The sequence below is a fragment of the Pseudomonas sp. T8 genome (genome assembly GCF_024610635.1).
GTDB lineage: Bacteria > Pseudomonadota > Gammaproteobacteria > Pseudomonadales > Pseudomonadaceae > Aquipseudomonas > Aquipseudomonas chlororaphis_I.
Genome location: NZ_CP102374.1, coordinates 3,641,043 through 3,871,728 on the forward strand (window position 1 = coordinate 3,641,043; position 230,686 = coordinate 3,871,728).

At 63.2% G+C, this 230,686-nt stretch carries 195 protein-coding genes, 2 tRNA genes, 3 pseudogenes and 1 riboswitch (2 of these 201 only partly in view); of the genes and pseudogenes, 88 read left to right on the top strand and 112 right to left on the bottom strand.

Going from position 1 to position 230,686, the window contains the following annotated elements; translation table 11 throughout:
- The 7 genes from dnaB to rnr all read right to left on the bottom strand — a co-directional run.
- Positions 1 to 999 carry the 5' portion of a replicative DNA helicase gene (dnaB, locus tag NRG23_RS16355; RefSeq protein ID WP_007921486.1) on the bottom strand. 399 nt of this gene lie to the left of the window's left edge, so only the first 999 of its 1,398 coding nucleotides appear in the window; it begins with the start codon at positions 997 to 999; its stop codon lies off the left edge, out of view.
- Between the two features lie 134 nt (positions 1,000 to 1,133).
- Positions 1,134 to 1,580 carry a 50S ribosomal protein L9 gene (gene rplI / locus NRG23_RS16360; protein ID WP_007921484.1) on the bottom strand — a complete coding sequence of 149 codons (447 nt, stop codon included), beginning with the start codon at positions 1,578 to 1,580 and terminating at the stop codon, positions 1,134 to 1,136.
- 21 nt (positions 1,581 to 1,601) lie between these two features.
- The gene (locus NRG23_RS16365) at positions 1,602 to 2,501 is read right to left on the bottom strand and encodes a hypothetical protein (RefSeq protein ID WP_009046698.1); all 900 of its coding nucleotides are present in this window, start codon (positions 2,499 to 2,501) and stop codon (positions 1,602 to 1,604) included.
- Positions 2,502 to 2,537: 36 nt separating this feature from the next.
- Positions 2,538 to 2,768, bottom strand: coding sequence for a 30S ribosomal protein S18 (rpsR, locus tag NRG23_RS16370; protein WP_002551829.1), 231 nt, complete (start codon positions 2,766 to 2,768; stop codon positions 2,538 to 2,540).
- 28 nt (positions 2,769 to 2,796) lie between these two features.
- Positions 2,797 to 3,222, bottom strand: a complete 426-nt coding sequence (gene rpsF, locus NRG23_RS16375) for a 30S ribosomal protein S6 (RefSeq protein WP_007921481.1) — start codon at positions 3,220 to 3,222, stop codon at positions 2,797 to 2,799.
- A 280-nt stretch (positions 3,223 to 3,502) separates the two neighbouring features.
- Complete coding sequence (gene rlmB, locus NRG23_RS16380) at positions 3,503 to 4,270, bottom strand: 23S rRNA (guanosine(2251)-2'-O)-methyltransferase RlmB (protein WP_257371420.1); 768 nt, start codon at positions 4,268 to 4,270, stop codon at positions 3,503 to 3,505.
- Positions 4,267 to 6,873, bottom strand: coding sequence for a ribonuclease R (gene rnr, locus NRG23_RS16385; RefSeq protein WP_009046696.1), 2,607 nt, complete (start codon positions 6,871 to 6,873; stop codon positions 4,267 to 4,269). Before rnr ends, rlmB begins: the two co-directional genes overlap by 4 nt.
- A gap of 224 nt (positions 6,874 to 7,097) precedes the next feature.
- Here rnr and NRG23_RS16390 point away from each other — a divergent pair.
- The 4 genes from NRG23_RS16390 to NRG23_RS16405 all read left to right on the top strand — a co-directional run bounded on the left by NRG23_RS16390 (position 7,098) and on the right by NRG23_RS16405 (position 10,239).
- A tRNA-Leu gene (locus NRG23_RS16390) sits at positions 7,098 to 7,184 on the top strand.
- A 170-nt stretch (positions 7,185 to 7,354) separates the two neighbouring features.
- Positions 7,355 to 7,441, top strand: a tRNA-Leu gene (locus tag NRG23_RS16395).
- 207 nt (positions 7,442 to 7,648) lie between these two features.
- Complete coding sequence (locus NRG23_RS16400; protein WP_257371421.1) at positions 7,649 to 8,674, top strand: extracellular solute-binding protein; 1,026 nt, start codon at positions 7,649 to 7,651, stop codon at positions 8,672 to 8,674.
- On the top strand, positions 8,674 to 10,239 hold the full coding sequence (locus NRG23_RS16405) for an iron ABC transporter permease (RefSeq protein ID WP_257371422.1): 1,566 nt from the start codon (positions 8,674 to 8,676) through the stop codon (positions 10,237 to 10,239). Before NRG23_RS16400 ends, NRG23_RS16405 begins: the two co-directional genes overlap by 1 nt.
- Before the next feature lie 63 nt (positions 10,240 to 10,302).
- Here NRG23_RS16405 and NRG23_RS16410 read toward each other — a convergent pair whose 3' ends face one another.
- The 12 genes from NRG23_RS16410 to NRG23_RS16465 form a co-directional block, all read right to left on the bottom strand.
- Positions 10,303 to 12,237, bottom strand: coding sequence for a methyl-accepting chemotaxis protein (locus NRG23_RS16410; RefSeq protein WP_150084996.1), 1,935 nt, complete (start codon positions 12,235 to 12,237; stop codon positions 10,303 to 10,305).
- A 138-nt stretch (positions 12,238 to 12,375) separates the two neighbouring features.
- A complete protein-coding gene (locus NRG23_RS16415; protein WP_009041907.1) occupies positions 12,376 to 13,668 on the bottom strand; it encodes an adenylosuccinate synthase in 1,293 nt (430 codons plus the stop codon).
- A gap of 54 nt (positions 13,669 to 13,722) precedes the next feature.
- The gene (locus NRG23_RS16420) at positions 13,723 to 14,910 is read right to left on the bottom strand and encodes an ATP phosphoribosyltransferase regulatory subunit (RefSeq protein WP_009046692.1); all 1,188 of its coding nucleotides are present in this window, start codon (positions 14,908 to 14,910) and stop codon (positions 13,723 to 13,725) included.
- Between the two features lie 315 nt (positions 14,911 to 15,225).
- Positions 15,226 to 16,095: a protease modulator HflC gene (gene hflC / locus NRG23_RS16425; RefSeq protein ID WP_009046691.1), complete on the bottom strand. Its 870-nt coding sequence runs from the start codon at positions 16,093 to 16,095 to the stop codon at positions 15,226 to 15,228.
- Complete coding sequence (gene hflK, locus NRG23_RS16430) at positions 16,095 to 17,264, bottom strand: FtsH protease activity modulator HflK (protein ID WP_009046690.1); 1,170 nt, start codon at positions 17,262 to 17,264, stop codon at positions 16,095 to 16,097. Before hflK ends, hflC begins: the two co-directional genes overlap by 1 nt.
- 96 nt (positions 17,265 to 17,360) lie before the next feature.
- Positions 17,361 to 18,662: a ribosome rescue GTPase HflX gene (hflX, locus tag NRG23_RS16435; RefSeq protein WP_007921372.1), complete on the bottom strand. Its 1,302-nt coding sequence runs from the start codon at positions 18,660 to 18,662 to the stop codon at positions 17,361 to 17,363.
- A gap of 12 nt (positions 18,663 to 18,674) precedes the next feature.
- A complete protein-coding gene (gene hfq, locus NRG23_RS16440) occupies positions 18,675 to 18,935 on the bottom strand; it encodes an RNA chaperone Hfq (RefSeq protein WP_007921378.1) in 261 nt (86 codons plus the stop codon).
- Positions 18,936 to 19,028: 93 nt separating this feature from the next.
- Positions 19,029 to 20,000: a tRNA (adenosine(37)-N6)-dimethylallyltransferase MiaA gene (miaA, locus tag NRG23_RS16445; RefSeq protein ID WP_009046689.1), complete on the bottom strand. Its 972-nt coding sequence runs from the start codon at positions 19,998 to 20,000 to the stop codon at positions 19,029 to 19,031.
- A complete protein-coding gene (gene mutL, locus NRG23_RS16450; RefSeq protein WP_257371423.1) occupies positions 20,000 to 21,910 on the bottom strand; it encodes a DNA mismatch repair endonuclease MutL in 1,911 nt (636 codons plus the stop codon). Before mutL ends, miaA begins: the two co-directional genes overlap by 1 nt.
- On the bottom strand, positions 21,907 to 23,334 hold the full coding sequence (locus tag NRG23_RS16455; protein WP_196762704.1) for an N-acetylmuramoyl-L-alanine amidase: 1,428 nt from the start codon (positions 23,332 to 23,334) through the stop codon (positions 21,907 to 21,909). The genes mutL and NRG23_RS16455 overlap by 4 nt, the downstream gene beginning before the upstream one ends.
- A gap of 3 nt (positions 23,335 to 23,337) precedes the next feature.
- On the bottom strand, positions 23,338 to 23,808 hold the full coding sequence (gene tsaE, locus NRG23_RS16460; RefSeq protein ID WP_009041903.1) for a tRNA (adenosine(37)-N6)-threonylcarbamoyltransferase complex ATPase subunit type 1 TsaE: 471 nt from the start codon (positions 23,806 to 23,808) through the stop codon (positions 23,338 to 23,340).
- Positions 23,796 to 24,656 (bottom strand): NAD(P)H-hydrate dehydratase, encoded by an 861-nt coding sequence (locus NRG23_RS16465; RefSeq protein WP_257371424.1) that lies wholly within the window; start codon positions 24,654 to 24,656, stop codon positions 23,796 to 23,798. Before NRG23_RS16465 ends, tsaE begins: the two co-directional genes overlap by 13 nt.
- A 63-nt stretch (positions 24,657 to 24,719) precedes the next feature.
- Here NRG23_RS16465 and queG point away from each other — a divergent pair, with 63 nt between their 5' ends.
- Positions 24,720 to 25,799, top strand: a complete 1,080-nt coding sequence (queG, locus tag NRG23_RS16470; protein ID WP_124314690.1) for a tRNA epoxyqueuosine(34) reductase QueG — start codon at positions 24,720 to 24,722, stop codon at positions 25,797 to 25,799.
- Here the strand turns inward: queG and NRG23_RS16475 are convergent.
- Complete coding sequence (locus tag NRG23_RS16475) at positions 25,781 to 26,395, bottom strand: trimeric intracellular cation channel family protein (RefSeq protein WP_169915460.1); 615 nt, start codon at positions 26,393 to 26,395, stop codon at positions 25,781 to 25,783. The two genes, queG and NRG23_RS16475, sit on opposite strands and share 19 nt — an antisense overlap.
- Before the next feature lie 168 nt (positions 26,396 to 26,563).
- Positions 26,564 to 27,106, bottom strand: a complete 543-nt coding sequence (orn, locus tag NRG23_RS16480) for an oligoribonuclease (protein ID WP_257371425.1) — start codon at positions 27,104 to 27,106, stop codon at positions 26,564 to 26,566.
- 107 nt (positions 27,107 to 27,213) lie between these two features.
- Here orn and rsgA point away from each other — a divergent pair, with 107 nt between their 5' ends.
- Complete coding sequence (gene rsgA, locus NRG23_RS16485) at positions 27,214 to 28,245, top strand: small ribosomal subunit biogenesis GTPase RsgA (protein ID WP_257371426.1); 1,032 nt, start codon at positions 27,214 to 27,216, stop codon at positions 28,243 to 28,245.
- 87 nt (positions 28,246 to 28,332) lie between these two features.
- On the opposite strand, the gene motB is transcribed toward rsgA, so the two are convergent.
- Both motB and motA read right to left on the bottom strand, forming a co-directional pair.
- Positions 28,333 to 29,385, bottom strand: coding sequence for a flagellar motor protein MotB (gene motB / locus NRG23_RS16490; protein WP_103330885.1), 1,053 nt, complete (start codon positions 29,383 to 29,385; stop codon positions 28,333 to 28,335).
- Positions 29,386 to 29,388: 3 nt separating this feature from the next.
- Positions 29,389 to 30,240, bottom strand: coding sequence for a flagellar motor stator protein MotA (gene motA / locus NRG23_RS16495; RefSeq protein ID WP_007921402.1), 852 nt, complete (start codon positions 30,238 to 30,240; stop codon positions 29,389 to 29,391).
- Positions 30,241 to 30,406: 166 nt separating this feature from the next.
- On the opposite strand from motA, the gene NRG23_RS16500 reads away from it, so the two are divergent.
- Genes NRG23_RS16500 through asd form a run of 3 tightly spaced genes read left to right on the top strand, consistent with a single transcriptional unit; the run spans position 30,407 to position 33,681 of the window.
- Positions 30,407 to 31,945, top strand: a complete 1,539-nt coding sequence (locus NRG23_RS16500; RefSeq protein WP_009046683.1) for an HDOD domain-containing protein — start codon at positions 30,407 to 30,409, stop codon at positions 31,943 to 31,945.
- A 43-nt stretch (positions 31,946 to 31,988) separates the two neighbouring features.
- On the top strand, positions 31,989 to 32,804 hold the full coding sequence (gene rhdA / locus NRG23_RS16505) for a thiosulfate sulfurtransferase (RefSeq protein ID WP_257371427.1): 816 nt from the start codon (positions 31,989 to 31,991) through the stop codon (positions 32,802 to 32,804).
- Positions 32,805 to 32,820: 16 nt separating this feature from the next.
- Complete coding sequence (gene asd, locus NRG23_RS16510) at positions 32,821 to 33,681, top strand: archaetidylserine decarboxylase (RefSeq protein WP_257371428.1); 861 nt, start codon at positions 32,821 to 32,823, stop codon at positions 33,679 to 33,681.
- Positions 33,682 to 33,752: 71 nt separating this feature from the next.
- Here asd and serB read toward each other — a convergent pair whose 3' ends face one another.
- A complete protein-coding gene (serB, locus tag NRG23_RS16515) occupies positions 33,753 to 34,967 on the bottom strand; it encodes a phosphoserine phosphatase SerB (protein ID WP_009046680.1) in 1,215 nt (404 codons plus the stop codon).
- A gap of 134 nt (positions 34,968 to 35,101) precedes the next feature.
- On the opposite strand from serB, the gene NRG23_RS16520 reads away from it, so the two are divergent.
- The gene (locus tag NRG23_RS16520; RefSeq protein WP_257371429.1) at positions 35,102 to 36,646 is read left to right on the top strand and encodes an AhpA/YtjB family protein; all 1,545 of its coding nucleotides are present in this window, start codon (positions 35,102 to 35,104) and stop codon (positions 36,644 to 36,646) included.
- Positions 36,647 to 36,870: 224 nt separating this feature from the next.
- Here the strand turns inward: NRG23_RS16520 and NRG23_RS16525 are convergent, their stop codons facing one another.
- The 9 genes from NRG23_RS16525 to NRG23_RS16565 all read right to left on the bottom strand — a co-directional run bounded on the left by NRG23_RS16525 (position 36,871) and on the right by NRG23_RS16565 (position 46,184).
- On the bottom strand, positions 36,871 to 37,584 hold the full coding sequence (locus NRG23_RS16525) for a membrane integrity-associated transporter subunit PqiC (protein ID WP_007921414.1): 714 nt from the start codon (positions 37,582 to 37,584) through the stop codon (positions 36,871 to 36,873).
- Positions 37,585 to 37,763: 179 nt separating this feature from the next.
- Complete coding sequence (gene parC / locus NRG23_RS16530) at positions 37,764 to 40,022, bottom strand: DNA topoisomerase IV subunit A (RefSeq protein WP_257371430.1); 2,259 nt, start codon at positions 40,020 to 40,022, stop codon at positions 37,764 to 37,766.
- Positions 40,023 to 40,032: 10 nt separating this feature from the next.
- Positions 40,033 to 40,554, bottom strand: a complete 522-nt coding sequence (locus tag NRG23_RS16535; RefSeq protein ID WP_124310246.1) for a TIGR02281 family clan AA aspartic protease — start codon at positions 40,552 to 40,554, stop codon at positions 40,033 to 40,035.
- Complete coding sequence (locus tag NRG23_RS16540) at positions 40,551 to 41,534, bottom strand: esterase-like activity of phytase family protein (RefSeq protein ID WP_009046677.1); 984 nt, start codon at positions 41,532 to 41,534, stop codon at positions 40,551 to 40,553. The genes NRG23_RS16535 and NRG23_RS16540 overlap by 4 nt, the downstream gene beginning before the upstream one ends.
- Complete coding sequence (parE, locus tag NRG23_RS16545; RefSeq protein WP_009046676.1) at positions 41,534 to 43,441, bottom strand: DNA topoisomerase IV subunit B; 1,908 nt, start codon at positions 43,439 to 43,441, stop codon at positions 41,534 to 41,536. The genes NRG23_RS16540 and parE overlap by 1 nt, the downstream gene beginning before the upstream one ends.
- Before the next feature lie 42 nt (positions 43,442 to 43,483).
- Positions 43,484 to 44,092, bottom strand: coding sequence for a YqiA/YcfP family alpha/beta fold hydrolase (locus NRG23_RS16550; RefSeq protein ID WP_007921424.1), 609 nt, complete (start codon positions 44,090 to 44,092; stop codon positions 43,484 to 43,486).
- Between the two features lie 116 nt (positions 44,093 to 44,208).
- The gene (gene cpdA, locus NRG23_RS16555; RefSeq protein ID WP_257371431.1) at positions 44,209 to 45,024 is read right to left on the bottom strand and encodes a 3',5'-cyclic-AMP phosphodiesterase; all 816 of its coding nucleotides are present in this window, start codon (positions 45,022 to 45,024) and stop codon (positions 44,209 to 44,211) included.
- Between the two features lie 99 nt (positions 45,025 to 45,123).
- Positions 45,124 to 45,576 carry a DUF1249 domain-containing protein gene (locus NRG23_RS16560; protein ID WP_007921426.1) on the bottom strand — a complete coding sequence of 151 codons (453 nt, stop codon included), beginning with the start codon at positions 45,574 to 45,576 and terminating at the stop codon, positions 45,124 to 45,126.
- Positions 45,567 to 46,184: an NUDIX domain-containing protein gene (locus NRG23_RS16565; protein WP_009046673.1), complete on the bottom strand. Its 618-nt coding sequence runs from the start codon at positions 46,182 to 46,184 to the stop codon at positions 45,567 to 45,569. Before NRG23_RS16565 ends, NRG23_RS16560 begins: the two co-directional genes overlap by 10 nt.
- A gap of 223 nt (positions 46,185 to 46,407) precedes the next feature.
- Between NRG23_RS16565 and NRG23_RS16570 the strand changes: the two genes are divergently transcribed.
- Positions 46,408 to 47,154, top strand: a complete 747-nt coding sequence (locus tag NRG23_RS16570; protein ID WP_101281713.1) for an RsiV family protein — start codon at positions 46,408 to 46,410, stop codon at positions 47,152 to 47,154.
- Here NRG23_RS16570 and cytX read toward each other — a convergent pair.
- Both cytX and thiC read right to left on the bottom strand, forming a co-directional pair.
- On the bottom strand, positions 47,123 to 48,412 hold the full coding sequence (gene cytX / locus NRG23_RS16575) for a putative hydroxymethylpyrimidine transporter CytX (RefSeq protein WP_257375077.1): 1,290 nt from the start codon (positions 48,410 to 48,412) through the stop codon (positions 47,123 to 47,125). The two genes, NRG23_RS16570 and cytX, sit on opposite strands and share 32 nt — an antisense overlap.
- 102 nt (positions 48,413 to 48,514) lie before the next feature.
- Positions 48,515 to 50,404 carry a phosphomethylpyrimidine synthase ThiC gene (gene thiC, locus NRG23_RS16580; protein ID WP_009046670.1) on the bottom strand — a complete coding sequence of 630 codons (1,890 nt, stop codon included), beginning with the start codon at positions 50,402 to 50,404 and terminating at the stop codon, positions 48,515 to 48,517.
- A 175-nt stretch (positions 50,405 to 50,579) separates the two neighbouring features.
- Positions 50,580 to 50,684: riboswitch (TPP riboswitch) on the bottom strand.
- Positions 50,685 to 50,880: 196 nt separating this feature from the next.
- On the opposite strand from thiC, the gene NRG23_RS16585 reads away from it, so the two are divergent.
- Positions 50,881 to 52,320: a TolC family outer membrane protein gene (locus tag NRG23_RS16585; protein WP_038630449.1), complete on the top strand. Its 1,440-nt coding sequence runs from the start codon at positions 50,881 to 50,883 to the stop codon at positions 52,318 to 52,320.
- 124 nt (positions 52,321 to 52,444) lie between these two features.
- Here the strand turns inward: NRG23_RS16585 and waaA are convergent, their stop codons facing one another.
- Both waaA and NRG23_RS16595 read right to left on the bottom strand, forming a co-directional pair.
- On the bottom strand, positions 52,445 to 53,716 hold the full coding sequence (gene waaA / locus NRG23_RS16590; RefSeq protein WP_257371432.1) for a lipid IV(A) 3-deoxy-D-manno-octulosonic acid transferase: 1,272 nt from the start codon (positions 53,714 to 53,716) through the stop codon (positions 52,445 to 52,447).
- Between the two features lie 23 nt (positions 53,717 to 53,739).
- Positions 53,740 to 54,624: a LysR family transcriptional regulator gene (locus NRG23_RS16595; RefSeq protein ID WP_162473257.1), complete on the bottom strand. Its 885-nt coding sequence runs from the start codon at positions 54,622 to 54,624 to the stop codon at positions 53,740 to 53,742.
- A 109-nt stretch (positions 54,625 to 54,733) separates the two neighbouring features.
- On the opposite strand from NRG23_RS16595, the gene NRG23_RS16600 reads away from it, so the two are divergent.
- The 4 genes from NRG23_RS16600 (at position 54,734) to NRG23_RS16615 (ending at position 58,173) form a co-directional block, all read left to right on the top strand.
- Positions 54,734 to 55,066, top strand: a complete 333-nt coding sequence (locus NRG23_RS16600; protein ID WP_007921448.1) for a multidrug efflux SMR transporter — start codon at positions 54,734 to 54,736, stop codon at positions 55,064 to 55,066.
- A gap of 109 nt (positions 55,067 to 55,175) precedes the next feature.
- Positions 55,176 to 56,351: an FAD-binding oxidoreductase gene (locus NRG23_RS16605; protein ID WP_038630446.1), complete on the top strand. Its 1,176-nt coding sequence runs from the start codon at positions 55,176 to 55,178 to the stop codon at positions 56,349 to 56,351.
- The gene (locus NRG23_RS16610) at positions 56,348 to 57,160 is read left to right on the top strand and encodes an aldo/keto reductase (RefSeq protein WP_038630445.1); all 813 of its coding nucleotides are present in this window, start codon (positions 56,348 to 56,350) and stop codon (positions 57,158 to 57,160) included. The genes NRG23_RS16605 and NRG23_RS16610 overlap by 4 nt, the downstream gene beginning before the upstream one ends.
- 41 nt (positions 57,161 to 57,201) lie before the next feature.
- Complete coding sequence (locus NRG23_RS16615) at positions 57,202 to 58,173, top strand: hypothetical protein (RefSeq protein WP_009046664.1); 972 nt, start codon at positions 57,202 to 57,204, stop codon at positions 58,171 to 58,173.
- A gap of 54 nt (positions 58,174 to 58,227) precedes the next feature.
- Here NRG23_RS16615 and hldE read toward each other — a convergent pair whose 3' ends face one another.
- The 5 genes from hldE to NRG23_RS16640 form a co-directional block, all read right to left on the bottom strand.
- On the bottom strand, positions 58,228 to 59,652 hold the full coding sequence (gene hldE / locus NRG23_RS16620; protein WP_009046663.1) for a bifunctional D-glycero-beta-D-manno-heptose-7-phosphate kinase/D-glycero-beta-D-manno-heptose 1-phosphate adenylyltransferase HldE: 1,425 nt from the start codon (positions 59,650 to 59,652) through the stop codon (positions 58,228 to 58,230).
- Positions 59,653 to 59,754: 102 nt separating this feature from the next.
- On the bottom strand, positions 59,755 to 60,366 hold the full coding sequence (gene cysC / locus NRG23_RS16625; protein WP_124344809.1) for an adenylyl-sulfate kinase: 612 nt from the start codon (positions 60,364 to 60,366) through the stop codon (positions 59,755 to 59,757).
- Positions 60,359 to 61,063, bottom strand: a complete 705-nt coding sequence (locus NRG23_RS16630; protein ID WP_257371433.1) for a sulfotransferase family protein — start codon at positions 61,061 to 61,063, stop codon at positions 60,359 to 60,361. The genes cysC and NRG23_RS16630 overlap by 8 nt, the downstream gene beginning before the upstream one ends.
- Before the next feature lie 187 nt (positions 61,064 to 61,250).
- On the bottom strand, positions 61,251 to 63,059 hold the full coding sequence (msbA, locus tag NRG23_RS16635; RefSeq protein WP_028683749.1) for a lipid A export permease/ATP-binding protein MsbA: 1,809 nt from the start codon (positions 63,057 to 63,059) through the stop codon (positions 61,251 to 61,253).
- A gap of 15 nt (positions 63,060 to 63,074) precedes the next feature.
- The gene (locus NRG23_RS16640; RefSeq protein ID WP_029527144.1) at positions 63,075 to 64,247 is read right to left on the bottom strand and encodes an O-antigen ligase family protein; all 1,173 of its coding nucleotides are present in this window, start codon (positions 64,245 to 64,247) and stop codon (positions 63,075 to 63,077) included.
- A 107-nt stretch (positions 64,248 to 64,354) separates the two neighbouring features.
- Here NRG23_RS16640 and NRG23_RS16645 point away from each other — a divergent pair, with 107 nt between their 5' ends.
- Positions 64,355 to 64,960, top strand: a complete 606-nt coding sequence (locus NRG23_RS16645; protein ID WP_009046658.1) for a hypothetical protein — start codon at positions 64,355 to 64,357, stop codon at positions 64,958 to 64,960.
- On the opposite strand, the gene NRG23_RS16650 is transcribed toward NRG23_RS16645, so the two are convergent.
- The 15 genes from NRG23_RS16650 to glnE all read right to left on the bottom strand — a co-directional run bounded on the left by NRG23_RS16650 (position 64,946) and on the right by glnE (position 83,444).
- Positions 64,946 to 66,049: a glycosyltransferase gene (locus tag NRG23_RS16650; RefSeq protein ID WP_029527142.1), complete on the bottom strand. Its 1,104-nt coding sequence runs from the start codon at positions 66,047 to 66,049 to the stop codon at positions 64,946 to 64,948. The two genes, NRG23_RS16645 and NRG23_RS16650, sit on opposite strands and share 15 nt — an antisense overlap.
- Before the next feature lie 48 nt (positions 66,050 to 66,097).
- Positions 66,098 to 66,859 (bottom strand): hypothetical protein, encoded by a 762-nt coding sequence (locus NRG23_RS16655; protein ID WP_009046656.1) that lies wholly within the window; start codon positions 66,857 to 66,859, stop codon positions 66,098 to 66,100.
- A 54-nt stretch (positions 66,860 to 66,913) separates the two neighbouring features.
- Positions 66,914 to 67,870, bottom strand: a complete 957-nt coding sequence (locus NRG23_RS16660) for a glycosyltransferase (RefSeq protein ID WP_038630439.1) — start codon at positions 67,868 to 67,870, stop codon at positions 66,914 to 66,916.
- Between the two features lie 84 nt (positions 67,871 to 67,954).
- Entirely contained in the window at positions 67,955 to 69,361 is a 1,407-nt protein-coding gene (locus NRG23_RS16665; RefSeq protein ID WP_257371434.1) for a PIG-L deacetylase family protein, read from the bottom strand.
- Positions 69,358 to 70,254 (bottom strand): antimicrobial resistance protein Mig-14, encoded by an 897-nt coding sequence (locus NRG23_RS16670; RefSeq protein WP_257371435.1) that lies wholly within the window; start codon positions 70,252 to 70,254, stop codon positions 69,358 to 69,360. The genes NRG23_RS16665 and NRG23_RS16670 overlap by 4 nt, the downstream gene beginning before the upstream one ends.
- A complete protein-coding gene (locus NRG23_RS16675; RefSeq protein WP_009046652.1) occupies positions 70,254 to 71,384 on the bottom strand; it encodes a glycosyltransferase in 1,131 nt (376 codons plus the stop codon). Before NRG23_RS16675 ends, NRG23_RS16670 begins: the two co-directional genes overlap by 1 nt.
- Entirely contained in the window at positions 71,368 to 73,125 is a 1,758-nt protein-coding gene (locus NRG23_RS16680; protein WP_009041869.1) for a carbamoyltransferase, read from the bottom strand. The genes NRG23_RS16675 and NRG23_RS16680 overlap by 17 nt, the downstream gene beginning before the upstream one ends.
- 278 nt (positions 73,126 to 73,403) lie before the next feature.
- A complete protein-coding gene (locus NRG23_RS16685; RefSeq protein ID WP_124310230.1) occupies positions 73,404 to 74,858 on the bottom strand; it encodes a lipopolysaccharide kinase InaA family protein in 1,455 nt (484 codons plus the stop codon).
- On the bottom strand, positions 74,858 to 75,610 hold the full coding sequence (locus tag NRG23_RS16690; RefSeq protein WP_257371436.1) for a lipopolysaccharide kinase InaA family protein: 753 nt from the start codon (positions 75,608 to 75,610) through the stop codon (positions 74,858 to 74,860). The genes NRG23_RS16685 and NRG23_RS16690 overlap by 1 nt, the downstream gene beginning before the upstream one ends.
- Positions 75,607 to 76,341, bottom strand: a complete 735-nt coding sequence (locus NRG23_RS16695) for a lipopolysaccharide kinase InaA family protein (RefSeq protein WP_009046649.1) — start codon at positions 76,339 to 76,341, stop codon at positions 75,607 to 75,609. The genes NRG23_RS16690 and NRG23_RS16695 overlap by 4 nt, the downstream gene beginning before the upstream one ends.
- Entirely contained in the window at positions 76,341 to 77,147 is an 807-nt protein-coding gene (gene rfaP, locus NRG23_RS16700; RefSeq protein WP_009046648.1) for a lipopolysaccharide core heptose(I) kinase RfaP, read from the bottom strand. The genes NRG23_RS16695 and rfaP overlap by 1 nt, the downstream gene beginning before the upstream one ends.
- A complete protein-coding gene (locus tag NRG23_RS16705; RefSeq protein ID WP_009041865.1) occupies positions 77,147 to 78,268 on the bottom strand; it encodes a glycosyltransferase family 4 protein in 1,122 nt (373 codons plus the stop codon). The genes rfaP and NRG23_RS16705 overlap by 1 nt, the downstream gene beginning before the upstream one ends.
- Positions 78,268 to 79,329, bottom strand: coding sequence for a lipopolysaccharide heptosyltransferase I (gene waaC / locus NRG23_RS16710; protein WP_009046647.1), 1,062 nt, complete (start codon positions 79,327 to 79,329; stop codon positions 78,268 to 78,270). Before waaC ends, NRG23_RS16705 begins: the two co-directional genes overlap by 1 nt.
- A complete protein-coding gene (waaF, locus tag NRG23_RS16715) occupies positions 79,330 to 80,364 on the bottom strand; it encodes a lipopolysaccharide heptosyltransferase II (RefSeq protein ID WP_009046646.1) in 1,035 nt (344 codons plus the stop codon). It lies immediately after the preceding gene.
- Between the two features lie 140 nt (positions 80,365 to 80,504).
- Positions 80,505 to 83,444, bottom strand: a complete 2,940-nt coding sequence (glnE, locus tag NRG23_RS16720) for a bifunctional [glutamate--ammonia ligase]-adenylyl-L-tyrosine phosphorylase/[glutamate--ammonia-ligase] adenylyltransferase (RefSeq protein ID WP_257371437.1) — start codon at positions 83,442 to 83,444, stop codon at positions 80,505 to 80,507.
- A 381-nt stretch (positions 83,445 to 83,825) separates the two neighbouring features.
- Between glnE and aceE the strand changes: the two genes are divergently transcribed.
- The 4 genes from aceE (at position 83,826) to msrA (ending at position 92,156) form a co-directional block, all read left to right on the top strand.
- The gene (gene aceE, locus NRG23_RS16725) at positions 83,826 to 86,471 is read left to right on the top strand and encodes a pyruvate dehydrogenase (acetyl-transferring), homodimeric type (RefSeq protein ID WP_009046644.1); all 2,646 of its coding nucleotides are present in this window, start codon (positions 83,826 to 83,828) and stop codon (positions 86,469 to 86,471) included.
- 11 nt (positions 86,472 to 86,482) lie between these two features.
- Positions 86,483 to 88,432, top strand: coding sequence for a dihydrolipoyllysine-residue acetyltransferase (gene aceF, locus NRG23_RS16730; RefSeq protein WP_257371438.1), 1,950 nt, complete (start codon positions 86,483 to 86,485; stop codon positions 88,430 to 88,432).
- 309 nt (positions 88,433 to 88,741) lie between these two features.
- The gene (locus NRG23_RS16735) at positions 88,742 to 91,435 is read left to right on the top strand and encodes a bifunctional diguanylate cyclase/phosphodiesterase (RefSeq protein ID WP_257371439.1); all 2,694 of its coding nucleotides are present in this window, start codon (positions 88,742 to 88,744) and stop codon (positions 91,433 to 91,435) included.
- A 73-nt stretch (positions 91,436 to 91,508) separates the two neighbouring features.
- Positions 91,509 to 92,156 (top strand): peptide-methionine (S)-S-oxide reductase MsrA, encoded by a 648-nt coding sequence (msrA, locus tag NRG23_RS16740; RefSeq protein WP_007926804.1) that lies wholly within the window; start codon positions 91,509 to 91,511, stop codon positions 92,154 to 92,156.
- A 79-nt stretch (positions 92,157 to 92,235) separates the two neighbouring features.
- Here the strand turns inward: msrA and NRG23_RS16745 are convergent, their stop codons facing one another.
- Together NRG23_RS16745 and putP are read right to left on the bottom strand one after the other, a co-directional pair.
- Positions 92,236 to 93,072: a 23S rRNA (adenine(2030)-N(6))-methyltransferase RlmJ gene (locus NRG23_RS16745; RefSeq protein ID WP_016704476.1), complete on the bottom strand. Its 837-nt coding sequence runs from the start codon at positions 93,070 to 93,072 to the stop codon at positions 92,236 to 92,238.
- Between the two features lie 161 nt (positions 93,073 to 93,233).
- On the bottom strand, positions 93,234 to 94,718 hold the full coding sequence (gene putP / locus NRG23_RS16750; protein WP_009046639.1) for a sodium/proline symporter PutP: 1,485 nt from the start codon (positions 94,716 to 94,718) through the stop codon (positions 93,234 to 93,236).
- Between the two features lie 461 nt (positions 94,719 to 95,179).
- Here putP and putA point away from each other — a divergent pair, with 461 nt between their 5' ends.
- Positions 95,180 to 99,133, top strand: a complete 3,954-nt coding sequence (gene putA, locus NRG23_RS16755) for a trifunctional transcriptional regulator/proline dehydrogenase/L-glutamate gamma-semialdehyde dehydrogenase (protein WP_257371440.1) — start codon at positions 95,180 to 95,182, stop codon at positions 99,131 to 99,133.
- A gap of 330 nt (positions 99,134 to 99,463) precedes the next feature.
- On the top strand, positions 99,464 to 101,266 hold the full coding sequence (locus tag NRG23_RS16760) for an acyl-CoA dehydrogenase (RefSeq protein WP_257371441.1): 1,803 nt from the start codon (positions 99,464 to 99,466) through the stop codon (positions 101,264 to 101,266).
- Between the two features lie 101 nt (positions 101,267 to 101,367).
- On the opposite strand, the gene NRG23_RS16765 is transcribed toward NRG23_RS16760, so the two are convergent.
- Both NRG23_RS16765 and NRG23_RS16770 read right to left on the bottom strand, forming a co-directional pair.
- Positions 101,368 to 101,670, bottom strand: coding sequence for a cell division protein ZapA (locus NRG23_RS16765; RefSeq protein WP_009041856.1), 303 nt, complete (start codon positions 101,668 to 101,670; stop codon positions 101,368 to 101,370).
- Positions 101,667 to 101,897, bottom strand: coding sequence for a hypothetical protein (locus NRG23_RS16770; RefSeq protein WP_007926810.1), 231 nt, complete (start codon positions 101,895 to 101,897; stop codon positions 101,667 to 101,669). Before NRG23_RS16770 ends, NRG23_RS16765 begins: the two co-directional genes overlap by 4 nt.
- Before the next feature lie 281 nt (positions 101,898 to 102,178).
- Here NRG23_RS16770 and NRG23_RS16775 point away from each other — a divergent pair, with 281 nt between their 5' ends.
- From NRG23_RS16775 to selO, 4 genes are all read left to right on the top strand, one after another.
- Positions 102,179 to 103,804, top strand: coding sequence for a methyl-accepting chemotaxis protein (locus NRG23_RS16775; protein WP_009046635.1), 1,626 nt, complete (start codon positions 102,179 to 102,181; stop codon positions 103,802 to 103,804).
- A gap of 221 nt (positions 103,805 to 104,025) precedes the next feature.
- Positions 104,026 to 105,768, top strand: a complete 1,743-nt coding sequence (locus tag NRG23_RS16780) for a potassium/proton antiporter (protein WP_009046634.1) — start codon at positions 104,026 to 104,028, stop codon at positions 105,766 to 105,768.
- A gap of 35 nt (positions 105,769 to 105,803) precedes the next feature.
- Positions 105,804 to 109,154: a mechanosensitive channel MscK gene (gene mscK, locus NRG23_RS16785; protein WP_009046633.1), complete on the top strand. Its 3,351-nt coding sequence runs from the start codon at positions 105,804 to 105,806 to the stop codon at positions 109,152 to 109,154.
- A 48-nt stretch (positions 109,155 to 109,202) separates the two neighbouring features.
- A complete protein-coding gene (gene selO / locus NRG23_RS16790) occupies positions 109,203 to 110,666 on the top strand; it encodes a protein adenylyltransferase SelO (RefSeq protein WP_103330901.1) in 1,464 nt (487 codons plus the stop codon).
- 3 nt (positions 110,667 to 110,669) lie between these two features.
- On the opposite strand, the gene NRG23_RS16795 is transcribed toward selO, so the two are convergent.
- Entirely contained in the window at positions 110,670 to 111,071 is a 402-nt protein-coding gene (locus tag NRG23_RS16795; protein ID WP_009046631.1) for a type II toxin-antitoxin system HigA family antitoxin, read from the bottom strand.
- On the bottom strand, positions 111,068 to 111,364 hold the full coding sequence (locus NRG23_RS16800) for a type II toxin-antitoxin system HigB family toxin (RefSeq protein ID WP_053268076.1): 297 nt from the start codon (positions 111,362 to 111,364) through the stop codon (positions 111,068 to 111,070). The genes NRG23_RS16795 and NRG23_RS16800 overlap by 4 nt, the downstream gene beginning before the upstream one ends.
- Positions 111,365 to 111,603: 239 nt before the next feature.
- Here NRG23_RS16800 and trxC point away from each other — a divergent pair, with 239 nt between their 5' ends.
- A complete protein-coding gene (gene trxC / locus NRG23_RS16805) occupies positions 111,604 to 112,038 on the top strand; it encodes a thioredoxin TrxC (protein WP_016704469.1) in 435 nt (144 codons plus the stop codon).
- Positions 112,039 to 112,163: 125 nt separating this feature from the next.
- On the opposite strand, the gene NRG23_RS16810 is transcribed toward trxC, so the two are convergent.
- Positions 112,164 to 112,934, bottom strand: coding sequence for a ParA family protein (locus tag NRG23_RS16810; protein WP_257371442.1), 771 nt, complete (start codon positions 112,932 to 112,934; stop codon positions 112,164 to 112,166).
- A 333-nt stretch (positions 112,935 to 113,267) separates the two neighbouring features.
- Between NRG23_RS16810 and NRG23_RS16815 the strand changes: the two genes are divergently transcribed.
- From NRG23_RS16815 to NRG23_RS16920, 22 genes are all read left to right on the top strand, one after another.
- The gene (locus tag NRG23_RS16815) at positions 113,268 to 113,999 is read left to right on the top strand and encodes a beta-ketoacyl synthase chain length factor (protein WP_036985559.1); all 732 of its coding nucleotides are present in this window, start codon (positions 113,268 to 113,270) and stop codon (positions 113,997 to 113,999) included.
- Positions 113,975 to 114,790, top strand: a complete 816-nt coding sequence (locus NRG23_RS16820; RefSeq protein WP_016704468.1) for a 1-acyl-sn-glycerol-3-phosphate acyltransferase — start codon at positions 113,975 to 113,977, stop codon at positions 114,788 to 114,790. Before NRG23_RS16815 ends, NRG23_RS16820 begins: the two co-directional genes overlap by 25 nt.
- Complete coding sequence (locus tag NRG23_RS16825; protein ID WP_007926834.1) at positions 114,765 to 115,025, top strand: phosphopantetheine-binding protein; 261 nt, start codon at positions 114,765 to 114,767, stop codon at positions 115,023 to 115,025. The genes NRG23_RS16820 and NRG23_RS16825 overlap by 26 nt, the downstream gene beginning before the upstream one ends.
- 9 nt (positions 115,026 to 115,034) lie before the next feature.
- On the top strand, positions 115,035 to 115,289 hold the full coding sequence (locus tag NRG23_RS16830) for an acyl carrier protein (RefSeq protein WP_007926835.1): 255 nt from the start codon (positions 115,035 to 115,037) through the stop codon (positions 115,287 to 115,289).
- Positions 115,286 to 115,831 carry a membrane protein gene (locus NRG23_RS16835; protein ID WP_009046626.1) on the top strand — a complete coding sequence of 182 codons (546 nt, stop codon included), beginning with the start codon at positions 115,286 to 115,288 and terminating at the stop codon, positions 115,829 to 115,831. Before NRG23_RS16830 ends, NRG23_RS16835 begins: the two co-directional genes overlap by 4 nt.
- Complete coding sequence (locus NRG23_RS16840) at positions 115,828 to 117,507, top strand: acyl-CoA synthetase family protein (RefSeq protein WP_257371443.1); 1,680 nt, start codon at positions 115,828 to 115,830, stop codon at positions 117,505 to 117,507. The genes NRG23_RS16835 and NRG23_RS16840 overlap by 4 nt, the downstream gene beginning before the upstream one ends.
- A 113-nt stretch (positions 117,508 to 117,620) precedes the next feature.
- On the top strand, positions 117,621 to 118,355 hold the full coding sequence (locus NRG23_RS16845) for a glycosyltransferase family 2 protein (RefSeq protein ID WP_257371444.1): 735 nt from the start codon (positions 117,621 to 117,623) through the stop codon (positions 118,353 to 118,355).
- Positions 118,352 to 119,317: a glycosyl transferase gene (locus NRG23_RS16850; protein ID WP_041985521.1), complete on the top strand. Its 966-nt coding sequence runs from the start codon at positions 118,352 to 118,354 to the stop codon at positions 119,315 to 119,317. Before NRG23_RS16845 ends, NRG23_RS16850 begins: the two co-directional genes overlap by 4 nt.
- Positions 119,298 to 120,842 (top strand): histidine ammonia-lyase, encoded by a 1,545-nt coding sequence (hutH, locus tag NRG23_RS16855; RefSeq protein ID WP_028683763.1) that lies wholly within the window; start codon positions 119,298 to 119,300, stop codon positions 120,840 to 120,842. Before NRG23_RS16850 ends, hutH (NRG23_RS16855) begins: the two co-directional genes overlap by 20 nt.
- Positions 120,835 to 121,260 carry a thioesterase family protein gene (locus NRG23_RS16860; RefSeq protein ID WP_009046621.1) on the top strand — a complete coding sequence of 142 codons (426 nt, stop codon included), beginning with the start codon at positions 120,835 to 120,837 and terminating at the stop codon, positions 121,258 to 121,260. The genes hutH (NRG23_RS16855) and NRG23_RS16860 overlap by 8 nt, the downstream gene beginning before the upstream one ends.
- Entirely contained in the window at positions 121,257 to 121,964 is a 708-nt protein-coding gene (locus NRG23_RS16865) for an outer membrane lipoprotein carrier protein LolA (protein ID WP_257371445.1), read from the top strand. The genes NRG23_RS16860 and NRG23_RS16865 overlap by 4 nt, the downstream gene beginning before the upstream one ends.
- Positions 121,948 to 124,287, top strand: coding sequence for an MMPL family transporter (locus NRG23_RS16870; RefSeq protein WP_257371446.1), 2,340 nt, complete (start codon positions 121,948 to 121,950; stop codon positions 124,285 to 124,287). The genes NRG23_RS16865 and NRG23_RS16870 overlap by 17 nt, the downstream gene beginning before the upstream one ends.
- A complete protein-coding gene (locus NRG23_RS16875; protein WP_009046618.1) occupies positions 124,284 to 125,459 on the top strand; it encodes a hypothetical protein in 1,176 nt (391 codons plus the stop codon). Before NRG23_RS16870 ends, NRG23_RS16875 begins: the two co-directional genes overlap by 4 nt.
- On the top strand, positions 125,446 to 126,693 hold the full coding sequence (locus NRG23_RS16880; RefSeq protein WP_016704458.1) for an NAD(P)/FAD-dependent oxidoreductase: 1,248 nt from the start codon (positions 125,446 to 125,448) through the stop codon (positions 126,691 to 126,693). The genes NRG23_RS16875 and NRG23_RS16880 overlap by 14 nt, the downstream gene beginning before the upstream one ends.
- Positions 126,690 to 127,436, top strand: a complete 747-nt coding sequence (locus tag NRG23_RS16885) for a class I SAM-dependent methyltransferase (protein WP_009046616.1) — start codon at positions 126,690 to 126,692, stop codon at positions 127,434 to 127,436. Before NRG23_RS16880 ends, NRG23_RS16885 begins: the two co-directional genes overlap by 4 nt.
- Positions 127,433 to 127,918, top strand: a complete 486-nt coding sequence (locus NRG23_RS16890; protein WP_009046615.1) for a DUF3261 domain-containing protein — start codon at positions 127,433 to 127,435, stop codon at positions 127,916 to 127,918. Before NRG23_RS16885 ends, NRG23_RS16890 begins: the two co-directional genes overlap by 4 nt.
- Entirely contained in the window at positions 127,915 to 129,111 is a 1,197-nt protein-coding gene (locus NRG23_RS16895) for a beta-ketoacyl-[acyl-carrier-protein] synthase family protein (protein ID WP_016704455.1), read from the top strand. The genes NRG23_RS16890 and NRG23_RS16895 overlap by 4 nt, the downstream gene beginning before the upstream one ends.
- The gene (locus tag NRG23_RS16900) at positions 129,108 to 129,581 is read left to right on the top strand and encodes a hotdog family protein (RefSeq protein ID WP_101281697.1); all 474 of its coding nucleotides are present in this window, start codon (positions 129,108 to 129,110) and stop codon (positions 129,579 to 129,581) included. Before NRG23_RS16895 ends, NRG23_RS16900 begins: the two co-directional genes overlap by 4 nt.
- Positions 129,578 to 130,306 (top strand): 3-oxoacyl-ACP reductase FabG, encoded by a 729-nt coding sequence (fabG, locus tag NRG23_RS16905; RefSeq protein ID WP_016704453.1) that lies wholly within the window; start codon positions 129,578 to 129,580, stop codon positions 130,304 to 130,306. The genes NRG23_RS16900 and fabG overlap by 4 nt, the downstream gene beginning before the upstream one ends.
- The gene (locus tag NRG23_RS16910; RefSeq protein ID WP_016704452.1) at positions 130,306 to 131,535 is read left to right on the top strand and encodes a beta-ketoacyl-ACP synthase; all 1,230 of its coding nucleotides are present in this window, start codon (positions 130,306 to 130,308) and stop codon (positions 131,533 to 131,535) included. The genes fabG and NRG23_RS16910 overlap by 1 nt, the downstream gene beginning before the upstream one ends.
- A 23-nt stretch (positions 131,536 to 131,558) precedes the next feature.
- Positions 131,559 to 132,005, top strand: coding sequence for a hypothetical protein (locus NRG23_RS16915; RefSeq protein WP_009046610.1), 447 nt, complete (start codon positions 131,559 to 131,561; stop codon positions 132,003 to 132,005).
- 40 nt (positions 132,006 to 132,045) lie between these two features.
- Entirely contained in the window at positions 132,046 to 132,492 is a 447-nt protein-coding gene (locus NRG23_RS16920; RefSeq protein WP_009046609.1) for a hypothetical protein, read from the top strand.
- 419 nt (positions 132,493 to 132,911) lie between these two features.
- Here NRG23_RS16920 and NRG23_RS16925 read toward each other — a convergent pair whose 3' ends face one another.
- Positions 132,912 to 133,805, bottom strand: coding sequence for a LysR family transcriptional regulator (locus NRG23_RS16925; RefSeq protein WP_257371447.1), 894 nt, complete (start codon positions 133,803 to 133,805; stop codon positions 132,912 to 132,914).
- Positions 133,806 to 133,924: 119 nt separating this feature from the next.
- On the opposite strand from NRG23_RS16925, the gene NRG23_RS16930 reads away from it, so the two are divergent.
- Complete coding sequence (locus NRG23_RS16930) at positions 133,925 to 135,193, top strand: MFS transporter (protein ID WP_257371448.1); 1,269 nt, start codon at positions 133,925 to 133,927, stop codon at positions 135,191 to 135,193.
- An 85-nt stretch (positions 135,194 to 135,278) separates the two neighbouring features.
- Here the strand turns inward: NRG23_RS16930 and NRG23_RS16935 are convergent, their stop codons facing one another.
- The 12 genes from NRG23_RS16935 to NRG23_RS16990 form a co-directional block, all read right to left on the bottom strand.
- A complete protein-coding gene (locus NRG23_RS16935) occupies positions 135,279 to 135,626 on the bottom strand; it encodes a YgiW/YdeI family stress tolerance OB fold protein (protein ID WP_257371449.1) in 348 nt (115 codons plus the stop codon).
- Positions 135,627 to 135,756: 130 nt separating this feature from the next.
- Entirely contained in the window at positions 135,757 to 136,824 is a 1,068-nt protein-coding gene (gene hemE / locus NRG23_RS16940; RefSeq protein ID WP_009046605.1) for a uroporphyrinogen decarboxylase, read from the bottom strand.
- Between the two features lie 188 nt (positions 136,825 to 137,012).
- Complete coding sequence (locus NRG23_RS16945; RefSeq protein ID WP_007925837.1) at positions 137,013 to 138,431, bottom strand: FAD-dependent oxidoreductase; 1,419 nt, start codon at positions 138,429 to 138,431, stop codon at positions 137,013 to 137,015.
- Positions 138,432 to 138,555: 124 nt separating this feature from the next.
- On the bottom strand, positions 138,556 to 143,001 hold the full coding sequence (gene gltB / locus NRG23_RS16950; RefSeq protein WP_257371450.1) for a glutamate synthase large subunit: 4,446 nt from the start codon (positions 142,999 to 143,001) through the stop codon (positions 138,556 to 138,558).
- 350 nt (positions 143,002 to 143,351) lie between these two features.
- Positions 143,352 to 144,941, bottom strand: a complete 1,590-nt coding sequence (locus NRG23_RS16955) for an SPOR domain-containing protein (RefSeq protein ID WP_016704448.1) — start codon at positions 144,939 to 144,941, stop codon at positions 143,352 to 143,354.
- A 10-nt stretch (positions 144,942 to 144,951) separates the two neighbouring features.
- Positions 144,952 to 146,052: a 3-dehydroquinate synthase gene (aroB, locus tag NRG23_RS16960; protein ID WP_016704447.1), complete on the bottom strand. Its 1,101-nt coding sequence runs from the start codon at positions 146,050 to 146,052 to the stop codon at positions 144,952 to 144,954.
- A gap of 147 nt (positions 146,053 to 146,199) precedes the next feature.
- The gene (aroK, locus tag NRG23_RS16965) at positions 146,200 to 146,718 is read right to left on the bottom strand and encodes a shikimate kinase AroK (protein ID WP_009041824.1); all 519 of its coding nucleotides are present in this window, start codon (positions 146,716 to 146,718) and stop codon (positions 146,200 to 146,202) included.
- A 4-nt stretch (positions 146,719 to 146,722) separates the two neighbouring features.
- The gene (gene pilQ, locus NRG23_RS16970) at positions 146,723 to 148,795 is read right to left on the bottom strand and encodes a type IV pilus secretin PilQ (protein WP_257371451.1); all 2,073 of its coding nucleotides are present in this window, start codon (positions 148,793 to 148,795) and stop codon (positions 146,723 to 146,725) included.
- Between the two features lie 13 nt (positions 148,796 to 148,808).
- Positions 148,809 to 149,336: a pilus assembly protein PilP gene (locus NRG23_RS16975; RefSeq protein ID WP_103330911.1), complete on the bottom strand. Its 528-nt coding sequence runs from the start codon at positions 149,334 to 149,336 to the stop codon at positions 148,809 to 148,811.
- On the bottom strand, positions 149,333 to 149,950 hold the full coding sequence (locus NRG23_RS16980; protein ID WP_009046599.1) for a type 4a pilus biogenesis protein PilO: 618 nt from the start codon (positions 149,948 to 149,950) through the stop codon (positions 149,333 to 149,335). Before NRG23_RS16980 ends, NRG23_RS16975 begins: the two co-directional genes overlap by 4 nt.
- Positions 149,947 to 150,513 (bottom strand): PilN domain-containing protein, encoded by a 567-nt coding sequence (locus NRG23_RS16985; protein WP_009046598.1) that lies wholly within the window; start codon positions 150,511 to 150,513, stop codon positions 149,947 to 149,949. The genes NRG23_RS16980 and NRG23_RS16985 overlap by 4 nt, the downstream gene beginning before the upstream one ends.
- A complete protein-coding gene (locus tag NRG23_RS16990) occupies positions 150,513 to 151,565 on the bottom strand; it encodes a pilus assembly protein PilM (RefSeq protein WP_257371452.1) in 1,053 nt (350 codons plus the stop codon). Before NRG23_RS16990 ends, NRG23_RS16985 begins: the two co-directional genes overlap by 1 nt.
- A 216-nt stretch (positions 151,566 to 151,781) precedes the next feature.
- Here NRG23_RS16990 and NRG23_RS16995 point away from each other — a divergent pair, with 216 nt between their 5' ends.
- Positions 151,782 to 154,217 (top strand): penicillin-binding protein 1A, encoded by a 2,436-nt coding sequence (locus NRG23_RS16995; RefSeq protein WP_164485464.1) that lies wholly within the window; start codon positions 151,782 to 151,784, stop codon positions 154,215 to 154,217.
- Between the two features lie 127 nt (positions 154,218 to 154,344).
- Here the strand turns inward: NRG23_RS16995 and NRG23_RS17000 are convergent, their stop codons facing one another.
- From NRG23_RS17000 to rpmE, 3 genes are all read right to left on the bottom strand, one after another.
- The gene (locus tag NRG23_RS17000) at positions 154,345 to 155,613 is read right to left on the bottom strand and encodes a malic enzyme-like NAD(P)-binding protein (RefSeq protein ID WP_009046595.1); all 1,269 of its coding nucleotides are present in this window, start codon (positions 155,611 to 155,613) and stop codon (positions 154,345 to 154,347) included.
- A 184-nt stretch (positions 155,614 to 155,797) separates the two neighbouring features.
- Positions 155,798 to 156,580, bottom strand: a complete 783-nt coding sequence (locus NRG23_RS17005) for a thermonuclease family protein (protein WP_257371453.1) — start codon at positions 156,578 to 156,580, stop codon at positions 155,798 to 155,800.
- 41 nt (positions 156,581 to 156,621) lie between these two features.
- Positions 156,622 to 156,840: a 50S ribosomal protein L31 gene (rpmE, locus tag NRG23_RS17010; protein WP_009046593.1), complete on the bottom strand. Its 219-nt coding sequence runs from the start codon at positions 156,838 to 156,840 to the stop codon at positions 156,622 to 156,624.
- A gap of 169 nt (positions 156,841 to 157,009) precedes the next feature.
- On the opposite strand from rpmE, the gene NRG23_RS17015 reads away from it, so the two are divergent.
- On the top strand, positions 157,010 to 159,229 hold the full coding sequence (locus NRG23_RS17015; protein ID WP_009046592.1) for a primosomal protein N': 2,220 nt from the start codon (positions 157,010 to 157,012) through the stop codon (positions 159,227 to 159,229).
- Positions 159,230 to 159,245: 16 nt separating this feature from the next.
- On the opposite strand, the gene NRG23_RS17020 is transcribed toward NRG23_RS17015, so the two are convergent.
- Entirely contained in the window at positions 159,246 to 159,443 is a 198-nt protein-coding gene (locus tag NRG23_RS17020; RefSeq protein ID WP_124312678.1) for a hypothetical protein, read from the bottom strand.
- Here NRG23_RS17020 and argS point away from each other — a divergent pair.
- From argS to NRG23_RS17065, 9 genes are all read left to right on the top strand, one after another.
- A complete protein-coding gene (argS, locus tag NRG23_RS17025) occupies positions 159,411 to 161,147 on the top strand; it encodes an arginine--tRNA ligase (protein ID WP_101281691.1) in 1,737 nt (578 codons plus the stop codon). The two genes, NRG23_RS17020 and argS, sit on opposite strands and share 33 nt — an antisense overlap.
- A gap of 1 nt (position 161,148) precedes the next feature.
- A complete protein-coding gene (locus NRG23_RS17030; RefSeq protein ID WP_257371454.1) occupies positions 161,149 to 161,874 on the top strand; it encodes an SPOR domain-containing protein in 726 nt (241 codons plus the stop codon).
- Between the two features lie 211 nt (positions 161,875 to 162,085).
- Positions 162,086 to 162,616: an ATP-dependent protease subunit HslV gene (gene hslV, locus NRG23_RS17035; protein ID WP_007925866.1), complete on the top strand. Its 531-nt coding sequence runs from the start codon at positions 162,086 to 162,088 to the stop codon at positions 162,614 to 162,616.
- A 57-nt stretch (positions 162,617 to 162,673) separates the two neighbouring features.
- Positions 162,674 to 164,014, top strand: a complete 1,341-nt coding sequence (gene hslU / locus NRG23_RS17040) for an ATP-dependent protease ATPase subunit HslU (RefSeq protein ID WP_009046589.1) — start codon at positions 162,674 to 162,676, stop codon at positions 164,012 to 164,014.
- Between the two features lie 79 nt (positions 164,015 to 164,093).
- The gene (locus NRG23_RS17045) at positions 164,094 to 164,471 is read left to right on the top strand and encodes a gamma-butyrobetaine hydroxylase-like domain-containing protein (protein ID WP_007925870.1); all 378 of its coding nucleotides are present in this window, start codon (positions 164,094 to 164,096) and stop codon (positions 164,469 to 164,471) included.
- Between the two features lie 258 nt (positions 164,472 to 164,729).
- Positions 164,730 to 166,409, top strand: a complete 1,680-nt coding sequence (gene phaC, locus NRG23_RS17050; protein WP_009046588.1) for a class II poly(R)-hydroxyalkanoic acid synthase — start codon at positions 164,730 to 164,732, stop codon at positions 166,407 to 166,409.
- A gap of 96 nt (positions 166,410 to 166,505) precedes the next feature.
- Positions 166,506 to 167,363, top strand: coding sequence for a poly(3-hydroxyalkanoate) depolymerase (phaZ, locus tag NRG23_RS17055; protein WP_009046587.1), 858 nt, complete (start codon positions 166,506 to 166,508; stop codon positions 167,361 to 167,363).
- 106 nt (positions 167,364 to 167,469) lie between these two features.
- Positions 167,470 to 169,152, top strand: coding sequence for a class II poly(R)-hydroxyalkanoic acid synthase (gene phaC, locus NRG23_RS17060; protein ID WP_257371455.1), 1,683 nt, complete (start codon positions 167,470 to 167,472; stop codon positions 169,150 to 169,152).
- A 57-nt stretch (positions 169,153 to 169,209) separates the two neighbouring features.
- Positions 169,210 to 169,830 (top strand): TetR/AcrR family transcriptional regulator, encoded by a 621-nt coding sequence (locus NRG23_RS17065; RefSeq protein WP_009046585.1) that lies wholly within the window; start codon positions 169,210 to 169,212, stop codon positions 169,828 to 169,830.
- 75 nt (positions 169,831 to 169,905) lie between these two features.
- Here the strand turns inward: NRG23_RS17065 and NRG23_RS17070 are convergent, their stop codons facing one another.
- The 3 genes from NRG23_RS17070 to NRG23_RS17080 all read right to left on the bottom strand — a co-directional run bounded on the left by NRG23_RS17070 (position 169,906) and on the right by NRG23_RS17080 (position 171,650).
- Positions 169,906 to 170,733, bottom strand: a complete 828-nt coding sequence (locus NRG23_RS17070; RefSeq protein ID WP_257371456.1) for a phasin family protein — start codon at positions 170,731 to 170,733, stop codon at positions 169,906 to 169,908.
- Positions 170,734 to 170,743: 10 nt separating this feature from the next.
- A complete protein-coding gene (locus tag NRG23_RS17075; RefSeq protein WP_009046583.1) occupies positions 170,744 to 171,166 on the bottom strand; it encodes a phasin family protein in 423 nt (140 codons plus the stop codon).
- A 208-nt stretch (positions 171,167 to 171,374) separates the two neighbouring features.
- A complete protein-coding gene (locus tag NRG23_RS17080; RefSeq protein ID WP_007925878.1) occupies positions 171,375 to 171,650 on the bottom strand; it encodes a polyhydroxyalkanoic acid system family protein in 276 nt (91 codons plus the stop codon).
- Between the two features lie 156 nt (positions 171,651 to 171,806).
- Between NRG23_RS17080 and ubiE the strand changes: the two genes are divergently transcribed.
- The 11 genes and pseudogenes from ubiE (at position 171,807) to NRG23_RS32860 (ending at position 179,944) form a co-directional block, all read left to right on the top strand.
- Positions 171,807 to 172,577, top strand: a complete 771-nt coding sequence (ubiE, locus tag NRG23_RS17085) for a bifunctional demethylmenaquinone methyltransferase/2-methoxy-6-polyprenyl-1,4-benzoquinol methylase UbiE (protein ID WP_007925879.1) — start codon at positions 171,807 to 171,809, stop codon at positions 172,575 to 172,577.
- Positions 172,577 to 173,200: an SCP2 domain-containing protein gene (locus NRG23_RS17090; RefSeq protein ID WP_009046582.1), complete on the top strand. Its 624-nt coding sequence runs from the start codon at positions 172,577 to 172,579 to the stop codon at positions 173,198 to 173,200. The genes ubiE and NRG23_RS17090 overlap by 1 nt, the downstream gene beginning before the upstream one ends.
- Positions 173,197 to 174,801 carry a ubiquinone biosynthesis regulatory protein kinase UbiB gene (gene ubiB, locus NRG23_RS17095; RefSeq protein ID WP_038630411.1) on the top strand — a complete coding sequence of 535 codons (1,605 nt, stop codon included), beginning with the start codon at positions 173,197 to 173,199 and terminating at the stop codon, positions 174,799 to 174,801. Before NRG23_RS17090 ends, ubiB begins: the two co-directional genes overlap by 4 nt.
- An 81-nt stretch (positions 174,802 to 174,882) precedes the next feature.
- Positions 174,883 to 175,275 carry a phosphoribosyl-AMP cyclohydrolase gene (gene hisI / locus NRG23_RS17100; protein WP_007925882.1) on the top strand — a complete coding sequence of 131 codons (393 nt, stop codon included), beginning with the start codon at positions 174,883 to 174,885 and terminating at the stop codon, positions 175,273 to 175,275.
- Between the two features lie 2 nt (positions 175,276 to 175,277).
- Positions 175,278 to 175,610, top strand: coding sequence for a phosphoribosyl-ATP diphosphatase (locus tag NRG23_RS17105; protein WP_007925883.1), 333 nt, complete (start codon positions 175,278 to 175,280; stop codon positions 175,608 to 175,610).
- A gap of 25 nt (positions 175,611 to 175,635) precedes the next feature.
- Positions 175,636 to 175,914, top strand: a complete 279-nt coding sequence (locus tag NRG23_RS17110; RefSeq protein WP_257371457.1) for a twin-arginine translocase TatA/TatE family subunit — start codon at positions 175,636 to 175,638, stop codon at positions 175,912 to 175,914.
- Between the two features lie 10 nt (positions 175,915 to 175,924).
- Entirely contained in the window at positions 175,925 to 176,365 is a 441-nt protein-coding gene (tatB, locus tag NRG23_RS17115) for a Sec-independent protein translocase protein TatB (RefSeq protein WP_016704437.1), read from the top strand.
- Positions 176,362 to 177,156, top strand: coding sequence for a twin-arginine translocase subunit TatC (gene tatC / locus NRG23_RS17120; protein WP_009046579.1), 795 nt, complete (start codon positions 176,362 to 176,364; stop codon positions 177,154 to 177,156). Before tatB ends, tatC begins: the two co-directional genes overlap by 4 nt.
- Entirely contained in the window at positions 177,153 to 177,860 is a 708-nt protein-coding gene (locus NRG23_RS17125; protein WP_016704436.1) for a 16S rRNA (uracil(1498)-N(3))-methyltransferase, read from the top strand. Before tatC ends, NRG23_RS17125 begins: the two co-directional genes overlap by 4 nt.
- A gap of 167 nt (positions 177,861 to 178,027) precedes the next feature.
- A pseudogene (locus NRG23_RS32855) lies at positions 178,028 to 179,041 on the top strand (methyl-accepting chemotaxis protein); the annotation flags it as partial.
- Positions 179,042 to 179,239: 198 nt separating this feature from the next.
- Entirely contained in the window at positions 179,240 to 179,944 is a 705-nt protein-coding gene (locus NRG23_RS32860; protein ID WP_373922261.1) for a methyl-accepting chemotaxis protein, read from the top strand.
- A 119-nt stretch (positions 179,945 to 180,063) separates the two neighbouring features.
- Here NRG23_RS32860 and NRG23_RS17135 read toward each other — a convergent pair whose 3' ends face one another.
- The 19 genes from NRG23_RS17135 to hutC all read right to left on the bottom strand — a co-directional run bounded on the left by NRG23_RS17135 (position 180,064) and on the right by hutC (position 204,066).
- Positions 180,064 to 180,798 carry an amino acid ABC transporter ATP-binding protein gene (locus NRG23_RS17135; protein ID WP_009046576.1) on the bottom strand — a complete coding sequence of 245 codons (735 nt, stop codon included), beginning with the start codon at positions 180,796 to 180,798 and terminating at the stop codon, positions 180,064 to 180,066.
- Complete coding sequence (locus NRG23_RS17140) at positions 180,791 to 181,750, bottom strand: amino acid ABC transporter permease (protein ID WP_371923113.1); 960 nt, start codon at positions 181,748 to 181,750, stop codon at positions 180,791 to 180,793. The genes NRG23_RS17135 and NRG23_RS17140 overlap by 8 nt, the downstream gene beginning before the upstream one ends.
- A gap of 152 nt (positions 181,751 to 181,902) precedes the next feature.
- On the bottom strand, positions 181,903 to 182,700 hold the full coding sequence (locus tag NRG23_RS17145) for a transporter substrate-binding domain-containing protein (RefSeq protein WP_016704434.1): 798 nt from the start codon (positions 182,698 to 182,700) through the stop codon (positions 181,903 to 181,905).
- 370 nt (positions 182,701 to 183,070) lie between these two features.
- On the bottom strand, positions 183,071 to 185,641 hold the full coding sequence (gene mdoH / locus NRG23_RS17150; RefSeq protein WP_016704433.1) for a glucans biosynthesis glucosyltransferase MdoH: 2,571 nt from the start codon (positions 185,639 to 185,641) through the stop codon (positions 183,071 to 183,073).
- Positions 185,634 to 187,427, bottom strand: a complete 1,794-nt coding sequence (locus NRG23_RS17155; protein ID WP_009046572.1) for a glucan biosynthesis protein G — start codon at positions 187,425 to 187,427, stop codon at positions 185,634 to 185,636. The genes mdoH and NRG23_RS17155 overlap by 8 nt, the downstream gene beginning before the upstream one ends.
- A gap of 277 nt (positions 187,428 to 187,704) precedes the next feature.
- Positions 187,705 to 188,142 carry a D-aminoacyl-tRNA deacylase gene (dtd, locus tag NRG23_RS17160; protein ID WP_016704431.1) on the bottom strand — a complete coding sequence of 146 codons (438 nt, stop codon included), beginning with the start codon at positions 188,140 to 188,142 and terminating at the stop codon, positions 187,705 to 187,707.
- Positions 188,139 to 189,110, bottom strand: coding sequence for a prolyl aminopeptidase (gene pip / locus NRG23_RS17165; RefSeq protein ID WP_016704430.1), 972 nt, complete (start codon positions 189,108 to 189,110; stop codon positions 188,139 to 188,141). The genes dtd and pip overlap by 4 nt, the downstream gene beginning before the upstream one ends.
- A 255-nt stretch (positions 189,111 to 189,365) precedes the next feature.
- Positions 189,366 to 190,169, bottom strand: coding sequence for an N-formylglutamate deformylase (hutG, locus tag NRG23_RS17170; RefSeq protein WP_038630409.1), 804 nt, complete (start codon positions 190,167 to 190,169; stop codon positions 189,366 to 189,368).
- A 10-nt stretch (positions 190,170 to 190,179) separates the two neighbouring features.
- Complete coding sequence (gene hutI / locus NRG23_RS17175; protein ID WP_009046569.1) at positions 190,180 to 191,385, bottom strand: imidazolonepropionase; 1,206 nt, start codon at positions 191,383 to 191,385, stop codon at positions 190,180 to 190,182.
- A gap of 16 nt (positions 191,386 to 191,401) precedes the next feature.
- Positions 191,402 to 192,811, bottom strand: coding sequence for an amino acid permease (locus NRG23_RS17180; protein ID WP_257371459.1), 1,410 nt, complete (start codon positions 192,809 to 192,811; stop codon positions 191,402 to 191,404).
- A gap of 151 nt (positions 192,812 to 192,962) precedes the next feature.
- A complete protein-coding gene (gene hutH / locus NRG23_RS17185) occupies positions 192,963 to 194,495 on the bottom strand; it encodes a histidine ammonia-lyase (RefSeq protein ID WP_009046567.1) in 1,533 nt (510 codons plus the stop codon).
- A 158-nt stretch (positions 194,496 to 194,653) separates the two neighbouring features.
- Positions 194,654 to 196,177 carry a histidine ammonia-lyase gene (gene hutH / locus NRG23_RS17190; RefSeq protein ID WP_016704427.1) on the bottom strand — a complete coding sequence of 508 codons (1,524 nt, stop codon included), beginning with the start codon at positions 196,175 to 196,177 and terminating at the stop codon, positions 194,654 to 194,656.
- Positions 196,178 to 196,276: 99 nt separating this feature from the next.
- Positions 196,277 to 197,107, bottom strand: coding sequence for a glycine betaine/L-proline ABC transporter ATP-binding protein (locus NRG23_RS17195; RefSeq protein ID WP_009046565.1), 831 nt, complete (start codon positions 197,105 to 197,107; stop codon positions 196,277 to 196,279).
- Positions 197,104 to 197,955: a proline/glycine betaine ABC transporter permease gene (locus tag NRG23_RS17200; protein ID WP_009046564.1), complete on the bottom strand. Its 852-nt coding sequence runs from the start codon at positions 197,953 to 197,955 to the stop codon at positions 197,104 to 197,106. Before NRG23_RS17200 ends, NRG23_RS17195 begins: the two co-directional genes overlap by 4 nt.
- A 71-nt stretch (positions 197,956 to 198,026) precedes the next feature.
- Positions 198,027 to 198,995: an ABC transporter substrate-binding protein gene (locus tag NRG23_RS17205; protein ID WP_038582785.1), complete on the bottom strand. Its 969-nt coding sequence runs from the start codon at positions 198,993 to 198,995 to the stop codon at positions 198,027 to 198,029.
- A gap of 74 nt (positions 198,996 to 199,069) precedes the next feature.
- Positions 199,070 to 200,533, bottom strand: a complete 1,464-nt coding sequence (locus NRG23_RS17210; RefSeq protein ID WP_257371460.1) for a cytosine permease — start codon at positions 200,531 to 200,533, stop codon at positions 199,070 to 199,072.
- Positions 200,534 to 200,650: 117 nt separating this feature from the next.
- Entirely contained in the window at positions 200,651 to 202,333 is a 1,683-nt protein-coding gene (gene hutU, locus NRG23_RS17215; RefSeq protein ID WP_009046561.1) for a urocanate hydratase, read from the bottom strand.
- Positions 202,334 to 202,815: 482 nt separating this feature from the next.
- Entirely contained in the window at positions 202,816 to 203,388 is a 573-nt protein-coding gene (locus NRG23_RS17220; protein WP_041985480.1) for a HutD family protein, read from the bottom strand.
- 9 nt (positions 203,389 to 203,397) lie between these two features.
- Positions 203,398 to 204,066, bottom strand: a complete 669-nt coding sequence (hutC, locus tag NRG23_RS17225; RefSeq protein WP_231999351.1) for a histidine utilization repressor — start codon at positions 204,064 to 204,066, stop codon at positions 203,398 to 203,400.
- A gap of 188 nt (positions 204,067 to 204,254) precedes the next feature.
- Here hutC and NRG23_RS17230 point away from each other — a divergent pair, with 188 nt between their 5' ends.
- Positions 204,255 to 205,619 (top strand): formimidoylglutamate deiminase, encoded by a 1,365-nt coding sequence (locus tag NRG23_RS17230; RefSeq protein ID WP_009046558.1) that lies wholly within the window; start codon positions 204,255 to 204,257, stop codon positions 205,617 to 205,619.
- Positions 205,620 to 205,661: 42 nt separating this feature from the next.
- On the opposite strand, the gene NRG23_RS17235 is transcribed toward NRG23_RS17230, so the two are convergent.
- Both NRG23_RS17235 and NRG23_RS17240 read right to left on the bottom strand, forming a co-directional pair.
- A complete protein-coding gene (locus NRG23_RS17235; RefSeq protein WP_009046557.1) occupies positions 205,662 to 206,231 on the bottom strand; it encodes a lipocalin family protein in 570 nt (189 codons plus the stop codon).
- Between the two features lie 35 nt (positions 206,232 to 206,266).
- Entirely contained in the window at positions 206,267 to 206,521 is a 255-nt protein-coding gene (locus tag NRG23_RS17240; RefSeq protein WP_007925924.1) for a hypothetical protein, read from the bottom strand.
- Between the two features lie 418 nt (positions 206,522 to 206,939).
- Between NRG23_RS17240 and NRG23_RS32865 the strand changes: the two are divergent.
- The 4 genes and pseudogenes from NRG23_RS32865 to NRG23_RS17255 form a co-directional block, all read left to right on the top strand.
- Positions 206,940 to 207,791 (top strand): annotated as a pseudogene (locus tag NRG23_RS32865) (cache domain-containing protein); the annotation flags it as partial.
- 141 nt (positions 207,792 to 207,932) lie between these two features.
- On the top strand, positions 207,933 to 208,697 hold the full coding sequence (locus NRG23_RS32870) for a methyl-accepting chemotaxis protein (RefSeq protein WP_371920941.1): 765 nt from the start codon (positions 207,933 to 207,935) through the stop codon (positions 208,695 to 208,697).
- Between the two features lie 90 nt (positions 208,698 to 208,787).
- The gene (locus NRG23_RS17250; RefSeq protein ID WP_257371462.1) at positions 208,788 to 209,060 is read left to right on the top strand and encodes a type II toxin-antitoxin system Phd/YefM family antitoxin; all 273 of its coding nucleotides are present in this window, start codon (positions 208,788 to 208,790) and stop codon (positions 209,058 to 209,060) included.
- Positions 209,057 to 209,389 carry a type II toxin-antitoxin system RelE/ParE family toxin gene (locus NRG23_RS17255; protein WP_009046554.1) on the top strand — a complete coding sequence of 111 codons (333 nt, stop codon included), beginning with the start codon at positions 209,057 to 209,059 and terminating at the stop codon, positions 209,387 to 209,389. Before NRG23_RS17250 ends, NRG23_RS17255 begins: the two co-directional genes overlap by 4 nt.
- A 139-nt stretch (positions 209,390 to 209,528) precedes the next feature.
- Here NRG23_RS17255 and NRG23_RS17260 read toward each other — a convergent pair whose 3' ends face one another.
- The 3 genes from NRG23_RS17260 to NRG23_RS17270 all read right to left on the bottom strand — a co-directional run bounded on the left by NRG23_RS17260 (position 209,529) and on the right by NRG23_RS17270 (position 213,794).
- The gene (locus NRG23_RS17260; protein WP_103331343.1) at positions 209,529 to 210,131 is read right to left on the bottom strand and encodes a DUF924 family protein; all 603 of its coding nucleotides are present in this window, start codon (positions 210,129 to 210,131) and stop codon (positions 209,529 to 209,531) included.
- A gap of 3 nt (positions 210,132 to 210,134) precedes the next feature.
- Positions 210,135 to 211,145: a class 1 fructose-bisphosphatase gene (locus NRG23_RS17265; protein WP_009046552.1), complete on the bottom strand. Its 1,011-nt coding sequence runs from the start codon at positions 211,143 to 211,145 to the stop codon at positions 210,135 to 210,137.
- A gap of 198 nt (positions 211,146 to 211,343) precedes the next feature.
- The gene (locus NRG23_RS17270) at positions 211,344 to 213,794 is read right to left on the bottom strand and encodes a glycogen/starch/alpha-glucan phosphorylase (RefSeq protein ID WP_009046551.1); all 2,451 of its coding nucleotides are present in this window, start codon (positions 213,792 to 213,794) and stop codon (positions 211,344 to 211,346) included.
- 265 nt (positions 213,795 to 214,059) lie between these two features.
- Here NRG23_RS17270 and NRG23_RS17275 point away from each other — a divergent pair, with 265 nt between their 5' ends.
- Positions 214,060 to 214,503, top strand: a complete 444-nt coding sequence (locus NRG23_RS17275; protein ID WP_028683793.1) for a YkgJ family cysteine cluster protein — start codon at positions 214,060 to 214,062, stop codon at positions 214,501 to 214,503.
- 272 nt (positions 214,504 to 214,775) lie between these two features.
- Here NRG23_RS17275 and typA read toward each other — a convergent pair whose 3' ends face one another.
- Together typA and thiI are read right to left on the bottom strand one after the other, a co-directional pair.
- Positions 214,776 to 216,596: a translational GTPase TypA gene (gene typA / locus NRG23_RS17280; protein ID WP_009046549.1), complete on the bottom strand. Its 1,821-nt coding sequence runs from the start codon at positions 216,594 to 216,596 to the stop codon at positions 214,776 to 214,778.
- A gap of 139 nt (positions 216,597 to 216,735) precedes the next feature.
- Positions 216,736 to 218,190 (bottom strand): tRNA uracil 4-sulfurtransferase ThiI, encoded by a 1,455-nt coding sequence (gene thiI, locus NRG23_RS17285; RefSeq protein WP_016702616.1) that lies wholly within the window; start codon positions 218,188 to 218,190, stop codon positions 216,736 to 216,738.
- Between the two features lie 330 nt (positions 218,191 to 218,520).
- Between thiI and glnA the strand changes: the two genes are divergently transcribed.
- The 5 genes from glnA (at position 218,521) to NRG23_RS17310 (ending at position 224,672) form a co-directional block, all read left to right on the top strand.
- Positions 218,521 to 219,927 carry a glutamate--ammonia ligase gene (glnA, locus tag NRG23_RS17290; protein ID WP_007929953.1) on the top strand — a complete coding sequence of 469 codons (1,407 nt, stop codon included), beginning with the start codon at positions 218,521 to 218,523 and terminating at the stop codon, positions 219,925 to 219,927.
- A 159-nt stretch (positions 219,928 to 220,086) separates the two neighbouring features.
- Positions 220,087 to 221,292 carry an ISL3 family transposase gene (locus tag NRG23_RS17295; RefSeq protein ID WP_257371463.1) on the top strand — a complete coding sequence of 402 codons (1,206 nt, stop codon included), beginning with the start codon at positions 220,087 to 220,089 and terminating at the stop codon, positions 221,290 to 221,292.
- Between the two features lie 113 nt (positions 221,293 to 221,405).
- A complete protein-coding gene (locus NRG23_RS17300; protein WP_257371464.1) occupies positions 221,406 to 223,439 on the top strand; it encodes a toxin-antitoxin system YwqK family antitoxin in 2,034 nt (677 codons plus the stop codon).
- An 86-nt stretch (positions 223,440 to 223,525) separates the two neighbouring features.
- The gene (locus NRG23_RS17305; RefSeq protein WP_257371465.1) at positions 223,526 to 224,068 is read left to right on the top strand and encodes a chorismate mutase; all 543 of its coding nucleotides are present in this window, start codon (positions 223,526 to 223,528) and stop codon (positions 224,066 to 224,068) included.
- A gap of 88 nt (positions 224,069 to 224,156) precedes the next feature.
- Positions 224,157 to 224,672, top strand: coding sequence for a DUF4124 domain-containing protein (locus tag NRG23_RS17310; RefSeq protein WP_038630402.1), 516 nt, complete (start codon positions 224,157 to 224,159; stop codon positions 224,670 to 224,672).
- Here NRG23_RS17310 and NRG23_RS17315 read toward each other — a convergent pair.
- A complete protein-coding gene (locus NRG23_RS17315; protein WP_257371466.1) occupies positions 224,644 to 225,759 on the bottom strand; it encodes a bifunctional transcriptional activator/DNA repair enzyme AdaA in 1,116 nt (371 codons plus the stop codon). The genes NRG23_RS17310 and NRG23_RS17315 overlap by 29 nt on opposite strands.
- Positions 225,760 to 226,039: 280 nt before the next feature.
- On the opposite strand from NRG23_RS17315, the pseudogene NRG23_RS17320 reads away from it, so the two are divergent.
- From NRG23_RS17320 to ntrC, 3 genes and pseudogenes are all read left to right on the top strand, one after another.
- Positions 226,040 to 226,261, top strand: a pseudogene (locus NRG23_RS17320) (MFS transporter); the annotation flags it as partial.
- Between the two features lie 358 nt (positions 226,262 to 226,619).
- On the top strand, positions 226,620 to 227,705 hold the full coding sequence (gene glnL, locus NRG23_RS17325; RefSeq protein ID WP_009046535.1) for a nitrogen regulation protein NR(II): 1,086 nt from the start codon (positions 226,620 to 226,622) through the stop codon (positions 227,703 to 227,705).
- Positions 227,702 to 229,138, top strand: coding sequence for a nitrogen regulation protein NR(I) (ntrC, locus tag NRG23_RS17330; protein ID WP_007929941.1), 1,437 nt, complete (start codon positions 227,702 to 227,704; stop codon positions 229,136 to 229,138). Before glnL ends, ntrC begins: the two co-directional genes overlap by 4 nt.
- A 919-nt stretch (positions 229,139 to 230,057) precedes the next feature.
- Here the strand turns inward: ntrC and NRG23_RS17335 are convergent.
- Positions 230,058 to 230,498 carry a hypothetical protein gene (locus NRG23_RS17335; protein WP_198919644.1) on the bottom strand — a complete coding sequence of 147 codons (441 nt, stop codon included), beginning with the start codon at positions 230,496 to 230,498 and terminating at the stop codon, positions 230,058 to 230,060.
- Here NRG23_RS17335 and trmL point away from each other — a divergent pair.
- Positions 230,497 to 230,686, top strand: the start of a protein-coding gene (gene trmL, locus NRG23_RS17340) for a tRNA (uridine(34)/cytosine(34)/5-carboxymethylaminomethyluridine(34)-2'-O)-methyltransferase TrmL (RefSeq protein WP_007930832.1). Its footprint extends 266 nt past the window's final position; 190 of the gene's 456 nt are visible here — the first part of the coding sequence; its start codon is at positions 230,497 to 230,499; its stop codon lies beyond the right edge, outside the window. The two genes, NRG23_RS17335 and trmL, sit on opposite strands and share 2 nt — an antisense overlap.

Below are 230,686 nucleotides of genomic sequence, written 5' to 3' on the forward strand. Positions count from 1 at the left end.
GTCGATCATGATCAGGGCGATGTCGCCGTGCTCACGCACCAGACGGCGGGTCCGCGCGCGCATTTCCGAGGGGCTGATACCCGCGGTGTCGTCGATGAACAGCTTGCGATCATTGAGCAGGTTGACCGCCGAGGTCAGGCGCGGCCAGTCGTCGTCTTCCAGCTGGCCGGAACGCACTTTGGTCTGGTCGATACGGCCGAGGGACGACAGCATACGCATGATCAGCGATTCGCCTGGCATCTCGAGGGAGTACACCAGCACCGCCTTGTCGCTGCGCAGCACGGCGTTTTCCACCAGGTTCATGGCAAAGGTGGTCTTACCCATGGACGGACGGCCGGCGACGATGATCAGGTCGGCTGGCTGCAGGCCGCTGGTCTTCTCGTCAAGGTCGGTGTAGCCGGTGGAAAGGCCGGTGATGGCGTTGTCGGTGTTGAACAAGGTGTCGATGCGGTCGATGGCCTTGGTCAGCAACTCGTTGACACCCACCGGGCCGCCGGTCTTCGGACGCGCCTCGGCGATCTGGAAGATCTGCCGCTCGGCTTCGTCGAGGATCTCTTCGGCGGTGCGGCCTTCGGGGTTGAAGGCGCTGTCGGCGATCTCGGTGCTGATGCCGATCAACTGGCGCAGGGTGGCGCGCTGGCGAACGATCTGCGCATAGGCCTTGATGTTGGCCACCGACGGCGTGTTCTTCGCCAGTTCGCCCAGGTACCCCAGGCCGCCGACCTGGGACGTCTGGCCTTCCTTGTCCAGCTGTTCGGACAGGGTCACGACGTCGATCGGCATGTTCTGATCGGCCAGTTTGGCGATCGCGCGGAAAATCAAACGGTGGTCATGCCGATAGAAGTCGCCGTCGGAGACTTGATCGAGCACCCGCTCCCAGGCGTTGTTGTCCAGCATCAGACCACCGAGCACGGCCTGTTCGGCCTCGATGGAATGTGGCGGCACCTTCAGGGCAGCGGTTTGCAGATCGTATTGCTCGGGAGCGGAGATATCGTTCATGGCCACTTGGTTTTTTAGGAAAAGCAGGGGTTTGAAAAACTGAGGGTACAGAAAGACAAAGGGCACGACCTGTAAACAGGATCGTGCCCGATGTTACCGGCTAGCTCCCGAGGGTGCCAGCCGACAAGTACTGCTTAAGCTGCTACCACGACAACGCGCACGGTGGCTTCAACTTCGGCGTGCAGGTGCACGGCTACGTCGAATTCACCTACGTTGCGGATGGTGCCGTTCGGCAGACGAACTTCGCTTTTTGCCACTTCAACGCCGGAGGCGGTCAGTGCATCAGCGATGTCGTGGGTGCCGATCGAACCGAACAGCTTGCCTTCGTCACCAGCGGTGGCAGTGATAGTCACTTCCAGCTCAGCCAGTTGGGCAGCGCGAGTTTCGGCAGAAGCCTTTTTCTCTGCAGCCAGTTTTTCCAGCTCGGCACGACGCGCTTCGAACGCAGCCAGGTTGGCAGCGGTAGCAGCGGTGGCTTTGCCGAAAGGCAGCAGGTAGTTACGGCCGTAACCAGCCTTAACGTTTACCTTATCGCCCAGGTTGCCCAGGTTGGCGATTTTTTCCAGCAGGATCAGTTCCATTTGGTAATAACCTCTTAACTTTTAACCTTCACCGTTCGCAGAGCCGTTATCAGCGTCTTTCGGCGCCGAACGACCGCGAAAATCAATCAGGCTGTCGACTATGGCCAACACCACGAGCAACGGATAGATCAGCTGCATAAACAGCAACAGCGTTACGTACAACCCCACCAGCCAGAACCTGGCCAGTCGCCCTTGCGCCACCAGCCCGTGAATCAGGGCCAGCCCGGCGAACACCAGCGGTACGCTGCACAACGGCGTCAGCATCGCCATCTGTGGACCGAGATTCGGTCCCAGCAGCATGCAGGCCAGCAGCAACATCGCCAGTCCCAGCGGGAGCTTGATAGCGCGAAACTCGCGCCCAAAACCACCCGGGTTGTACAACAACGCCTGCCAGTAGCGCCCGACAATCAGGCTCAGCACACTGACGACCTGCAACAAAGCCGCTATCAGGCCGGTCAGGACCGGTGCAATCAGTGAGGCAAGACGAGCCTGCTCTTCAACCGACAACTGCTGGTAGAGATCACCGAGGGCCAGCGGCAGGATTTTTACCAACTCCTGCGAGAGCATCTCGATCTGGGGGCGGTAAGCCACACCCAGCACTCCAGCAAACACCAGGCCCAGCGCTATGCTGACCAGCAGCACACGGTTCCAGGATTCGCTTGCGCGCAAAACCAACGCAAGGCCCGAAGACCCCAGCAGCACCATGAGTGCGCGTGGATCGCCGGAATACAGCCACCAGAACAGTGCCGGCAGCAATCCCAGGGCGAGGACACCAAGGGCGTCGCTCAAACCGCGCCGCAGGAGCACCAGGCTTCCCGCAGCAGCACCCAACCAATACAACAACGGCAATGCCGCACATCCGGCCACTACCAGAGTGGCCTGCATACGGCCGCGCATGATGAACTCAGCTAAGGCGCGCATGCATTCAATCCCTTACTACTTGTCGACTGCCCGGTCTCAGCGGCCGTGGCTGTCGGTGTAGGCCAGCAGGGCCAGGAAGCGGGCGCGCTTGATAGCGGTGGCCAGCTGACGCTGATAACGAGCTTTGGTACCGGTGATACGGCTTGGAACGATTTTGCCGGTCTCGGATACGTAGGCTTTCAGGGTGTTGAGATCTTTGTAATCGATCTCTTTCACGTCTTCAGCGGTGAAGCGGCAGAATTTACGACGACGGAAGAAACGTGCCATGTAATTGGCTCCTCAAAAGGTCCGTGGATTACTCGTCAGCGTTATCGCTGGCGTCGCTGTTATCGCTGTCATCGCCATCGGCGCTGTCAGAATGCTCAGGACGGTCACGACGCTCACGGCGCTCACTGCGGTTCTCTTCAGCCTTGAGCATCTCGGATTGGCCAGTGATGGCTTCTTCGCGACGGATGACCAGGTTACGGATCACAGCATCGTTGTAACGGAAGTTGTCTTCCAGCTCAGCCAGGGCTTTACCGGTGCACTCAACGTTCAGCATCACGTAGTGAGCCTTGTGAACATTGTTGATTGCGTAGGCCAGTTGACGACGGCCCCAGTCTTCCAGACGGTGGATTTTGCCGCCGTCTTCTTCGATCAGCTTGGTGTAACGCTCAACCATGCCGCCGACTTGCTCGCTCTGGTCAGGGTGGACCAGAAAGATGATTTCGTAATGACGCATGAATGCTCCTTACGGGTTGTAGCCTGCCGCTCAAAAGCGGTCAGACAAGGAGTGAATGACACTTGTGTGTCTTGCCAGAGATAGGCACATATGCGCCTGCCGCAACGGCAAGGGGCGCAATTGTAGAGAAGGGGCAACAGCGGCGCAAGGCAATTGGTGATTATTTGAACAATTGGCCGCCAGGGCACGCCAAACCTGCCGGACGGGCCTGCTCACGATTGCGGCACCTCAGTCGGGCCGCTATCGCGAGCAAGCTCGCACCTGCATGGAGGGAGGAAACTCAGACCTTCTTGGCTGTGCTCTTGGCCTTGGCCGCACGCTGGCGCGTGGCCTCGAACAGGCACACGCCGGTAGCCACGGAAACGTTGAGACTGCTGACGCTACCGGCCATCGGCAGGCGAACCAGGAAATCGCAATGCTCACGGGTGAGGCGACGCATACCCTTGCCTTCGGCGCCCATGATCAGGATGGTCGGCCCGGTCAGGTCCTGGTCATACAGCTCCTGTTCGGCTTCACCAGCCGTGCCAACAACCCACAGGCCGCGCTGCTGGAGCTTTTCCAAGGTGCGCGCGAGGTTGGTCACGGCCACCAGCGGAATCACTTCCGCAGCGCCGCACGCCACTTTACGCACGGTCGGGGTCAAGGTCGCCGATTTGTCTTTCGGCACCAGCACCGCCAGCGCACCGGCCGCATCGGCGGTACGCAGGCAGGCGCCGAGGTTGTGCGGGTCGGTCACACCGTCCAGCACGAGCAGCAGCGGCGCGCCTTCGGTACGGTCGAGCAGCTCATCGAGCATCGCCTCGCCCCAGACCTGGCTTGGACTTACTTCAGCCACGACACCCTGGTGAACGCCCTCGACCCAGGCATCCATTTCACGACGCTCGGCCTGGCCGACCGCCACGCGATTCTGCCCGGCCAGGTCCACCAGCACCTGCACGCGCGGATCGCTGCGGCCTTCGGCCAGCCAGATCTGCTTGACGCGCTTGGGGTGGTGACGCAGCAATGCTTCCACAGCGTGCACGCCGTAGATCTTTTCCAACTGACTCATGACTTGGCCTTGGGTTTACGTGCCCCGCCGCTTTTCGCCGCAGGACCTGCGCCCGCTTTCGGCGGACCTTTACGATGTTTGCTCGGTTTGCTGGACGCCGGCTTTCCGGACTTTCCCCCAGACGCCGCTTTACCACCGCTTTTGGCTTCGGCCAGCAACGCCTGCTTCATTTCCCGGCTCTTGCGCACTTCGGCGTTTTTCGCCGCGGCATCGCTGGAGCGGTAGGCCTCGACCGGCTTCTCCTTGGCCGGACCACGGCGCCCGGCCTTGGCTGGAGCTGGCTCGGCAGCAGTCTTGGCCGGAGGCACGTCGACAGCGCCGCGTTTCTTGCGACCGATCGGCGCGCTGATGGTTTTTTCCGCCATCTCGAAGTCGATCTTGCGCTCGTCCAGGTCGACGCGCATGACCCGCACTTCCACGCTGTCACCCAGGCGGAAGCTGCGACCGGTGCGCTCGCCCGCCAGGCGGTGATGCACAGGATCGAAGTGGTAGTAATCGCCCGGCAGCGCCGTGACATGCACCAGACCTTCGACATAGATATCGGTCAGTTCGACGAACAGACCAAAACCGGTCACCGCGGTGATCACACCAGGGAACGACTCGCCCACGCGATCCTTCATGTACTCGCACTTGAGCCAGTTCACCACGTCGCGGGTCGCTTCGTCGGCACGCCGCTCGCTCATCGAGCACTGCTCGCCAAGCTGCTCGAGAACCGCCTCGTCGTACGGATAGATGCGCGCCTTTGGAATGGTCATCGCACCGGCACGACGTACGTGAGGGGTGTTCTGCTTGGAGTGGATGACACTGCGAATCGCCCGGTGCGTCAGCAGGTCCGGGTAACGACGAATCGGCGAGGTGAAGTGGGTATAGGCTTCGTAGTTCAGGCCGAAGTGGCCCTGATTGTCAGCGCTGTACACCGCCTGGCTCAACGAGCGCAGCATCACGGTCTGGATCAGGTGGAAATCCGGGCGATCCTTGATGCTTTCCAGCAGTGCCTGGTAGTCCTTCGGCGTCGGGCCGTCCTTGCCTTTATGCAGGGACAGGCCGAGCTCGCCGAGGAAGGCGCGCAGTTTTTCCAGGCGCTCTGGCGGCGGGCCGTCGTGGACGCGATAGAGCGCAGGAATTTCGTGCTTCTTGAGGAATTCGGCGGTGGCCACGTTGGCCGCCAGCATGCATTCCTCAATCAGCTTGTGCGCATCGTTGCGGGTAGTCGGGCGAATTTCGGCGATCTTGCGCTCGGAACCGAAGATGATCCGGGTTTCCTGGGTCTCGAAATCGATGGCGCCACGGGTATGACGAGCACCGAGCAGCACCTTGTACAGCGCATAAAGCTGCTTGAGGTGCGGCACAACATCGGCGTATTCGCCGCGCAGTTGCTTGGCCTCGCTGGTTTTCGGCTGCTCGAGGATAGTACTGACCTTGTTGTAGGTCAGTCGCGCCTTGGAGTGGATCACCGCTTCGTAGAACTGGTAGTCGGTCATCTCGCCGGACTTGGAGATGGTCATCTCGCACACCATGGCGAGACGATCGACTTTCGGGTTCAGCGAGCACAGGCCGTTGGACAACTGCTCCGGTAGCATCGGCACCACGCGCTCGGGGAAGTACACCGAGTTGCCGCGTACCTGAGCCTCGGCATCCAGCGCCGAACCGATCTTCACGTAACTGGAAACGTCGGCAATCGCCACGTACAGCTTCCAGCCACCGCCGAACAGGCGCAGCTTGCCAGGCTTGGCTTCGCAATAGACCGCATCGTCGAAGTCGCGAGCGTCTTCACCGTCGATGGTGACGAACGGCAGATCGCGCAGGTCGATGCGTTTCTCTTTGTCCTTATCTTCGACTTCCGGCTTGAGCTTGCCGGCTTCCTTCAGTACCGCTTCAGGCCAGACGTGAGGAATATCGTAGGTGCGCAAGGCAACATCGATTTCCATGCCCGGGGCCATGTAGTTGCCCACGACCTCGACCACGTCGCCTTGCGGCTGGAAGCGCGGAGTCGGCCAGTGGGTGATCTTCACCTCGACGAACTGGCCAATCTTGGCGCCGGCATTGCGGCCCGGGGTCACCAGCACTTCCTGCTGGATCTTCGGGTTGTCCGCCACCACAAAACCAATGCCGCCCTCTTCGAAGTAACGGCCGACAATGCTCTCGTGAGCACGGGACACCACTTCAACGATCATGCCTTCGCGGCGACCACGGCGATCCAGACCGGAAACCCGGGCCAGCGCGCGGTCGCCATCGAACACCAGGCGCATCTGCGCCGGGCTCATGAACAGGTCGTCGCTGCCGTCATCGGGCACCAGGAAGCCGAAGCCATCACGGTGACCGCTGATGCGGCCGAGGATCAGGTCGAGCTTGTCCACCGGCGCATAAGTGCCGCGACGGGTGTAGATCAGTTGGGCATCGCGCTCCATGGCGCGCAGGCGGCGACGCAGGGCTTCGATCTGGTCTTCTGTGGTCAGACCAAACTCTTCGACCAGCTGTTCGCGATTAGCAGGCGAACCCCGATCAGCAAGGTGCTGAAGGATCAGTTCGCGGCTAGGGATAGGGTTTTCATATTTTTCCGCTTCACGAGCGGCCTCGGGATCGAGGGACTGCCAATCGGCCATTAGATAAATTTCACCTTGTCTATATGCGGGTTAGTTTGGCATACGCGTATTGAAACGGGAAATTTCAGGCTAAGACAGGCTCCGAAAAGTCCTTTCAAGGCTTCAGAAGCATCCTGTAAAAGCCGTCGGTGAATTTTTTTCAATATTTTCAAGATCAGGGGTTTACAGCTCAAAAGGTGGTCCGTATAGTGCGCGCCATCGACGACGGAGACGTTGCCGATACTGCCCAGATGGTGAAATTGGTAGACACGCCAGCTTCAGGTGCTGGTGGCCGCAAGGCCGTGGAAGTTCGAGTCTTCTTCTGGGCACCAATTCAGAGCTGCAGATCATTTGAATCTTCAGGCTCCTCCAAAAACCCGCGAAAGCGGGTTTTTGCATTCTAAGTGTTTGATTTATTGAATCTAAGTCAAAACAGGGCTTTACAGATTCAAAGGCGCTCCGTATAGTTCGCCCCATCAACAGCGGCAACGTTGCTGATACTGCCCAGATGGTGAAATTGGTAGACACGCCAGCTTCAGGTGCTGGTGGCCGCAAGGCCGTGGAAGTTCGAGTCTTCTTCTGGGCACCATATTCAAGCTTCACAGCATAGCTGTGAAGTCTCACAAAAACCCGCGAAAGCGGGTTTTTGCGTTTCTGGCCCATAACAATCATTTCTTCCTCCAAAGCGCCCCCCCCCTCCTCTCAGGGCTATCCAGCCCGTCAAGCCGCACATGAGAAACAATATCGTTTATGATTGTTACAAGTTTTTGCGGCACCACAGTGAGGAACCCTGCGAATGATGTTTAGAAACACCGCCCTTCCAACATCCCTTCTGCGTGGCTTGACCATCACTTTGCTGGGCCTGGCCCTGGCATCTCCACTCACTCAAGCAGCCGACCCGGTTTCCCTGACCCTCTACAACGGCCAGCACAAGGAAGTCGGCGACGCCATCGCCAAGGCCTTCGAGGCCAAGACCGGCATTCACGTCAATGTGCGCAAAGGCAGCAGCAACCAGCTTGCCAGCCAGGTCGTGGAAGAAGGCGAGCGCTCTCCCGCCGACGTGATTTACACCGAAGAATCGCCGCCCCTGAACAAACTCGGCGAGCAAGGCCTGCTGGCCAAGACCGATGCCGCGACCCTTGAAGTCCTACCCAAGGATTACGTCGCCGGCAACGGCACCTGGATCGGTATCACCGCCCGCGTCCGCGTGGTGGCGTTCAACCCGAAGCTGATCGACGAAAAGGACCTGCCGACATCGGTAATGGAGTTCTCCCAACCACAATGGCAAGGCAAGGTAGGCTTCGTTCCTACCAGCGGCGCGTTCCAGGAACAGGCCGTGGCAATCATCAAGCTGCACGGAATGGACGCCGCCGAGGAATGGCTGACCGGCCTGCGCGCCTTCGGCAAGACCTACAGCAATAACATGGTGGCCTTGAAGGCCGTGGAAAACGGCGAAGTCGCCACCGTGCTGGTGAACAACTATTACTGGTTCGCCCTGCAACGCGAAAAAGGCCAGCTGGACTCGAAGCTGCACTATTTCACCGGCGGCGATGCCGGCGGGCTGATCACCGTATCCAGTGCCGCAGTACTCAAGTCCAGCAAGCACCCCAAGGAAGCTCAGCAATTCCTCGCCTATATGGCCAACGAAGAAGGCCAGCGCGTGATCACCCAGACCACCGCCGAATACCCGCTGCGCAAAGGCCTGGAGTCGGATCGCGGCCTTAAGCCGTTCAGCGAGCTGCAAGCGCCAAAAGTCACCCCGGCCGACCTTGGCAATGCCGAAGAAGCCCTGGAACTGGAACGCGAAGTCGGCCTGAACTGATGAGCGCATCGCTGCCCGCCCCCGCCTCGCGCACAACCTACATACCGAGGCGCAAGGGGCCATCGATCTGGCTACTGCTACCAGTCCTGCTGCTGGTCGGACTCAGCCTGCTGCCATTGCTCTATGTCGGGCTCAAGGCTTGGCAGGCCGGCTGGGCCGAAGCCCTGCATCTGTTGTGGCGCCCCTATGTATTTGGCCTGCTGCGCAATACCTTGCTGCTGCTCACAGGTGTGACCGTCACCTGCGCCATCGTCGGCCTCTCCCTGGCCTGGCTGCTGGAGCGTAGCGACTTGCCGGGGCGGCACCTCTGGGGCGTGATCCTGTGCCTGCCCTTTGCCGTACCGGCCTTTGTCAGCAGTTTCACCTGGGTCTCCCTCAGTGCCAGCTTCGAAGGCCTGGCCGGGGCGATCCTGGTCATGAGCCTGTCCAAGTACCCACTGGTGTTCCTGCCTGTCGCGGCCACCCTGCGCAACCTCGACCCCTCTCTGGAGGAGTCGGCCCGCACCCTTGGGCAGCATCGCTGGGGCGTGTTCTTCCGGATCACCCTGCCCCTGCTCTGGCCGTCGCTGCTGGCCGGTTCATTGCTGATCGCCCTGCACATGCTGGTGGAGTTCGGCGCGCTGTCGATCATCGGCCTGCAAACCTTCACTACCGCGATCTATCAGCAGTTCGAGTTGGAGTTCAGCAACGCCAACGCGGCGATGCTTTCTGCCGTGTTGCTGGCGCTGTGCCTGGCCCTGCTGTGGCTGGAGTTGCGGGTTCGCGGCAAAGGCCGCCATGTGCGGACCGGCCAGGGCGCGGCGCGACATGCCGAGCAGGTACGCCTGGGCAAGTGGGCGATTGGTGGGCAACTGTACTGCGCGCTGCTGACCCTGATCGGCAGCGGCATTCCGCTGGGTATGCTGGCGTACTGGCTGGCCGTTGGCTCATCGGCCGCCTTCCCGGTAGCCGCCATCGGCGAAGCCCTGCTTTCCTCCCTGGCACTGTCGCTGGGTGGCGCGGCACTGTGCCTGGCGCTGGCGGTACCGGTCGGGCTGCTGGTGGTACGTCACAAGGGTCGCCTGGCCCTCTGGGCCGAACGCCTGCCCTACTTGCTGCACGCCCTGCCCGGCCTGGTGATTGCCCTGACACTGGTGTTCTTTGCCCTGCACTACGTGCCGGCGCTGTATCAGACCTCGGCCCTGCTGCTGATCGCCTACGCCCTGCTGTTCCTGCCCCTGGCGCAGGCACCGATCCGCACCGCCCTGAACAAGGCGGCGCCACAACTCGAGGACGCTGCCCGCACTCTCGGCGCCTCCTCATTCACGGCATTCTGCCGTGTGACCCTGCCGATCATTTTCCCCGCGTTGGGAGCCGCCTTCGCCCTGGTATTCCTGGATGCCATGAAGGAACTGACGGCCACCCTGCTGCTCAGCCCGACCGGGCTGAATACGCTGGCGACGGAAGTCTGGGCGCACACGGCGAATGTGGAGTTTGCAGCCGCAGCGCCTTATGCGGCGCTGTTGATTCTGGTATCGGGATTGCCGGTCTATCTGCTGACGACACGGATGTATCTGAGCCGTTGAGCCCGCTCCTACAGAAAGCCTTCTGTAGGAGCCCCACCCCCAGCATTCAAGCCTTGTGGAAACTCAAGCCCGGAATTGCCCCAGGCTGGCCTTCAATTGTGCCGCCAGGCCATCCAGCACCTTGCCGCTGGCCGTGGTTTCCACCACCGCCTGAGCCGCACGCTCGGCCTGGGCATGGATGGTTTCGACCCGGCTGCGCACCGCTTGCGCACCCTGAGCCTGATGGGCCGCCGCCTGGGTCGCCAGGCCAATCGCCGCGTGCACCTGCTCCACCGACGACTGCACCGACTGCTGCAACCGCGCACTGTCACGCAACACCAGCAGACCTTCGCTGGCCTGCCTTCCGGCTTGGCCGATCGCCGCCACCGCCTCGCGCGCGCCCTGCTGCAGCGCTCCAATGTGCGCCTGGATATCCCCGGTAGAACTTTGCGTCTTGCTCGCCAGCGCCCTGACCTCGTCGGCCACCACCGCAAAGCCGCGCCCGGTTTCCCCGGCCCGCGCCGCCTCGATGGCCGCATTCAAGGCCAGCAGGTTGGTCTGTTCGGCGATGCCGTGAATCACCGTCAACACCACCTCGATCTGCTCGCTCTGCTGCGCCAGGCGCTCGATGACCTTGGCCCCCGTGTCGACCTGCCCCGCCAGCGCCTCGATCAGGCCGCCCACCTGGGCCGAGGTCCGGGTGTTTTCGTCGGTTGCCTGGCGGATCTCCACCACCTGCTGCAAGGCCGCCTGCATCGCCTGGCTTTCCGCCTGGGCTTCATCAGCCATCTGCGACAGCGCCCGCAAACTCTCTGCCACCTCGTCGCGCTGAGCCTCGGCCGCAGCATCAGCCCCGGCATTACGCAGGCTCATCGCACCGATTTCGACACCGGTGCGCTGCGCCACATCGCCCGCCTCGCGCACGATTGGCTGCAACTTGTCGACAAAGCGGTTGACCGCCGACGCCATGTCGCCGATCTCGTCATTGCTGCTGAGCTGGACCCGCTTGGTCAGGTCGCCCTCACCGGCCGCCAGATCGTTCAGCGCAGCGATCAGCAGATGCAGCTTGCTGACCACCCGCCGCCCCAGCACCACCGCCAGCAACAGCAAGACCCCGCAGCCGACCAGCGCCAGGCCCATGCCGATGCGCCAACGCAGAGTGGCCGCCGCGTCCTGCACGGTACCGGCGGTGTTGGCCTGCATGTCCGAAGCAGTGGTCTGCGCCGACTGCAGGCGCGCGCCCATGGCCGCCGAACTGTCCGCCGAAGCGCCCTTGAGACTATCGCCCACCAACTGATCGCTGCTGGCGATCAAGGCTGCGAAGCGCTTGTCCAGCGCCACCACGTCCGCCTCGACCGACGCCGTTGAAACCCCCATCAGCACCTTGCCGATTTCCACGCCGTTAGGACTGATGGAGGCCTCCAGGTAATAGACCGATGGATCGTTCTTGGCTGCGTCCAGCACCTTGTCCAGGGCGCGGTCGCCCTTGCCCTTTTCCAGCAGCGCCTTGTTGATCGGGTTCTCCCGGTTCAGGTAACGGGTCAGGTGCTCGCCATTGGCGTCGTCGTACACCACGAACAGCACGTTGGGATTGCGCTGGGCGCGCCGAGCGAACTCGGAAAGGGTCGGGACGTCGCTGTCCCACATGGCCCGCGGCGCCACCGAAGCGAGCAACTGGGCCATATCGTTGGCCGAATCCTTGAGATCCTTCTCCAGCGTCGCCCGCAATTGCGCCTGCTCTTCCTCCAGGCGTGAGGACAGCCCGGCGGTCAATCGTTGCCGAGTACTGCTGGAAAGGCTTTCCAGGCTCGAGGTGACTTCGCGAGCCGCCTGTTCCAACTCGCCGGAGAGCTTCTGGCTGTCGACGCCCAGACGAGCGGCCAGATCAGCCTCCAGCGCCGTCACCGTGCTCCGGGTCAGGGCAACGGCAACCAGCACCTGCACCAAAAGGGCGATACCAAGAGTAACGAACACAGGCCGCAACAAACGGCTTTGTAACAGTGAGAGAACGGCCGACACAGGAAATCCCTCTACTTCAACGCCATCAAATTGATGGCACTCTGGAAGAGGAAATCACAGCAAGGGTCGTGCCGCCCGGCAGGCAGAAACGACAAAGGCCCCTGGAGAGGGGCCTTTGTTTTTTACATCAACGACTTATCAAGCAAACGGGTGACGCAGAACGATGGTCTCGTTGCGGTCCGGGCCTGTCGAAATAATGTCGATCGGCGCGCCGACCAGCTCTTCGATACGCTTGATGTAGGCACGGGCAGCGGCCGGCAGCTCTTCCAGGGTCTTGGCACCCAGGGTCGACTCGCTCCAGCCTGGCATCTGCTCGTACACCGGCTCCAGGCCGATGTAGCTGTCGGCGTCGGTTGGCGCGTCGATGACTGCACCATCCTGGTTCTTGTAGCCCACGCAGATGTTGATGGTTTCCAGGCCGTCCAGCACGTCCAGCTTGGTCAGGCACAGGCCCGAGATGCTGTTGACGTCGATGGCGCGACGCAGGATGACGGCGTCGAACCAGCCGCAACGGCGGGCACGGCCGGTGGTTGCACCGAACTCATGGCCACGCTTGGCCAGGAAGGCGCCGACGTCGTCGAACAGTTCGGTCGGGAACGGACCCGAACCCACGCGAGTGGTGTAAGCCTTGGTGATACCGAGGATGTAGTCCAGGTACATCGGGCCCACACCCGAGCCAGTGGCGATGCCGCCGGCAGTGGTGTTGGAGCTGGTGACGTACGGATAGGTACCGTGGTCGATGTCCAGCAGCGAGCCCTGGGCGCCTTCGAACATGATGTCCTTGCCCGCGCGACGCAGTTGGTGCAGCTCGGCGGTCACGTCCAGCATCATCGGCTTGAGCAGTTCGGCGTATTCCATGCACTCGTCGAGCGTCTTCTGGAAGTCGATGGCCGGCTCTTTGTAGTAATTGACCAGTACGAAGTTGTGGTAGTCCAGCAACTCGCCCAGCTTCGCGGCGAAACGCTCGCGATGGAACAGGTCGCCGATACGCAGGCCGCGACGAGCGACCTTGTCTTCGTAAGCCGGGCCGATGCCGCGACCGGTGGTACCGATCTTCTGCTCGCCACGGGCTTTTTCACGCGCCTGGTCCAGCGCTACGTGGTAGGACAGGATCAACGGGCAGGATGGGCTGATACGCAGGCGCTCGCGCACCGGTACGCCTTTCTCTTCCAGCTTGACGATCTCACGCAGCAAGGCGTCCGGCGCAACCACCACACCGTTGCCGATCAGGCACTGAACGCCTTCGCGCAGCACACCCGAAGGGATCAGGTGCAAGACGGTTTTTTCGCCATCGATCACCAGGGTGTGGCCAGCGTTGTGGCCACCTTGGTAGCGCACTACGGCGGCAGCATGTTCGGTCAGCAGATCAACGATCTTGCCTTTGCCCTCATCACCCCACTGGGTGCCCAGGACTACGACATTCTTACCCATAACACTTGTCCTCATTCGCGCAAACTTGGTGCCGGCAACGGCCGGCGGGAAAACTCAAGAAGCCAGCGGCAATACTTGCCAAAGCCCGTTCTGCTGAATCAATTGCCGGTCGCAGTCCGCTTCACGGGCGGCGGCCAATGGTTGTCCAGGCAAGGCCTGAACCACGCGCTGACCCTCACTGCGCAACTGGCAAACCTGCTGCCAGAGGGCTGCATCCGTACTGTCCGGCATCCAGATACCGCCAGACGGTAGCTCGATCTCAGCACGCCCCAGGGTCACCAGGGTTTTCAAATCGGTAGAGAAACCGGTTGCCGGGCGGGCGCGACCGAAGTCGGCGCCGATGTCGTCGTAACGACCGCCCTGGGCAATGGACTGGCCAACGCCCGGCACGAACACCGCGAACACCACACCGGTGTGGTAGTGGTAACCGCGCAGCTCGCCCAGGTCGAAGTACAGCGGCAATTCAGGGAAACGCACGGAAAGACGCTCGGCAATCGCCAGCAGGTCGTCCAGGGCCGCCAGCACCGGCGCCGGTGCATTGGCCAGGCGCTCGCGGGCCGCAGCCAGCACTTCACGGCCGCCGCACAGGTCGACCAGCGCCCGCAGCATGCCGGACAGATCGGCCGGCAGGCCTTCGGTCAAGGTAATGACCTCGTCGATGGCCTTGCGTTGCAGGGCATCGAACAGTTGCTGTTCCACTTCGCCGGAGAGGCCGGCCGCACGGGCCAGGCCACGGTAGATACCGACATGCCCCAGGTCCATGTGCACATCCGGCACATCGGCCAGTTGCAGCATCGCCAGCATCAGGCTGATGACTTCCACGTCGCTGCTCGGGCTCGCATCGCCGTACAACTCGGCGCCCAGCTGGATAGGGCTGCGCGAGGACGACAAGGCACGCGGCTGCGCATGCAGCACGCTACCGGCATAGCACAGGCGGCTCGGGCCTTCGCGACGCAGGGTATGCGCATCGATTCGGGCCACCTGCGGCGTAATGTCGGCGCGGAAACCCATCTGCCGACCCGATTGCGGATCGATGACCTTGAAGGTACGCAGGTCGAGGTCCTGGCCCGCGCCGGTCAGCAAGGATTCCAGGTACTCGATATGAGGGGTCACGACGAACTCGTAACCCCAGCTCTGGAACAGATCCAACACCTGACGACGCGCAACTTCAATGCGCGCCGCCTCAGGTGGCAGTACTTCTTCGATGCCATCTGGCAGCAGCCAGCGGTCTACCGTTGCCATTACGCCATTCCCCTGTGATCCAGGCGGCCAGCCTATGGGCGGGCCTTGAGTGAAGCAGAAAATGATCGGCTCATACGCAAACCACGCGCATGGGCGACGGGGCGAAAAGCCTGAAACCGGCTTCGCCACTCACTTTCCTCGAAAAAACCTGTCGAGTCGTTCAACTCGCCGTCTTGCACCAACAACCACAATCAAACGTGCAGACGCAAAAAAGCCGGGAATTTCCCGGCTGCCGCATCATACACTCGTTTTCCCAAAGGATCACCCCGCCAGACACTTTAGCCGCCGGGCGGGGCGATTCAGGTCAACGTCGCATCAAGGCTTGGCCTTTTCCAGGTAACGGAAAAAGTCGCTGCTTGGATCCAGGACCATGACGTCGGATTTGTTCGCGAAGCTTTCACGATAGGCACGCAGGCTACGGTAAAAACCGTAGAACTCCTGGTCCTGACCGTAGGCCTTGGAGTAGATGGCTGCGGCCTTGGCGTCGCCGTCACCGCGAATCTCTTCCGACTCACGATAGGCTTCGGCCAGCAGTACGCGGCGCTGACGATCGGCGTCGGCACGAATACCTTCCGCCAGCTCGTTACCCTTGGCGCGGTGCTCGCGAGCTTCACGCTCACGCTCGGTGCTCATGCGCTCGAAGACGCTGCGGTTCACTTCCTTCGGCAAGTCGATGGTCTTGACCCGGACATCGACCACTTCGATGCCCAGCTCTTTCTCGGCCATCTTGTTGAGCGAAGCCGTGATATCCGCCATCAGCGCATCACGTTCACCGGACACCACTTCGTGCAGGGTGCGCTTACCGAACTGGTCACGCAGGCCCGACTCCAGACGACGGGAAAGACGCTCGTCGGCGATCTGCTTGAGGCCGGAAGTCGCGGTGTAGAAACGCTCCGCATCCTTCACGCGCCATTTGGCATAGGCATCGACCATCACGGCTTTCTTTTCCAGCGTCAGGAAACGCTGGGTCGGTGCATCCAGGGTCATCAGGCGGGCGTCGAACTTACGCACCTGGTTCACATAGGGCACTTTCACATGCAGACCCGGCTGAACGTCAGCCTGGACCACACGACCGAACTGCAGCAACACCGCACGCTCGGTCTGAGCGACGATGTAGAAGCAGTTCCAGGCAGCGATCGCCACGACGACGCCGACGATAAGGGCGATCAGCGATTTATTGCTCATCAGCGACTCTCCCTGGTACGCGCTTGCTGTTGCTGCAGATCAGCTGCCGCACGCGCATTCGCTTCGTTGCTGCTGGCTGCTGCGCCAGTCACCGGAGCACTGGTGCTGCGGCCACTCTCGACCATTTTGTCCAGCGGCAGGTACAGCAGATTGCTCTGGCCGTTCTTGTTGCCGGTCACGAGAACCTTGCTGGTATTGCTGAAGACTTCCTGCATGGTGTCCAGGTACAGACGCTCACGGGTGACTTCAGGCGCCTTGCGGTACTCGGCCACCAGCTTGGTGAAGCGATCGGCCTCACCCTTGGCGCGGGAAACCACTTCATCGCGATAACCGTTGGCATCCTCGATGATGCGCTGGGCCTGACCACGGGCTTCCGGCACGACACCGTTGGCATAGGTTTCAGCCTGGTTGCGCGAACGCTGCTCGTCTTCACGGGCACGGATCACGTCATCGAAGGCTTCCTGCACTTCACGCGGTGCCGCTGCGCTCTGTACGTTCACCTGGGTAACGGTGATACCGGTGCGATAGGTGTCGAGGAAACGTTGCAGACGCTCCTTGATCTCGCTGGCCATCAATTCACGGCCTTCGGTCAGCACCTGGTCCATCGCGGTGGAACCCACTACGTGGCGCAGGGCACTGTCGGTGGCGTGCTGCAGGCTGATTTCCGGCTGATCGACGTTCAGCACGAAGTCCTGCAGGTTGCTGATCTTGTACTGCACGGTCAGCGGCACTTCGACGATGTTTTCGTCTTCAGTCAGCATTTGACCCTGCTTGGTATAGGCACGCTCACGCGTGACGTTTTCCATGTACTTGCGATCGATCGGCGGGAAGTAGATGTTCAGGCCCGGGCCGACGGTCTCGTAGTACTTGCCGAAGCGCAGCACCACGGCCTGCTCCTGCTCGTCCACGACATACACCGCGCTGTACAGCCACACGGCCGCCAGCACGACCAGACCGATACCGAGCAGGCCGAGACCGCCGCCCTTACCGGAACTGCCACCGTCGTCACCACGTTTCTTACCACCACCGAACAACCCATTCAGGCTTTCCTGCAGCTTGCGGAAGGCCTCGTCGAGATCCGGTGGCCCCTTGCGGTCGCCATTGTTGCGGCGCTTACCACCCCAAGGATCCTGATTATTCGAGTTGCCACCCGGCTCATTCCAAGCCATAGCGCTCTCCATCTGATAAAGCAAAGACGCACCCACGGCGCGCCGACCAATGCTACAGAATGCCTGCTACAGCGGCACAACCGCTTTCTCAGGCTTTTATTGCAAAGTGTGTTGCTCGATGAACTCCAGCGGTTGCATGCCTTCGCGGCTTACCAGTCGATTCAGCTCGACTCGCGGCAAGCGGACAGCCAGCAGGCTGACACCTTCCTCGTCGTGATCTTCTTTCTGCACTGCGCCCAACTCGAAGAACTGCGCTCGCAGTCGAGCAAAACGCTGCGGCAAGCGCAAGGTGCCTACAAACAAATCCTCGCCCAGTAGCTCGGCAATGGCCTGCTTGAGCAAGTCCAGCCCCTGCCCCTCACGAGCCGACAACCAGACCCGCTGCGGCTTGCCGTCGGCATCGCGCTGGATCTGCGGATCTACCCCCTCGAGCAAATCGAGTTTGTTATAGACCTCCAGTATCGGCAAGTCCTGGGCTCCGATCTCGCCGAGCACCACCATGACCTGCTCGATCTGGGCCATGCGCTCGGGCTCATGGGCATCGATCACATGCAACAGCAGGTCGGAGTTGCTCGACTCTTCGAGCGTAGCCCGAAACGCCTCGACCAGTTTGTGCGGCAGGTGACGAATGAACCCCACGGTGTCGGCCAGCACGACCGGACCCAGATCGTCCAGCTCGAGCCGGCGCAAGGTCGGGTCGAGGGTGGCGAACAGTTGGTTGGCCGCGAACACATCGGACTCGGTCACGGAGTTGAACAAGGTGGATTTGCCGGCGTTGGTGTAGCCCACCAACGATACCGAAGGAATATCGGCACGCTTGCGCCCACGACGGGCCTGCTCGCGCTGACTGCGGACCTTCTCCAGCCGGGCCTTGATCTGTCGCAGGCGAACCCGCAGAAGACGCCGGTCGGTCTCGAGCTGGGTTTCACCCGGACCACGCAGGCCGATACCGCCTTTCTGCCGCTCAAGGTGAGTCCAGCCACGAACCAGACGCGTACTCATATATTCAAGCTGGGCCAGCTCTACCTGGAGCTTGCCTTCGTGAGTGCGGGCGCGTTGGGCGAAAATATCGAGAATCAGACCCGTGCGGTCAATCACGCGACACTCGAAAGCACGTTCGAGGTTACGTTCCTGACTGGGTGTGAGGATGTGATTGAAAATCACCAGGTCGACCTGTTCGGCTTTGACCAGGTCGCGTAATTCTTCGACCTTGCCGCTGCCAACCAGGTACTTGGCGGTTGGCCGATGACGCGGCACGTTAACAAACGCGACGGTCTCGGCGCCGGCCGATATTGCCAACTCCTGAAACTCCTGCGGATCTTCGCGCGCCTCAGGGTCCTGACCATCCAAGTGAACGAGAATTGCACGCTCACCACCACCGTGGCGCTCAAAGAACAAAGGAGACTCCTATCAGGCGTTACCTGGCTCAGCGTCACCCTGTTCGGATTCGGATGCGCTAGGCAGGCGAATTGGACGAACCGGTACCACTGTCGAGATAGCGTGCTTGTAAACCATTTGGCTGACGGTGTTCTTCAGCAGGATGACGAACTGGTCGAAAGACTCGATCGTACCTTGCAGCTTGATCCCGTTGACCAGATAGATGGAAACCCCAACTTTCTCTTTACGTAAAGTATTCAAGTAAGGGTCTTGTAGCGAATGCCCTTTTGACATGTGCCGCACTCCTTTAAGGATCAATAATAAAAAATCAGAAAACAGATGGCTAAAACCGCCCCACCCCCAAGGATAGACGGCAATTGCAAGGACTCAGCTCAATATGGAGACCGTTCCCAGGTATTTCAAGGCGCGTGGCAGATTGTCGCAATCAAGGCTGTCCAGCCAGTGTAAATCAGCCCAGCTACGCAACCAGGTGAACTGGCGCTTCGCCAATTGGCGCGTGGCAATGATGCCGCGTTCCTGCATCTCGGCGAATGTCAGCTTGCCATCCAGATGATCCCAGACCTGTCGGTAGCCTACAGCACGTATAGACGGCAACCCGGCATGCAGGTCACTTCTAGAACGCAGAGCTACGACCTCGTCGACGAATCCCTGTTCCAACATAATTGTGAATCTTTGTGCAATGCGCTCATGCAGTACCTGACGGTTTGCCGGGGCAATGGCCAAGTTCGCGACAGTATAGGGCAATTGTCCCCGTCCCGAAGCGGCTGCTTCAGTACTTTGCGCAGATTGTCGCAGTCTGTGGGCGGTCATGCTCAGGCCACTGACCCGATAGACTTCCAGCGCCCGGGTCAGGCGCTGGGGATCATTGGGGTGAATCCGCGCCGCCGACTCGGGGTCGATGGCCGCCAATTGGTCGTGCAGGGCCTGCCAGCCAAGGCGTGCCGCTTCTTCTTCCAGCTCGGCGCGGACCTGTGGGTCGGCCGGCGGCATGTCCGCCAAGCCTTCAAGCAAAGCCTTGTAATAGAGCATCGTGCCGCCCACCAGCAGCGGAATCTTGCCGCGCGCGGTGATATCGGCCATGGCCGCCAGCGCATCGGTACGGAAATCCGCCGCCGAATAACTCTCGGCAGGGTCGAGAATGTCGATCAGGCGGTGCGGAAATTCGGCCAGGATTTCCTTGGACGGCTTGGCGGTGCCTATGTCCATGCCACGGTAGACCAGCGCCGAATCGACGCTGATCAGCTCGCAAGGCAAAACCTTGGTGAGTTCGATGGCCAGGTCAGTCTTGCCAGCGGCAGTCGGGCCCATCAGGAAGATCGCTGGGGGAAGCTGGCTCATCAACGACCGCGCAAGAAGAGTTTGTCCAGATCGTCCAGGCCCAACTGGGTCCAGGTCGGTCGGCCATGGTTGCATTGACCGCTGCGCTCGGTGTTTTCCATATCGCGCAACAAGCCGTTCATTTCCGGCAGGGCCAGGCGGCGATTGGCCCGGATCGCACCGTGGCAGGCCATGGTGCCCAGCAACTCGTTGAGGTGCGCCTGGATACGGTCGCTGGTGCCGTACTCCATCAGGTCGGCCAGGACGTCATGCACCAGGCGGTTGGCTTCCGCCTGCTTGAGCAGGGCCGGAATCTGCCGGATCGCCAGCGACTCAGGGCCCAGGCGCTGCAACTCGAACCCCAGGCGCTGGAACCAGCTGACGTGCTCCTCGGCACAGTCGGCTTCGCGCTGGCTGACCGCGATCGACTCCGGCACCAGCAGCGGCTGGCCGCTCAGGCCTTCGCTGGCCATCGCCACCTTCAGGCGCTCGTACATGATCCGCTCGTGGGCCGCGTGCATGTCCACCAGAACCAGGCCCTGGGCGTTTTCCGCGAGGATATAGATGCCTTTGAGCTGCGCCAGCGCATAGCCCAGCGGCGGGATATCGCCCTGAGCATCCGGCAAGGCCGTCGCCCCGGACTCAGGCAAGGGCGCAAAGAACTCGCGATAGGCGCTTTGCGCCTCGGCCGCCGGCAGCACTGGCTGCGGACGCGGCGTGTACTGGTACTGATAACCCGCGCCCGAACCGGCCCCTGGCGGATTGAAGGCCGGTTGGGCCTGCGGCTGTTCCAGCGTCATGTTTGCCGCCAGACGCATTTCGCCCTGGGGGCCGAACTCGCCGGCCTCGATCCCGCTCGGCCGCACGATGCCGGCGACCGCTGCCGGCGCCGCCAGATGGTCTTCCGGCCGGACATCGCCGAGGGCGCGGTGCAGGGTGCCGTACAGGAAGTCGTGGACCATGCGCCCGTCACGGAAGCGCACTTCGTGTTTGGTCGGGTGCACGTTGACGTCGACCACCGCCGGGTCGACTTCGAAGAACAGCACAAAGGTCGGGTGCCGACCGTTGAACAGTACATCGCGGTAAGCCTGGCGCACCGCATGGGCCACCAGCTTGTCGCGCACCGCGCGACCGTTGACGTAGAAATACTGCAGATCCGCCTGGCTGCGGGAAAAAGTCGGCAAGCCTACCCAGCCCCACAGATGCAGGCCGTTACGCTCAACCTCGATCGGCAGCGCCTGCTCGAGAAAGCCCGAACCGCACACCGCTGCCACCCGCCGCGCGCGCGCCACGTCATCGTTGGCTTCATGCAGGCTGAGGACGCTTTTACCGTTGTGACGCAGGTGAAACGCGACATCGAAACGCGCCAGCGCCAGGCGCTTGATCACTTCCTGCAGGTGATCGAACTCGGTTTTCTCGGCTTTGAGAAACTTGCGCCGAGCCGGGGTGTTGAAGAACAAGTCGCGGACTTCCACCGAGGTACCGACCGGGTGGGCCGCCGGCTGCACGCGCGGCGCCATGTCGCGGCCTTCGGTTTCCACCTGCCAGGCCTGATCGGCCTCGCGGGTGCGGGAAGTCAGGGTCAAGCGGGCGACCGAGCTGATGGATGCCAGCGCCTCACCCCGAAAGCCCAGGCTCATGACCTGTTCCAGATCCTCGAGGTTGCGGATCTTGCTGGTGGCGTGGCGCGCCAGGGCCAGCGGCAGATCATCCGCGGAGATGCCGCTGCCGTCGTCGCGCACCCGCAGCAGTTTGACGCCCGCCTGCTCGACGTCCACATCGATGCGCTTGGCGCCGGAGTCCAGGCTGTTCTCCAGCAACTCCTTGATCACCGATGCCGGACGCTCGACCACCTCACCGGCGGCAATCTGGTTCGCCAGTCGCGGGCTGAGCAGCTCGATGCGGGCGCTGCTGTTGACTGCGTCATTCATTCCTTGGCCGCCAGTTCTGTACCCGGGATGGTCAGGGTCTGACCGATTTTCAGCTCATCGCTGCTCAGGTTGTTGGCGCTGCGCAGGGTGGCGGCGGAAACCTGATAACGCACGGCGATCATCGCCAGGGTTTCGCCCGGGCTCACGCGGTGGTCGCGCGGCCCCTGGGCAATCTTCCCGGAATCACGCAGCCAGGCGATGTAGGTGCCCGGCGGCGGGTTCTGCTGGAAGAACTGCCGCACGCCGCTGCTGATGGAACGCGCCAGTGCTTGCTGGTGGCTGACGGTGGCCAGCTTGGAGGCTTCGTTGGCGTTGGAGATAAAGCCGGTTTCCACCAGGATCGACGGAATGTCCGGAGACTTGAGCACCATGAACCCGGCCTGCTCGACGCGCTGCTTGTGCAGCGGGGTGACCCGGCCGATGTTGCTGAGCACTTTCTGGCCGACGTTCAGGCTGGAAGTCAGCGAGGCCGTCATGGACAGGTCCAGCAATACGCCAGCAAGCATCCGGTCCTTGTCATCGAGGCTGACGTTGCCGGCCCCGCCGATCAGGTCGGAACGGTTTTCACTGTCCGCCAGCCAACGGGCTGTCTCGGACGTGGCGCCGCGGTCGGAGAGCGCGAATACCGAGGCCCCGAAGGCCGCGCGGGACGGTGCCGCGTCGGCGTGGATCGAGACGAACAGGTCGGCGCCTTTCTTGCGGGCGATCTCGGTACGACCGCGCAACGGAATGAAGTAGTCGCCGGTACGGGTCAGCTCGGCGCGGAAGCCCTTGAGGCCATTGATCTGGCGCTGCAGCTCGCGGGCGATGGCCAGTACCACGTCTTTCTCATGCTGGCCGCGAGAGCCGGAGGCACCCGGGTCCTCGCCACCGTGACCGGCATCGATGACCACGACGATATCGCGTTTGCCGGCCGGGGCCGGTGGCAGCTTGATCTCAGGCTTGGTCGGCGTTACCGGGACTGCCGGCACGGTCGCGACATTCGGTGCCGGTGGCGGCGTCGGCGCGGCGTCCGCCGGGTTATCGAACAAGTCGACCACCAGGCGATTGCCGTATTGGGCATTGGGCGTCAGGGTAAAACTCTTGGGGGTGACGGCCTTTTTCAGGTCGACGACCACCCGCAAGTCGGTGGGGGTGCGCTGGGCCGAACGCATGGCGGTAATCGGCGTATTCGCCGTGGAGACATTCAGCGGCCCGCCGAGGGTCGCACCGTTGATATCGATCACCAGACGATCAGGGGCCGTCAGGGTGAAGACGCTGTGCTGGACCGGACCGGACAGGTCAAATACCAGTCGAGTGTTATCCGGTGCCCGCCACAGGCGAACGCTGCGGACCTGTGTAGCGGCCAGAGCGTCGACGGCCAATGCCGTAAGCAACAGTCCTACGACAGCAACCAACGCGCGAATGCGCATACCTAACCCCATCAATTATTTGAATTCCAACGCCAAAGCGGCACACCAGGCCTCGCCACGCGAGCCTTGCGACAACAAATGCAGGGAACGCCCGCTGTTATGCGGGCTAATGGTAATGGTCAGGTCCGGCTTTGGCAAAAAGCCCGCACCACGCTGGGGCCACTCGATCAGACACAGTGCATCACCCTCCAGGTAATCGCGGATGCCGAGAAACTCCAGCTCCTCAGGATCGACCAGGCGATAAAGATCGAAGTGAAAGGCCCGCACATCGCCGATCTCGTAGGGCTCAACCAGGGTAAAGGTCGGGCTTTTCACTGCACCGGCATGTCCCAGGCCACGGATGAGGCCCCGGGACAGCGTGGTTTTCCCCGCCCCCAGATCGCCTTCCAGAAAGATCACACCCACCCCTTGAGTGACCTGCGCCAGGCGCGCGCCAAAGGCGATCATGGCGTCTTCGTCTGCCAGATACAGGGTTATTTCAGACACGGTGATTGCTCCTCCAGCAACTGACGAATGACCGGAATCAGATCGCTGGCCGCCAGCCCCCGGCCCAATTTACCTTGATGCTCGCCCGCGACGGCATGCAGCCAGACCGCCAGGCAAGCGCTATCGAACGCCGGCATCCCCTGGGCCAGCAGCGCCCCGACCAGGCCAGCCAACACATCCCCCAGCCCCGCCGTGGCCATGGCCGGATGCCCGCGGTCGCAGCGACCCAAGCGGCCATCAGGGCTGGCGACCAGACTTCCGGCGCCCTTCAGGATGGCCACAGCTGTGTATTTTTTGCTCAGTGCTTGAGCGGCGGCCGGACGATCCGCCTGCACCTGCGCAGTGGAAATCCCCAGCAGCCGCGCGGCTTCCCCCGGATGCGGGGTGATCACGCTGTTCGGCGGCAAGGTCAAACCGCCCTTGGCCAGCAGATTGAGCGCATCGGCGTCCCACACCTGGGGCCGTGGCGCATTGGCGGCGGCAGATAAAAGGCTGCGCCCCCAGGCCGCCTGCCCCAGACCAGGGCCCGCCACGATGATCGAGGCCTGCTCCAGCAAGCCCATCAACTGGTTGGCCGAGTCTGTGCCCAGGGCCATGACCTCCGGAACCCGCGCCAGAGCGGCCGCAACGTGCTCGCTGCGCGTCGCCAGAGACACCATCCCGGCACCGCCGCGCAAGGCGCTCTCGGCGCAGAGCAGCGCCGCACCGCCAAAACCGCGATCGCCACCGATCAGCAACAGGTGCCCGAACTGGCCTTTATGGGCGCTTGGCGCACGGGCAGCCAGCCGCGGCAATGTGCCGGGCGTCAGCAGCTGAATGTCGGGTAAAGGGTGTTTTGTCTGCGGCATGCGTCTTCGGGCTCCGATGTCTGGCAGAATTATACGCACCTCAGCCCCGGTTTCTCTCGCCTCATGCCTGCCATTACCACCGATCTGCCCGCCCTCGCCCAATCGATCAAGGATTGGGGCCGCGAGCTGGGCTTTCAGCAAGTCGGCATCAGCGGCCTGGACCTGGCCGAGCATGAACAGCACCTGGAGCGCTGGCTCGAGGCGGGCTACCACGGCGAAATGGACTACATGGGCGCCCACGGCAGCAAACGCTCCCACCCGGACGAACTGGTGCCCGGCACCCTGCGCGTGGTGTCCCTGCGCATGGATTACCTGCCCGGCGACACCCAGATGGCGCAGCGCCTGGCCCAACCGGAAAAAGCCTACGTCTCGCGCTACGCCCTGGGCCGCGACTATCACAAGCTGATCCGCAAGCGCGTGCAGCAACTGGCCGAGCGCATCCAGAAGGAAATCGGCCCGTTCGGCTATCGCGCCTTCGTCGACAGCGCCCCGGTGCTGGAAAAAGCCATCGCCGAACAGGCCGGGCTCGGCTGGATCGGCAAGAACACCCTGGTACTCAACCGCAAGGCCGGCAGCTACTTCTTCCTCAGCGAACTGTTCGTCGACCTGCCATTGCCGGTGGACGAGCCCCACGCCACCGAGCACTGCGGCCGCTGCACCGCGTGCCTGGACATCTGCCCGACCAAGGCCTTCGTCGGCCCTTATGTACTGGACGCCCGGCGCTGCATTTCGTACCTGACCATCGAACTTAAAAACGCCATTCCCGAAGACCTGCGCCCACTGATCGGCAATCGGGTGTTCGGCTGCGACGACTGCCAGATCGTCTGCCCGTGGAACCGCTTCGCCCGCCCTTCCGGCGAAGGCGACTTCAAGCCACGGCACAACCTCGACAATGCCGAGCTGGCCGAGCTGTTCATGTGGGACGAGGACAAGTTTCTCAGCAGCACCGAAGGCTCGCCGCTGCGCCGCGCCGGCTATGAGCGCTGGCTGCGCAACCTGGCGGTGGGGCTGGGTAACGCGCCGTCGAGCATTCCGGTGCTGGAAGCCCTGAACGCCCGTCGGGACTACCCGTCAGAGCTGGTACGCGAACACGTGGAATGGGCGCTGAAACAGCACGCCAGCCGTCACTGCTCGTCGTTGTAGACGAACTTGGGCATTTCCCAGTGAAAACGGATTGCCAGCAGGCGCAGTAGGAAACCGCCGAACAGGGTGATGAGAATCGACTGCTCGCCGGGCAATTGCAGATAGATGCAGAGCATGTAGCACCAGGCCGCGGCGAACGAGACGCTGGCATACAGCTCGCGACGGAAGATCAGCGGAATATCGTTGCAGAAGATGTCGCGCAGGATGCCGCCGAATACCCCGGTAATCACCCCGCTGACCGATGCCACCACCATGCCGTGGCCCATTTCCAGGGCGGTCATGCAACCGATCAGGGTGAACGCCACCAGCCCCACGGCGTCGAGCACCAGAAACAGCGAGCGCAGGTGGCGCATCAAGGGCGCGATAAAGATGGTCACCAGGGCCGCGACCGAGGTCAGCACCAGGTATTCCGGATGCTTGACCCAGGTCAGCGGGTAATGCCCCAGCAGCACATCACGCACCGAACCGCCGCCCAGGGCCGTGACACAGGCGATCAACACCACCCCGAACCAGTCCATGCCCCGACGACCGGCGGACAAGGCGCCAGTCATGGCTTCGGCGGTAATGGCAATCAGGTAAAGCATCAGCAGCATGATGGCGGTCCTTACAGGAAGGCGCGCAGTCTACTCAGTTGCTGCTGGCACCAAAAGGGGGCGCCGACTGGAATTGCTGGGGACCCCGGCGAGCGACGCGGGCAAGCCTTATGCAAACCTGTAGGAGCGAGGCTTGCCCGCGATGACATCAGAACCAGCGCCACCGAATCATCAGAGCTTGATGAAGTGCTTGCGGTAATGCTGCAGCTCGGCGATCGACTCGCGGATGTCGTCCAGCGCCAGGTGGGTGCTGCCTTTCTTGAAGCTGTCACGCACGTTCGGCGCCCAGCGGGCCGCCAGTTCCTTGAGGGTGGAAACGTCAAGGTTGCGGTAGTGGAAGTAGCTTTCCAGCGCCTTCATATGGCGATACAGGAAGCGCCGGTCCTGGCAGATGCTGTTGCCACAGATCGGCGACTTGCCCTTGGGCACCCACTGCTCCAGGAAGGCGATGGTCTGCGCTTCCGCTTCAGCCATGCTGATGCGGCTTTCACGCACGCGCTGGGTCAGCCCAGAGCCGCCGTGCTGGCGGGTGTTCCACTCATCCATGCCGGCGAGAATTTCATCGCTCTGGTGGATGGCGATGACCGGACCTTCAGCCAAGGTATTGAGATTGCTATCGGTGACGATGGTCGCCATCTCGATGATGACGTCGGTATCAGGGTTCAGACCGGTCATTTCCAGGTCGATCCAGATCAGATTCTGCGGGTTTTGCATGTGTGGGCTCCTCGGCGTAGCTGCGCAGTTTAGCCTAGAGGGACCTGCTGGCGTGCTAAACTCGCGGCCGTTTTATCTAACCGCCGCATTCTCGACACGGAACACCAATGGCCAAACGCCAGCTCAATCGTCGCCAAAACTGGCGCATCGAAAAGATTCAAGGCGAACGCGCCGCCCGCGCCGCCAAACGTGAATCCTCTGCCGTGGAAGCACTGGAAGGCGGCGACCTCGGCCCCGAACAGACCGGCCTGGTGATCGCCCACTTCGGGGTGCAGGTCGAGGTCGAGGCGCGCGAGGGCGAACTGGCCGGCCAGGTGTTCCGCTGCCACTTGCGCGCCAACCTGCCGGCGCTGGTGACCGGCGATCAGGTGGTCTGGCGCCCGGGCAACCAGGGCATCGGCGTAATCGTCGCGCAACTGCCGCGCCACACCGAACTCTGCCGTCCGGATAGCCGCGGCCAGCTCAAGCCGGTCGCCGCCAACGTCGACATGATCGTGATCGTCTTCGCCCCGCTGCCCGAGCCCCATGCCAACCTGATCGACCGTTACCTGGTCGCGGCCGAACATGCCGGCATCCGCCCGCTGCTGCTGCTCAACAAGCTCGACCTGATCGACGAGCAGAACGCCCCTGCCCTGAACGCCCTGCTGGCGGTCTATCGGCAACTGGGCTATCCGGTGCTGGAAGTCTCGGCCCACCACGGCAATGGCATGGAACAGCTGCAAGCCCAGCTGGACGGGCGGATCAGCGTGTTCGTCGGCCAGTCTGGCGTGGGCAAGTCGTCGCTGGTGAACAGCCTGCTGCCGGATGTCGAAACCCGCGTCGGGCCTTTGTCGGAGCTGTCCGGCCAGGGCACCCATACCACCACCACCGCGCGCCTGTTCCACTTCCCGGGCGGCGGCGAACTGATCGACTCCCCGGGGATTCGCGAATTCGGCCTGGGCCACGTCAGCCGCGCCGATGTCGAAGCGGGTTTCATCGAGTTCAACGACCTGCTGGGCACCTGCCGCTTCCGTGACTGCAAGCATGACCGCGAACCGGGCTGCGCCCTGCTCAAGGCCCTGGAAGACGGGCGGATCCAGCAGCAACGGATGAACAGCTACCGCTCGATCATCGCCAGCCTGCCGGATAGCAGCTATTAATAAGTAGCCCCACGCAGAAACAAAAAAGGCCGCGATGATCGCGGCCTTTTTTATCGAGCACTCATTAACAGAGCCTGCTATTACCCATCACCGAGCGGCGGGAGGCGTAGCAGCCGGTGCGGGGGCAGGTGCCGCCGCGCCTTCAGTCTTCGGTGCAGCGTCGTCGAAGATATTCAGGCGCTCGCGCAGTTCATGGGCCGGGAGCGGCTCCTGCTCCGGCGGCAAGGCGTTCGGGTCGACCGGTACTTCGCCCGGGGCGCCCTGGCCCTGGGTCGGTGCCGGAGCCTCGGGAGCGACTTCACCTTCGATCGCGCGCTGGGCCTTCTTGGTCAGCACCACGATGTCGATACGCCGGTTGATCGGGTTGAACGGGTTCTTGCGATCGAACAGCGACGACGAGGCATAACCCACCACGCGAGCCACCTGACCGTCCGGATAGCTGCCCGCCACCAGCGCCCGACGCGCGGCGTTGGCACGGTTGGCCGAAAGCTCCCAGTTACCGAAATCTCCGGTGCCCGCGTAAGGCTTGGCATCGGTGTGACCGCTGATGCTGATCTTGTTCGGCACCGCCTTGATGGTGTCGGCCATGGCCAGCAGGATGTCCTCGAAGTACGGCTTCAGGCGTGCACTGCCGGAGTCGAACATCGGCCGGTTTTCAGAATCGATGATCTGGATACGCAGGCCGTCTGGAGTGATCTCGAACAGGATCTGGTCCTTGAACTTCTGCAATTGCGGGTTTTCTTCGACCTTGTTCTGCAACTCCTGCAGCAACAGCTCCAGACGCTCTCTTTCCACCTGCTCGGCCATGCTCTCGACCTGATCGGTATCGACCGTAACCTTGTCCGGCTGCGGCTGCGACTTGATCTCGGGGTTGAGCGTGTTTTCCGGCGCCAGCTCGGGAGAACCGCCCAGGTCGATGATGTAGGGCGTGCCGCTTTCCGAGAAGCCGATCGGGTCCTTGAAGTAACCGGCGATGGCGATCTTCTGTTCCGGGGTGGCGGTGGACAACAGCCACAGCACCAGGAAGAACGCCATCATCGCCGTGGCGAAGTCGGCGAAGGCGATCTTCCACGCCCCGCCGTGATGTCCGCCGGCAAAGCGCTTGACGCGCTTGATGATAATCGGCTGATTGTTTTCCATGGCTTAGCGACCGCGAACCGCTTGTTCCAGCTCGGCGAAGCTCGGACGGTGCGCCGGGTACAGCACCTTGCGCCCGAACTCCACGGCCAGCGATGGCGGCATGCCGGAAGCCGAGGCCACCAGGGAGGCCTTGATGGCTTCGTAGACGTTCAGCTCTTCCTTGGCGTCGTGCGCCAGGGAATGGGCCAGCGGGCCGAAGAAACCGTAGGCCGCGAGAATACCGAAGAAGGTACCGACCAGCGCCGCACCTACGTGCAGGCCGATGGACTTCTGGTCGCCATCACCCAGGGACGCCATGGTCACCACGATACCCAGTACTGCCGCGACGATACCGAAACCCGGCATGCCGTCGGCGATGCCGTTGACCGCATGGGACGGATGCTCGAGGTCTTCCTTGAGGCTGAACAGCTCCATGTCGAACAGGCCTTCCAGCTCGTGGGGAGCCATGTTGCCGGAGGACATGATGCGCAGGTAGTCACAGATGAACGCGGTCATGCGCTCGTCTTTGAGCACGGATGGGTACTTGGCGAAAATCGGGCTGGCGGCGGCATCTTCGATATCGCCCTCGATCGCCATCATGCCTTCGCGGCGGCTCTTGTTGAGGATCTCGTAGATCAGCCCCAGCACTTCCAGGTAGAAGGTCTGGGAAAAGCGCGAACCAAACATCCCCAAGGACTTCTTGAGCACGTGCATGGTCATGTAGCCGGGGTTCGCCTGCAGGAACGCCCCCAGCGCGGCGCCACCGATAATCAGCACCTCGAAAGGCTGGATCAGGGCGGCAATCTTGCCGTGAGAAAGCACGTATCCGCCGAGCACGCTCGCGAACACGACGATGATGCCGATAATTTTAGCCATAGGTAGGAAGGTACTTACTGAGTCGGGTTCAAGGTCATATTCGGAAGTTCTTAAAACTCTTCTTCTACTTATCGGCAAAACTGCGCCAGACTATAGGCCGTTAAGGCGAAAAGCCAGTTTGGCCCGCTCTGGGCGTGTTTACAGCAGACGATGATTGCGCCCAGCCATGTCTAATGAAACGACAGTCCCAACTACCGCCCCCCACTCCCTCGAATCCTGGATAAAGCTGCTTGACGCGGTCCGTTTGCCGGTGCCGCAAGCCAGCCACGACCGGGTCTGCAAAGCCATCAGGGACAATCGCAGCTCGTTGCGCGACATTGCCGACCTGATGCAGGACAGCCCCGCGCTGGCCTTGAGCGTGATTCGCGAAGCCAATCGCCACACCCACGGCAGCATGGGCGAGCCGGCCGAGAACCTCGAGGTTGCCCTCAACCGCCTGGGCCTCGCGCGTACCGAAGAATTGCTCGCCCGCCTGCCTGCCCAGCCCGAACAGGAGATCCCGGTCGGACTGCGCCAGTTGCAACTGATCAGCCAGCACGCGACCCAACAGGCCAACGGCTTTTTTGCCAGTCGCCTGGCCAGGCTCTGGCAGGACATTCACTGGGGCAGCCTGCTGTTTCTCTCGCCACTGTGGCCCTTGGCGCTGACCTATCCAAAACTGCTCGAAGAGTGGGAGCTGCGGGTCGTCCACAAGGCCGAACCGGCCCAGGAGGTCGAGCAGCAACTGTTCGGTGTCGGCCTGCTTCAGCTGGGCCAGGCCCTGGTGGAGATCTGGCACTTGCCGATCTGGGTACAGCAAGGCTACCGCCTGTTGATCGACGAGCAGGAGCAATTGGTCAAGGCCCTGCATATCGCCCGGGACAACGCCCACCCGCTGCACCAGCAACAATGCCTGGATGCCGATCCGGCCCTGCAGCGCTGGCTGAACCAACCGGCCAACAGTGTGTTGCTGGCCAACGCCCTGGCCCTCTCGGCGCAAGAGTCCTGGACCGGCCCGCACTGCATGCGCTGGCAATACCTGACCAGCCTGTATCTGCAGATGCCGATGGACGAGCTGCAACAACAGCTGCACCAGCAAGCCGCGCAGAGTGCCCGGCATCACCGCATGCCCGACCTGTGGCATCCGGCCGAGGCGCTGCTCTGGCCTTGGGAGGCCCGGCGCGTGCATCGCGGCGAGCTTCCAGTGCCCGCACCAACCGCCGAAGACCTGGCCAAGTGGCGCAAGCAGTGCAGCGAATTGCTGGTGGAACCCAGCCGTTTCAGCAATGCCATGCACCTGACCACCTTTGCCCGCGACGCCCTGGTGGCATGTGGCATGCGCCGGGTGATGCTGCTGATGGTCGACCGCACGCGGACCCAGTTGCGGGTGCATCAGATCGCCGGGCTGCCTGCGCCAGCCTCGAGCCTGATGCTGACGATCAGCCAGAGCAGCGTACTGCAGCGGCTGCTGGACGCCCCGGCGCAAGTACGCCTGACGCCGACCAACAACGCCCAGTTCTCCGCCCGCCTGCCCGCCAGCCTGCGCACGCTGTTTCGTGGCGAGCATCTGCTGATGCGCTCGGTGCCCAGCAATGGCCGGGTGATCATGCTGATCGTCGCCGACCAGGGCGGCCAGCCCTTCTCGGAAATCTCCGTACAGGCGTTCGGCAAGACCGCCCAATGCATCGAAAAGGCCCTGCACAGCTTTACCAACCGCAGCCGCTGACGCTTGCGCTACAATCCTCCCCTTTGTGCCCTGGAGACCTCACATGCCTGACTTCTCTGGCTTGCCGCTGGTGATCGAGCCGAGCGACCTGCTCCCTCGCCTGGACGCCCGCGAACTGATCCTGGTGGACCTGACCAGCGCCGCCCGCTATGCCGCGGGCCACATCCCCGGCGCGCGCTTCGTCGACCCTAAACGTACCCAGCTCGGTCAGGCACCGGCGCCCGGGCTGATGCCACCACAGGCGGCCCTGGAAGCCCTGTTCGGCGAACTGGGGCATAACCCGGATGCTGTCTACGTGGTCTACGACGACGAAGGCGGCGGCTGGGCCGGGCGCTTCATCTGGTTGCTGGATGTCATCGGCCACTCCCGTTACCACTACCTGGACGGCGGGCTATTGGCCTGGCTGGCGGACGGCCTGCCGGTCTCGAGCGAAGTCCCGGCAGCCGTTGGCGGCCCTGTCGCCCTGACCCTGCACGACGAGCCGACCGCCACCCGCGAATACCTGCAAAGCCGGCTTGGCGCGGCCGACCTGGCGATCTGGGATGCTCGCGGCCCGCTGGAGTACTCGGGGGAGAAAGTCCTCGCCGCCAAGGGTGGGCACATTCCCGGCGCGATCAACTTCGAGTGGACGGCGGGCATGGACCAGGCGCGCAACCTGCGGATCCGCAGCGACATGCCGCAGCTCCTCGAACAGCTCGGCATCAGCAAAGACAAAGAAGTGATTACCCACTGCCAGACTCACCACCGCTCTGGCTTCACCTACCTGGTGGCCAAGGCGCTCGGTTATCCGCGGGTCAAAGGCTATGCCGGTTCCTGGGGCGAATGGGGCAACCACCCTGACACGCCCGTAGAGATTTAAGGTTTAAGGACAGTTAATGAAAAAGCGTTTGTTTATCCTCAGCCAGTACCTGCTGCCTCACCACCTGCTGTCGCGCCTGGCCGGCTGCATTGCCGAGTGCCGCGTGCGCTGGTTCAAGAATGCCTTCACCGCCTGGTTCGCCAAGCGTTATCAGGTGGACATGTCGCAAGCGCTGGTGGAAGACCTGAGCGCCTATGAGCACTTCAACGCCTTCTTCACCCGCGCCCTGAAAGACGGCGCCCGCCCGCTGGACCAGACTCCGGGCGCGATCCTCAGCCCGGCCGACGGCGCGGTCAGCCAGCTCGGCCCGATCGAACACGGCCGGGTGTTCCAGGCCAAGGGCCACAGCTTCAGCGTGCTGGAACTGCTGGGTGGCGATTCGGCCCTGGCGGCTCCGTTCATGGGCGGCGACTTCGCCACCATCTACCTGTCGCCGAAGGACTACCATCGCGTGCACATGCCGCTGGCCGGCACCCTGCGGGAAATGGTCTACGTGCCAGGGCGGATCTTCTCGGTCAACCAGACCACCGCGGAAAACGTGCCAGAGCTGTTCGCCCGCAACGAGCGCGTGGTGTGCATTTTCGATACCGAGCGCGGCCCGATGGCCGTGGTATTGGTGGGCGCGATGATCGTAGCCTCGATCGAAACCGTCTGGGCCGGCCTGGTGACTCCGCCGAAGCGCGAACTGAAGACCGTACGCTACGACGAAGCCGCCCGCGCACCGATCCACCTGGAAAAAGGCGCCGAATTGGGCCGCTTCAAGCTGGGCTCCACCGCGATCGTGCTGTTCGGGCCGGAGCAAGTGCAGTGGGCCGAAGAACTGGCGGCCGGCTCGCCAGTACAGGTGGGCCAAGGCATGGGCCTACCCAAGGCCTGAGCTTTGGGCATAAAAAGCTGGACATAAAAAAACGCCGCAGATCGCGGCGTTTTTTTTGCCTTGGATTCGGCTCAGAGCTGGCCGTCGCGATCGCGAAAGCCCAGCAGATAAAGCACGCCATCCAGGCCCAGGGTGGAGATCGCCTGCTTGGCCGACTGCTTGACCAGCGGCTTGGCGCGGAAGGCCACGCCCAGGCCGGCGATCGCCAGCATCGGCAGATCGTTGGCGCCGTCGCCGACCGCGATGGTCTGCTCCAGGCGCAACCCTTCCTTGGCGGCCAGCTCACGCAGCAGATCGGCCTTGCGCTGGGCATCGACAATCGGCTCGACCGCGACACCGGTCACCTTGCCGTCGATCACTTCCAGTTCGTTGGCGAACACGTAGTCGATCCCCAGCTTGGCCTGCAATTGCTTGGCGAAGTAAGTGAAGCCACCCGAGAGAATCGCGGTCTTGTAGCCCAGGCGCTTGAGTTCGGCGAACAGGGTCTCGGCGCCTTCGGTCAGGCGCAGCGACGCGCCGATGGAGTCCAGCACCTTGATGTCCAGGCCCTGGAGCAAGGCCAGGCGCTCCTTGAAGCTGGCCCGGAAATCCAGTTCGCCGGCCATGGCCCGCTCGGTGATTTCCGCCACCCGGTCACCCACGCCGGCCGCCTTGGCCAGCTCGTCGATGACTTCCGCCTCGATCAGCGTCGAGTCCATGTCGAACACCGCCAGGCGGCGGTTACGACGGAACAACGAGTCTTCCTGGAAGGCGATATCGACGTTCAGTTCCTGTGCGACGCTCAGGAACTCGGCGCGCAACGCTTGCGGATCGGCTGCTTCGCCACGCACGGAGAACTCGATGCAACCCTTGCCCTTGTCGGCCGGGGTGTCCAGCGGCATGCGCCCGGAGAGGCGATCGATATGGTCGATATTCAAGCCGTACTTGGCGGTGATCGAACTGACGCGCTGCAACTGCTCGGCGGTGACCTTGCGGGTCAGCAAGGTAACGATATGGCGCTTCTTGCCCTGGCCGCCGACCCACTGCTGGTAATCCTCTTCGGAAACCGGCGTGAAACGGACCTGCTGGTCCAGCTCATAGGCGGTGAACAGAATGTCCTTGAGCACCGACGAGCTCTGCTCGTTGTCCGGAATTTCAACCAGGATGCCGAACGACAGAGTGTCGTGAATCACCGCCTGACCGATGTCGAGAATGTTCACACCACCCTGGGCCAGAACGCCGGTAATGGCCGCAGTGAGGCCCGGACGGTCCTCACCAGTGATGTTTATCAGGACGATTTCGCGCAAGGCGCACCCCCGCAGGTGGAAAAAAACCGCATTCTACCCACTTTCAGTGACCATCGGGCACAGCCAGCGCTTTGCCGGTCTAGGGCCTGTCGCTATACTGCGCCTCAACTTCACGGACAAAAGAGCCGAGCTCAGTGAACCGGCCCACGCCAGTTAAAACCGATAACTTCTTCCTGCTGATCTTCCGTGCACTGCGTCATCGCCGTGTACCGATTGCATTGCGCATTGCCAGCCATAACGTGATCCTGGTCGCCCTGGCCCTGGTGATCTATGCCTGCGTGATGGGGCTGCAATTCAAGCAGGCCATGCACGAACAAGCCGACGCCCTGGGTCAGAGCCTGACCACCCAGACCGCGACCTCGGCCACCGAACTGTTGGTGTCCAACGACATCCTCAGCCTCAACGTGCTGCTGAACAACCTGACCAAGAACCCGCTGGTGGCCCACGCGGCGATCTACAGCGTGGACAACCGCATCCTCGCCGAAGCCGGTCAGCGCCCGAAAAGCAGCCTGCTGGGTGAAACCGAAGGCGTCTACCAAACCAAGATCACCTTCCAGGACGTGACCGCGGGCAACCTGCGCATCAGCCTGGACATGGAACAATTCCAGCAGCCGATGACCATCAGCCTGCAGAGCATGGGCATTCTCAGCGCCATCCTGCTGGCTTTGGCCCTGGCCTTGAGCTTGCGCCTGGGGCGGCACATCTCCACGCCGCTGATGCAACTGCGGGTCTGGCTGCGGGATATCGACGCGCATACCCCGGCCACCCAGCGCCAGGACGAGATCGGCGACCTGGCGCGCCAGCTGCATGCCAGCTTCGCGCCGGAGAAGGTCGAGCCGGAGCCCGAACCGGAAGCCGAGATCGACGATACCGACTACGACGACAGCGAAGACGCGGAACCGACCTTCGAGGTGCGCAACCTGCGTGACCCGAGCTTCGACAAAAGCGCTCCGGTGGCCGGCCTCAAGCCCGCACCGCGGCACGTGGTCAATGCCGAAGAGGATCTGGCCGACGATGAAGACCCGTTCGCCGATCTTCGCGACAGCTCGTCCACCGCGACCGCTGCCAAACCGATCGTGAAACCCATGGTACCGGCACAACCGCAGCACAGCGCGGTACTGGCCGTGCAACTGGGCGCCCAGGAGCAACTGCGCCGCCTGCCCCGCGCCCGCCTGACGGAATTGCTGGAACGTTATCGCGACTGCCTCGACCAGGCTGCCTCGCTGTACCAGAGCGAACTGCACACCCTGAACGACGGCAGCACGCTGATGCTGTTCCACAGCGAAGACAGCGGCGACGACTACCTGACCAACGCCATCTGCTGCGGCGAACTGCTGCGCGCCCTGGGCCACGCCCTGCAAATCGAAGTGGCCGACAGCGGTATCACCCTGCAACTGCAACTGGGCCTGACCCTGGGCGACGAGCTGTTCGGCCTGAGCCAGATCGACCTGCTGCTGACCGAGACCGCCCAGGATGCCCTGGCGCTGTCCCAGCACAGCCGCAACCTGCTGCTGGTCGAGCGCAAGATCAACGATGACGCCCTGATTCGTCAGCGTGCACGCATTCGTCCGATCGCCAGCCCGGAAGGCGCCTGCTGCGTCGAGCGCCTGATGGAGCCCTACCCATCGATGCTGGAGCGACAACTGGCGCGGATGCACGAGAGCCGGGCCAAGCTGTAAGCCAGCCGCTCAACAAAAAAGCCCGCAGCGATGCGGGCTTTTTGTTGGGTGTTGATCGGGCTGACGCCATCGCGGGCAAGCCTCGCACCTATCTGCTTCGGTAGGAGCGAGGCTTGGCCGCGATAGCAATCTGCAGAACACCGCAGAGCGCCCGAGCCACCGGACAACTCTCCAGAAACGACAAAGCCCGCTGATCAGCGGGCTTTGTCCTGTAACCGCAACACTCAGAAGCGGAACACTTCCATATCCGTGCGGATTGGAGTGGCCATCGGAATCTTCGGCTGCTTCTCCTGCTCGGCCGGTTTTGCCGCCGGCGCAGGCGCCGCCTTGCGTGGCACCTCGGCTACCGTCGGCTGGTTGGCCAGCGGCTTGAGGGCACCCGACAGTTGCTCGGCTAAGCGTTGCAGCAGTACACCCTGGGCCTGGACCTGGGACGCGGTGGTACCGGCATGTTGCTCCTGCAGATGAACGATACGGTTGTCGCGCACCTGCCCACGGCGATCGATCAGGCGCCATTGCGCATCGAGAACCGCCGGTTGCGACGCGCCCGAATCCAGACGAGTGATCGACAACAATACCTGCACATCCGGAGTGAAACCGGTACTCGCCGGCGCCAGTACGACGCGCTGGCTATCCAGCTGGCCGGCGACCTGGCGCAACAGCAACTGATCGATATCGGAAGACAGGCTGCCCGCCCAGCGACCGTCAGTCGAAGCCTGCAGGCTTCCGTCGTTCTGGCGTTGCAGCAAGGTTTCACGTTGCAGGTAGTCGGCAACCAGTACCGGCCCCAGCAATACAGCCATGCCGGCACTTTGTGCCGGCTGAGCCGGACTTCCGCTGTCCAGCTGATACAGCGACACCGGCTGGTGTACGCTGCAACCCGCCAGGCCAAGAACGCCAGCGAGCAAGAAAACAAGAGGAAGGCGCAGAGCAGTCATCATCCCATCCAGGTGGCGGCCACAAGGCTAGCCACAGTGTAAATACTCAAAATAACCCTGAATAACGCTCAGCCACGCCGGCGCTTGAAAGCGCATATCATCCGTGAATATGCGCCATGACTCCAGTGTTGTAGCGCCGTTCTACCGGTTAAATCGCAGATCGGACGCTCTAAGCCGCATCAATTGAGAGTTTCTACCAACAACGCATCCACTCGCTGGAAGCCTCGTGGCAGTTTGTTACCCCGGCGACCGCGTTCGCCCTTGTAGTGCTCGAGGTCATCGGCCTTGAGCGACAGGGTACGTTTTCCGGCCTGCAGCACCAGTGTCGCGCCTTCCGGCAGCACCGCGATATCGGTCACGTACTCCTCGCGGCTGGCCACCCGCTCACCCGGAATCCCGATGATCTTGTTGCCCTTGCCTTTGCCCAGCTGCGGCAAGTCGCTGATCTTGAACACCAGCAAACGCCCTTCGGTGGTCACCGAAGCCAGCCAGTTCTGTTCCCGATCGCTCACCGGCCGAGGCAACAGCACCTTGGCGTTGTTCGGCAGGCTCAACAGCGCCTTGCCGGCCTTGTTCTTGGCTTGCAGATCCTCGCCCTTGACCACGAAGCCATAACCCGCGTCGGATGCGATCACGTACAGCGCCTCGTCGTCCGGCAGCAGCACGCATTCGAAACTGGCGCCAGGCGGCGGCGTCAGGCGTCCGGTCAGCGGCTCACCCTGGCCACGGGCCGATGGCAGCGTATGTGCCGCCACCGAATAACTGCGCCCGGTGGAGTCGATAAACACCGCAAACTGGTTGGAGCGCCCGATGGCCGAGGTCTTGAAGCCGTCACCGGCCTTGTAGGACAGGCCCGCGGCGTCGATATCATGCCCTTTGGCGCAACGTACCCAACCTTTTTCCGACAGAACGATGGTGACCGGCTCGGTCGGCATCAGCTCGTTTTCCGACAAGGCCTTGGCCTCGGCACGCTCAACAATCGGCGAACGACGATCGTCGCCGTAGGTTTCAGCGTCCTGCAGCAATTCGGTGCGCACCAGCTTCTTCAGCTTGGCTTCACTGTTGAGCAAGGCTTGCAGCTTGGCCTGCTCCTTGAGCAGTTCATCCTGCTCGGCGCGCAGCTTCATCTCTTCCAGACGCGCCAACTGACGCAGGCGGGTATCGAGGATGTAATCAGCCTGCACTTCGCTCAGGGCGAAACGCTCGATCAGCTTGGCCCGCGGCTGATCCTCGGTACGAATGATGTGGATCACTTCATCCAGGTTGAGGTAGGCGATCAGCAAGCCGTCCAACAGGTGCAGGCGGCGCTCGACCTTGTCCAGGCGGAACTGCAGGCGGCGGCGCACCGTCAGTACGCGAAACTCCAGCCATTCCACCAGCAGGGCGCGCAGGTTCTTCAACTGCGGCTTGCCGTCCAGGCCGATGATGTTGACGTTGACCCGGTAGCTGGATTCCAGCTCGGTGGTCGCAAACAGGTGCTGCATCAGCTCGTCGGGATCGACCCGGTTGGAGCGCGGAATGATCACGATCCGGCACGGGTGCTCATGGTCCGACTCGTCACGCAGGTCAGCGACCATCGGCAGCTTCTTGGCCTGCATCTGCGCGGCGATCTGTTCCAGCACCTTGGCGCCGGACACCTGGTGCGGCAGCGCGGTGACGATGATGTCGCCATCCTCGATGCGATAGACGGCACGCATGCGCACCGAACCGCGACCGGTTTCGTAGATTTTCAGCAGGTCCGCGCGTGGCGTGATGATTTCCGCTTCGGTCGGGTAGTCCGGGCCCTGAATATGCTCGCAGAGCTGTTCGACCGTGGCCTTGGGCTCGTCCAGCAGGCGCACGCAGGCCGTGGCGACTTCGCGCAGGTTGTGCGGCGGCACGTCAGTGGCCATGCCCACGGCGATGCCGGTGGTGCCATTGAGCAGGATATTCGGCAAACGCGCCGGCAATACCAGGGGTTCCTGCAGGGTACCGTCGAAGTTCGGGCCCCAGTCCGCGGTGCCCTGGCCCAGCTCGCTGAGCAGGACTTCGGAGTAACGCGACAGGCGCGCCTCGGTGTAACGCATGGCGGCGAAGGATTTGGGATCGTCCGGCGCACCCCAGTTACCCTGGCCGTCCACCAACGTGTAGCGGTAGCTGAAAGGCTGCGCCATCAGCACCATGGCTTCGTAGCAGGCCGAGTCGCCGTGGGGGTGGAACTTACCCAGCACGTCACCGACCGTACGGGCGGACTTCTTGTGCTTGGAATCGGCATCCAGCCCCAGCTCACTCATGGCGTAGACGATACGCCGCTGTACCGGTTTCAGGCCGTCGCCGATATGCGGCAAAGCACGGTCCATGATCACGTACATGGAGTAGTTGAGGTAGGCATTTTCGGTGAAGTCAGCCAGCGATCGGCGTTCTACGCCATCCAGGCTGAGATCCAGGGAGTCGCTCATGCGGGCCTCATCAGTTCGTTGTCTGGCGCAGCAGCAAGGTGCCGCCGCGCTGGGTAAATTCAAGTTTTTTCAAAGCGCTCATGCCCAGCAACACCTGATCGCCGCCCAGGCCCGGCGCGACCAGCGCGCGGACATCCCGCAGGACGATATCGCCCAGTTGCAGGCGGTCGAGGCGGGTTCGATAACCCTCGCTACGACCGTTGGCGGTACTCAGGATCACCGGTGCGCCCTTCTCCAGGCCAAGACGCTCGGCCAGCCCGGACGGGATCGACACATCGGTCGCTCCGGTATCGAGCATGAAACTCACCGGCTGGCCGTTGATCTGGCCGCTGGCGACGAAATGCCCCTGGCCGTTGCCGACCAGCTTCACTTCGATGTAACCCTCATGTTGTTGCGAAGTGACGACAGCATTGGGGTTCTCCTGACGCTGTTCCCACTCGCCAAAAAACCGTGTCGCCAGGAACAGCCCGGCGCCCCAGGCCAGCACCAGCAGCACGCGCCCGGCACGTTTGCCCGGTGGCTGCTGGCTCACGGCTTGGCACTCCAACCGCCCTCGGGCGCGGCGAAGCGCCAGATGATCGGGCGTTTTTCACCGTCGGCACGGGCACCGGTGTTGTTATCCACACCGATCCAGGCGCCATCGGCATCCACCACCAGCGCCTCGGTCAGGCCATAGTCCTGTGGATAACGCCGGTTTTCCTGCAACGCCTCGGCGGCAAACGACCAACAACGCTCGACCTTGGCCGTCGACGCATCGCGACGACAGACCTGAAACGCATTGCGCTCGAGGGTGAACAACTTGCCCTCGAACAGCGACAGGTCGGCGAAATCCCGGGACACCGCCTTGGCCTTGGGCATCTGCGGCGGCTGCATTTCCAGCCCGGCCTCGCTGAGCAGCACACAGCCGCCATCGCAATCCCAGACACTCTGCTGGCGCTTGATCAACAGCAGCCCGCGGCGCTCGCGCTCGGCGGCCAGCCAGATCTTGTCGCCGGCCGGGTTGACCGCCAGGCCTTCGAACAAGGCATTGAAGTGCAGCAACATACCGCTGGCCCGCGCCTCGCGCACCATGATCGGCGAAATCTTCAGCCAGGCGGCCGACCCCGTCGGCGCCAGTTGCAACACCGCCGCGTGGGATTCGCTGACCACATACTTGTTGCCGGCGCTGTCGCAGGTGATGCCCTCGAAATCCAGGTCGCCGCCGCGCACGAACGAAGCGACCCAGGTGCGCGAACTCAAGCCCCAGGGCAAACCGCTGTCCGGCACCGGCGGTACGTCGATGCGCACGGTCTCGGCCTGCCAGACGCGGTCGCTGGTATCGAGCCGATAGATCTGGTCGTCGTCGCGGTCGGATACCGTCCACAGCTCCTTGCCGCACAACGCCAGCCCCGACAGGTTGCCGCCGCGCATGCCGTCCACCGGATGCTCGGCCAGCAGCCTCAACTCGGGCAAGGGGTCGGCCATCGCCGAGGTTGCCAATAGCAGTAACGCCAGGGCAAAGCCTCTGCGCATCAGGCCAGAACCTCGGCCAGGTTGCCCTTGGACTCCAGCCAGCTCTTGCGATCGCCGGCGCGTTTCTTCGCCAGCAGCATGTCCATCATTTCCGAAGTCGCGGCGAAGTCATCACCGAGGGTCAACTGCACCAGGCGCCGGGTGTTCGGGTCCATGGTGGTTTCGCGCAGTTGCGGCGGGTTCATTTCACCCAGGCCCTTGAATCGGGTGACTTGCGGCTTGCCACGCTTCTTCTCGGCCACCAGGCGATCGAGGATGCCATCGCGCTCGGCTTCGTCGAGGGCGTAGTAGATTTCCTTGCCCAGGTCGATGCGGTACAGCGGCGGCATCGCCACGTAGACGTGACCGGCATCCACCAGCGGACGGAAGTGCTGGACGAATAGCGCGCAGAGCAGTGTCGCGATGTGCAAGCCGTCGGAGTCGGCGTCAGCGAGGATGCAGATCTTGCCGTAGCGCAGCTGGCTCATGTCCTCGGCGCCCGGGTCGACCCCGATGGCCACGGCGATGTTGTGCACTTCCTGGCTGGCCAGGACTTCGCTGCCGTCGACTTCCCAGGTGTTGAGGATCTTGCCGCGCAGCGGCAGGATCGCCTGGAACTCCTTGTCCCGCGCCTGCTTGGCCGAACCACCGGCGGAATCACCTTCCACCAGGAACAGCTCGGAACGCATCGGGTCCTGGCCGGCGCAGTCCGCCAGCTTGCCAGGCAGCGCCGGGCCCTGGGTGATGCGCTTGCGCTCGACCTTCTTGCTGGCCTTGAGGCGACGGCCGGCGTTGCTGATGGCCAGCTCCGCCAGTTGCATGCCCAGCTCAGGGTTGGCATTGAGCCACAGGCTGAATGCGTCCTTGACCACACCCGAAACGAAGGCGGCCGCCTCGCGGGATGACAGGCGCTCCTTGGTCTGGCCGGAGAACTGCGCGTCCTGCATCTTCATCGACAGCACGAAGGCGATGCGTTCCCAGACATCTTCCGGCGCCAGCTTCAGGCCGCGCGGCAGCAGGTTGCGGAATTCGCAGAACTCGCGCATGGCGTCCAGCAGGCCCTGGCGCAAACCGTTGACGTGGGTACCGCCCTGGGCGGTCGGGATCAGGTTGACATAGCTTTCCTGCACACTGTCGCCGCCTTCCGGCAACCACAGCAGGGCCCAGTCCACCGCTTCCTTGTTACCCGCCAGGCTGCCGCAGAAGGGCTCGGTCGGCAGGCGCTCGAATTCGCTGACTGCATCCACGAGGTAGGAGCGCAGGCCGTCTTCGTAATGCCACTCGACCTTCTCGCCGGTGCCTTTGTCTTCGAAGCTGACCAGCAGCCCTGGGCACAACACGGCCTTAGCCTTGAGCACATGCTTGAGGCGGCTGACGGAGAACTTCGGCGAATCGAAGTATTTCGGATCCGGAGCGAAGTACACGCTGGTCCCGGTATTGCGCTTGCCGACGCTGCCGACCACTTCCAGCTCGGTGGCCTTGAAGCCGTCGGCGAAGGTCATCTGGTATTCGTTACCGTCACGCTTGACCCGCACCCGCACCTGGGTCGACAGGGCGTTGACCACGGAAATACCCACCCCGTGCAGACCGCCGGAGAACTGGTAGTTCTTGTTGGAAAACTTGCCGCCCGCATGGAGCTTGGTGAGGATCAGCTCGACGCCGGACACACCCTCTTCCGGGTGAATGTCCACCGGCATGCCGCGTCCGTCATCGGACACTTCCAGGGAGTGGTCGGCATGCAGGATGACCTGGATCGACTTCGCGTGCCCCGCCAGGGCTTCGTCGACGCTGTTGTCGATGACTTCCTGGGCGAGGTGGTTCGGCCGGGTGGTATCGGTGTACATGCCCGGGCGTTTGCGCACCGGGTCGAGGCCCGAGAGGACTTCGATGGCGTCTGCGTTATAAGAGCTAGCGCTGGGAGTGGCCATGGGGTCTCGTCGTTAGTCGTTCAATGAAATAGAAGCGAGGTTTCACAGCGAGGTGAAATCGATCGCCTGGTACTGATCCGGGCCGATGCCGGCAAAATTCAACAACGCCGGCAATTGTCCGGCAAAACCCTGGAAACTATGGTCGCCGCCGGCCTGGATGCGCAAGGCACAGGCTCGGTAATACAGCTGGGCGCTGCGATAGTCCAGCGTCTCGTCACCTGTCTGCAGCCAGACCTGGAACCGCTGCGGGTCCTGGGGCGCCGGCACTTCCAGCTCGGCCAGGGCCGTCACGTGGTCGTGGGTCAGTTCCCAGGTTTCCCCGGTATAGAGGTTGGTCTGCGTGCCCAGAAAGCCGTCGAACATCCGGTGCGGACTGACCGCGGGGTTGATCAGCAGGGCTTTCAGGCCGTGGCGCTCGGCAAGGTGAGTCGCATAGTAGCCGCCGAGAGAGCTGCCGACCAGCAGCGGCCGTCCGAGTTCGGCAATCGCCTGCTCCAACTGGCCAATGGCCTCGCGCGGATGATGATGCAGGGCTGGCACGCGCAGCTGTTCGCCGCGGCCGATCGCCTCCATGACAGCGATCAGCTGGCTGGCTTTCTTCGACGCCGGCGCGCTGTTGAAGCCGTGGATATACAGGATCGAACCGGACATGCGCACTCCCTTTGCATCGTGCAAAAAGGCGCAGTTTACAGGGTGTATCGCCGCTTGACTTGTGTTCAGGTGTATCCCTTTGTCCTGCTGCCTCGGACGGCGGCTCCGGGGCGGAATCAGTAGCCGTCGCTACCATAATCAACCTGAAAATCGAAGCCGGTGACCCGCTCGACACCGGTTTCCAGGCGCCCATCGGGCAGCAGGCGCAGCCAGCGATAGCCCGGCGCGGTTTCGCCGACCTTGAAATCCTCGCTGCCCGGCTCGAACTGAATGCAGGTCGAGGGCGATGCCAGCAGGCGTAGCGATCCCTGCTGACGGTCGATTTCCTGATGCACATGGCCCCAGAGCACCGCGCGCGCCTGCGGAAAACGCTCCAGCACGGCGAACAGCGCGTGCGGATTGCGCAGCCCGATGGGCTCCATCCAGGCACAACCGATGGAGACCGGGTGATGGTGCAGGCACACCAGGTGATGACGCTCGGGGGCTTCGCTCAGGGCGCTGGCGAGCAACTGCAGCTGCTCGTCCTGCAGGTAACCCGGTACCGAACCCGGTACGGCCGAGTCGAGCAGGGTGATCCGCCAGTTGCCGATGTCCACCACCGGCGCCAGCAACGAACTCTGGGTCGCCGCCTGCGCCATGAGTTGCGGCTCGTCGTGGTTGCCGGGAATCCAGCGCGCCGGCGCCGGAATCTGCCGGGTCATGTCACGAAACAGCTGATAGGACTCCAGCGTACCGTCCTGGGACAGGTCGCCCGTGGCCAGCATCAGGTCGATCCGCGGTTGCTGCTCCAGCACCAGTTCGATCACCCGCTGCAGGCTGTCGCGGGTATTCATGCCCAGCAGCGTGCCGTCCGCTTCGGCGAACAGATGGCTGTCGGACAACTGCACCAGCAACACGGGATCGTCGGTGGTCAGAGTGGATACGCTCGGCAAGGCGGCCTCCCAGGGCGTGTCACGGGAAGTGAGGAATGGGGGCAATTATGCTGGGGGAAATTCAAAAGAGGAAACCGGCGAACCGGACGCAGTTCACATCTACCGCACGGCCTCGAACTCATGACCGCAAGCCAGGCAGTGGCTCAGCCATTCGCCGAGAAACACATTGAGCTGGGCCTTCTCGTCCGGCTGGTGCATGAAGGCGTTCGGATACGGATAGATGCCACGAAAGCGCCGGGCGTGCTCGGCACTGATGACCTCGGCCATGCGCGCGTCGTGGTAGACCTGCACTTCCAGCTGCGGCACCGGCAGCCAGGGCAGGCTGTGTTCCTGGCGAACCTGCAAGGTGGTGGTGTAAGGACAGGCCAGCAGCACCTCCAGCGCCAGCACGCCGAGCATCTGGTCGCCCTGGGTCACCGCGATCCGCCGCGCCACCGGCTGGTTGCGCATGTCGGGCAACAGGCGCATCAGCCGGGCATAGTTGGCCTCGCAGGACGCTTGCAGCCCCACGAGATCGACCCGGTAGCGATCGCGCACTTTGTTTACGACCATAACCCCCTCACTTCAACGCGGTTCAAAGCCAGCCATTGCAAGGCAATAATGCTCGCCGCGTTGGAAATCCGCCCATCCCTTACCGCCTGCAGTGCGTCTTCGAAAGCCCAGACCGACACGCGAATATCCTCCGCCTCTTCCACCAGCCCGTGCAGGCCACCGGCACCGCTGCTGTCGCAACGCCCCAGGTACAGATGCACGAACTCGGTACTGCCCCCCGGCGACGGGAAATACTGGGTCATCGGCCACAGCGCGGAGAATGTCAGTCCAGCTTCCTCCTGCGCTTCGCGGTGAGCAACTTCTTCCGGCTGCTCGTCCTTGTCGATCAGACCGGCGACCAGTTCGATCAACCAGGGGGTCGCGGTTTTCCCCATGGCGCCGACGCGAAACTGCTCGACCAAGACCACTTCATCGCGTTGCGGATCGTACGGCAGGACGCAGACAGCATCGTGACGCACAAAGATTTCACGACTGATCTCGCGCCCCATGCCACCGGCAAACAGCTCATGGCGCAGGTGCACACGATCGAGCTGATAAAACCCCTGGAAGCATTTCTCGCGCCGAACGATATCGACAGTGGTCGGCGTGGTGTTGGCAAAGTCCGTCATAGCAATCCTCGTTTCCTGCGGCCAGATCCGAGGCTCCCCCTCGACATCGCGCCATCCTAACGCGCCGGTGACCGATGATGCAGCCCCTTTGCCATCAGCGGGATAGACGGCAAGGGGGCAAACCTAATCTAATTGCCTCTATTGAGCTTAGTGGCGAACTGATTGCCCCGCAGGCAGTCGAAGCCGGTAACTTTTGCCTACCTCTGGTTTATCAAGGACGCACATGTCGCTTCTTAAAATCGCCTCCGTGGCTTGCCTGGCCCTGACCCTGGGCGCCTGCCAAAGCCTGTTTCAACCCAGCTATCAAAAGCCCCTGCAAAGCACCAGCGACAAGTCGGAACAGATCAAGCCCGGCTGCAGCAATCAGGATTGCCCGCTGGTGAACATCGACACCGTGCACTTCGCCGACGAGCCGCAGCTGGATGCGCTGATTGAAAAGCGCCTGCTGCAGATGACCCGCACCACTGCCGACCAGGCCGTGCCAGCGACGCTGAGCGCCTATCGGGAGAAGTTCCTGCGCGAGGCCGACAGCCGCAACAGCATGTATCTGCAAGCCAAGGTACGCGAACAGCATGACGGCCTGGTGATCATCGAACTGGCCAGCTACCTGGACACTGGCGGCGCCCACGGCACGCCTGGCCGTGGTTTCATCAACTACTCGCGCGAGCTGCACAAGGAACTGACCCTGTCCGACATGCTGCGCCCGGGCCAGGAAGCCGCGTTCTGGAAAGCCGCCCAGGTGGCCCACAACAGCTGGCTGATCAGCACCAAGCTGGACCAGGAGCCGGAGTTCATCAAGACCTGGCCGTTCCAGAAAACCCCGAACGTGGCGCTGACCTACGGCGGCGTGATCCTCAAGTACAACGTGTCGGTGATCGCGCCTTACGCGCTGGGCCACATCGAACTGAAGATCCCTTACAACCGCCTGAACGGCATTCTCAAGCCCGAGCTGTTTCCTGGCCGTAGCTGAAGGCCCGCCCCAGCAGCCCTTGCAGCAGCCCTGCCAGCACCAGTGACGGCAGGGTTGCGCCAACATCCGGGTAGAAGTTGGCCAGCAGGTGATAAGTGCTGACCCCACCCAGCCAGGCCAGCAACGCCGGCCAGCGCAAGCCCACGGACAGCACCTGGGCACTGCGCTTGCGCAGGATGAAGTGATCCACCAGCACCACGCCGAACAGCGGCGCGAACACCGAGCCAATCAGCAGCAGGAAGTTCTGATACTGGGCCAACGGCGCCAGGCAGGCGATCAGGGTGCAGAGCACACCAATGGCCAGGGCCAGGTGCTCGACTTTCAGGCGCAGCAGAATGCCGCTGGAGACCGCGGCCGAATGGATATCGGCAAAGGCGTTTTCCGACTCGTCCAGCAGGATCAGCAACAGCGGAATCCCCAGGCCCGCACCGGCCAAAGCCAGCAGCAGCGCATTGACCTCGCCACTCGGCGCAAAGGCCAAGGTGTAGGCCACGCCCAGGCTCATCAGCCACAGATTGCCGATAAAGAACCCCAGCGCCGTACCGCCAAACACATTGCGCGCACGCTTGCCGAACCTTGAGTAGTCGGCGATCAGCGGCAACCACGACAACGGCATGGCGATCGCGATATCGAAACCCACGCCGAGCGGCATGGAGCCGTCGCCGGCCTGGGCCCAGAGCGCGGCAAGGTCGGCCTTGGCGAACAGGTTCCAGGTCAGCCACAGGCAGGCCGCCAACAGCAGCCAGATGCCCCATTTGCGCAGGACCTTGCGCACGAAAGTCAGCGGCCCGCTGACCGCGAGCACGGTCGCCAGCGCGCCGAAAAACAGAGTCCAGAGCAAAGGGCTGGCCAGCAGGCTGCCTTCGCTGAACGCACGAGTACCCAACAGGCTGGCGGCATCGCGCATGACGATGATCTCGAACGAGCCCCAGCCCACCAGTTGCAACAGGTTGAGCAACGCCGGCAGGCTCGCGCCGCGGGTACCGAGGCTGAGCTTGAGCGCCGCCATGGACGACAGGCCGGTATCGCTGCCGATCACCCCGACCGCCGCGAGCAGCAAGACGCCGACCGTCGTGCCGAGAAAGATCGCCAGCAAGGCACCGGACAGGCCCAGGCCAGGCGCGAGCAGCGCGCCGGTCTGCAACACCATCAGGCCGATGCCGAGGGAAAACCACAGGGAAAACAGATCGCGCGCGCCGAATACACGCCTGTCGGCGGGGACCGCAGTGTCTGGTGAATAAGTGTTCAAGACGGTTATCTCGGGGGGAGGGAAAGGGGCGCTAGCTGCAAGCCTCAAGCTGCAAGAAAAAGCAGGACCGCTGTGCCTTTAACTTACAGCTTGAAGCTTGCAACTTGTCGCTTAAACCTTCTTGTACAACTGGCTACCTTCCTGCTTGAAGCGCTCGGCCTGCTCCGCCAGGCCCTTGGCGACCTCCACGTCCACCGCCTCGATACGCTGGTTGGCCGCGTACTCGCGGACCTCCTGGGTGATCTTCATCGAGCAGAACTTCGGCCCGCACATGGAGCAGAAGTGCGCGACCTTGGCCGAATCCTTGGGCAGGGTCTCGTCGTGGTAGGCGCGTGCGGTGTCCGGGTCGAGGCCGAGGTTGAACTGGTCTTCCCAGCGGAACTCGAAGCGCGCCTTGGACAGTGCGTTGTCACGGATCTGCGCGCCCGGGTGACCCTTGGCAAGGTCGGCGGCATGCGCGGCGATCTTGTAGGTGATGATCCCGGTCTTCACGTCATCCTTGTTCGGCAGGCCCAGGTGCTCCTTCGGCGTCACGTAGCAGAGCATGGCGCAGCCGAACCAGCCGATCATCGCCGCACCGATACCGGAGGTGATGTGGTCGTAGCCCGGCGCGATGTCGGTGGTCAGCGGGCCGAGGGTGTAGAACGGCGCCTCGTCGCAGCATTCCAGCTGCTTGTCCATGTTCTCCTTGATCAGCTGCATCGGCACGTGGCCCGGGCCTTCGATCATGCACTGCACGTCATGCTTCCAGGCGATCTTGGTCAGCTCGCCGAGGGTCTCCAGTTCGCCGAACTGCGCTTCGTCGTTGGCGTCGGCGATCGAGCCCGGACGCAGGCCGTCGCCCAGCGAGAAGCTGACGTCGTAGGCCTTCATGATTTCGCAAATTTCGTCGAAGTGGGTGTAGAGGAAGTTTTCCTTGTGATGCGCCAGACACCATTTGGCCATGATCGAACCGCCGCGGGAGACGATGCCGGTCACGCGCTTGGCGGTCAGCGGCACATAACGCAGCAGCACACCGGCGTGGATGGTGAAGTAGTCGACGCCCTGCTCCGCCTGCTCGATCAGGGTGTCGCGGAACAGCTCCCAGGTCAGGTCTTCGGCCACGCCGTTGACCTTCTCCAGCGCCTGGTAGATCGGCACGGTACCGATCGGCACCGGCGAGTTGCGGATGATCCACTCGCGGGTTTCGTGGATGTGCTTACCCGTGGACAGGTCCATGACGGTGTCCGAACCCCAGCGGATGCCCCAGGTCAGCTTCGCCACTTCTTCTTCGATGGACGAACCCAGGGCGCTGTTGCCGATGTTGCCGTTGATCTTCACCAGGAAGTTGCGGCCGATGATCATCGGTTCCAGTTCGACGTGGTTGATGTTGGCCGGAATGATCGCGCGACCGCGGGCGATTTCCTCACGGACGAACTCGGGGGTGATTTCTTTCGGGATGCTGGCGCCGAAGCTGTGGCCGGCGTGCTGCTGATCGAGCAGACCCGCGGCGCGAGCCTCTTGCAGCTTCATGTTTTCGCGGATGGCGACGTATTCCATCTCGGCGGTGATGATGCCCTTGCGCGCATAGTGCATCTGGCTGACGTTGGCCCCGGCCTTGGCCCGGCGCGGGTTGTTGACGTGGGCGAAGCGCAGCTTGGTCAGCTCGGGGTCGGCGAGGCGCTGCTGGCCGAAGTTGGAGCTCAGGCCGGACAGGCGCTCGGTGTCGCCACGGTCGTCGATCCAGGCCGAGCGCACATCGCCCAGGCCTTTGCGCACGTCGATCACCACGTTGGGGTCGGTGTAGGGGCCGGAGGTGTCATAGACGGTGACGGGCGCGTTGATCTCGCCGCCGAAGTCGGTGGGGGTCACGTCGAGGCTGATTTCGCGCATCGGCACGCGGATGTCCGGGCGCGAACCCTGGACATAGATTTTTTGCGAGCGGGTAAAGGGCTGAACCGACTGCTCATCGACCTTGGCCGATTCACTCAGGTGCGTAGCGTTTTTTAATTTTGTAGTCATCACAGGCTCTCCAGACAGCATCCAGGCAGTGGATTTTTGTCGGAGCGAACCTGTAACGAACGGACGCAGCCATAGCTGGAGCCAGGGGCGAAAACCAGCTGGTGCAGTGCTTGGTGCTCGAGGGGTGTTCGATTGTCGAACAACATCCCGGACGAAGCACAAGAGGACTCGCCGGGTGACGAGAAATCTTGTTCCCTACGCAGGCGCTAACCTGATCAGGTTCAACGGGATCCGGATTATCCGATCTCAGCCTCATAGCAAGGCACCCCGACAAGAACCCGGCCAGTCTAGACAAAGCCGGCACAGAACGCCAACACCACGGCAAACAGCGTGATGAATGGCGTAAATGCAGGATTGTTGCCCTTCGCAGGCGCATCTACACTCGCTGGGTTGCGTCGAACCTTGACGCTGCACAGGCCGAGACTTAGCCTTGGCGCCAGAATTATCCTCGTAATATCAACTCTAGGGATCGCCGAATGCTGCGCAAACTCTCACTGGCCATCGCCGTGTCTTGTGCGTCCAATGGAATGGCCTGGGCAGCAGAAGCGCCCTTGACCACGAAAACCGATCTGGTCAGCGTCTACCAGGAAGCAGTGGACAACAACGCCGACCTCGCCGCCGCCCGCGCCGATTACGACGCACGCAAGGAAGTGGTACCGCAGGCTCGCGCCGGTTTGCTGCCCAACCTCTCGGCCGGTGCCGACCTGAACAACACCCGGACCAAGTTCGACGAACCCTCGATGACCGCCACCCGCAGCGGCACCGTGTACCAGGCGACCCTGGCCCAGCCGATTTTCCGCGCCGACCGCTGGTTCCAGCTGCAAGCGGCCAAGGACGTCAACGAGCAAGCCGCGCTGGAGCTCTCGGCCACCGAACAGAACCTGATCCTGCAAAGCGCTGAGAGTTATTTCTCGGTGCTGCGCGCCCAGGACAACCTGGCCTCGACCAAGGCCGAGGAAGCCGCCTTCAAGCGTCAGTTGGACCAGTCCAACGAGCGTTTCGACGTCGGCCTGTCGGACAAGACCGACGTCCTGCAATCCCAGGCCAGCTACGACACCGCGCGGGCCAACCGGATCCTCGCCCAGCGCCAGGTGGATGACGCGTTCGAAGCCCTGATCACCCTGACCAACCGTCAGTACAACTCGATCCAGGGCATCGTCCACAGCCTACCGGTGCTGGCGCCGACCCCGAATGACGCCAAGGCCTGGGTCGATACCGCGGCCAAGCAGAACCTCAACCTGCTGGCCAGCAACTACGCGGTCAGCGCCGCCGAGGAAACCCTCAAGCAGCGCAAGGCCGGCCACGCCCCGACCCTCGACGCGGTGGCGCAGTACAAGAAAGGCGACAACGACGCCCTCGGTTTCAGCAACCCGGCCCCACTGGGCCAGCGTTACGGCAGTGACGTGGAACAACGCAGCATCGGCCTGCAACTGAGCATTCCGATCTACAGCGGCGGCCTGACCAGCTCCCAGGTCCGCGAGTCCTACTCGCGCCTGAACCAGAGCGAACAGCGCCGTGAGGCCCTGCGCCGCCAGGTGGTGGAGAACACCCGCAACCTGCACCGCGCGGTGAACACCGATGTCGAGCAGGTCCAGGCCCGGCGCCAGTCGATCATCTCCAACCAGAGCGCGGTGGAAGCCACGGAAATCGGTTATCAGGTCGGTACGCGCAATATCGTCGACGTGCTCGACGCCCAGCGCCAGCTGTACACCTCGGTGCGCAACTACAACAACAGCCGCTACGACTACATCCTCGACAACCTGCGCCTCAAGCAAGCCGCCGGCACCCTCAACCCGGGCGACCTGCAGGACCTGTCACGCTACCTGAAAGCCGACTACAACCCGGACCGCGACTTCCTGCCGCCGGACCTGGCCAAGGCCGCGGCGGAACAGCTCAAGGCCCGGCCGAGCCAGTAATTTGTAGCCGCTGCCACAGGCTGCGATCGACCGGAACGGTCGTAAAAAAGGCCACCGCCATTCAACTGAATCGCGGTGGCCTTTTCGCCTGTCCTTCGGACAGGATCGCAGCCTGCGGCAGCGGCTACAGCAAACGGCCCAGGCCGTCGAGCAAGCGCTGCAGGGCGCCCTGATTGCTGCGCATCACCCGCAGCCCGGCATCGGCCATCTTCTGCGCATCCCGGGGCAACTCGAACAGGCGCTGCACCGCCACCGCCAGGCCATGGGCATCGTCCACTTCCTGCAGGGCGCCCGCCTCGCGCAGCATTGTCGCGATCTCCAGGAAGTTGAACAGGTGCGGCCCGCTCAGCACCGGCTTGGCCAGGGCCGCCGGCTCCAGCAGGTTGTGGCCGCCATTGGGCACCAGGCTGCCGCCGACAAAAGCGCTGTCCGCCAGGGCATAGAGAAACAGCAGCTCACCCATGGTGTCGCCCAGCAGTACCGAGGTGCTGGCGCTGACCGGCTCGGCGCTGGAGCGGCGAATAGTCGCGAAGCCCTGCTGCCGGCATAGCTCGAACACCGAATTGAACCGCTCCGGATGACGCGGCACCAGGATCAGCAAGGCATCCGGGTGGCTGGCCAGCAGTTGGCGATGGGCATCCAGCACCACGGCGTCTTCGCCTTCATGGGTACTGGCGGCGATCCACACCGGGCGTTCGCTGGCTTGCCATTGCTCGCGCAACTCGCCGGCGCGCTCCAGCAGTTGCGGGTCGATGCTCAGGTCGAACTTGATCGAGCCCGTCACCTCGACCGTTTCCGGTCGCGCGCCCAGTTGGCGAAAACGCTCGGCCTCGGCTTCGGTCTGCACCGCGAACAGGCTCATTTCCGCGAGCATGGGCGCGGTCAGTTTGTTGAACCGGCCATAACCTCGGGCCGAGCGCTCCGACAACCGCCCGTTGGCCAGCGCCACGGGAATCCCGCGCTTGGCGCACTGGTGAATGTGGTTGGGCCACAGCTCGGTCTCCATGATCACCGCCAGCTTCGGCCGGACCCGATCGAGAAAACGCGCGGCGGCGCAAGGCAGGTCGTAAGGCAGGTAGCAGTGCTGGATGCGTGGCTCGTTGGCGAACAGCGCCTGGATACGCTCCGAACCGGTGGGGGTCATGCAGGTGACCGTGATCGGCAGCTGTGGATAACGCGCCAGCAAGGCACGGATCATCGGCGCTGCAGCAATGCTTTCGCCCACCGACACCGCGTGCACCCAGATCCCGCCCGGCTGCATCGCCGGCAGCCCCCAGGAAAAACGTTCGCCAACCCGCCTGGCATAAGCCGGCGCCTTGCGCGCCCGCAGCCACAGACGAATCGCCACCAATGGCAGCCCCAGGTAAAACAGCGCGGTGTAGAGAGTTCTATTCATGGCGGCGGAGTTTATCGGCTTTTTCAGCCAATCGCCCGCAAGTGCACGGCAAAACGCTCCGCCAGCCAATGCGCCGCCGGCCCCAAGGGTTCATCGCGGCGCCAGACCAGCTCCACCACCAGCGCCGGCGGGGTCCACTCGCTGGCCAACTCGACCATCTGGTTCTGGTAGGCCGGGTACTGCACCACATGCCTTGGCAGCCAGGCCCAGCCCAGGCCGCGCATCAGCAACTCGGCCATCGCATAGAAGCTGTCGGCGCGCCAGACTTGCGGGCTGAGCTGCTCGCCACTGGGGTAAGTGCTCAACTGCGGGGAAATCAGCAACTGCCGATGACGCCCCAGTTGCTGACGATCTACCTGTTTCTCGCCGGCCAGCGGATGCCCGACCGCGCACACCGTGACCATCTCGACGCTGCCCAGGGCCCGCCGTTCGAGGGCCTCGGACATCTGTTCATGGTGGAACAGCAAACCGAGGTCGGCCCGACGCTCCAGCAGTTTGCGCGCCACGTCACCCTGGGCGCTGCTGGCCAGCTGGACCTCAAGACTGGGGAAGCGCTCGGACAACGCCTCAAGGCTATCGAGCACCGGCTGGAAAGGCATCGCCTCGTCCAGCGCCAGCCGCAAGCGCGCCTCCTCACCCCGCATCAACGCCAGCGCCCGCCCGTTCAAGCGCTCGCACTGGCGCAGCACTTCCCGCGCCTCCGCGAGCAAGGCACGCCCCGCCTCGGTGAGTCTGGGCTGGCGACCGCTGCTGCGCTCGAACAAGAGCACGCCGAGATCGGCCTCGAGCAGCGCAATCGCGCTGCTGACCGCCGATTGCGCCTTGTGTTGGTCACGGGCCACCGCGGAAAACGAACGCTGCTCGGCGACGCTGACGAACAGCCGCATCTGCTCCAGATTCCACTGCACATTCATGAGCCAACCCATCTTCAAAACAGATAGGTAATGACTTTACCCCATCTGCACAATCTCTAGAATGCCGACCTCATCAAGCAAGCCCAAACACGAGGACTCTCCCATGAACGCTTACACCTACCTGGCCATCGCCATCTGCGCCGAAGTGATCGCCACTGTTTCGATGAAAGCGGTCAAAGGCCTGAGCACTCCCCTGCCGCTGCTGCTGATCATCGTCGGTTACGGCGTGGCCTTCTGGATGCTGACCCTGGTGGTGCGCACCGTGCCGGTGGGCGTGGCTTACGCAGTCTGGGCCGGCATGGGCATTGTCATGGTCAGCGTGGCCGCGCTGTTTCTCTACGGGCAGAAACTGGATATCCCGGCGATGCTCGGCATGGCCCTGATCGTCCTGGGCGTGGTGGTGATCCAGCTGTTTTCGAAGACTGCCGGGCATTAAAAAAGCAGCGGCAAGCGGCAAGCTTCAAGCGGCAAGAGAGCGTCACGCTTGCAGCTTGAAGCTTGAGGCTTGAAACTTGCGCCTTCGATTTGTTCTCCGAGGTCGCTGCATGCCATCCGTTATTTCCACCGACGTGCTGATTGTCGGCGCCGGAGTCGCCGGCCTCTGGCTGAACGCCCGCCTGCGTCGCCAGGGCTTTTCCACTGTGCTGGTGGAGAGCGCCAGCCTCGGCGGCGGACAAAGCGTCAAGTCTCAGGGAATCATTCACGGCGGCGCCAAATATGCCCTGCACGGCGCCCTGACCGGCGCCTCGGAAGCCATCGCCGACATGCCGCGCCGCTGGCGCGAGGCCCTGGCCGGCAACGGCGAGCTGGACCTGTCCGGCGTGCGCCTGCTGTCCGAAGCCCACTATCTGTGGTCCCCCGGCACCCTGGCCGGCAACCTCACCAGCTTTTTCGCCAGCAAGGCGGTGCGTGGCCGCGTCGATCAGGTCAAGGGCGACCAGTTGCCGCCGGCCCTGCAGGACCGTCGTTTCAAGGGCAAGGTCTATCGCCTGGCCGAGCTGGTGGTGGACGTGCCGAGCCTGATCGGGCGCCTGGCCGAACTGGGCGGCGATAGCCTGCTGGCCGGGCAGAAGATCGAACCGGTGTTGGAGAACGGGCAATTGCTGGGCCTGCGGGTCGATGACCGGGAAATCCGCGCGCAACGCATCGTCCTCAGCGCCGGTGCCGGCAATGCCGAACTGCTGAGCAGCCTCGGCCTGAGCCAGCCAGCCATGCAACGCCGGCCGCTGCACATGGTGATCGTCAAAGGCCCGAGCCTGAAACCGCTGTACGCCCACTGCCTGGGCGGCGGGCCAAAACCGCGCATCACCGTGACCACCCACCCGGCGGCCGACGGCCAATGGGTCTGGTACCTCGGCGGCGATATCGCCGAAGCCGAAGGCGTGGCACGCGAACCGGCGGCGCAGATTGCCGCTGCCCAGAAAGAACTCAGCAACCTGTTGCCATGGGTCGACCTCAGCCAGGCGCAATGGGCCACCCTGCGAGTGGATCGGGCCGAACCCGCACAATCGGGCCTGACTCGCCCGGACAACGCCTTCCTCGCCGAGCAGGACCGCCTGCTGGTCGGCTGGCCGACCAAGCTGGCCCTGGCCCCGGATTTCGCCGACCGGGTGTTCGCCGCCCTCGAGCGCGACGGCATCAAGCCAGGCCCCGCAACCCCGTTGCCGGAGCTGCCGAAACCCGCCATCGCCCAACCGGCCTGGGAGCAACTGCTGCCATGAGCCAAGCGACCCTGCACGACCTGCATCGCCCCTTCGGCAACACCGGGCTGCTGGTCTCCCCACTAGGCCTGGGCACCGTGAAACTCGGGCGCGACCAAGGGGTGAAATACCCCAGCGGCTTCCAGATTCCGGATGACAGCGAAGCCCGCATGCTGCTCAAGCTGACCCGCGACCTGGGCATCAACCTGATCGATACCGCGCCGGCCTATGGTCGCAGCGAGGAGCGCCTGGGCCCGCTGTTGCGCGGGCAACGCCAGGACTGGGTGATTGTCAGCAAGGTCGGCGAAGAGTTCGAAAACGGCCTGTCGCGCCACGACTTCAGCGCCGCGCATACCCGCCTGTCGGTGGAGCGCAGCCTGCAGCGCCTGGAAACCGACTTCATCGACCTGGTGCTGGTGCATTCCGACGGCAATGATCTGCACATCCTCGAGCAGTGCGAGGTGTACCAGACGCTGGCCGAGCTCAAGCAGGAAGGCAAGATCCGTGGCTTCGGCTTCTCCGGGAAAACCGTCGAAGGGGGTCTGAAGGCCCTGGAACAAGGCGACTGCGCCATGGTCACCTACAATCTGAACGAACAGAACGAGAGAGCCGTCATCGATTACGCCGCAGCCCACGGCAAGGGCATTCTGGTGAAAAAAGCCCTGGCCAGTGGCCATGTGTGCCTGAGCCCGGGGATCGACCCGGTTCGCGCCAGCTTCGAACTGCTGTTCGATCAACCGGGCGTCGCCAGTGCTATTGTCGGGACCATCAATCCGTTGCACCTGGCCCATAATGTCGCCACTGTCGCGCAGGTGTTGCGCAAAAACTGATGCCGCCCACGCGGCCGACCCCGACGCAAGAAGGAGCCGACATGCCGCGTACGCTCATAAGAAAGAATCCCAGCAACTTCAAGACCCTGCCGCTGTTCGTCGAAGCGACGCCCGAAGGCCTCAGCTACCAGAGCGTCGGCATGCCGCTGAACTTTGCGCAGACCCTGCAGCGGCGGCGTCCGGTCACGGTGGCCGACGCCGAACGCTTCGCCCTGGAGCTGGCCAACCTCGGCGTCTCGGTCCGCCTGACCCTGCATTGGCAGAATCGCGACTATTGGGTGCTGGTCCGCCAGCGCCGACAGGACCGCGGCGATGTGGTGCTCAAGCTGATTTCCGGCTACGTCCCGGCCCATGAACTGAACCTGCCGCTGCATACCGCCATCCAGGAAATCGCCGAGGAATGCCTGCTGGAAACCCCGGAAGGCTGGCTCAGCGGACGCTTCAACGATACCTGGCTACCAGCGCCCTACTCGGCGGCCCTGCATTATCGCGAAGCCCTGCCCTTTCGCCTGACGCCGCTGTCGGGCGCGGCACGCCCGGTACGTTGCGCCAACCTGCATCTGCTGGAACGGCCGCGAGCTTATGTGCACCTGCCCACCGCGTCGCTGCAGCTGATTTATGACCTGCGCCTGGACGTGCCGAAAGAAGCCAAGTCCCTGAGCCTGTTCCATGTCGACGAACGCCTGGAAGGCGATCAACTGGTGGCGCGCCTGGACCGCAAGCGCCCGGACCTGTACCTGATGCCGCTCAAGGACGGGCAGCCATGCGCCGAGCTCTATACGTTGAAGAAGGATCAGTTGCACCCGGCGAGTACCCGCGGCCTGTACCTGGCCGAAAGCTTCGCCCAGCAGCAGGGCTGGCTGGTGCGTGACGAGCGGATTCGCTGGAAAGACTGGCTGAAGCAGCAGGGATTGAGCGCGCCGGAGAAGGACTCCAAGCTCCAGCGCCTTACCGGCAAGGCACGGCAGATATTGCGCAAGATCGTCCCGGCCAAGGCCAGCCGGCAACGTTGATTGCCAATCCGCCCACTCCAACTTTCGCAGGAGTCGGCGGCTTGGTAGCAAGCCTTATTCGGTCTTGCGGATCTTCTCGACTATGGCCGTGGTGGAACTGTTCTCCACCAGCCCCAGCACCTTCACCGTGCCGCCATAAGCCTTGACGATATCGGCGCCGACCACCTGGTCGACCGAGTAATCCCCGCCTTTGACCAGCACATCCGGCTTGACCTGGGCCAGCAGGTTTTCCGGCGTGCCCTCGGGAAAGCTGATGACCCAATCCACCGCGCCCAGGCCGGCCAGTACCGCCATGCGCCGGTCGACGCTGTTGATCGGACGACCAGGGCCTTTCAGGCGGCTGACCGAGGCATCGTCGTTGATCGCCACGATCAGGCGATCGCCTTGGGCCCGCGCCTGTTCGAGGTAGGTCACATGCCCGGCATGGAGGATGTCGAAGCAGCCGTTGGTGAAGACGATCTTCTCTTTGTGCGCACGCGCATCGTCGATCGCCAGCAGCAGCTGGTCGAGGCTCAGCACACCACGCTCGGAACCTTCTTCACGCTGGATCGCGCGACGCAGTTCCGGTGCGCTGATGGCCGCGGTACCCAGCTTGCCGACCACGATGCCGGCAGCCAGGTTGGCCAGGGCCACCGCGTGCGGCAGCTCTTCGCCCGCCGCGATTGCCGCCGCCAGGGTGGAAATCACCGTATCGCCGGCACCGGTCACATCGAACACTTCACGGGCCCGGGCTGGCAGGTGCAGCGCCGGGTGATCGGGACGCAGCAGGGTCATGCCGTGCTCGCCTCGGGTCACCAGCAAGGCACCCAGCTCCAGGTCGTGCATCAGCTTCGCGCCTTTGCTGACCAGGTCGTGCTCGTCGACGCAGCCGCCGACTATGGTTTCGAACTCGCTGAGGTTCGGGGTGATCAGGCTGGCGCCGCGGTAAATCGAAAAGTCCTTGCCTTTCGGGTCCGCCAATACCGGGATGCCACGGGCACGCGCGGCCTGGATCAGCGCCTGATGGTTCTTCAGGGCACCCTTGCCATAGTCGGACAACACCAGCACCTTGATGCCGTCCAGCAACTGGTCGACTTCAGCGCCCAACGCCAGGGCGTCGGTGGCGAAAGGTTCTTCGAAATCGATACGCAGCAATTGCTGGTGCCGACTCATGACCCGCAGCTTGACGATGGTCGGCTGATGGGCAATGCGCTGGAACAAGGCGCGGACGCCCGCCCCTTCAAGACTGTTGGAGAGACTGTCGGCAGCCTCGTCGTCACCGGTGACGCCGACCAGCGAGGCCGGTGCGCCGAGCGCGGCAATGTTCAAGGCAACGTTCGCGGCACCGCCCGGGCGGTCCTCGATTTGCTCGACCTTGACCACCGGTACCGGCGCCTCAGGGGAAATCCGTGAGGTACCACCATGCCAGTAACGGTCGAGCATGACATCGCCGACCACCAAGACAGGGGCTTGATCGAATCGCGGCATGGACAACTTCATGGAGCAACCCACATACAAAATGAACAGGGGCGCGATATTAACACAGGGTGAACGCTGCCTAGTTCTACCGCTGCACGAGTATTCGCGATCGCCGCAAACTGTTCATTTATTGAGCAAAAGCGCCATGAGCCGGTCTGTCGCACAGGCCAGCCCGACCGTTTCGGTATCGATCTCGCAGTCGGGATAAAGCGGCGCTTCGTAGGGGCTGTCGAGCCCAGTGAAGTTCTGGATACGCCCTTCACTCGCCGCCTGATACAGGCCTTTGGGGTCGCGTTGGGCACAAACAGCGAAGGATGTACTCACGTACACCTCGAGAAATTCGTCTGCCGCGAACAAGGCCCGGGCAGCGGCGCGCTCCGCGCGAAACGGTGAAATTGCCGAGACGATCACGATCAGCCCCGCCTCCACCATCAACCTCGCCACCTCGGCCAGGCGCCGGATGTTTTCCTTGCGTGCCTCAGCGCCCATGCCCAGGTCACGACACAGGCCGCCACGCACGTTATCGCCATCAAGGACAAAGGTGTGCAGGCCCTGCCCGTTCAGGCGCAGTTCCAGCAGGTTGGCCAGGGTCGACTTGCCGGCGCCGGACAAACCGGTCAGCCAGATGCAACACGGACGCTGCTGCTTGAGCGCCGCCCGCTCGGCAGCGGTCAGGGACAGGCTGCAGGGGCGGATATCCGGTCGCGGGCAATGCGCCGGCAGGGGTTCATTCATAGCCGAGCATCTCGTAGTCGCGCTGGTAGGCTCGACGCACCAGCCGCCGGGTGCGTACCGAGCAGAACTCCCGGGCAGGCGCCTGGTGCCGCTGCCGCGATTCGTTGAGGTGCGGCAGGGACCTGCTCACGCCCAGGTGCTCGCTGAGCAACTGATAGTCCCGCTGCAGGTGCTCCTGATAGCCGATGAAGTCCATGTTCAGGCGCCCCATGGAATCCACCAGGAAGTCGGTCTGCGGGGCGAAGTGCAGTTGCTTGTGGATATTTTCCGGGTGCAGCCAGCGTCCGACAAAATCGTCGAAATCGCGATAGTGACTGACCAGCCGCTGGGCCGCCTGGTCGCGACGACTGAGTTCGTTGCCGCGCAGGAAGGCATAGGCCGAATAGGCTCGTTCCAGGGGATCGCGGACCACGGCGAACTTGAAGCTGCCGGCGAACTGCTGGGGAAACTGTTGCTCGTACCAGTACAGAGGCAGGTGGCCTGGCGTCCAGCCGTCGAACAATGCTGAACACAGGCTGCTGCCCGCGCACTTGGGCACATGGATGAACACACAACCGTGCTGACGGAACGGCTCCGGAAAACGGACGTTGGCGGACATGACCTTGTTCACCACCTGCCGGTCCACCACAGACAGGCGCCCAAGCAAGAAGGCCCGTTGCGACTTGGGCAATAACTTCCACAGATAACGTTGCAGCATTCCAGTACCCGCGCGACGGGGTTGGCCCCCTCGATTCAGTCGACGATTGAGGCTGGAACCATAACAAGCACGAGACGCGGAATTATTTAGGCTTGGTCAAGACTGTAAGGGGCGGGATACAAAGACCGGCCGGCGCATTGCACGCCGGGGTCGTTCCAGGATGGGCAGTGTCCACCCTGAAGCTCGGTCAGGCAATGCCTTCGGACGCAGGCTCGTCCAGGCCCATGGCATGCAGGCGCGAGTAGTAGCCGTTCTGCGCCAGCAGGTCGACATGGGTGCCGCGCTCGACGATCCGCCCCTGGTCCATGACCAGAATCAGGTCGGCCTTCTCGATGGTCGACAGGCGGTGTGCGATCACCAGGGTGGTGCGCCCCTTCATCACCTTGTCCAGGGCCGCCTGGATATGCCGCTCGGACTCGGTATCCAGGGCCGAGGTGGCTTCGTCGAGAATCAGCAACGGCGCATTTTTCAACAGGGCCCGGGCAATTGCCAGACGCTGGCGCTGACCGCCGGAGAGCAGCACGCCGTTCTCGCCGACCTGGGTGTCCAGGCCTTCGGGCAGCTGCGAAATGAAATCCATGGCATAGGCATCCGCCGCCGCCTTCTCGATATCTTCCCGCGGCGCCCCGGCCAGATCGCCATAAGCAATGTTGGCGGCCACGCTGTCGTTGAACAGGGTCACATGCTGGGTCACCTGGGCCACATGCCGGCGCAGGTTGCGCAGACGGTAATCCTCGATCTCCACGTCATCGAGGAGAATCTGCCCCGTTTCGTGGTGATAGAAGCGCGGAATCAGGCTGGCCAGGGTCGACTTGCCGCTGCCGGAGCGGCCGACCAGCGCGATCATCTGCCCGGGAGCCGCGGAGAAACTGATGTCCTTCAGCACTTCACGGTCGGTGCCCGGATAGGTGAAGCTCAGGTTGCGCACGTCCAGGCGACCCTCGATGCGCTCACGCTCGACCTGGCCCCGATCGACCTCAGGCTCGACGTCCAGCTGTTCGAAGATGCTTTCCGCGCCCGCCACGCCTTTCTGGATGGTCGAACTGACTTCCGAGAGCTGGCGAATCGGCTTGGGCAGCAGGCCCGCCGCGGTGATGTAGGCCACCAGGTCGCCCGCGGTGGCATCGCCACGCAGGAACAGCACCAGGAACATCAGCACCGCCATGGCGGAGTAGATCACCAACTGCAGCATCGGCGTGTAGACCGCACCGGTCTTGGTCATGCGCAGCTGCTTGTCGGTGTTGCTCTGGCTGGCGTCGACGAAACGCTGCTGCTCGTAGCTTTCGCCACCGAAGCTGCGAACCACGCGATAGCCTTGAATGGTCTCGGAGGCCACGTGGGTCACATCGCCCATCGCCACCTGGATCTTCTTGCTCTGCTTGCGGAATTTCTTGCTGGTGCTGCCGACCATGACCGCAATCAACGGCAGGATCGCCAGCATCACCAGGGTCAGCTTCCAGTTCATCCACAACAGGTAGACGAACAGGAACACCACCGTCAGGCCTTCACGAATCACTACCTTGATGGCGTCGGTGGCGGCACCGGTGACCATGGTGACGTTGAAGGTGATGCGGGAAATCAGATGCCCGGAGTTGTGGGTGTCGAAGTAGCGGTTCGGCAGCACCAGCAGCTTGTTGAACAGTTCGACCCGCAGGTCATGCACCAGCCCCAGGGAAACCTTCGCCAGGTAGTAGTTGCCGAGGAAGGAACCGAGCCCCTGCCAGGCCGCGATCAAGATGATCAGCAGCGGCACCGCCATCAATAGCTGCAAGTCGCGCAGATAGGGAACGCTGGGGAAGAGCACCGCTTCGGGATTGCTCAAGCCGTCGACGAAATATTTGAGAATGCCCGCCAGCATCGGCTGGGTGGAGGCAAATATCACGAAGCCCACGATACTCAGCAGGAAAATGCCAATGTAGGGTTTTACATACCCCAACAGCCGAAAATAGATTTTCAGGCTGGAGTCCTGTTCCGCTTTACGCGGTGCGTCACTCATCGTCGAGCTCACTGTTTAGGAGGAACGCGGGATTTTATCACAGCCTGTGTGACTGCCCCGCGCCCAGACCAAAACAGTAGCCAGACCGATCGGCAGCCAACTGATGAACCATTCGGCGCGAGGGGTTCCGGTCAGGCTGGCGGCATCGAACTGCATGGCCAGGAAGGAGAACAGCCAGATGCCGATGACGCCCCGGCCATAGAGCGTTTCACGGGCGCGCCAGGCTTCGCGCAGCGCTGCAAACCAGGCCACGACCCAGAGCAAGAGCCCGGGGATCCCCAGTTCGATGGCAATGTGGCTGAACAGGTTATGGGCATGATCGAAGGCCTGCCCTTCGGCATGCACGCTATAGCCTGAACCCAGGCCGAGGCCTGTCCATGGATGTTCGGCGATCATCTGCAGGCTGGCCATCAGGATCTGCGGACGAAAGGAAACGCCACGCGCCAGGACCAAAGGCTCGAGAAACCAGAACGCCGACATTGCCAACAGCAATGCCGCCGCCGCGAAAATTCGGCTGGACCGGTCACGGCACCAGATCGGCATCGCCAGCACGGTCAGGAACAGGGCCAGGGCAGCACCGCGGCTCTGGCAGAGCACGACAAATCCACCGAGCAGCGCCAACGCCACCAGCCACACCGCTTGAAGGGCGCGAGTACGCGGCACCCAGTGCAGCAGCCAGATAGCAGCCAGGCCGATGACATACCCCCCCAGGATCGGATGAGCCAGCTCACCCAATCCCACAAGGCGTGCCCACCAGACATTTCCATTGATCCAGTAGAACTGGATGATGGCCATCAGCGCCGTCACCGCCAGCCCCAGTCCGCCCCACTGCATGACGCGAATCACCCGCTCAGTCCGGGCATTGGCGAAAACCGGGAAGAACAGCAGGAACACTACGATGTACAGCAGGCGCTTGGCCTCACGCGATGGGTCCGCCGCCTGCGTCCATAGCAGGCTGACCAGCCCCCATATCGCCAACCCCAGCAACGCCAGGCCAAGCCAGCGTTGGGCATGCCACCATTCAACCAGGCGTTGACGCGCGGGCCAGGCCAGAATCATCGCCGGCAACCACAAAAAGGCCACCAGCCCCTGTTGGTAGAGCTTGTTGGTGGGCGCCAGTGCGATGGCCAGCAAAAACCATAGCAACCCGATTGTCATCCATACTTGCGCCCAACGTGTGGCCTGCATCTACTCGCTCCTAAATGATTCACCAGCCAACCCGGCATGGTTAAAACAACAACTTTTCGGCATCATTGCCCGCCACTGTGCCCGCCACTTCGACAAGGCTTCCTACGATGCAATGCTCCCGGCTTCCCCAAGCCACTTTGAATCAGATGATTGAAGGCGCCAGAATTCTGGAGGCCGACAGTTACGGCCCGAAAGTCTACCTGTTGCAGGATGGGAATATTCTGAAACTGTTTCGGCGCAAGCGTCTTTTTTCATCCGCCCTGTTTCGGCCCTATTCGAGGCGCTTCATCGACAACGCCGCGCGCCTGGAACAACTCGGCGTTCCCACGCTGCAGGTTCTGGACTTCTACCGCCTGGAACAACCCGGCATGACCGCGGTGCTCTACCGACCGCTGCCAGGCGAAACCCTGCGCCAGGTCGCCAGCAAGGAAGGCTTCGACTGGCAACAGACCTTGCCGGCCCTGGTCGAGCTGATTCGCAGCCTGCACAACTCGGGGATCTACTTTCGCTCGCTGCACCTGGGCAACATCGTCATCACCCCGGATAACCGCTTCGGCCTGATCGATGTGGCCGACATGCGTTTTTTCCGCGGACCATTGCCGCGCCATCTGGTCAAACGCAACCTGCAACACTTCGCCCGTTATATTGCCCGGGAGAAGCTGAACGGGAGCTTTCCGATACAAGCGCTGGAACAGGCCCTACTTTCGGCATGACAGCAGGGAGGTAGCGGCCTGGCTGAAGCGCTGCCAGGCCAGGTCGGGGGCCAGAGCAGCGTACTGATCCGCCGCGATGCTCTGGACGGGCAGGCCGAGGGCCTGAAAAATGGCCTCCTGCCAGGCGTCGATATCATTCACCGGCGCATAACGCCCGGTTTCAGCCAACTGCTCACGGAACACTGGCAAATCGCTGGTCAATACCGGCACACCGGACATCACTGCTTCCTGCAGGATCAACCCCAGGCCCTCGTCCAGCGACGGGATGGCCACCCAGTCGAATGCCTTGTAAAGCATCGCCGCATGCTTCAGATGTCCAGGCAGCGAAACCCTGTCCTGCAGGCCCAGCTGGTTGATGCGGGCCTCGAGCGCTGTGCGATTCGAGCCCTCGCCGATAATCACCAGACGCATCTCCGGCCGGCTCGCCAAGGCCTTGGCGAAAGCCTCCAGCAGGCAAGCAAAACCTTTATCGTCCACCAGACGGCCGACCGCGCCGAATACCGGAACATCGTCCACGGGCAGGCCGAGGGTGGCCCGGGCCTCGGCACGCGGCAGCAGCCTTGCATTGAACTCCTGCGGGTCGAACGCGCTGCGCAAGGCCGTCACTGGCATCTGCAAATCGTATTCGAGGGAAGACGCCAGGGTCTGCGAAACGGCCGCGAGCGTCAGCTGCGAGGCGGGGAACTGCCGGAACAGCTGCTGATCCTTGCGGTGCAAGCGCGTGGAGCCGTGGATCACCACCACCGCACGCATGTGCGGCAATGACTTGAGGACCGGCAACAAGGTACGCGCCACCCCCAGGCCATCGAGCAACAGCACCTGGGCATCAGTCTCCTGCAGAGCCTTGCGAAAGCGGGCCCGCAGCCAGGGTTTGAGCAAGCGCCAGAAATGCTTGCCCTTCAGGCGCACCGACGACAGGTTCCACTCCCGGCATTCCCCCACTTCGGCAACGCATCCGGTGGACGAGCCTTGCAGCAGCCAGGTCTTGACCACAGTGCCTGGCTCGGCCTGAGAGAGGATCTGCTGGTGAACCTTGTGAACGGAGGCAAATGCACTGCCGCCTGCCCACATGACGTTGAGAATGCTCATTGGGCACATAGCCCTTTCGCGGTATTCGGGAAAGTGAAACCGGTAGAACTAATTGATAAACCAGCCAATACCGACTCCAACCAACAGGACTAAAACAAGCTTGATTTGCTCGCGACGACTGCGCCGAGCCTTACGCTGCCGCTCGGCGGCAGTCTCCACATGCAGACCGAAGCCTGTATGCAGCACCGCGTCGCCTTCCAGGCTGACAGCCGTCAGGTTCAGCTCAGCATAGCGCTTGGACAGCGCTTTCTCGCCTCCGTGCCCGGCGAAAGGCGCGCACAGTCGATACTCTGCCATCCGGCGCAAGCCCGGGTTCAGGGAGAAGCTCTGCCACTCGGGTTTATCGGAGATCAGCGGATAACAAGGCACACCACCGATCAACTCGCGGGCACCCAAGTGGATGTAGGGACTATGGACTCGCAGGTCGTGGGCATAACTGCGCAACCAGACCTGCAGGATGTCCGGGCGCTGCTCGAGAATCGCTTTCGAATCCTCGACAAAACCCGGGCGATAGAACTCCCAATCGTCTTCGCAATGGAAGATATAGGGGGTCTTGACCTGCTCGTAGGCCAGGTCGATCGACGCCAATTGCCCGAGCTTCGGCCGGTTGACGAAGAAGGTACAGTGATCTTTCCAATGGGCGGGCACCGCCGTGCGCACCCGCTCGTCGCCAGCATCTTCAGTGATGAAGACTTCGCGGATCGGCGCGCTGTTGAAGCGATCGAAACTCTCCAGCGTGAGCTTGAGCAGGTCCAGACGACCGCAACTGGTGACCACCAGGGTGATGTCACTCTCTTGACTAAACTGCACTTGATTCTCACCTACGACAAAGTGCGATCACTATTAAGGGCTCAGTGATCGCTGTCAAACACCCAGCTTCGAGCGTACGCGCTCGATAAGGCTCAAGGGTGCACGAGGCCGCAATGCGGGCTGGAGTTCCTCGACAATACGCTGCCCGATACGGGCGAAGCTGAACTGAGAGACCGCCAGATCGCGGCCGTTTCGCGCGATACTCTGCGCCAGGGCCGGATCGGCGCGCAGCATGGCGAGTTTTTCCTGCAATTGCGGGATGTTCTGATAAAAGACCACGTTGTGCAGGTCCTGCAAGCCCAGCGCGCGGTTTTCCGCCTCACCCTGGTCGAATGCCAGCAACACACAGCCACAGGCCATGGCCTCGAAATTCTTGATCATGTATTCGCCCATGCCGACGTCGGCACTGACGAAAAAGCGGATACGGTTGAGGGTGTCGCAATACTCTTCGCCCGACTTGGTCCGCGTCACCACCAGGGGCTCGACCTGGCCAAGTTCGTCGAGCAGCGCCTTGCGCCCGCTGTAGGCCACGCTGTTGGTGCTGCCGACGAATGCCAGTTCGATATCCCGCTCGCGGCCCTGATCCTGCAGCAGGGTCTGGTCGTAGCCCTTGGGCACGAATACCGCGTCGAAACCTTCCTGGCGCAAGCGCTCGCTGACCATGAACCCCGAGCTGATCACCCGTGCCCACGGCAGGCGGCGGTAGTGCGCGCTGAACTTGCCGGTGTACTTGCAAGGGATGTAGTTCTGGTAGGCGTCGTGCTCGAGGATCACCAGATTGGGAATGCTACGGATGAAACTCGCCTGGCGGATTTCCTGCTTGAAACGCAGGAAGAACACGATACGGTCGTAGCGCGATACCTCCACCTCACGGCGGAAATAGCCACGCAGGTTGCGCTGCTCGTCGCTGCTCAACCACCGCAGGTCGCATTCGCAATGAGCGGCAACGCCTTCGTACAGGCGGTCCAGAATGGCCCGCTGTTCTTTCTGCACCAGAAATAGAACCTTCATCATCTTCCTTGCAGCCGTGAGCAACCGGACAAAAGAGCGAAACTACCCTGGCCGACAGGCAAAAGGGTGTCATGCAATATCAATTTACAAACGCCAGAACAGCTCATGCCGGCGTACCGCCTTGCGGAAAAACTCGTTCTCGCCATAAGGCGAAGCGGCGCGGCCGGCCAACACACGCTGCAGGACCCGGCGCAGGCGGCGCTTGAACGGCGCCCGCGGCTGCAGGTCATGCATCATGCCCAGGGCCATCGCCTTGTCGCGTTGCTGCTCGACCGATAGCGGCAAGCAGCAGGGCCTGAGCTCCTGGGTCGGGTCGAACACCGGTGGCAGGGCAATGCCCGCCCCCGAATCGCCCATCGGCCAACGGTCGTTGTCATGCAAGTGATTGGCGTAACCGAGCAAGGTGGTCGGCTGCCACTCCAGCCCCTGCAACGCTTCCAATACCGCCTGCTGGGCGCAGAGGTGGTCCGGGTGCGGGTCGAGTGTCGGATGCGGCAGCACGATCACCTCGGGGCGCGCCTTGAGCAACAGCGCCCGCAGGTCGGCCAAGAGGTTGTTCCAGGTCGGCGCGCCATCGGCATCCGCCGGCAGCGGGAACGGATTGAACTGGCGGAACAGGCGGATATCCGACAGCTCGGCCTCGCGGGACGCCACAGGGCGATTCGGCGCTGCCTGCATGGCCGGCAGTTGCAGGCAGAAGTACCCCAGCTGCACACAGCGCGCCTCGGCAACCCCGGCCCAACGCGGCACCGCGATGCTGTCCCAGGCCCGCAGCCGGCCCTTGATCCGCGCCGCATCGGCACCGTTCATGCCCATCTGCCGGTAATGCTCGGCCTCGATCTCGCCCGCGGTCAGCGTGACGATCCAGGTTTCGTCGGCCTGGCTGTACAGACCGAAGGCGGCCAGTTCGGCATCGTCGGCATGGGGGGCGATGACCATCACCCGCTGGTGGCGATAGTCCGGCTCGCGGAACACCGACAACAGCGGCTCGCCGTGCACCCGGCAGAAACGCCCGCGCAGTTGCAGCTTGCCGCTGGCCAGAGGCCGTGCCAGCCCGCTGAGGTTGAGATAACGCAAGCCGTTCACGCCGCGCTCGAATGTCTGCCGATCCTGCCCCGCCAAAGAGACGCAAGGGTCGAAAAAGCGCCCCAGCCAGGTGCTGCTGACCTTTACCGCGAGGATCAGGGTTTCATCCCCCGCCAGGTCGATCGCCTGGTCCAGCACCAGGCGCTCCTTGTCCAGGTGGACCTTGGGCTGCTCGGTGCCGAACGGAAAGCTGTACTGATAATCGTCCCGGGGCGAATAAAACAGGTGGTCGGCGAACCAGGCCTCATGGGCCACCCAGGCCAGCACCGCGAGCAGCAGCGGCAACCACCAGGCCACCAGCACACCGACGGCCACCAGTACCAGCAGGCCAATCAGCAGAGCGAGGCGCTTCTGCCGGCGATGGCGTTTGAGCAACTGTTGCTTGCGACTCGGTGGCTGATTCATACCGTGAACACCGGAACGGGGTTGCACCAGCGATCCTTGTACTCGCGATCGGCGCGACCGAAGGAAAAACGCAGCGGCTTGTCGATGGCCCGCGCCTGTTCCCAGGCACTTTGCGTATTGAGGAAACTCAACACGCTGCCAGGGCTGAACTCGCGGGTTTCAGGATCGACGCCACCGTTGATGTATTCGACGCTGATCCACTCCGGCGCTTCGACCCGATACACCAGTTGAATGGCGATCGGCGCATCGTTGAGGAAAATCACCGAGCCGATCAGCAGCTCGCGCAGCAACTCGATGACTTCGGCCATGCGCTCGGCACCGGTGGCCGGGAACCCCCAGCGCCGCTGGAACAGATCGCAGTAGATGGCCGCCAGCTCCTGGCTGGAGAACTCGCCGACCGGACGCACCACGCCGCCCGCCTCTTCCAGCAGGCGCAGCTCGCGGCGCTGGTTGTAGCGAAACTTCTTCGACAGCTCCTCAGGCGTGCGAGCCATGGCCAGTTGTTCGGCCTGGGGCTTGAGGGTGCTGAAACGGCCCTGGTTCAAGGCCGACAGGTAACGGCCACGATGACGCAGCGGGGCCTGGGTGTCAGGTGCGGCCGGCAGGATCAGCTCGGCGTTGCCCAGGTCGAACAGGCCTTTCTTGCCGCGACGCTTGAGCACGTCCTTGGACAGCGCCAGGTCGCGCCCCCAGGTCGGGATCGCCGCCCGCAGTTCGCCGGCTTGTTCCCAGGCCAGGTAGCGGACCGGAATGCCCGCCAGGTTCGCCAGGCGCTCCACCACCAAAGGATGGGTGGCGACACTGCCGCCAAAACGCTGCCAGGCAGCGGCATAAGTCGAGGCGTCGACGACCGACCAGCCACGCTCGCGCCAGCCTTGGAATCGATTGAGCATCAGGGCCTCGCGGTCAGATCGGTAACTTGCGGCAGACGCCAGAAGGCGTCGCGAACAGCACGGTCGGAGAATCGCTCGCGCAGGCGCTCGAACATCAGTTCGGCGCACAGCAGGCGCTGGTTCTCATCCATTCCGGCCAGGTGTTGCAGGCCCTGGGCCATATGCTCGGCATCGCCCAGCGGAAACAGGATGCCGACGCCTTCGACCACTTCCTTGGCCCCGCCACAGGCCGTCGCCAGCAGCGGCACGCCGGCGGCCATGGCCTCCAGCAACACCATGCCGAAGGGCTCGTGGTCGGAGCTCAGGGCGAAGGCATCGAAAGCGCGGAAGAAACGCCGGGCTTCTGTGACCTGGCCGAGGAACAGCACGCGGTCGGCGATGCCCAGCTCGCGGGAAAGATCCTTGAGGTTCTGCTCCAGGCGCCCGCTGCCGAGAATCGCCAGCTGGCTTTCCCGAGGCAGCCCCGGCAAGGCCGCGGCGAACCCGCGCAGCAGGGTGGCCTGATCCTTGTCCGGATGCAGACGCCCGACATTGCCGACGATCCAGGCGGAAGACGACAGCCCCAGCTCCCGGCGCGCTTCGGCCTTCGGTAGCTGGGTCGCTTGCAAGGCTTCGACGTCGATCCGGTTGTACAGCGTCTGGATCCGCGCCGCCGGCCACTGCGGCAGGCAGCCGCGCATGTCGTCGCGCACCGCATCGGACACACCGAGCAGGCTCAGGCGCTTGCGGAACAGGTTGGCAAACAGGCGGCGACTGCCGCGCTGGTAATCGCCAAACGCATGATGCACACCGATCACCGGCAACGCGGTGCCCAGCAATGCGATGTAGATCGGCTTGAAACGGTGGGCGATGCAGAAGCTGAAGTTGCGCGACGCGGCGATCTTGCGCAGGTCGCGTATCGCCCCCAGCTTCAGGCCACGGATGGCCTTGGAGCTGTATTCCATGAACAGCACTTCGTCGCTGGCACAGCCATCGGCCACCTCGGCATCGGCGACCCCGGTGAGGAACACCGTGGTCACGCGATAACCGCTGCCCGCGAACAGGCTGGCATATTGCCGGGCACAGTCCAGGAACGGCCCGTCATAGCCGTGGCAGAACTGCAGGACGTGGCGCTCAGCCGAGCGTGTCATAAGGGTCCACGCCGTCTTTGACTACCAGGATGTCTTCCATGATCAGGTACTGCAGATCGGAGCCGAAGAACATGTTCAGGGCGTCGGTCGGCGAGCAGATCATCGGCTCGCCACGGCGGTTGAGCGAGGTGTTCAGCGACACGCCGTTGCCGGTCAGGACTTCCAGGGCCTTCATCATGTCGTAGTAGCGCGGGTTGTATTCGCGCTTGAGCACCTGGGCCCGGGAAGTGCCGTCTTCGTGGACCACTTCCGGCACGCGGGTCTTCCACTCTTCCGCCACTTCGAAGGTAAAGGTCATGAACGGTGCGGGGTGATCGACCTTGATCATCTGCGGACCGACGGTGTCGAGCATCGACGGGCAGAAAGGCCTCCAGCGCTCGCGGAACTTGATCTGCTCGTTGATCCGGTCGGCCACGCCGGTAGCGCTCGGGCAACCGATGATCGAACGACCGCCCAGGGCACGCGGACCGAACTCCATGCGACCCTGGAACCAGGCCACCGGGTTGCCGTCGACCATGATCTTGGCGATACGCTCGGGGGTGTTGTCGATCTGGCGCCAGGCCGGCTTGTTCGGGTGACGGGCACAGGCGGCGATCACGTCTTCGTTGCTGTAGGACGGGCCGAGATAGACGTGTTCCATCTTCTCCACCGGCACGCCGCGCGCGTGGGAAACATAGGCCGCGGCACCGACCGCGGTACCGGCATCGCCGGACGCCGGTTGCACGAACAGCTCTTTGACTTCCGGACGGGCGATGATCTTCTGGTTCAGCTTGACGTTCAGCGCACAGCCGCCGGCGAAGGCCAGCTTGCCGGTTTCCTTGAGGATGTCGCCCAGGTAGTGGTCGATCATCTGCAGCGCCAGCTTCTCGAACAGCGCCTGCATGCTGGCCGCGTAGTGGATGTACGGCTCGTCGGCGATGTCGCCTTCGCGCTTCGGCCCCAGCCACTCGATCAGCTTCGGCGAGAAGTAGAAACCCTTGCCCTTCTCTTTATAGCGGCGCAGGCCGATGACGTTGGCGTAATCGGTGTTGATCACCAGTTCGCCGTTTTCAAAGCTGGCCAGGCGGGAGAAGTCGTACTTGCTGGCATCGCCGTACGGCGCCATGCCCATGACCTTGAACTCGCCGTCGAGCATCTCGAAGCCGAGGAACTCGGTGATCGCGCCATACAGGCCGCCCAGGGAGTCCGGATCGTAGAATTCCTTGATCTTGTGGATCTTGCCGTTTTCGCCGTAGCCGAAGAAGGTCGTGGCGTACTCGCCCTTGCCGTCGATCCCGAGGATCGCGGTTTTCTCCTTGAAGCCGGAGCAGTGGTAGGCGCTGGAAGCATGGGCCAGGTGGTGCTCGACCGGCTCGATCTTGATCTTCTTCGGATCGAAGCCCAGTTGCTCGAGGCACCAGACGATCTTGTTGCGATAGCGCTTGTAGCGACGGTTGCCCATCAGGATCGCGTCGAGGGCGCGGTCCGGGGCGTACCAGTAACGCTTGGCGTAGTGCCAGCGGGCCTTGCCGAACAGGCTGATCGGCGCGAACGGAATCGCTACCACGTCAACGTCGGAAGGCTTGATGCCGGCCTGTTCCAGACAGAACTTCGCCGATTCGTAGGGCATGCGGTTCTTTGCATGTTTATCGCGTACGAAGCGCTCTTCTTCGGCAGCCGCCACCAGCTTGCCGTCGATGTACAGCGCTGCGGAAGGATCATGGCTAAGGGCGCCGGACAGGCCAAGAATCGTCAATGCCACAGGGGTCTAGCCTCTTAAGTCTGCATGCAGGCGACGTGCGCCTGGAATTAATGTGCTCCCCGCCAGGGGCGAGAAACAGCTAAAGGGCGGGATTATAGCGTAAACCTGCCGCGGGATGATCCCTGACGTTTCAGCGCCGGGCGCTGGCGCCAAATATGGCTTGCGAGGGATCTGTAGCCGCTGCCGCAGGCTGCGATAAGGCTCGAAGAGCCTTTCTGCGATCTCCAGAGCGCGACCGCTTCGCGCTCGATCGCAGCCTGCGGCAGCGGCTACAGGCCTTAGCCTACGGACGATTCGGCGGTTTTAGGCAGGCGCTGGTCGATGACCTGATACAGCGCGCTGCTCTGCGGCCAGTTGCGCATGAAGCGCGCCCGGTCGCGGGCGTAGGCCGGGGCGAAGCTGCCGAGACTGTGATGCTGGCACATGGAGTCCAGGTCGATCAGCGCCCAGCGATCCTCTTGCCAGAACAGGTTGTGCCCCTTGAAGTCGCCATGGCTGATGCGTTCGCGAATCAACTCGGCAAACAGCCGGTCCAGCGCCTGCAGCTCGGCCTCTGGAGCCGCGCCGCTGTCGATATAGGGCGCGAAGCGCTCGATGATGTCCGGCCCGGCCAGGTATTCGGTCACCAGGTAGGCCCGGCTGCGCAGCCAGAGGAAACGCTTTTCCAGCAAGGCCAGCGGCTTGGGCGTGGCAATGCCGAGGAATGCCAGGCGATTGCCTTCCTGCCACGAATGCCAGGCCCGGCTGGGGCGCCAGAAGCGTTTGAGCCAATGGGCAAAACCCTTGATGTTGTAGCGCTTGACCACCAGGGTGCGGCCCGCCACTTCGACCCGGCCGACGCTGGCGGCGCCACCGGTCTTGTACAGGTGCCCCCGGTCCAGCAGCGCGTCTGCCTGTTCCAGCACCGGCAGCATCGCTGCTTCTTCCTCGCGCCGAATCGCCCGCAAGGCGAAGGGACCGCGCAGCACGCTGAACAGGGTGCACTCGCGACCGATCTTGTTGAGAAAATCCTTCAAGCGCCAGCTGCGCACCTTGTCCACCTGCTTCTGCAAGGCTTCCAGCGGCAAGGCATGCTCGGCATTGTTCAGCAGGTAATGCACCAGCAGCTCTTCGGTGAAGGGCTCCAGGCTCTTGGGCAACTGGGCGAAAAACACCCCGAGGTTTTCCAGGACCTTCTGCCGGGACAGCGGTTTGCCTGCCTGTTCCACGCAGATCCCGGCACCGTCGATCAGGTACAGCTTGCCCTGATGACGCAGCAGGTTGTCCAGATGCAGGTCTTCCTGCCACAGGCCCTTGCTGTGCAATTCGGCGATGGCGGCCAGGGCTTCGGCGAGTACCGCCTGCTGCTCATCGGCCAGCGCCGGCAACGATTCCACCTGTTTCCAGGCATCGCCCAGGCTCTCGGAACCTTCCAGGAACTCGAACAACAGCCAGCCACCCTCGCCTTCCTTCAGGCCGTCGGCCAACAACAGCGGCGTGGTCATGCCTTGTTCTTCAAGCAGGCGCACACCCTGCAGCTCACGCTGGAAATGCCGCGCCGCCTTGGCGCCCACCAGCAACTTGGCCAGCACCGGACGCCCACGCCAGACACCGGCGCCGACATAACGCTGCCCTGGCAGCACCCGCAGCAGGCTGAGCAACTGCAGCGTCGCAGGTCCAGCAGCGTCGGCCAGCTCCAGGCTCAACGGCAGGCTTGGCGCGCGGCCGGCCTGCTTGAGTTCGGACAGGCGCATCAACGAGTCTCCTTGTGGCTGCGGCGTGCACTCAGGCGGTTCAGCCAGACATCGACCAGCGAGCTGTCCTGCGGCTGATCCAGATAGGTCGCAAGCAAGGCACGCACATCGCCCTCACTCCAGACTGGGGCACGACGCAACAGCGGTTCCAGGTCCTTGACCCGATCACGCTGGCCGAATAACAGCGGACGGGTCTTTTCCAGGTCGATCAATTGCGCCTGGTAACCGTCGCCGGTGGCCCGCAGAAAAATATGCTTGGGATAAAAACAGCCGTGCACCTGACGCACCGCATGCAGCTGGCGCGCCAGCAGGCCGCAGGCCCGCAGGATCGCCGCGTGCTGGTCCGGGCTGAGCTGCGCCCACTGTTGCAGCAGCGAGTCCAGGTCGTTCCAGCCATCCAGCGCCCGGGTCAGCAGGATCGCCCGGGTTTCGCCTGCCACCTTGCGCTCGCCAAAGAAGGCCGCCTGCAAAGCCGGAATACCCAACTGCTGGTAGCGGCTGATATTGCGAAATTCGCGGGCGAAGCTCGGCTCGCCGAACGGCCGGTGCAGGGTCCGCGTCAGGTAGTTGCTCTGGCGCTTGAGGTAGTAGCCGTGGCCTTCCAGGTCGAGGCGATACACGCTGCTCCAGCCACCGCCGTCGGTATTGGGCTCGTCCACTGCCTCAAGCTGCTTGGCCCACAACGCGTCGAAGCTGTCGAGGCCGTGGCGCTCCAGCAACGCACGGTCCTGAGCCGCCAGGAAATCGGTCATTCGCGTCCCTCGAAAAATCTCAGCACATGCCGGATACGGCACTTGTCCGCGGCGTTCAGCCGGGTGCGCTGGCGGTACTGCAAATAGAAGCGCAGGCGCTGGGTGGCGGACAAATGATACTTGGCCACCTTGTCCAGGCACGCCAGGTCCTTGGTGATCCGGTACTTGAGCCAGAAACCGCGCCAGAAATCGCCATTGGGGCAATCGATCAGGTACAGCCGGGCATCGTCGTCGATCAGCAGGTTGCGCCACTTCAAGTCGTTATGGGTGAAGCGGTGCTCATGCATGATCCGCGTGTAGCGTGCCAGCTGCTGGCTGACCCGGTCCACCCAGGCCCGATCGGCCAGTAGCGGGTCGTTGCGCTCGGCCAGGACCGACAGGTCTTCGGTGCGTGGCAGCTCGCGGGTGATCATCGCCCCCCGGTCGTAGGCCAGGCCACGACGTTCCAGGCCCCAGGCCACCACCTCCGCCGTGGGAATGCCCCACTTGGCGAAACGCTTGAGGTTCTGCCACTCGGACTTGACCCGCGGCTTGCCCAGATAGCGCCGCAGATTCTTGCCGGCGCCGGTGTAGCGCTTGACGTAATAGTTGATGCCGTTGCGCTCGACACGGATGACCTCCGACAACGGGTCGCGGGTCAGGTGTTCGCCCTTGAGGGCAAAGACCGCATCCAGACTGCCGAAGTCCTGCGCCAGCTCCCGATACCCAGGTTCAAGGTTCCAACCCGCCATCAGAGCGCATCTCCGTACCGCTGCTTGCGTGCGTACAGCTTGTTGGCCTTGCCCTCCAGCCAGGTCAGCAGCGCCGCCTCGTCGCTCAGGATCTGCCGCAGCGGCTGCTGGAAGTAACCCTTGAGGAAACGCAGCTTGTCGCGCCGGGTCAGGCCGATGTCCAGGGCCGAGAAATACAGCGCCGCCAGGTCCTTGTCGCGCCAGCGCCGGGTGATTGCCGGACGGGTCTGGGCGCGGTGCAAGTCGATCACCGAGAGCTTGAAGTCATCGGGCGTCACCGGCTTGTCGGTGTGCAGCAGGAAGTGGCAGATGTAGCAGTCGCGATGGTTGACCCCGGCGCGGTGCATCATGCCGGTCATGCGCGCCACTTCGGCGATCAGCGCGCGCTTGAGCCTGGGCTGCGGCGGCTGCTTGACCCAGTCGATGCTGAAGTCTTCGAGGCTGATGGTCGGCGCCAGCTCTTCGGTCACGATGAACGAATGCTGGTTGGCCGGGTTGCTGCCGCGCTCGCCATAGGCCACGGCGGTCATGGTCGGCACGCCGGCTTCCTGCAGGCGCTGGATAGCCTGCCATTCCTGGCCCGCGCCGAGCACCGGCAGCTTGGCGGTGAGCAGGTTCTTGAAGATCTCGCCCCAACCGATACCGCGGTGAATCTTTACGAAGAACCCTTCGCCGGCCACCTCGGTACGCAAGGTACGGCGGGCTTCGAGTTCACGGTAGACCTGGCCGTCCAGACGCTCGACTTCGGCGAACGCATCGCGTCCGGCCCAAAGGGTCTTGAACGGTTCGGCAAGAATCAACTTCATCAGTGTTGCTCCGCCAGAATCACATCCGCAGCGTGCTGCGGCATGCTATAGAGGTCGGCCGTCTCGGCGAACGCCAGGCCGTTACGGCTCCAGGTCGCGCGTGCAGCGTCGTCGGTCAACATGGTGTTCAGGTATTGATTGAGCTGTCCTTGCTCCAATGGCTCGTCCAGCACCAGGCCGCTGTCGGCCTCGGCGATGTAATGGGCATAACCGCAGACCGCGCTGACCAGCACCGGCAAGCCGGCCACCAGCGCTTCCAGCAGCACAGTACCGGTGTTTTCGTTGTACGCCGGATGGATCAACAGGTCGGCGCCCAACAGGAAACGCGGGATATCACTGCGCCCCTTGAGGAACTGCACATGCTCGCCCAGGCCCAATGCGGCGCTCTGCAATTGGAATACTTTGGGGTCGTCCTGGCCAATTACAAATAGCCGGGTGCGTTTCTTCAGCTCCGGCGGCAAGGCGGCCACAGCCTTGAGGCTGCGATCCACGCCCTTGGTCTTGAACCCGGAGCCGATCTGCACCAGCAGCAAGTCATCGTCTTTCAGGGCGAACTCGCGACGGAATTCGGCGCGGATCTCCGCCGCGTTGGCCGGCGCGCGACGGTCCTGGGCGATGCCTGGCGGCAGCAGGTGGAAACGTTCCACCGGGGTGTCGTAATGCTTGATGAACAGCGGCTGCTGGACCTCGGAAATCATCAGCACTTCAGTCTTCGCGTCCCGGGCGAACACCGCCCGCTCGTATTCGGCGAAGTGCCGGTAGCGACCCCAACGGCGGTACAGCGAATGACGCAGGTTCTGCGCCTTGTCTTCGAAGCAGCCGTCGGCGGCGTAATACACGTCCAGCCCGGGCATCTTGTTGAAGCCGATCAGGCGGTCCACCGGACGCTTGGCCAGGTCGGCCTCCATCCAGGCACTGAGTTTCTCGTTACGCCGATGGTTGAAGAACGCCTTGACCGGCGCCACCAGCACTTCGAAACCTGGCGGTACATCGCCTTCCCAGATCAGCGTGTAGACACGGATCTGGTGCCCGCGCTTCTGGCACTCCAGGGCGATGCGCATGAAATCCCGCTGCAGGCCGCCGAACGGGAAGTATTTATAAAGGACAAAAGCCAATTGCATCAGCGCAGCTCCTCAGCCAGTAACAACCTGCTCAGCCGGCTGGCGACACGCTCAGGATTCAGACGCGTGAAGCACAACGGCCACTCGCGTTTCAGGTCGAACCGCCGCTGATCTTCAGCCGTCGGTTGATAGGTGCATTTTTTCTGCAGGCACGGCGCGCAAGGGAAGTCGCTGGCCATATGGATCTGCGCCTTGCCATAGGCGCCGGTCAGGCCCGGGTTGGTCGGGCCGAACAGGGAAATGGTCGGCACATCCAGCGCCGCTGCGAGATGGCCAAGCCCGGTATCCACCGCGACGCAGGCCTGGGCTTGCGCCAGCACCTTGGCGACACCCGCCAGGTTCAGCTTCGGCAGCACAGTGGCGTTGCCCAAGCCCTTGGCAATACGCTCGGCCCGGGCCTTTTCCGCCGGGTTGCCCCACGGCAGCTTGACCTCGACGCCCAGCTGGCCCATGCGTTCGGCCAGCTCGCGCCAGTAGGCTTCCGGCCAGTGCTTGGTGTCCCAGGTGGTGCCGTGCAGGAACACCACGAACGGCTTGGGCCGTGGCAGTTCCACCAGCTTCTCGACGTTCAGGCCGTAATCGCCCAGCCCCTGGGGCAAGTCATACCCCAGGGCCACGGCGAACAGCTGGCGCACACGCTCCACGGCATGCTGGCCGCGGGCAACGGCCAGGCGCCGCGAGTAGAAACGCGCCGCCAAGGGCTCGCGCGCGGACTGTTTGTCCAGGCCGGCCACCGGCGCCTTGACGTAGCGCGTCAGCCAGGCGCTTTTCAGCAAGCCCTGGGCGTCGATCACCAAGTCGTATTGAGTCGCACGCACGCTCTGCTTGAAGCGCCGCCACTCGCCACTCTTGATGGTTTGCCAGATGTTCTTGCGCCAGCGGCGAATCGCCACCGGGATCACTTTATCCACAGCCGGGTGCCAGGTCGGGATTTCCGCGAACCCCTCTTCCACCACCCAGTCGAACTTGATCCCGGGGATCGCCCGCGCCGCATCGGTCAACGCCGGCAGGGCATGGATCACGTCACCCAGGGAGGAAGTCTTGATCAACAGTACCCGCACTTACCGAACCTCGACCGCGGTGCCCTGCAACCGCTGCAAGGCTTGGTCCACCGAGTCGGGCAGCAGCTGGCGCAGGCAGTTGTAATGGCCAAAGCGGCAGGTGCGATCGAAGCACGGGCTGCACTCGATGCCCAGGCGCACGACTTCGACCTGGTCGGCCAGCGGCGGGGTGAAACCCGGCGACGTCGAGCCATACACCGCCACCAGCGGGCGATTCAGCGCCGCCGCCACGTGCATCAGCCCGGAGTCGTTGGACACCACGGAATCGGCGCAGGACAGCAAGTCGATGGCCTCGGCCAGGGAGGTGCCGCCGCAGAGGTTGACCGATTCTTCGCGCAGCCCCGGAATCAGCCGGGCGCGAATGTCTTCGCCAACCACGTGATCGTTCTTCGAACCGAACAGCCAGACCTGCCAGCCCTCGCGGATCTTCAGCTCGGCGACCTTGGCGTAATGCTCGGACGGCCAGCGCTTGGCCTCGCCGAACTCGGCTCCCGGACACAGCGCCAGCACCGGGCGGTCCAGGGTCAGGCCGAACTTGGCCAGCGCCGCTTCGCGGCTGGCCGGGTCGATCTGCAGGTCGGGACGCGGGTACGGCTTGGGCAGCTCGGCGCCCGGCTCGTAAGCCAGCGCCATGAAGCGCTCGATCATCAGCGGATAACGTTCTTTGTCCAGCGTGCGCACGTCGTTGAGCAGGCCGTAGCGGAACTCGCCGCGCCAGCCGGTACGTTGCGCGATGCCGGCAAAGAACGGCACCAGCGCCGACTTCAGCGAGTTGGGCAGCAGGATGGCCTGGTCGTACTGGCCGGCCAGGGATTTGCCGATGCGCCGGCGGGTCGCCAGTTCCAGCACGCCGTGGCCGAGCGGGAAGCTCAAGGCCCGCCGCACTTGCGGCATGCGCTCCAGGATCGGCCGGCTCCACTCGGGGGCCAGCACGTCGATCTCGCACTGAGGATGGCGTTGCTTCAGGCACTGGAAGAGTGTCTGCGCCATCACCATGTCACCGACCCAACTGGGCCCAACGATCAGAATATTCATGTGGTTTCCAAAAACGAACCGGGGAGGCTTACGCCTCCCCGCCTCGAGAATCCAGCCCTGCGGCATTCACCGCCAGCTCATTGTGGACGAGCCGCAACAGGGCTCGCCGGATACATTTGTGGCAACGCAGCGCACGCTGCCTAGCTTAGCCCCAGCTCGCGCCAAATCCGCAATACCTCCCGTCGCTCGCTGGCGAACTGGTCGCCGGCGATGACCCCGGCCTCGTTCTGCAAGGCCTGGCGGTGAGCCGCGGAACGGTAGGCCTTGTAGACCTCGCGCAGCAGACTGGCGTCGGTCGCGGGCATCAGCCCGACTTCCTCCAGCCCTTCCAGAATGCGGATATTGTCGGTGTAACGCAGCAATGACGGGTGCTCTTGCGACCACGCCAGGGCCGCGTATTGCACCATAAATTCGATGTCGACGATACCTCCGGCGTCCTGCTTGAGGTCGAACGGCGCCGTGGCCTCGAAGGCATTTGCCGCGGTTCCGGCGGCCGTCGCCTTGGTCCCCAGGTTGTCGCGCATCTTGGCCCGCATCTCGCTGACCTCCTGCTGCAACTTGGGCAGGTCACGGGCACGCCCCAGCACCGCAGCCCGCACTTTCTCGAAGGCCTGGCCGACATCCTGGCTACCTACCAATACCCGGGCGCGCACCAGCGCCTGATGCTCCCAGGTCCAGGCTTCGTTCTCCTGATAACGGGCGAACGCCCCCAGCGAACTCACCAGCAAGCCCGACGCCCCGGACGGCCGCAGGCGCATGTCCACTTCGTACAGCTGGCCGGAGTTGGTCTGGGTGGTCAGCAGGTGAATGATCCGCTGGCCCAGGCGGGTGAAGAACTGCGCGCCGTCGATCGGTTTCGGGCCATCGGTTTCCGCCTGCGGATCGCCGTCATGGATGAACACCAGGTCCAGGTCGGAACCATGCCCGAGTTCCAGGCCGCCGACTTTCCCATAACCGACAATAATGAAGCCGGGATCGCACAAGGTGCCATCGGTGCGCTGCGGAGCGCCGTATTTGGCCACCGTCTGGCGCCAGGCCAGGGCCAGCACCTGCTCGAGGATCGCCTCGGCCAGCCAGGTCAGGTAATCGCTGACTTTCATCAACGGCAGGCTGCCGGCGATTTCCGAAGCCGCCACTCGCAGACGGTGGGCCAGCTTGAAGTGACGCAGCGCCTCCATCTGCTGTTCCAGATCGTCCTCGGGGATGCGCGTCAGGCGCTCGCGCAACTCGGCGGCCAGTTCCGGCGCCAATGGCGGCTTGAACAGACGGCCCTCGTTAAGCAACTCATCGAGCAGCAGCGGGAAGCGGGTGATCTGCTCGGCGATCCACGGGCTGGCGGCACACAGGGTCAACAAGCGGCGCAAGGCCCCAGGGTTCTCGGTGAGCAGCACCAGGTAGGCGGAACGCCGCGCCACCGCCTCGACCAGCGGCAGCACGCGCTCCAGCACCAGGTCCGGATCAGCATGTTCCACCGCCTGGGCCAAAAGGCGCGGAATAAAGGCATCGAGGCGCTCTCGCCCCAAACGCTGCATGGCTCGCAATTGCGGGCTGCCACGCAGGCCGGCCAGCGCCCTGAGCGCCTTGGGTGCGTCATTGAAACCGCCTTCCTGCAACTGCCGACAAGCCGCTTCTTCGTCCTGGGCTTCTTCCCACAGCGGCAGCCATTCGCCGCCGACCACCACTTCGCACTCGTTGCCTTCGTCTTCATCCGGGTCGGCGATCACCTGGCGGAAATGCCACTCCACCCGACCGCGCCAATACATCAGGCGCTCATGGAACGCCGCCCAATCGGCAAACCCCAGCATGAAGGCAATGCGCGCCTGATCCTGTGGATTGTCCGGCAGCATCTGCGTCTGCCGGTCGGCGATCGCCTGGATCGCGTGCTCGGTGTAACGCAGGAATTCGTAACCTTCACGCAGCTCGGCGATCACCGCGAGCGGCAGGTAACCCTGCCCCTCCAGGGTGGTCAGCACCTTTAATAGAGGACGCTGTTGCAGGCTCAGGTCGCGCCCGCCGTGAATCAGCTGGAAAGCCTGGGCGATGAACTCGACTTCGCGGATCCCGCCGGAACCCAGCTTGATATTGTCGGCCATGCCCTTGCGCCGCACTTCCTGCTGGATCAGCTGCTTCATGGTGCGCAGCGCTTCGATCGCCGAGAAATCCAGGTAACGCCGATAGACAAAAGGCCGCAGCATATCGAGCAACTGCGCGCCGGCGACCTGGTCGCCCGCCACCACCCGCGCCTTGATCATCGCGTAGCGTTCCCAGTCGCGGCCCTGATCCTGGTAGTACTGTTCCAGCGCATTGAAGCTCAGCACCAGGGCGCCCGCCGAACCGTAGGGCCGCAGGCGCATGTCGACGCGGAACACGAAACCGTCGACGGTCATCGGGTCCAGCGCCTTGATCAGGCGCTGCCCCAGGCGGATGAAAAATTCCTGGTTATCCAGCGCACGCTTCACGCCCACGGTTTCCCCGCCTTCGGGGTAGGCGAAGATCAGGTCGATGTCGGACGACAGGTTCAGCTCGACGGCGCCCAGCTTGCCCATGCCGAGGATGACCATCTGCTGCGGCTCGCCGCTGCGTCGGCCGGTGGGAACACCGAACTGCTCGCAGTGGCGCTGGTACAACCATTGATAGGCCTGGTCGATGCAGGCGTCGGCCATGTCCGACAGGTCGCGGCAGGTCTGCACCAGATCCGCCTGGCGCGTCAGGTCGCGCCAGATGATCCGCACCTGATGACGATTGCGCTGACGCCGCAGCACCCGCCCCAGTTCGTCTTCACTGGTGGCCTGTTGCACCGCTGCGGCGATCTGCGCGCACAGCTCGCCCGGGCCGAAGCCGCGGTCGAGTTCGCCGCCGTGCACCAGCTCCAGCAACATCAAAGGGTCACGAAGGCTCTGTTCAATGAAGAAGTCGCTGGCGGCGCTCACCCGGGCAAACTCGGCCCAGCGTTCGGGGGGCCAGGCGGCGAACCCGTGATCGTCGTCCAGGGTCGCCACGGCGCTACGGAACGACTGCTCCGCACGGCTGACAAAAGGCAGGAGAATCGCTGGGAGTTCGGCAAGCGCGGGCAGGCTCATGGGCTATCCTTGATCGGCGTAGAAAGGGGCGGTCGGGGCAAATTCTGCGGGCGCGGCCCTTGAAGGACTGTCGAACAAAAGTTAGAAATAGCTGAAATTTTTATTATTTTGGCAGCCAGCATCAAATTTTTACCCATTGGCGTTGGAAATCGACCAACAGTAACGATTATTCTCACAACACAGCAGGAGGCCACAAGCCAATCTTCTGTAGTTTTACTACTCGTCTATACATTCGAAAGGCTGAAATGGCCGACGATTTGTAGTAAAACTACACGCCGCCGTATCAACCTCCGGCAATCCAAGAATTTTATCGTCTGCCCACAAGGCCAGTCGCAAACTCAGGCAACCGATTCTGGAAGCCTTTCCGCCCTGGAGCAAGCCATGCAAGACCTCGATCCCGTCGAAACCCAGGAATGGCTGGACGCCCTGGAATCGGTTCTCGACAAAGAAGGCGAAGACCGTGCTCACTATCTGATGACCCGTATGGGCGAACTCGCGACCCGCAGCGGCTCGCAACTGCCCTACGCCATCACCACGCCGTACCGCAACACGATTCCCGTCACCCACGAAGCACGCATGCCTGGCGACCTGTTCATGGAACGCCGCATTCGCTCGCTGGTACGTTGGAACGCGTTGGCCATGGTCATGCGTACGAACCTGAAAGATTCTGACCTGGGCGGTCACATCTCCAGCTTCGCCTCCAGTGCGACTCTGTATGACATCGGCTTCAACTACTTCTTCCAGGCGCCAACCGAAGAACATGGCGGCGACCTGATCTACTTCCAGGGTCACGCCTCCCCTGGTGTCTACGCTCGCGCTTTCATGGAAGGCCGCATCAGCGAAGACCAGATGAACAACTTCCGCCAGGAAGTGGACGGCAACGGCCTGTCCTCCTACCCGCACCCATGGCTGATGCCTGACTTCTGGCAGTTCCCGACCGTATCCATGGGTCTGGGTCCGATCCAGGCGATCTACCAGGCGCGCTTCATGAAGTACCTGGAAGCCCGCGGCTTCATCCAGCCAGGCAAGCAGAAAGTCTGGTGCTTCATGGGCGACGGCGAGTGCGACGAGCCGGAATCCCTGGGCGCAATCTCCCTGGCCGGCCGCGAGAAGCTGGACAACCTGATCTTCGTCATCAACTGCAACCTGCAGCGCCTCGACGGCCCGGTTCGCGGCAACGGCAAGATCATCCAGGAACTCGAAGGCGTGTTCCGTGGCGCCCAGTGGAATGTGAACAAAGTCATCTGGGGCCGTTTCTGGGACCCACTGCTGGCCAAGGACACCCACGGCATCCTGCAACGCCGCATGGACGAAGTCATCGACGGCGAGTACCAGAACTACAAAGCCAAAGACGGCGCCTTCGTGCGTGAGCACTTCTTCAACACGCCTGAACTCAAGGCAATGGTCGAAGACCTGTCCGACGAGGAAATCTGGAAACTCAACCGTGGCGGCCACGACCCGTACAAGGTCTATGCGGCCTACCACGAAGCGGTCAACCACAAAGAGCAACCGACCGTCATCCTGGCCAAGACCATCAAGGGTTATGGCACCGGCGCCGGCGAAGCGAAGAACACCGCGCACAACACCAAGAAAGTCGATGTCGACAGCCTGAAGTTGTTCCGCGACCGCTTCGACATTCCGGTCAAGGACGAAGAAATCGAAAACCTGCCGTTCTTCCGACCGGAAGAAGGCAGTGCCGAAGCCCGTTACCTGAGCGAGCGTCGTGCCGCACTGGGCGGTTTCGTGCCTCAGCGCCGTGCCAAGAGCTTCAACATTCCGACCCCGCCACTGGAAACCCTCAAGGCTATCCTCGACGGTTCGGGCGACCGCGAAATCTCCACCACCATGGCCTTCGTGCGGATCCTCGCGCAGCTGGTCAAGGACAAGGAAATCGGCCAGCGCATCGTCCCGATCATCCCGGACGAAGCCCGTACCTTCGGTATGGAAGGCATGTTCCGTCAACTGGGCATTTACTCGTCCGTCGGCCAGCTCTACGAGCCAGTCGATAAAGACCAGGTGATGTTCTACCGCGAAGACAAGAAGGGCCAGATCCTCGAGGAAGGCATCAACGAAGCGGGCGCCATGAGCTCCTTCATCGCGGCCGGTACTTCGTACTCCAGCCACAACCAGCCGATGCTGCCGTTCTACATCTTCTATTCGATGTTCGGCTTCCAGCGTATCGGCGACCTGGCCTGGGCCGCTGGCGACAGCCGTACCCGCGGCTTCCTGATTGGCGGTACCGCCGGCCGTACCACCCTCAACGGTGAAGGCCTGCAGCACGAAGACGGTCACAGCCACATGCTGGCGGGCACCATCCCGAACTGCCGTACCTTCGATCCGACCTATGGCTACGAGCTGGCGGTGATCATCCAGGACGGCATGAAGAAGATGACCGAAGAGCAACAGGACGTCTTCTACTACATCACCGTGATGAACGAGTCCTACCAGCAGCCAGCCATGCCGGCCGGTGTCGAGCAAGGCATCATCAAGGGCATGTACCTGCTCGAGGAAGACACCCGCGAAGCAGCGCACCACGTACAGCTGATGGGCTCCGGCACCATCCTGCGCGAAGTCCGTGAAGCGGCGAAGATCCTGCGTGAAGAATTCAACGTGGGCGCGGACGTGTGGAGCGTTACCAGCTTCAACGAACTGCGTCGCGATGGCCTGGCAGTCGAGCGCAGCAACCGTCTGCACCCGGGCCAGAAGCCTAAGCTGAGCTATGTCGAAGAGTGCCTGAGCGGCCGTAAAGGTCCGGTCATCGCCTCTACCGACTACATGAAGCTGTTCGCCGAACAGATTCGTCAGTGGGTCCCGTCCAAGGAATTCAAAGTCCTGGGCACCGACGGTTTCGGCCGCAGTGACAGCCGCAAGAAGCTGCGTCACTTCTTCGAAGTCGACCGTCATTTCGTGGTGTTGGCAGCCCTGGAAGCCTTGGCTGACCGTGGTGACATCGAACCTAAGGTCGTGGCCGAGGCCATCACCAAGTTCGGCATCAACCCGGAAAAACGCAACCCACTGGACTGCTGAGGAGATTTTTTGTGAGCGAACTCATTCGCGTACCTGACATCGGCAGCGGTGAAGGTGAAGTAATCGAACTGTTTGTGAAGGTCGGCGACCGTATCGAAGCCGACCAGAGCATCCTGACGCTGGAATCGGACAAGGCCAGCATGGAAGTTCCGGCACCTAAAGCCGGCGTCATCAAGAGCCTGAAAGTGAAGCTGGGCGATCGCCTGAAAGAAGGCGACGAACTGCTGGAACTGGAAGTCGAGGGTGCCGCTGCCGCGGCGCCAGCGGCCGCCGCTCCGGCTGCCAAGGCCGAGGAAAAACCAGCTGCAGCGCCGGCTCCTGCCGCCCCTGCCGCTGCACCTTCCGCCGCTTCGACCCAGCAGGTCCACGTGCCGGATATCGGTTCGTCGGGCAAGGCCCAGATCATCGAGATCCAGGTCAAGGTCGGCGACACCGTCGAGGCCGACCAGTCGCTGATCACCCTCGAATCCGACAAGGCCAGCATGGAAATCCCATCGCCAGCCGCGGGCGTGGTCGAGAGCATCAGCGTCAAGCTCAACGATGAAGTTGGCACCGGCGACCTGATCCTGGCCCTGAAAGTGGCCGGCGCTGCCCCTGCCGCCGCTGCGCCTGCCCAGGCCGCCGCTCCGGCCGCTGCTGCTCCGGCACCGGCTGCCGCCGCACCTGCCGCCCCGGTGGCCGACAGCGTCCAGGACATTCACGTTCCGGACATCGGCTCGGCCGGCAAGGCCAAGATCATCGAAGTCCTGGTCAAGGCTGGCGACAGCGTTGAAGCCGACCAGTCGCTGATCACCCTCGAGTCCGACAAGGCCAGCATGGAAATCCCATCGCCAGCCGCCGGCATCGTGGAAAGCGTTGCGATCAAGCTGGACGACGAAGTCGGCACCGGCGACCTGATCCTCAAGCTGAAGGTCAAGGGCGCTGCCCCAGCGGCCGCCCCGGCGCCTGCCGCAGCCCCGGCTGCCGCCAAGCCTGAAGCCGCCCCTGCGGCCGCAGCAGCGGCACCTGCTGCAGCGCCAGCTGCCGCCCCGGCCCAACCGGGCGCGAAAGTTCATGCCGGCCCTGCCGTGCGCCAGCTGGCGCGCGAGTTCGGCGTCGAGCTGAGCGCGGTGAGCCCGAGCGGCCCGCACGGTCGCATCCTCAAGGAAGACGTGCAGGTTTACGTCAAGGCCATGATGCAGAAGGCCAAGGAAGCTCCGGCAGCTGCCGGCGCAACCGGTGGCGCCGGCATCCCGCCGATTCCAGTGGTGGACTTCAGCCGCTTCGGCGAGATCGAAGAAGTGCCGATGACCCGCCTGATGCAGGCTGGCGCATCGAACCTGCATCGCAGCTGGCTGAACGTGCCTCACGTCACCCAGTTCGACTCGGCCGACATCACCGAACTGGAAGCCTTCCGGATCGCCCAGAAAGCCGTCGCAGAGAAGGCCGGCGTCAAGCTGACCATCCTGCCGCTGCTGCTGAAATCCTGCGCGCACCTGCTCAAGGAACTGCCGGACTTCAACAGCTCGCTGGCGCCTAGCGGCAAAGCGATCATCCGCAAGAAGTACGTGAACATCGGCTTCGCGGTCGACACCCCGGATGGCCTGCTGGTACCGGTGATCAAGAACGTCGATCAGAAGAGCCTGCTGCAACTGGCTGCCGAAGCCGCTTCCCTGGCTGAAAAAGCCCGGACCAAGAAGCTCTCGGCGGACGACATGCAGGGCGCCTGCTTCACCATCTCCAGCCTCGGTCACATTGGCGGCACCGGCTTCACGCCGATCGTCAACGCACCGGAAGTGGCGATCCTCGGCGTTTCCAAGGCAACCATCCAGCCTGTCTGGGACGGCAAAGCCTTCCAGCCGAAGCTGATGCTGCCGCTGTCGCTGTCCTACGACCACCGTGTGATCAACGGCGCCGCTGCTGCACGCTTCACCAAGCGTCTGAGCGATCTGCTGGCGGATATCCGCACCATCTTGCTGTAAGACCCGGCCGGCTTCCCTGTCATGGGGAAGCCGGCCGTTGCACCCTTTTCGAGCGCCACGCTCGTACCTCAACCCCGCCAATTTGGCGGGGCTTTTTTTGCCGAAAAATCGCTGCAACCAGCGGCCAAAGCCCGGTAAAACACCAGAAAATATTAGCTTTCAGAAATCTTCCGCGCTGCCGATAGATTCTTATAGCACTTAGCCTTCATCTCACTTGTCAGTCAGTGCCGCATGATGCAACCTTGCCGCAGGCAACAGTAAAGAGGGCGCGAGCCCGGCGCGATCAGCATTTACCAAGCGAGTTTCCCCATGAAAAGCCAACCCGATGCCGCCAGCCGTATGGTGGCCGAGGTAGTGACGCAGTTGCCCGTGCCCTCGCGGCTCGGCATGCTGCGTTTCGAACGGCTGAATGAAGCGAGCTGGGCCCTGCTGTTTCTCGACCCGAACTGTGAACGCCAATTCGGCCTGCCCGCCGTCGAGCTCTGTGCCCTGGTCGGCTCGCCCTATGCCAGCCTGATGGAACCGGAAGCCCGCTATCAGTTGCACGACGCGATCCAGCAGCAACTGGCCCACAGCCCGCATTACCTGATTCGCTACACCCTGCACACCGCCAAGGGCTCACTCAGCCTGCTGGAACTCGGCGAAGCCTACAAACAGCACAATCGACACCTGCTGCGGGGTTATTTCCTGGTGGTCGACGGCCTGTTCAACGACGATCAGCCGCTCCCCGCGCCCGACCTGGAAACCCAGAACAGCCGCCTGCAAATCGCCCTGGAACTCAACCAGCGGGCCCAGCAGGAACAACTCCAGCACCTCGAACGGGTGCGCGCCCAGCAAGACCTGATCCTGCTCCTGGCCCGCCAGCGCTACAGCACCAACAACCCCCTGCTGGAAGCCGCCGAGCTGATTACCCGCAGCGCCTGCGACATCTACGAAATCGACTGTGCCAGCATCTGGAACCTGGAAGGCCAGTTGCTGGTGCCGATCTGCGCCTATCACCGCGACCTGCAGCAATACATCCTGCCGGAGGCGATCGACGCCAGCGATTTCCCCGACTACCTCGAAGCCCTGCACACCAGCCGGGCCATCGATGCGCACAATGCCATGCGCGACCCGCGCACCCGGGAAATGGCCGAAAGCCTGCGCCCGCGCAATATCAACGCCATGCTCGATGCCAGCATCCGCATCGACGGCCAGGTGGTCGGCGTGCTGTGCCTGGAACAAGTGGGCAACACCCGCGCCTGGCAATCCGATGAAATCGCCTTTGCCGGCGAGCTGGCCGACCAGTTCGCCCAGGTCATCAACAACCATAACCGCCGTACCGCCACCAGCGCCCTGCACCTGTTCCAGCGGGCGGTCGAGCAAAGCGCCAATGCCTTTCTGCTGGTCAACTGCGACGGCGTGGTGGAGTACGTCAACCCGAGCTTCACCGCGATCACCCAGTACAGCACCGAGGAAGTCCACGGCCATCGGCTGGCGGAACTGCCGGCGCTGGAGAACCTCAGCGAACTGCTGTTCGACGCGCCCTCCAGCCTGGCCAAGAGCAACAGCTGGCAGGGCGAATTCAAGAGCCGGCGCAAGAACCTGGAGCCGTACTGGGGCCAGCTGTCGATCTCCAAGGTCTATGGCGACAACCGCGAACTGACCCACTACATCGGCATCTACGAAGACATCACCCAGACCAAGCTCGCCCAGCAACGCATCGAACGCCTGGCCTACACCGACAACCTGACCAACCTGGGCAACCGTCCGGCCTTCATCCGCAATCTCGACGAACGCTTCGCCCGCGACAGCGACAGCCCCATCAGCCTGCTGCTGGTGGACATCGACAACTTCAAGCGGATCAACGACAGCCTCGGCCACCAGACGGGCGACAAGCTGCTGATCAGCCTGGCCCGGCGCCTGCGCAACAGCCTGAGCCCCAGCGGCAGCCTGGCGCGCTTCGCCAGTAACGAGTTCGCCGTACTGCTGGACGACACCGACCTGGAAGCCGGCCAACAGATCGCCAGCCAGCTGCTGATGACCCTCGACAAGCCGATGTTCGTCGACAACCAACTCATCAGCGTCACCGGCTCCGTGGGCCTGGCCTGCGCGCCGCTGCACGGCCGCGACCCGCAGACCCTGATGCGCAACGCCGGCCTGGCGCTGCACAAGGCCAAGGCCAACGGCAAGCATCAGGTGCAGGTGTTTACCGAGGCGCTGAATGCCGAAGCCAGCTACAAGCTGTTCGTGGAAAACAACCTGCGCCGCGCCCTGACCCAGAACGAACTGGACGTGTTCTACCAGCCCAAGCTGTGCCTGCGCAGCGGACGCCTACTGGGCCTGGAAGCGCTGCTGCGCTGGAACCATCCGGAAAAGGGCATGATCCGCCCGGACCAGTTCATCAGCGTCGCCGAAGAGACCGGCCTGATCATCCCGATCGGCAAATGGATCGCGCGCCAGGCCTGTCGCATGAGCAAGCAGCTCACCGCCGCCGGCCTGGGCAATCTGCAGGTGGCGATCAACCTGTCGCCCAAGCAGTTCTCCGACCCGGACCTGGTGGCTTCCATCGCCAGCATCCTCAAGGAAGAACAGCTGCCCGCCTCGCTGCTGGAGCTCGAGCTGACGGAGGGCCTGCTGCTGGAAGCCACCGAAGACACCCACCAGCAACTCGACCAGTTGAAAAAGCTCGGCCTGACCCTGGCCATGGACGATTTCGGCACCGGCTATTCGTCGCTGAGCTACTTGAAAAAATTCCCGATCGACATCATCAAGATCGATCGCAGCTTCATCCATGAAATCCCCGCCAACCAGGACGACATGGAAATTACCTCGGCGGTGATCGCCATGGCCCACAACCTGAAAATCCAGGTGGTGGCCGAGGGCATCGAAACCGCGGAGCAGCTGTCCTTCCTGCGTCGCCACCGCTGCGATGTCGGCCAGGGCTACCTGTTCGACCGACCGATCCCCGGCTCGGAGCTGATCGACAAGCTCAAACGTTATCCGCGCGGCCCAATCGCCTGACAGCGCTGTAACACTCGGGCAAACTGCAAGTCTGGTTAATTACTCAATCCCACCCTGACTGAGAGGACTGATCATGGTTCTGCGCTCGGAAATTCTGGTGAACAAAAACGTGCTACCTACCAAAGAACAAGCTCTGCCTGGCCGCGAAACCCCGATGACCGTGCCAGCCGAACACTTCGTCAACGGCAACCCGCTGCTGGGCCCATTCCCGGGCAACGTGGAATTCGCCATCTTCGGCCTGGGTTGCTTCTGGGGTGCGGAACGCAAGTTCTGGCAGCGCGAGGGCGTGTTCAGCACGTCGGTGGGCTACGCCGGCGGCTTTACCCCGAACCCGACCTACGAAGAAGTCTGCTCGGGCCTGACCGGCCACAGCGAAGTGGTGCTGGTGGTCTACGAGCCGGAAAAAGTCAGCTACCAGGAACTGCTGGCAATGTTCTGGGAACTGCACAACCCGACCCAGGGCATGCGCCAGGGCAACGACATCGGCACCCAGTACCGCTCGGTGATCTATGCCACCAACCCGACCCAGCTGGAGCAGGCCAAGGCCAGCGAAAAAGTGTTCCAGGCCGAGCTGACCAAGGCCGGGCTGGGCGCCATCACCACGGAAATCGAAGAAGCCCCGACCTTCTACTACGCCGAGGCCTACCACCAGCAGTACCTGGCGAAGAATCCGGAAGGCTACTGCGGGATCGGCGGCACCGGCGTGACCTGCCCGATCTGAAAACAGCTGCAAGCCGCTAGCGGCAAGCTGCAAGCGGTCCCGCTTCAGCTTGCGGCTTGCCGCTTGTAGCTAACCTCTGCTATTCAGCGATCAGCCAATCCATCTGCCAGCCGCCCTGGGTCTGGCCCAGTTTCTGCGCCAGCCAAGGCAGCAGCTCGCGCAACTCCTCTTCAAGCCCCCACGGCGGGTTGGCAATCGCCAGGCCCGAGCCATTCAGGCTGTTGGGGGTGTCCAGCGGGTGCACCAGCAATTCCACACGCAAAAGCTTCGGCGCGCCGGTACCGGCCAGGTCCTGGTAGAAGCGGCGTAGCGCCCGCTGATCCTTGACCGGGTACCAGATGGCCGCCACGGTCTGGCGCATCCGGCCGATGGCTTCTTTCAGCGACGCGGCGCAACGCTGCATTTCGTCGAGCTGTTCGAACGGCGGGTCGATCAACATCACCGCGCGCTTCTCGGCCACCGGCAACAATGCCCGCGCCACATGCCAGCCCTCGCCCAGGTGGACTGCCACCCGGCGATCGCCCTTCATGTTTTCCTTGAGCAGCAGTCCGTCTTCCGGGTGCTTCTCGTTGAGCAACACGCGGTCCTGGGGGCGGGTCAGGCGCCGCGCCAGCTCGGGCGAGCCCGGGTAATAACGCAGCTCGCCATCGGGGTTCATCTTGTGCAGCACCGCCATGTAGTCGGCGGTCAGCGCTGGCAGGTCCTGCTCGCCCCACAGGCGCGCGATGCCTTCCAGGTACTCGCCGGTGCGGTTGGCCTGATCGCCCTGGAGGTCGTACAGGCCGATGCCGGCATGGCTGTCCAGATAGGCGAACGGCTGCTCCTTGCGCGACATCAGGGCGATGAGGCGGGTCAGGGTCAGGTGTTTGAAGACGTCGGCGTGGTTGCCGGCGTGGAAGGCGTGACGATAGTTCATGGTTGCTCCTGCGCAGGGGGCGAAGTTTACCCTGTGCCACGGCCGGCGTCAGGTCGTGTCGGGAAGCTCCCTGGCGCAAAACGCACCCATGAAAAAGCCCGCATCCCAGGGAATGCGGGCTTTTCGAGTCACTGCAAGGGCGCCGCCTCAGCGGCTCCCGATCAGTGGTTGAGCTTGTAGTCTTTCTCGGCCGCCTCGAAACGCTGGACCATGCCGACGCTCGGCGCGCTCATCTTGCTCACCAGCAGGATGGCCAGGCTGGCGAAGATGAAGCCCGGGATGATTTCGTACAGGCCCAGCAGGTTGAAGTGCTTCCACAGGATCACGGTCACGGCACCGACGATGATGCCAGCCAGCGCGCCGTCGCGGGTCATGCCTTTCCACAGTACCGAGATCAGCACCACAGGGCCGAAGGCCGCGCCGAAACCGGCCCAGGCGTAGCTGACCAGGCCCAGTACGCGGTTTTCCGGGTTGGCGGCCATGGCGATGGCGACCAGGGCAACCAGCAGCACCATGGCACGACCGACCCACACCAGCTCCAGCTGGGAAGCATGTTTACGCAGGAAGGCCTTGTAGAAGTCTTCGGTCAGGGCACTGGAGCACACCAGCAGTTGGCAGCTCAAAGTACTCATCACCGCCGCCAGGATGGCCGACAGCAGCACACCGGCCAGCCAAGGGTTGAAGAGGATCTTCGCCAATTCAATGAACACCCGCTCGTGGTTCTCGGTCACGGGACCGGCCACTTCCGGGTGCGCCGAGAAGTAGGCGATACCGAAGAAGCCCACGGCCACGGTGCCGCCCAGGCACAGGATCATCCAGGTCATGGAGATGCGACGGGCGTTGGCGATCGACTTGACCGAGTCCGCGGCCATGAAGCGTGCCAGGATGTGCGGCTGGCCGAAGTAGCCCAGGCCCCAGCCCATCAGCGAGATGATGCCGATGAAGGTGGTGTTTTTCAGCATGTCGAAGTTGCTTGGGTCCTGGGCTTCGATCGCCAGGAAGGTGGTGTCGACGCCACCGGTGGCCAACAGCACGATGATCGGTGTCAGCAGCAGGGCGAAGATCATCAGGGTGGCTTGCACGGTGTCGGTCCAGCTCACTGCCAGGAAACCACCGACGAAGGTGTAGGCGATGGTCGCCGCGGCACCGGCCCACAGCGCGGTCTCGTAGGGCATGCCGAAGGTGCTTTCGAACAGACGGGCACCGGCGACGATGCCGGAAGCGCAGTAAATGGTGAAGAACACCAGGATCACGATCGCGGAGATGATCCGCAGCAGCCCGCTCTTGTCCTCGAAGCGGCTGGAGAAGTAGTCCGGCAGCGTCAATGCATCGCCGTTGTGTTCGGTTTGTACTCGCAGACGACCGGCGACGAACAGCCAGTTCAGGTAGGCACCGACGATCAGGCCGATGGCGATCCAGCTCTCGGACAGGCCGGACATGTAGATGGCGCCCGGCAGGCCCATCAACAACCAGCCGCTCATGTCGGAAGCGCCGGCGGAAAGCGCGGTCACCACGCTACCCAGGCTGCGGCCACCGAGGATGTAGTCAGAAAGGTTGTTGGTCGAGCGATAGGCCATGAAGCCGATCAGCACCATAGCTGCGATGTAGATCACGAACGTGATCAAGGTTGGATTGCTTGCACTCATTGAGTTACGCCCTGGCTTTGTTTTTATGTAGCGGCGGTCAGCACCACCGCTCTCAAACGACTACGTTGGAGAGACGGCTGGGTACTCCGCGCATTTATGACTGATGTTTCCCCAGGAAAGCCATCAGCCGATGAACCAGTCGCGAGGACCGGTTGCACCTTGGGCGCGAATGCTATTCAACAACTCAAAGAAGGTGCAACCTGTTTCGCGAGAATAAGTTGCACCTAAGCGATTTTTCCGGCGAACGCCGCGTTTTTGCTCCTTTTTGGAGCAAAAACCCGGTGCGACAGAATTAAAAGCACCAAGCAGAAGCGCCGCTGCGGAACTAGAAATTAATTCCTGATGAGCTGCCTATTATTCCGATAAAAAACAGGTTGCACCCGGTTGCACCTCTTTCGGCGCGCGGCTAATCTTGCCGCCAGCTGATGCCACGCAACCGTGGTAAACATGAGGATAAAAATATGGCTACCACCACCCTTGGGGTCAAACTCGACGACCCGACCCGCGAACGCCTGAAGGCCGCCGCGACCTCGATCGATCGCACGCCGCACTGGCTGATCAAGCAGGCAATTTTCAATTACCTGGAAAAACTCGAGGGTGGTGCAACCCTGACCGAGCTGAGCGGTTCGACCCGCACCGACGGCGATGACGCCGGCGAAGTGCAGACCGACCACGCCCACCAGTGCTTCCTCGAATTCGCCGAAAGCATCCTGCCGCAATCGGTGCTGCGCGCCTCGATCACCGCTGCTTATCGCCGCCCAGAACCGGAAGTGGTACCGATGCTGCTGGAGCAGGCGCGCCTGCCGGCCACCATGGCCGAAGCCACCAACAAGCTGGCCGCGACCATCGCCGAGAAACTGCGCAACCAGAAGAGCGCCGGCGGCCGTGCCGGTATCGTCCAGGGCCTGCTGCAGGAATTCTCCCTGTCGTCCCAGGAAGGCGTGGCCCTGATGTGCCTGGCCGAAGCCCTGCTGCGCATCCCGGACAAAGGCACCCGTGACGCGCTGATCCGCGACAAGATCAGCACCGGCAACTGGCAGCCGCACCTGGGCAACAGCCCGTCGCTGTTCGTCAACGCCGCCACCTGGGGCCTGCTGCTGACCGGCAAGCTGGTCGCCACCCACAACGAAGCCGGCCTGACCTCGTCCCTGAGCCGCATCATCGGCAAGAGCGGCGAGCCGATGATCCGCAAGGGCGTCGACATGGCCATGCGCCTGATGGGCGAGCAGTTCGTCACCGGTGAAACCATCGCCGAAGCCCTGGCCAACGCCAGCAAGTTCGAAGCCAAGGGCTTCCGCTACTCCTACGACATGCTCGGCGAAGCGGCACTCACCGAGCACGACGCGCAGAAATACCTGGCGTCCTACGAGCAGGCCATCCACTCGATCGGCAAGGCCTCCCACGGTCGCGGCATCTATGAAGGCCCGGGCATCTCGATCAAGCTCTCGGCCCTGCACCCGCGCTACAGCCGCGCCCAGTACGAGCGCGTGATGGACGAGCTGTACCCGCGCCTGCTGTCGCTGACCCTGCTGGCCAAGCAGTACGACATCGGCCTGAACATCGACGCCGAAGAAGCCGACCGCCTGGAGCTGTCGCTGGATCTGCTCGAGCGCCTGTGCTTCGAGCCACAGCTGACCGGCTGGAACGGCATCGGCTTCGTGATCCAGGCCTACCAGAAGCGCTGCCCGTACGTGATCGACTACGTGATCGACCTGGCGCGCCGCAGCCGTCACCGCCTGATGATCCGCCTGGTGAAAGGCGCCTACTGGGACAGCGAGATCAAGCGCGCCCAGGTCGAAGGCCTGGAAGGCTATCCGGTCTACACCCGCAAGGTGTACACCGACGTTTCCTATATCGCCTGCGCCCGCAAGCTGCTGTCGGTACCGGAAGTCATCTACCCGCAGTTCGCCACCCACAACGCCCACACCCTGTCGGCCATCTACCACATCGCCGGTCAGAACTACTACCCGGGCCAGTACGAGTTCCAGTGCCTGCACGGCATGGGCGAACCGCTGTACGAACAGGTGGTAGGCAAGGTCGCCGATGGCAAGCTGAACCGTCCGTGCCGCGTGTACGCACCGGTCGGCACCCACGAAACCCTGCTGGCCTACCTGGTGCGCCGCCTGCTGGAAAACGGCGCCAACACCTCGTTCGTCAACCGCATCGCCGACCAATCCATCTCCATCCAGGAGCTGGTGGCCGACCCGGTCAGCCAGATCGAGCAGATGGCGACCCTGGAAGGCGGCTTCGGCCTGCCGCATCCGCGCATTCCATTGCCGCGTGACCTGTACAGCAGCGAGCGCGCCAACTCCGCCGGCATCGACATGGCCAACGAACACCGCCTGGCGTCGCTGTCCTGCGCCCTGCTGGCCACCGCCCACAACCACTGGAAAGCCGCGCCGATGCTCGGTTGCGCCTCCAGCAGCGAAACCCCGGCGCAGGTCTTGAATCCGTCCGATCACCGTGACGTGGTCGGCCATGTCCAGGAAGCCACAGTCGAAGACGTCGACAACGCCATCCAGTGCGCGCTGAACGCCGCACCGATCTGGCAGGCCACGCCGCCGGCCGAGCGCGCTGCGATCCTCGAACGCGCCGCCGACCTGATGGAAGGCGAGATCCAGCCGCTGATGGGCCTGCTGGCCCGCGAAGCCGGCAAGACCTTCGCCAACGCCATCGCCGAAGTGCGCGAAGCCGTGGACTTCCTGCGCTACTACGCGGTGCAGGCACGCAACGATTTCAGCAACGACGCGCACCGCCCGCTGGGTCCGGTGGTCTGCATCAGCCCATGGAACTTCCCGCTGGCGATCTTCAGCGGCCAGGTCGCCGCTGCCCTGGCCGCCGGTAACCCGGTACTGGCCAAGCCGGCCGAACAGACGCCGCTGGTCGCCGCACAGGCCGTGCGCCTGATGCTCGAAGCCGGCATTCCGGAAGGCGTGTTGCAACTGCTGCCGGGCCGCGGCGAAACCGTCGGTGCCCGCCTGGTGGGCGACGATCGGGTCAAAGGCGTGATGTTCACCGGTTCCACCGAAGTCGCGCGCCTGCTGCAACGCAACGTCGCCGGCCGCCTGGACGCCCAGGGCCGACCAATCCCGCTGATCGCCGAAACCGGTGGCCAGAACGCGATGATCGTCGACTCCTCGGCCCTGACCGAACAAGTGGTGATCGACGTCGTCTCCTCGGCCTTCGACAGCGCCGGCCAGCGTTGCTCGGCCCTGCGTGTACTGTGCCTGCAGGAAGACTCCGCCGACCGCGTGATCGAAATGCTCAAGGGCGCCATGGCCGAAAGTCGCCTGGGCAATCCCGAGCGCCTGTCCGTGGACATCGGCCCGGTGATCGACGCCGAAGCCAAGGCCGGCATCGAGAAACACATCCAGGCCATGCGTGACAAAGGCCGCAACGTGTATCAGGTGGCGATCGCCGATGGCGAAGAAATCAAGCGCGGCACCTTCGTGATGCCGACGTTGATCGAGCTGGAAAGCTTCGACGAGTTGCAACGCGAGATCTTCGGTCCGGTGCTGCACGTGGTGCGCTACAAGCGCAAGGACATCGACCAGTTGATCGCGCAGATCAACGCCTCCGGCTACGGCCTGACCCTGGGCGTGCACACCCGCATCGACGAGACCATCGCCAAGGTGATCGACAACGTCAACGCCGGTAACGTCTACGTCAACCGCAACATCGTCGGTGCCGTGGTTGGCGTGCAGCCATTCGGCGGCGAAGGCCTGTCGGGCACCGGCCCGAAAGCCGGTGGCCCGCTGTACCTGTACCGCCTGCTGTCGACCCGTCCGACCGACGCCATCGAGCAGTCGTTCGCCCGTGGCGACGCCCTGAACGCCCCGGACGTGCGTCTGCGCGATGCCATGAGCAAGCCGCTGAGCGCCCTGCAAGCCTGGGCCGACAGCAACAAGCTGGCGGACCTCAGCGCCCTGTGCGTGCAGTTCGCGGCGCAGTCACAGAGCGGTATCACCCGCGTCCTGGCCGGCCCGACCGGCGAACGCAACAGCTATGCCATCCTGCCGCGCGAACACGTGCTGTGCCTGGCGGAAGTCGAAGGCGACCTGCTGAGCCAACTGGCGGCCGTCCTGGCCGTAGGCGGTTCGGCGGTCTGGCCGGAAGGCGAGCCGGGCAAGGCGCTCTACGCCCGCCTGCCGAAGGACGTGCAAGCGCGCATCCAGCGCGTGGCCGACTGGACCAAGGACGAAGTGGTGTTCGATGCGGTCCTGCATCACGGCCACTCCGACCAACTGCGCGCGGTCTGCCAGCAAGTGGCCAAGCGTGCCGGCGCCATCGTCGGGGTTCATGGCCTGTCGCAAGGCGAAACCTCGATTGCCCTGGAACGCCTGGTGATCGAGCGTGCCTTGAGCGTCAACACCGCGGCGGCCGGCGGCAACGCCAGTCTGATGACCATCGGCTGAAGCCGTCAGTCAGCAACATGAAAAGGGCGCCCTCACCGGCGCCCTTTTTCATGCCCTTCGCAAATCCCCCGTAGCCGCTGTCGAGCCCTGGCGAGGCTGCGATCGGGGCGCAGCCCCGTAAAACCAGGCGACGCGGTATGCCTGATGGATGGGGTCGTCTGGCTTGGCGCCTGCTGCGCAGGCGATCGCAGCCTCGCTGGCGCTCGACAGCGGCTACGCCTGCCGCCCCCATCCCCTGTGTTTGGCACCTTTATCACCTTCATCAATCTTGCTATCCAGAGTTTATTCACCCGCCTAGACTCGGCTGAGTCCAATCACAGGTAGGCCGCCATGTCCGAGACGCTGCTCAGTTCCCGCAATCTGGCTTTCGAGCTGTATGAAGTCCTCGATGCCGAGGGCCTGACCCAGCGCGAGCGATTCGCCGAGCACAACCGGGAAACCTTCGACGCCGCCCTCGGCACCGCGCGCAGCATCGCCGAGAAGTTCTTCGCCCCACACAACCGCAAAGGCGATGAAAACGAGCCACGTTATGAAGACGGCAAGGCGATCCTGATTCCGGAAGTGAAACCCGCGGTCGACGCCTTTCTCGAAGCCGGCTTCCTCAACGCCGCGCGCAGCTTCGAGGCCGGTGGCATGCAGTTGCCGACGCTGTTGTCCCAGGCCTGCTTCGCTCACTTCCAGGCGGCCAACGCGGCTTCCACCTCCTACCCGTTCCTGACCATGGGCGCGGCCAACCTGATCGAAAGCTTCGGCACCGAGGAGCAGAAACGGCGCTTCCTGCAGCCGATGATCGACGGGCGCTTCTTCGGCACCATGGCCCTGACCGAGCCCCATGCCGGCTCGTCGCTGTCGGATATCCGCACCCGCGCCGAACCGGCGGCGGACGGCACCTACCGGCTCAAGGGCAACAAGATCTTCATCTCCGGCGGCGATCACCCGCTGTCGGAGAACATCGTGCACATGGTGCTGGCCAAGCTGCCGGACGCACCGGCCGGGGTGAAAGGCATCTCGCTGTTCATCGTGCCCAAGTTCCTGGTCAACGACGACGGCAGCCTGGGCCCGCGCAACGACGTGCTGCTGGCCGGCCTGTTCCACAAGATGGGCTGGCGCGGCACCACCTCCACGGCGCTGAACTTCGGCGATAACGGGGAGTGTGTGGGCTATCTGGTGGGCAAGCCGCACCACGGCCTGAGCTACATGTTCCAGATGATGAACGAGGCGCGGATCGGCGTCGGTATGGGCGCGGTGATGCTTGGCTACGCCGGCTACCTCTATTCCCTGGAATACGCCCGCGAACGCCCGCAAGGCCGCCTGCCGGACAGCAAGGACCCGACTACCGCGCCGGTGTCGATCGTCCAGCACGCCGACGTCAAGCGCATGCTGCTGACCCAGAAGGCCTATGTCGAAGGCGCTTTCGACCTAGGCCTGTACGCCGCGCGGCTGTTCGACGACACCACCACCCTGCCCGACGAAGACCAGCGCAAACAGGCCCACGAACTGCTGGACCTGCTGACGCCCATCGTCAAATCCTGGCCCTCGGAGTTCTGCCTGAAGGCCAACGAACTGGCGATCCAGATCCTCGGCGGCCACGGCTATACCCGTGAATACCCGGTGGAACAGTACTACCGCGACAACCGCCTGAACCCGATCCACGAAGGCACCCACGGCATCCAGTCCCTGGACCTGCTGGGGCGCAAGCTGGCGCAGAACGGCGGCGCGGGACTGAAACAACTGATCCGCCTGATCGCCGACACCAGCGAGCGGGCCCAGGCCCACGAAGCCCTGACGGTGCTGCGCCAACCGCTGGAAAAACTGGTGGCGCGCCTGCAAGGCGTGACCATCGGCCTGCTCACCGACCTGGCCCAGGGCAAGGTCAACAGCAGCCTGGCCAACTCGGCGCTGTACCTGAAAGCCTTCGGTCATACGGTGATCGGTTGGCGCTGGCTGGAGCAGGCGATTCGCGCACAGGAAGGCCTGGCCAAGGGCAACACGGCGGATGTGGGGTTCTACAAGGGCAAGCTGCAGGCAGCGCGTTACTTCCTGACCTGGGAAGTGCCGGCCTGTCATCACGAACTGGCCTTGCTGGAAGCGCGGGACGATACCTGCCTGGGCATGCAGGACGAGTGGTTCTGAAGCGCTAAAAGCATCGCGAGCAATCGAGCGCCGCCCGGCTGCTCGCGAAAACAATCAGTCCGACACAACCGCAACGGCGTTGCAGGTTGTGGGTAAACCCATCAGTTCTGGCTGATGGTCTTGGAGATCACTTCGACCGTGGCGCTGACTTGCTCTTGGTAACGGTCAAGTTCCTGCTGATGGCGCTTTTGCATCTCGAGCTGCTGGGAACACAGGTTCATCGCCGCCAGCACCAGCAAGCGGTCACCGATCAGCGTCGGGTATTTCTTCTTGGTCTCGGCCAGGGTGGCCTTCAACATCAACGCGGCATCCAGCAGGGTCTGCTCTTCCCCGGCCGGCGCCTTGATCGAGTAGTCCTCACCGAGAATCGAGACGACTTTTACCCCGTCGGCCCCCTGCCTCATGCGCTGACAGGACCGGCGCTGACGCGTTCGACCAGGGCCTGGATACGGGCCGCGGTGGCGCCTTGCTTCTCTTCCTGTTCCATCAGGCTCAGTTGCAGGCTTTCGTTCTCATCCTTGGCCTGGGCCAGTTCTGCCTTGAGGGTTTCGTTCGTGCCCGACAGTTCCTGGTTCTGTTGCACCAGGTCACTGACAAGCTGTTCCAATTGGCTTAGGGATGCTTCCAACATTTTGATTTTCCGAGCATTTTTCAAAGGGCGCGTACGATAAAGAAAAGTCACCCTGGATGCCAGGGTTATCCCGGCGCAACGCCTTGACCTGCCTGGTGGGTGACCTTGCCTGCGAACTTTAAAGACTGTCATTCACCCATCTGGTTCCTGACACTTCGTCGCCCATCAGATCTTTCTGAAACTCTTGCTCCAGCTTCAAGAATCCATTTTTCCGCGCGATAGGTCTGGGGAGCCCTATCAACCACCGCGGCATGGATTGCGCACTCTTGAGGTAAATCCCCATGTCTCTTCGCAACATGAACATCGCACCGAGGGCATTTCTCGGCTTTGCATTCATCGGCTGCCTGATGTTGTTCCTGGGCATTTTCGCCCTGAACCAGATGAGTAATATTCGCGCGGCGACCGTCACCATCTCCACCGACAACATGCCCAGCATCCAGAGCATCGACGAGTTCACCCAGCAGATGCTGCGCCTGCAGGTGCTGTCCTATCGCCTGGTGATCAACCGCGGTCCCGAGGTGCAGGCCAAGACCCGCGAGTCGCTCGAACTGGGCAACCAGCAGATCGAAAAGATCCGCACCACCTATGAAAAGCTGGTCAGCAGCCCGGAAGAGAGCGAAGCCTACGACCACTACCTCAAGCTGCTGGCCGAATACCGCAAGCTCGAAGAGCGCATCAAAGAGCTGTCGCGCAACAACCAGTTGAGTGAACTGCAAGAGGTGCTGAACAACGAGCTGATGAAGAACTCGCAGCAGATCAACAAGGTCCTGAACCTGCTGGTACAGATCAACAGCCAGCGCTCCAAGGCCGCCAACGAGCAGGCCGCCGAGGAATACGCCTCGGCATTCAACCTGGTGGTGGCCCTGCTGGTCCTGTCTACCACCCTGACCGTGGTGTTTGCCTGGTTGCTGACCCGCAGCATTACCCAGCCCATCGCCGACGCCTTGCATGCCGCGGAACACATCGCCGGAGGCGACCTCACCCAGAGCATCCAGGTCAACGGCCGCGACGAACCCGGGCGTCTGTTGCAGGCCATGGCGACCATGCAGGAAAAACTGCGCCAGACCCTGCTGCATATTTCCGGCTCCGCCGGCCAGCTGGCCTCGGCCGCCGAAGAGCTAAACAGCGTCACCGACGAAAGCGCCCGCGGCCTGACCCAGCAGAACAACGAAATCGAACAGGCGGCCACCGCCGTGAACGAGATGACCTGCGCCGTCGAGGAAGTCGCACGCAACGCCGTGAGCACCGCCGAGGCTTCGAACGACGCCACCCAGTCGGCCAGCGAAGGCCGCAACCTGGTGCGAGAAACCGTCAGCGCCATAGAGCTCATGAGCAGCGAAGTGCAGAGCTCGGCCAACAGGATCAGCGAACTGGCCGAGGAGTCGCGCGACATCGGCAAGGTGCTGGACGTGATCCGCGGCCTGGCCGACCAGACCAACCTGCTGGCCTTGAACGCCGCGATAGAAGCCGCCCGGGCTGGCGATGCCGGACGCGGTTTCGCCGTAGTCGCCGATGAAGTACGCGCCCTGGCTTATCGCACCCAACAATCGACCAGTGAAATCGAACGCATGATCGGCAGCATCCAGAGCGGCACCGAGCACGCCGTCGAGTCGATGCGCACCAGCACCGAGCGCGCCGACTCGACCCTGAGCATCGCCCGTGGCGCCGGCGGTGCACTGGACACCATCAACACCGCGGTCAACGAGATCAACGAGCGCAACCTGGTCATCGCCAGCGCCGCCGAGGAGCAGGCCCTGGTGGCCCGCGAAGTGGACCGCAACCTGGTGAACATCCGCGACCTGTCGGTGCAATCGGCCACCGGCGCCAACCAGACCAGCGACGCCAGCCACGAACTGTCGCGCCTGGCCGTGGACCTGAACAACATGGTGGCGCGGTTCACGTTGTAGGGCCCCGCACCCAGTCGCCAACAGCCGCGATCGCCGCCTGCGCCAGCCACTACGGACTGCCATGAAGTCCGTCAGTGGTCGGCGCCAGGCGGCGATTTTTTGCCGCCTGTAAACAGGCGCAAAAGCTTTTTGACAGCATCGTATTTCAACAGGTTAGAATCGCTGGCACGCAGACTGCATGGTCAGTTTGTGCCCGCCTTTCTGCTTCTGGAGTACTGCCTTTGAATGCGACGACCATCAACAGCCTGTTCTTGATCGGCGCGTTGCTGGTAGGTGCGAGCATTCTGGTGAGTTCCCTTTCGTCCCGCCTCGGTATCCCGATCCTGGTGATCATCCTGGCCGTGGGCATGGCCGCCGGCGTCGACGGCGGCGGCATCATTTTCAACAACTACCCGACCGCCTACCTGGTGGGCAACCTCGCACTCGCAGTGATTCTCCTCGACGGCGGCCTGCGCACCCGGGTCTCGAGCTTCCGCGTGGCCTTGTGGCCGGCGTTATCGCTGGCCACCGTCGGCGTGATGATCACCACCGGCCTGACCGGCATGGCGGCCGCCTGGCTGTTCGACCTGAACCTGATCCAGGGCCTGCTGATCGGCGCCATCGTCGGCTCCACCGACGCCGCGGCGGTGTTCTCGCTGCTGGGCGGCAAGGGCCTGAACGAGCGGGTCACCGCCAGCCTGGAGATCGAGTCGGGCAGTAACGACCCGATGGCGGTGTTCCTCACCGTGACCCTGATCGACATGCTCGCCAGCGGCCAGACCGGCCTGCACTGGAGCCTGCTGGGGCATCTGCTGCGCGAATTCGGCATCGGCGGCCTGATCGGCCTGGGCGGCGGCTGGCTGATGCTGCAACTGGTGAACCGGATCAACCTGGCCACCGGCCTGTACCCGATCCTGGTGATCGCCGGCGGCCTGGTGGTCTTCGCCCTGACCAACGCCCTGCATGGCAGCGGCTTCCTCGCGGTGTACCTGTGCGGCCTGGTGATCGGCAACCGCCCGGTGCGCAGCCGCCACGGCATCCTGCATATGCTCGACGGCATGGCCTGGCTGTCGCAGATCGGCATGTTCCTGGTGCTCGGCCTGCTGGTCACGCCCCACGACCTGCTGCCCATCGCCCTGCCGGCGCTGGGCCTGGCGCTGTGGATGATCCTGTTCGCCCGCCCGCTGTCGGTGATGGTCGGCCTGTTGCCGTTCAAGGCCTTCCACGGCCGCGAGAAAGCCTTTATTTCCTGGGTCGGCCTGCGCGGCGCGGTGCCGATCATTCTCGCGGTGTTCCCGTTGATGGCCGGGCTGCCCGAAGCCCAGCTGTACTTCAACCTGGCCTTCTTTATCGTGCTGGTGTCCCTGCTGGTGCAAGGCACCAGCCTGCCGTGGGTCGCCAAGCTGCTGAAGGTCACGGTGCCACCGGAACCGGCGCCGATCTCCCGGGCCGCCCTGGAAGTGCATGTCACCAGCGAATGGGAGCTGTTCGTCTACCGCCTCGGCGCGGAAAAATGGTGCATCGGCGCAGCGTTGCGCGAGCTGAAAATGCCCGAAGGCACCCGTATCGCCGCCCTGTTTCGCCACCAGCAACTGCTCCATCCGTCGGGTAGTACGGTGCTGGAAGCCGACGATCTGCTCTGTGTCATCGGCCATGAACACAACCTGCCGGCCCTCGGAAAACTCTTCAGCCAGGCACCGCAACGAGGCCTCGATCTGCGCTTCTTCGGCGACTTCGTTCTCGAAGGCGACGCCCAGCTGGGCGCGGTTTCGGCGCTGTACGGGCTGAAACTCGAAGGGCTCGATCCGGACATGCCGCTGAGCCGCTTCATCACCCAGAAAGTGGGGGGCGCTCCAGTGGTCGGCGACCAGGTGGAATGGAACAACACCATCTGGACCGTTGCCGTGATGGAGGGGAACAAGATCAGCAAAGTGGGCGTCAGATTCCCCGAAGGAAGTCGCCCGGGCCCCGGACTCTTCCTCTAAACTGCCTAACTTCTCATCCAGCTTGACCGGTCTTTATGCCAATCCTGCGTACCCTTTTCGCCATTGCCCTGCTGGGCCTGAGCCTTTCTGTCGGCCCACTGCAAGCGGCCGAGCCGCCCAGTGCCGAGTCCGTCCAGCAGAGCCTGGATAAAATCGCCGAGCGCAAATTGCCGGAAGCCGATCAAAAGGCCCTGCAAGCGGTGCTGCAACAGACGCTGACCCAGCTGTCGAACAAGCAGGATTACGAGCAGCGCCTGAACGATCTCAAGCAGCAGCTGAGCAATGCCCCGCGCCAGACCAGCGAAAACCAGCGTGAGCTGACCCGTCTGAAGGCCACCAAGGTGGTGCCGGTGGCACAACGTTACGCCAACCTGCCGGTATCGCAGCTCGAACAGTTGCTGACCGAGCGCACCACCCAGCAGGGTGACATGCAGAAAGCCCTGGCCGAGGCCAACAGCCTGGCGATTACCGCGCAGACCCGCCCCGAGCGCGCCCAGGCCGAGATCAGCAGCAGCCAGACCCGCACCCAGCAGATCAATACGATCCTCAAGAACGGCAAGGACGCCGGCAAGCCGATCAATGCCGACCAGCGCAATCAGCTCAATGCCGAACTGGCGGCGATCAACGCGCTGATCCCGCTGCGCCGCCAGGAACTGGCCGGCAACAGCCAGCTGCAGGACCTGGGCAACAGCCAGCACGACCTGCTGATGGAGAAGACCGCGCGCCTGGAGCAGGAAATCCAGGACCTGCAGACCCTGATCAACCAGAAGCGCCTGGCCCAGTCCCAGGAAACCGTCACCCAGCAATCGATCGAAGCGCAAAAGGCCGGCAGCAGCAGCCTCCTGGCCACCGAAAGCGCGGCCAACCTGAAGCTCTCCGACTACCTGCTCAAAAGCACCGACCGCCTCAACGAGTTGACCCAGCAGAACCTGCAGACCAAGCAGCAGCTCGACAGCGTGACCCAGAGCGATGCCGCGCTGGACGAGCAGATCAGCGTGCTCAAGGGCAGCCTGCTGCTGTCAAAGATCCTCTATAAACAGAAGCAGGCGCTGCCGCACCTGCGGCTCGACCGCGACCTGGCCGACCAGATCGCCGACATCCGCCTGTACCAGTTCGAGGTCAACCAGCAACGCGAGCTGATCAGCAGCCCCAGCAGTTACGTCGACAACCTGCTGGCTACCCAGCCATCCGAACAAGTCACCCCGCAGCTGCGCAAAACCCTGCTGGACCTGGCCATCACCCGCGCCGACCTGCTGGAACGCCTGAGCCGCGAGCTGAGCGCGCTGCTCAACGAATCCATCACCCTGCAGCTCAACCAGAAGCAACTGCTGAGCACCTCGCAAAGCCTGCGCGCAACCCTCGACGAACAGATGTTCTGGATTCCCAGCAACAAGCCGCTGGACAGCGAATGGCTGCAGACCATACCGCTGCGCCTGGCAAAACAGGTCACCACCCTGCCCTGGTCGTCCAGCCTGAGCGAGCTGGCCGACGGCCTGGCGCAACGGCCGCTGCTGTTCCTGCCATTGCTGTTGCTGATCGCGGCCCTGCTGTGGCGGCGCAAGAACCTGTACCTGCGCCTGAACAAGGTTCACAAGGACATCGGTCACTTCAAGCGCGACAGCCAATGGCACACGCCGCAGGCGATCCTGGTCAACATCCTGCTGGCGATGCCGGTCGCCCTCGGCCTGGCGCTGTGCGGCCTGGCCTTGCAGATCGACGCCCGCGGGCAGAACGCCAACCTCGGCGCGGCGCTGCTGCAGATGGCCCAGGCCTGGCTGGTGTTCTATACCGCCTACCGGATCCTCGCCCCCGGCGGCGTGGCGGAACTGCACTTTCGCTGGGAAAAGCCCCAGGTCGAATTCCTCCAGAGCTGGGTCCGTCGCCTCGGGCTGGTGGTCATGGCGCTGGTGGCGGTGGTCGCCGTGGCCGAACATCAACCGGCAGCGCTGGCCGATGACGTGCTCGGCATCGCCGTGGTCCTGACCTGCTACGCCCTGATGGCCTGGCTGCTCAGCCGCCTGCTGCTGAGCAGCCCGACGCACCAGAACGCCTCGCTGTTCCGCAAGGCGGTGGCGGTGCTGTTCACCGCGCTGCCGATCGCTTTGTTCATCGCCGTGTGCTTCGGCTACTACTACACCGCGCTGAAGCTCAGCGACCGCCTGATCAATACCTTGTACCTGCTGATGTTCTGGCTGGTGATCGAAGCCACTTTCGTCCGCGGGCTGGGCGTCGCCGCCCGGCGCCTGGCCTACCAGCGGGCCCTGGCCAAACGCCAGGCCGCCAAGGAAGCCGGCGACGGCGAAGCGGTGGTCGAAGAGCCGACCCTGGACATCGAGAAGGTCAACGAACAATCCCTGCGCCTGATCCGCCTGGCCCTGCTCGGTGGTTTCATCGCCGGGCTGTACTGGGTCTGGTCGGACCTGATCAGCGTGTTCTCCTACCTGGACAACATCACCCTCTACGAATACACCAGCGGTACCGGCGCCAACATGAGCATGGTGCCCATCAGCATCGGCGACATGCTCGGCGCGCTGATCATCGTCGGCATCACCTTCGCCCTGGCGCGCAACCTGCCTGGGCTGCTGGAGGTGCTGGTACTGTCCAGGCTGAACCTGGCCCAGGGCAGCGCCTACGCGACCACCACGCTGCTGTCCTATGTGATTGCCGGCGTCGGCTTCGTCTCGACCCTGTCGACCCTCGGCGTCAGCTGGGACAAGTTGCAATGGCTGGTGGCTGCGCTGTCGGTGGGCCTGGGTTTCGGCATGCAGGCGATCTTCGCCAACTTCATCTCCGGCATCATCATCCTGTTCGAGCGGCCGGTGCGCATCGGCGACACCATCACCATCGGCAACCTGTCGGGCACGGTGAGCAAGATCCGCATCCGCGCCACCACCATCACCGACTTCGATCGCAAGGACATCATCGTCCCGAACCAGACCTTCATCACCGGGCAACTGATCAACTGGTCGCTGACCGACACCGTCACCCGGGTGACCCTCAAGCTCGGCGTCGACTACGGTTCGGACCTGGACCTGGTCAAGGAGCTGCTGCTCAAGGCGGCCCGCGATAACCCGCGGGTACTGAAAGAACCCGAGCCGCATGTGTACTTCCTCAACTTCGGCGAAAGCACCCTGGACCACGAACTGCGCATGCACGTGCGCGAACTGGGGGACCGCAACCCGGTGCTCGACGAGGTCAACCGCTTCATCAACCGCGAGTTCAAGAAGCAGCACATCAACATCTCGTTCCGCCAGATGGAGGTCTACCTGAAGAACCTCCATGGCCAGGAATACAAGATGGTACCCATCGAGCCGGAGACCAAGACCATCGTCCCGTTGCCCGACGGCAAACCGCAGCAGGAACCGCCCTCCAGCAGGCTCGACTAAGGGCGCTATCCCTAGCAGAATGCTCGGACATTCTGCTGGAGATGGCCGTTGAAAGCCCTCGACGAACTGAGCTTCGACAATCGCTTCGCCCGCCTGGGCGACGCGTTCTCAACCCATGTGCTGCCCGAACCGATCGACCATCCACGCCTGGTGGTGGCCAGCCCGGCGGCCATGGCGCTGCTGGACCTGGACCCCGAGGCCGCCGAAAGCCCGGTGTTCGCCGAGCTGTTCGGCGGGCACAAGCTATGGGCCGAAGCCGAGCCTCGGGCGATGGTCTATTCCGGGCATCAGTTCGGCTCCTACAACCCCCAGCTAGGCGATGGTCGCGGCTTGCTGCTGGGCGAGGTGTACAACGCCGCCGGCGAACACTGGGACCTGCACCTCAAGGGTGCCGGCCAGACCCCCTACTCGCGCATGGGCGATGGCCGCGCCGTACTGCGTTCGTCGATCCGCGAATTCCTCGCCTCCGAGGCGCTGCACGCCCTGGGTATTCCGACTACCCGGGCGCTGTGCGTGATCGGCTCCGACACCCCGGTCTGGCGCGAGAAACAGGAACGCGCAGCGATGCTGCTGCGCATGTCGCCCAGCCATGTCCGCTTCGGCCACTTCGAATACTTCTATTACACAAAACGCCCCGAGCAGCAGAAACAGCTGGGCGAGCACGTGCTGGCCATGCACTTTCCCGAGTGCCTGGAACAGCCGGAACCCTACCTGGCGATGTTCCGCGAAGTAGTCGAGCGCAATGCCGAACTGATCGCCAAATGGCAGGCCTACGGTTTCTGCCACGGGGTGATGAACACCGACAACATGTCGATCCTCGGCGTGACCTTCGACTTCGGGCCGTTCGCCTTCCTCGACGACTTCGATGCGCATTTCATCTGCAACCATTCCGATGACCAGGGGCGCTACTCGTTCAGCAACCAGGTGCCGATCGGCCAGTGGAACCTCAGTGCCCTGGCCCAGGCCCTGACGCCCTTCATCAGCGTCGAGGCCCTGCGGGAAACCCTCGGCCTGTTCCTGCCGTTGTTCCAGACCCATTACCTGGACCTGATGCGCCGCCGCCTCGGCCTGACCAGCGCCGAAGAAGAGGATCAGAAGCTGGTGGAGCGCCTGCTGCAACTGATGCAGGGCAGCAGCGTGGACTACAGCCTGTTCTTCCGCCGCCTGGGGGATGAATCAGCTGAACTGGCCGTGGCCCGGCTGCGCGACGACTTCGTCGACCGCCAGGGCTTCGATGCCTGGGCCGATCTGTACAAGGCCCGGGTCGCCCGCGAACAAGACGACACTCAAGAACAGCGCCGCGCGCGCATGCATGCGGTCAACCCGCTGTACATCCTGCGCAATTACCTGGCGCAGAAGGCCATCGATGCCGCCGAGCAAGGGGATTACTCCGAGGTGCGCCGCCTGCATGCGGTGCTGAGCAAGCCGTTCGAACAACAGGCCGGCATGGACAGCTACGCCGAACGACCGCCCGAATGGGGCAAGCACCTGGAAATCAGTTGCTCGTCCTGAGCCTCAGATAAATACCTCGGCCGAAACACCGAAGCGCTCGGCCAGCCAGCGGATCTGTCGCAGGTTGAGCTGGCGCTTGCCGCTCAGTACTTCCGAAACCACCGACTGCGCACCCACGCCTGGCAAATCACTCTGGGTCAGGCCGTGTTCGCGCATCAGGGAGCGCAAGACGTCAACGCCACTGGCTATCGGCATCGGTCGATGCTCTTCGTCGTAGGCTTCGATCCAATCGCCGATGATGTCCACCAGCGAAGTCACTGGATGGTTCTCGTCCTCTCCCATGAGATCCAGCAGTTCATCCAGCGCCGCGACCAATGCATCGTAATCGGCTTCAGTATTGGGTTTACGCAACACAGGGGCCACGAAATGCCAATGATCCGCCGCCTGCTTCACCAGAACGTTCATCTGGTCTCCTCCTTCCACCTGCCCTTGTCGTATTCGTGATGGTCCAGCACGTGCCTGATATAGAGACGTCGCACCTCATAACGCACCACAGCGATGATTCGTAACTTGTTGCCGCCAATATCGAAGACGTGAAACGCCCCCACTTTGTCGGTGGCCGGAAATACTGCCTTGATGGCTGCAAAATCGGCCGGATTGAGGCTTTTGACTTTTCTGTACCAGGTCTCCAGCGCATTGGCCGATTGTGGCCAGCGGCTCTTGGCCTCCCAGATTCGTTTGGCGGTGATGATATGCATGCAATGTCCCTATCGCATATTGCTATAGACGGTAGTGTCGGAAGCGCGCCATAGCAAGTTGCTATGTGCTTGAACAGACCAACGGCATAAACCCATGGCTCCGTTTCAGCCTAGATTCACCAGCCGCCACGCATCTCAAAGATGTATGAAGGAATGCAACAGACCCGCCCCTCGCTTGATAAACCTTGCGCCAGACTCCAGATAACGCCCATCGCCCACTTATCCCGGAGCCCCCCCTCATGTCCGATCCACTGCTGATCCCCTGCCCCCATTGCAACGGTTTGAACCGCATCCCCGCCGAGCGCCTGGGCGACCAGCCCAAATGCGGGCGCTGCAAAGGCCAGGTGTTGCTGAGCCAGCCTTTCGAACTGAAACAAGGCGACTACGCCAGCCAGATCAAGGGCGACCTGCCGTTGCTGGTGGATGTCTGGGCGGATTGGTGCGGGCCGTGCAAATCCTTCGCGCCGGTATTCGAGCAGGCGGCGGCGCAATTGGCGGGCAAATGCCGGCTGGCCAAGCTCGACAGCGAGGCCAACCAGCAATTGTCGGCGCAGTTGGGAATTCGCTCGATTCCGAGCCTGATTCTGTTCAAGAACGGACGGGAAGTGGCACGTCAGAGTGGCGCCTTCCCGTTACCGCAGTTGATGAGCTGGTTGCGCAGCCAGGGCCTCTGACCGCTATTTCAAAAGCGCCTTGAACCGTAGGAGCGAGGCTTGCCCGCGATGAGTGCCTGACATTCAACATCGTCGTCGGTTGTCAGACCGTTATCGCGGGCAAGCCTCGCTCCTACAGAAGAGCGTCAGGCGCTTTCCAGCAGGTTGTGCAGGTCGACGAATTGCTGGGTCAGCTTGTGCCGGGGGTCAAGGTGGATCAGCGGCAGGCTGGCCTGGTGGGATTCGCGCATGCGCACCGAACTGGCCAGGTACACCGGCAAGACCGGCAGGCCTTCGGCAATCAGTTCATCGAGCATTTGCTGGGGCAGGCTGGCGCGGGCCTGGAACTGGTTGACCACGATGCCTTCGACCTGCAAGTCCTCGTTGTGGTCGTCCTTAAGCTCTTCGATTTCAGCCAGCAGGCCGTACAGCGCCTGGCGGGAAAAGCTGTCGCAGTCGAAGGGAATCAATACGCGATCAGCGGCAATCAGCGCCGAAACCGCGTAGAAGTTCAGGGCCGGCGGGGTGTCGAGGTAGATCCGGTCGTAGTCCTTGGCCAATTCGTCCAGCAGTTTGCGCAGCTTGTTGATCTTGTGCTTCGCCTCGAGCTTGGGCTGCAGATCCGCCAGCTCGGCGGTGGCCGTCACCACATGCAAGTTGTCGAACGGCGTTTCGTAGATATCGACCTGGTTCTTCTTCGAGAACGGTCCGGAAGACAGGGTCTGCTTGAAGAAGTCGGCGATCCCCATGGGGATGTCGTCGCCGGTCAGGCCGGTGAGGTATTGAGTGGAGTTGGCCTGGGCATCCAGGTCCACCAGCAGCGTGCGATACCCTTCGCTGGCGCTCACAGCCGCCAGATTGCAGGCAATGCTCGACTTGCCGACTCCTCCTTTCTGATTGAACACCACGCGCCGCATGTCAGAACCTCCCTGCATCAAAGATCACCGAGTGTAGTAGCGAGCAGCGCTGCTTCGCTACCTCGCTGACGGCAGAGCGCCAAGCCCGTTGCAATGACCGGAATCGGCCTAGACTTTCTGAAAGTCTGCGCGCCTCCCGCCCGGTGCCGCTCAATAATGGCCAAATGACACTTTTCTTCTGTCGAATGGGCCGTTTTCACTGAGTGAAACATAACCAATGTTTGCTACCAGCCAGTCACACCGGGATAATGCGCGCCACTCGGCTGTAGCTCCGTGCCAGGTGAGTCTTCGATCGAAACGCCTGACCACGTCAAGTAAGCCCGCAGGGGCGGGATGAATTTTCAAGTGATCAACTTCAACATCGCTCAATGGCGCGCGTGGGCCCCTGGGCTCGAAAGCGTGGACGATTGGCAGGCCTGGAGCCGACAACCAGTCGTGCTCGAGAGCAGCGATGCCGCCCCCGACGTGTCGTTTCTACCGGCCATGCAACGCCGGCGCCTCAGCCGTCTGGCGCGCATGGCCTTCAGCGTGGGCTGGCCGCTGGCCGAAGGCCTGGAACAACTACCGTTGGTCTTTATTTCCCGGCATGGCGAAACGCCGCGGACCTTCGACATCCTCAGCGACCTGGCGGCCGACCAGCCATTGTCCCCGACCCAGTTCAGCCTCTCGGTACACAACGCGGTGATCGGCCTGTGGTCGATCATGCGTGGCGAAACCAGCGAAATGACCGCCCTCGCCGCCGCCGGCGACGGCCTCGAACACGGCATGCTAGAGGCCGCGGCGCTGCTCGAGGAAGGCGCCCCGGCAGTGCTGCTGGTGGTCACCGAAGAGCAGCCGCCCGCCGCCTATGCCACCTGGATCGACGACGTGCCTTTTCCCTATGCGGTGGGCCTGTTGCTGACCCCCGGCAAAGAGTGGCAACTGACGCTCGGTGCCGCCACCGAGGAAGCGCCGCGCGCCGAGTGGCCCCATGCCCTGAATCTCTTGCGTACCCTGCTCGGCGAGCAGACCTCCTGCCAACATGCCTGGAAGAACCGTGTATGGAACTGGCAACGCAACCTGTAAACACAAAACCCCGCGACGCCTACTACTGGCGCCTGGTCGCCACCGCGGCGAGCTTTGCCTTGTTCGGCCTCGGTGGCCTGTGCCTGCGCCTGGTGATTTTCCCGCTGCTCGCCTGCCTGCCCGGCGACGCCGAAGCGCATCGCCAGCGCGCGCGGCGCACCATTGGCCGACTGTTCTGGCTGTTCATCCGGTTCATGGCCCGCAGCGGCGTGCTGACCTATGACGTCGAAGGCGCGGAAAAGCTCGGCCGCCCCGGACAAATGATCATCGCCAACCACCCGTCGCTGATCGACGTGGTGTTCCTCATCGGCCTGGTGCGCAACGCCAACTGTGTGGTCAAGCAGAGCCTGTGGCAGAACCCGTTCACTCGCGGCCCGATACGCGAAGCCGAATACATCAGCAACGACGGCAGCATGGACATGCTCGACGCCGCCGGCGAAGCCCTGCGCAATGGCCAGACCCTGGTGATCTTCCCCGAGGGCACCCGCACCCCGCCGGGCCAGGCGCCGGCCTTTCATCGGGGGGGCGCGGCAATCGCCTTGCGGGGTGCGAGAATCATCACCCCGGTGGTCATCAAGGTCAGCCCGACCACCCTGACCAAGGCCGAACCCTGGTATCGCATCCCGATGCGCCGCGTGCACTTCAGTTTTCGCGTCGGAGCCGATATAGACCCGTATGCCTTTGCCGCCCAAGGCCCCGCACCGCAGGCCTCGCGCAAGCTCAACGATTATTTGCATCACTACTTCATTAAGGAGCTCGCCGAAGATGAGCGATCTGCACCAGGAAATTAAAATGCTGATCATCGATGCCCTGGGCCTCGAAGACATCAGCGTGCAAGACATCGGCAACGAGCAGACGCTCTTCGGTGAAGGCCTGGGCCTGGACTCGGTCGACGCCCTGGAGCTGGGCCTGGCGATCCAGAAACGCTACGGCATCAAGATCGACGCCGACGCCAAGGACACCCGCAACCACTTCACCAACGTGGCGAGCCTTGCGGCGTTCGTCACTGCAAAACAGGCAGCTTGAGACCGGACCATGCAAACTCGCGACGACATCTTCAACACCTTGCGTGATGCCCTGGTGGAACTCTTCGAACTGGAACCGGAACGCGTAAGCCTGGAATCCAACCTGTATCAAGACCTGGAAATCGACAGCATCGACGCCGTCGACCTGATCGATCACATCAAGCGCAAGACCGGCAAGAAAATCGCCGCCGAGGAATTCAAGTCGGTGCGTACCGTCAATGACGTGGTCGAGGCGGTATACCGTCTGGTCCAGCCGGCCGCATGAGCCGGCTGATCGGCCTTGGCCTGCTGCTGGCGGGCCTGTTGTATCCCTTTGCGGTGTATTTCGGCATGGAGCATTTCGCGCCATGGCAGTTCGGCCTGTTGCTCGGCAGCCTGTGGCTGGCCCGGGCCCTGACCGGCGAACGGCGTCCCGGCAGCCTGTTGATGGCGGGCGCGGCCCTGGTCTTCTGCGTGTTGCTGGCGCTGTTCGACAGCCCATCGTTATTGCGCTGGTACCCGGTGCTGGTCAGCGGCTTCATGCTCACGCTGTTCGGCCTGAGCCTGAAATTCGGTCCGCCGGTGGCCGAACGCCTGGCCCGCCTCAGCGAGCCGGAACTGCCGGAAAAAGCGATTCGCTACACCCGCCAGGTGACTGTCGCCTGGAGTGTATTTTTCCTCTGTAACGGATTGCTCGCCGCCGCCCTGACCCTGTGGGCGCCGCTGAGCTGGTGGACGTTGTACAACGGCCTGATCGCCTACGGGTTGATGGGTTTGCTGTTTGCCATTGAATGGCTGTTACGACAACGCGTACGAGGCCGCGCATGAATTGGATAAAGCTTGAGCACCTGCTGCTCAAGTCGTTGCCGGAACGGGCCGTCACGCTCGAACCGGCACTCGATCACAGCAAGCTGCAGCACCAGGCCCTGAGCCTGGCCGCGGGCTTGCAGGCCAGGGGCGTACAGCGCCTGGCCCTGCACCTGGAAGATGCCGCCGAGTTGGCCATCGCCCTGCTCGGCGCCTGGCGCGCCGGGGTCAGCGTGCTGCTGCCCGCCGACCTGCAACCGCAGACCCGGCAACGCTGGTCGACCCAGGTCGACCTGTGGCTGACCGACCAGCCCGGCGATGTCCACTTGGCCGACTTCGACCAGCCGCCATTGCCCGCCGCCGAACTCGACCTCGACACCTGCCGCCTGAGCCTGTGCACCTCCGGTTCCAGCGGCGAACCCAAGCGCATCGACAAATCCCTGCGCCAGCTGGCCAACGAAGTCGAGGCCCTGGAGCAACTGTGGGGCGAAGGATTGGGCCAGGCCTGCATCATCGGCAGCGTCGCCACCCAACATATCTACGGCCTGCTGTTCCGTGTGCTCTGGCCGCTCTGCGCCGGGCGCACCTTCGTCCGTCGGCAACTGCCGTTCCCGGAAGACCTGCAGCGCGCCAGCCGCGAACACCCGGCCTTTGCCTGGGTCGCCAGCCCGGCGTTGCTCAAGCGCATGGGCGACAACCTCGACTGGCCGGCCCTGAGCCCGGTGCGCCGGGTGTTTTCCTCCGGCGGCGCGCTGCCCGCCGACGCCGCGCAAGGCCTGCACCAGCGCCTGCGACAATGGCCAACGGAGATCCTCGGCAGCTCGGAAACCGGCGGCATCGCCTGGCGCCAGGGCGACAGCCTGTGGCAAGCCTTCGCCGGGGTCGAACTGAGCCAGGACAGCGACGGCGCCCTGCTGATCGCCTCGCCCTACCTGCCGGCCGGGCATGTCGAACACACCGCCGATGCCGCGCGCATCGCCGCCGATGGGCGTTTCGAGCTGCTCGGGCGCCTGGACCGGATCGTCAAGCTGGAAGAAAAACGCATTTCCCTGCCGATGCTGGAACAGGCCCTGGCCGGGCATGCCTGGGTCGCCGAAGCGCGCCTTGGGGTGGTCCGGGAAAACCGCGCCTCCCTCGGCGCGCTGCTGGTCCTCAGCGAACAAGGCCTGCACGCCTTGCGCAATCAGGGGCGTCGGACGCTCACGCAAACGCTGCGCCAGCACCTGAGCCAGCATTGCGAGGCCCTGGCGCTGCCACGCCGCTGGCGCCTGCTGCGCCAGTTGCCCCTGAACAGCCAGGGCAAGCTGCCCCAGGCCGATGTCGAAGCCCTGCTGCTGGCCCCGCGCCCACGGGCGCCGGAAGTGCTGGAACAACTCGAGGCCGACGGCGAATGGAGCCTGCAACTGGCGATCCCGCCGGACCTGGCCTACTTCAGCGGCCACTTCCCCCAGACCCCGGTGCTGCCGGGCGTGGTCCAGGTGGACTGGGCATTGGCCCTGGGCCAGCAGTTGCTCGATCTGCCGGGCCGCTTTGCCGGCATGGAAGTACTGAAGTTCCAGCAACTGGTGCGCCCCGGAGACCAGGTGCAATTGCACCTGCGCTTCGATCATGAGCGCGGCAAACTCTACTTTGCCTACCGCAATGACACCGCCGCCTGCTCCAGCGGCCGCATCCTGCTGGAGAACGCCTGTGGATAAATTATTGACCTCAGGCGAGCGCAGCCCCCTGCTGCTGCCAGCGTTGCGGGCTTTTGTAGCCGCTGCCGAAGGCTGCGATCGGCCGCGTAGCGGACGCCTGGGAGACAGCCCCCATGCATAACCCCTGCGCCGTGATCCCGGTCTACAACCATGAAGCCGCCGTGCCGGCGGTGGTCGATGCCCTGCTCGCCAGCGGCCTGCCCTGCGTGCTGGTGGACGACGCCAGCAGCCCGGCCTGCGCCGCCGTGCTGGAACAGCTGGCCGAGCGCGAACAGGTGTTCCTGGTCAAGCTCGCGGTCAACCAGGGCAAGGGCGGCGCGGTCATGGCCGGGCTGCGCGAAGCCTCGCGCCTGGGCTTCAGCCACGCCCTGCAAGTGGACGCCGACGGCCAGCACGACCTGCGCGATGTGGATAACTTTATCGCCACCTCCCGCACCCACCCCGAAGCGCTGGTCTGCGGTTATCCACAGTACGACGCCAGCGTGCCCAAGGGCCGTTTTTACGCGCGCTACCTGACCCACGTCTGGGTCTGGATCAATACCCTGTCGTTGCAGATCCCCGACTCCATGTGCGGCTTCCGGGTCTACCCCCTGCCGCCAGTCCTGGCGCTGATCGACTCGGTGAAGATCGGCCGGCGCATGGATTTCGACACCGACATTCTGGTGCGCCTGTCCTGGCGCAACCAGCCGATGCGCTGGTTGCCGACCCAGGTCCGTTACCCGGTGGATGGCCTGTCGCACTTCCGCCTGTTCCACGACAACCTGCTGATTTCCAGCATGCACGCCCGGCTGTTCTTCGGCATGTTGCTGCGCGCGCCGCTGATCCTCTGGCGACGGTGGCAAGCATGACGGCGCTACCAGACAAACAGGACAAACAGCCGGACAAGCAACATTGGGCCGAGCACAAGGAGCGCGGCAGCTTCTGGCTGATGAAGCTCACCGCCTTGGGCGTGCGGGTGCTCGGGCGCCGGGTGTTGAGCCCGGTGCTGTATGTCATCGTTTTCTACTTTTTCCTGTTCGGCCGCGGTGCCCGCCGCAGCGCCTGGTTGTACCAGCGGCGCCTGGCCGACTGGAGCGGCAAGGCCGAGCTGCGTCCCAGCCACTGGCGGGTCTTCGGCCAATTCATGGCGTTCGCCGACTCCCTGCTGGACAAGCTCGACGTGTGGAACGGCAAGCTGCGCCTGGAACAGATCGAGATCGTCGACCCGGCCCGGCTGCGCGACCAGTTGCGCGGCACCCGCGGACAGATGCTGGTGGGCGCGCACCTGGGTAACCTCGAAGTCTGCCGCGCCCTGGCCGAGCTGGGCGAGAAGGTCACCATGAACGTGCTGGTGCACACCAAGCACGCCGAACGTTTCAATCGCCTGCTGGGCGAGGCCGGGGCCACCAACCTGCGGCTGATCCAGGTCAGCGAGCTGGATCCGGCGGTCATGCTGCAACTGAGCCAGCGCCTGGATCGCGGCGAGTGGCTGGCGATTGCCGGCGACCGTGTACCGCTGCACGGCGGGCGCAACGTGCGGGTGGATTTCCTCGGCCATCCGGCGCCCTTTCCCCAGGGGCCGTGGCTGCTGGCGGGCCTGTTGAAATGCCCGGTCAACCTGCTGCTGTGCCTGAAAAACAATGGTCGCTATCGAGTGTTCCTCGAACCCTTCACCGAGGCCGTGGCGTGGAAACGCAGCGACCGCGAGCAGGTCATCGCCCAGTGGACTGCCCGCTACGCCGAGCGCCTGGGCCAGTACTGCCTCGAAGCGCCCCAACAATGGTTCAACTTTTACCCTTTCTGGAAGACCGATGACGACGCATCCGCTTGAGCCGGTAACCTTCGGCGAACTCCCTTTGCGCATCGAAGACGTGCTGGCCCTGGCCAACCGTCAGGCGCCGACCCGGCTGCAGGACGACAGCGCATTCCGCCAGCGCATCGCCAAGGGCGCGCAATTCCTCGATTCGCTGCTGGACAAGGAAGGCGTGATCTACGGCGTGACCACCGGCTACGGCGACTCCTGCGTGGTCGCGGTGCCGCTGCAGCACGTCGAGGCGTTGCCCCGTCATCTGTACACCTTCCACGGCTGCGGCCTGGGCAAGCTGCTGGACGCGCAAGCCACCCGCGCGGTGCTGGCGGCGCGCTTGCAGTCGCTGTGCCACGGCGTGTCCGGGGTGCGCGTGGAGCTGCTGGAGCGCCTGCAGGCGTTCCTCGAACACGACATCCTGCCGCTGATTCCCGAAGAGGGTTCGGTAGGCGCCAGCGGCGACCTGACGCCGCTGTCCTACGTGGCCGCGACCCTGTCCGGCGAGCGTGAGGTGATGTTCCGCGGCGAGCGCCGGACCTCGGCCGAGGTGCACCGCGAGCTGGGCTGGGAGCCGCTGGTGCTGCGGCCCAAGGAAGCCCTGGCGCTGATGAACGGCACCGCGGTGATGACCGGCCTGGCCTGCCTGGCCTTCGCCCGCGCCGACTACCTGCTGCAACTGGCCACGCGCATCACCGCGCTGAACGTGGTCGCCTTGCAGGGCAACCCGGAACACTTCGACGAGCGCCTGTTCGCCGCCAAGCCGCACCCGGGGCAGATGCAAGTCGCCGCCTGGCTGCGCCAGGACCTGGCCATCGACGCACCGACCGCGCCGCTGCACCGCCTGCAGGACCGCTACTCGCTGCGTTGCGCGCCCCATGTGCTGGGCGTGCTGGCCGACAGCCTGGGCTGGCTGCGCGGCTTCATCGAAACCGAGCTGAACAGCGCCAACGACAACCCGATCATCGATGCCGAAGCCGAACGCGTGCTGCACGGCGGGCACTTCTACGGCGGGCACATCGCCTTCGCCATGGACAGCCTGAAGAACCTGGTGGCCAACGTCGCCGACCTCTTGGACCGTCAGCTCGCGCTGCTGGTGGACGAGCGCTACAACCACGGCCTGCCGAGCAATCTGTCCGGCGCCCCGACGGACCGCGCCATGATCAACCACGGCTTCAAGGCGGTACAGATCGGCACCAGCGCCTGGACCGCCGAAGCGCTGAAAAACACCATGCCGGCCAGCGTGTTCTCGCGCTCCACCGAATGCCACAACCAGGACAAGGTGAGCATGGGCACCATCGCCGCCCGCGATGCGATCCGCGTGCTGGAGCTGACCGAACAGGTCGCCGCCGCCACCCTGCTGGCCGCCAACCAGGGCGTCTGGCTGCGCAGCCGAGCCGAGGATGCACGGCCATTGCCGCCAGCCCTGGCCGCCATGCACCAAGAGCTGGCCAAGGACTTCCCGCCGGTGATCGAGGACCGCGCCCTGGAAGGCGAACTGCGCCTGTGCCTGCAACGCATTGCCGAGCAACACTGGAGGCTGCATGCGTAGTCGGGGCGTGCTGCACGCGGACACCGAGATCCAGGTGCCGTTTTTCGACGTCGACACCATGCACGTGGTCTGGCACGGGCATTACGTGAAGTACCTGGAAGTAGCCCGCTGCGCCCTGCTCGACAAGCTCGGCCACAACTACAACCAGATGCTCGAGTCCGGCTACGCCTGGCCGGTGATCGACCTGCAACTGCGCTATGTGCGCGGCGCGGTATTCGGCCAGAAGCTCAAGGTCCGCGCCAGCCTGGTGGAGTGGGAAAACCGCCTGAAGATCAACTACCTGATCAGCGACCTGGAAACCGGCGAACGCCTGACCCGCGCCAGCTCGGTGCAGGTGGCGGTGGAGATCGCCAGCCGCGAGATGCAACTGGCCTCGCCCAAGGTGTTCACCGATGCCGTGGAAAGGATGCTGCCATGAGAACCCTGTGTAGCCGCTGGCGCAGCCTGCGATCGGGTGCGCAGCACCCGCAAACCCCGAGTACCGAAACGCCACGCCCGCTACGCGTTCGATCGCAGCCCAGCGGCCGCGGCTACAGGCTGTTGGGCCTACTGTTGGCGCTCGGCTTCAGCTCGCTGGCCAATGCCTTCGACCTGCAACAGCTCAGCGACCAGTTGGCCAGACCCGAGGTGATCCACGGCAGCTTCGTCCAGGAGAAACACCTGCGCGCCCTGCCCCAGCCGCTGACCAGCAAGGGCAGCTTCGTCCTGGCGAAGAACCATGGCCTGCTGTGGCTGCTGAAAACACCGCTGCAACAGGACTACCGCATCACCGGCAAAGGCATCGCCCGCCGGGATGGCAGCGGCTGGCAAATGCTGCCGAACAAGAGCGCCGGGGCCGAACAGAACCGCCTGTTCCTCGCCGTGCTGCAAGGCGACAGCAGCGGCCTGCAACGAGACTTCGAGCTGGCCCTGGCCGGCGACGCCAAGGCCTGGAAGCTGACCCTGACCCCACGTTCGCTGCTGCTCAAGCAGGTGTTCAACCAGATCAACATCGACGGTGGCGAGCTGGTGCAGCGCATCGAACTGCTGGAAACCCAGGGCGACAGCACCGTGCTGAAGATGCACGACAACATCAGCGACCAGCCCTTGAGCGACGCGGAGCAACATGACTTTGCCGAGTGAACGCTGGTGGCCGCGCCTGTTCCTACTCCTGCTGGTAGCCGTGCTGGCCCTGGCCGGCTGGCAATGGCGCCATGGCGCGCCGCTGTCGGCCAACCTCATGGAGCTGGTGCCGGGTACCGACCCCGATGCCCTGGAGCTCAAGGCCGAGCAGCGCATGCAGGAGCCGCTGAACCGCGAAATGCTGGTGCTGGTGGGCCACGCCGAGCGCCAGCAGGCCATCGCCATGGCCCAGCGCCTGGGTGAGCAATGGCAGGCCAGCGGGCTGTTCGAGAAGGTCCAGTGGAACCTGCAGGCCGACCTGCCGGCGCTGCGCACGCAATTGCTGCAAGGGCGCCTGGCGATGCTGGGCGCCTCCGATCGCCAGCAACTGATCGAGCACCCCGAGGCCTTTATCCAGCAGCGCGTACAGGCGCTGTTCGACCCCTTCAGCGGTTTCAGCCTGGTCCCGAGCCAGGACGACTGGCTGGGCCTGACCGGGCGCATCCAGAACAGCCAGCCGCAACGCGGCGCGGTGCAACTGGACATCGGTAGCGGCACCCTGATCGCCGATGCCGACGGCAAGAGCTGGGTGCTGCTGCGAGCACGTACCACCGGCAACGCCTTCGACATGCAACTGCCGCTGCAGGTGGCGGCCTTGCTCCAGCACAGCCGCGAACAGGCCGCCCAGGCCGACGTCCAGCTGCTGGCCGCCAGTGGCCTGCTCTACGCCGCCAACGGCCAGCAGCAAGCCTCCCGCGAGATCACCTGGGTCGGCGGCGGCGCCACCGTCGGCATCCTCCTGCTGCTGTTGCTGGCCTTCCGGCGCTGGCGGGTGTTGCTGGCGTTCGTGCCGGTGCTGGTGGGCATGCTGTTCGGCGCGGTGGCCTGCGTGGCCTTTTTCGGCCATATGCACGTGATGACCCTGGTGCTGGGTTCGAGCCTGATCGGCGTCGCCGTCGACTACCCCCTGCACTACCTGTCCAAGAGCTGGAGCCTGCGCCCCTGGCACAGTTGGCCGGCCCTGCGCCTGACCCTGCCGGGGCTGAGCCTGAGCCTGGCCACCAGTTGCATCGGCTACCTGGCATTGGCCTGGACACCGTTCCCGGCCCTGACCCAGATCGCTGTGTTTTCCGCCGCCGGCCTGTTGGGTGCCTACCTGAGCGCGGTGTGCCTGCTGCCGGCGCTGCTGCGCGGCGTCGAGCTGCAACCGGCGCAATGGCCGCTGCGCGTGGCCGAATGGCTGCTGAACCTGCGCACGCAGTTGCTCAAGCGCGTGTCCAGCCCTTGGCTGCTGGCGCTGGTGATCGCCTTCTGCGCCGGCGGCCTGTGGCAGCTCGACAGCAAAAACGATATCCGCCAGTGGATCGGCGCGCCGCCACAACTGCTCAACGAAGCCCAGGCCATCGCGCGGATTACCGGCTACCAGCCCACCAGTCAGTTCTTCCTGGTGCGCGGCGCCGATCAGCAACAGCTGCTCGAACGCCTCGGCGCCCTGAGCGAGCGCCTGGAGCAACTGGTCAACCTGGAGAAACTCCAGGGCTACCTGTCGCTCAACCAACTGGTGAGCCTGCCCAGCGAGCAACAGCGCCTGCGCCAGGCCCTGGACGCGCTGCCGCGGTACTGGCAGCCGCTGCTGGATCTCGGAGTCCCGGTCACGGCCCTGAACGCGGAACTTGCGCAACTGCGGGCGCTGCCCGACGAAGACATCGACAGCGCCCTGCAAGGCCCGCTGGCCGAGCCCTACCGCACCCTGTGGCTGGGCCCCACCGACAACGGCGTGGCGGCCATGGTCAGCCTGCAGGGGCTGAACAACCCACAGCTATTGCGGATCCAGGCGCAGGATCTGCCGGGGGTGCAACTGGTGGACCGCCTGGGCGAGCTGAACCAAGTGTTCGCCGCCACCCAGGTCAGCGCCGCCGAGCTCAAACTCGCCTCCTGCGTGCTGATCGTCTTGCTGCTGATCCTGCCGTTCGGCCTCGGCGGCGCCCTGCGCCTGGTCGCCCTGCCGCTGCTGGCGGCCCTGTGCAGCCTCGCCAGCCTGGGCTGGCTGGGGCAGCCGCTGACCCTGTTCAGCCTGTTCGGCCTGTTGCTGGTGACCGCCATCAGCGTCGACTACGCCATCCTCATGCGTGAACAGGTCGGCGGGGCCGCCGTGAGCCTGCTCGGTACCTTGCTTGCAGCGCTGACCACCTGGCTGTCGTTCGGCCTGTTGGCGATTTCCAGCACCCCGGCGGTCAGCAACTTCGGTCTGTCGGTGAGCCTGGGCCTGGCCTTCAGTTTTATCCTGGCGCCCTGGGCCGGTCGCCAGCGCCATCGCCAGACCGTTACGGAGCCTGCCCTGTGATGATTGCCCTGTTCTGGCTCATGGCGCTGCTGCTGTTCGCGCTCGCCACCCGCATCGGCAGCCGTTTCGGCCTGATCCCGATTGTCAGCCAGTTGCTGCTGGCGACCTTCGGCCTGCCGCTGCTGATGCTGTTCTGGATCGAGCCGCACTGGCAGTTGAGTGGCGCCCAGCTGGTCGCGCCGGTCTGGCTGAAGAACCTGTACGGCTTGAGTTTCGCCCTGCTGCTGGGGCATATCCTCAGCGACGTGATCGACCTGCGCCTGGACCGCCAGAGCCTGAAGATCGCCCTGCCGAGCTTCGCCATTCCCTTCGCCTGCGGCCTGGCCACGGCGGTCTGGCTGTTGCCGGCGCAACCCTGGCTGAGTTCCCTGGCGGTCGGCCTGCTGTTCGCCATTACCGCAATTCCGGTGTTGTACCTGTACCTGCGGCACATCGACTACCCGCCGCTGGCCACCCGGCGCCTGGTGCAGACCGCGATCCTCATCGACCTCGGCTGCTGGACCCTGTTCGGCGTCGCCCAGGGCAGCCTGCACCTGAGCAGCCTGCTGCTGCCGCTGGCCGGCGCCTGCCTGCCGCTGCTCCTGCGCGGCCTCGGCCTGCGCCAGCCGCTGCTGCACAGCCTGGGCTTCTTCGGCCTGCTGGTGGTGGCCGAACACTACAAACTCAACGCGCTGATTTTCGGCATCGGCTACCTGCTGTGCATGGCCGCCCTCAAGGTGCCGCTAGTGCTGCCGTTAAAGGCAGCCTGGATGAGCCGTTTGCAGACCTTTATCGCCATTCCGCTGATCCTCACGTTCGGCATCGTGCAGATCAATGTGCACAGCGCCATGGACAGCCTCGGCTGGGTGCAACTGGGGGCGTTGCTGCTGTTGCCGATTGCCAGCAAGCTGCTCGGCAACTGGCTCGGCCTGGGCTGGGCCGGCGCCTCATTCAAGGGCGCCAGCCGCTGGCGGGAAAGCCTGCTGCTGAATATTCGCGGGCTGAGCGAGATCGTTTTTCTCAACCTGCTGCTGCAACAACAGCTGATCAGCCCGGCGCTGTATTTCGCGCTGATGCTCATGGGCCTGATCGCTACCCTGATGCCGGCCCTGGCCGGGCTGCACCGAACACCTTTGGTCCCTTCGAACCCGAACATCGCCGAACCGGCAAGGAGCCCCAGTGCCAACAGTTGAAATGGAACGCCGCCAGATTGTGGTGATCGGCGCCGGCCCATCGGGCGCCATCGCCGCCGCGCTGCTCAAGGGCAAAGGCCACGACGTGCTGATCGTCGAGCGCCAGCATTTCCCACGCTTTTCGATCGGTGAAAGCCTGCTGTCCCACTGCCTGGATTTCGTCGAAGAGGCCGGCATGCTCGAGGCGGTCAAGGCGGCGGGCTTCCAGCTGAAGAACGGCGCCGCGTTCGCCTGGGGCGAGCGTTACAGTGCCTTCGATTTCGGCGACACCTTCAGCGAGGGCAAGCCCACCACCTTTCAGGTGCAACGCGCCGACTTCGACAAACTGCTGGCCGATCAGGCCGCCCTGCAAGGCGTTGAAGTGCGTTATGGCGAGGCCATCGTCAGCGCCGACTTCAACCTGGCCAGGCCGCAGCTGCAGGTGCTGCGCGAAGACGGCAGCGAGTACCGCGTGGAGGCCGGTTTCGTCCTCGACGCCAGCGGCTACGGCCGTGTGCTGCCACGCCTGCTGGACCTGGAAGCGCCCTCGAACTTCCCGGTCCGCCAGGCGGTGTTCACCCATATCGAAGACCACATCGACAGCCCGGCTTTCGAGCGGGAAAAGATCCTCATCACCACTCACCCCAGCAAACGCGATGTGTGGTTCTGGACCATCCCGTTCAGCAACGGCCGCTGTTCGATCGGCGTGGTGGCGGCCAAGGAGCACTTCGACGGTCGTGACGGCGACCTGGACCAGTGCCTGCGCGGTTTCATCGAGGAGACCCCGAGCCTGGCCAAGGTCCTGCACAACGCCGTGTGGGACACCCCGGCGCGGACCATCGGCGGCTACTCGGCCAACGTCAAGACCCTGCACGGCCCGGGCTTCGCGCTGCTGGGCAACGCCGCGGAGTTCCTCGACCCGGTGTTCTCCTCCGGCGTGACCATCGCCATGCGTTCGGCGAGCATGGCCGCCGCCGTGCTGCATCGGCAGTTGCAGGGCGAAAGCGTGGATTGGGAAACAGAGTTCGCCATCCCCCTCAAGCGCGGTGTCGACACCTTCCGTTGCTACGTCGAAGGCTGGTACGCCGGCACCTTCCAGGACGTGATCTACCACCCGGGCAGCTCGCCGGAGATTCGCCGGATGATCAGTTCGATCCTCGCCGGCTATGCCTGGGACGAACGCAACCCGTTCGTCAGCGAACCCAAGCGCCGGCTGCGCATGCTCTCGGAAATCTGCGCCATGGAGGCTCCATGAACGACACCCAGCCGCAATACCTGAGCGCCAGCTACGTCGAGGAAACCCGCTTCGGCTTCTGGTTCCTGCGCAGCCATACCTGGCAGCACCATGTGCTGCGGGTGGCGATCAACGACCTGCGCCGCCTGTTCGACGACGAGCCACCGGCCAACCCGGTGCTGCTGGATGCCGGCTGCGGCCAGGGCAAGTCGTTCCAGTACCTGCGCCAGGTGTTCGCCCCGCGGCGCCTGATCGGCCTGGACGCCGACCCGCACAGCCTCAAACTCAGCAGCGAAGAGGCGGCGCGCCAGGGCCTGCAGGTCGAGCTGATCGGCAGCGACTGCGCGACCCTGGACGTGGCCGATGCCAGCGTCGACCTGCTGTTCTGCCACCAGACCTTTCACCACCTGGTGGAACAGGAAAAAGCCCTGGCCGAGTTCTATCGCGTGCTCAAGCCGGGCGGTTACCTGCTGTTCGCCGAATCCACCGAGGCCTACATCGACACCTGGGTGATCCGCTGGCTGTTCCGCCACCCGATGCATGTACAGAAAAGCGCGGCGCAGTATCTGGAAATGATCCGACGACAGGGTTTTGAATTTACCCCGCGCAATGTGTCTTATCCCTATCTGTGGTGGAGCCGTGCCAAGGATTTCGGGCTGCTCGAACGCTTCGGCCTGCGCCGCCCGAAACCCTTTGGCCAACGGGAAGAAACCCTGGTCAATGTGGTCGCCCGCAAACCCTTGCACGAAGGTGCCGCTGGATGATCCGTGCCCTGCTCGTCGGCTGCCTGCTGTTGCTGAGCGCCTGCGCCAGCCAGCCGCCGCTGCCCGAGAAAACCCCGAGCCTGGCCCTGCCGCTGCAACTGCATATCGAGCGGCAACAGGCCGGGCAGCGCCAGGACTGGCTGCTGGTGATCCAGGCCGAAGGGCCGGGCATCCGCTGGTCGCTGCTCGACCCGCTGGGCATTCCCCTGGCGCGCCAGCAACTGATCGACGGTCGCTGGCAGGCCGATGGCCTGCTGCCGCCGAACCCGGAGGCCCGCGAACTGTTCGCCGCCCTGCTATTCGCCCTGACGCCCGCGGGCGAACTGCGAGATAATTATCCAGCCGCCCGGCAGCACGGCGCGCAGCGCGACCTCGCCCCGCACTGGCAGGTCCGCTATCGCCAGGCCCTGGATTTTCGCCTGGAGCTGCCCCAGGGCTTGTACTACCACATCAGCCCGCTGACCGCCGAGAACGCCTCATGACGGCCTACCTGAATGCCCTCGGGGTGATCTGTGCCCTTGGGCGCGACAAGCAGCAAGTGGCCCGCAGCCTGTTTGCCGGCGACTGCTCCGGCATGCGCGCCGCAGCCGGCTGGGTGCCGGAGCGCAGCGTGCCGGTGGCCGCCGTCCAGGGGCCGCTGGCGAGCATTCCGCCGGAGCTGGGACAGCAGAGCAGCCGCAACAACCAGCTGCTGCTGGAGGCCGCCCTGCAGATCCGTGGCGACATCGACCAGGCCATCGCCCGCTACGGCCACAGCCGCATCGGCATCGTCCTCGGCACCAGCACCTCGGGCATCGACGAAGCCAGCCGCGGCATCGCCCACTACCTGCGCGACAGGCATTTCCCGGCCGACTACGACTACCGGCAGCAGGAGCTCGGCGCGCCGGCGAACTTTCTCGCCGACTGGCTCGACCTCAGCGGCCCGGCCTACGTGATCTCCACCGCCTGCACCTCCAGCGCCCGCGCGCTGATGAGCGCCCGCCGCCTGCTCGACCTGGGCCTGTGCGACGCGGTGCTGTGCGGTGGCGTCGACAGCCTGTGCAAGCTGACCCTCAACGGTTTCTCGGCCCTGGAAGCAGTGTCCGACCAGCGCTGCAATCCGTTCTCGGTCAACCGCGATGGCATCAATATCGGTGAAGCCGCCGTGCTGTTCCTGATGAGCAAGGAAACCCTCGGCGCACAACCGATCGCCTTGCTCGGCGCCGGCGCCAGCTCCGACGCGCACCATATTTCCGCGCCCGAACCCAGCGGGCGCGGCGCCCTGCAAGCCATGCAGAAGGCCTTGCACAATGCCGGCCTGCAAGCCGGACAGATCGGCTACCTGAACCTGCACGGCACGGCCACCCAGCACAACGACGCCATGGAAAGCCTGGCGGTCGACCAATTGTTCCCGGCTGGCGTGCCCTGCTCGTCGACCAAACCCATGAGCGGCCATACCCTGGGCGCCGCCGGCGCCCTGGAAGCGGCGTTCTGCTGGCTGAGCCTGTCCGCCGCGAACAGCGCGCACGCCCTGCCGCCCCATGTCTGGGACGCCCAGGCCGACCCGCAACTGCCGCCGCTGCATTGGGTCACCGCCACCACACGTCTGGAGCAGAACGCTCCGCGCTGCCTGATGAGCAACTCCTTTGCCTTCGGTGGCAACAACGTCAGCCTGATTATCGGAGACGCCCCATGATTGACTGGCCGCTCGCCGAACTGCTGCCCCACGCGGGCGACATGATCCTGATCGATCAGGTCCTGGCGTTCGATGAAGAGCAGATCCGCACCCGCCTCACCGTCAAACCCGATGGCCTGTTCAACCGTGCCGACGGCAGCCTGCCGGCCTGGGTCGGCATCGAAATAATGGCCCAGAGCATCGCCGCCTACGCCGGTTGCCATGCGCGCCAGAAAGGCCAGGCCGTCGAGCTGGGGTTCCTGCTCGGCACCCGCAAGTTCGAATGCAATGTGGACCACTTCCCGGCCGGCAGCGAACTGCAGATTCACGCCTTGCGCTCCCTGCAAGACGACAACGGCATGGGCGTATTCGAATGCCACCTGAGTGCCCCCGGCATCCAGGCCGTCGCCCGCCTCAACGTGTTCTGTCCGCCCCAGGCGGACAGCTACCTGAACGAATCACCCGCTTTATCAACAGGAGTCCAGCCATGACTGAATCCATACTGGTCACCGGCTCCAGCCGTGGTATCGGCCGCGCCATCGCCCTGCGCCTGGCCCAGAGCGGCTATGACCTGATCCTGCATTGCCGCAGTGGCCGCAGCGAAGCCGAGGCCGTGCAGGCCGAAGTCGAGGCCCTGGGGCGCCAGGCGCGCATCCTGCAATTCGATGTGACCGACCGCGCCAGCTGCAAGGCCGTTCTCGAAGCCGACGTGGAAGCCCACGGCGCCTACTACGGTGTGGTGCTCAACGCCGGCCTGACCCGCGACGGCGCCTTCCCGGCCCTGAGCGAAGACGACTGGGACACCGTGCTGCGCACCAACCTCGACGGTTTCTACAATGTCCTGCACCCGGTGATGATGCCGATGATCCGGCGCCGCGCCGCCGGGCGTATCGTCTGCATCGCCTCGGTGTCCGGGCAGGTCGGCAACCGTGGCCAGGTCAACTACAGCGCGTCCAAGGCCGGCCTGATCGGCGCCGCCAAGGCCCTGGCCATCGAGTTGGGCAAGCGCAAGATCACCGTCAACTGCGTGGCGCCAGGCCTGATCGACACCGCCATGCTCGACGAGAACGTGCCGGTGGACGAATTGCTGAAGATGATCCCGGCCCAGCGCATGGGCACCCCGGAGGAAGTCGCCGGCGCGGTGAACTTCCTGATGTCCGCCGAGGCCGCCTACATCACCCGCCAGGTGCTGGCGGTGAACGGAGGCCTGGTCTGATGAAACGTGTGGTCGTCACCGGCATGGCCGGCATCACTTCGCTGGGCAGCGACTGGGACACCATCGCCGCCAACTTCGGCGCCAACCGCAGCGGCATTCGCCGGATGGACGAATGGGATCGCTTCAGCGAACTCAATACCCGCCTGGCCGGCCCCGTGGACGACTTCAAGGTACCGGACCACTGGACCCGCAAGCAGCTGCGCAGCATGGGCCGGGTGTCGCGGCTCGCCGTGGGGGCTGCCGAGCAAGCCCTGGCCGATGCCGGCCTGCTGGGTGACGAGTCGATCAAGGACGGGCGCATGGGCGTGGCCTGTGGCTCGTCCACCGGCAGCACCGACGAGATCAAGGCGTTCGGCAACATGCTGCTGAACTCGGTCGCCGAAGGCCTCAACGCCAACTCCTACGTGCGCATGATGCCGCACACCACCGCGGCCAATATCAGCATTTTCTTCGGCCTCACCGGCCGGCTGATCCCGACGTCCAGCGCCTGCACCAGCGGCAGCCAGGGCATCGGCTACGCCTACGAGGCGATCAAGTTCGGCCGTCTGCCGCTGATGCTCGCCGGCGGCGCCGAAGAGCTGTGCCCGACCGAAGCCATGGTGTTCGACGCGCTCTACGCCACCAGCCTGAAAAACGATGCCCCGCACACCAGCCCGCGGCCCTACGACAGCGACCGCGACGGCCTGGTGATCGGCGAGGGCGGCGGCATGCTGGTGCTCGAAGAGCTGGAACACGCCCTGGCCCGTGGCGCGCATATCCATGCCGAGATCGTCGGCTTCGGCAGCAACGCCGACGGCCAGCACACCACCCGTCCGGAGCAGGCCACCATGCGCCGGGCCATGGAGCTGGCCCTGGAAGACGCCGGCCTCGAGCCTTCGGCCATCGGTTACGTCAATGGCCACGGCACCGCTACAGAACAGGGCGACATTGCCGAAACACTGGCCACCAGCAGCCTGTTCGGCAGCCGGATGCCCATCAGTTCGCAGAAGAGTTTCCTCGGCCACACCCTGGGGGCCTGTGGCGCGCTGGAGTCCTGGTTCAGCATCGAGATGCTCAACCGCGACCTCTACGTGCACACCCTCAACCTCGACACGGTCGACCCGCGCTGCGGCGAGCTGGATTACCTGCGCGGCGAATTCCGGCAGATGAGCTGCGAGTACGTGATGAACAACAACTTTGCCTTTGGCGGCGTCAACACTTCGCTGATCTTCCGCCGCTGGCCTCAATGACGTTACCCCCTGGAGAAAATGGAATGCCCTCCCTGCTTCGCGCCTGCCTGATCGTGCTCGCCCTGCTGACCTGCGTCTCGTGCACCAGCAAGCGCATGTACACCCCGGACCGGGTCCTGCCGGCCACCCTCAAGGCCGACCATGAGGAAATGAAACAGGCGATCCTGAAAAACCTGGTCGCCCGCAAGTGGACCGTGCAGCGCATCAGCCCGGAGCTGATCCAGGCCGAGATCACTGTGCGCGAGCAATACCACGTGGAAATCGACATCCAGTACGCGCCGACCCACTACAAGATCCTCTACCGCGACAGCCGTGGCATGGGCTACGCGGACGGCAAGATCCACAAGAACTACATCCGCTGGGTGCGCCTGCTGGACAAGGGCATCCTGCGCGAGCTGAAGGACAACCAGAACGAACGGACCGCGCAACAGCTGTCCAGCTCGGCCCAGGCGATTGCCGCGCCTAATTGAGCGCCAGCCGCTACCCGCTTTCTACGTCAAGGAGACCACCATGCAATTGAAGACCCTGGCCGCTGCCGCCACCCTGCTGCTCTGCACCCTGCCCGGCGTCAGCCAGGCCCGTGATACCGCGCTGTACCTGCCGTTCGACAAGGTGGTCGCCGAAGCCATCAGCACCGGCAAGATCGACGGCAGCGTGAAGTTCTACCTGGCCGGCAACCAGCCCGCCGGCAAGGTCACGGTGATCAGCGCGGGCGCGGTCACCAACAAGAAGACCAATGCCTTCAACAAGAGCGACGAAGTGGCCTGCGAATGGGTCCTGCAATCGGCGCTGATCACCCTGCACCAGGCGGCCAAGAAAGTCGGCGCCAATGCCGTGACCGACATTGCCAGCTTCTACAAGAGCAACGAGCGCAAGGACGCGAAAACCTACGAATGCCACGCGGGCGCCCTGATGGCAGGCGTCGCGCTGCGCGGCGATCTGGCGAAGGTGCAGTAAGGCGCCTGCCGATGAAATCGGCATGACCTGATCCACAGTTTCCATCCCCCGGAAACGACAAAGGGCGCCTTTCGGCGCCCTTTCACAAACAGGCTGGCTTGTCATCGCGCTCTGCCTGTCTGGCTCTGCGATGGCTGGTTGCCCAGGATCCTCAGAGTCTCACAAGTCCCTTTCGGGTACGCGCGCAGTGTCGCTCGAAGCCTGCCGCCCGGCAACCGTGGCCAATTGCCGTTTTCCACAGGAAAGTCGGTATCAGAGCCCCAAAGCCTTGCGTACAGCGGCTTTGACGGCAGCGAGCTCTTCGTCTGTAAGTTGCAAGACTTCGTAAACTCGTCGGCCATGACGGTCTTTGCGCCTGATCCGATCGAGTCGCGGCAAACCGACCGTGGCAAGCATGTCGCACTTTGCCCAGCAGACCGTTACAACTCAGCCTTGCGGGTCAGCAGCTCGACAAAGGCCTTGGCCATTGGCGAGCGCTGGTCGGTGCGCTGCGCCAGCCACACCGCCGAGACTGCCTCGGGGTCGAGCAGCGGTCGATAGACCACGCCGTCGATACGCATGCGCTGGTAGGACGCCGGCAACACCGAGACCCCCAGCCCCGCCGCCACCAGGCCGATGATGGTCATGGCCTCGCCCGCTTCCTGGGCGAAATGCGGGGTGAAACCGACATCCCGGGCCAGGGTCAGCAACTGCGCATACAGGCCGCTGCCGTAGCTGCGCGGGAAGAACACGAAGGGTTCGTGGACCAGGGCCGACAGCGCCAGGCCGGCTTCGCTGCCGGCCACCAGCGGGTGCTTGGAGCTAAGCACCGCCACCAGCGGTTCGCGCAGCAACTCCACCACGCTCAGGGAGTCCGGCAGCGGCAACGGCCGCATGATGCCGACCTGGATCGACTCGTCCAGCAGCGCCTCGGCCACCTGGGTGCTGCTCATCTCCCGCAGCTTCAGGTGCACGTCGGGAAAGCGCTGGCGAAAGGTGAAGATCGCCTGGGGAATGCTCGAGTTGAAAGGCGCCGACGAGGTGAAGCCGATTTTCAGCTCACCCAGCTCCCCCCGTTGCGCCCGCCGGGCCACATCCGCCGCCTTGTCGACCTGGGCCAGCACCTGTCGCGCCTCATCGAGGAACAGCCTGCCGGCCTCGCTGAGTTCGACCCGACGATTGGTGCGCTCGAACAGGCGCGCGCCGACCTCCTGCTCCAGCACCTGGATCTGCTGGCTCAAGGGCGGTTGGGAGATGCCCAAAACCTGGGCGGCGCGGCCGAAATGCAGCTCTTCGGCCACCGCGATGAAGTAACGCAGGTGACGCAATTCCATGATCGCCTCATTAGGTCGTAAAACATATCAATCAGGTCGAACAATATATTGGAAAGAAACATTAGCCAGCTATATGCTTTTTTCCATTGCCTGACCGGCTGCGCTCCCCGAGGTCTCCCGTGAAAACCGCTGTCGCTCCACTCGCCCACGAACTCTCTCCCACCGCCCTCGATGAGGTCGTCGCGCAACTGAACGAGGCCTACATCGAAAAAGGCACGCCGATGTTCATGCGCACGGTGCTGGCGCTGTTCTCCGGCGGTTTCGCCACCTTCGCCCTGCTCTACTGCGTGCAACCGATGATGCCGCTGCTGTCCCGGGAGTTTTCCATCAACGCCGCGCAGAGCAGCCTGATCCTCTCGGTCGCCACCGGCCTGCTGGCCATCGGTTTGCTGGTCACCGGGCCGATTTCCGACCGCATCGGCCGCAAGCCGGTGATGGTGGCCGCCCTGTTCGCCGCCGCGCTGTGCACCATTGCCAGCGCCCTGATGCCGAGCTGGCACGGCGTGCTGCTGATGCGCGCGCTGGTGGGGCTGTCCCTGAGCGGCCTGGCGGCGGTGGCGATGACTTACCTGAGCGAGGAGATCCATCCGCAGCACATCGGCCTGGCCATGGGCCTGTACATCGGCGGCAACGCCATTGGTGGCATGAGCGGCCGCCTGATCACCGGGGTGCTGATCGACTTCGTCAGCTGGCACACGGCGATGTTGGTGATCGGTGGCCTGGCGCTGATCGCCGCGGCGGTGTTCTGGAAGATCCTCCCCGAATCGCGCAACTTCCGCGCCCGCTCGCTGCACCCGCGCAGCCTGCTGGACGGCTTCACCATGCACTTTCGCGATGCCGGCCTGCCGCTGCTGTTCCTCGAGGCCTTCGTGCTGATGGGCGCGTTCGTCACGCTGTTCAACTACATCGGCTATCGCCTGCTGGCCGAGCCGTATCACATGGATCAGGCCTTCGTCGGCCTGCTGTCGGTGGTGTACCTGTCGGGGATCTACAGCTCGGCGAAAATCGGCGCCCTGGCCGACCGCCTGGGGCGACGCAAAATGCTCTGGGCCACCATTTCGCTGATGCTCGCCGGCCTCGCCCTGACCATGCTCAGCCCGTTGTCGGTGGTGATCATCGGTATGCTGATCTTCACGTTCGGCTTCTTTGGTGCCCATTCGGTCGCCAGCAGCTGGATCGGCCGGCGCGCCCTCAAGGCCAAGGGCCAGGCTTCATCGCTGTACCTGTTCAGCTATTACGCCGGATCGAGCATCGCCGGGACGGCGGGCGGGGTGTTCTGGCACATGGCCGGGTGGAACGGCATCGGCCTGTTCATCAGCGCCCTGCTGGTGGTGGCGCTGCTGGTGGCCTTGAAGCTGGCCAAGCTGCCGCCGCTGGCCACTCAGTAGTCGCTAAACCAACATGCCGGCGACCAGCCCCCGCGATCCATATGCGGGGTCCGGTCGCCGGCATGGGCGATATCTGTCGATCGGCTTACTTGACGATTTCCACCAGGTCGACGTCGATCTCGCGCTTCATCAACCCCTTCTCGACCTCACCGGTCAGCCTGACCTGGGTCTTCTCGTTGAACGCCACCGGCGGCAGGTCTTCGTCGTCGATCTCAACGGTGATGGTGCCGCTGGTATCCTTGAATTCGTACTTGTCGTCGTTGTTCAGCTTCTTGACCACATGGCCCTGCAACACCACCGGCGTATCGTCCGAGGCATCGTTGGCCGCCGCGACGGTGGTGACGGCCTGGGCGCCAGGACCGGTGTAGCCGACAGCCAGGGCGGCGGTGCTGAACAGCGGGGCGAGCAACAGAACGAGGTAACGGGTTTTCATGGCAGTGATCCAATGTGGGTTTCGATAAAGCCAGATTAACCAGCCAGGCTGAATTGAAACTTAATCCGCCGGCCCTTTCCTGAAGGCAAAAAAAGCCCGGCAAATGCCGGGCTTGCTTATCAGGCCGCGATCACTGGTGATACTGCGCCGACAGTTCGTGCACCGCGCGCAGGAAGGCGCCGGCGTGCTCCGGGTCGACTTCCGGGGTGATGCCGTGGCCGAGGTTGAACACATGGCCGCTGCCCTTGCCATAGCTGGCGAGGATGCGCCCGACTTCGGAACGGATCGCTTCCGGCTTGGCGTAGAGCACGGTCGGGTCCATGTTGCCTTGCAGCGCGACCTTGTTGCCGACCCGTTGGCGCGCTTCGCCGAGGTCGCAGGTCCAGTCCAGGCCCAGGGCGTCGGCACCGGCGTCGGCAATGCTTTCCAGCCACAGGCCGCCGTTCTTGGTGAACAGGATTACTGGCACCTTGCGCCCTTCGTGCTCGCGGATCAGGCCGCTGACGATCTTGCGCATATAGGCCAGGGAGAACTCCTGGTAGGCCGCCGCCGACAGGTTGCCGCCCCAGGTGTCGAAGATCTGCACCGCTTGCGCACCGGCCTTGATCTGGCCGTTGAGGTAGCTGGTGACCGACTGCGCCAGCTTGTCCAGCAGCAGGTGCATGGCTTGCGGGTTGTCGTAGAGCATCGCCTTGATCTTGCGGAAGTCCTTCGACGAGCCGCCCTCGACCATGTAGGTGGCCAGGGTCCAGGGGCTGCCGGAGAAGCCGATCAGCGGCACGCGGCCGTTGAGCTCGCGGCGGATGGTGCTGACCGCGTCCATCACGTAGCCCAGGTCCTTGTGCGGATCCGGGATCGGCAGGGCCTCGATGTCGGCCAGGGTGCTGATGACCTTCTTGAAACGCGGGCCTTCGCCGGTTTCGAAGTACAGGCCCTGGCCCATGGCGTCGGGGATGGTCAGGATGTCGGAGAAAAGGATGGCCGCATCCAGCTGTGGATAACGGTCCAACGGTTGCAGGGTGACTTCGCAGGCGAACTCCGGGTTCATGCACAGGCTCATGAAGTCACCGGCGTTGGCACGGCTGGCGCGGTATTCAGGCAGGTAGCGCCCAGCCTGACGCATCATCCACACCGGGGTGACGTCTACGGGTTGCTTGAGCAGGGCACGAAGGAAACGGTCGTTCTTCAGGGCAGTCATGTCGGCATCCGGAAAAAAAGTGCGGGCATTTTCTCAGAGCGCGACGCAAAAGGCACGGCGAGAGCCGTGCCTTTTATCTATCGGGTCAATTGGTCGCAGGGAGAGCAGCGCCAAGTTTCAAGCTGCAAGCCCCAAGCGCCGTGGCTTTGAGCTTGCAGCTAATAGCTTGAAGCTTGTCGCTGGCGTTGTCAGACGCCCAGGTAGTCGAGGATGCCTTCGGCGGCGTTACGGCCTTCGAAGATCGCCGTCACCACCAGGTCGGAACCGCGCACCATGTCGCCACCGGCGAAGATCTTCGGGTTGCTGGTCTGGTGCTTGTACTGGCCCTGCTCCGGCGCCACGACGCGGCCCTGGCTGTCGGTCTGGATGCTGAACTGCTCGAACCACGGCGCCGGGCTCGGGCGGAAACCGAAGGCGATGACCACGGCGTCGGCCGGGATGACCTCTTCGGAACCCGGGATCGGCTCGGGGCTGCGACGGCCACGGGCGTCCGGCTCGCCGAGACGGGTCTCGACCACCTTCACGCCTTCGACCTTGTCTTCGCCGACAATGGCGATCGGCTGGCGGTTGTAGAGGAACTTCACGCCTTCTTCCTTGGCGTTCTTCACCTCTTTGCGCGAGCCCGGCATGTTCGCTTCGTCACGACGATAGGCACAGGTCACCGCCTTGGCGCCCTGGCGGATCGACGTGCGGTTGCAGTCCATCGCCGTGTCGCCACCACCGAGGACCACGACCTTCTTGCCCTTCATGTCGACGAAATCTTCCGGCGACTTTTCAAAGCCCAGGTTGCGGTTGACGTTGGCGATCAGGAAGTCCAGCGCGTCGTGCACGCCCGGCAGGTCCTCACCGGCAAAGCCGCCCTTCATGTAGGTGTAGGTGCCCATGCCCATGAATACGGCATCGTATTCTTCGAGCAGTTGCTCCATGGTCACGTCCTTGCCCACCTCGGTGTTGAGGCGGAACTCGATGCCCATGCCGCTGAAGACTTCGCGACGATTGCTCAGCACGGTCTTTTCCAGCTTGAACTCGGGGATGCCGAAGGTCAGCAGGCCGCCGATTTCCGGGTTCTTATCGAACACCACCGGGGTCACGCCGCCACGTACCAGCACGTCGGCACAGCCCAGGCCCGCCGGGCCCGCGCCGATCACCGCGACACGCTTGCCGGTCGGCTTGACCTTGGACATGTCCGGACGCCAGCCCATGGCGAAGGCGGTGTCGGTGATGTACTTCTCCACCGAACCGATGGTCACCGCGCCAAAACCGTCGTTGAGGGTGCAGGCCCCCTCGCACAGGCGGTCCTGCGGGCACACCCGGCCGCAGACTTCCGGCAGGGTGTTGGTCTGGTGCGACAGCTCGGCAGCGGCGAGGATGTTGCCCTCGGCCACCAGCTTGAGCCAGTTGGGAATGAAGTTGTGCACCGGGCACTTCCATTCGCAGTACGGGTTACCGCAACCCAGGCAGCGGTGGGCCTGGTCGGCCGACTGCTGGGGTTTGAAGGGTTCGTAGATCTCCACGAACTCTTTCTTGCGTTGACGCAACAGTTTCTTCTTCGGATCCTTGCGCCCGACCTCGATGAACTGGAAGTCATTATTCAGACGTTCAGCCATTATCAAAACCTCTTAACAGCAGCTCGAAGCTACAAGCTTCAAGCTGCAAGACAATCACGTGTGCAGGCATATCGCGCACTGCCGTTAACTTGCGGCTTGAAGCTTGCCGCTTGCAGCTGCGTCGTTATTGCGGATTCGCACGAGTACTGGAAAGCAGAGATTTCAAGCTCGCCGCCTTAGGTTTGACTAGCCAGAAACGACGCAGGTAGTCATCGAGGTTCTCGGCCAGGTTACGGCCCCACTCGCTACCGGTTTCCTCGACGTATTCGTCCAGCACGCGCTGCAGGTGGCTGCGATAGGCTTCCATCGCTTCGCCGCTGATCCGCTGGATTTCCACCAGCTCGTGGTTGACCCGGTCAACGAAGGTGTTGTCCTGGTCGAGCACGTAGGCGAAACCGCCGGTCATGCCTGAGCCGAAGTTGTAACCGGTCTTGCCCAGCACGCAGACGAAACCACCGGTCATGTATTCGCAGCAGTGATCGCCAGTGCCTTCCACCACGGTGTGGGCACCGGAGTTGCGCACGGCGAAACGCTCGCCCGCGGTGCCGGCGGCGAACAGCTTGCCGCCGGTGGCGCCGTACAGGCAGGTGTTGCCGATAATCGCGCTGTCCTGAGTCTTGTAGGCGCTGCCTTTCGGCGGAACGATCACCAGTTTGCCGCCGGTCATGCCCTTGCCCACGTAGTCGTTGGCGTCGCCTTCGAGGTAGAGGTTCAGGCCGCCGGCGTTCCACACGCCGAAGCTCTGACCGGCAGTGCCCTTGAAGCGGAAGGTGATCGGCGCCTTGGCCATGCCCTGGTTGCCGTGGACCTTGGCGATTTCACCGGAGATCCGCGCACCGATGGAACGGTCGCAGTTGCAGATGTCGAGCGCGAACTCGGCACCGCTGAGGTCGTTGATCGCAGGCTTGGCCATGGCGACCATTTTCTCGGCCAGCAGGCCCTGGTCGAACGGCGGGTTGCGATCGACCTGGCAGAACTGCGGCTTGTCCGCCGGGATATGGTCGCTGCCCAGCAGCGGGGTCAGGTCCAGGTGGTGCTGCTTGGCGGTCTGGCCTTCGAGGATTTCCAGCAGATCGGTGCGACCGATCAGCTCTTCCAGCGAGCGCACGCCCAGCTTGGCCAGCCACTCACGGGTTTCCTCGGCGACGTAGGTGAAGAAGTTCACCACCATCTCGACGGTACCGATGTAGTGGTCCTTGCGCAGCTTTTCATTCTGAGTCGCCACGCCGGTGGCGCAGTTGTTCAGGTGGCAGACACGCAGGTACTTGCAACCCAGGGCGATCATCGGCGCGGTGCCGAAGCCGAAGCTTTCGGCGCCGAGGATTGCCGCCTTGATCACGTCAAGGCCGGTTTTCAGGCCGCCGTCGGTCTGTACCCGGACCTTGCCGCGCAAGTCGTTGCCGCGCAGGGTCTGGTGGGTTTCCGCCAGGCCCAGTTCCCACGGCGCACCGGCGTACTTGATCGAAGTCAGCGGCGAGGCGCCGGTGCCACCGTCGTAGCCGGAGATGGTGATCAGGTCGGCATAGGCCTTGGCCACGCCAGCGGCGATAGTGCCGACGCCGGCCTCCGCCACCAGTTTCACCGAGACCAGCGCCTGCGGATTGACCTGTTTCAGGTCGAAGATCAGCTGCGACAAGTCTTCGATGGAGTAGATGTCGTGGTGCGGCGGTGGCGAAATCAGGGTCACGCCGGGTACCGCGTAACGCAGCTTGGCGATCAGGCCGTTGACCTTGCCGCCAGGCAGCTGGCCGCCTTCGCCGGGCTTGGCACCCTGGGCCACCTTGATCTGCAGCACTTCGGCGTTGACCAGGTATTCCGGGGTCACGCCGAAACGGCCGGTGGCCACCTGCTTGATCTTCGAGCTCTTGATGGTGCCGTAGCGCGCCGGGTCTTCGCCGCCTTCGCCGGAGTTGGAACGCGCGCCCAGGCGGTTCATGGCTTCGGCCAGGGCTTCGTGGGCTTCCGGCGACAACGCGCCCAGGGAAATACCGGCGGAGTCGAAACGCTTGAGGATCGATTCCAGCGGCTCGACTTCGCTGATGTCCATCGGCGTGTCCAGGGTCTTCACCTTGAACAGGTCGCGGATCATCGACACCGGGCGGTTATCCACCAGCGCGGTGTATTCCTTGAACTTGGCGTAGTCGCCCTGCTGCACGGCGGCTTGCAGGGTGTTGACCACGTCCGGGTTGTAGGCGTGGTATTCGCCACCGTGGACGAACTTCAGCAGGCCGCCTTGCTGGATCGGCTTGCGCGGGCTCCAGGCTTCGGCAGCCAGGGCTTTCTGCTCGGCTTCGATGTCGACGAAACGCGCGCCCTTGATGCGGCTCGGCACACCACGGAAGCTCAGCTCGCAGACTTCCTCGGACAGGCCGATGGCCTCGAACAGCTGCGCACCGCGGTAGGACGCGATGGTCGAGATGCCCATCTTCGACAGGATCTTCAGCAGGCCCTTGGTGATGCCCTTGCGGTAGTTCTTGAACACCTCGTAGAGGTCGCCCAGCACTTCACCGGTACGGATCAGGTCGCCCAGCACTTCGTAGGCCAGGAACGGATAGACCGCCGAGGCACCGAAACCGATCAGCACCGCGAAGTGATGCGGATCGCGCGCGGTGGCGGTTTCCACCAGGATGTTGGAGTCGCAGCGCAGGCCCTTCTCGGTCAGGCGGTGGTGCACCGCGCCGGTGGCCAGGGAAGCGTGGATCGGCAACTTGCCCGGGGCGATATGGCGGTCGCTGAGCACGATCTGGGTGCGACCGGCGCGCACGGCTTCTTCGGCCTGGTCGGCCACGTTGCGGATCGCTGCTTCCAGGCCGAGGCTTTCCTCGTAGTTCAGGTCGATGACCTGACGCTCGAAGCCCGGACGGTCGAGGTTCATCAGCGAGCGCCACTTGGCGGGCGAGATCACCGGCGAGCTGAGGATCACGCGGGAAGCGTGCTCAGGCGATTCCTGGAAGATGTTGCGCTCGGCACCGAGGCAGATCTCCAGCGACATGACGATGGCTTCGCGCAGCGGGTCGATCGGCGGGTTGGTGACCTGGGCGAACTGCTGGCGGAAGTAGTCGTACGGCGTGCGCACACGCTGGGACAGCACGGCCATCGGCGTGTCGTCGCCCATGGAGCCGACCGCCTCGTAGCCTTGCTCGCCCAGAGGACGCAGCACCTGATCACGCTCCTCGAAGGTGACCTGGTACATCTTCATGTACTGCTTGAGCTGGTCGACGTCGTAGAACGCCGAACCGTGGTCATTGTCTTCCATGGTCGCCTGGATGCGCAGGGCATTCTTGCGCAGCCATTGCTTGTACGGATGACGGGACTTCAGGCGATTGTCGATGGCGTCGGTGTCGAGGATCTGCCCGGTTTCGGTGTCCACGGCGAAGATCTGGCCCGGGCCGACCCGGCCCTTGGCGATCACGTCTTCGGGCTGGTAGTTCCAGACGCCGATTTCCGAAGCCAGGGTGATGAAGCCGTTCTTGGTGGTGACCCAGCGCGCCGGGCGCAGGCCATTACGGTCGAGCAGGCAGACGGCGTAGCGGCCGTCGGTCATGACCACGCCCGCGGGGCCGTCCCACGGTTCCATGTGCATGGAGTTGTATTCGTAGAACGCGCGCAGGTCGGCGTCCATGGTCTCGACGTTCTGCCACGCTGGCGGAATGATCATCCGCACGCCACGGAACAGGTCGATGCCGCCGGTAACCATCAGCTCAAGCATGTTGTCCATGCTCGAGGAGTCGGAACCCACGCGGTTGACCAGCGGGCCGAGCTCTTCCAGATCCATCAGGTCATTGGTGAACTTGGTACGCCGGGCCTGGGCCCAGTTGCGGTTGCCGGTGATGGTGTTGATCTCGCCGTTGTGGGCGAGGAAGCGGAACGGCTGCGCCAGCGGCCATTTCGGCAGGGTGTTGGTGGAGAAGCGCTGGTGGAACACGCAGATCGCGGTTTGCAGGCGCGGGTCACCCAGGTCCGGATAGAAGGCGGCCAGGTCGGCCGGCATCATCAGGCCTTTATAGATGATGGTCTTGTGGGAAAAGCTGCAGATGTAGTGGTCGGTATCGGCGGCGTTGGCCACCGACGAGCGACGACGGGCGCTGAACAGCTTGACCGCCATGTCCTGGTCGCTCAGGCCTTCACCGCCGATGTAGATCTGTTCGATCTGCGGCAGGCGCTCCAGGGCCAGGCGGCCGAGAACGCTGGTATCGATCGGCACTTTGCGCCAGCCGATCAGTTGCAGGCCTTCGGCCAGGATCTCGCGGTTCATGTTCTCGCGAGCGGCTTCGGCCTTGGCCGGATCCTGGTTGAAGAAGACCATGCCCACGGCATATTGCTTGGGCAATTCGACACTGAAGGTTTCCTGGGCAATGGCTCGCAGGAACGCGTCAGGCTTCTGAATCAGCAGACCGCAACCGTCGCCGGTCTTGCCGTCCGCGTTGATCCCACCGCGGTGGGTCATGCAGGTCAGGGCCTCGATGGCCGTTTGCAAAAGGGTATGACTGGGTTCGCCCTGCATATGGGCTATCAGGCCGAAACCGCAGTTATCCTTGAATTCATCTGGTTGGTACAGACCTGCTTTCATAGACACTTTCTCACCAGGCTGCCTCTTATCGAGACAAATTTCTTTTCAATTCAACCAGTTACCATCCACGCCGAACGTACGCCGGCTTTGCGGGGGCAAAAGGGAGGTCATTGTACACACCGACACAGACGCTCACAAATTTGGCGACGAAATGTCGCAAATCTATGTCGCATTTATGAAAGGTTTAAAGCGATATGCTGTGCTAGTCAAAACTTTTTTAGTTCGGACCGCGACGACTCAAAAGCTACTGTGACGCAGACACCACAAGGCACGCGGCCTTGAAGGCAGCATGCGCATGCGGATTTTTTTGAGGTGCTGGGAGAGGCGGCCTGGGTAAGGCCGCCGAATCTTCAGCGAGTTGCTGCCAGTTCCTGTTGGACGCTGGCGACAGTGCGAGGCCAAGGTTTACCAGCCTGAACCTTCGCTGGCAAGGCCTTGATAGCGGTAACGGCTGCATCACGGCTGCTGAAGCTGCCGTAAGTGATCACATACAGCGGTTTGCCGTTGAGGACTTTCTTGAAATAACGGTACTGGGCGCCCTGTTCCTTGACGAAGTTCTGCGCGGTGGCTTCGGAACTGGTGCCAAGGATCTGCACGACGTAGTTGCCTGGCGCCTGGCCGGCGTACCAGCTACCGCCGGTAGCGGCCTTGGCCACGGTGACAGGCTTCTCGGCTGGCTTGGCGGCCGGTGCGGCCGGTTTGCTGACTGGAGCAGGAGCAGGCTTGACCACCGGAGCCGGCTTGGCGGCGGCGACCTGGGTTGGCGCCGGGGTCGGACGAACTTCAGGCGTCGGCGCCGGACCGGCCGGCACGCCGGCTGGCGGTGCAATGGTGGTCACGGTCGGTGGCGTGGCGCTGGAGCCTTCCACCGGCACGCCATCGTCACCCTCGGTGATCCCGCCTGCGGCTTCGGCCAGAGGACCGCGCATCACCGGTTGCGACTGGCCGACCAATGGCAGCGGCATGGGCTGGGAAGAGCCGTTGAACTCGACAGCCGGGCTGCCATTGCTGTTCGGTTGCGGTGTCTGGCCCAGCGGCAGCTGCGCCTGTTCGTTGGCTGGCGCACCAGCAGTGCTTGGTGCCTTGCTGCGACCCGGCATCAGCCAGGCAGCGGCAACGGCTACCACTACGACTGCGGATATCGCCAATACGTGTTTCTTCGGCATATTGAACCCCATACTTGGACGCTTGACCGCTGAGCGGCTGGCAATCATGGCTTCGATCATTGCATCCCGGGCGACCTGGTTGATGTTGCCAGGCCAGCCATCGGAGCCTTCGTGAATATCACTGATCTGATCCGCGGAGAAAAGTTCGATACCGCGCCCTGCGCCTTCGAGACGCTGCGCCAGGTATTCACGGGTTTCTTCTTCGGTGTAGGGCTGCAGTTCGATGACATGGAAGCGCTCTTCTTCCGCGCTCAGCAGCTCCAGGCCGGCAATCAGCGACGACTCGCCGAACAGGAACACATGCGGACGACCTTCCGGCGCACCGGCGGCGAGCGCCAGCAGCGCCTCGAGCGCCGATTCGTCGAGCTGCTCGGCGTCATCCACCAGCAGATAGACTTCCTGGCCGGTCAGCGCCAGCTGCACCACTTGCGCCAGGATCGGGCCGATCTCGGCCTGCTCGACGTTCAGCGCCTGGGCCACCTGGCGCAGCACGCCTGCCGCATCGCCGGCACCACGGGCGGAAACCACCACGCTCTGTACCGATTGCTTGTTGGTGCTGGCGACCAGCGCCTGGCGCAGCAGCGTCTTGCCGCTGCCCTGCGGGCCGGTCACGACCAGCAGCAGTTGGCTGTAGCGCGCCAGATGGTGCAACTGCCCCAGCACCGGCTTGCGCTGGGCGGGGAAAAACTTGAAGCCAGGCACCCGTGGAGCAAAAGGGTCATGGCTCAACTGATAGTGGCCGAGGAAAGCCTCGTCGGCATGCAAACTAGTCATGGGGATCTTATTAACCTTTAAGCTGAGCCAGGGCGCGGTAATCCGCTCCCAGCGTGGCCTGTAAAACCTCTTTCGGATAATCGTCGGTCACTACGGCTTCGCCCATGCGGCGCAACAGCACCAGACGCAAACGACCATCGATCACTTTCTTGTCAATTGCCATGTGTTCGAGAAAATCCGCTTCGGTCATTTCCTCGGGCGGAATGACCGGCAAGCCCGCGCGCTGGAACAGGCGAATACCGCGGTCACGCTCCTCGGCGGTGATCCAGCCGAGGCGTGCGGACATCTCCAGCGCCATTACGGTGCCAGCAGCGACCGCTTCACCATGCAGCCAGACACCATAGCCCATGTGGGTTTCGATGGCGTGGCCGAAGGTATGCCCCAGGTTCAGCGTGGCGCGCACGCCGGACTCACGCTCGTCGGCACCGACCACGGCCGCCTTGGCCGCGCAGGAGCGTTCGATGGCATAGGTCAGCGCCTGCTGGTCGAGGGCTCGCAAGCGGTCGACGTTGTCTTCGAGCCAGGTCAGGAAGGGCTCGTCGCAGATCAGACCGTACTTGATGACTTCCGCCAGGCCAGCCGACAGCTCGCGGGCCGGCAGGGTATTGAGCGAGGCGGTATCGATCAGCACCACGTTCGGCTGATAGAAGGCGCCGACCATGTTCTTGCCCAGCGGATGGTTGATACCGGTCTTGCCGCCCACCGACGAATCGACCTGGGACAGCAAGGTGGTAGGAATCTGGATGAAATCGACGCCGCGCTGGTAGCAGGCAGCGGCAAAGCCGGCCATGTCGCCGATCACCCCGCCGCCGAGGGCGATGATCGTGGTGCGGCGGTCGTGCCGTGCGGTCAGCAGGCCATCGAAAATAAGCTGCAGGGTTTCCCAGTTCTTGAATGCTTCGCCGTCGGGCAGAACCACCGAGATCACCGAGAACTGCGCAAGGCTGCGTTTCAGACGCTCAAGGTACAGCGGCGCTACGGTTTCATTGGAAACGATCGCCACTTGCCGCCCGGCGATGTGCGGAGCCAGCAACTCGGGCCGGTCCAACAAACCTTCGCCAATATGAATCGGGTAGCTGCGCTCGCCTAGATCGACCTTAAGTGTCTGCATGTGTCCCCACAGTGAAATGGAAGCTGGTGTCCTGCCTTACATTAACGACGGGCATCACCTGGTTTTCTGACGCCGCGCAATAGCCATGCGCCACAACCGCAAGCGATCACGGCAAGGCGCCGAGGATAGCGCATTTCACGCTGCGCATTAACGGGGAGGCAGTTGCTGCAGGCGGTCCAGTATGTCCAGCACCACCATGCGCGGTGGCCGCTCATCGGTTTCAACCACCAGGTCGGCGATTTCCCGATAAAGCGGATCGCGAATCGCCAACAGGTCCCGCAGGGTTTTCGCCGGATCGGCCGTGCGCAGCAGCGGTCGATTGCGATCCCGGGCGGTACGACCGACCTGCTGCTCCACCGAGGCATGCAGATAGACCACACGCCCCCCGGCATGCAGCGCCAAGCGATTGGCTTCACGCATCACCGCGCCGCCGCCGGTCGCCAGGACCACGCCATCGGCGGAGCACAGCTCGGCGATCATGGCCTGTTCCCGATCACGAAAGCCCGGTTCGCCTTCCTTATCGAAGATCCACGGGATATTGGCGCCCGTGCGCAACTCAATTTCCTTATCGGAATCTTTGAATGGCAGGCGCAGCTCTTTGGCCAGCAAGCGACCAATGGTGCTTTTGCCAGCCCCCATTGGCCCAACAAGAATCAAATTTCGCACAGAATCAACGACTCACAGCAATCGCCTGGTTGTTCATGATACGCGGAGTGAGAAATACCAGCAGCTCGGATTTTTTCTCCGACACCACGTCACGCCTGAAAAGGCGGCCAAGATACGGCACATCGCCTAGAAATGGCACCTTATCTACAACCTTGCTTTGCGTATTGGAGAAAACCCCACCGATAACGATGGTTTCTCCGTCGTTGATCAGGACCTTGGCGTTGACCTCGTTCTTCTTGATCGGCGGCACGTCCTGGACCTTGTTCAGGTAGTCCGGCTCGTCCTTGGTGACCTTGACCTCCATGATGATGCGGTTATCCGGGGTGATCTGCGGCGTCACCTCCAGGGACAGCGAAGCCTCCTTGAACGACACCGAAGTCGCCCCGCTGGAGGCGGCTTCCTGATAGGGGATTTCCGTACCCTTGAGGATCTTCGCCGTCTCCTTGTCGGAGGTGACCACCTTGGGCTGGGAGACGATTTCACCGTTACCGGTCTTTTCCATGGCTGTCAGCTCAAGGTCCAGCAACACGTTGTCGGTGATGAAGGCGATACCCAGGCCGGAGGTATTGGCGGTGGTGCCCAGGTCGACGAACGGTGAGTTGCTGCTGGTACTGCCTGGCGTGCCTATGGTGGAAGAGGCGTTGGTGCCGTTGCTGACCCCCGAGGCATTCCAGTTGCCCTGGTTCTGGATCGAGCCACCCCAGCGCACGCCCAGGCTTTTGTCGTAGTCGACGTTGGCCTCGACGATCCGCGCCTCGATCATCACCTGGCGCACCGGGATATCCAGCTGGCTGACAATCCGCCGCAGCTCGTCCAGGCGCTCCCGGGTCTGGTAGGCAATGATGTTGTTGGTCCGCTCATCGACCGTGATCGAACCACGCTCGTCAGACTTGTCCTCAGCGCGGGTGACCGACTGGAACAGCTTGGCGATCTCCGCCGCCTTGGCATAGTTGACCTGCAGCAGTTCACGCCGCAGCGGCTCGAGATCGGCGATCTGCTTCTGCGACTCCAGCTCCTGGCGTTCGCGGGCCGCGATTTCATCGGCTGGCGCCACCAGCAACACATTGCCCACCTTGCGCTTGTCCAGCCCCTTGGTCTTGAGCACCAGATCGAGAGCCTGGTCCCACGGCACATTTTGCAGGCGCAAGGTAATGCCGCCCTGCACCGTATCGCTGGCCACCAGATTGAGGTTGGTGAAGTCGGCGATCAGTTGCAGCACCGAGCGGACCTCGATGTCCTGGAAGTTCAGCGAGAGCTTTTCGCCGTTATAGGCTGAGCGCTCGGTGTTGCGTTTCTGCAGATCGCCCGAAGTCATCGGCCTGACACTTACCGTGAGTTTGTTGTCCGTCTGGTAGGTCGAGTAATCGAAGGTGCCGCCGGGCTCGATGGTGACGATGGCCTTGCCGGACTCCGCCCGGGCGCTGACGAATTGCACGGGAGTGGCGAAGTCCTTGACGTCCAGCCTGACCCGCAGGGGTTCTGGCAGACGGGCCTTGGCGAAGGTAAGGACGAGCTTGCCGTCGCGTTCCTGGATATCCGGGCTCATTCCCGAGTCGGAGAGGTCGATCAGTACATTGCCTTCACCCTGCTCGCCGCGCTGGAAATCCACACTGCGAATCGACCGCCCCGCCGAAGCCGTGGCCTTGGCCCGCCCGGACGCGACAGCCGGCTGCCCCGGTGCACTCTGCGCCACCGTCGCCCCCTGGCCGATCACCACAAACAGCTGATTGCCGGCGACTCGAGTGCTGTAGGGCGCCAGCGCGACCAGATTGACCACCACCCGGGTACGCGGCCCCGATTCGACCACCGTCACGCTGCGCGCATTGCCATTGCCCAGATCGCGGCTCTTGTTCGCCAGCTGGCTGACGACACCCGGCAGATCGAGGGCGATCCGCGCCGGCTGGTCGGTGGTATAATCCCGCGGCTCGGGCACCGGTCCATCGAAGGTGAGTTTCAACTCCAGGCGATCCCCCGGCAGCGCCGCGACATCCAGGGCCTTGAGGCTGGCCGCCATGGCCATCGGTGAAAGCAGCGCCATCCATAGCGCAATACCGAAGGCTGAAAAGATCCTGTTCATGATGCGAGTTCCACTATGAGTGTTCTTTTAATGGAATGGTCCGTGGTCGCTCCAGCCACGCTCCCGCTCCATCGGGAACAATCTCGACCACGTCGACCTGTGAATCGCTGATCGCGACAATCCGCCCATCGTTACGCCCCAGGTAGTCGCCGACCTTCAGCCGATGCACACCACCGGCACCGCGCAACAACGCAAAGACGCCAGAGGCATTGGAAAGGGTGCCCACCATCTCGAACTGCTCGATGCTGAAGCCCTCGAGATACTGCTTGCTGCGGCTCGGATCCGGCCTGACCGCGGGCGAGCCTGCCCGGCGTGCCGCCAGGTCCACCCGAACCGCAGGCTGAAACGGGCTGCGCAAGGGTGCGGCGTTGTAGGTGAACGTTGGGTAAGACCCGAATGCCGGCATTGGTTCAATCTCACCGGGCGGCCGTAGCCGCGCCTCGTTCATGTAGGCATCCAGATCGCTGAAGTCGTCATTGCCGCCACAACCGGCCAGCCCGACAAATGCCAGCACGAGCAACAAGCCGCGAACGCGCTTCATGGACGGGGCACCTTGTAGCGGTAAGTCCTGGCCAGAATGTTCATGCGCAGCTTCGAGCCGACTTCCGGCGTGACCGGTTTGATCTCGAAATCATGCAGGGTGACGATTCGCGGCAAGCCGGCCACGCCGCTGACGAAAGTTGCCAGCTCGTGGTACCCACCGGTGACCGTGATCTGGATCGGCAATTCTACATAGAACGGCTGGACCACCTCAGGCAACAGCTTGATCTCTTCGAACTCCAGCCCGCTGCCAAGCCCGGTGCGACTGATATCCTCCAACAGCCCCGGCACTTCGGTATCGCTGGGAAGCTGGCGCAGCATGAGGTCAAAGGCGGTTTCCATGGCCTTCATCTGTTCGGTGTAAGGCCCCAGGTTGGCCACCAGGCGCGCCTTGCTGGCGAACTGCTGTTTCAGCACGGCCTCGTCCGCCCGGCGCTGGTCGAGTTGCAGCAACAGATCCTTGAGGTACAGGTTGTAACCAAGGGCCAGCACCAGCAGCATGACCAGCGCCGAGACCACGCCTTTGACCAGCGCGGGCCAGCCCCCCATGTTGCTCATGTCCAGCTCGCCGAGATCGATCCGGCGCATCTGCGCCCACCCGCCGGAAAGGCTCATTGCCCACCCTCGCCCATGGCGGGCCGGGTCTGATGGACGGTCAGCTGAAACACATTGGCCTGGTCGGCGTTGTCCGCCCCGGCGGCCTTGACCTCCGTCAGGCTCGGCGCGTCGAACCAGTCGGAGGCGTCCAGATTGCGCATCAGGTCCGAAACACGATGGTTCGATTCGGCCGCCCCGGTGATGGAGAGGGTCTGCCCGCTCATCCTGACATCGGTGAAATACACCCCGTCCGGCAGGGTGCGGGCCAACTGGTCGAATACCCGCGCGCTGGTGGAGCGATTGCCTTGCAGGTCCTGGATGATCTTCATCCGTTCCACCAACTGCTCGCGATGCAGCTTCAGCTCGCCGATCTTGGCGATCCGCTGATCGAGCAAGGTTATTTGAGCGCCTACATGATTGTTGCGCGCCAGCTGCCTGTCGATCGCCCGGTCGATGATCCTGTCGCCCGCGAACAGCGCACCCAGGGCCACCGCCGCAGCCGCTGCCAGGCCCAGGAGAAAGTGGCGACGCCGTTGTTCACGCCGCGCCTCACGCCAGGGAAGAAGATTGATCCGCGCCATCAGTCAAAACTCCGCAAGGCCAGCCCACAGGCGATCATCAAGGATGGAGCCTCGCTGGCCAGGGCCGCGGCGTCGACCTTGCCGCCGATGCTCATGCCAGCGAAGGGGTTGGCGATCAGCACAGGCAAGCCCAGGCGCTGCTCGATCAACGGCGCAAGTCCCGGAACCGAGGCGCTGCCGCCCGCCAACAGGATAGAGTCGACCTGGCGCTGCGGGCCGGAGGCCTGGAAAAACTGCAACGAGCGCGAAACCTGCTGCGCCACCGCCTCCTGAAAGGGTTGCAGCACCTCACTGGCGTAATCGTCCGGCAGGCCGCCCTGCTTTTTCGCCAGGCCGGCCTCTTCTTTCGACAGCCCGTAACGACGCTGGATGTGCTCGGTCAGTTGGTGCCCACCAAACAACTGCTCGCGGGAATAGATGATCTGCCCTTCATGCACAACGCTCAGGGTGGTCAGGGTGGCTCCGATATCGACCAGCGCCACAGTCCGGGCAACCGACGCCCCGGCCGCCAGGGCGAACGAGCGCTCCAGCGCGCAGACCTCCAGGTCCACCACCCGCGCCGTCAGCCCGGCGAGCTCCAGCGCCGCCTCGCGAACTTCGATGTGTTCCTTGCGACAAGCCGCCAACAGCACATCGACGCGTTCGGGATTGCGCGCCGAATAGCCGAGGACGTCGAAATCGATGGCGGCCTCATCCAGCGGATAGGGGATGTACTGGTCGGCGTCGACCTTGAGCTGGCTCTCCCGATCGTCATCGCAAAGCCCGGCCTCCATCTCGATAACCTTGCTGATCACCGCCGAGCCGGCCATCGCCAGCGCCGCGTGCTTCGCTCCCGGCCGGGCCCTGGCCAGCAGGCGAGACAAGGCATGCCCCACCCCTTCGGGCTCGACGATGTTTTTTTCGACCACGGCGTTGGCCGGCAACGGCTCCACCCCATAGGCCTCGACCCGAAAACGGCCGCCGACCCGGCTCAACTCAAGAAGCTTGACCGAGGTGGAGCTGATATCGATCCCCAGAAGGGAACTCGCCTTTTTACTGAAGAGTCCTAGCACTACCAATTCCCTATGACTATCCGTGACTTACGGACTCTGGAATGTCCATTGCGTTCAATCACCCCGTCTTGACAGACGGGCAAATGACGCCCTCTACGGAAAAATGCTTATAATGCCCAGCGATTTTTCCGCGATTTATCTGCTGCGTGAGCCGATTCCTGACTGTGAATACCTGACGCCTAATTCATTCCTTTCTCTGGAAATCCAAAAGCCTTGATTCGTCTGCTGAAGTTTTTCGGGTGGTCCATCGTCGCTGTGTTCTGCGGGCTGCTCCTCGCTCTCTCCGGCGCGTTTCTCTATCTTAGTCCTGGGTTACCGTCGGTAGAGGCGCTCAGAAGTATCCAGTTGCAGATTCCCCTGCGGGTGTACAGCAGCGACGGCAAGTTGATCGCAGAATTCGGTGAAATGCGCCGCACTCCGATCCGTTTCGCCGACATTCCCCCCAACTTCATTAATGCGTTACTAAGTGCTGAAGACGACAATTTCGCCAACCACTACGGCGTCGATCCCAGCAGCCTGATGCGCGCCGCGACCCAACTGATCAAGAGCGGGCACATCCAGTCCGGCGGCAGCACCATCACCATGCAGGTGGCGAAGAACTTCTTCCTGAGCAGCGAACGCAGCTTCTCGCGCAAGACCACCGAGATCCTCCTGGCCCTGCAAATCGAGCGCCAACTGACCAAGGACGAGATCCTCGAGCTGTACGTCAACAAGATCTACCTGGGTAACCGCGCCTACGGCATCGAAGCCGCCGCGCAGGTGTACTACGGCAAGTCGATTCGCGATGTCAGCCTGGCGCAGATGGCCATGATCGCCGGCCTGCCCAAGGCACCGTCGCGCTTCAACCCGCTGGCCAACCCGGCGCGCAGCAAGGAGCGCCGCGACTGGATCCTGGGGCGCATGTACAAGCTCGGCAAGATCAGCGAGGCCGATTACCAGGCCGCCGTGGCCGAGCCGCTGAACGCCAGCTACCACGTACCGACGCCGGAAGTGAACGCACCGTACGTCGCCGAGATGGCCCGCGCCGAGATGGTCGGTCGTTATGGCAGCGACGCCTACACCGAAGGTTTCCGCGTCACCACCACGGTACCGAGCGACCTGCAGGAACTGGCCAACACCGCCGTCCATGAAGGCCTGATCACCTACGACCAGCGCCATGGCTATCGCGGCCCCGAATCGCGCCTGCCCGGCAAGACCCACGCCGCCTGGGCTCAGGAACTGACCAAGCAACGCAGCATCAGCGGCCTGGAGCCGGCGATCGTCACCCAGGTCGACAAGAACGGCCTGCAGGTACTGACCCGCACCGGCGAAGAGCACGTGGGCTGGGACAGCATGAAATGGGCGCGTCCGTTCCTGAACACCAACAGCATGGGCCCAGCGCCCAAGCAGCCGAGCGATGTCGCCCAGGTCGGCGACCTGATTCGCGTGCAGCGCCAGGCGGACAACTCGCTCAAGTTCCGCCAGATCCCGGTCGTTCAGGGCGCGCTGGTGTCCCTCGACCCGCAAAACGGCGCCATTCGCTCGCTGGTGGGCGGTTTCGCCTTCGAGCAGAGCAACTACAACCGGGCACTGCAGGCCAAGCGCCAACCCGGTTCCAGCTTCAAGCCGTTCGTCTATAGCGCCGCGCTGGACAATGGCTACACCGCCGCCAGCCTGGTGAACGATGCACCGATCGTCTTTGTCGACGAGTACCTGGACAAGGTCTGGCGTCCGAAAAACGACACCAACACCTTCCTCGGCCCGATCCGCATGCGCGAGGCGCTGTACAAGTCGCGCAACCTGGTTTCGATCCGCCTCCTGCAAAGCCTGGGCGTGGACCGCACCATCGACTACATCAGCAAGTTCGGCTTCAACAAACAGGACCTGCCGCGCAACCTGTCGCTGGCCCTGGGCACCGCGACCCTGACCCCGATGGAAATCGCCACCGGCTGGAGCGTTTTCGCCAACGGCGGCTACAAGGTCACGCCATACATCATCGACAAGATCGAAAGCCGTAATGGCGAAACCCTGTTCACCGCCAACCCGCCGAGCGTACCGACTGGCGACACGGCCAGCAGCGGGATCGCGGCACCGACAGAACAGAGCTTCACGGTGAACAACGTCCCGGGCGAAACCCCGAGCCAGGCTCCTGTACAGGCGCCGGCGGTGGCCGAACGCATCATCGACGGGCGTACCACCTACATCCTCAACAGCATGCTGGAAGACGTGATCAAGCTCGGCACCGGGCGACGCGCCCTGGCCCTGGGCCGCACCGACCTGGCCGGCAAGACCGGGACCACCAACGAATCCAAGGACGCCTGGTTCTCCGGCTACAACGCCGACTACGTGACCACGGTCTGGACCGGTTTCGACCAGCCGGAAAGCCTGGGCCGCCGCGAATACGGCGGCACCGTGGCCCTGCCGATCTGGATGAACTACATGGGCGCCGCCCTCAAGGACAAGCCGGCCCATACCCAGGCCGAGCCGGAAGGCATTCTCAGCCTGCGGGTCGATCCGGTCAGCGGCCGCGCTGCGACACCGGGCACGCCGAACGCCTACTTCGAACTGTTCAAGAGCGAAGACACACCGCCTTCGGTCAACGAACTGGGCAATGGCTACGCCCCTGGCAGCCCGCTGCCGGCGGACGAGTCGGCGCCGATCGATCTGTTCTAAAGAGCAGCTACAAGCTGCGAGCTTCAAGCTGCAAGGAGGAGCGACACTGCCTCCTCTTGCAGCTTGAGGCTTGAAACTTCCCCATAAAAAAACCCGGCTCGAAGGCCGGGTTTTTTATGGACTGCTATTAACCGTTGAACACGTCATCCACGCTTTTCAGCGGGTAGTTCTTCGGATACGGCAGGGTCGCCACGCCGGTCTCGATCGCGGCCTTGGCCACGGCGTCGGAGATCACGGTGATCAGGCGGGCATCCATTGGCTTCGGAATGATGTACTCACGACCGAATTCCAGCTTGATGCCGCCGTAGGCGTCGCACACTTCCTGAGGCACCGGCAGCTTGGCCAGTTCGCGCAGGGCGTTGGCCGCGGCCACTTTCATTTCTTCGTTGATGCGCTTGGCGCGAACGTCCAGGGCACCGCGGAAGATGAACGGGAAGCCCAGCACGTTGTTGACCTGGTTCGGGTAGTCCGAACGACCAGTGGCCATGATCACGTCGCTGCGGGTGGCGTGCGCCAGCTCCGGGGCGATTTCCGGATCAGGGTTCGAGCAGGCGAACACGATCGGGTTGGCAGCCATGGAGCTCAGGCCTTCGGCGCTCAGCAGGTTCGGGCCGGACAGGCCAACGAACACGTCGGCACCTTTCAGGGCGTCAGCCAGGGTGCGCTTGTCGGTCGTGTGGGCGAAGACCGCCTTGTACTGGTTCAGGTCGTCGCGCTCGGAGTGGATCACGCCGGTACGGTCGACCATGAAGATGTTTTCGATCTGGGCGCCCATGCTCACCAGCAGCTTCATGCAGGAGATGGCGGCGGCACCGGCGCCCAGGCAGACGATCTTCGCGTCCGGCAGGGTTTTGCCAGCGATTTCCAGGGCGTTGATCATGCCGGCCGCGGTCACGATAGCGGTGCCGTGCTGGTCATCGTGGAATACCGGAATGTCGCACTGCTCGATCAGGGCGCGCTCGATCTCGAAGCACTCTGGCGCCTTGATGTCTTCCAGGTTGATGCCACCGAAGGTGATGGAGATGCGCTTGACGGTGTCGATGAAGGCTTGCGGGCTTTCGGAGTCGACTTCGATGTCGAATACGTCGATGCCGGCGAAGCGCTTGAACAGCACGCCCTTGCCTTCCATCACCGGCTTGGAAGCCAGTGGGCCGAGGTTACCCAGGCCGAGAATCGCGGTGCCATCGGAAATGACTGCAACCAGGTTGCCCTTGCCGGTGTATTTGTAGGCCAGTTCAGGGTCGCGGGCGATTTCGCGTACTGGTTCGGCTACGCCGGGGCTGTAGGCCAGCGACAGGTCGCGGGCGGTAGCGGTGGCCTTGGTGAGCTCGACACTCAGTTTCCCTGGACGGGGATTGGCGTGATATTCGAGAGCGGCAGTTTTCAGATCAGACATGTGGGCATTCCGCTTTTTACTGTTGGACAGACGGACCGCCGAGGATACGCGTGTCGCAAAGTCCCTACAAGACTGGTCAGTCACCCCTGTCAAGGCCCGCAGGCTACGACTTTGGGCCAAGAGCCACGGAACACAAGGGATAGACTGTTCACAATCGAAATAAAAAATGTCTACAATTTTTTATTTATTGAACCAGCTGGAACATTCCGGGATGGGTCAGCGGTAACATCCAGCGCGCCTGACCCGATTTCAAGCCACCCTTGCGCGAACGGTCAAGCACCCAGCCGCGCGCCTCGATCCGCTGTCCCGGCAGGCGATCCAACTGCGCGACATCGAATTGGCCAAGCAGATTGGGTGCAATGCGCAATACAACCGAATCCTGCAATTCGATCCAGATGCCGCCCCGATTGCGTTGCACCTTGCTCACCCGGCCACTGAGCAGCGCAAAACCGGGGGCCTTTATCTGATCCGCTTTCAGTTCAGACGACTGCCGCCACAGCCCCAGCCGGGACTGGCGAGCACTGCGCTCGGCGGCTTGCTGGCAGCCGAACAAATCGACGTTCGGCGCTACCGCCACCTGGTATCCCAGGCCTTCGGCAAGCAATTGCGCTTCAAGGTTGGCGCCATCGGCGCCATAGACATGGGCCAGGGTCCGCCCATAGTGATCTTTGCTTTCCCGACCGGGAAGCAGGCCGACCCGGCCGTTGCTGGCCTTCACCAACGCCTGCAGGCGCTGGCGGGCGGCAACCGCGAAGGGCTCGTCGGTGCGGCCTTTTTTGCCCAGCTCCGGCGCATTGAGGCCGATCATGCGCACGCTGCGCCCATCGGTGAGGCGCAAGGTGTCGCCATCGACCACCCGCTGGACCTGCACGGAGGCCAACCCAACCGGCGCCGGGCAGAACGCCTGGGCGCTGGAGAGCCAAATCGCGGACATAAAAAAGGCGCCCGCAAGGGACGCCTTTTTCATCAGCGAGGAAAAGCTGAAACAGCTTTCCAGACCGATCAGCCTTAGGCCTTTTTCGCGCCGAAAGCGCCGAAACGGTCGGCGAACTTCTGAACGCGGCCGCCGGTATCCAGAGTCTTCTGCTTACCGGTGTAGAACGGGTGGCACTCGTTGCAAACGTCGATCGCCAGCGGCTTAGCGTAGGTCGAACGAGTTTCGAACTTGTTGCCGCAGCTGCAGGTCACGGCAACTGCTGGGTATTCTGGATGGATATCGGCTTTCATGGTGTCTTCCTCAGGCTAGCGTGCCGCCACCCAACACTATTGTTGAATACCGCACGTAATTAGGCCGCGGATTCTACCAGACCTTTGCGATCACGCAAGCTGTCCCTCGCACCGACCGTCTGCTAGGCTCCGGGCCTTCTTCACCGCCCGTTCACTGAGATTTCCCCGCGTGCCCGACGCCATTTTGCGCCTCGCCCTGCCTTCGCCCCTGCGCCGCCTGTTCGATTACCGGGCCCCTGCCGGCGTACTGCGTACCCAGTTGCATCCCGGCATGCGCCTGCGAGTGCCGTTCGGTCGCCGGGAGATGATCGGCATCCTGGTCGAGGTCACGGACAGTAGCGAAGTCCCCGCCGAGAAACTCAAGCCGGCCTTGGCCCTGCTGGACGCCACCCCACCGCTGCCGCCCGCGCTGTTCAAGCTGTGCCTGTGGACCGCGCAGTATTACCAGCACAGCCTCGGCGACACCCTGAGCTGGGCGCTGCCGGTCCTGCTGCGCCAGGGCGAGCCGGCCGAGGCCCGGCAGGAACGCTTCTGGTCGGTCAGCCCCGGCGCCAGCCTCGACGACCCACGCATCGCCCGCGCCCCGCGCCAGCGCGAAGCCCTGGCAACGCTGGCCCAGCACCCGCACGGCGTCGCCCACCAATTGCTGAGCAAGCTGATGCTGAGCAAGGACAGCCTGGACCTGTTGCTGGCCAAGGACCTGGTGCAGGTGGAAGTCCGCCGGCACGCCCCGGGCGAACGCCACGAACATTGGCTGGCCCAGCCGGAACTGCCGCTCAACAGCGAACAGCGCGCTGCCTGTGAGGCCATCCGCTCCGGTTTCGACAGCTATCACGCCTTCCTGCTGGCCGGGGTCACCGGCAGCGGCAAGACCGAAGTCTATCTGCAGCTGATCCGCGAAACCCTGGAAGCCGGCAAGCAGGCGCTGGTGCTGATCCCGGAAATCAACCTCGGGCCACAGACCCTGGCGCGCTTCGAGCAACGCTTCAACGCGCGCATCGCCCTGCTGCACTCGGCGGTCAACGACCGCGAGCGCCTGGACGCCTGGCTGGCGGCCCGCGACGGAGAGGCCGACATTATTATCGGCACCCGCTCGGCGCTGTTCACGCCGATGAAGAACCCCGGGCTGATCATCATCGATGAAGAGCACGACGGCTCCTATAAACAGCAGGAAGGCCTGCGCTACCACGCCCGCGATCTGGCCCTGGTCCGCGCCCGCCAGGAAAACATCCCTATTGTGCTGGGCTCCGCCACTCCATCGATGGAAAGCCTGCACAACGCCTACACCGGCCGCTATGGCCTGTTGCGCCTGAACGAGCGGGCTGGCGGCGCTAAGCAGCCGCGCTTCCTGCGCCTGGACGTGAAGAGCCGGCCGCTGGACAGCGGCATTTCCGGCCCCATGCAACAAGCCATCGGCCAGACCCTGGCAGCAGGCCAGCAGGTGCTGGTGTTCCTCAACCGCCGCGGCTTCGCGCCGACCCTGCTGTGCCACGACTGCGGCTGGATGTCCGAGTGCGAACGCTGCGACGCGCGAATGACCGTACACCAGCGCTACGGCGAGCTGCGCTGCCACCATTGCGGCCACTCCGAGCGCGTGCCGCGGCATTGCCCGAAATGCGGCAAGGTCGACCTGCGCCCGGTCGGCGCCGGCACCGAGCGCGCCGAAGAGCGGCTGGCGATCCTGTTCCCGGACTACCCGGTCCTGCGGGTCGACCGCGACAGCACCTCGCGCAAGGACGCGATGAACCAGTTGTTCGCCACTATCCAGAAGGGCCAGCCCTGCATCCTCGTCGGCACCCAGATGCTCGCCAAGGGGCACCATTTTCCGCGGGTGACCCTGGTCTCGATCCTCGATGCCGACGGCGGCCTGTTCTCCGGCGACTTCCGCGCCAGCGAACGCATGGCGCAACTGATCGTCCAGGTCGCCGGCCGGGCTGGCCGGGCCGAGGAGCCGGGCAAGGTGATCATCCAGACCCACCTGGCCGACCACCCGCTGCTGGTGCAACTGACCGAACAGGGTTACTTCGCCTTTGCCGAACAGGCCTTGAGCGAACGCCGCGCCGCCGGCCTGCCACCATTCGCCCATCTGGCGCTGCTGCGCGCCGAGGCCCACAAGCCGGGGCAGGCCGAAGGTTTCCTCGACGAAGCCTGCAGCGAGGCCGAGCGTTTGCTGGCAGAGATGAACCTGGGCGGCATCGAGCTGCTGGGGCCGGTACCGGCGCCCATGGAGCGCCGGGCCGGGCGTTATCGCGCGCAACTGTTATTACAGGCCAATGCCCGGGCGCCACTGCACAAACTGCTGAGTCACTGGCTGCTGGTCCTGGAACAGATGCCCAGCGGGCGCCAGGTACGCTGGTCGCTGGATGTTGACCCTGTAGACCTGTATTGATAGAAAAACCGCCATCTCAGGCCAGCACGCTTCTGTAGGAGCGAGGCTTGCCCGTGATAAGGCCCGAATAGCCACCGCACAGCCGGCTATAGTTGGCAAGCCCGTCTTCGCAACGGATAATGCCCAGTTTTTCCACCTGCGCATCGAAGCGCCGCCGCGCCAGCGGTTGAAAGAGAAGACCATGAAAGACACCATTCGCCAGCTCATCCAGCAAGCCATCACCCAACTCGTCACCGAAGGTGTGTTGCCAGAAGGCCTGACGCCGGCGATCCAGGTAGAAAACTCCCGCGACAAGACCCACGGCGACTTCGCCAGCAACATCGCCATGATGCTGGCCAAGCCGGCCGGCATGAAACCACGCGACCTCGCGGAAAAGATCATCGCCGCCCTGCCCGCCGACGAGCAGGTCAGCAAGGCCGAGATCGCCGGCCCCGGTTTCATCAACTTTTTCCAGAACACCCAGGCCCTGGCTACCCGCCTGGACGCCGCCCTGGCCGACGCCCACCTTGGCGTGCGCAAGGCCGGCGCGTTGCAACGCACCGTGGTCGACCTGTCGGCCCCGAACCTGGCCAAGGAGATGCACGTCGGCCACCTGCGCTCGACCATCATTGGCGATGGCGTGGCACGGGTCCTGGAGTTCCTCGGCGATACCGTGATCCGCCAGAACCACGTGGGCGACTGGGGCACCCAGTTCGGCATGCTGATGGCCTACCTGCAGGAAAACCCGATCACCAGCGATGAGCTGTCGGACCTGGAGAACTTCTACCGCGCCGCCAAGCAGCGCTTCGACGAATCCGAAGAGTTCGCCGACCGTGCCCGCGGCCTGGTGGTCAAGCTGCAGGCTGGTGACGCGGACTGCCTGGAGCTGTGGACCAAGTTCAAGGACATCTCCCTGTCCCACTGCCAGAAGATCTACGAACTGCTGAACGTCAAACTGACCATGGCCGACGTGATGGGCGAAAGCGCCTACAACGACGACCTGATCAACGTGGTCAACGATCTCAAGGCCAAGGGCATGCTGGTCGAGAGCAACGGCGCCCAGTGCGTGTTCCTCGACGAGTTCAAGAACGCCGAAGGCGAGCCGCTGCCGGTGATCATCGTCAAGGCCGACGGCGGCTACCTGTACGCCACCACCGACCTGGCGGCCGTGCGCTACCGCAGCGGCAAGCTCAAGGCCGACCGCGCGCTGTACTTCGTCGACCAGCGCCAGGCCCTGCACTTCCAGCAAGTGTTCGCGGTGGCCCGCAAGGCCGGCTTCGTGACCCACCCGATGGAAATGGAGCACATGGGCTTCGGCACCATGAACGGCGCTGACGGCCGTCCATTCAAGACCCGCGACGGTGGCACCGTGAAGCTGATCGACCTGCTGACCGAAGCCGAAGAGCGCGCCTACAGCCTGGTCAAGGAAAAGAACCCGGAGCTGGCCGAGGCCGATCTGCGAAATATCGCCAAGGTGGTCGGCATCGACTCGGTGAAATACGCCGACCTGTCCAAGCACCGCACCAGCGACTACAGCTTCAACTTCGACCTGATGCTGAACTTCGAAGGCAACACCGCGCCTTACCTGCTGTACGCCTACACCCGCGCCGCCGGCGTGTTCCGCAAGCTGGGCAAGGACTTCAGCGAAGTACAGGGCCAGATCAACCTGGAAGCCGCCCAGGAACTGGAGCTGGCGGCCAAGCTGGCACAGTTCGGCGAAGTGCTGAACGGCGTGGCCGACAAGGGTACGCCGCACATCCTGTGCACCTACCTGTACGACGTGGCCGGGCTGTTCTCCAGCTTCTACGAGAACTGCCCGATCCTCAGTGCCGAATCGCCGACGCAGATGCAGAGTCGCTTGCGCCTCACCGAGCTGACCCGTCGTACCCTCAAGCAAGGTCTGGAGTTGCTGGGCCTGAAAGTTCTGGAGCAAATGTAAGTTGGCTGCCAAGAAAAAACCTGCACCCAAGCGTGGCGCCAGCCGTTACCAAGCTCCTGCAAAGCAACCGATCCCGGGCTGGTTGTGGATGGCCATCGGCCTGGCCGTGGGCGCCTTCATCGTGTTCCTGATGAAGCTGGAGCCAGGCAAGGGTGGTGACAGCGTCAAGCGCGAGCGGCTGGAGCAACAGAAAACCACCAAGATCGCCGAGGCCAACAAGACCCCGCCGAGCCCGCAGCAACCGCTGAAGCCGAAGTACGACTTCTATACCCTGCTGCCGGAATCGGAGGTGATAGTGCCGCCGGAAGCCGTACCGGAAAAAACCCTGCCAACGCCGCAGACCGCGCCAGTGGTTCCGACCACCCCGGTGACCCCGGCGGAAGCGGCGAAGATCGACACCGCGCGTGCCCAGGCCGCCTTGGCCGGCATCACCCCGCCGCCCGCACCACCGGTGGCACAGCCACAGGTGGCGAAGGCCGCACCGGTGACCAAGTTCTTCCTGCAGGCCGGTTCGTTCCGCAAGCAGACCGATGCCGACAAGGTCCGCGCGCAGATCATCCTGCTGGGGCAATCGGTGTCCGTCGAGTCCGGCACCGTCAAGGACGAGACCTGGTACCGCGTACTGGTGGGCCCGTTCAGCAACCGCGAACAGCTGACCACCGCGCAGAAGCAACTGTCTGGCGCCGGCTTCAGCAACCTGCTGTTACAACAGCGCCAGAGCCGCTAAAGCGGCTGATCGCGAGCAAGCTCGCTCCTACAAGGCCTGTGCCAAACCTGTAGGAGCGAGCTTGCTCGCGATGGCGTCCTCATTGACACCGCCTCCCCCAGCAGCAAAGACCGCTCGTCCCACAACCCCCGCCGCAGTTGAAAAACCCCACGCCACCCCCATATGAGTTTCCATCAGGGCATTTTCGCCCCGCAGCGTGGAGACTCTCCCCTTGACCACCATCGTTTCAGTCCGCCGCTTCGGCAAAGTCGTCATGGGCGGCGACGGCCAGGTTTCCCTCGGCAACACCGTGATGAAAGGCAACGCGAAAAAGGTTCGTCGCCTGTATCACGGCCAGGTTATCGCCGGCTTTGCCGGGGCCACGGCTGACGCCTTCACCCTGTTCGAACGTTTCGAAGGCCAGCTTGAGAAACATCAGGGGCACCTGGTACGCGCCGCCGTCGAACTGGCCAAGGAATGGCGCACCGACCGCTCCCTTAGCCGCCTCGAAGCCATGCTCGCAGTCGCCAACAAGGACGCTTCCCTGATCATCACCGGCAACGGTGACGTGGTCGAGCCGGAAGACGGCCTGATCGCCATGGGCTCCGGCGGCGCCTATGCCCAGGCCGCAGCCAGCGCCCTGCTGAAGAAAACCGACCTGTCGGCCCGCGAAATCGTCGAAACCGCCTTGGGCATCGCCGGCGACATCTGCGTATTCACCAACCACACCCAGACCATTGAGGAGCAGGATCTCGCGGAATAAGCCTGTTTCGGCCATCGCGCCACGGCATTCATTCTTGCTTGAGGACCGCCAATTACTATGCCCATGACTCCCCGCGAAATCGTCCACGAACTCAACCGCCATATCATCGGCCAGGACGATGCCAAGCGCGCCGTCGCCATTGCACTGCGTAACCGCTGGCGCCGCATGCAGCTGCCTGAAGAGCTGCGTGTCGAAGTGACCCCGAAGAACATCCTGATGATCGGCCCGACCGGCGTCGGCAAGACCGAGATCGCCCGGCGCCTGGCCAAGCTGGCCAACGCTCCGTTCATCAAGGTCGAAGCGACCAAGTTCACCGAAGTCGGTTATGTCGGCCGTGACGTTGAGTCCATCATCCGCGACCTGGCCGATGCCGCGATCAAACTGTTCCGCGAACAGGAAATGACCCGCGTGCGCCACCGCGCCGAAGACGCTGCCGAAGAGCGCATCCTCGATGCCCTGCTGCCACCGGCGCGCATGGGTTTCAGCAACGAGGACGCCGCCCCGGCCCAGGACTCCAACACCCGCCAGCTGTTCCGCAAGCGCCTGCGCGAAGGCCAGCTGGACGACAAGGAAATCGAGATCGAAGTGGCTGAAGTCAGCGGCGTCGACATTTCCGCGCCACCGGGCATGGAAGAGATGACCAACCAGTTGCAGAGCCTCTTCGCCAATATGGGCAAGGGCCAGCGCAAGAACCGCAAGCTCAAGGTCAAGGACGCGCTCAAGCTGATCCGCGACGAAGAAGCCAGCCGCCTGGTCAACGATGAAGAACTCAAGGCCAAGGCCCTGGAAGCGGTCGAACAGCACGGCATCGTGTTCATCGACGAAATCGACAAGGTTGCCAAGCGTGGCAACTCCGGCGGCGTCGACGTCTCTCGCGAAGGCGTGCAGCGCGACCTGCTGCCGCTGATCGAAGGCTGCACCGTCAACACCAAGCTGGGCATGGTCAAGACCGACCACATCCTGTTCATCGCTTCCGGCGCGTTCCACCTGAGCAAGCCGAGCGACCTGGTGCCCGAGCTGCAAGGCCGCTTGCCGATCCGTGTCGAACTCAAGGCGCTGTCGCCGGAAGACTTCGAGCGCATTCTCAGCGAGCCTCACGCCTCCCTGACCGAGCAATACCGCGAGCTGCTGAAAACCGAAGGCCTGGTCATCGAGTTCCAGGCGGACGGTATCAAGCGCCTGGCGGAGATCGCCTGGCAGGTCAACGAGAAGACCGAGAACATCGGTGCCCGTCGCCTGCACACCCTGCTCGAGCGCTTGCTCGAAGAGGTGTCGTTCAGCGCCGGCGACCTGGCCAGCGCCCACAACGAAGAGCCGATCCGCATCGACGCCGCCTACGTCAACAGTCACCTGGGCGAATTGGCGCAGAACGAAGACCTGTCCCGTTATATCCTCTAAGCGACAAGCCATAAGCTTCAAGCTGCAAGTTGACCGTAGTCATCTTGTAGCTTGGGGCTTGCAGCTTTAAGCTGCCCCCATGACCAGACTTCCCACCGCCATCAACCTGCACAAAGCCTCGAAGACCCTGACGCTGACCTATGCGCCAGACGAGGTCTATCACCTGCCCGCCGAATTCCTGCGGGTGCACTCCCCCTCCGCCGAGGTCCAGGGCCACGGCAAACCCATCCTGCAATTTGGCAAGATCGGAGTCGGCCTGACCAAGGTCGAACCGGCGGGCCAGTACGCACTGAAATTGACCTTCGACGACGGGCATGACAGCGGCCTGTTCACCTGGGACTACCTGTACCAGTTGGCGGTGCGCCAGGACGATCTGTGGAAGGATTATCTTGCCGAACTTCAAGCCGCCGGAAAGTCCCGCGACCCGAATGAGTCTATCGTCAAGCTGATGCTCTAGATCAGACCTCTGACGCTTTAGAGGGCATTTTCTAGATTCATCTGTTTGAATGCTGGGCTGCATGGCCAACGATTGGCCTGCTTGCGAAAAAAATTAAACTCGGGTAACCAATGGAGCTGGCAAGTTCCCTGCAGTGTTCTCTGAACAAAAAAGCAGTAATGCAGAATCAACGGTCACCCGAGCAGTAGTACCTGGCATCTTTGCTGTGTGACTACACAGCAGGTCCGGTACTCGTCTCAGGACAATGGAGCGTCGTAGATGAGTAACAAGAATAACGATGACCTGAAACGCCAAGCCTCGGAAAACACTCTGGGCCTGAATCCTGTCATCGGTTTACGTCGGAAAGATCTGCTTACCTCTGCTCGTATGGTGCTGACCCAGGCCATCAAACAACCGCTGCACAGCGCCAAACATGTGGCCCATTTCGGCGTCGAACTGAAGAACGTGATGTTCGGCAAATCGACGCTGCAACCGGAGAGCGATGACCGTCGCTTCAACGATCCGGCCTGGAGCCAGAACCCGCTGTACAAGCGTTACCTGCAAACCTACCTGGCGTGGCGCAAGGAGCTTCACGACTGGATCGGCCACAGCAACCTCTCCGAACAGGACATCAGTCGCGCTCACTTCGTCATCAACCTGATGACCGAAGCCATGGCGCCGACCAACACCGCCGCCAACCCCGCGGCGGTCAAACGCTTCTTCGAGACCGGCGGCAAAAGCCTGCTCGATGGCCTCTCCCATCTGGCCAAGGACCTGGTGCACAACGGCGGCATGCCGAGCCAGGTCAACATGGACGCCTTCGAGATCGGCAAGAACCTGGGCACCAGTGAAGGCGCGGTGGTGTTTCGCAACGACGTGCTGGAACTGATCCAGTACCGCCCGGTGACCGAGCAGGTGCACGAACGCCCGCTGCTGGTGGTCCCGCCACAGATCAACAAGTTCTATGTCTTCGACCTCAGCCCGGACAAGAGCCTGGCGCGTTTCTGCCTGCGCAACGGCGTGCAGACCTTTATCGTCAGTTGGCGCAACCCGACCAAGGCGCAGCGCGAGTGGGGCCTGTCAACCTACATCGAAGCGCTGAAAGAAGCGGTCGACGTGGTCACCGCCATCACCGGCAGCAAGGACGTGAACATGCTCGGCGCCTGCTCCGGTGGCATCACCTGCACCGCGCTGCTGGGGCACTACGCGGCCCTGGGCGAGAAGAAGGTCAACGCCCTGACCCTGCTGGTCAGCGTGCTCGACACCACCCTCGACACCCAGGTGGCGCTGTTCGTCGACGAGCAGACCCTGGAAGCCGCCAAGCGTCATTCCTATCAGGCTGGCGTGCTGGAAGGCCGCGACATGGCCAAGGTCTTCGCCTGGATGCGGCCCAACGACCTGATCTGGAACTACTGGGTGAACAACTACCTGCTGGGCAACGAGCCGCCGGTGTTCGACATCCTGTTCTGGAACAACGACACCACCCGGTTGCCCGCAGCCTTCCACGGCGACCTGATCGAAATGTTCAAAAACAATCCACTGATCCGCCCCAACGCACTGGAAGTGTGCGGTACGCCGATCGACCTGAAACAGGTCACCGCCGACATCTTCTCTCTGGCCGGCACCAACGATCACATCACCCCATGGAAGTCCTGCTACAAGTCGGCCCAACTGTTCGGCGGCAAGGTCGAATTCGTCCTCTCCAGCAGCGGGCATATCCAGAGCATCCTCAACCCGCCGGGCAACCCCAAGTCGCGCTACATGACCAGCGAAGAGATGCCGCCCAGCGCCGACGACTGGCAGGAAAACTCCACCAAGCACACTGACTCCTGGTGGCTGCACTGGCAGGCCTGGCAGGCGGAGCGCTCGGGCAAACTGAAAAAGACGCCGAGCATTCTCGGCAACAAGGCGTATCCAGCGGCCGAGGCGGCGCCGGGTACTTATGTCCATGAACGTTAACCGATAGCAAGCCTGCAGGATCGAGCCGCTTGCGCTGATGCTGCTGCGCAAGCGACTCTCTCTTGCAGGCAACGATTCCACCAACAGGGCCAAGGCATGCCTCAACCGTTCATCTTTCGCACCGTCGACCTGGATGGCCAGACCATCCGCACCGCGGTACGCCCAGGCAAGCCTCACTTGACACCCTTGCTGATTTTCAATGGTATCGGCGCCAACCTGGAGCTGGTGTTTCCATTCGTGCAGGCTCTGGACCCGGACCTGGAAGTCATCGCCTTCGACGTACCGGGCGTTGGTGGCTCCTCGACGCCGAGCCGACCCTACCGTTTTCCCGGACTGGCCAAACTGACCACGCGCATGCTCGATTACCTCGACTATGGGCAGGTCAATGTGGTGGGTGTGTCCTGGGGCGGGGCGCTGGCCCAGCAGTTCGCCTATGACTACCCCGAACGCTGCAAGAAACTGGTGCTGGCCGCCACCGCCGCAGGCGCCTTCATGGTGCCGGGCAAACCCAAGGTGCTGTGGATGATGGCCAGCCCGCGGCGCTACATCCAGCCCTCCCATGTGATCCGCATCGCCCCCCTGATTTATGGCGGCTCGTTCCGCCGCGATCCCAACCTCGCCGCCGAACATGCCAGCAAGGTCCGCTCGGCGGGCAAGCTGGGCTACTACTGGCAGCTGTTCGCTGGCCTCGGCTGGACCAGCATCCACTGGCTGCACAAGATCCACCAGCCGACCCTGGTGCTGGCCGGCGACGACGACCCGCTGATCCCGCTGATCAACATGCGCATGCTGGCGTGGCGAATTCCCAACGCCCAGTTGCACATCATCGACGACGGGCATCTGTTCCTGATTACCCGGGCCGAAGCTGTCGCGCCGATCATCATGAAATTCCTCGAGGAGGAACGGCAGCGGGCAGTGATGCACCCGCATCCGACACCGTTCAGCGGTACGTAGCAAAAAGCATCTGCCGACAGGATCGTCGCGCGCAGGATGGTTCAGGACCGACTATGGTGTTTGTCTTGGTGTGCTTGTTGATGGCTTGACGAAGGAGTGTTGAAGCATGCGAGACAAACCAACGGCGGGCTCGTTGCCCACGCCCGCCACCTACATCACAGCCCAGAGTGCCATCACCGGCCTGCGTGGCCGTGACTTGCTGTCGACCCTGCGCAGCGTGGCCACCTACGGCCTGCGCCACCCGGCGCACAGCGCCCGCCACGCCTTGGCACTGGGAGGCCAATTGGGCCGTGTCCTGCTGGGGGAAACGCTGCACAAACCCAACCCCCAGGACAGCCGGTTCTCCGATCCGACCTGGAGCCTGAACCCGTTTTACCGACGCGGCCTGCAGGCCTATCTCAGCTGGCAGAAACAGATCAGGAGCTGGATCGACGACAGCGGCATGAGCGAGGACGACCGGGCCCGCGCGCACTTTGCCTTCAACCTGCTCAACGATGCGGTGGCACCGTCCAACACCCTGCTCAATCCGCTGGCGATCAAGGAGATCTTCAACTCCGGCGGCAGCAGCGTGATCCGTGGCATCGGTCATCTGGTCGATGACCTGCTGCATAACGATGGCCTGCCCAGCCAGGTCACCAAACAGTCCTTCGAAGTCGGCAGGAACCTGGCCACTACCCCCGGTTCGGTGGTGTTTCGCAACGAACTGCTGGAACTGATCCAGTACAAGCCGATGAGCGAAAAACAGTACGCCCGGCCCCTGCTGGTCGTGCCGCCACAGATCAACAAGTTCTATATCTTCGACCTCAGCCCCACCAACAGCTTCGTGCAGTTCGCCCTGAAAAACGGCCTGCAGACCTTCATCATCAGCTGGCGCAACCCCGATGTCCAGCATCGCGAATGGGGCCTGTCGAGCTATGTCGAGGCCGTGGAGGAAGCCATGAACGTCTGCCGGGCGATCACCGGCAGTCGTGACGTGAACCTGATGGGGGCCTGTGCCGGCGGCCTGACCATTGCCGCCCTGCAAGGCCACCTGCAAGCCAAGCGACAACTGCGCCGGGTCTCCAGCTCCACCTACCTGGTCAGCCTGCTGGATAGTCAGTTGGACAGCCCGGCGACCCTGTTCGCCGACGAGCAGACCCTCGAGGCAGCCAAGCGCCGCTCCTATCAACGCGGCGTGCTCGACGGTCGCGACATGGCCAAGGTGTTCGCCTGGATGCGGCCCAACGACCTGATCTGGAATTACTGGGTCAACAATTACCTGCTGGGCAAGGAGCCGCCGGCGTTCGACATCCTCTACTGGAACAACGACAACACCCGGCTGCCGGCTGCCTTTCATGGCGATCTGCTGGATTTCTTCAAGCACAACCCGATGAGTCATCCCGGTGGCCTGGAAGTCTGCGGCACGCCAATCGACCTGCAAAAAGTCACGGTCGACAGTTTCAGCGTTGCCGGAATCAACGACCACATCACCCCCTGGGATGCGGTGTATCGCTCGACCCTGCTGCTGGGCGGCGAAAAGCGCTTCGTGCTGTCCAACAGCGGGCACGTGCAGAGCATCCTCAACCCGCCGAGCAACCCCAAGGCCAACTACGTCGAAAACGGCAAGCTCAGCAGCGACCCGCGGGCCTGGTACTACGACGCCAAGCACGTCGACGGCAGTTGGTGGACGCAATGGCTGGAATGGATCCAGCAGCGTTCCGGCGCCCAGCGCGAAACCCTGATGACCCTGGGCAACCAGAATTACCCACCGATGGAGGCGGCGCCTGGCACCTACGTGCGCGTCCGCTGAATTTCCCCGCGCCGCGGCCCGAGGGTCGCGGCCTGACTGAACAACCAAGAAGACTGGATGAAAACCCGCGACCGGATACTCGAATGTGCCCTGCAGCTGTTCAACCACAAGGGCGAACCCAATGTCTCGACCATGGAAGTTGCCAACGAAATGGGGATCAGCCCCGGCAACCTCTACTACCACTTTCACGGCAAGGAGCCGCTGGTCCTCGGGCTGTTCGAGCGTTTCCAGAATGAACTGACGCCCCTGCTCGATCCGCCCGCCGATGTGCACCTGGCGCCCGAAGACTACTGGCTGTTCCTGCACCTGATCGTCGAACGCCTGGCGCACTACCGCTTCCTGTTCCAGGACCTGTCCAACCTGGCCGGGCGCCTGCCGAAGCTGGCCAAGGGGATTCGCAACCTGCTCAACGCCCTGAAGCGCACCCTGGCCTCGCTGCTGGCCAGGCTCAAGGCTTCGGGCCAACTGGTCAGCGATACCCAGGCGCTGGGGCAACTGGTGGAACAGATCACCATGACCCTGCTGTTCTCGCTGGACTATCAGCGCATCCTCGATCGCGAGGGCGAGGTACGGGTGGTGGTCTACCAGATCATGATGCTGGTGGCTCCACACCTGTTGCCACCGGCGAAACTGGCCACCGAGCAGATGGCCCTGCGTTACCTCGACGAACACGATTGATCGGTGCCGCAAGAACCCCACAAACAAAAACGCCCGGCCTTTGCAGGCCGGGCGTTTTTGTATGTCCCGAAAAACTCAGGACTGGCTGGTTGGCGTCGCGGGTGCTGGCGCCGCAGTCGGGGTAACGACAGGGCTTGGCGCCACTGCGGAGTTCGCAGGGCTGACCGGTGCTGCCGGCTTGGCGACAACCGCTGGCTTCGGTGCTGCGGCCTTGGGTGCTGCCGGTTTTTTCACTGCTGGTTTTTTCGCCGCCGGTTTCGCCGCCGGTTTCGCAGCGGGCTTGGCCGCTGGTTTTGCCGCGGGCTTGGCGGCTACTGGCTTGGCGGCAGGTTTTGCAGCCGGCTTGGCCGCCGCAGTTTTGGCTGCCGGTTTCACGGCAGGCTTGGCTGCTGCTTTGGCCGGAGCCTTGGCTGCCGGTTTGGCTGCTGCTTTAGCCAGAGGCTTGGCCGCCGGTTTGGCCGCTGCAGTCTTGGCCGCGATCGGAGCTACCTTGGCGCCTGTGAGTTTCTCGATCTGTTTGGTCAGGGTGTCGACCTTGCTGTGCAGCGCCTTGACTTCATTGCGGCTGGGCACGCCCAGACGCGAAATGGCACTGTTCAAGCGCTTGTCGAATGCACCTTCCAGCTCGTCCCACTTGCCCAGCGCGCGGTCCTTGACGCCACTGATGCGCGATTTTGCCGAGCTCGCGGAGTCCTTGGCGGCATCGACTTTCTTGCCGACAGCGCTTTTGGTGAGCTTCTCGGCTTTCTCGCCATCCTTGACCAGCGACTCGAAAAGCTTGCTGCCGTCAGTGTCGATTTTCGAGTACACGCCTAAACCAGCAAGCCAGATTTTACGGGAGTAGTCTTCGACCTTCCCGATCCACGAGCTGCCTTCTTTTTCAGTATTCTTTTTACCAGCCATCCCGTTCTCCTTAATGTTTACGCGCGACACGTTCGAGCAATGCCGTCAGCTCATCGAGCTTAGCAGAGAGTGTCTCAACGTCATGTTTAGACGGAATGCCGATGCGATTCAAGGCACTTGCGACGCGCGTGTCAAAAGCCCTCTCGACTTTATCCAGCTGCACTTCGACTTTGCCCCTGAGACTGGTGACATCGCTCTTCACGTTATCAATCTGACTGTTGGCGGCCTCAAGTTGTTCAGTCACAACTTTTTTGCCTTTCTTTTCAACAGATTGACCGGCTTTAACGAGCTCTTGAAAGTACTCGCTGCCTTCCTGACCGACCTTGGTGTAGGCACCCAGGCCTGCCAGCCAGATCTTGCGGGCATAGGATTTGACTTCGCTCAGAGTGGTTGATGCGACATCAACTTTTTTCTTCAGAATTGCTTTGGCCATGGTGCACCTCACGCGCAGAAGGTTTGAGGAACTGCCCGCAGGAAAGTGGGCTCAGGCACAAAGTAGTGAGAAAAATTAGAATCGGCACCCTAACCAATGTCATAAAAAAGGTGGCGGGTTATTGGAGATGACCGGCTCGCCAGCGATGTTTTTCCAGGCGTCATGACAACACCCAAATCACCGGCAAGCCGACTTCGGTGAAAGCGGCTCAGACCAGGGCTTTATCCAGCGCCTTTTCGATTTCCGACTTGATCATGCCGCTCATGGCGGACATCAACAGGCCCAGCTCGACATCGACCCTGATCGAATCGTCGCCCACCTGCACCGCACCTTTGACCCCCGAACGCTTGAGGTTCAGGGTATCGCCCGACCACTGCGGCTCGAGGCCATACTGATCGGCCAGTTTCTGCGCCAACTGGTCAGCCTTTTCGCGGGCTGCTTCCTTACCCAGGCCGTGGGCACGCTCAACACTTATACGGGCCATTGAATGACTCCTGCTTTATCGGGACTTGCCTATGAGCGTCTTGAGCTGCGCTGCGTCAAAACGCCCCGGCGCTTCACTATCTTACATTCAGCCTTGCCAAGACAAAGACCGCCACCGGGATTAGAATGTCCCGCATTCTCTTTTGGTGACAGCGATATGACTGATCAGCGCAAAGGCAGCGATGCCGAACCCACCACTCACTTCGGCTTCAAAAACGTTCCGGAAAGCCAGAAGGCGGAAAAAGTCGCTGAGGTGTTCCACTCCGTGGCCGCCAAGTACGACCTGATGAACGACGTACTGTCCGGTGGCATGCATCGCCTGTGGAAACGCTTCACGATCGAATTGTCCGGCGTTCGCCCTGGCAATCGCGTGCTGGACATCGCCGGCGGCACCGGCGACCTGACCCGCAAGTTCTCCCATCTGGTGGGCCCTACTGGCCAGGTGGTGCTGGCGGACATCAACGCCTCCATGCTCAAGGTCGGTCGCGACCGCCTGCTCGACAAGGGCGTGGCCGGCAACATCGAGTTCGTTCAGGCCGACGCGGAAAAGCTGCCGTTCCCGGACAACCATTTCGACGTCGTGACCATCGCCTTCGGCCTGCGCAACGTGACCCACAAGGAAGACGCCCTGCGCTCGATGCTGCGGGTGCTCAAGCCCGGTGGCCGCCTGCTGGTACTGGAGTTCTCCAAGCCAACCAACGCGCTGATGTCCAAGGTCTACGACGCCTACTCGTTCGCCTTCATGCCGCTGGCCGGCAAGCTGATCACCAACGACTCGGAAAGCTATCGCTACCTGGCCGAATCGATCCGCATGCACCCGAACCAGGAAACCCTGAAGTCGATGATGGTCGAGGCCGGTTTCGATCGCGTGACCTACCACAACATGACCGCGGGCATCGTCGCCCTGCACCGCGGCATCAAACCCTGATGTTGTTCAGCGGCCTGCTTGCCAGCGTCGAACACGGCCTCAACCGTGTACTGCGTCTCGACAGCACGGCTTTGCCACGCTTGCAGCATTTGAACGGCAAGGTCATCGCCGTCGATTGCCGCAGCCCGAGCGTGCAGCTGTTCGTCATTCCTGGCGATGAGGGCCTGACCCTCGCCGCGCATTGGACGGCCGACGCCGACTGCACCCTGCGGGCGCCGGCCTCGAGCCTGGTGCGCCTGGCCCTGAGCCAGGACAAGACCTCGGTGCTGCACAGCCCCGAAGTCGAGCTGGAAGGCGACAGCGGCGTGCTGCTGGAACTGGCGGCCATCCTCCAGGACCTCGAACTGGACTGGGAGTACGAACTCTCGCGCTGGCTCGGCCCGGTGGCCACCCAGCTGTTCAGCGGCCATTTACGCAGCCGCGCGCGCTGGTATCGCCAGGGTTTCGCCAGCCTGAACCAGAATCTCGCCGAATACCTGGCCGAAGAGTCGCGCACCCTGGTGGGCCAGCGCGAAGCCGAAGCCCGCTTCAGTGAACTGGACCGGGTCAAGCTCGACCTGGAACGCCTCGAGGCGCGCTTCGAGCGCCTTTCCCGATCCCTTGACCCAAGCGATAACGCATGAAGCTGCTTGCCGTCCGCCGTTTGTTGCGCATCCAGCGCGTCGTGATCCGCTACCGCCTCGATGACCTGCTGTTCGCCCTGCCCCTGCCCTGGTTCCTCCTGGCGCTGCGCTACGCCTTGCCCTGGCGCTGGTTCCCGCGCAAGCAACTGGAGCTGAGCCGCGGTGCGCGCCTGCGCCTGGCCTTGCAGGACCTGGGGCCGATCTTCATCAAGTTCGGACAGATTCTCTCGACCCGCCGCGATCTGCTGCCCGAAGACATCGCCGACGAGCTGATGCTGCTGCAGGACCGCGTGCCGCCCTTCGATTCGAAGAAGTCGGTGGCGCTGATCGAGGAGCAACTGGGCAAGAAGATCAGCGATGTGTTCAGCCGCTTCGATATCGAGCCCCTGGCCTCCGCTTCGGTGGCGCAAGTCCACGCCGCCCAGCTCAAGAGCGGCGAAGAAGTGGTGGTCAAGGTCATCCGCCCGGGCCTCAAGCCGGTCATCGCCCAGGACCTGGCCTGGCTGTTCATCCTTGCCCGCGCCGCCGAAAAGGTTTCGGCCGACGCCCGCCTGCTGCACCCGGTGGATGTGGTCAGCGATTACGAAAAAACCATCTACGACGAACTCGACCTGTTGCGCGAAGCGGCCAACGCCAGCCAGCTCAAGCGCAACTTCGAAGGCTCGCCGCTACTCTACGTGCCGCAGGTCTACTGGGACTGGTGCCGGCCGAAAGTGCTGGTCATGGAGCGCATCTACGGGATCCAGGTGACCGACCTGGCCACCCTGGCCGACCAGCGCACCGACATGAAAATGCTCGCCGAGCGCGGCGTGGAGATCTTCTTCACCCAGGTGTTCCGCGACAGCTTCTTCCACGCCGACATGCACCCGGGCAACATCTTCGTCAGCACCGTGCAGCCGTGGAGCCCGCAATACATTGCCATCGACTGCGGCATCGTCGGCAGCCTGACCCCGGAAGACCAAGACTACCTGGCCCGCAACCTGTTCGCGTTCTTCAAGCGCGATTACCGGCGCGTGGCGCAGCTGCACATCGATTCGGGCTGGGTGCCGGCAGAGACCAAACTCAACGAATTCGAAGCGGCGATCCGTACCGTGTGCGAGCCGATCTTCGAAAAACCGTTAAAAGATATTTCCTTCGGCCAGGTGCTGATGCGCCTGTTCCAGACCGCTCGCCGCTTCAACATGGAAGTGCAGCCGCAGCTGGTGCTGCTGCAAAAGACCCTGCTGAACATCGAAGGCCTGGGCCGCCAGCTGTACCCGGAGCTGGACCTGTGGAACACCGCCCAGCCGTTCCTCGAACGCTGGATGCGCGAGCGCGTCAGCCCGAAAGCCTTGCTGGGCAACCTGCACAGCCAGGTCGAACAACTGCCGCACCTGGCCAACATGACCCGCGACCTGCTCGAACGCATGTCCCAGCCCCATGCCCAGGCCCCTTCGCCGCCCTGGAAACGGCGCAAGGACGACTGGTTCCTGCGCCTTCTCGGCGCGGCGCACCTGGGCGGTGGCGCGATCCTCGCGGCCGGCGGACCGCTGAACGAACTGGGTCACTGGCCGGCCGGCATCATGATGGCCGTGGGCTTGTATCTGGTCGTGCGCCGATAGCCAGCCGGGCTAGCGGCTGGCACACTGTTTCTCATCGCCGAGGCTCGACGAGCGCGTCGGGCCCTGTTGTCGGAGTCGAAGATGAAAGATTGGCTGGACGAGATCAAATGGGACGCTGACGGCCTGGTGCCGGCCATCGCCCAGGATCACAAGACCGGGCGCGTGCTGATGATGGCCTGGATGAACCGCGAGGCGCTGAGCCTGACCGCTGCCGAAAACCGTGCCATCTACTGGTCACGTTCGCGTGGCAAGCTATGGCGCAAGGGAGAAGAGTCCGGGCATGTGCAAAAGCTTCATGAAATGCGCCTGGACTGCGATGCCGACGTCATCATCCTGATGGTCGAACAAATCGGCGACATTGCCTGCCACACAGGCCGCCAGAGCTGCTTCTACCGCGTTTATGAAAACGGCGACTGGAAAACGGTCGATCCGGTACTCAAAGACCCGCACGCGATCTATCAAGCAGGACACTGAACATGAGCGATACCCTGACCCGTCTGGCCCAGGTGCTGGAAGAGCGCAAAGGCGCCGCCGCCGACACTTCCTATGTCGCCAGCCTGTACCACAAGGGCCTGAACAAGATTCTGGAAAAAGTCGGCGAAGAATCGGTGGAAACCATCATTGCCGCCAAGGACGCCGCCCACAGCGGCGACTGCAGCGATGTGATCTACGAAACCGCCGACCTGTGGTTCCACACCATGGTCATGCTCGCCCAGCTGGGGCAGCATCCGCAGGCCGTTCTCGATGAACTGGACCGGCGCTTCGGTTTGTCTGGACACGCCGAGAAAGCCTCGCGTCCGTCCGCCTGAACATCATTTAGAGAGGAAACGCAGCATGGGCATTTTTGACTGGAAACACTGGATCGTCATCCTGGTTGTCGTGGTGCTGGTGTTCGGCACCAAGAAACTGAAAAACCTCGGCACCGATGTCGGCGAATCGATCAAGGGCTTTCGCAAGGCCATGAACGACGACGAAAAACCCGCCGAGCCTGGCGTGCCTCCGACCGCCCAGCCTGCTCCGCCGGTCCAGCCGCAAAGCACTCCGCTGAACCAGCCGCACACCATCGACGTGCAGGCGCAAAAAGTCGAAGAGCCGACCCGCAAAGACTCGTGAGCACTGACTAATGTTTGGTATCAGCTTCTCTGAACTGCTGCTCGTCGGCCTGGTGGCCCTGCTGGTGCTCGGCCCCGAGCGTCTGCCGGGCGCCGCGCGCACGGCTGGCCTGTGGATCGGCCGCCTGAAGCGCAGCTTCAATGCGATCAAGCAGGAAGTTGAACGGGAAATCGGTGCCGATGAAATTCGTCGGCAACTGCACAACGAACACATTCTGTCGCTGGAACAGGAAGCGCGGAAAATCCTCAATCCGATCCAGCAACAGCCGACACCGGTCGAGCCCGTGGCCGAACAGAGCATTCATGCGCCCGCCGCGGCGCCTGAAGCGCCCGCCAGCGCGACCACGGCGAGCCCTACTGCCGCAACTGCACCGGCCGAACCGGCTGCGCCCGTGACAACGCCTGTCACGCCAGCCCCCCACGACCCTACTTTGCCGCCGCGAGCCCCATGAGCGATATTCCGGAAAACGACCAACATATGCCGCTGGTGTCGCACCTCACCGAGTTGCGCACCCGGTTGCTGCGCTGCGTGGCGGCGATCTTCCTGATCTTCGGCGGGCTGTTCGCCTTCACCCAGCAGATCTACACCATCGTCTCCACGCCGTTGCGCCAGTACCTGCCGGCGGGCGCAACGATGATTGCCACCGACGTGGCGTCGCCGTTCCTGACCCCGCTCAAGCTGACGATGATGGTCTCGCTGTTCCTGGCGATCCCGGTGATCCTGCACCAGATCTGGGGCTTCATCGCCCCCGGCCTGTACAAGCATGAAAAGCGCATCGCCGTACCACTGCTGGTCTCCAGCATCCTGCTGTTCTACATCGGCATGGCCTTCGCCTATTTCCTGGTGTTCCCGCTGATCTTCAAGTTCTTCGCCGCAGCCACCCCAGCCGGCGTGGAAATGATGACCGACATCACCAGCTACCTCGATTTCGTCATGACCCTGTTCTTCGCCTTCGGCGTGGCGTTCGAGATCCCGGTGGCGGTGGTGCTGCTGGTGTGGATCGGCGTGGTCGACGTCGCCTACCTGAAGAAGATCCGCCCGTACGTGATCATCGGCTGCTTCGTGGTCGGCATGATCCTGACCCCGCCGGACATCTTCTCCCAAACCCTGCTGGCGGTACCGATGTGGCTGCTGTTCGAGATCGGCATCCTGTTCGGCAGCCTGATCAGCAAGCGCGGCGACCATCCGGACGACCAGCCGGCGGAAGACCACAACGACCAGCCGCCAGCGACCCAAGCGTGAACCTGCTGCTGCTCGAGGAGGCCGACTTCATCGCGGCCGACCGGGTGATCCTGCGCGATCGCCGCCTGACCCACATGCAGGAAGTCCATCGGGCCGCGGTGGGCGACAGCCTGCGGGTCGGCCGTATCGGCGGGTTGATGGGCTCGGCCGAACTGCTGCGCCTGGAGCCTGGGGAAGCCGAACTGCAAGTCAGCCTCGACCAGCCACCGCCGACCAAGCTGCCCCTGACCCTGGTGCTGGCCCTGCCGCGCCCGAAAATGCTCCGCCGGGTGCTGCAAACCGTCGCGGCCATGGGCGTGCCCCGGCTGGTGCTGGTGAACAGCTACCGGGTCGAGAAAAGCTTCTGGCAAACGCCTTTCCTCGAACCCGAGGCGATTCGCGAGCAACTGATCCTCGGCCTGGAACAGGCCCGCGACAGCGTGCTGCCGGAAGTGGTCATCGAAAAGCGCTTCAAACCCTTCGTCGAAGACCGTCTGCCAGCGCTGGTCGAGGGCACCCTCGGCCTGGTCGGCCATCCTGGCCAGTACCCGGCCTGCCCCCGCGGCCTGGATGAGCCGGTGACCCTGGCCATCGGCCCGGAAGGCGGCTGGATCCCCTACGAAATCGACCTGCTGGGCAAGTCCGGCCTGCAACCGGTGCAACTCGGCGAACGCATCCTGCGGGTCGAAACCGCCGTCACCGCCCTTCTCGCCCGCCTCTTCTAACTAACCCCCACTCCCGTAGGAGCGAGGCTTGCCCGCGATAGCGCGGTGCCTGACACGGCGCCATCGCCGGCAAGCCTCGCTGCTGTTACACGGCTGCTTCAGATTTATCTGACGCAGCCGATAGGCTCTCTACAAAACCTATTTAATAGCCCAAGGGAGTTCGCGGCATGTACCGTTGGTTAGCCCAGAGTCTGGGAAATGTGAGCGTCAACCTCAAACTCGGCGTTGGCTTCGGTCTGGTGCTGCTACTGACCCTGCTGATCACCGCGACCGGCTGGCTGGGCCTGGGCAATGTGATCGAGCGCGGCGACAAGCTGGGCTATATCTCCAGCCTCAACGAGCTGACCAAGGACCTGCGCATCGCGCGCCTGGACTATGAAATGCGCCGTGGCGAGCAGGGACCGGGGGCCGTCAGCGAGCTGCTGAACCAGCTCGACGAAGGCTTGCAACGCGCACGCAAGATGCTGGAAATGCCTGAAAGCATCGCCATGATCGACCAGCAGATCGCCGCCGTCAGCGAGTACAAGCTGGCCTTCGCCGACATGACCCGCGCCACCGCCAGCCGCGAAGCCGCCCGCGCCAAACTGGGCGCCACCGCCGATAACGCCGTGGCCCGGGTGGCCGAAGTGGAGAAATCCATGCTGCAGGGCGACAGCGTGGCCCAGTTCAATAGCGTCATCGACCTGAGCAAACTGATCCAGCAGGCGCGCTTCCAGGTCCGCGGCTACACCTACAGCGGCAAGGCCGAGGCCGAACAGCCGGCGCTGGACGCCATCGACAACGCCCTGAACAACCTCGCCAGCCTGCCGGCCAAGCTGCCGGAACAGCACCTGGCCAACCTGCAACAGGCCACCGACGCCCTCAAGGGCTATCGCTCCGCCGTCAGCGAGTTTCGCGACTCCCAGGTGGCCAGCGCCGCCGCGCTCAAACGCATGGCGGCCCAGGGCGACCGCCTGATGGAAGTCAGCAAGCAGCTGACCGCCGCGCAAACCCACAAACGCGACGGCGACGCCGCCCGGGCCAGAAGCACCCTGGCCATCGTCACCGCCCTGGCCCTGCTGTTCGGCCTGGTTGCTGCCTGGAGCATCACCCGGCAGATCGTCATCCCGCTGCGCCAGACCCTCAAGGTGGTCGAGCGTGTCGCCTCGGGCGATCTCAGCGAAAACCTGCAGGTCGAGCGTCGCGACGAGCTCGGCCAGCTGCAACGGGCCATGCAACGCATGACCCTGAGCCTGCGCGAGCTGATCGGCGGCATCAGCGATGGCGTCACCCAGATTGCCAGCGCCGCCGAGCAACTGTCGGCGGTGACCGAGCAGACCAGCGCCGGAGTCAACAGCCAGAAAGTCGAGACCGACCAGGTCGCCACCGCCATGAATGAAATGGCCGCCACGGTCCAGGAAGTCGCGCGCAACGCCGAGGAAGCCTCGGAAGCCGCGGTCGCCGCCGATCAGCAGGCCCGCGAGGGCGACAAGGTAGTTGGCGAGGCGATCGCACAGATCGAACGCCTGGCCGCCGAGGTCGGCAACTCAACCGCCGCCATGGGCCACCTGAAGCAGGAAAGCGACAAGATCGGCAGTGTGCTCGACGTGATCAAGTCGGTCGCCCAGCAGACCAACCTGCTGGCCCTCAACGCCGCCATCGAAGCCGCCCGCGCGGGTGAAGCCGGTCGTGGTTTCGCCGTGGTGGCCGACGAGGTGCGCAGCCTGGCGCAGCGCACCCAGAAGTCCACCGAAGAGATCGAGGAGCTGATCGTCGGCCTGCAGAACGGCACCCAGGAAGTGGCCAACATCATGGACAACAGCCGCAACCTGACCGACAGCAGCGTAGAGCTGACCCGTCGGGCCGGTGGCTCGCTGGAAAACATCACCCGCACCGTCTCGGCGATCCAGGCGATGAACCAGCAGATCGCCGCCGCGGCCGAGCAGCAGAGCGCGGTGGCCGAGGAAATCAACAGAAGCGTGCTGAACGTGCGCGACGTGTCCGAGCAGACCTCGGCAGCCAGTGAGGAAACAGCGGCCTCCAGCGTCGAGCTGGCGCGCCTGGGGACCCATCTGCAGACCCTGGTCGGGCGCTTCCGGGTTTGAGCCGAGCCGGTTTCGCTTGATATCGGGGTGAAACAATCGCGGGCAAGCCTCGCTCCTACAGATAAAGGTCATCTGTAGGAGCGAGGCTTGCCCGCGATGGGTTTCAGCCGGTGGAAAACCTACAGGACCTGACGCAGGAACGCCTGGGCCCGCGGGTCTTGGGGCGCATCGAAGAACGCCGCTGGCGAGGCGTCTTCCAGCAGTTTGCCGTGATCGAAGAACAGCACCCGATCCGCCACTTCCCGGGCAAAGCCCATTTCGTGGGTCACACAGACCATGGTCATGCCTTCCAGGGCCAGGGTTTTCATCACGTCCAGCACTTCGCCGACCATTTCCGGGTCCAGCGCCGAAGTCGGCTCGTCGAACAGCATGACCTTGGGCTCCATGGCCAGCGCCCTGGCGATGGCCACGCGTTGCTGCTGGCCGCCGGAGAGCCGCGACGGGAACTCGTTGGCCTTCTGCGCGATACCGACCTTCTCCAGCAACGCCAGGGCCTTGGCCTCGCGCTCCTGCTTGCCGCGCTTGCGCACCACCTTCTGCGCCAGGCAGAGGTTTTCCAGCACGGTCATGTGCGGGAACAGGTTGAAATGCTGGAACACCATGCCGACTTCGCGGCGATAGGCATTCACATCGGTCTTCGGATCGGCCAGTTGCAGGCCGTCGATGCTCACCGAGCCGGAATCGAACTGTTCCAGGCCGTTGAGACAACGCAGGAAGGTCGACTTGCCGGAGCCGGACGGGCCGATCACCACCAGCACTTCGCCCTTGGCCACGTTAGTGGTGACGTTATCTACCGCGCGGACCACCTGGCCCCGGGTGTCGAAGACTTTTACCAGATCGCGGACTTCAATCACTTTGCGCGAGCCTCCGCTCAAGCCGGCTGGCCATCTTCGACAGCGGCAGGTTGATCAACAGGTACAGGGCCGCCACGCAGAACAGGATCTCGAACGGCGAAAACGAGGTGGTGATGACTTCACGTCCGCTCTTGAGCAGCTCGGTGATGGCGATCACCGACACCAGCGAGGTGTCTTTCACCAGGCTGATGAACTGCCCGGCCAGCGGCGGCAGCACCCGCTTGAAGGCCTGCGGCAGTACCACATGGCGCATCGACTGGCTGGCGTTCAGGCCCAGGGAGCGGGCCGCTTCATTCTGGCCACGGGCGATCGACTGCACGCCGGCGCGGACGATTTCCGCCACATAGGCACCGGTGAACAGTGACAGCGCGGCGATCCCGGCGAACTCGCGGGACAGGTTCAGCACCGTGCCGATGAAGAAATAGAAAATGAAGATCTGCACCAGCAGCGGCGTGCCGCGCACCAGTTCGACGTAAATGGTCGACAGGTCCCGCAGGGTCGGGTTGTTCGACAGCCGGCAAAGCCCGGTCGCCAAGCCGATGAACAGCCCCAGCACCCCGGACACCAGCGACAACCACAAGGTGGTCCACAGCCCCAGCAGCAGCGGCCCGGCCGCCCAGTGACGGGTCACGCCGATCACATCGCCTTCGGCCACATCGTCGCCACGGGCGACTTGCAGGCTGTTTTCGTCGACCGTCAGCCGTTGCTCGTCACCCGCGTCGTTGCGCAGCGTGACCTCGGCCTTGCCGCCTTTGCGCACCAGCTCGCTGACGGTGGAGATGTCCGCCGCCCGCTGCGACTCCTCGGCCTGGTAGGCGAAGTACTGCGGTACGCGGTTCCAGCGCCATTCGTAGGACATCAGCGAGGTGGCGTAATACAGCGCGCCGGCCAGGCCGATCAGCACCAGCACGGTCAGTACGTGCCAGGGCCATTGGGCTTTTTTATGTTTGATCACTTTGCAGGTTCCAGCCGTTTGCAGCGGGGAAGTTCGGTATCGCCGATCAGGACGCCATCGCGAGCCGGCTCGCTCCTACAGGGATTGCGTGAATCCGTAGGAGCGAGGCTTGCCCGCGAATGGGGCGACTCGGTCTGTCTGACCGAGTGTTATTCCATGTCCTTGAGCCACTCGGTGCTCTTGAACCACTTGTCATGGATACGATCGTAGGTGCCGTCTTCGTGGATCTGGTGCAGGAAGTTGTTGATGAAGTTGAGGCTGTCGTAGTCACCCTTCTTCAGGCCGAACGCCAGGGGCTCATAGGTGAACGGCTTGTCGAGGAACGTAAGCTTGCCGTTGCCGACCTTGCTCAGTGCCACCACGTTGTACGGGGCATCGTAGATAAAGGCGTCGGCCTTGCCGTTGACCACGTCGAGCACGGCTTCCTGCTCGTTGTCGTAGCCGTGGTACTTGGCCTTGGCGATCAGCTTCTTGGCGACCATCTCGCCGGTGGTGCCCAGCTTGGAGGTGATGCGGTAGTCGGCGGTGTTCAGGTCTTTATAGGACTTGATGGTGCCTTCCAGTTCCTTGCGGATCAGCAGGGTCTGGCCGACCACGATGAAGGGTTCGCTGAAGTTCAGGCGCAGGTTGCGTTCCTGGGTCAGGGTCATGCCGCTGCCGATCATGTCGAACTTGTCGGTCAGCAGGGCCGGGATGATGCCGTCGTAGCCGGTGGAAACCAGCTCCAGCTTGACGCCCATGGCCTTGGTCATGGCCTTGAGGATATCGACCTCGAAACCGATGATCTCACCGCGCTTGTTGGTCATCTCGAACGGCATGTAGGTCGGGTCCATGCCGACTTTCAGCGTGCCGCGCTTGACCGCATCATCGATGGCGCCAGCCTGGGCTGCATTGACCGCCACCATTGCCGTGACGCCGAGCAGCAGCATCGAGAGATACTTCTTCATCTTCAAGTCCCCTGAACCCATTTTATTGTGAGGCGAACCCGCGACAGGTTTTCCCTGGAAAACCGACGGATACGGGCACCAGGAATGCCCGCTCGCAGCAATTCGGGGTGCGATGCTAACTCACCCGGCCGTTTGCACAAGGGTTTGACCAGGATTTGTTGTTACAGGGGGGGGGTGACAATCTCCCTGTAGCCGCTGCCGCAGGCTGCGATGGTCCGGGCCACGCTGGTCGTAGGACCTCCTGCGATCTCAGGATCCTGCGTCCCCTTCGGTACGGATGCCGCCCAATCGATCGCAGCCTGCGGCAGCGGCTACAAGAGCGGGCCCACAAACAACAACGCCCTTGAGAGTGCTCTCAAGGGCGTTGTCATCAGGCCGGTTGGGCGATTGCCGTTTGCGGTCGCAACGGCAACAACGGTGCATGAGGGTCTTCATCCACCGATTGCCGCCAGGCGCTCAGCCAGTCGGCATGGCCTTCGCTCCAGACCTGCTCATGCAGGCGGGCCAGGGCCACCGGGTCGCTCAGCAGCGCCAGGCGCTCGCCGTTGTTCAGCGCCGCCGGCCCCACTTTCAGGGCATGGCGGACACGTTCGCTACGCAGCCACTCGATCGGCTCGGCCAGGCCGTGCCGGGACGTCGCCAGGGCACAGGCCAGGGCGTTCTGCTGCGGATCGACCACCGCCCGGATGAAGCCGTCGTTCAGCGCATGCCAACGGTTTTCATGGGTGTACTGGTCGGTGGACACCAGCTCCTGTGGCGGCGCGTATTCTTCGGGGATCAGGAACAGGCTTTCGTCACGGGACTTCAGGCCCAGGCCGACACGGCTGGAAATCACCGACACCGGGATCGACAGCATCAGCGAACCGACGATCGGCACCAGCCACCAGAGGAAGCTCGGGTTCAGCCAGATCACCAGCAGCGCCCAGAAGAAGCCCAGCAAGGTCTGCGGACCATGGCGGCGCACCGCTTCGCTCCACGGCGTGGAATCGTCGTCACGTTGTGGCGAGTTCCAGGTCGCGGCCCAGCCAAGGAACGCGGCCAGCACGAAACGGGTGTGGAAGATCATCCGTACCGGCGCCAGCAGCATGGAGAACAGCATCTCCAGCAGCATCGACAGGGTCACCTTGAACTTGCCGCCAAACTCTTTCGCGCCCTTGGCCCAGATCAGGATGATGCTCAACAGTTTCGGCAGGAACAGCAGCACGATAGTGGTCGAGAACAGCGCGATCGCCTTGTCCGGATGCCATTGTGGCCACAGCGGATACAGCTGGCGCGGCTCCAGGAAGTACTGCGGCTCCATCAGGGTGTTGACCGCCAGCAGGGCCGTCGACAGCACCAGGAAGAAGAACCACAGCGGCGCCGACAGGTAGGACATCACCCCGGTGAGGAACACCGCACGGTGCACCGGGTGCATGCCCTTGACCAGGAACAGGCGGAAGTTCATCAGGTTACCGTGGCACCAGCGACGGTCACGCTTGAGCTCGTCCAGCAGGTTCGGCGGCAGCTCTTCGTAGCTGCCCGGCAGGTCGTAGGCAATCCACACGCCCCAGCCGGCGCGACGCATCAGCGCCGCTTCGACGAAGTCGTGGGACAGGATCGCACCGGCGAAGGCGCCTTTACCGGGCAACGGCGCCAGGGCGCAGTGCTCGATGAACGGCTTCATGCGGATGATCGCGTTGTGGCCCCAGTAGTGGGACTCGCCCAGCTGCCAGAAGTGCAGGCCGGCAGTGAACAGCGGGCCGTAGACGCGGGTGGCGAACTGCTGCATGCGCGCATACAGGGTGTCCATGCCCGAGGCTTTCGGCGCGGTCTGGATAATCCCCGCGTCCGGCGTGGCTTCCATCAGGCGCACCAGGCTGGTCAGGCATTCGCCGCTCATCACGCTGTCGGCGTCGAGCACCACCATGTACTTGTAGTCGCCGCCCCAACGACGGCAGAAGTCGTCGAGGTTACCGCTCTTGCGTTTCACCCGACGGCGACGGCGGCGATAGAAGATCTTGCCGAAACCCTTGGTTTCGCGGCAGACGTCCAGCCAGGCCTGCTGCTCGGCCACGCAGATATCGGTGTCGTTACTGTCGCTGAGCACGAAGAAGTCGAAGCGGTCCAGGTCACCGGTGGCCGCGACCGACTCGAAGGTCGCCCGCAGGCCGGCGAATACCCGCGGCACGTCTTCGTTGCAGATCGGCATCACCAGCGCGGTGCGTGCATCTTGCGGAATCGGCTCGTTGCCGGCGCTTTTACCGGAAATGCGGTATTTGTCATGCCCGGTGAGCAGCTCGAGGAAGCCCATCAGCGCGGTCCAGAAACCGGCCGAAACCCAGCAGAACAGGATGCCGAACATGATCAGGATGCTGGTCTGCAGGGCGTACGGCAGTACCTGGGTGGCGGTCTGCATCAATGGCTGATGCATGACTTCTTCCAGGTCGACGAACGACCAGCCCTGGTACGGCATGATGCCTTTCATGTACCAGCCGGCCACTATGGTCTGGCCGAGCATCAGCACCAGCAGGATGTAACGGCGGATCGAGCCCACGGTGCGCCAGCGCGCCGCCGGGAGCACCCGCTCATCCTTCGGCGGTGCCGGCGGGTTGGTGCGTCCGGTCAGGCGCCGCCAGCCACGCACCAGGATATTGGTGCGCCAGGGTTCGGGAACCACCTTGGTCCGACGGATCGGCGGCGTGGCCTTGAGGCACACGCGACCGCTGGCGTCGAGCGCCAGCATCTCGGCATCGATCAGTTCCTCGGCGGAACTCAGGGTCAGCCGGCGGCCCACCGAGGCCTGGGCGGCATCGGCAGGCGCGTCGAACGTCGAGGACGACAGGCGTTCGTGCAGTTCACTGAAGGACTTGCAGCCCGCGAGTTCCGCGCGCTGCTCATCGGTCATTGGCAGGTGCGCCAGATACTCGGCAAGAGTCTCTGGCTGTACTTGAGGGTTACTCATCGGCAGGCAACTGGTAGCTCCAGGTCTCGGTCAGGACTTGCTCGGTCGGGACAGATTCCGGTGTGGCTGGGGCCGCCTCGGCAGCAGCAGGCTGCTTGGCGTCTTTGTGGTTCTTGGCGTCCTTGGCCGGCTTGGCTTCGGCTTGCTTGGCATCCGCCTCTTTTTTCTCCTGCTGCTTGGCGGCGACTTTGTCGGCCTTGGCGATGGAGGAGCTGGAGGCTGGCGACACGGCCTTGGCCGGCTCGACAGGGGTGGCGTTCTTGACCAGGGCCGCACGCATTTCGGTGGATTTGCTCGGATCCTTGATCTTCATCCGCAGGGTCAGGCGCCAGCCCTTGGTTTCAGGGTTGTAGCGCACGCTGTTTTCCACCAGCTCGGCGTTGTCGCCGACGCTGACCTGGCTGCGCACCTCGGTGTCTTCCGGCAATGCCGCCAGGGATGGACCTTCGAAGTCCACCAGGTAGGCCACGCTGCCGTCCGGCTGGCGGATCAGGTTGGATTGCTTGACGTCACCGGTGGAACGCAGGGTCTGCTCGACCCAGGCGCTGTCTGGCGAATGCAGGGAAGCCTCGTCCATGGTCCAGTGCAGGCGATAGGCGAAATCGAACGCCTGGCCTGGCTCAGGCTGCTTTTCCGGACTCCAGAATGCCACGATGTTGTCGTTGGTTTCGTCCGCGGTCGGGATCTCTACCAGATCGACGGTGCCTTTGCCCCAGTCGCCCTTCGGCTCGATCCAGGCGCTTGGGCGCTTGTCGTAGCGGTCGTCGAGGTCTTCGTAGTGGCTGAAGTCGCGACCACGCTGCAGCAGGCCGAAACCACGCGGGTTCTCTACCGAGAAGTTGCTCACGGCCAGGTGTTTCGGGTTGTTCAGCGGACGCCAGATCCACTCGCCGTTGCCGGCATGGATCGACAGGCCGCTGGAGTCGTGCAGCTCGCGGCGGTAGTTGAGGACTTTCGACGGCTGGTTGGCGCCGAACAGGAACATGCTGGTCAGCGGGGCAATGCCCAGCTTGCCGACCTTGTCACGCAGGAACATCTTGGCCTTGACGTCGACGATGGTGTCGCTGCCCGGACGCAGGGTCAGGCGATAGGCGCCAGTGGCCCGCGGCGAGTCCAGCAGGGCGAAGATCACCAGGTGCTTGTCGGTCGGCTTGGGTTGCTGGATCCAGAATTCGGTAAAGCGCGGGAATTCCTCACCGGATGGCAGCGCGGTGTCGATGGCCAGGCCACGGGCCGACAGACCATAGACGTGACCCTTGCCAATGACGCGGAAGTAGCTCGCGCCGAGCATGGTCATGATTTCGTCCTGCTTGTCCGCCTTGTTGATCGGGTACAGGACACGGAAGCCCGCGTAACCGAGCTGTTCGGTGGCCTTGGGATCGAACTTAAGGTCGCCGAAATCGAAGCGAGTCGAGTCGTATTTGATCTCTTCGACGGTGTTCGCCGTGATTTCGTTGATTTTCACCGGCGTATCGAAGTGCATGCCCTGGTGATAGAAGGACAGCTTGAATGGGGTTTTCTGCTTGGCCCACTCGGCCTTTTCAGGCAGGAAGCGGATTTTCTGATAGTCCGCGAACTTCATCTCACGAAATTCGTTCGGCAGGTTACTGCGCGGAGCCTCGTACTTCTGCCCGGCCAGATCCTTAGCCTTGGCCGATACATCATCCAGATTGAATGCCCAGAGTTGGCCGGCGCTAAGCAGGCAGAGCAGTGCAGAGCCCGTCACCAGTGCGTTTCGTAACCGTTTGGCAGACAATTTTGGTGCATTACAGGGACTAACAATCACGAGCAACCCTCGCCGAAAACAGATCAAAAAACCAACGGCCAGCTATCTATATGCCAGGTTGGCGAGCATTGTTCCGACTCCGATGGGGCTAAATGATTCCCCAAACGGTCCCGAACAAGTCTCTACCTAAGTCAAAAACGGACCAACGAACGCTGATCCCCGTAGCGCGCGATTATCTAGTAGCCCGCGTTACAACGCATCAGGGGCGACCAAGTATTTATCGCGAAAAACGCCTATTTTCGGCCGCTTCCGGCCGAAAAAGATGTTTCAAGCACTTTCAGGTCTGTAACAGGAAGGTTACCGGGCCATCATTGACCAGATGGACCTGCATATCCGCCCCGAAGCGCCCTGATGCTACTTTGCCATGCAACTGTTGCGCCTTGCATAGCAGATAGTCAAAAAGTTCTTCGCCGAGGGCCGGCGGCGCCGCGGTGGAAAAGCTCGGGCGCAGGCCGTTCTTGGTATCCGCGGCCAGGGTGAACTGCGAGACCAGCAGCAAACCGCCGTCCACATCAGCCAGGGACTGGTTCATCTTGCCCTCGGCATCACTGAATACCCGATAGTTAAGCAGCTTGTGCAGCAGTTTGTCGGCACTGGCCCGAGTGTCCTCGGGCTCCACCGCTACCAGCACCAGCAAACCCTGGTCCACCGCACCGACGATTTCCCCCGCCACTTCGACCCGCGCGCCGCGCACGCGCTGCAACAACCCCTTCATGCTTCTTCGGGCGGCAGGTCGAGCAGGCGCCGGGCCATCTGATTAGCGGCGCGCACCAGGGCATCGGTGATGCCCGGCTCCGACGCGGCGTGACCAGCATCGCGGATCACCTGCAGTTCGCTGTTCGGCCAGGCCTGGTGCAATTCCCAGGCGTTGTCCAGCGGACATATCACGTCGTAGCGGCCATGCACGATCACGCCCGGCAGGTGGGCAATCTTGCCCATGTCGCGAATCAGCTGGTTCGGCTCGAGGAACGCATGGTTGGTGAAGTAATGGCATTCGATCCGGGCGATCGACAGCGCGCGCTGCGGCTCGGAGAAACGATCGACCACCAGCGGGTTTGGCCGCAGCGTCGCGGTGCGCCCTTCCCAGATCGACCAGGCCTTGGCCGCATGCATCTGGGCGATCTGGTCATTACCGACGAGACGCTTGTGGAAGGCGCTGAGCAGGTCGTCGCGCTCGTCCAGCGGGATAGGCGCCATGTAGTCCTGCCAGTAGTCGGGGAACAGACGGCTGGCGCCTTCCTGGTAGAACCATTTGATTTCCTGCGGACGGCACAGAAAGATCCCCCGCAGAATCAGACCATGGACACGCTCAGGATGGGTTTGCGCATAGGCCAGGGCCAGGGTCGAACCCCAGGAGCCGCCGAACACCACCCATTTCTCGATGCCCAGGTGCAGGCGGATCCGCTCGAGGTCGGCGACCAGGTCCCAGGTGGTGTTGTTTTCCAGGCTGGCGTGCGGGGTGGAACGCCCGCAACCGCGCTGGTCGAAGGTGACGATGCGGTACAGGTTCGGGTCGAAGTAACGGCGACTCTGGGCATCGCACCCGGCTCCCGGGCCACCGTGGATGAACACCACCGGCAAGCCTTCCGGGGAACCGCTCTCATCGACATACAGCACATGGGGTTCGTCGACAGCCAGATCGTGCCGGGCATAGGGTTTGATCTGCGGGTACAAAGTCTGCATTGCGCGCTCCGTAAGGGGTCGAGGTCATCCCTGGGGGGACTTCAATTATTCTGCCGTCCGGCATCATAAACCCGAATTACGGAATGAGCATGTCCTAGGAAAAAATGCGGTTGTTCCCCCCGGAAAGCCAGGCGCACCTGTAGCCGCTGCCGAAGGCTGCGCTCGACTGCGCAGCAGGCGCAGGATCTTGAGATCGCTGAAGGCCTTCGGCCTTATCGCAGCCTGCGGCAGCGGCTACAGGGCTTCCTGTCGGCTTCAGCGCCCGTAGCGCTTCTGCCCCCAGGCCAGCAGCCCTTGCAGCAGCTGCTTGAGCACCACCTGGGTCGGCGCCGCCAGATCGTCGCGGTAGCGGAACGGCTCGAACTCTTCCATGTAGGTGCTCTGCGCCAGCTCCAGCTGCACGGCATGGATGTTCTCCGCCGGGTTGCCGTAATGCCGGGTGATATGGCCGCCCTTGAAACGGCCATTGAGCACATGGCTGTAGTCGGCATGACGGGCGCAGATCGCTTCCAGCTGGCTGGCCAGCTCGGCATCGCAGCTGGCGCCATTGAAGGTACCCAGGTTGAAGTCCGGCAGCTTGCCTTCGAACAGGTGCGGGATCAGCGAGCGGATCGAGTGCGCGTCGAACAGCAAGGCATAGCCGAACTCGGCCTTCAGCCGCGCCAGCTCCTGCTGCAGGGTGCTGTGATAAGGCGTCCAGACCTGCTCCAGATAAGTCGCCCGCTCCTGTTTCGACGGCTCCCGCCCCTCACGGAACAGCGGTACGCCATCGAACAGCGTGGCCGGGTACAACCCGGTGGTGGCGCCGACATATAAAGGCTTGTCGTCGGACGGGCGATTGAGGTCGATGACGAAACGCGAATACTCGGCCGCCAGGGTGCTGGCGCCCAGTTCCTCGGCGAACGCGTAGAGCCGCGGGATGTGCCAGTCGGTATCCGGCAGGCTTTGCGCCTCGGGTATCAGCCCGGCCTCGACCGCTGGCGTCAGGCGCAGGCCGGCGTGGGGCATGCTGATCAGCAGCGGCACCCGGCCTTGTTTGAAGTTCAGAACCTTATCCACAACCCTTCTCCTATAAATCCACTTCAACGCCGTGGCGCACGACGCGTTTTTCCAGGTCGCCGCCCAGCCAGTAGGCCAGGTCGGCGGGACGATCGATCTGCCAGGCGACGAAGTCCGCCACCTTGCCGGCCTCCAGCGAACCGTGGGTCCGCTCCATGCCCAGCGCGGTGGCCGCGTGCAGGGTCACGCCGGCCAGGGCCTCTTCCGGGGTCATGCGGAAACAGGTGCAGGCCATGTTCAGCATCAAGCGCAGGGAGAGCGCCGGCGAAGTGCCGGGGTTGAGGTCGCTGGCCACGGCGATCTTCACCCCGTGCTTGCGCAGCGCGTCCATCGGCGGCAGCTGGGTTTCGCGCAGGAAATAGAAGGCGCCCGGCAACAGCACGGCGACGGTGCCGGCCTTGGCCATGGCGATGGCGTCCTCCTCGGTCATGAACTCCAGGTGGTCGGCCGACAGCGCGTGATAACGCGCCGCCAGGCTGGAGCCATGCAGCGACGACAACTGTTCGGCGTGCAGCTTCACCGGCAGGCCGAGCTTCTGCGCGGCAACGAACACCCGCTCCACCTGTTCCGGCGAGAACGCCAGGTATTCGCAGAACGCATCCACCGCGTCCACCAGGCCCTCGGCGGCCAGGGCCGGGAGCATCTCGCTGCAGATGTGCTCGATGTAGTCGTCCGAGCGCTCGGCGTATTCCGGCGGCAAGGCGTGGGCCGCCAGGCAGGTGCTGCGCACACTGACCGGCAGCTCGGCGCCCAGGCGCCGGATCACCCGCAGGATCTTGCGTTCGCTGGCCAGGTCCAGGCCGTAGCCGGACTTGATCTCGACGCTGGTCACGCCGTCGCGCAGCAGGCTTTTCAAGCGCTTGCGGGCACTGTCGAACAGTTCGTCCTCGCTCGCCGCGCGGGTGGCCCGCACGGTGCTAGCGATACCGCCACCGGCGGCGGCGATTTCGGCGTAGCTCACCCCTTGCAAGCGTTGCTCGAATTCGCCGCTGCGGTTGCCGCCGAACACCGTGTGGGTGTGGCAGTCGATCAGGCCCGGGGTGACCCAGGCCCCCGCCAGGTCATGCCGCTCGGCATAGTCGCCGGCCGGAACCTGGTCGCGCGGGCCGATCCACTCTATGAGCGCTCCTGACGTCACGATGGCGGCATCCTCGATGATCGAGTAAGCGCCTTGCGCCATGCTTGCGACGTGGCAGTGTTGCCAGAGAGTTTTCATCCGAGGCCTCCGTTAGTTATCGATGGGACAAAGAAGGGTCGCGGTGTACCTGGACCGCCTGACCGGCGGCAGGCTTGACCCACAACAGATAAGCGATCACCAGCAGCACGATCCACACCGCGCCCACCGCCAGCGCCGCCTGGGTCTCCGGGAAGTAACCCAGCACGCCGAAGACGAACAGCATGAACACGATGGCGGCTGCCGGCGCCCAGGGCCAGAACGGCACCGGGAATTTCAGTTGGGCGACCTGCTCGGCGCTCATCGAGCGACGCATGGCCACCTGGGTGAACAGGATCATCAGCCAGACCCAGACCGTGGCAAAGGTGGCGATCGAGGCAATCAGCAGGAACACGTTTTCCGGAATCAGGTAGTTCAGCAGCACACCGCCCAGCAGCGCGGCGCCCATGACCACCACGGTCATCCACGGCACGCCGTGTTTCGACAGCTGGGCAAAGCCCTTGGGCGCCTGCCCTTGCTGGGCCAGGCCGTACATCATGCGTCCGGCGCCGAAGATGTCGCTGTTGATTGCCGACACCGCCGCCGAGATCACCACGATATTGAGGATGGTCGCCGCCGAGCCGATGCCCAGGTTGTCGAAGATCTGCACGAACGGGCTGCCCTGGCTGCCGATCTGCGGCCATGGATAGATGGCCATCAGCACGAACAGGGTCAGCACATAGAACAGCAGGATGCGCATCGGCACCGCGTTGATTGCCTTGGGGATGACCCGCTGCGGGTCCTTGGCTTCACCGGCGGTGATACCGATGATCTCGATGCCGCCAAAGGCGAACATCACCACCGCGAACGAGGCGATCAGGCCGCCGATGCCGTTGGGCATGAAACCGCCGTGGGCCCAGAGGTTGGCCACCCCGGTGGCCTGCTCGCTGCTGGCCGAACCGATGCCGAACAGCATGATGCCGAAGCCGGCGAGGATCATCGCGACAATCGCACCGACTTTCAGCAGCGACAGCCAGAACTCCATCTCGCCGAAGACCTTGACGTTGCACAGGTTGAGGCCGCCGATCAGGAACACGATGCCGAGCACCCAGACCCAGCGCGCCACTTCCGGAAACCAGAAGCCCATATAGATGCCGAAGGCCGTGACGTCGGCCAGGCAGACGATGATCATTTCAAAGGCATAGGTCCAGCCGAGGATAAATCCCGGCAACGGCCCCAGGTAATTGCTGGCGTAGTGGCCGAACGAGCCGGACACCGGGTTGTGCACGGCCATCTCGCCCAGCGCGCGCATCACCATGAACACCGCGGCACCACCGATCAGGTAGGCCAGGAGGACCGCGGGACCGGCCATCTGGATGGCCGAGGCAGAACCATAGAACAGCCCGGTGCCGATCGCCGACCCCAGCGCCATGAAGCGAATATGTCGGGCGGACAGCCCGCGTTTCAGACCTTGAGCTTGCTGTTGCATTTCTCGTTCCTAATTATTTTTATCGGAGAAAACCCAAACCGTAGCCGCTGCCGAGGTACGAGGCTGCGAAGCGGTCCGCAGGACCACCCTCGGGGGCTGCTGCGCAGCCCATCGCAGCCTCGTGCCTCGTCAGCGGCTACAGGCATGGTCGTTACAGGCTCGGCAGCAACTTGGCCGGCAGCAGCTCATTCAGGCAACGGGACGCCAGCAGTTCGCTCGCGGCGTTGATGTCCGGGGCGAAGAAGCGGTCCTTCTCGTAGAACGGCACTTTGCTACGCAGGGTAGCGCGGGCCTTTTCCAGCTTGGTCGAGGTCTTCAGGCCGTCACGCAGGTCCAGGCCCTGGCAGGCCGCCAGCCATTCCACGGCGAGGATGCCACGGGTGTTTTCGGCCATTTCCCACAGGCGCTTGCCAGCGGCGGGCGCCATGGACACATGGTCTTCCTGGTTGGCGGAAGTCGGCAGGCTGTCCACCGAGTGCGGATGGGACAGCGCCTTGTTTTCGCTGGCCAGGGCCGCGGCGGTCACCTGGGCGATCATGAAGCCGGAGTTGACCCCGCCATTGGCCACCAGGAACGGCGGCAGCTGGGACATGTGCTTGTCCATCATCAGCGAGATGCGGCGCTCGCTCAGGGAACCGATTTCGGCGATGGCCAGGGCCATGTTGTCGGCGGCCATGGCCACCGGCTCGGCGTGGAAGTTGCCACCGGAGATCACGTCGCCCTCGGCGGCGAACACCAGCGGGTTATCCGACACGGCGTTGGCTTCGACCACCAGCACCTCGGCGGCCTGGCGGAACTGGGTCAGGCAGGCGCCCATGACCTGTGGCTGGCAACGCAGGGAGTACGGGTCCTGCACCTTGTCGCAGTTCTGGTGCGACTTGGAGACTTCGCTGCTGTCGCCCAGCAGGTCGCGGTAAGCCGCGGCAGCGTCGATCTGGCCTTTCTGGCCACGGGCGGCATGAATCCGCGCATCGAACGGCGAACGCGAGCCCAGCACCGCCTCGACGGTCAGGCCGCCACAGGCCAGGGCGCCGGCGAACAGGTCTTCGCCTTCGAACAGGCCACGCAGGGCGAAAGCGGTGGACACCTGGGTGCCGTTGAGCAGCGCCAGGCCTTCCTTGGCCGCCAGGGTCAGCGGCTTGAGGCCGGCCACACTCAGCGCTTCGGTAGCGTTCAGCCATTGACCTTTATAACGGGCCTTGCCTTCACCCAGCAGCACCAGGGACATGTGCGCCAGCGGCGCGAGGTCGCCGGAAGCGCCCACCGAGCCCTTGAGCGGGATATGTGGGTAAACCTCGGCGTTGACCAGGGCGATCAGCGCGTCGATCACCTGGCGGCGGATACCGGAGAAGCCACGGCTCAGGCTGTTGACCTTGAGCACCATGATCAGGCGCACCAAGGCGTCGCTGATCGGCTCGCCGACACCGGCGGCATGGGACAGCACCAGGGAGCGCTGGAGGTTTTCCAGGTCTGCGCTGGCGATACGGGTCGAGGCCAGCAGGCCGAAACCGGTGTTGATGCCGTAGGCGGTGCGGTTCTCGGCGAGGATCTGCTCGACACAGGCGACGCTGGCGTCGATCTGCTTCGATGCACTGTCATCGAGGCTGAGGGTTACCGGCTGTTGGTAGACGGCACGCAGTTGGGCCAGGGTCAGTTGGCCGGGAATCAGATTTAGCGCAGTCACATTTATGCTCCTTTTGAGAGTTTGTTATTAACTACCAGTCGCTCCGGAAGCTTCCGTTGTCCGTCGCAGCCCGCCGTTTGTGAGCGAGTGGCGCCTTGGCACGCTGGTTTTTCGTGGAAACCGTTGTCGTGGAAAATTCCGTTCTTGCAGGGCGTTGCTCAGCGCACGCCCGGTAAAACCTCCTGCAGCAAGGCCGGAGCCTTGAGCAGCGCCGCCGCGCTGGCGATGTCCGGGGCCAGCCAGCGGTCCTGGTCATAGGCCGCAACCCGCTGGCGCAACAGCTTCCAGGCCGCATCGGTGCCGGCACCGAAACGCTGTTCCTTGAGAAATTCAAAGGCCTGGGCCGCCAGCAGGTATTCGATGGCGAGGATCTGGGTGCAGTTTTCCAGCACACGGGAAAGCTTCAGCGCGGCGTTGGTGCCCAGGCTCAGGTGGTCTTCCTGCAGGCCGGAGGTGACGTAGTTGTCGAGCACCGCCGGTTGCGCCAGCTGGCGGTTTTCCGCACACAGCGAGGCAGCGACGTACTGGACGATCATCATTCCGGAGTTGACCCCGGGGTTGCTCACCAGGAATGCCGGCAAACCGCTGACGTGGGGGTTGATCAAGCGATCCAGGCGCCGTTCGGCGATCGAGCCGATCTCGGCCATGGCGATCGCCAGCAGGTCCGCCGCCAATGCCACCGACTGGCCGTGGGGGTTGGCCTGGGACATCACCCGGTAGTTGTCCGGAGTGCCCAGCACCATCGGATTATCGGTGACGGAGTTGAGCTCGGTTTCGACCTGCTGCGTCGCGTGCGCCAACTGATCGCGGGCGGCGCCGTGAACCTGCGGGATGGAACGGATGCTCAGGGCATCCTGGGTGCGGATACCTTTGCTGGCGGCAATCACTTCGCTGCCGTCGAGCAAGGCGCGCAGGTTGATGCCGACCTGCTGCATGCCCGGGTGCGGCTTGAGCGCGATGATCTCGGCATCGAACGCGGCGATCTGCCCGCGCTGGGCCTCGAAGCTCATGGCGCCGATCACGTCGGCCCATTGCAGCAGGCGCGTGGCATCGGCCAGGGCCAGGCAGCTCAGGCCGGTCATGCACGGCGTGCCGTTGACCAGGCACAGACCGTCCTTGGCCCCCAGTTGCACCGGCTGCAGGCCTTCCGCCGCCAGCGCCTGCTCGGCCGATACGACCTGCCCGCGATAGCTGACCTGGCCGACACCAAGCAAGGCGATGCTGATATGCGCCATGTGGGTCAGGTAACCCACCGAGCCCTGGGACGGCACCTGCGGGGTGATACCACGATTGAGCAGGGCCAGCAGCGCCTCGACCACCCGGCGATGCAGGCCGGACTTGCCGTGGCTGTAGTTGACGATGGCCGCGCAGATGATCGCCCGGGTCTGCTCGTCCGCCAGCGGCGCGCCCACGCCACAGGCATGGCTGAGCAAGGTGTTGCGCGACAGCTGGCTCAGTTGTTCGTCCTGCAGCGAAACGTTGCACAGCGCGCCCAGGCCAGTGTTGATGCCATAGGCGCGTTCGCCGCTGACGACGATGCGCTGGACGATGGCCTGGGCATTCTCGATGCGTGCCCAGGCCTGGGCCGACAGCTCGAGCTGCGCGCCATGCCGGGCTACGGCGACCACATCCTGCCAACGCAGCGGGGCGTCGGCGATAACGATTTTTTCAGCCTGCGACATCTTCGACCTCACGGGTACCACCTGAACATTGATGCAGCTTTACCGCCGCATTCGCGGGCAAGCCTCGCTCCTACATAGGAAGAGGCCCGCCGCACGCCTTCAAACCACCGCCGCGCGCCGCTGCACGAAACGGTCGACGTACTCGTCCGCCGGCGAATGCAGGATCTCCTTCGGCGTGCCGACCTGGATCAGCCGGCCATCCTTGAGGATCGCGATGCGGTTGCCGATGCGCACGGCCTCGTCGAGGTCGTGGGTAATGAAGACGATGGTCTTGTGCAGGGTCTTTTGCAGCTCCAGCAACTGGTCCTGCATTTCCGCGCGGATCAGCGGGTCGAGGGCACTGAAGGCTTCGTCCATCAGGATGATGTCGGTGTCCGCCGCCAGGGCGCGGGCCAGGCCGACGCGCTGGCGCATGCCGCCGGACAGCTGGTGCGGGTATTTGGCCTCGTAGCCCTTGAGGCCCACGGTGTTGATCCAGTGCAGCGCGCGCTCGGCGCAGACTTCCTTGCTCTCGCCACGCACCTTGAGGCCGTAGGCGACGTTTTCCTGCACGGTCTTGTGCGGCAGCAGGCCGAAGCTCTGGAACACCATGCTGATCTTGTGCCGGCGAAATTCGCGCAGGGCTTCCATGTCGTATTGCAGGATGTCCACGCCGTCCACCAGGATCGCGCCGCTGGTCGGGTCGATCAGGCGGTTGAAGTGGCGCACCAGGGTCGACTTGCCGGAGCCGGACAGGCCCATGATCACGAAGATCTCGCCGGTGCCGATGCTCAGCGACAGGTCGTTGACCCCGACCACGCAGCCGGTCTCGGCCAGCACCTGGTCCTTGGTCTTGTTCTGGCGAATCATGTTCAGCGCGTCGGCCGAACGGTTGCCGAAAATCTTGAAGACGTTCTTGACTTCGATCTTGCTCACGGTTGCGTTGTTCATTTGCTCACCTCATGGCGTGGACGACCATAGGCTTGGGTAATACGGTCGATGACCACGGCCAGAATCACGATCGCCAGGCCGGCTTCCAGGCCACGGCCGACGTTGAGGGTCTGGATCCCCACCAGCACGTCTTCGCCCAGGCCACGGGCACCGATCATCGAGGCGATCACCACCATCGACAGGGCCATCATGGTGGTCTGGTTGATCCCCGCCATGATGCTCGGCAGGGCCAGCGGCAGTTGCACGCCGAACAGTTGCTGCCAGCGGTTGGCGCCAAAGGCGTTGATCGCTTCCATGACCTCGCCGTCGACCTGGCGGATGCCCAGGTCGGTCAGGCGGATCAGCGGCGGCGCGGCGTAGATCACGGTGGCGAAGATCGCCGGCACCTTGCCCAGGCCGAACAGCATCAGCACCGGGATCAGGTACACGAAGCTCGGCATGGTCTGCATGATGTCCAAGAGCGGCATCAGCACCGAACGCAGGCGATTGCTGCGCGCCGAGAGGATCCCCAGGGGAATGCCGATCAGCACCGAAATGAAGGTCGCCACCAGCATCAACGCCAGGGTCTGCATCAGCTTGTCCCACAGGCCGACCGCGCCCACCAGGAACAACAGGCCGACGATCACCGCGGTGGTCACCAGCTTGCGGGTCGAATGCCAGGCGATGCCGCCGACGATCGCCAGCATCAGCCACCAGGGCGCCAGGCGCAGCAGGCCTTCGAGGTTGACGATGGCCCACAGCAGGGTGTCGGAGATGTGGCGGAACACATCGCCGTAGTTGGTCACCAGCGAATCGACCCAACCGTTGACCCAGTCGGCGATGGAAAAGGTGAAGCTTTCAGGAAACATAGAGAGACTCTCGATCAAGTGGGTTGCGGCAAGGCTCCCGGCTACCGTTCAGGCAGCCGGAAAGGCTCTACCTACAAGGCCGCGTCGATTTTCTTGGCTGCGTCGTCGCTCACCCATGCGTGCCAGACTTCAGGATGTTCCTTGAGGAAAATTTTCGCCAGTTTTGGCGATTCGATACGTTCCTTCGCCATGCGGCCCAGGTTCTGGTTCAGCAGGTCGATCGGCAGGTTGACCTTTTCCAGCACGGCCACCAGCTCAGGCGCTTGTTCGTGGAAGGTCTTCGACAGGCCGACCTTGATGGTCACGCTCTTGTCCACGCCCGGCTTTTCTTCCAGCTTCACCAGGTCGACCTGGCCCATCAGCGGGGTTGGCGACCAGTAGTAGAACAGGATCGGTTCGCCACGCTTGTAGCTCGACAGCACCGCGGCATCCAGCGCCGGGCCGGTGCCTGGGCGGAAGTTGGTGTAGCTGCTTTCCAGGCCGTAGCTTTTCAGCATCTCGCTGTTGTCCAGCTCGCAGGTCCAGCCGGCCGGGCAGTTATAGAAACGGCCTTTGCTCGGTTCTTCCGGGTCCTTGAACACGGCGGCGTACTTGCCCAGGTCGGCGATGTTCTTCAGGTCCGGGGCCTTGGCTTCCAGCTTGCGCTTGGCATCACCTTCGACCACGTAGCGCGGCACGTACCAGCCTTCGATGGCGCCCACCACCGGAGCGCCGACGCCGACCACCTTGCCGGCCTTCTCGGCCTTGTTCCAGACCTCGCTGCGACCGACCCACTCCTCGGCGAAAACCTGGATGTCATTGCTGCTCAGGGCGTTCTCCATGGTGATGGAGTTGCCTGGCAGGCTGTCGGTCTTGCAGCCGTAGCCTTTTTCCAGGACCACTTGCAGCACGTCGGTCAGCAACATGCCGCTTTCCCAGTTCAGGCCGGCGAATTTCACCGGTTTGCCGGACTCGCACCAGCCGGCCGCCTGGGTAGCACCGGCGCTGGCCAGCAGGCCCATGGAAAGCAAAGTGGTCAGCAGGGTCTTATTCATTTTCATTGTGTGACGCTCCCAATCATTGAAATGGATTACGGCAGTTAAGAGGCATCCAGCCCGTCCACGTCCAATCAGGTCTAGACCGCAGTAGCGCGGCCTGCCCCACTCAGCTTTTGTTCTGTGATCGAGTCCTGCTCTACCGGCAGGATCAGGCGATCGGGTACAGCGCCATGCCATTTCTTCGCGCAGACGTAATACAGCGCCGCGGGAACCACCAGGCCGACGATCCAGGAGATATCCACGCCACCCAGGGCTTCCACCAGCGGGCCGGTGTAGAACTTGGTGCCGATGAACGGCAGCTGCACCAGTACACCGATCACATAGACGCTGATCCCGAGGATGTTCCAGCGGCCGTAGCGGCCGTTCGGATCGGCCAGCGCCGGCACGTCATAGTGCTCGCGGGTGATGCAGTAGTAGTCCACCAGGTTGACCGCGCTCCACGGGGTGAAGAAGGCCAGCAGGAAGAGGATGAAAGACTTGAACGCACCGAGGAACGAGTGCTGGCCGAGCAAGGCGATCAGGGTCGCGGTGCCGACGATGACCAGCACGAACACCAGCCGTTGCAGGCGCGTCACTTCCAGGTGGCCACGGAAGCCACTGATGATGGTGGCGATGCACATGAAGCTGCCGTAGGAGTTCAGCGTCGAGATGGTGATCTTGCCGAAGGCGATGCTGAAGTACAGCAGCGCTGCGGTGGCACCGCTGCCGCCCAGGCCGACGATGTAGGCCACTTCGTGGCCGGCGAACTGCCCGTCGGCCATGGCCGCGGCGAACACGCCGAGCATCATCGCCACCTGCGCGCCGATCACCGAGCCGGCGCCAGCGGCGAGGAAGGTTTTCACCGAGGAGGTCTTGCTCGGCAGGTAGCGCGAATAGTCCGCCACATAGGGGCCGAAGGCGATCTGCCAGGACGCGGCGAGCGACACCGCGAGCAGGAAGCTGCTCCAGCTGAAGTGGCGGATTTCCAGGAGCGCGCCAACGTCGGTCTGACTCATCAGGCGGCTGAACAGGTAAACGAAGGCGATCACGCCAATGACGCTGGCGGCGCGACCGATGAAATGGATCACCCGGTAGCCCAGCACCGTGACCAGCACGATGACACTGGCGAAGATCAGGATCCCGACGCTGTCGCTGACGCCGAACAGCTGGCCCAGCGCCTGGCCGGAAAGCACGGTGCCGGTGGCGGTGAAGCCCAGGTACATCAGGCACACCAGGACGATCGGGATGGCCGCGCCATAGACGCCGAACTGGACCCGGCTGGAGATCATCTGCGGCAGGCCGAGCTTGGGCCCCTGCGCCGCGTGCAACGCCATCACACCGCCGCCCAGCAGTTGACCGATAAGCAGGCCGATCAACGACCAGAACACATCACCGCCCAGCACCACCGCCAGAGCGCCAGTGACGATGGCCGTGATCTGCAGGTTAGCCCCCAGCCACAGGGTGAACTGGCTGTAGAGCTTGCCGTGGCGTTCGACTTCGGGGATGTAGTTGATCGAGCGCCGTTCGATCAGGGGTTTGGAGCTATCGCTGGCCGTGGACATCGTTATTGTTCTCCCGGGAGATTCTTGTCATGTCAAAGCTCTGCTACATGGACCGAGCCGCCGCACTACAGCGTGCGACGGCTTCTTCCCTGATCCTGGCGGCAATCCGCCGGGAGCTTACTTGCCAGTGATCATCGGCAGGTTCAGGCCCTGTTCCTTGGCGCAGTCGATGGCGATCTGGTAACCGGCATCGGCGTGACGCATGACACCAGTACCCGGGTCGTTATGCAGCACACGGGCGATACGCTCGGCCGCTTCGTCGGTACCGTCGCAGACGATTACCATCCCGGAGTGCTGGGAGAAGCCCATGCCGACGCCGCCGCCGTGGTGCAGGGAAACCCAGGTCGCGCCGCTGGCGGTGTTCAGCAGGGCGTTGAGCAGTGGCCAGTCGGACACAGCGTCGGAACCGTCCTGCATCGATTCGGTTTCGCGGTTCGGGCTGGATACCGAGCCGGAGTCCAGGTGGTCGCGACCGATCACGATCGGCGCCGACAGCTCGCCGCTGCGCACCATTTCGTTGAACGCCAGGCCGAGCTTGGCGCGCAGGCCCAGGCCAACCCAGCAGATACGCGCCGGCAGGCCCTGGAAGCTGATGCGCTCGCGCGCCATGTCCAGCCAGTTGTGCAGGTGCGCGTCGTCCGGAATCAGTTCCTTGACCTTGGCATCGGTCTTGTAGATGTCCTGCGGATCGCCCGACAGCGCGGCCCAGCGGAACGGACCGATGCCGCGACAGAACAGCGGACGGATATAGGCCGGTACGAAGCCAGGGAAGTCGAAGGCGTTCTCGACGCCCTCTTCCTGGGCCATCTGACGGATGTTGTTGCCGTAGTCGAAGGTCGGGATGCCCTGCTTCTGGAAGTCGAGCATGGCCTTGACGTGCACGGCCATCGATTGCTTGGCCGCCTTGACCACCGCCGCCGGCTCGGTCTTGGCGCGCTCGCGGTACTGCTCCCAGGTCCAGCCGGCCGGCAGGTAGCCGTTGAGCGGGTCGTGGGCGCTGGTCTGGTCGGTGACCATGTCCGGACGCACGCCGCGACGGACCATTTCCGGGAGGATTTCAGCCGCGTTGCCGCACAGGGCGATGGAGATCGCCTTGCCTTCGGCGGTGTACTTGGCGATACGCGCCAGGGCGTCGTCCAGGTCCTTGGCCTGCTCGTCGACATAGCGGGTCTTGAGGCGGAAATCGATGCTGGTCTGCTGGCATTCGATGTTCAGCGAGCAGGCGCCGGCCAGGGTCGCGGCCAGAGGCTGGGCGCCCCCCATGCCGCCGAGGCCGGCGGTCAGGACCCAGCGGCCCTTGAGGTTATCGTTGTAATGCTGGCGACCGGCTTCGACGAAGGTTTCGTAGGTGCCCTGGACGATGCCCTGGCTGCCGATGTAGATCCAACTGCCGGCGGTCATCTGGCCGTACATGGCCAGGCCCTTGGCATCCAGTTCGTTGAAGTGTTCCCAGGTGGCCCAGTGCGGTACCAGGTTGGAGTTGGCGATCAGCACACGCGGTGCGTTGCTGTGGGTCTTGAACACGCCGACCGGCTTGCCGGATTGCACCAGCAGGGTCTCGTCGTCATTCAGGTTGGTCAGGCTCTCGACGATCTTGTCGTAGCACTCCCAGTTGCGCGCGGCGCGGCCGATACCACCGTAGACCACCAGTTCTTTCGGGTTCTCGGCGACTTCCGGATCGAGGTTGTTCATCAGCATGCGCAGCGGCGCTTCTGTCAGCCAGCTCTTGGCGGTCAGCTTGTTGCCGCGGGCAGCGCGAATTTCGACGTTCCGGTATTTCGTAGGTTTATTCTCAGTCACGAAAAAACTCCTCAGCGATCAATCCAAACCAACCCAGGCAGTGGGCGAGCGTGCCTGCGCGCAGGGCGCTGCGCAGCAAGCGAATCAGGGGACGCTGCGAAGAGTCTTCAGCGACTCATACGCATACGTCTTTACTTGTACATACAAGCATATGCAATCGAGCGGCCAACTCGTTGAATGCACCTTCAAGAAAATCTCTGGAAATGCTGGAGAGGCCCTTGGATCAAGGGTTTCAGCGTCGATTATTTTTTCGCGGGGAATGTGGCGAGAGATGTGAGCGCTGTTACTTCGGCTGAGCCTTGCGCCACGCTGGGGCGTTCGGTAACAAATTGGTGCGCGAGGGAAACAACATCAGGGAGGGAGAGAAACAGGAGGGTTTTGTAGCCGCTGCCGAAGGCTGCGATCGACTCCGAAGGAGACGCGCTCTTTGCAGGCCGGAAGGCTCTTCGAGCCTTATCGCAGCCTGCGGCAGCGGCTACAGGTCAGATGGCCGTCAGTTCGATCACGCAGCAAGCGCCGCTGACGCTGACTTCCCGCAGGCCGGGGTTATCGAGCAGTTGCAGGCAGTCATGGCGCTCCAGCAAGGCGGCGACACCACCACCCAGGTCGGCGCGCATTTCGTCGGCCACGCTGAATACCAGCACCGTGCTGGCCTGGGTGAAGAAACGCTGGCCACCCTGCAGCCATTGCAAGCGAGCGCTGTAGCGGTCCGGCGCGTAGATCAGGTTGAAGTCGCGAATCGGCCCGTCGATCAGGGTGCAGGCGACCTGGCTGGCGCCACTGAAGGCAAAGGGGTCCAGCGGTAACAGTGCGCGGCTGTCCTGGCCGTCCACCGTCAGGGTCATGCCCGCGCCTTGCAGCACGGTGATGATGCGCTGGTAGCCGGTGAAGCTGGAAAAGCCGCCGGACTCGCCGATATCGGCGATCGACAGCCGCCAGCCGAAACCTTCCAGGCCGACGCCGGCGTCCCGGGTGATCTCTTCGGTGCTGCCGCCACCGTTCTTCCACGGCATGCGCGGGTAGCTGGCCGCGCGCAAAACGTTCAACTGAGTCATTGATGCCCCTTACTTATGAAACCGCCCTTCCAGGCTGTGACGAGAACCCGGGTGGATCAGGCGCGCGGCGGTCACCGGCTGGCGGCCGGACCAGGTCCGGCGGCGAATCAGCAGGCACGGCTCGCCGCGCTCGATCTGCAGCAACTTGCATTCTTCCGGCTCGGCCAGAATCGCCTCGACCACATGCTCGCCCTCGGTCAGCGGCGCGACCTGGTTCAGGTAGGCGTATGGGGTCTGCAGGGTGAAGTCCTGCTTGAGGTAGTCCGGCGCCACCAGCGCGTTGACGAAGCGGTCCTCGATCTGCACCGGGATATCGTTCTCGAAATGCACGATCAGCGAGTGGAAGACCCTCTGCCCTTCGCGCATTTCCAGGGCCACGGCGCGCTCGGAACCGGCCGTCTCTTCACCCAGGGTGATGACCTTGCAGGTGTGGCGATGGCCGCGCGAGGCGATCTCGTCGGCGATGTTGTGCACCTCGAACAAGGCCGACTGGCTCTTGGGTTCGGCGACGAAAGTCCCCACGCCCTGCATGCGCACCAGCATGCCTTCGGCGGTCATCTCGCGCAGGGCGCGGTTGATGGTCATGCGGCTGAAACCCAGTTGGCTGACCAGCTCGCTTTCCGAGGGCACACGGTAGTGCGGCGGCCAGTTTCCACTCTCGATCTGCTGAGTGATCATCTGCTTGACGCGGGCGTACAGGGGCGCCGGACTATCGCCCAGATGGGCGGCCAGCGGGGAGTTGGCGGGCGGAGTCGGCACGGGAAATCCTTGTTTGTCGAAGAAGGCCACTAGCTTGCCGGAGTTTACCGAGCAGGCAAACGTCTGTATATGTATATACAAATAACACACGACGGGGTGCTTGAACCATGTCCGCCTTCTTTGCCGAACGCGCACTGCTGCCTAACGGATGGGCCAACAACGTACGTCTCGAGGTCAGCGCCGACGGCCTGTTGACCCACATCCAGGCCGATGCCAGCGCAGAAGGCGCCGAACGGCTCCAGGGCCCGCTGCTGCCGGGCATGCCCAACCTGCACTCCCACGCCTTCCAGCGGGCGATGGCCGGGCTGGCGGAAGTGGCCGGCAACCCCAACGACAGCTTCTGGACCTGGCGCGACCTGATGTATCGCCTGGTGGGCAAGATCAGCCCGGACCAGCTGGGCATCATCGCCCGCCAGCTGTACATCGAAATGCTCAAGGCCGGTTACACCTCGGTCGCCGAATTCCATTACGTGCATCACGACACCAGCGGCCAGCCCTACGCCGACCCGGCCGAGCTGTCGCTGCGTATCAGCCAGGCCGCCAGCGCCGCCGGCATCGGCCTGACCCTGCTGCCGGTGCTGTACAGCCACTCCGGCTTCGGCGGCCAGGCGCCCAACGAAGGCCAGCGCCGCTTCATCAACAGCACGGAAAACTACCTCAAGCTGCAAAGCCGCCTGCAACCGCTGCTGGCCCGGCAGCCGGCCCAGCAGTTGGGGCTGTGCTTCCACTCGTTGCGCGCGGTCACCCCGCAGCAGATCAGCGAGGTGCTGGCCGCCAGCGACAAGCTGTGCCCGGTGCATATCCATATCGCCGAACAGCAGAAGGAAGTCGACGACTGCCTGACCTGGAGCGGACGCCGACCGCTGCAATGGCTGTATGAAAACACCGAGGTCGATCAGCGCTGGTGCCTGGTCCACGCCACCCACGCGAATGCCGAAGAAGTCAGCCTCATGGCGCAAAGCCGGGCCATCGCCGGCCTGTGCCTGACCACCGAGGCCAATCTCGGCGACGGGATTTTCCCGGCGGTGGATTTCCTTGCCCAGGGCGGGCGCATGGGCATCGGTTCCGACAGCCATGTATCGCTGAGCGTGGTGGAAGAATTGCGTTGGGCGGAATATGGCCAGCGCCTGCGCGATCAACGCCGCAACCGCCTGTATCGAAACGACCAGCCGATGGTTGGCCGGACTCTGTACGACGCCGCGCTGGATGGTGGCGCCCAGGCCCTGGGGCAGCCGATCGGCGCCCTGGAAGTGGGCAAGCGCGCCGACTGGCTGGTGCTCGACGGCAACGATCCTTACCTGGCCACCGCCGAGGGCGACGGCATCCTCAACCGCTGGCTGTTCGCCGGCGGTGATCGTCAGGTACGCGATGTGCTGGTCAACGGTCAGTGGGTGGTGCGCGACGGACGTCACGCAGGCGAGGAAGAAAGCAATCGGGCCTTTACCCGGGTGCTGCGCGACCTGCTCGGCTGAAGCCGTCACCGCGGGAGCCAGCGTGCTGGTTCCCGCATGGATTCACTTCGAGGTCTTGGCCATCGCCGAGTCCGACACACGCCAGATCAGGCGGGTGGTGTCATACCCTTGCTGACGCGCCCTGCTCAGCAGGTCCTCGCGAACCGCCTCGCTGACATTCGGCCGGCGCGACAACAGCCACAGGTATCGACGATCCGGGTTGCCAACAATGGCGGTCTTGTAGTCGTCGCTCACGTACAGCACCCAGTAGTCGCCCTTGGCCAGGCCCGGTATCAAACGGGAAAACCAGGTATCGAACTCGACCCACAGCTTGTCGGTTTTATCCGGCGCCTGCGGCGTTGCCGTGCCCCGCACCTCTTCCCATTGCCAGTTGGCGGTCAGGCAGCGGTTGAGCACCGTCATATTGCCTTCGGGCAACAGGGTGTAGCGGGCTTCGGATTGCGCGCAGTTACGCTGGAAATACATCGGCAAACGCGCCAACTCGTACCAGGTCCCTTGGTAACGCTTGAGATCGACGTGATTCGCGGTCTTGGGCGCCAGTGAATCGTCCCGGGAAGTGGCGCAGCCGGCCAACAACAGGCCGGCCAGAAGAGTGACTAGCAAACGCATCATTATTTTTCTCCCGTGGGCACGTGGCCCCGGTTTTTTTACTTCAGGCCTTGCCCGGAAAACATCAACACTTTGTCACCGGCGTACTGCACGCTGATAAAGCTGTTCTTGTCGCCCCAGGTGCAGCTGGACATGCCCAGCGCGCCGGAACAGTCGGTCGGTTTGCCCAGCAGTTTTTCAACTTCGGCCTTGGGCATGCCGGCCGACAGCTTGGAATAGTTTTCCTGATTGATCTTGCCGCACGCAGCCAACAGCACGCAGAACGACAACAGAGCGAGAGAACGCAGGGACATGGTGAAACTCCTGGGCGGACGGGGGGATGGCATGCTGCCAACCAGAAGCTTAGAAGAGAAAAGCCCCATCTGGTTCCCCAGCCAGACGGCTATTTATTGTGACGCAGCGCCCAGCATTTCCTCCCGAATCAACCACTTTGCGACGGCCAAAGACATTTCGTCGGACAGGCTTCGACGCCCCTCATCTTTAGTGATGGCCAGTCGACATAAAAGCAGCGCAAAAGCCGCCGTTATGGCAAATTGACGCCCCCTCGCTGACCACCCTCTCGCGGTAGTTCACTTAATGACCAGAAACATGAAATTCAGCCATAAGATCCTGCTTGCCGCCGCTCTTGTGGTCGCCGTTGCGTTCGTCTGTTTTATCCTGTTCAACGACTATCGACAGCGCGAAGCCCTGCGCAGCAGCAACGAATCCTCCATGCAGGAACTCGGCAGCCTGACCAGCAGCAACATCCAGACCTGGCTGGAAAGCCGCATCCAGTTGCTGCACACCCTGGCCCAGCAGATCGCCGTGGACGGCAGCGGCGCCGACGGCCTGAAACGCAGCGTCGGCCTCCCCGCCTACGCCAGCAACTTCCAGCTCAGCTATTTCGGCGGCCAGGACGGTGCGATGTTCTCGGTCCCGGCGGGCAACCGCGCGCCCGATTACGATCCGCGCGCCCGCGGCTGGTACAAGGCGGCCAACGCGGCCCAGCAGACCATCGTCACCGAACCCTACATCGCCGCCTCTTCCGGCAAGCTGGTGATCACCGTCGCCACCCCGGTCCAGCACCAGGGCAGCTTCATCGGCGTCACCGGGGCCGATATCGACCTGTCCAACGTCAGCGCCATCATCAACTCGCTGAACTTCGGCGGCCATGGCCAGGCGTTCATCGTCAGCGCCGGCGGCAAGATCCTGATCCACCCGGACAGCAAGCTGGTGCTCAAGAACCTCAGCGACGCCTACCCCAATGGCGCTCCGCAGGTCAGCCCGGGCCTGAAGGAAGTCGAGCTGGACGGCAAGACCCAGTTCATCTCCTTCACCCGGGTCAACGGTGTGCCGTCGGCGGACTGGTACGTGGCGCTGGTGCTGGACAAGGACACCGCGTTCTCGATGCTCAGCGAATTCCGCACCTCGGCGATCATCGCCATGCTGATCGCCGTAGTGATCATCATCAGCCTGCTGGGCATGCTGATCCGCGTGCTGATGCAACCGCTGCACCTGATGGGCCGCGCCATGCACGACATCGCCGAGGGCGAAGGCGACCTGACCAAGCGCCTGACCATCCATGGCCACGACGAGTTCGGCACCCTGGGCGCGTCGTTCAACCGCTTCGTCGAACGGGTTCACGGCTCGATCCGCGAAGTCGCCTCGGCCACCGGCCAGGTCAACGAGGTCGCCCTGCGGGTGGTCAGCGCCTCGAACTCGTCGATGTTCAACTCCGACCAGCAGGCCAGCCGCACCAGCAGCGTCGCCGCGGCGATCAATCAGCTCGGCGCCGCCGCCCAGGAAATCGCCCAGAACGCCGCCCTGGCATCGCAGCACTCCAGCGATGCGCGCAACCTGGCCAGCGAAGGCCAGGCCGTGGTGGACCAGACCATCGCCGCCATGCAGCAGCTGTCGGCGAAGATCAGCGACTCCTGCGGCAACATCGAGACGCTGAACAGCAACACGGTGAACATCGGGCAAATCCTCGAAGTCATCACCAGCATCTCCCAGCAGACCAACCTGTTGGCCCTCAACGCCGCCATCGAGGCCGCCCGCGCCGGTGAGGCCGGGCGTGGTTTCGCAGTGGTCGCCGACGAGGTGCGCAACCTCGCCCACCGCACCCAGGACTCGGCGCAGCAGGTGCAGAAGATGATCGAGGAACTGCAGGTCGGCGCCCGCCAGGCGGTGAACACCATGACCGAAAGCCAGCGCGAGAGCGAAAGCAGCGTCGGCATCGCCAACCAGGCCGGCCAGCGCCTGGGCAGCGTGACCCAGCGCATCGGCGAGATCGACGGCATGAACCAGTCCGTGGCCACCGCCACCGAGGAACAGACCGCCGTGGTGGAGTCGATCAACGTCGACATCACCGAGATCAACACCCTCCACCAGGAAGGCGTGGAAAACCTGCAGGCAACCCTGCGCGCCTGCGCCGACCTGGAACAGCAAGCGGCGCGGTTGACGCATCTGGTGGGCAGTTTCCGCATTTAACGATCGGCAACACTCAACTCGTCTGGCGCGGCGCACACAGGACTGAATAAAGACTAAACTCAGTCCTGCTTCCCCAGACGAGATGCTCCCATGAAGCTTTCCTCTCAGATCAAACCGATCAGCTACCTGAAAAGCCACGCCGCCGAGATCGTCAAGACCATCACCGAAAGCCGTGAGCCCATGGTCATTACCCAGAATGGCGAGGCGAAACTGGTGGTCATGGATGTGAAAAGCTTCGAGCAGCAGGAAGAAACCATGGCGCTGCTGAAGATCCTCGCCCTCGGTAATCGCGAGATCGATGAAGGCCAATTCCGCGACGCGGAGGATGTGTTCGCCGAACTGGACCAGGCCGACCAGCTGTGACATTCAAGGTAGTGCTTCTGCATTCAGCGGAAACCGACCTCATCGAGTTGCGTACCTACCTCACCCAGCGGTTCTCCACCGCCACCTGGCAAAGCAGCTACGGCAACCTGAAACAGGCCATTCGCCAACTGGCCACCCTGCCCTATGCCGGGGTGATTCCCGAAGAACTCGAACAACTGCATATCGGTCACTACCGACAGATACTCTCGGGAATGAATCGAATCATCTATGAAGTACGGGACGCCACCGTCTACATCCATGTCATCGCCGACACCCGCCGAGACCTGCAAAGCTTGCTGATGGCACGGTTGCTGCGCGCCAAGCGCTAAGTATTCATGGGGCTTGAGGCCCTATCGCGGGCAATCGAGCGTCGACCGGCCGCTCCTACAGAAGAACCTAGGCATCTGTAGGAGCGAGCGGGCGGCGATCCGACTTGCCCGCGATAGCGTTTGATGCTGCTCAGAAGATTTAGAAGCTGGAACCCGGCTCGCGTAGGAATGCCAGTTCCTCCGGCGTCGATTCACGCCCGAGAATCCGATTGCGATGGGGGAAGCGCCCGAAGCGGGCGATGATTTTCTGATGCCGTTCGGCGTAGTCCAGCTGGTCGGCGAACACCGGTCGATCTTCCGGCGGCTGTTCGTCCTGCAACGCGACGAACCTGGAGATCGCTTCGTTCTGCACCGCCAGGTTCTCGCAATGCTCGAACACCAGGTAGATGAAGCTACGCTGCATCGCGGGCAGTTGCCGGTCGAAATCCGCGGCGATGCCCTGGGCCACCAGTGCCTGGGCACGCAGGTCGCCGGCAAAGCTCTTGGGGGTTTCGCGATACAGCATGCGTGGCAGTTGGTCGAGCAGCAGCACCAGGGCCAGCCAGCCTTGCGGGCGTTGCGCCCACTCGGTCAATCCACCGGCCAAGGCCTGTTCCACCAGATCCCCGAAACGCTCGCGCGCCTCGAGGTCCTGGCTGTCACGCTTGCCAAACCACAGCTTGCCCTTTTCAGCGACGATGTCCGCAGGTTTCTCGGCAGAGCCGAACCACCAGTCGAGCAGGGGCTGCCAGGGCGCGGCCATGGTTTATTCCTTGTGGTAGGCGGTGACGCGGGCGACTTCTTCCTTCGAGCCGAGGAACACCGCTACGCGCTGGTGCAGGCCTTCAGGCTGGATGTCGAGAATGCGCTGGTGGCCGTCGGTGGCGGCGCCGCCGGCCTGTTCAACCAGGAACGACATCGGGTTGGCTTCGTACATCAGGCGCAGCTTGCCTGGCTTCGATGGTTCGCGGCTGTCGCGTGGGTACATGAACACACCACCACGGGTCAGGATGCGGTGCACGTCGGCCACCATCGCGGCGACCCAGCGCATGTTGAAGTTCTTCTTCAGCGGGCCTTCCTCGCCAGCCATCAGCTCGCTCACGTAGCGCGCGACCGGCGCTTCCCAGTGACGCTGGTTGGACATGTTGATGGCGAACTCCTGGGTACTCTCAGGAATGGTCAGGTCTTCGTGGGTCAGCACGAAGCTGCCCATTTCACGGTCCAGGGTAAAGCCCTTGACGCCATCGCCCAGGGTCAGCACCAGCATGGTCTGCGGACCGTAGATGGCATAACCGGCGGCTACCTGCTGGGTGCCGGGTTGCAGGAAGGCCTTTTCGTTCAGGGCTTCGTTCTGGCTCAGGTGCTCGTTCGGGCAACGCAGCACGGAGAAGATGGTGCCGACCGGCGCGTTGATGTCGATGTTCGACGAACCGTCCAGCGGGTCGAACACCAGCAGGTAGGCGCCTTTCGGGTATTTGCCCGGGATCTGGTAGGCGTTGTCCATTTCCTCGGACGCCATGCCGGCCAGGTGGCCGCCCCATTCGTTGGCTTCGAGCAGGATCTCGTTGGAGAGCACGTCGAGCTTCTTCTGCACTTCGCCTTGGACGTTCTCAGTGCCCATGCTGCCCAGGACACCGCCGAGGGCGCCTTTGGACACGGCGTGGCTGATCTCCTTGCAGGCACGCGCCACCACTTCGATCAGGAAGCGCAGATCGGCAGGAGTGTTGTTGCTGCGGGTCTGCTCAATCAAATAGCGACTCAGGGTAACGCGGGACATGGAAGGCTCCGGAGGAATGGGGGGGCTAAAAAACCCGCGCAGTTTAGCGCGAGTCGGGGTGCATTTCCTCCTATGAGACGAGATCCGTCATAGAGAGTTCATGCGTGGGGTTGAGCGTAGCCCGAAATCCGACCCGTAGCCGCTGGCGCAGGCTGCGCTAGCCTGCGCCCTTTCGACACTAGGGGGCCGACGAGCAGCCTATTCCAGAGCCTTCCAGATCTCCGTGGCGTACTCGCGAATGGTCCGGTCCGAAGAGAACCAGCCCATGCGCGCACTGTTGAGCACCGCCGAACGCCACCAATGATTGCTGTCGCGCCAGCGCTCCTCGACATGCAATTGGGCATTCCAGTAGGAATCGAAATCGGCGCACACGTGGAAGCGGTCATAGTCGATCAGCGAATCGATAAGGCCGGTGTAGCGGGCCGGATCGTCCGGCGAGAACACCCCGCCACGAATTGCCTGCAGCACATCGTTGAGGCGATGGGAGGCGGCGATGTCCGGCACCGCGCTGAACTCGCCGTTGCGTTTGCGCGCCTCCACCTGCTGGGCGCTGAGGCCGAAGATGAACATGTGCTCGGCGCCGACCCGCTCGCACATCTCGACGTTGGCGCCATCCAGGGTGCCGATGGTCAGGGCGCCGTTGAGGCCGAACTTCATGTTGCTGGTGCCCGAGGCCTCGAAGCCGGCAGTGGAGATCTGCTCCGACAGGTCCGCCGCCGGGATGATGCTTTCGGCCAGGCTGACGTTGTAGTTGGGCAGGAACACCACCTTGAGCAGGCCACGCACGGTCGGATCGTTATTCACCGTGCGGGCGATGTCGTTGCTCAGCTTGATGATCAGCTTGGCCTGGTGATAACTGGCCGCGGCCTTGCCGGCGAAGATCTTCACCCGCGGCACCCAGTCGATTTCCGGCTCGGCACGGATCGCCTGGTACAGCGCCACGGTGTGCAACAGGTTGAGCAACTGGCGCTTGTACTCGTGGATCCGTTTGACCTGCACGTCGAACAGCGCCGCCGGATTGACCGCGATCCCCAGGCGCTCATGGATGATCGCCGCCAGTGCGCGCTTGCTGTGCAGGCGCTGCTCGGCGAACTGCTTGCGAAAGGACGACTTCTCGGCGAAGGGCTCGAGCTTGAGCAACAGCTCCTCGGGGTTGTCCAGCAGCTCCGGGCCGACGGCCTCGACCAGCATCGCCGTCAGCTTGGGGTTGGCCTGGTACAGCCAGCGGCGGAAGGTGATGCCGTTGGTCTTGTTGTTGATGCGCTCCGGATACAGCTTGTGCAGCTCGGAGAACACCGTGCTGCGCATCAGCTGGGTGTGCAGGCCGGACACACCGTTGACGCTGTGGGAACCGAGAAACGCCAGGTTGCCCATGCGCACGCGGCGCCCGTTGTCTTCTTCGATCAGCGACACCGCGCGCAGCACGTCGAAGTCGTGGATGCCCTTGGCCCGCAGCGAATCGATGTGCTGGGCGTTGATCAGGTAAATGATCTGCATGTGCCGCGGCAGCATGCGTTCCATCAGGCCCACCGGCCAGGTTTCCAGGGCTTCGGGCAGCAGCGTGTGGTTGGTGTAGGCCAGGGTTTCGACAGTGATCTGCCAGGCCGCCTCCCAGGCGATGCCGTGCAGGTCCACCAACTGGCGCATCAGCTCGGCCACGGCGATCGACGGGTGCGTGTCGTTGAGCTGGATCGCCGCATGCTCGCCGAGGCTGAGCACCGAGTCGTGCATGTTCTTGTGCCGGCGCAGCAGGTCCTGCAGGGACGCGGAAACGAAGAAGTATTCCTGGCGCAGGCGCAGTTCCTGGCCGGCTTCGGTGCTGTCCGCCGGGTAGAGCACCCGCGAGATGCTCTCGGCGCGGGCCACCTCGGCCACCGCGCCGAGGTGGTCGCCGGCGTTGAAGCGCTCCAGGTGCAGGTCTTCCATGGCTCGCGCCCGCCACAGGCGCAGGGTGTTGACGCTGGCGCCGCGCCAGCCGACCACCGGCGTGTCGTAGGCCACCGCGCGCACGGTTTCCGCCGGCCACCAGACTTGCCGCGCATGGCCAGCCTCGTCGGTGACGGTCTCGACGCTGCCACCGAAGCCGATCGAATAGATCACTTCCGGACGCTCGAACTCCCAGGGGTTGCCGAAATCCAGCCAGTGCTCGGTCTGCTCCTGCTGCCAGCCATCGACTATGGCCTGGCGGAACAAGCCGTGCTCATAACGGATGCCGTAGCCGTGGCCGGCAATGCCCAGGGTCGACATGCTTTCCATGAAGCACGCCGCCAGCCGGCCGAGGCCACCATTGCCCAGCGCCGCGTCCGGCTCCAGCAGGCGGATGCGCTCCAGGTCGACGCCCAGATCGCTCAGGGCATCGCGCGCCACGTCCAGCAGCCCGAGGTTGCTCAGGCTGTCGTAGAGCAGGCGGCCGATGAGGAATTCCAGGGACAGGTAATAAACGCGTTTCTGGCCTTTGCGGTAGATCTGCCGCGTGTGGTCCATCCAGTGCTCGACCATGTGATCGCGCGCCGCCAGGGCGATGGCTTCGAACCAGTCATGGTCGAAAGCGTGGTCCGGGTCTTTGCCCACCGCGTAGGTGAGTTTGGTCAGGACGGCATCGCGAAAAGCGGCCACCTCAGCGTCACGAACTTGCAGTTCCTGAGTCATGAATACGACCTCGAGCGAGATAGACAGTGAGCATGGAATTGTCTGAGCCTAGTCGGTCTGACAGGAGCCAAAGTCTCTGGTTCGGCGCGTCGTGCAATTGCCCGAACAGAGGCAGCGTCTCCCGCGGCAGCGGGTAAAAATGATGCAGATGCCGTGCCGACCCTCGCAATCCCCCCGGGCACGGTTAAATTCCGTTAAATGGTTGTTCAAAAATCCACCAGTACCGGTATGATCGCGCGCCCTGATACACACGCTGGAAGCAAGCCTGATGAAGTCCAACCTGATCGCCGCCGCGGAAATCGACCGACTCGATACCTGGGCCAAGTATTCCGCGCCCATGTGCGGCTCCTGCATGTCCAGCTGCTGCACCCTGCCGGTGGAGGTCAAGATCAAGGATCTGATCCGCATCGGCATCGTCGACGAATTCGAGCGCGGCGAGCCGGCGAAGAACATCGCCAAGCGCCTGCAGAAGGAAGGCATCGTCGAGCGCTACAACCAGAAGTCCGAGATCTTCACCCTGCAGCGCATGAGCAACAACGACTGCCTGTATCTGGATCGTAAGAGCCGCCTGTGCACCATTTATGACAAGCGCCCGGACACCTGCCGCAACCACCCGAAGATCGGCCCGCGTCCGGGCTATTGCGCGTACAAGCCCAAGCCGGTCGAGCGCCCGACCAACACCGGCAGCCGGACCCTGGAACGCTTCTGAGCCTCGACCTGCGCCTGCAACCCTGTTCCCCGCGTAACCCTGCCACCCTGTAGCCGCTGCCGAGCCTTGGCGAAGCTGCGAACGGCTGCAAAGCAGCCGCAGTACGGGCCACCGCAGAGTTTCAGATACACCGCTTGACGACCGCTACGCGGCCGATCGCAGCCTCGCTGGCGCTCGGCAGCGGCTACAGGAATCAGCTCATTTTCGCAGATCAAAAAAAACGCCCCCGGCCTTTCGACCGGGGGCGTTTTTATTCAGCCTGAACTAAAAGATCAGTTCTTGGCTTTCTTGGCAGCGCGGGTACGCTCGCCTTCGTCCAGGATCTTCTTGCGAAGACGGATGGACTTAGGAGTCACTTCACACAGCTCGTCGTCCTGGATGAATTCCAGAGCCTGTTCCAGGGTGAAACGAACCGGCGGAACCAGGGCGATGGTTTCGTCCTTGCCCGAAGCACGCATGTTGTCGAGCTTCTTGCCTTTGGTTGGGTTCACGCCCAGGTCGTTGTCACGGCTGTTCAGACCAACGATCTGACCGTTGTAGATTTCCTGGCCGTGCTCGACGAACAGCTTGCCGCGCGCCTGCAGGGTTTCCAGGGAGTAGGTCAGTGCCTTGCCGGTCTCGACCGAAACCAGTACGCCGTTCTGACGGCCGGACATGTGGCCGGACTTCATCGGAGCGTAGCGATCGAAGATCGAGGTCAGGATGCCTGCACCGTTGGTCAGGGTCAGGAACTGGTTACGGAAACCGATCAGACCACGGGCTGGAATGTTGTATTCCAGGCGTACACGGCCCTTGCCATCCGGAACCATGTTGCTCAGGTCGCCTTTACGCAGACCCATTTCTTCCATGACCTTGCCCTGGGATTCTTCAGGGATGTCGATGGTGACGTTTTCGAACGGTTCCTGCTTCACGCCGTCGACTTCACGGATGATCACTTCAGGACGGCCAACGCCCATTTCGAAACCTTCGCGACGCATGGTTTCGATCAGTACCGACAGGTGCAGCTCACCACGGCCGGAAACCTTGAACTTGTCGGCCGAGTCGCCTTCTTCAACGCGCAGTGCAACGTTGTACAGCAGCTCTTTGTCCAGACGTTCCTTGATGTTACGGCTGGTCACGAACTTGCCTTCTTTACCGCAGAATGGCGAGTCGTTGACCTGGAAGGTCATGGAAACGGTCGGCTCGTCGACGGTCAGCGGCTTCATCGCTTCGACAGCGGTCGGATCGCACAGGGTGTCGGAGATGAACAGCTCGTCGAAACCGCTGATGCAGACGATGTCGCCGGCAGCGGCTTCTTCAACGTCCACACGGTGCAGACCGTGGTGACCCATCAGCTTCAGGATACGGCCGTTACGCTTCTTGCCTTCGGTGTCGATAGCGACGACCGGAGTGTTCGGCTTGACGCGACCGCGAGCGATACGACCAACGCCGATCACACCCAGGAAGCTGTTGTAGTCCAGAGCGGAGATCTGCATCTGGAACGGACCGTCACGGTCAACGGCTGGAGCCGGAACGTTGTCGACGATCGACTGGTACAGCGGGGTCATGTCTTCAGCCATGTCGGTGTGGTCCAGACCGGCAATACCGTTCAGGGCCGAGGCGTAGACGACTTTGAAGTCCAGCTGTTCTTCGGTGGCACCCAGGTTGTCGAACAGGTCGAAGATCTGGTCCAGAACCCAGTCAGGACGCGCGCCTGGACGGTCGACCTTGTTGATCACCACGATCGGACGCAGGCCGGCTTCGAAAGCCTTCTTGGTCACGAAACGGGTTTGCGGCATAGGGCCGTCTTGGGCATCGACCAGCAGCAGAACGGAGTCGACCATCGACATTACGCGCTCAACTTCGCCGCCGAAGTCGGCGTGGCCCGGGGTATCCACGATGTTGATGTGGTAGCCGTTCCAGTTGATGGCGGTGTTTTTGGCCAGGATGGTAATACCGCGCTCTTTTTCCTGGTCGTTGGAGTCCATCACGCGCTCGTCGTTGAGCTCGTTGCGCTCCAGGGTGCCGGATTGACGCAGGAGTTTGTCTACCAGGGTGGTTTTACCGTGGTCAACGTGAGCAATGATGGCGATGTTGCGTAGATTTTCGATCACTTGTGTATCTCGATCAGAGGATTCGGTGTGCTGACAACTGCTGGCAGCGATTAACAATAGAGTCCGGCAAGGCCGTTACAGCTTGACGGTGGCGTCGGGGGGCCGGTGACGCAAGCCACAGGCAAACAGCCCCGGGCACTTAGCTCGGTCTATAAACGCGCACATTGGCATGTCCCTCACTGAGCAGATGGTGAGCATGCAGGCGACTCATGACGCCTTTGTCGCAATACAGCAGGTACTGGCGAGTAGGGTCCAGTTCCTTGAAGCGTGCATTCAATGCATAGAACGGCAGCGCTTTTATCTCGATGCCAGCCAACTCCAGCGGGTCGTCTTCCTGAGCATCCGGATGACGGATGTCGATCACGATCTGGCCCGCCAGCGCCTCGCTGACTTCTTCGATCTGCAAATCCTGGCCCAGTTCGTCGATTACCCGATCGATCGGCACCAGTTTGGCCCGCTCGATCGCACGCTCGAGCACCGCCATGTCGAATTCTTTCTCTTCGTGCTCCACGCGATGGCGCTTGGCGTGGGTCTTGGGGTTCACCGAGATGACCCCGCAGTACTCCGGCATGTGCTTGGCGAAGTCGGCGGTGCCGATTTCGTTGGCCAGGTCGATGATGTCCTGCTTGTGGCTGGCGATCAGCGGGCGCAGCACCAGCTTGTCGGTTACGCAGTCGATGACCGAGAGGTTCGGCAGGGTCTGGCTCGACACCTGGGAAATCGCCTCGCCGGTGACCAGCGCGTCGATGTGCAGGCGGTCGGCGATGCTCGACGCGGCACGCAACATCATACGCTTCAAAATGACGCCCATATGACTGTTGTCGACTTTGCCGAGGATTTCGCCGAGCACTTCCTCGAACGGCACGCTGACGAACAGCACGCGCTGGGAGCTGCCGTACTTCTTCCAGATATAGTGCGCGACTTCCATCACGCCCAATTCGTGGGCACGCCCGCCCAGGTTGAAGAAGCAGAAGTGGCTCATCAGGCCGCGACGCATGATCTGGTAGGCCGCCACCGTAGAATCGAAACCGCCGGACATCAAAACCAGGGTCTGTTCCAGGGCGCCCAGCGGATAACCGCCGATGCTGTTGTGCTGGCTGTGGATCACGAACAACCGTTGGTCGCGAATTTCCATCCGCACTTCGATTGCAGGCTCTTTCAGGGAAATTCCGGCGGCGCCGCACTGCCGACGCAGTTGGCTGCCGACGTATTTCTCCACGTCCATGGAGCTGAATTCATGCTTGCCGGCGCGCTTGCAGCGCACGGCGAAAACTTTCCCCGCCAGGGCCTCGCCAAAGTGCTGCTTGCACTTGGCGACTATGTCGTCGAAGTCGCCCAGCGGGTATTCATCGACCTGCAGGAAATGCGCGATGCCCGGCATGCAGCTCAGGCGCTCGGTCATCTCCTTCAAGGCTTTCGGCTCGCTGACGGCGGTTTCCAGCTCGAGGTTGTCCCACACACCATTGACCACCACGGCCGGGTCCAGATCGCGGAGCACGGCACGGATGTTCTTGGCCAACTGACGGATGAAACGCGTCCGTACCGGGCGGCTCTTGATGGTGATTTCCGGGAAAACTTTAACGATTAGTTTCATGAAAACAGCGCGCGCTGGGCCAGCCGAAAAAGGGGGGCGCGGATTATAGCGGAAATTGCTCAAGGTTTAACCAATTAATGTGCACTCGGTTTTTCATGCACCAAAACGGGTCGTCGCCAGATAAAAACGCAACATTGCGGTGCGTCAGTTTGCCAATCGGGCCCAAATAGCGCCCGGAATGCGTGAGTTTGGGGCATAAAACCCAACTCAGGGCACTGGCATGCAATTTGCTCCCTTGTGAGGCAGGTTGCCATGGCAGAGTATCTGCGCCGGCATCACCCACATTCTAAGGGCACACCAACACTCGCCCGAAGCCACCCGGAGGACACTATGTCGAAGTCGGTTCAACTCATCAAAGATCATGACGTCAAATGGATTGATCTGCGCTTCACTGACACCAAAGGCACTCAGCACCACGTGACCATGCCGGCCCGTGATGCGCTGGATGACGATTTCTTCGAAATCGGCAAAATGTTCGACGGTTCCTCCATCGCTGGCTGGAAAGGCATCGAAGCCTCCGACATGATCCTGATGCCGGTTGACGAAACCGCCGTCCTGGACCCGTTCACCGAAGAGCCGACCCTGATCCTGGTCTGCGACATCATCGAACCTTCGACCATGCAGGGCTACGATCGCGACCCACGCGCCATCGCCAAGCGTGCCGAGGAGTACCTGAAGTCCACCGGTATCGGCGACACCGTATTCGTAGGTCCAGAGCCTGAGTTCTTCATCTTCGACGAAGTGAAGTTCAAGTCCGACATCTCCGGCTCCATGTTCAAGATCTTCTCCGAGCAAGGCTCGTGGATGTCCGACCAGGACGTGGAAGGCGGCAACAAAGGCCACCGTCCAGGCGTCAAAGGCGGCTACTTCCCGGTTCCTCCGTTCGACCACGACCACGAGATCCGTACCTCCATGTGTAATGCCATGGAAGAAATGGGCCTGGTCATCGAAGTTCACCACCACGAAGTGGCGACTGCCGGCCAGAACGAAATCGGCGTGAAGTTCAACACCCTGGTCAACAAGGGCGACGAAGTTCAGACCCTGAAGTACTGCGTACACAACGTGGCCGATGCCTACGGCCGCACCGCTACCTTCATGCCTAAGCCTCTGTACGGCGACAACGGCTCGGGTATGCACGTGCACATGTCCATCTCCAAGGATGGCAAGAACACCTTCGCTGGCGAAGGTTATGCCGGCCTGTCCGACACCGCCCTGTACTTCATCGGCGGCATCATCAAGCACGGTAAGGCCCTGAACGGTTTCACCAACCCTTCGACCAACTCCTACAAGCGTCTGGTACCAGGCTTCGAAGCTCCGGTAATGCTGGCCTACTCGGCTCGCAACCGTTCCGCTTCGATCCGTATCCCTTACGTGTCGAGCCCAAAAGCCCGCCGTATCGAAGCACGCTTCCCGGATCCGGCTGCCAACCCATACCTGGCCTTCGCTGCCCTGCTGATGGCCGGCCTGGACGGTATCCAGAACAAGATCCACCCTGGCGATGCGGCCGACAAAAACCTGTACGACCTGCCGCCTGAAGAGGCGAAAGAGATCCCACAAGTTTGCGGCAGCCTGAAAGAAGCCCTGGAAGAGCTGGACAAAGGTCGTGCGTTCCTGACCAAAGGCGGCGTTTTCAGCGACGACTTCATCGACGCTTACATCGCCCTGAAAAGCGAAGAAGAAATCAAGGTTCGTACCTTCGTACACCCACTGGAATACGAGCTGTACTACAGCTGCTGATCCAGTAGCGCCGCCCCACGCGGCGTGACAAGAAAAAGGCCTCCCTCGGGAGGCCTTTTTTATGGTTCTTCACGGAATTCCGGGAAACACAGAAACAAGAACGCCGATTTGATTGATGATGTTCGTGCGAGCAAACACATCTAAAAAACCGGCGTTCTTATGCACGATATTAATACTTTCCTTCCTTTTTGGGAGGGCTTTTCTGTCGTCACGATCAAGCCTGATGGCGATGCCCTACAGATCGATCTGACGCCCCACACCACCCGACTCCCTTCCTGTGGTGGATGCCAAAAGCCCTGTTCAACCACTCACGAGTATTGCGAGCGAGTCGTTCGTGATTTGCCCATTCTCGGCCGTGCAGTGCGCCTCAGCGTTTTGCTCAGACGTGTTGGCTGTCGTGACTGCGGCAAACGCATGGAGACTGTCAGTTGGCTGGATCGCTATGCCCGTATGACGCGCCGCTTGGCCGATGCGGTGATTCAAGCCTGCGAGCGCCTTCCCACGTTACACGTGGCTCAACTGTTTGGGTTGCATTGGGACACCGTTCGGCTGCTAGAGCGTCGCGCCTTGCAAACGGCATTGAGCGATCTGCCGAAGGCGCAACCACGGCGTCTGGTGATGGACGAGTTCGCTCTGTTCAAGGGCCATCGTTACGCCAGTGTGGTGCTGGATGCAGATACACGACGAGTGCTGTGGATCGGCGAAGGCCGCAGCCGTGCGGCGGTCAGGCCGTTCTTCGAAGAGTTGGGAACAGAGGGTTGCGCCCGAATCGAAGCGGTGGCGATGGACATGAACACCGCTTTTGACCTGGAGGTTCGCCGGCACTGCCCCAAAGCGCGCGTGGTCTATGACCTCTTCCATGTGGTGGCCAAATATGGCCGAGAGGTGATTGATCGGGTCCGCGTTGACGAGGCTAATCGGCTACGCCACGACAAGCCTGCTCGTAAGGTCATCAAGCAAGCGCGATGGCTACTGCTACGCAATCCACAGAATCTGAAAACGCCGGAACAACAGGTTCACTTGCAGGATTTGCTGGCGGCCAACCAAGCGTTGATGACGGTCTACTTGATGAAGGCTGAACTCAAAACGCTCTGGACGCCGAATACCGCTTGGAGCTGGAGATCGGCCTGGAAGCAATGGTTGCGCCATGCTCATGAAAGCGAAATACCGGCACTGATCCAGTTCGCCAAACGGCTAAAGAGTTACTGGCGGGGCATCGTCAGCCGCGTTCGCTGGCCGATGCACACCGGTCAGCTGGAAGGAATAAACAATCGCATAAAGGTCATCAAACGAATGGCGTACGGTTACCGGGATAGCGAATTCTTTTTCATGAAGATCAAGAGCGTCTTTCCCGGTAATCCGTGAAGAACCTTTTTTATTGCCCGCCCATCGCCTCGGAGCATTCCCCCGGGCTATTCATCCATGGATAATCCGCGCCTCTCGCGCCCTCTGTCCGGCGCCTCGACGAAGGGATTCGTATGCAGTGGACTCGTTCTCTCGGCCTGATCGCCTGCCTGGCGTTCGGCAGCACCCAGGCTGCCCCTTTCTATGCCGACAAGACCCTGGCCCACCCGCTGATCACCGGCCTGGCGGAAAGCTCGGCGACCCTGGCCTTTATCAAGCAGGCCGGCAGCGTCAAAGGTTATTACTCGGTCGACCCGGACGAGAGCCAGCCGCAGCTGCTGGACGACTTCGGCGATGCCACCATCGAGTCGGTGTTCAACATCGCCCTGGATGATGAGTCCCTGACCCGCCTGGTGCTGTTCAAACAGCGTGGCCAATACCGCCTGCATGCCTATCGCTATGACGAAAACGACCACCTCTACCGGCGCCTGGAGAAACTGCAGCCCGCCCTGGAACGCATCGCCAAAGACCGCAAGAAGCTCGATGCCCCGACGGTGAAACAGGCCCTGCGCCAGCTGACGCCACTGAACTACAGCTACTTCTACGAAGACTCGGGTATCGACGAATTCGACCAGCTCGACCATTCGGCCGGCACCCTGGTGGGTTATTTCGACGCTAACGGGCAGCCCATCACCGCCAATCCGCCCGGAGCCGACCAGTACCGCTACAAAAAGACCTTCGTCGAAAAAGACGGACGCTTTCTCACCGCCACCTACTGGCGCGGCGAAGCGCCTGCGCCGGAGGGCGAGCCCCTGCTGTACAACTACCGGGCCAGCCACATCGCCTGGGAGACCGAGCCGCAGCGCTTCACTGGCAGTGAGGACGGGGCCTACGTGGAGTACTCCAGTTTCGGCGGTGCCGTCATCGCCCAGGGTGCCTATGCCCACGGCCAACGCACCGGCGAATGGAGTTTTTCCAACCCAGACGATGGCTGGACCCACGGCCGTTTTGTCGATGGCAAACGCCAAGGCCAGTGGACTGAGTCCTACGGCTGGCAAACCGCTACCGGCGAGTATCGGGACGATCTGCGTGAGGGACGCTGGGTGCTGTCCTACGACGAAGGAGGCGAATCCGCTGTCACCGGCTTCCAGACCTATGTCCAGGGTGTGCTCGACGGTCCGAGCGAAGAGCGGGTGGACGGCTCCACGGAGAGCGGCAGCTACCGCAACGACAAACGCGAAGGGCCATGGGTGACCCAAGCAGGTCGCGGCAACTTCGAGAACGGCCTGAAAAGCGGCCCGTGGATACTCAAGACAGACAAGGGCCATAACCAGAGCGTGAACTTCGTCGCCGATAAAAAAGACGGTGAGTTGCGCGAAACCGACGCCAACGGCGTGCTGGTCCTGATCGAGCATTACAAGGCAGATGTGCTGTCCGGTACCCGCGAAGGCTATAGCCCCAGCGGCAACCTGCAGTACTCACAGCAATATGAGAATGGCAAACGGGAAGGCCGCTCACTGGGTTACAGCGAAGACGGCAAGCTGATCAGCGATATTTCCTGGCACAACGATCGCTACGAAGGCCCTCACCTGACCTTCCTGCGCGACGGTACGCCGGCCACGGTCGGACGCTTCGAGGGAGGGCGCTTTGTCGGCCTGATGAAACAATACGATCAGGACGAAGTGCTTTATGAAGAAGCCAACTGGTGCCGCTTCGACAAGCGAGGTTCAACCGTCGAACGCTGTGGAAAACAACGGCGGTTCACCCACGGAAAGCTGTCCTGGGAAACGGACTTTCTCTTTGGCAGCCCCCAAGGCTCCATCGAGTACAACTATGAAACAGGCCAAAAGATCCGCGAGAAGATCATCGGCGACAATGACCAGATCACTCAGCGCACCTACTACGACAATGGGCAGGTCGAGTGCCAGAAAAACTCGGTGGGTTTCACCTGGATGACCATCAACCAGCAACAGGTGAAAAGTCATGAGTCCGACGGCCAACTGACCGGCGAACAGCTGTGCTATCACCGCAACGGCGTGGTCAAGAGCCGCGAGCTGATCGACAACGGCTTGAGCGCCTGCCGGATCGTCTATGACGAAAGCGGCAAGCGGCTGTCTTCCAGCCCGACCGATTGCGGGGCGCCCGCGACCGCCGCGGCCGGCCAATGATCCATCTTGTGCCCGACGCTTGCCAGGCACTGCGGTTTTGCGTGCATCATGGCCGCCGACTTGTCCCCAAGAAGCCGAGACTATCCATGACTTCGCGATTCTGCCTTGCCCTGTTGACCCTGTTGCTGGCCGGCAATGCCTGCGCCGCCCCTGCCACCCTCAGCCCTCTGTTGGCCAGCATCGAAGAACGCCTGGCCATCGCCGACCAGGTGGCCCTGAGCAAATGGGACAGCCACAAGCCGGTGGAAGACCGCCCGCGCGAGCGTGAGGTGATTGCCGGCGCGGTGGCCCAGGCGCCGTCCTACAAGCTCGACGGCGCGGCGGTGGAACAGTTCTTCGCCGCGCAGATCGAGGCCAACAAGCTGGTGCAGTACGCCCATCTGTCCGAGTGGACCCTGCAAGGCCAGGCACCGGACGCCCCGCGCCCGGACCTGGTGGGGCAGATCCGCCCGCAACTTGATCGGTTACAAAAACGCCTGCTGCAGCAACTGGCGGATTTCAGCCCCCACCGTAACGATCCGCAGTGCCCACGATGGCTGGCCCAGGCCGCCCACGAAGGTGATCGGGCACCACTGCGCCAACTGGCGCTGATCCGCGCCACCGCCGAGCTTTGTGTGTTCAAAGGTTGAAGCGGCGAACCCGGGCCCGGTTCGCGGCTCTATGCTGGAGACACTTCCATCCTTGAAGCCGCCGCCCCCAGCGCCCAGGAAAGCCGCCATGCGTGTGCCCTGTCTCTACCTGCTGTTGCTGGCCGCCCTGCCGGCCGCCGCGCAGATCTACCGCTACACCGACGCCCACGGCAACACCGCCTACAGCGACCAGCCGCCGGCCGGCGTGCCCGGCCAGGCCGTCGAGCTGGCGCCGCTGAACCGCATCGAGGCGCCCAGGGCGCTCACACCGCCCGGCGTCGAACCAACACAGGCGCCACCCACCCGCGCACCGGCCTACACCACCCTGGAGCTGAGCGGCGTAGCGGATGGCGGCGTGGTGCGTGCCAATAACGGCACCTTCGAGGTCGAGGTGCGCCTGCAACCGCCCCTGCTCAACGAGCATCGCCTGCGCCTGCTGCTGGACGACCAGCCTTACGGTCAGCCCGGCAACCTGCCTAGCCTGCAATTGGTGAACATCGATCGCGGCGAGCACCGCCTGGCGGTGCAAGTGCTCGATGGCGAGCGGGTGATCCAGCAAAGCCCGCCGTTGACCTTCACCCTGCAACGGGTTCATCGGCCCTGAGGTGTTGTCGCGCCTGAATCTGCGAGTACAGGCGCCGCTCATGCTCGAGCAGCCAGCGTTTGCGCCACAGCCCGCCGCCATAACCGGTGAGCGAACCGTCGGAACCTATCACCCGGTGACAGGCAATCACGATGGCGATCTGGTTGGCGCCATTGGCCCGGGCCACGGCCCGCACGGCGGAGGCCGAACCGATGCTGCTCGCCACCTCGGCGTAACTGCGGGTAACGCCTGGAGGAATGGCCCTGAGTGCCTGCCACACCGTGCGAGTGAAGGCCGAAGCATTCAGCGCCAGCGGCGTGGTAAAGCTCGCCGACTCCCCGGCGAAAAATCGCCGCAATTCGCTCTCGATCTGGTCGATGGGGGCAAAACGCCCGAAGCCGATGGTCGAGCCGGTGTGCTCTTGCAGGCGCTTCAGCTCAGTGGCCAATGCCGGGCGGTCGAAGAACTCCAGCAGATGCAGGGCCTGCGCATCGGCCACCGCCAGCATCACGCCGATCGGGGTTTGCAGCCAGTCGGCCTTGAGCAGTTCACGGCCGCGCAGGTTCGACGGTGGCTGGCCGAGCAGCCGGGTGAAGGCACTGCGAAAGCCGCTGTCGGAATCGAAACTGGCGCTGATCTGCGCATCGATCACGCTGGCGCCGCCCGCCAGTTGCTGCATGCCCTCGCCGATCCGCCGCAGCCGGGCCATTTCCAGGAAGGTCACGCCGAAGTGGCGCTTGAAGGCCCGGCGCACCGTGGAAGGGTCGAAGCCGAGCTCGATCAGGTCGCCTTCATACCAGCGCTTGTCGGCATTGTGTTCCAGCAAGGCCAGCAGCTGCTTGACCAAGGGCTCCTGGGCACCTGTCTGCTCCAGCGGACGGCAGCGCAGGCAAGCGCGAAAACCGGCCTCGACGCAGGCCTTGATCGAACTGAAGAACACCGTGTTTTCGCGCTTGGGCTTGCGCGCCGCGCAGGTCAGCCGACAGAACACGCCCGTGCTCTTGACCCCGACGAAAGCGAACCCGTCATAGGCCGGGTCGCGTTCGAGCAAGGCGCGGTACAGGGTGTCGTCATCGGGCAGTTGGAACAGCAAGGGGGCGTTGTCCATGGCTGTCTCCAGCACCAGAGGGAATGTCTGTGCACTGTAGAGCAGCGCCGCAACGGATGCCGCCGCAAATCAGGCGTTGATTCGCCAACGGTGCCCCCACTTTGCGCCCGGCGTGAAACAACGCCGAGCGGTAGCTCCGCCTCAGGCGCGCTCGATCACCATGGCCACGCCCACGCACAGGCTGACCGAGGCCGATGAGAGGATTCGCGCCATGGGCACGACCCCATGCTCCATGCCGATCTCGCGGCTGCCGAGCAACCACACCGCCGCGCCATCGTTAAGCATTGTCGGCGTGGCCATCGCCTCGGCCTGCTATGCCCTGGTGTCCCTGGTGTGCATGCTCCTGCTGCTCAAGCGCATCGGCCACAACGCCGCCGACCTGTCCACCGCCGAGCAGGCGGACGCCGACGAACTGGCCCGGGAACCCCTTGCCACGCCGCTGATCGAGGATCCCGCGACGCTGCCACCGAATATCGACAAGGACGCCCAGCCCGCCCATTGAGACGCCATCCGCCGCATTCTTCCAGGCCCGCAGCAAGCGGGCCTTTTTGCGTGCGCCGAAAATTTTCGGCCCGGCGTGCCGCTGGCCATTCTTTAGCGCAGCCTCGGACAAATCGCACTATATTGGTGCATCAAACTGCACCTTTATCCATCCGCAGCCCATTTTGGTTCGAAAGTACCCAGCGCAGCCGGCAAAACGCTGCGAAAGAGAACTTTAAACGTCTGTTTCAGGGCTCGAGCGCTTCTTTTCGGAGCCTTGGTTTGGTTTTTGCATTTTCTCGATACCAGCGCCTTATTCGCGCGCGCAATCCTGGGCCGGCCCGGGATTGCCTTGTTTCAAAAGAGGTCAACATTTACCCATGACCATCAGCGATCAACTGCACCGCTTGCTACTCGACAACCTGACCACCGCGACCATCCTGCTCAACGCCGACCTGCGCCTTGAGTACATGAACCCGGCGGCGGAGATGTTGTTGGCCATCAGTGGCCAGCGCAGCCATGGGCAATTCATCAGCGAACTGTTCACCGAATCGGCCGAAGCCCTGAGCTCCCTGCGCCAGGCGGTGGAACAGGCGCATCCGTTCACCAAGCGCGAAGCCATGCTCACCGCGCTGACCGGCCAGACCCTGACCGTGGACTACGCCGTGACGCCGATCCTGAGCAATGGCGACACCCTGCTGTTGCTCGAAGTCCACCCCCGTGACCGCCTGCTGCGGATCACCAAGGAAGAGGCCCAGCTGTCCAAGCAGGAAACCAGCAAGATGCTGGTGCGCGGCCTGGCCCACGAGATCAAGAACCCCCTCGGCGGGATTCGCGGCGCCGCCCAGTTGCTGGCCCGCGAACTGCCGGACGAGAACCTCAAGGACTACACCAACGTCATCATCGAAGAGGCCGACCGCCTGCGCAACCTGGTGGACCGTATGCTCGGCTCCAACAAGCTGCCGTCGCTGGCCATGTGCAACGTGCACGAAGTGCTGGAGCGCGTGAGCAGCCTGGTGGAAGCCGAAAGCCAGGGCTGCATCACCCTGGTGCGCGACTACGACCCGAGCATTCCCGATGTATTGATCGACCGCGAACAGATGATCCAGGCGGTGCTCAACATCGTGCGCAACGCGATGCAGGCCATCAGCAGCCAGAACGAGCTGCGCCTGGGCCGCATCTGCCTGCGTACCCGCACCATGCGCCAGTTCACCATCGGCCACGTGCGCCACCGCCTGGTGACCAAGATCGAGATCATCGACAACGGTCCGGGGATCCCCGCGGAGCTCCAGGAAACCATCTTCTTCCCCATGGTCAGCGGCCGTCCGGACGGTACCGGGCTGGGCCTGGCCATTACCCAGAACATCATCAGCCAGCACCAGGGCCTGATCGAGTGTGACAGCCATCCCGGCCACACCACGTTCTCGATCTTTCTGCCACTGGAACAAGGAGCCCCATCGACATGAGCCGTAGTGAAACCGTGTGGATCGTCGATGACGACCGTTCTATCCGTTGGGTTCTGGAGAAAGCCTTGCAACAGGAAGGCATGACCACCCAGAGCTTCGATAGCGCCGATGGTGTGATGAGTCGCCTGGCCCGCCAGCAGCCGGACGTGATCATCTCCGACATCCGCATGCCCGGCGCCAGTGGCCTGGACCTGCTGGCGCGGATCCGCGAGCAGCACCCGCGCCTGCCGGTGATCATCATGACCGCGCACTCCGACCTGGACAGCGCTGTCGCCTCTTATCAGGGCGGCGCCTTCGAGTACCTGCCCAAGCCGTTCGATGTCGACGAAGCGGTGTCCCTGGTCAAGCGCGCCAACCAGCACGCCCAGGAGCAGCAAGGCCTGGAGGTGATCCCCGCGCTGGCCCGCACTCCGGAGATCATCGGCGAAGCGCCAGCGATGCAGGAGGTGTTTCGCGCCATCGGTCGCCTCAGCCACTCCAACATCACCGTGCTGATCAACGGTGAGTCCGGTACCGGTAAAGAGCTGGTGGCCCACGCCCTGCACCGCCACAGCCCGCGGGCGGCTTCGCCGTTCATCGCGCTGAACATGGCGGCGATCCCCAAGGACCTGATGGAATCCGAGCTGTTCGGCCATGAAAAAGGCGCGTTTACCGGCGCCGCTAACCTGCGGCGTGGGCGCTTCGAGCAGGCCGACGGCGGCACGCTGTTCCTCGACGAGATCGGCGACATGCCGGCCGACACCCAGACCCGCCTGCTGCGGGTGCTGGCCGACGGCGAGTTCTACCGGGTCGGCGGGCATACGCCGGTCAAGGTCGACGTGCGCATCATCGCCGCGACCCACCAGAACCTGGAAACCCTGGTGCACGCCGGCAAGTTCCGCGAGGACCTGTTCCACCGCCTGAACGTGATCCGCATCCATATCCCGCGCCTGTCGGACCGTCGCGAAGACATCCCGACCCTGGCCAAGCACTTCCTCAGCCGCGCCGCCCAGGAGCTGGCCGTCGAGCCCAAGCTGCTGAAAAGCGAGACCGAGGAATACCTGAAGAACCTACCGTGGCCCGGCAACGTGCGCCAGTTGGAGAACACCTGCCGCTGGATCACCGTGATGGCTTCGGGTCGCGAGGTGCATATCAGCGACCTGCCGCCGGAGCTGCTGAGCCTGCCGCAGGATTCGGCGCCGGTGACCAACTGGGAGCAGGCCCTGCGCCAGTGGGCCGACCAGGCCCTGGCACGCGGCCAGTCGAGCCTGCTGGACAGCGCGGTGCCGAGCTTCGAGCGGATCATGATCGAGACCGCCCTCAAGCACACCGCCGGCCGCCGTCGCGACGCCGCCGTGCTGCTGGGCTGGGGCCGCAACACCCTGACGCGCAAGATCAAGGAGTTGGGGATGAAGGTCGACGGCGGGGATGACGACGACAGCGACGAGGGCTGAGCCGCTGTGAGCCTGTAGCCGCTGCCGCAGGCTGCGATAAGGCCGAAGGCCTTCAGCGATCTTGAGATCCTGCGCGCCCTTCGGTCGCGATCGCAGCCTTCGGCAGCGGCTACAGTGCAAGGCATTCGTGCTGTGTCGAATGGCAGAGCCAATCGCGGGCAAGCCTCGCTCCTACAGATTCAGGTCGTTTGCGGCAATTGCGCCCGACACGGCTTCTGTAGGAGCGAGGCTTGCCCGCGATGCTTTTCGTGCACCGCAATGGTGAGCCTGCACTGCCGAAATGCGCGAACAGACCTGGGGTTTCACCACGGGCGACCTCGATATTTCTCGCCAGAACAAATCCACAGAACGACGAAAGCCCCGTAAACCGGGGCTTTCAGCATTTCTTGAAAATTCGCTTAACCGTTTAAGCCAGAATTGGCACGCCCCCTGCAGAGACAAGATCACGAGTGCAGTCACTCACCCGTTTTGGGGACCTTGGTACAGGCAGGCCGAGACTCCCCTTCTTTACACCCGGAACCCCTACCGCTCGCAGCGACGGGTTCCAGCCGGTTTGGGGAACCCTGGTACAGGCAGGCCAGGGATTCTCTCTTTAACCCCGGGCTCATCACGCTCTCAGCGACGAGCCCCACCCGTTTCGGGAACCTTGGTACAGGCAGGCCGGGGATTCCCTCTTTAACACCCGGGCTCATCACGCTCACAGCGACGAGCCCTACCCGTTTCGGGAACCTTGGTACAGGCAGGCCGGGGATTCCCTCTTTACACCGGGCCCAGCGCGACCAGCGCGGCCCTCACGCTTTTGGGAACCTTGGTACAGGCAGGCCGGGGCTTCCCCTCTTTACACCGGGCCCGGCGCGATCAGCGCCCCGCCCTCACGCTTTTGGGGACCTTGGTACAGGCAGGCCGGGAATCCCCTCTTTTATTCCTCGCGCAGCTGGAGCTCCAGGCGCCAGCGCCCGTCGACCTCGCTGCCCGACCACTCGCCGTGCAGCGCCCGCGCGGCGACCACGTTCAGCAGCAACCCTTCCTCAGTCGTCCGCACCCGCCAGTTGGCATCCTTGTCGTTGATCTTCAACTGGCCCTTCTGCGCCCGCCCCTCGGCTTCGAACAGCAGCGCCACCGCCCCGTCGATGTGCTCGCCATGAACCTTGGGCTCGTTGTTGAACCACACCACCAGGGCATTGGACTGGACCTGCACTTCCTGCAGCTCGGTGGGATCCGGGGTCGTCAGGCGACCGATCATCAGCCCCACCATCACGCCAAAGATCGCCAGCGAGCCGAACACCCGCAGCATTAGCTTCGGCCTGACGTCCGCTTCAGGCGTAGAATGCGGCCTGTCTTTTTCTTCGGAGCCGTGCATGTTTCACGTCATCCTTTTTCAACCAGAAATTCCGCCGAATACCGGCAACGTAATCAGGCTGTGCGCCAATAGCGGCTGCCACCTGCATTTGATCGAGCCACTGGGTTTCGAAATGGACGACAAGCGCCTGCGCCGGGCCGGCCTCGACTACCACGAATATGCCACCTTGCAGCGCCATGCCGACCTCG

What these genes read in the sequence shown, in the direction of transcription:
- rplI (WP_007921484.1), bottom strand. Translation starts at nt 1,580, where the DNA reads ATGGAACTGATCCTGCTGGAAAAAATCGCCAACCTGGGCAACCTGGGC.
- NRG23_RS16365 (WP_009046698.1), bottom strand. Translation starts at nt 2,501, where the DNA reads ATGCGCGCCTTAGCTGAGTTCATCATGCGCGGCCGTATGCAGGCCACT.
- rpsR (WP_002551829.1), bottom strand. Translation starts at nt 2,768, where the DNA reads ATGGCACGTTTCTTCCGTCGTCGTAAATTCTGCCGCTTCACCGCTGAA.
- rpsF (WP_007921481.1), bottom strand. Translation starts at nt 3,222, where the DNA reads ATGCGTCATTACGAAATCATCTTTCTGGTCCACCCTGACCAGAGCGAG.
- rlmB (WP_257371420.1), bottom strand. Translation starts at nt 4,270, where the DNA reads ATGAGTCAGTTGGAAAAGATCTACGGCGTGCACGCTGTGGAAGCATTG.
- rnr (WP_009046696.1), bottom strand. Translation starts at nt 6,873, where the DNA reads ATGGCCGATTGGCAGTCCCTCGATCCCGAGGCCGCTCGTGAAGCGGAA.
- NRG23_RS16400 (WP_257371421.1), top strand. Translation starts at nt 7,649, where the DNA reads ATGATGTTTAGAAACACCGCCCTTCCAACATCCCTTCTGCGTGGCTTG.
- NRG23_RS16405 (WP_257371422.1), top strand. Translation starts at nt 8,674, where the DNA reads ATGAGCGCATCGCTGCCCGCCCCCGCCTCGCGCACAACCTACATACCG.
- NRG23_RS16415 (WP_009041907.1), bottom strand. Translation starts at nt 13,668, where the DNA reads ATGGGTAAGAATGTCGTAGTCCTGGGCACCCAGTGGGGTGATGAGGGC.
- NRG23_RS16420 (WP_009046692.1), bottom strand. Translation starts at nt 14,910, where the DNA reads ATGGCAACGGTAGACCGCTGGCTGCTGCCAGATGGCATCGAAGAAGTA.
- hflC (WP_009046691.1), bottom strand. Translation starts at nt 16,095, where the DNA reads ATGAGCAATAAATCGCTGATCGCCCTTATCGTCGGCGTCGTCGTGGCG.
- hflK (WP_009046690.1), bottom strand. Translation starts at nt 17,264, where the DNA reads ATGGCTTGGAATGAGCCGGGTGGCAACTCGAATAATCAGGATCCTTGG.
- hfq (WP_007921378.1), bottom strand. Translation starts at nt 18,935, where the DNA reads ATGTCAAAAGGGCATTCGCTACAAGACCCTTACTTGAATACTTTACGT.
- miaA (WP_009046689.1), bottom strand. Translation starts at nt 20,000, where the DNA reads ATGAGCCAGCTTCCCCCAGCGATCTTCCTGATGGGCCCGACTGCCGCT.
- mutL (WP_257371423.1), bottom strand. Translation starts at nt 21,910, where the DNA reads ATGAATGACGCAGTCAACAGCAGCGCCCGCATCGAGCTGCTCAGCCCG.
- NRG23_RS16455 (WP_196762704.1), bottom strand. Translation starts at nt 23,334, where the DNA reads ATGGGGTTAGGTATGCGCATTCGCGCGTTGGTTGCTGTCGTAGGACTG.
- NRG23_RS16465 (WP_257371424.1), bottom strand. Translation starts at nt 24,656, where the DNA reads ATGCCGCAGACAAAACACCCTTTACCCGACATTCAGCTGCTGACGCCC.
- queG (WP_124314690.1), top strand. Translation starts at nt 24,720, where the DNA reads ATGCCTGCCATTACCACCGATCTGCCCGCCCTCGCCCAATCGATCAAG.
- orn (WP_257371425.1), bottom strand. Translation starts at nt 27,106, where the DNA reads ATGCAAAACCCGCAGAATCTGATCTGGATCGACCTGGAAATGACCGGT.
- rsgA (WP_257371426.1), top strand. Translation starts at nt 27,214, where the DNA reads ATGGCCAAACGCCAGCTCAATCGTCGCCAAAACTGGCGCATCGAAAAG.
- motB (WP_103330885.1), bottom strand. Translation starts at nt 29,385, where the DNA reads ATGGAAAACAATCAGCCGATTATCATCAAGCGCGTCAAGCGCTTTGCC.
- motA (WP_007921402.1), bottom strand. Translation starts at nt 30,240, where the DNA reads ATGGCTAAAATTATCGGCATCATCGTCGTGTTCGCGAGCGTGCTCGGC.
- NRG23_RS16500 (WP_009046683.1), top strand. Translation starts at nt 30,407, where the DNA reads ATGTCTAATGAAACGACAGTCCCAACTACCGCCCCCCACTCCCTCGAA.
- rhdA (WP_257371427.1), top strand. Translation starts at nt 31,989, where the DNA reads ATGCCTGACTTCTCTGGCTTGCCGCTGGTGATCGAGCCGAGCGACCTG.
- asd (WP_257371428.1), top strand. Translation starts at nt 32,821, where the DNA reads ATGAAAAAGCGTTTGTTTATCCTCAGCCAGTACCTGCTGCCTCACCAC.
- NRG23_RS16525 (WP_007921414.1), bottom strand. Translation starts at nt 37,584, where the DNA reads ATGACTGCTCTGCGCCTTCCTCTTGTTTTCTTGCTCGCTGGCGTTCTT.
- parC (WP_257371430.1), bottom strand. Translation starts at nt 40,022, where the DNA reads ATGAGCGACTCCCTGGATCTCAGCCTGGATGGCGTAGAACGCCGATCG.
- NRG23_RS16540 (WP_009046677.1), bottom strand. Translation starts at nt 41,534, where the DNA reads ATGCGCAGAGGCTTTGCCCTGGCGTTACTGCTATTGGCAACCTCGGCG.
- parE (WP_009046676.1), bottom strand. Translation starts at nt 43,441, where the DNA reads ATGGCCACTCCCAGCGCTAGCTCTTATAACGCAGACGCCATCGAAGTC.
- NRG23_RS16550 (WP_007921424.1), bottom strand. Translation starts at nt 44,092, where the DNA reads ATGTCCGGTTCGATCCTGTATATCCACGGCTTCAACAGCGCGCCGGCG.
- NRG23_RS16560 (WP_007921426.1), bottom strand. Translation starts at nt 45,576, where the DNA reads ATGGTCGTAAACAAAGTGCGCGATCGCTACCGGGTCGATCTCGTGGGG.
- NRG23_RS16565 (WP_009046673.1), bottom strand. Translation starts at nt 46,184, where the DNA reads ATGACGGACTTTGCCAACACCACGCCGACCACTGTCGATATCGTTCGG.
- NRG23_RS16570 (WP_101281713.1), top strand. Translation starts at nt 46,408, where the DNA reads ATGTCGCTTCTTAAAATCGCCTCCGTGGCTTGCCTGGCCCTGACCCTG.
- thiC (WP_009046670.1), bottom strand. Translation starts at nt 50,404, where the DNA reads ATGACTACAAAATTAAAAAACGCTACGCACCTGAGTGAATCGGCCAAG.
- NRG23_RS16585 (WP_038630449.1), top strand. Translation starts at nt 50,881, where the DNA reads ATGCTGCGCAAACTCTCACTGGCCATCGCCGTGTCTTGTGCGTCCAAT.
- waaA (WP_257371432.1), bottom strand. Translation starts at nt 53,716, where the DNA reads ATGAATAGAACTCTCTACACCGCGCTGTTTTACCTGGGGCTGCCATTG.
- NRG23_RS16600 (WP_007921448.1), top strand. Translation starts at nt 54,734, where the DNA reads ATGAACGCTTACACCTACCTGGCCATCGCCATCTGCGCCGAAGTGATC.
- NRG23_RS16605 (WP_038630446.1), top strand. Translation starts at nt 55,176, where the DNA reads ATGCCATCCGTTATTTCCACCGACGTGCTGATTGTCGGCGCCGGAGTC.
- NRG23_RS16610 (WP_038630445.1), top strand. Translation starts at nt 56,348, where the DNA reads ATGAGCCAAGCGACCCTGCACGACCTGCATCGCCCCTTCGGCAACACC.
- NRG23_RS16615 (WP_009046664.1), top strand. Translation starts at nt 57,202, where the DNA reads ATGCCGCGTACGCTCATAAGAAAGAATCCCAGCAACTTCAAGACCCTG.
- hldE (WP_009046663.1), bottom strand. Translation starts at nt 59,652, where the DNA reads ATGAAGTTGTCCATGCCGCGATTCGATCAAGCCCCTGTCTTGGTGGTC.
- cysC (WP_124344809.1), bottom strand. Translation starts at nt 60,366, where the DNA reads ATGAATGAACCCCTGCCGGCGCATTGCCCGCGACCGGATATCCGCCCC.
- NRG23_RS16630 (WP_257371433.1), bottom strand. Translation starts at nt 61,063, where the DNA reads ATGCTGCAACGTTATCTGTGGAAGTTATTGCCCAAGTCGCAACGGGCC.
- msbA (WP_028683749.1), bottom strand. Translation starts at nt 63,059, where the DNA reads ATGAGTGACGCACCGCGTAAAGCGGAACAGGACTCCAGCCTGAAAATC.
- NRG23_RS16640 (WP_029527144.1), bottom strand. Translation starts at nt 64,247, where the DNA reads ATGCAGGCCACACGTTGGGCGCAAGTATGGATGACAATCGGGTTGCTA.
- NRG23_RS16645 (WP_009046658.1), top strand. Translation starts at nt 64,355, where the DNA reads ATGCAATGCTCCCGGCTTCCCCAAGCCACTTTGAATCAGATGATTGAA.
- NRG23_RS16650 (WP_029527142.1), bottom strand. Translation starts at nt 66,049, where the DNA reads ATGAGCATTCTCAACGTCATGTGGGCAGGCGGCAGTGCATTTGCCTCC.
- NRG23_RS16660 (WP_038630439.1), bottom strand. Translation starts at nt 67,870, where the DNA reads ATGAAGGTTCTATTTCTGGTGCAGAAAGAACAGCGGGCCATTCTGGAC.
- NRG23_RS16665 (WP_257371434.1), bottom strand. Translation starts at nt 69,361, where the DNA reads ATGAATCAGCCACCGAGTCGCAAGCAACAGTTGCTCAAACGCCATCGC.
- NRG23_RS16670 (WP_257371435.1), bottom strand. Translation starts at nt 70,254, where the DNA reads ATGCTCAATCGATTCCAAGGCTGGCGCGAGCGTGGCTGGTCGGTCGTC.
- NRG23_RS16675 (WP_009046652.1), bottom strand. Translation starts at nt 71,384, where the DNA reads ATGACACGCTCGGCTGAGCGCCACGTCCTGCAGTTCTGCCACGGCTAT.
- NRG23_RS16685 (WP_124310230.1), bottom strand. Translation starts at nt 74,858, where the DNA reads ATGCGCCTGTCCGAACTCAAGCAGGCCGGCCGCGCGCCAAGCCTGCCG.
- NRG23_RS16690 (WP_257371436.1), bottom strand. Translation starts at nt 75,610, where the DNA reads ATGACCGATTTCCTGGCGGCTCAGGACCGTGCGTTGCTGGAGCGCCAC.
- NRG23_RS16695 (WP_009046649.1), bottom strand. Translation starts at nt 76,341, where the DNA reads ATGGCGGGTTGGAACCTTGAACCTGGGTATCGGGAGCTGGCGCAGGAC.
- rfaP (WP_009046648.1), bottom strand. Translation starts at nt 77,147, where the DNA reads ATGAAGTTGATTCTTGCCGAACCGTTCAAGACCCTTTGGGCCGGACGC.
- NRG23_RS16705 (WP_009041865.1), bottom strand. Translation starts at nt 78,268, where the DNA reads ATGCAATTGGCTTTTGTCCTTTATAAATACTTCCCGTTCGGCGGCCTG.
- waaF (WP_009046646.1), bottom strand. Translation starts at nt 80,364, where the DNA reads ATGAATATTCTGATCGTTGGGCCCAGTTGGGTCGGTGACATGGTGATG.
- glnE (WP_257371437.1), bottom strand. Translation starts at nt 83,444, where the DNA reads ATGAGCCTGCCCGCGCTTGCCGAACTCCCAGCGATTCTCCTGCCTTTT.
- aceE (WP_009046644.1), top strand. Translation starts at nt 83,826, where the DNA reads ATGCAAGACCTCGATCCCGTCGAAACCCAGGAATGGCTGGACGCCCTG.
- NRG23_RS16735 (WP_257371439.1), top strand. Translation starts at nt 88,742, where the DNA reads ATGAAAAGCCAACCCGATGCCGCCAGCCGTATGGTGGCCGAGGTAGTG.
- msrA (WP_007926804.1), top strand. Translation starts at nt 91,509, where the DNA reads ATGGTTCTGCGCTCGGAAATTCTGGTGAACAAAAACGTGCTACCTACC.
- NRG23_RS16745 (WP_016704476.1), bottom strand. Translation starts at nt 93,072, where the DNA reads ATGAACTATCGTCACGCCTTCCACGCCGGCAACCACGCCGACGTCTTC.
- putP (WP_009046639.1), bottom strand. Translation starts at nt 94,718, where the DNA reads ATGAGTGCAAGCAATCCAACCTTGATCACGTTCGTGATCTACATCGCA.
- putA (WP_257371440.1), top strand. Translation starts at nt 95,180, where the DNA reads ATGGCTACCACCACCCTTGGGGTCAAACTCGACGACCCGACCCGCGAA.
- NRG23_RS16760 (WP_257371441.1), top strand. Translation starts at nt 99,464, where the DNA reads ATGTCCGAGACGCTGCTCAGTTCCCGCAATCTGGCTTTCGAGCTGTAT.
- NRG23_RS16765 (WP_009041856.1), bottom strand. Translation starts at nt 101,670, where the DNA reads ATGAGGCAGGGGGCCGACGGGGTAAAAGTCGTCTCGATTCTCGGTGAG.
- NRG23_RS16770 (WP_007926810.1), bottom strand. Translation starts at nt 101,897, where the DNA reads ATGTTGGAAGCATCCCTAAGCCAATTGGAACAGCTTGTCAGTGACCTG.
- NRG23_RS16775 (WP_009046635.1), top strand. Translation starts at nt 102,179, where the DNA reads ATGTCTCTTCGCAACATGAACATCGCACCGAGGGCATTTCTCGGCTTT.
- mscK (WP_009046633.1), top strand. Translation starts at nt 105,804, where the DNA reads ATGCCAATCCTGCGTACCCTTTTCGCCATTGCCCTGCTGGGCCTGAGC.
- NRG23_RS16795 (WP_009046631.1), bottom strand. Translation starts at nt 111,071, where the DNA reads ATGAACGTTCTGGTGAAGCAGGCGGCGGATCATTGGCATTTCGTGGCC.
- NRG23_RS16800 (WP_053268076.1), bottom strand. Translation starts at nt 111,364, where the DNA reads ATGCATATCATCACCGCCAAACGAATCTGGGAGGCCAAGAGCCGCTGG.
- trxC (WP_016704469.1), top strand. Translation starts at nt 111,604, where the DNA reads ATGTCCGATCCACTGCTGATCCCCTGCCCCCATTGCAACGGTTTGAAC.
- NRG23_RS16810 (WP_257371442.1), bottom strand. Translation starts at nt 112,934, where the DNA reads ATGCGGCGCGTGGTGTTCAATCAGAAAGGAGGAGTCGGCAAGTCGAGC.
- NRG23_RS16815 (WP_036985559.1), top strand. Translation starts at nt 113,268, where the DNA reads ATGAATTTTCAAGTGATCAACTTCAACATCGCTCAATGGCGCGCGTGG.
- NRG23_RS16820 (WP_016704468.1), top strand. Translation starts at nt 113,975, where the DNA reads ATGGAACTGGCAACGCAACCTGTAAACACAAAACCCCGCGACGCCTAC.
- NRG23_RS16825 (WP_007926834.1), top strand. Translation starts at nt 114,765, where the DNA reads ATGAGCGATCTGCACCAGGAAATTAAAATGCTGATCATCGATGCCCTG.
- NRG23_RS16830 (WP_007926835.1), top strand. Translation starts at nt 115,035, where the DNA reads ATGCAAACTCGCGACGACATCTTCAACACCTTGCGTGATGCCCTGGTG.
- NRG23_RS16835 (WP_009046626.1), top strand. Translation starts at nt 115,286, where the DNA reads ATGAGCCGGCTGATCGGCCTTGGCCTGCTGCTGGCGGGCCTGTTGTAT.
- NRG23_RS16840 (WP_257371443.1), top strand. Translation starts at nt 115,828, where the DNA reads ATGAATTGGATAAAGCTTGAGCACCTGCTGCTCAAGTCGTTGCCGGAA.
- NRG23_RS16845 (WP_257371444.1), top strand. Translation starts at nt 117,621, where the DNA reads ATGCATAACCCCTGCGCCGTGATCCCGGTCTACAACCATGAAGCCGCC.
- NRG23_RS16850 (WP_041985521.1), top strand. Translation starts at nt 118,352, where the DNA reads ATGACGGCGCTACCAGACAAACAGGACAAACAGCCGGACAAGCAACAT.
- hutH (WP_028683763.1), top strand. Translation starts at nt 119,298, where the DNA reads ATGACGACGCATCCGCTTGAGCCGGTAACCTTCGGCGAACTCCCTTTG.
- NRG23_RS16860 (WP_009046621.1), top strand. Translation starts at nt 120,835, where the DNA reads ATGCGTAGTCGGGGCGTGCTGCACGCGGACACCGAGATCCAGGTGCCG.
- NRG23_RS16865 (WP_257371445.1), top strand. Translation starts at nt 121,257, where the DNA reads ATGAGAACCCTGTGTAGCCGCTGGCGCAGCCTGCGATCGGGTGCGCAG.
- NRG23_RS16870 (WP_257371446.1), top strand. Translation starts at nt 121,948, where the DNA reads ATGACTTTGCCGAGTGAACGCTGGTGGCCGCGCCTGTTCCTACTCCTG.
- NRG23_RS16885 (WP_009046616.1), top strand. Translation starts at nt 126,690, where the DNA reads ATGAACGACACCCAGCCGCAATACCTGAGCGCCAGCTACGTCGAGGAA.
- NRG23_RS16890 (WP_009046615.1), top strand. Translation starts at nt 127,433, where the DNA reads ATGATCCGTGCCCTGCTCGTCGGCTGCCTGCTGTTGCTGAGCGCCTGC.
- NRG23_RS16895 (WP_016704455.1), top strand. Translation starts at nt 127,915, where the DNA reads ATGACGGCCTACCTGAATGCCCTCGGGGTGATCTGTGCCCTTGGGCGC.
- NRG23_RS16900 (WP_101281697.1), top strand. Translation starts at nt 129,108, where the DNA reads ATGATTGACTGGCCGCTCGCCGAACTGCTGCCCCACGCGGGCGACATG.
- fabG (WP_016704453.1), top strand. Translation starts at nt 129,578, where the DNA reads ATGACTGAATCCATACTGGTCACCGGCTCCAGCCGTGGTATCGGCCGC.
- NRG23_RS16910 (WP_016704452.1), top strand. Translation starts at nt 130,306, where the DNA reads ATGAAACGTGTGGTCGTCACCGGCATGGCCGGCATCACTTCGCTGGGC.
- NRG23_RS16915 (WP_009046610.1), top strand. Translation starts at nt 131,559, where the DNA reads ATGCCCTCCCTGCTTCGCGCCTGCCTGATCGTGCTCGCCCTGCTGACC.
- NRG23_RS16920 (WP_009046609.1), top strand. Translation starts at nt 132,046, where the DNA reads ATGCAATTGAAGACCCTGGCCGCTGCCGCCACCCTGCTGCTCTGCACC.
- NRG23_RS16925 (WP_257371447.1), bottom strand. Translation starts at nt 133,805, where the DNA reads ATGGAATTGCGTCACCTGCGTTACTTCATCGCGGTGGCCGAAGAGCTG.
- NRG23_RS16935 (WP_257371449.1), bottom strand. Translation starts at nt 135,626, where the DNA reads ATGAAAACCCGTTACCTCGTTCTGTTGCTCGCCCCGCTGTTCAGCACC.
- hemE (WP_009046605.1), bottom strand. Translation starts at nt 136,824, where the DNA reads ATGACTGCCCTGAAGAACGACCGTTTCCTTCGTGCCCTGCTCAAGCAA.
- NRG23_RS16945 (WP_007925837.1), bottom strand. Translation starts at nt 138,431, where the DNA reads ATGGCTGAACGTCTGAATAATGACTTCCAGTTCATCGAGGTCGGGCGC.
- gltB (WP_257371450.1), bottom strand. Translation starts at nt 143,001, where the DNA reads ATGAAAGCAGGTCTGTACCAACCAGATGAATTCAAGGATAACTGCGGT.
- NRG23_RS16955 (WP_016704448.1), bottom strand. Translation starts at nt 144,941, where the DNA reads ATGACTAGTTTGCATGCCGACGAGGCTTTCCTCGGCCACTATCAGTTG.
- aroB (WP_016704447.1), bottom strand. Translation starts at nt 146,052, where the DNA reads ATGCAGACACTTAAGGTCGATCTAGGCGAGCGCAGCTACCCGATTCAT.
- pilQ (WP_257371451.1), bottom strand. Translation starts at nt 148,795, where the DNA reads ATGAACAGGATCTTTTCAGCCTTCGGTATTGCGCTATGGATGGCGCTG.
- NRG23_RS16975 (WP_103330911.1), bottom strand. Translation starts at nt 149,336, where the DNA reads ATGAAGCGCGTTCGCGGCTTGTTGCTCGTGCTGGCATTTGTCGGGCTG.
- NRG23_RS16980 (WP_009046599.1), bottom strand. Translation starts at nt 149,950, where the DNA reads ATGAGCCTTTCCGGCGGGTGGGCGCAGATGCGCCGGATCGATCTCGGC.
- NRG23_RS16985 (WP_009046598.1), bottom strand. Translation starts at nt 150,513, where the DNA reads ATGGCGCGGATCAATCTTCTTCCCTGGCGTGAGGCGCGGCGTGAACAA.
- NRG23_RS17000 (WP_009046595.1), bottom strand. Translation starts at nt 155,613, where the DNA reads ATGTCTGATCTGAAAACTGCCGCTCTCGAATATCACGCCAATCCCCGT.
- NRG23_RS17005 (WP_257371453.1), bottom strand. Translation starts at nt 156,580, where the DNA reads ATGAAAAAGGCGTCCCTTGCGGGCGCCTTTTTTATGTCCGCGATTTGG.
- rpmE (WP_009046593.1), bottom strand. Translation starts at nt 156,840, where the DNA reads ATGAAAGCCGATATCCATCCAGAATACCCAGCAGTTGCCGTGACCTGC.
- argS (WP_101281691.1), top strand. Translation starts at nt 159,411, where the DNA reads ATGAAAGACACCATTCGCCAGCTCATCCAGCAAGCCATCACCCAACTC.
- hslU (WP_009046589.1), top strand. Translation starts at nt 162,674, where the DNA reads ATGCCCATGACTCCCCGCGAAATCGTCCACGAACTCAACCGCCATATC.
- NRG23_RS17045 (WP_007925870.1), top strand. Translation starts at nt 164,094, where the DNA reads ATGACCAGACTTCCCACCGCCATCAACCTGCACAAAGCCTCGAAGACC.
- phaC (WP_009046588.1), top strand. Translation starts at nt 164,730, where the DNA reads ATGAGTAACAAGAATAACGATGACCTGAAACGCCAAGCCTCGGAAAAC.
- phaZ (WP_009046587.1), top strand. Translation starts at nt 166,506, where the DNA reads ATGCCTCAACCGTTCATCTTTCGCACCGTCGACCTGGATGGCCAGACC.
- phaC (WP_257371455.1), top strand. Translation starts at nt 167,470, where the DNA reads ATGCGAGACAAACCAACGGCGGGCTCGTTGCCCACGCCCGCCACCTAC.
- NRG23_RS17065 (WP_009046585.1), top strand. Translation starts at nt 169,210, where the DNA reads ATGAAAACCCGCGACCGGATACTCGAATGTGCCCTGCAGCTGTTCAAC.
- NRG23_RS17070 (WP_257371456.1), bottom strand. Translation starts at nt 170,733, where the DNA reads ATGGCTGGTAAAAAGAATACTGAAAAAGAAGGCAGCTCGTGGATCGGG.
- NRG23_RS17075 (WP_009046583.1), bottom strand. Translation starts at nt 171,166, where the DNA reads ATGGCCAAAGCAATTCTGAAGAAAAAAGTTGATGTCGCATCAACCACT.
- NRG23_RS17080 (WP_007925878.1), bottom strand. Translation starts at nt 171,650, where the DNA reads ATGGCCCGTATAAGTGTTGAGCGTGCCCACGGCCTGGGTAAGGAAGCA.
- ubiE (WP_007925879.1), top strand. Translation starts at nt 171,807, where the DNA reads ATGACTGATCAGCGCAAAGGCAGCGATGCCGAACCCACCACTCACTTC.
- NRG23_RS17090 (WP_009046582.1), top strand. Translation starts at nt 172,577, where the DNA reads ATGTTGTTCAGCGGCCTGCTTGCCAGCGTCGAACACGGCCTCAACCGT.
- ubiB (WP_038630411.1), top strand. Translation starts at nt 173,197, where the DNA reads ATGAAGCTGCTTGCCGTCCGCCGTTTGTTGCGCATCCAGCGCGTCGTG.
- hisI (WP_007925882.1), top strand. Translation starts at nt 174,883, where the DNA reads ATGAAAGATTGGCTGGACGAGATCAAATGGGACGCTGACGGCCTGGTG.
- NRG23_RS17105 (WP_007925883.1), top strand. Translation starts at nt 175,278, where the DNA reads ATGAGCGATACCCTGACCCGTCTGGCCCAGGTGCTGGAAGAGCGCAAA.
- NRG23_RS17110 (WP_257371457.1), top strand. Translation starts at nt 175,636, where the DNA reads ATGGGCATTTTTGACTGGAAACACTGGATCGTCATCCTGGTTGTCGTG.
- tatB (WP_016704437.1), top strand. Translation starts at nt 175,925, where the DNA reads ATGTTTGGTATCAGCTTCTCTGAACTGCTGCTCGTCGGCCTGGTGGCC.
- tatC (WP_009046579.1), top strand. Translation starts at nt 176,362, where the DNA reads ATGAGCGATATTCCGGAAAACGACCAACATATGCCGCTGGTGTCGCAC.
- NRG23_RS32860 (WP_373922261.1), top strand. Translation starts at nt 179,240, where the DNA reads ATGGCCGCCACGGTCCAGGAAGTCGCGCGCAACGCCGAGGAAGCCTCG.
- NRG23_RS17145 (WP_016704434.1), bottom strand. Translation starts at nt 182,700, where the DNA reads ATGAAGAAGTATCTCTCGATGCTGCTGCTCGGCGTCACGGCAATGGTG.
- mdoH (WP_016704433.1), bottom strand. Translation starts at nt 185,641, where the DNA reads ATGAGTAACCCTCAAGTACAGCCAGAGACTCTTGCCGAGTATCTGGCG.
- dtd (WP_016704431.1), bottom strand. Translation starts at nt 188,142, where the DNA reads ATGAAGGGGTTGTTGCAGCGCGTGCGCGGCGCGCGGGTCGAAGTGGCG.
- pip (WP_016704430.1), bottom strand. Translation starts at nt 189,110, where the DNA reads ATGCAGACTTTGTACCCGCAGATCAAACCCTATGCCCGGCACGATCTG.
- hutI (WP_009046569.1), bottom strand. Translation starts at nt 191,385, where the DNA reads ATGAAAACTCTCTGGCAACACTGCCACGTCGCAAGCATGGCGCAAGGC.
- NRG23_RS17180 (WP_257371459.1), bottom strand. Translation starts at nt 192,811, where the DNA reads ATGCAACAGCAAGCTCAAGGTCTGAAACGCGGGCTGTCCGCCCGACAT.
- hutH (WP_016704427.1), bottom strand. Translation starts at nt 196,177, where the DNA reads ATGTCGCAGGCTGAAAAAATCGTTATCGCCGACGCCCCGCTGCGTTGG.
- NRG23_RS17195 (WP_009046565.1), bottom strand. Translation starts at nt 197,107, where the DNA reads ATGAACAACGCAACCGTGAGCAAGATCGAAGTCAAGAACGTCTTCAAG.
- NRG23_RS17200 (WP_009046564.1), bottom strand. Translation starts at nt 197,955, where the DNA reads ATGTTTCCTGAAAGCTTCACCTTTTCCATCGCCGACTGGGTCAACGGT.
- NRG23_RS17205 (WP_038582785.1), bottom strand. Translation starts at nt 198,995, where the DNA reads ATGAAAATGAATAAGACCCTGCTGACCACTTTGCTTTCCATGGGCCTG.
- NRG23_RS17210 (WP_257371460.1), bottom strand. Translation starts at nt 200,533, where the DNA reads ATGTCCACGGCCAGCGATAGCTCCAAACCCCTGATCGAACGGCGCTCG.
- NRG23_RS17220 (WP_041985480.1), bottom strand. Translation starts at nt 203,388, where the DNA reads ATGACTCAGTTGAACGTTTTGCGCGCGGCCAGCTACCCGCGCATGCCG.
- hutC (WP_231999351.1), bottom strand. Translation starts at nt 204,066, where the DNA reads ATGATCACTCAGCAGATCGAGAGTGGAAACTGGCCGCCGCACTACCGT.
- NRG23_RS17230 (WP_009046558.1), top strand. Translation starts at nt 204,255, where the DNA reads ATGTCCGCCTTCTTTGCCGAACGCGCACTGCTGCCTAACGGATGGGCC.
- NRG23_RS17235 (WP_009046557.1), bottom strand. Translation starts at nt 206,231, where the DNA reads ATGATGCGTTTGCTAGTCACTCTTCTGGCCGGCCTGTTGTTGGCCGGC.
- NRG23_RS17240 (WP_007925924.1), bottom strand. Translation starts at nt 206,521, where the DNA reads ATGTCCCTGCGTTCTCTCGCTCTGTTGTCGTTCTGCGTGCTGTTGGCT.
- NRG23_RS32870 (WP_371920941.1), top strand. Translation starts at nt 207,933, where the DNA reads ATGTTCAACTCCGACCAGCAGGCCAGCCGCACCAGCAGCGTCGCCGCG.
- NRG23_RS17250 (WP_257371462.1), top strand. Translation starts at nt 208,788, where the DNA reads ATGAAGCTTTCCTCTCAGATCAAACCGATCAGCTACCTGAAAAGCCAC.
- NRG23_RS17260 (WP_103331343.1), bottom strand. Translation starts at nt 210,131, where the DNA reads ATGGCCGCGCCCTGGCAGCCCCTGCTCGACTGGTGGTTCGGCTCTGCC.
- NRG23_RS17265 (WP_009046552.1), bottom strand. Translation starts at nt 211,145, where the DNA reads ATGTCCCGCGTTACCCTGAGTCGCTATTTGATTGAGCAGACCCGCAGC.
- NRG23_RS17270 (WP_009046551.1), bottom strand. Translation starts at nt 213,794, where the DNA reads ATGACTCAGGAACTGCAAGTTCGTGACGCTGAGGTGGCCGCTTTTCGC.
- thiI (WP_016702616.1), bottom strand. Translation starts at nt 218,190, where the DNA reads ATGAAACTAATCGTTAAAGTTTTCCCGGAAATCACCATCAAGAGCCGC.
- glnA (WP_007929953.1), top strand. Translation starts at nt 218,521, where the DNA reads ATGTCGAAGTCGGTTCAACTCATCAAAGATCATGACGTCAAATGGATT.
- NRG23_RS17295 (WP_257371463.1), top strand. Translation starts at nt 220,087, where the DNA reads ATGCACGATATTAATACTTTCCTTCCTTTTTGGGAGGGCTTTTCTGTC.
- NRG23_RS17300 (WP_257371464.1), top strand. Translation starts at nt 221,406, where the DNA reads ATGCAGTGGACTCGTTCTCTCGGCCTGATCGCCTGCCTGGCGTTCGGC.
- NRG23_RS17305 (WP_257371465.1), top strand. Translation starts at nt 223,526, where the DNA reads ATGACTTCGCGATTCTGCCTTGCCCTGTTGACCCTGTTGCTGGCCGGC.
- NRG23_RS17310 (WP_038630402.1), top strand. Translation starts at nt 224,157, where the DNA reads ATGCGTGTGCCCTGTCTCTACCTGCTGTTGCTGGCCGCCCTGCCGGCC.
- NRG23_RS17315 (WP_257371466.1), bottom strand. Translation starts at nt 225,759, where the DNA reads ATGGACAACGCCCCCTTGCTGTTCCAACTGCCCGATGACGACACCCTG.
- glnL (WP_009046535.1), top strand. Translation starts at nt 226,620, where the DNA reads ATGACCATCAGCGATCAACTGCACCGCTTGCTACTCGACAACCTGACC.
- ntrC (WP_007929941.1), top strand. Translation starts at nt 227,702, where the DNA reads ATGAGCCGTAGTGAAACCGTGTGGATCGTCGATGACGACCGTTCTATC.
- NRG23_RS17335 (WP_198919644.1), bottom strand. Translation starts at nt 230,498, where the DNA reads ATGCACGGCTCCGAAGAAAAAGACAGGCCGCATTCTACGCCTGAAGCG.